At 67.6% G+C, this 224,018-nt stretch carries 209 protein-coding genes, 4 tRNA genes, 1 other RNA gene, 4 pseudogenes, 3 CRISPR repeat arrays and 1 riboswitch (2 of these 222 cut by a window edge); of the genes and pseudogenes, 139 read left to right on the forward strand and 79 right to left on the reverse strand.

All coding sequences use genetic code 11. The features are described 5' to 3' along the window. Positions 1-835 carry the 5' portion of a GGDEF domain-containing protein gene (locus tag Tchl_RS08100; protein ID WP_075147958.1) on the reverse strand. It extends 203 nt beyond the left edge of the window, so 835 of the gene's 1,038 nt are visible here — the first part of the coding sequence; its start codon is at positions 833-835; its stop codon lies off the left edge, out of view. 443 nt (positions 836-1,278) lie between these two features. Between Tchl_RS08100 and Tchl_RS08105 the strand changes: the two genes are divergently transcribed. Beyond that, positions 1,279-2,373: a tellurite resistance/C4-dicarboxylate transporter family protein gene (locus tag Tchl_RS08105; protein WP_075147959.1), complete on the forward strand. Its 1,095-nt coding sequence runs from the start codon at positions 1,279-1,281 to the stop codon at positions 2,371-2,373. Positions 2,374-2,386: 13 nt separating this feature from the next. On the opposite strand, the gene Tchl_RS08110 is transcribed toward Tchl_RS08105, so the two are convergent. Then, positions 2,387-3,148, reverse strand: a complete 762-nt coding sequence (locus tag Tchl_RS08110; RefSeq protein ID WP_075147960.1) for a slipin family protein — start codon at positions 3,146-3,148, stop codon at positions 2,387-2,389. Continuing rightward, positions 3,145-4,707 carry an NfeD family protein gene (locus Tchl_RS08115; RefSeq protein WP_075147961.1) on the reverse strand — a complete coding sequence of 521 codons (1,563 nt, stop codon included), beginning with the start codon at positions 4,705-4,707 and terminating at the stop codon, positions 3,145-3,147. Before Tchl_RS08115 ends, Tchl_RS08110 begins: the two co-directional genes overlap by 4 nt. Positions 4,708-5,076: 369 nt before the next feature. Here Tchl_RS08115 and Tchl_RS08120 point away from each other — a divergent pair, with 369 nt between their 5' ends. The 6 genes from Tchl_RS08120 to Tchl_RS08145 all read left to right on the forward strand — a co-directional run bounded on the left by Tchl_RS08120 (position 5,077) and on the right by Tchl_RS08145 (position 11,095). Then, positions 5,077-5,418, forward strand: coding sequence for a heavy-metal-associated domain-containing protein (locus Tchl_RS08120; protein ID WP_075147962.1), 342 nt, complete (start codon positions 5,077-5,079; stop codon positions 5,416-5,418). Positions 5,419-5,555: 137 nt separating this feature from the next. Next, positions 5,556-5,912, forward strand: a complete 357-nt coding sequence (locus Tchl_RS08125) for a hypothetical protein (protein ID WP_075147963.1) — start codon at positions 5,556-5,558, stop codon at positions 5,910-5,912. Further along, the gene (locus Tchl_RS08130; protein WP_232311701.1) at positions 5,909-6,247 is read left to right on the forward strand and encodes a hypothetical protein; all 339 of its coding nucleotides are present in this window, start codon (positions 5,909-5,911) and stop codon (positions 6,245-6,247) included. The genes Tchl_RS08125 and Tchl_RS08130 overlap by 4 nt, the downstream gene beginning before the upstream one ends. Beyond that, entirely contained in the window at positions 6,240-6,581 is a 342-nt protein-coding gene (locus Tchl_RS08135; RefSeq protein ID WP_075147964.1) for a hypothetical protein, read from the forward strand. Before Tchl_RS08130 ends, Tchl_RS08135 begins: the two co-directional genes overlap by 8 nt. Further along, positions 6,578-8,716, forward strand: coding sequence for a heavy metal translocating P-type ATPase (locus tag Tchl_RS08140; RefSeq protein WP_075147965.1), 2,139 nt, complete (start codon positions 6,578-6,580; stop codon positions 8,714-8,716). The genes Tchl_RS08135 and Tchl_RS08140 overlap by 4 nt, the downstream gene beginning before the upstream one ends. 258 nt (positions 8,717-8,974) lie before the next feature. Further along, positions 8,975-11,095 (forward strand): TonB-dependent siderophore receptor, encoded by a 2,121-nt coding sequence (locus Tchl_RS08145; RefSeq protein WP_075147966.1) that lies wholly within the window; start codon positions 8,975-8,977, stop codon positions 11,093-11,095. Between the two features lie 94 nt (positions 11,096-11,189). On the opposite strand, the gene Tchl_RS08150 is transcribed toward Tchl_RS08145, so the two are convergent. The 10 genes from Tchl_RS08150 to Tchl_RS08190 form a co-directional block, all read right to left on the reverse strand. Further along, positions 11,190-11,618 (reverse strand): HMA2 domain-containing protein, encoded by a 429-nt coding sequence (locus Tchl_RS08150; RefSeq protein ID WP_075147967.1) that lies wholly within the window; start codon positions 11,616-11,618, stop codon positions 11,190-11,192. Between the two features lie 90 nt (positions 11,619-11,708). Beyond that, complete coding sequence (locus Tchl_RS17950) at positions 11,709-12,029, reverse strand: DUF3325 family protein (RefSeq protein ID WP_075147968.1); 321 nt, start codon at positions 12,027-12,029, stop codon at positions 11,709-11,711. A 79-nt stretch (positions 12,030-12,108) separates the two neighbouring features. Then, a complete protein-coding gene (locus Tchl_RS08160) occupies positions 12,109-13,668 on the reverse strand; it encodes a PepSY-associated TM helix domain-containing protein (protein WP_075147969.1) in 1,560 nt (519 codons plus the stop codon). Positions 13,669-13,671: 3 nt separating this feature from the next. Further along, a complete protein-coding gene (locus Tchl_RS08165; RefSeq protein WP_146060774.1) occupies positions 13,672-13,998 on the reverse strand; it encodes a hypothetical protein in 327 nt (108 codons plus the stop codon). A 5-nt stretch (positions 13,999-14,003) separates the two neighbouring features. After that, positions 14,004-14,162, reverse strand: coding sequence for a hypothetical protein (locus Tchl_RS17735; RefSeq protein WP_157110113.1), 159 nt, complete (start codon positions 14,160-14,162; stop codon positions 14,004-14,006). A 158-nt stretch (positions 14,163-14,320) separates the two neighbouring features. Further along, a complete protein-coding gene (locus Tchl_RS08170) occupies positions 14,321-16,714 on the reverse strand; it encodes a TonB-dependent siderophore receptor (protein WP_075147971.1) in 2,394 nt (797 codons plus the stop codon). Between the two features lie 124 nt (positions 16,715-16,838). Continuing rightward, a complete protein-coding gene (locus Tchl_RS08175) occupies positions 16,839-17,852 on the reverse strand; it encodes a FecR family protein (protein ID WP_075147972.1) in 1,014 nt (337 codons plus the stop codon). Continuing rightward, complete coding sequence (locus Tchl_RS08180; protein WP_075147973.1) at positions 17,842-18,345, reverse strand: sigma-70 family RNA polymerase sigma factor; 504 nt, start codon at positions 18,343-18,345, stop codon at positions 17,842-17,844. The genes Tchl_RS08175 and Tchl_RS08180 overlap by 11 nt, the downstream gene beginning before the upstream one ends. A gap of 221 nt (positions 18,346-18,566) precedes the next feature. Then, positions 18,567-19,985 (reverse strand): solute carrier family 23 protein, encoded by a 1,419-nt coding sequence (locus tag Tchl_RS08185; protein WP_075147974.1) that lies wholly within the window; start codon positions 19,983-19,985, stop codon positions 18,567-18,569. Positions 19,986-20,076: 91 nt separating this feature from the next. Beyond that, entirely contained in the window at positions 20,077-21,717 is a 1,641-nt protein-coding gene (locus Tchl_RS08190; protein ID WP_075147975.1) for an acyl-CoA synthetase, read from the reverse strand. A gap of 209 nt (positions 21,718-21,926) precedes the next feature. Here Tchl_RS08190 and Tchl_RS08195 point away from each other — a divergent pair, with 209 nt between their 5' ends. The 3 genes from Tchl_RS08195 to Tchl_RS08205 all read left to right on the forward strand — a co-directional run bounded on the left by Tchl_RS08195 (position 21,927) and on the right by Tchl_RS08205 (position 24,793). Further along, on the forward strand, positions 21,927-23,492 hold the full coding sequence (locus Tchl_RS08195; protein ID WP_075147976.1) for an ATP-binding protein: 1,566 nt from the start codon (positions 21,927-21,929) through the stop codon (positions 23,490-23,492). Between the two features lie 76 nt (positions 23,493-23,568). After that, positions 23,569-24,282, forward strand: a complete 714-nt coding sequence (locus Tchl_RS08200; protein WP_075147977.1) for a response regulator transcription factor — start codon at positions 23,569-23,571, stop codon at positions 24,280-24,282. Positions 24,283-24,418: 136 nt separating this feature from the next. Beyond that, entirely contained in the window at positions 24,419-24,793 is a 375-nt protein-coding gene (locus Tchl_RS08205; protein ID WP_075147978.1) for a DUF6746 family protein, read from the forward strand. 137 nt (positions 24,794-24,930) lie between these two features. On the opposite strand, the gene Tchl_RS08210 is transcribed toward Tchl_RS08205, so the two are convergent. From Tchl_RS08210 to Tchl_RS08225, 4 genes are all read right to left on the reverse strand, one after another. Continuing rightward, positions 24,931-27,048, reverse strand: coding sequence for a TonB-dependent receptor family protein (locus Tchl_RS08210; protein ID WP_075147979.1), 2,118 nt, complete (start codon positions 27,046-27,048; stop codon positions 24,931-24,933). A 193-nt stretch (positions 27,049-27,241) separates the two neighbouring features. Then, complete coding sequence (locus Tchl_RS08215; protein ID WP_232311702.1) at positions 27,242-28,696, reverse strand: efflux transporter outer membrane subunit; 1,455 nt, start codon at positions 28,694-28,696, stop codon at positions 27,242-27,244. Continuing rightward, positions 28,693-30,666: a MacB family efflux pump subunit gene (locus tag Tchl_RS08220; protein WP_075147980.1), complete on the reverse strand. Its 1,974-nt coding sequence runs from the start codon at positions 30,664-30,666 to the stop codon at positions 28,693-28,695. Before Tchl_RS08220 ends, Tchl_RS08215 begins: the two co-directional genes overlap by 4 nt. Next, a complete protein-coding gene (locus tag Tchl_RS08225; protein ID WP_075147981.1) occupies positions 30,663-31,958 on the reverse strand; it encodes an efflux RND transporter periplasmic adaptor subunit in 1,296 nt (431 codons plus the stop codon). Before Tchl_RS08225 ends, Tchl_RS08220 begins: the two co-directional genes overlap by 4 nt. A 299-nt stretch (positions 31,959-32,257) precedes the next feature. Here Tchl_RS08225 and Tchl_RS08230 point away from each other — a divergent pair, with 299 nt between their 5' ends. Beyond that, complete coding sequence (locus Tchl_RS08230) at positions 32,258-32,779, forward strand: Fur family transcriptional regulator (RefSeq protein ID WP_083945187.1); 522 nt, start codon at positions 32,258-32,260, stop codon at positions 32,777-32,779. A 141-nt stretch (positions 32,780-32,920) separates the two neighbouring features. Here the strand turns inward: Tchl_RS08230 and Tchl_RS08235 are convergent, their stop codons facing one another. The 12 genes from Tchl_RS08235 to Tchl_RS08290 all read right to left on the reverse strand — a co-directional run bounded on the left by Tchl_RS08235 (position 32,921) and on the right by Tchl_RS08290 (position 43,351). Beyond that, complete coding sequence (locus tag Tchl_RS08235) at positions 32,921-33,337, reverse strand: ExbD/TolR family protein (protein ID WP_075147982.1); 417 nt, start codon at positions 33,335-33,337, stop codon at positions 32,921-32,923. Then, complete coding sequence (locus Tchl_RS08240) at positions 33,337-34,101, reverse strand: MotA/TolQ/ExbB proton channel family protein (RefSeq protein ID WP_075147983.1); 765 nt, start codon at positions 34,099-34,101, stop codon at positions 33,337-33,339. The genes Tchl_RS08235 and Tchl_RS08240 overlap by 1 nt, the downstream gene beginning before the upstream one ends. Before the next feature lie 2 nt (positions 34,102-34,103). Continuing rightward, positions 34,104-34,835, reverse strand: a complete 732-nt coding sequence (locus Tchl_RS08245) for an energy transducer TonB (protein WP_075147984.1) — start codon at positions 34,833-34,835, stop codon at positions 34,104-34,106. Between the two features lie 132 nt (positions 34,836-34,967). Further along, the gene (gene bfr, locus Tchl_RS08250) at positions 34,968-35,447 is read right to left on the reverse strand and encodes a bacterioferritin (protein WP_075147985.1); all 480 of its coding nucleotides are present in this window, start codon (positions 35,445-35,447) and stop codon (positions 34,968-34,970) included. Next, a complete protein-coding gene (locus Tchl_RS08255; protein ID WP_075147986.1) occupies positions 35,444-35,683 on the reverse strand; it encodes a (2Fe-2S)-binding protein in 240 nt (79 codons plus the stop codon). The genes bfr and Tchl_RS08255 overlap by 4 nt, the downstream gene beginning before the upstream one ends. 41 nt (positions 35,684-35,724) lie before the next feature. After that, the gene (gene hemP / locus Tchl_RS08260; protein WP_232311703.1) at positions 35,725-35,931 is read right to left on the reverse strand and encodes a hemin uptake protein HemP; all 207 of its coding nucleotides are present in this window, start codon (positions 35,929-35,931) and stop codon (positions 35,725-35,727) included. Between the two features lie 160 nt (positions 35,932-36,091). Beyond that, positions 36,092-36,550: a hypothetical protein gene (locus Tchl_RS08265; RefSeq protein WP_075147987.1), complete on the reverse strand. Its 459-nt coding sequence runs from the start codon at positions 36,548-36,550 to the stop codon at positions 36,092-36,094. After that, complete coding sequence (locus Tchl_RS08270; protein ID WP_075147988.1) at positions 36,537-37,730, reverse strand: hypothetical protein; 1,194 nt, start codon at positions 37,728-37,730, stop codon at positions 36,537-36,539. Before Tchl_RS08270 ends, Tchl_RS08265 begins: the two co-directional genes overlap by 14 nt. Continuing rightward, a complete protein-coding gene (locus tag Tchl_RS08275) occupies positions 37,727-40,174 on the reverse strand; it encodes an EAL domain-containing protein (protein ID WP_075147989.1) in 2,448 nt (815 codons plus the stop codon). The genes Tchl_RS08270 and Tchl_RS08275 overlap by 4 nt, the downstream gene beginning before the upstream one ends. Positions 40,175-40,271: 97 nt before the next feature. Then, on the reverse strand, positions 40,272-41,651 hold the full coding sequence (locus Tchl_RS08280; RefSeq protein ID WP_075147990.1) for a malonyl-CoA decarboxylase: 1,380 nt from the start codon (positions 41,649-41,651) through the stop codon (positions 40,272-40,274). 54 nt (positions 41,652-41,705) lie between these two features. Beyond that, positions 41,706-42,500, reverse strand: coding sequence for a prolipoprotein diacylglyceryl transferase (gene lgt / locus Tchl_RS08285; protein ID WP_075147991.1), 795 nt, complete (start codon positions 42,498-42,500; stop codon positions 41,706-41,708). A 143-nt stretch (positions 42,501-42,643) separates the two neighbouring features. Next, entirely contained in the window at positions 42,644-43,351 is a 708-nt protein-coding gene (locus tag Tchl_RS08290) for a YceH family protein (RefSeq protein ID WP_075147992.1), read from the reverse strand. A 98-nt stretch (positions 43,352-43,449) separates the two neighbouring features. Between Tchl_RS08290 and ilvD the strand changes: the two genes are divergently transcribed. From ilvD to Tchl_RS08320, 6 genes are all read left to right on the forward strand, one after another. Continuing rightward, entirely contained in the window at positions 43,450-45,300 is a 1,851-nt protein-coding gene (gene ilvD / locus Tchl_RS08295; RefSeq protein WP_075147993.1) for a dihydroxy-acid dehydratase, read from the forward strand. 35 nt (positions 45,301-45,335) lie between these two features. Continuing rightward, positions 45,336-45,530: a hypothetical protein gene (locus tag Tchl_RS08300; protein WP_075147994.1), complete on the forward strand. Its 195-nt coding sequence runs from the start codon at positions 45,336-45,338 to the stop codon at positions 45,528-45,530. Positions 45,531-45,534: 4 nt separating this feature from the next. After that, positions 45,535-45,837 carry a cell division protein ZapA gene (locus Tchl_RS08305; protein WP_075147995.1) on the forward strand — a complete coding sequence of 101 codons (303 nt, stop codon included), beginning with the start codon at positions 45,535-45,537 and terminating at the stop codon, positions 45,835-45,837. Positions 45,838-45,947: 110 nt separating this feature from the next. Next, positions 45,948-46,131, forward strand: a non-coding RNA gene (ssrS, locus tag Tchl_RS08310) — 6S RNA. Positions 46,132-46,304: 173 nt separating this feature from the next. Continuing rightward, complete coding sequence (locus tag Tchl_RS08315) at positions 46,305-47,762, forward strand: TrkH family potassium uptake protein (RefSeq protein ID WP_075147996.1); 1,458 nt, start codon at positions 46,305-46,307, stop codon at positions 47,760-47,762. Between the two features lie 329 nt (positions 47,763-48,091). Beyond that, positions 48,092-48,178, forward strand: a riboswitch (cyclic di-GMP riboswitch). Between the two features lie 114 nt (positions 48,179-48,292). Then, entirely contained in the window at positions 48,293-50,269 is a 1,977-nt protein-coding gene (locus Tchl_RS08320; RefSeq protein ID WP_075147997.1) for a metallopeptidase domain-containing protein, read from the forward strand. 83 nt (positions 50,270-50,352) lie between these two features. On the opposite strand, the gene Tchl_RS08325 is transcribed toward Tchl_RS08320, so the two are convergent. The 7 genes from Tchl_RS08325 to Tchl_RS08355 all read right to left on the reverse strand — a co-directional run bounded on the left by Tchl_RS08325 (position 50,353) and on the right by Tchl_RS08355 (position 57,308). Further along, the gene (locus Tchl_RS08325) at positions 50,353-51,126 is read right to left on the reverse strand and encodes a DsbA family protein (RefSeq protein ID WP_083945189.1); all 774 of its coding nucleotides are present in this window, start codon (positions 51,124-51,126) and stop codon (positions 50,353-50,355) included. 189 nt (positions 51,127-51,315) lie between these two features. Further along, positions 51,316-52,794, reverse strand: coding sequence for a hypothetical protein (locus Tchl_RS08330; protein WP_146060775.1), 1,479 nt, complete (start codon positions 52,792-52,794; stop codon positions 51,316-51,318). Positions 52,795-53,018: 224 nt separating this feature from the next. Next, on the reverse strand, positions 53,019-53,693 hold the full coding sequence (locus Tchl_RS08335) for a helix-turn-helix transcriptional regulator (protein WP_075148000.1): 675 nt from the start codon (positions 53,691-53,693) through the stop codon (positions 53,019-53,021). 156 nt (positions 53,694-53,849) lie between these two features. Then, entirely contained in the window at positions 53,850-54,596 is a 747-nt protein-coding gene (gene kdpE / locus Tchl_RS08340) for a two-component system response regulator KdpE (protein WP_075148001.1), read from the reverse strand. 38 nt (positions 54,597-54,634) lie between these two features. Continuing rightward, positions 54,635-55,867 (reverse strand): DUF4118 domain-containing protein, encoded by a 1,233-nt coding sequence (locus tag Tchl_RS08345; protein WP_075148002.1) that lies wholly within the window; start codon positions 55,865-55,867, stop codon positions 54,635-54,637. A 69-nt stretch (positions 55,868-55,936) separates the two neighbouring features. Then, positions 55,937-56,908, reverse strand: a complete 972-nt coding sequence (locus Tchl_RS08350) for a PA2778 family cysteine peptidase (RefSeq protein ID WP_075148003.1) — start codon at positions 56,906-56,908, stop codon at positions 55,937-55,939. A 7-nt stretch (positions 56,909-56,915) separates the two neighbouring features. Beyond that, positions 56,916-57,308 carry a PA2779 family protein gene (locus tag Tchl_RS08355; RefSeq protein WP_075148004.1) on the reverse strand — a complete coding sequence of 131 codons (393 nt, stop codon included), beginning with the start codon at positions 57,306-57,308 and terminating at the stop codon, positions 56,916-56,918. A 396-nt stretch (positions 57,309-57,704) separates the two neighbouring features. Here Tchl_RS08355 and Tchl_RS08360 point away from each other — a divergent pair, with 396 nt between their 5' ends. Next, positions 57,705-58,511 carry a sulfite exporter TauE/SafE family protein gene (locus Tchl_RS08360; protein ID WP_075148005.1) on the forward strand — a complete coding sequence of 269 codons (807 nt, stop codon included), beginning with the start codon at positions 57,705-57,707 and terminating at the stop codon, positions 58,509-58,511. A 25-nt stretch (positions 58,512-58,536) separates the two neighbouring features. On the opposite strand, the gene Tchl_RS08365 is transcribed toward Tchl_RS08360, so the two are convergent. The 5 genes and pseudogenes from Tchl_RS08365 to Tchl_RS08380 all read right to left on the reverse strand — a co-directional run bounded on the left by Tchl_RS08365 (position 58,537) and on the right by Tchl_RS08380 (position 62,099). Next, positions 58,537-59,526, reverse strand: a complete 990-nt coding sequence (locus Tchl_RS08365) for a metal ABC transporter solute-binding protein, Zn/Mn family (RefSeq protein ID WP_083945190.1) — start codon at positions 59,524-59,526, stop codon at positions 58,537-58,539. A gap of 64 nt (positions 59,527-59,590) precedes the next feature. Continuing rightward, positions 59,591-60,457 (reverse strand): metal ABC transporter permease, encoded by an 867-nt coding sequence (locus Tchl_RS08370; RefSeq protein ID WP_075148006.1) that lies wholly within the window; start codon positions 60,455-60,457, stop codon positions 59,591-59,593. A 38-nt stretch (positions 60,458-60,495) separates the two neighbouring features. Beyond that, positions 60,496-61,278, reverse strand: a pseudogene (locus tag Tchl_RS08375) (metal ABC transporter ATP-binding protein); the annotation flags it as partial. Positions 61,279-61,473: 195 nt separating this feature from the next. Further along, positions 61,474-61,620 (reverse strand): hypothetical protein, encoded by a 147-nt coding sequence (locus Tchl_RS17955; RefSeq protein ID WP_198159002.1) that lies wholly within the window; start codon positions 61,618-61,620, stop codon positions 61,474-61,476. After that, on the reverse strand, positions 61,617-62,099 hold the full coding sequence (locus Tchl_RS08380; RefSeq protein WP_075148007.1) for a Fur family transcriptional regulator: 483 nt from the start codon (positions 62,097-62,099) through the stop codon (positions 61,617-61,619). The genes Tchl_RS17955 and Tchl_RS08380 overlap by 4 nt, the downstream gene beginning before the upstream one ends. A gap of 113 nt (positions 62,100-62,212) precedes the next feature. Here Tchl_RS08380 and Tchl_RS08385 point away from each other — a divergent pair, with 113 nt between their 5' ends. The 4 genes from Tchl_RS08385 (at position 62,213) to Tchl_RS08400 (ending at position 65,579) form a co-directional block, all read left to right on the forward strand. Then, complete coding sequence (locus Tchl_RS08385; protein WP_083945192.1) at positions 62,213-62,830, forward strand: DUF2796 domain-containing protein; 618 nt, start codon at positions 62,213-62,215, stop codon at positions 62,828-62,830. Positions 62,831-62,894: 64 nt separating this feature from the next. Further along, a complete protein-coding gene (locus Tchl_RS08390) occupies positions 62,895-63,626 on the forward strand; it encodes an ATP-binding cassette domain-containing protein (RefSeq protein ID WP_075148008.1) in 732 nt (243 codons plus the stop codon). A 43-nt stretch (positions 63,627-63,669) separates the two neighbouring features. Further along, positions 63,670-64,947, forward strand: coding sequence for an ABC transporter permease (locus tag Tchl_RS08395; RefSeq protein WP_075148009.1), 1,278 nt, complete (start codon positions 63,670-63,672; stop codon positions 64,945-64,947). Between the two features lie 11 nt (positions 64,948-64,958). Beyond that, the gene (locus Tchl_RS08400) at positions 64,959-65,579 is read left to right on the forward strand and encodes a DUF3299 domain-containing protein (RefSeq protein WP_232311704.1); all 621 of its coding nucleotides are present in this window, start codon (positions 64,959-64,961) and stop codon (positions 65,577-65,579) included. A 53-nt stretch (positions 65,580-65,632) separates the two neighbouring features. Here Tchl_RS08400 and Tchl_RS08405 read toward each other — a convergent pair whose 3' ends face one another. Beyond that, complete coding sequence (locus Tchl_RS08405) at positions 65,633-66,502, reverse strand: hypothetical protein (RefSeq protein ID WP_075148010.1); 870 nt, start codon at positions 66,500-66,502, stop codon at positions 65,633-65,635. Continuing rightward, on the reverse strand, positions 66,499-67,941 hold the full coding sequence (locus tag Tchl_RS08410) for a glycosyltransferase (protein ID WP_198159003.1): 1,443 nt from the start codon (positions 67,939-67,941) through the stop codon (positions 66,499-66,501). Before Tchl_RS08410 ends, Tchl_RS08405 begins: the two co-directional genes overlap by 4 nt. A gap of 294 nt (positions 67,942-68,235) precedes the next feature. Here Tchl_RS08410 and Tchl_RS08415 point away from each other — a divergent pair, with 294 nt between their 5' ends. From Tchl_RS08415 to Tchl_RS08435, 5 genes are all read left to right on the forward strand, one after another. Next, positions 68,236-70,356 (forward strand): type I secretion system permease/ATPase, encoded by a 2,121-nt coding sequence (locus tag Tchl_RS08415; protein WP_408646132.1) that lies wholly within the window; start codon positions 68,236-68,238, stop codon positions 70,354-70,356. After that, positions 70,353-71,774, forward strand: a complete 1,422-nt coding sequence (locus tag Tchl_RS08420; protein WP_408646127.1) for an HlyD family type I secretion periplasmic adaptor subunit — start codon at positions 70,353-70,355, stop codon at positions 71,772-71,774. The genes Tchl_RS08415 and Tchl_RS08420 overlap by 4 nt, the downstream gene beginning before the upstream one ends. Beyond that, positions 71,771-72,400 (forward strand): helix-turn-helix transcriptional regulator, encoded by a 630-nt coding sequence (locus Tchl_RS08425; protein WP_083945195.1) that lies wholly within the window; start codon positions 71,771-71,773, stop codon positions 72,398-72,400. Before Tchl_RS08420 ends, Tchl_RS08425 begins: the two co-directional genes overlap by 4 nt. 158 nt (positions 72,401-72,558) lie before the next feature. Then, a complete protein-coding gene (locus Tchl_RS08430; protein WP_075148013.1) occupies positions 72,559-78,174 on the forward strand; it encodes a retention module-containing protein in 5,616 nt (1,871 codons plus the stop codon). Between the two features lie 124 nt (positions 78,175-78,298). Then, positions 78,299-78,628: a hypothetical protein gene (locus Tchl_RS08435; protein WP_075148014.1), complete on the forward strand. Its 330-nt coding sequence runs from the start codon at positions 78,299-78,301 to the stop codon at positions 78,626-78,628. Positions 78,629-78,635: 7 nt separating this feature from the next. On the opposite strand, the gene Tchl_RS08440 is transcribed toward Tchl_RS08435, so the two are convergent. Together Tchl_RS08440 and Tchl_RS08445 are read right to left on the reverse strand one after the other, a co-directional pair. Next, positions 78,636-80,570 (reverse strand): EAL domain-containing protein, encoded by a 1,935-nt coding sequence (locus tag Tchl_RS08440; protein ID WP_075148015.1) that lies wholly within the window; start codon positions 80,568-80,570, stop codon positions 78,636-78,638. 49 nt (positions 80,571-80,619) lie between these two features. Then, positions 80,620-81,336 carry a transglutaminase-like cysteine peptidase gene (locus tag Tchl_RS08445; protein ID WP_083945196.1) on the reverse strand — a complete coding sequence of 239 codons (717 nt, stop codon included), beginning with the start codon at positions 81,334-81,336 and terminating at the stop codon, positions 80,620-80,622. 323 nt (positions 81,337-81,659) lie between these two features. Between Tchl_RS08445 and Tchl_RS08450 the strand changes: the two genes are divergently transcribed. Beyond that, the gene (locus Tchl_RS08450; protein WP_408646128.1) at positions 81,660-83,003 is read left to right on the forward strand and encodes a TolC family outer membrane protein; all 1,344 of its coding nucleotides are present in this window, start codon (positions 81,660-81,662) and stop codon (positions 83,001-83,003) included. A gap of 86 nt (positions 83,004-83,089) precedes the next feature. Here the strand turns inward: Tchl_RS08450 and Tchl_RS08455 are convergent, their stop codons facing one another. Together Tchl_RS08455 and Tchl_RS08460 are read right to left on the reverse strand one after the other, a co-directional pair. Then, on the reverse strand, positions 83,090-83,872 hold the full coding sequence (locus Tchl_RS08455) for an enoyl-CoA hydratase-related protein (RefSeq protein ID WP_075148017.1): 783 nt from the start codon (positions 83,870-83,872) through the stop codon (positions 83,090-83,092). Between the two features lie 5 nt (positions 83,873-83,877). After that, positions 83,878-84,255, reverse strand: coding sequence for a PilZ domain-containing protein (locus Tchl_RS08460; RefSeq protein ID WP_075148018.1), 378 nt, complete (start codon positions 84,253-84,255; stop codon positions 83,878-83,880). A 184-nt stretch (positions 84,256-84,439) separates the two neighbouring features. Between Tchl_RS08460 and Tchl_RS08465 the strand changes: the two genes are divergently transcribed. After that, entirely contained in the window at positions 84,440-85,750 is a 1,311-nt protein-coding gene (locus tag Tchl_RS08465) for a hemolysin family protein (protein WP_408646133.1), read from the forward strand. A gap of 37 nt (positions 85,751-85,787) precedes the next feature. Here the strand turns inward: Tchl_RS08465 and Tchl_RS08470 are convergent, their stop codons facing one another. Next, positions 85,788-86,462: a GntR family transcriptional regulator gene (locus Tchl_RS08470; protein ID WP_075148020.1), complete on the reverse strand. Its 675-nt coding sequence runs from the start codon at positions 86,460-86,462 to the stop codon at positions 85,788-85,790. 254 nt (positions 86,463-86,716) lie between these two features. Here Tchl_RS08470 and scpA point away from each other — a divergent pair, with 254 nt between their 5' ends. The 6 genes from scpA to Tchl_RS08495 all read left to right on the forward strand — a co-directional run bounded on the left by scpA (position 86,717) and on the right by Tchl_RS08495 (position 95,448). Next, on the forward strand, positions 86,717-88,882 hold the full coding sequence (gene scpA, locus Tchl_RS08475) for a methylmalonyl-CoA mutase (protein WP_075148021.1): 2,166 nt from the start codon (positions 86,717-86,719) through the stop codon (positions 88,880-88,882). Between the two features lie 5 nt (positions 88,883-88,887). Beyond that, complete coding sequence (gene meaB, locus Tchl_RS08480) at positions 88,888-89,865, forward strand: methylmalonyl Co-A mutase-associated GTPase MeaB (protein WP_198159027.1); 978 nt, start codon at positions 88,888-88,890, stop codon at positions 89,863-89,865. 55 nt (positions 89,866-89,920) lie between these two features. Continuing rightward, complete coding sequence (locus Tchl_RS08485; protein ID WP_075148023.1) at positions 89,921-91,453, forward strand: acyl-CoA carboxylase subunit beta; 1,533 nt, start codon at positions 89,921-89,923, stop codon at positions 91,451-91,453. Positions 91,454-91,475: 22 nt separating this feature from the next. Beyond that, positions 91,476-91,598: a hypothetical protein gene (locus Tchl_RS18275; RefSeq protein ID WP_268810539.1), complete on the forward strand. Its 123-nt coding sequence runs from the start codon at positions 91,476-91,478 to the stop codon at positions 91,596-91,598. Then, entirely contained in the window at positions 91,591-93,582 is a 1,992-nt protein-coding gene (gene accC, locus Tchl_RS08490; protein WP_075148024.1) for an acetyl-CoA carboxylase biotin carboxylase subunit, read from the forward strand. Before Tchl_RS18275 ends, accC begins: the two co-directional genes overlap by 8 nt. A 453-nt stretch (positions 93,583-94,035) precedes the next feature. Next, positions 94,036-95,448, forward strand: coding sequence for a KamA family radical SAM protein (locus tag Tchl_RS08495; RefSeq protein WP_075148025.1), 1,413 nt, complete (start codon positions 94,036-94,038; stop codon positions 95,446-95,448). Between the two features lie 120 nt (positions 95,449-95,568). On the opposite strand, the gene Tchl_RS08500 is transcribed toward Tchl_RS08495, so the two are convergent. After that, the gene (locus Tchl_RS08500; RefSeq protein ID WP_075148026.1) at positions 95,569-96,045 is read right to left on the reverse strand and encodes a VOC family protein; all 477 of its coding nucleotides are present in this window, start codon (positions 96,043-96,045) and stop codon (positions 95,569-95,571) included. 213 nt (positions 96,046-96,258) lie between these two features. On the opposite strand from Tchl_RS08500, the gene Tchl_RS08505 reads away from it, so the two are divergent. The 3 genes from Tchl_RS08505 to Tchl_RS08515 all read left to right on the forward strand — a co-directional run bounded on the left by Tchl_RS08505 (position 96,259) and on the right by Tchl_RS08515 (position 100,678). Then, complete coding sequence (locus Tchl_RS08505; RefSeq protein WP_075148027.1) at positions 96,259-96,729, forward strand: pyridoxamine 5'-phosphate oxidase family protein; 471 nt, start codon at positions 96,259-96,261, stop codon at positions 96,727-96,729. A gap of 139 nt (positions 96,730-96,868) precedes the next feature. Next, entirely contained in the window at positions 96,869-100,192 is a 3,324-nt protein-coding gene (gene icmF, locus Tchl_RS08510) for a fused isobutyryl-CoA mutase/GTPase IcmF (RefSeq protein ID WP_075148028.1), read from the forward strand. Positions 100,193-100,273: 81 nt separating this feature from the next. Further along, on the forward strand, positions 100,274-100,678 hold the full coding sequence (locus Tchl_RS08515; RefSeq protein ID WP_075148029.1) for a DUF2721 domain-containing protein: 405 nt from the start codon (positions 100,274-100,276) through the stop codon (positions 100,676-100,678). A 55-nt stretch (positions 100,679-100,733) separates the two neighbouring features. Here Tchl_RS08515 and Tchl_RS08520 read toward each other — a convergent pair whose 3' ends face one another. Both Tchl_RS08520 and Tchl_RS08525 read right to left on the reverse strand, forming a co-directional pair. Then, the gene (locus tag Tchl_RS08520; protein WP_075148030.1) at positions 100,734-101,840 is read right to left on the reverse strand and encodes a peptidoglycan -binding protein; all 1,107 of its coding nucleotides are present in this window, start codon (positions 101,838-101,840) and stop codon (positions 100,734-100,736) included. Between the two features lie 4 nt (positions 101,841-101,844). Then, positions 101,845-102,939 (reverse strand): flagellar motor protein MotA, encoded by a 1,095-nt coding sequence (locus tag Tchl_RS08525; protein WP_075148031.1) that lies wholly within the window; start codon positions 102,937-102,939, stop codon positions 101,845-101,847. Between the two features lie 241 nt (positions 102,940-103,180). Here Tchl_RS08525 and Tchl_RS08530 point away from each other — a divergent pair, with 241 nt between their 5' ends. From Tchl_RS08530 to Tchl_RS08620, 19 genes are all read left to right on the forward strand, one after another. Beyond that, positions 103,181-104,938 carry a sensor histidine kinase gene (locus tag Tchl_RS08530; RefSeq protein ID WP_083945198.1) on the forward strand — a complete coding sequence of 586 codons (1,758 nt, stop codon included), beginning with the start codon at positions 103,181-103,183 and terminating at the stop codon, positions 104,936-104,938. After that, a complete protein-coding gene (locus tag Tchl_RS08535) occupies positions 104,935-105,618 on the forward strand; it encodes a response regulator transcription factor (protein WP_075148032.1) in 684 nt (227 codons plus the stop codon). Before Tchl_RS08530 ends, Tchl_RS08535 begins: the two co-directional genes overlap by 4 nt. Positions 105,619-105,762: 144 nt before the next feature. Further along, complete coding sequence (locus Tchl_RS08540) at positions 105,763-106,770, forward strand: DUF4351 domain-containing protein (protein ID WP_075148033.1); 1,008 nt, start codon at positions 105,763-105,765, stop codon at positions 106,768-106,770. A 294-nt stretch (positions 106,771-107,064) separates the two neighbouring features. After that, complete coding sequence (locus Tchl_RS08545; RefSeq protein WP_075148034.1) at positions 107,065-107,496, forward strand: response regulator; 432 nt, start codon at positions 107,065-107,067, stop codon at positions 107,494-107,496. Between the two features lie 120 nt (positions 107,497-107,616). Then, on the forward strand, positions 107,617-107,808 hold the full coding sequence (locus tag Tchl_RS08550) for a Flp family type IVb pilin (RefSeq protein WP_075148035.1): 192 nt from the start codon (positions 107,617-107,619) through the stop codon (positions 107,806-107,808). 107 nt (positions 107,809-107,915) lie between these two features. Next, entirely contained in the window at positions 107,916-108,101 is a 186-nt protein-coding gene (locus Tchl_RS08555; protein ID WP_198159004.1) for a Flp family type IVb pilin, read from the forward strand. Between the two features lie 58 nt (positions 108,102-108,159). Next, positions 108,160-108,729, forward strand: a complete 570-nt coding sequence (locus Tchl_RS08560; protein WP_075148036.1) for an A24 family peptidase — start codon at positions 108,160-108,162, stop codon at positions 108,727-108,729. A 30-nt stretch (positions 108,730-108,759) separates the two neighbouring features. Then, complete coding sequence (locus Tchl_RS08565) at positions 108,760-110,073, forward strand: P-loop NTPase family protein (RefSeq protein ID WP_075148037.1); 1,314 nt, start codon at positions 108,760-108,762, stop codon at positions 110,071-110,073. 125 nt (positions 110,074-110,198) lie between these two features. After that, positions 110,199-111,038, forward strand: a complete 840-nt coding sequence (cpaB, locus tag Tchl_RS08570; protein ID WP_075148038.1) for a Flp pilus assembly protein CpaB — start codon at positions 110,199-110,201, stop codon at positions 111,036-111,038. After that, positions 111,029-112,768 carry a type II and III secretion system protein family protein gene (locus Tchl_RS08575; protein ID WP_232311705.1) on the forward strand — a complete coding sequence of 580 codons (1,740 nt, stop codon included), beginning with the start codon at positions 111,029-111,031 and terminating at the stop codon, positions 112,766-112,768. The genes cpaB and Tchl_RS08575 overlap by 10 nt, the downstream gene beginning before the upstream one ends. A 10-nt stretch (positions 112,769-112,778) precedes the next feature. Then, on the forward strand, positions 112,779-113,072 hold the full coding sequence (locus tag Tchl_RS08580; RefSeq protein ID WP_075149659.1) for a pilus assembly protein: 294 nt from the start codon (positions 112,779-112,781) through the stop codon (positions 113,070-113,072). A gap of 31 nt (positions 113,073-113,103) precedes the next feature. Further along, complete coding sequence (locus Tchl_RS08585) at positions 113,104-114,342, forward strand: pilus assembly protein TadG-related protein (RefSeq protein ID WP_075148039.1); 1,239 nt, start codon at positions 113,104-113,106, stop codon at positions 114,340-114,342. Positions 114,343-114,354: 12 nt separating this feature from the next. Beyond that, positions 114,355-114,777 (forward strand): TadE/TadG family type IV pilus assembly protein, encoded by a 423-nt coding sequence (locus Tchl_RS08590; protein ID WP_075148040.1) that lies wholly within the window; start codon positions 114,355-114,357, stop codon positions 114,775-114,777. Next, the gene (locus Tchl_RS08595; RefSeq protein WP_075148041.1) at positions 114,774-115,184 is read left to right on the forward strand and encodes a TadE/TadG family type IV pilus assembly protein; all 411 of its coding nucleotides are present in this window, start codon (positions 114,774-114,776) and stop codon (positions 115,182-115,184) included. The genes Tchl_RS08590 and Tchl_RS08595 overlap by 4 nt, the downstream gene beginning before the upstream one ends. A 37-nt stretch (positions 115,185-115,221) precedes the next feature. Further along, positions 115,222-116,379 carry an AAA family ATPase gene (locus Tchl_RS08600; RefSeq protein ID WP_075148042.1) on the forward strand — a complete coding sequence of 386 codons (1,158 nt, stop codon included), beginning with the start codon at positions 115,222-115,224 and terminating at the stop codon, positions 116,377-116,379. 35 nt (positions 116,380-116,414) lie between these two features. Beyond that, on the forward strand, positions 116,415-117,767 hold the full coding sequence (locus Tchl_RS08605) for a CpaF family protein (RefSeq protein ID WP_075148043.1): 1,353 nt from the start codon (positions 116,415-116,417) through the stop codon (positions 117,765-117,767). 7 nt (positions 117,768-117,774) lie between these two features. Continuing rightward, positions 117,775-118,758: a type II secretion system F family protein gene (locus Tchl_RS08610; protein WP_075148044.1), complete on the forward strand. Its 984-nt coding sequence runs from the start codon at positions 117,775-117,777 to the stop codon at positions 118,756-118,758. A 33-nt stretch (positions 118,759-118,791) separates the two neighbouring features. Next, on the forward strand, positions 118,792-119,733 hold the full coding sequence (locus Tchl_RS08615) for a type II secretion system F family protein (RefSeq protein ID WP_075148045.1): 942 nt from the start codon (positions 118,792-118,794) through the stop codon (positions 119,731-119,733). A 16-nt stretch (positions 119,734-119,749) separates the two neighbouring features. Continuing rightward, the gene (locus Tchl_RS08620; RefSeq protein WP_075148046.1) at positions 119,750-121,141 is read left to right on the forward strand and encodes a LytR C-terminal domain-containing protein; all 1,392 of its coding nucleotides are present in this window, start codon (positions 119,750-119,752) and stop codon (positions 121,139-121,141) included. Between the two features lie 136 nt (positions 121,142-121,277). On the opposite strand, the gene Tchl_RS08625 is transcribed toward Tchl_RS08620, so the two are convergent. Together Tchl_RS08625 and Tchl_RS08630 are read right to left on the reverse strand one after the other, a co-directional pair. Further along, positions 121,278-121,715, reverse strand: coding sequence for a PhaM family polyhydroxyalkanoate granule multifunctional regulatory protein (locus Tchl_RS08625; RefSeq protein WP_075148047.1), 438 nt, complete (start codon positions 121,713-121,715; stop codon positions 121,278-121,280). A 28-nt stretch (positions 121,716-121,743) separates the two neighbouring features. Then, complete coding sequence (locus Tchl_RS08630; protein ID WP_075148048.1) at positions 121,744-123,705, reverse strand: hybrid sensor histidine kinase/response regulator; 1,962 nt, start codon at positions 123,703-123,705, stop codon at positions 121,744-121,746. A 259-nt stretch (positions 123,706-123,964) separates the two neighbouring features. Here Tchl_RS08630 and Tchl_RS08635 point away from each other — a divergent pair, with 259 nt between their 5' ends. Next, positions 123,965-124,594 carry a response regulator transcription factor gene (locus tag Tchl_RS08635; RefSeq protein ID WP_075148049.1) on the forward strand — a complete coding sequence of 210 codons (630 nt, stop codon included), beginning with the start codon at positions 123,965-123,967 and terminating at the stop codon, positions 124,592-124,594. A gap of 29 nt (positions 124,595-124,623) precedes the next feature. On the opposite strand, the gene Tchl_RS08640 is transcribed toward Tchl_RS08635, so the two are convergent. Beyond that, positions 124,624-126,030 (reverse strand): FAD-binding oxidoreductase, encoded by a 1,407-nt coding sequence (locus Tchl_RS08640; RefSeq protein WP_075148050.1) that lies wholly within the window; start codon positions 126,028-126,030, stop codon positions 124,624-124,626. A 130-nt stretch (positions 126,031-126,160) separates the two neighbouring features. On the opposite strand from Tchl_RS08640, the gene Tchl_RS08645 reads away from it, so the two are divergent. From Tchl_RS08645 to galE, 47 genes are all read left to right on the forward strand, one after another. Further along, positions 126,161-126,245: transfer RNA gene (locus Tchl_RS08645), tRNA-Tyr, on the forward strand. 84 nt (positions 126,246-126,329) lie between these two features. Continuing rightward, positions 126,330-126,403: transfer RNA gene (locus Tchl_RS08650), tRNA-Gly, on the forward strand. A gap of 17 nt (positions 126,404-126,420) precedes the next feature. Continuing rightward, a tRNA-Thr gene (locus tag Tchl_RS08655) sits at positions 126,421-126,495 on the forward strand. Positions 126,496-126,577: 82 nt separating this feature from the next. Beyond that, positions 126,578-127,768, forward strand: coding sequence for an elongation factor Tu (tuf, locus tag Tchl_RS08660; RefSeq protein WP_075148051.1), 1,191 nt, complete (start codon positions 126,578-126,580; stop codon positions 127,766-127,768). A 60-nt stretch (positions 127,769-127,828) separates the two neighbouring features. After that, a tRNA-Trp gene (locus Tchl_RS08665) sits at positions 127,829-127,904 on the forward strand. Positions 127,905-127,926: 22 nt separating this feature from the next. After that, positions 127,927-128,274: a preprotein translocase subunit SecE gene (gene secE / locus Tchl_RS08670; RefSeq protein WP_075148052.1), complete on the forward strand. Its 348-nt coding sequence runs from the start codon at positions 127,927-127,929 to the stop codon at positions 128,272-128,274. 1 nt (position 128,275) lies between these two features. Further along, positions 128,276-128,809: a transcription termination/antitermination protein NusG gene (gene nusG / locus Tchl_RS08675; protein ID WP_075148053.1), complete on the forward strand. Its 534-nt coding sequence runs from the start codon at positions 128,276-128,278 to the stop codon at positions 128,807-128,809. Positions 128,810-128,930: 121 nt separating this feature from the next. Then, on the forward strand, positions 128,931-129,362 hold the full coding sequence (rplK, locus tag Tchl_RS08680; RefSeq protein WP_075148054.1) for a 50S ribosomal protein L11: 432 nt from the start codon (positions 128,931-128,933) through the stop codon (positions 129,360-129,362). Between the two features lie 2 nt (positions 129,363-129,364). Next, complete coding sequence (rplA, locus tag Tchl_RS08685; protein WP_075148055.1) at positions 129,365-130,063, forward strand: 50S ribosomal protein L1; 699 nt, start codon at positions 129,365-129,367, stop codon at positions 130,061-130,063. Between the two features lie 254 nt (positions 130,064-130,317). Then, positions 130,318-130,821: a 50S ribosomal protein L10 gene (gene rplJ, locus Tchl_RS08690; RefSeq protein WP_075148056.1), complete on the forward strand. Its 504-nt coding sequence runs from the start codon at positions 130,318-130,320 to the stop codon at positions 130,819-130,821. Between the two features lie 57 nt (positions 130,822-130,878). Continuing rightward, complete coding sequence (rplL, locus tag Tchl_RS08695) at positions 130,879-131,250, forward strand: 50S ribosomal protein L7/L12 (protein ID WP_075148057.1); 372 nt, start codon at positions 130,879-130,881, stop codon at positions 131,248-131,250. Positions 131,251-131,448: 198 nt separating this feature from the next. Further along, entirely contained in the window at positions 131,449-135,582 is a 4,134-nt protein-coding gene (gene rpoB, locus Tchl_RS08700; RefSeq protein ID WP_075148058.1) for a DNA-directed RNA polymerase subunit beta, read from the forward strand. A gap of 75 nt (positions 135,583-135,657) precedes the next feature. Continuing rightward, positions 135,658-139,872 (forward strand): DNA-directed RNA polymerase subunit beta', encoded by a 4,215-nt coding sequence (rpoC, locus tag Tchl_RS08705; protein ID WP_075148059.1) that lies wholly within the window; start codon positions 135,658-135,660, stop codon positions 139,870-139,872. 134 nt (positions 139,873-140,006) lie between these two features. Beyond that, positions 140,007-140,384: a 30S ribosomal protein S12 gene (rpsL, locus tag Tchl_RS08710; protein WP_075148060.1), complete on the forward strand. Its 378-nt coding sequence runs from the start codon at positions 140,007-140,009 to the stop codon at positions 140,382-140,384. A gap of 33 nt (positions 140,385-140,417) precedes the next feature. Beyond that, positions 140,418-140,885 carry a 30S ribosomal protein S7 gene (gene rpsG, locus Tchl_RS08715; RefSeq protein ID WP_075148061.1) on the forward strand — a complete coding sequence of 156 codons (468 nt, stop codon included), beginning with the start codon at positions 140,418-140,420 and terminating at the stop codon, positions 140,883-140,885. 107 nt (positions 140,886-140,992) lie between these two features. Continuing rightward, complete coding sequence (gene fusA, locus Tchl_RS08720; protein WP_075148062.1) at positions 140,993-143,092, forward strand: elongation factor G; 2,100 nt, start codon at positions 140,993-140,995, stop codon at positions 143,090-143,092. A gap of 50 nt (positions 143,093-143,142) precedes the next feature. Further along, positions 143,143-144,333 (forward strand): elongation factor Tu, encoded by a 1,191-nt coding sequence (tuf, locus tag Tchl_RS08725; RefSeq protein WP_075148051.1) that lies wholly within the window; start codon positions 143,143-143,145, stop codon positions 144,331-144,333. Positions 144,334-144,419: 86 nt separating this feature from the next. Further along, positions 144,420-144,731, forward strand: coding sequence for a 30S ribosomal protein S10 (gene rpsJ, locus Tchl_RS08730; protein WP_004258173.1), 312 nt, complete (start codon positions 144,420-144,422; stop codon positions 144,729-144,731). A 112-nt stretch (positions 144,732-144,843) separates the two neighbouring features. Then, entirely contained in the window at positions 144,844-145,482 is a 639-nt protein-coding gene (gene rplC / locus Tchl_RS08735; protein ID WP_075148063.1) for a 50S ribosomal protein L3, read from the forward strand. 10 nt (positions 145,483-145,492) lie between these two features. Then, positions 145,493-146,113: a 50S ribosomal protein L4 gene (gene rplD, locus Tchl_RS08740; RefSeq protein WP_075148064.1), complete on the forward strand. Its 621-nt coding sequence runs from the start codon at positions 145,493-145,495 to the stop codon at positions 146,111-146,113. Further along, positions 146,110-146,415: a 50S ribosomal protein L23 gene (rplW, locus tag Tchl_RS08745; RefSeq protein WP_075148065.1), complete on the forward strand. Its 306-nt coding sequence runs from the start codon at positions 146,110-146,112 to the stop codon at positions 146,413-146,415. Before rplD ends, rplW begins: the two co-directional genes overlap by 4 nt. Positions 146,416-146,421: 6 nt before the next feature. Beyond that, positions 146,422-147,249: a 50S ribosomal protein L2 gene (gene rplB / locus Tchl_RS08750; RefSeq protein ID WP_075148066.1), complete on the forward strand. Its 828-nt coding sequence runs from the start codon at positions 146,422-146,424 to the stop codon at positions 147,247-147,249. A 10-nt stretch (positions 147,250-147,259) separates the two neighbouring features. Beyond that, the gene (rpsS, locus tag Tchl_RS08755) at positions 147,260-147,535 is read left to right on the forward strand and encodes a 30S ribosomal protein S19 (protein WP_004332378.1); all 276 of its coding nucleotides are present in this window, start codon (positions 147,260-147,262) and stop codon (positions 147,533-147,535) included. A gap of 14 nt (positions 147,536-147,549) precedes the next feature. Then, positions 147,550-147,879 (forward strand): 50S ribosomal protein L22, encoded by a 330-nt coding sequence (gene rplV, locus Tchl_RS08760; protein WP_075148067.1) that lies wholly within the window; start codon positions 147,550-147,552, stop codon positions 147,877-147,879. A 9-nt stretch (positions 147,880-147,888) separates the two neighbouring features. Then, entirely contained in the window at positions 147,889-148,659 is a 771-nt protein-coding gene (rpsC, locus tag Tchl_RS08765; RefSeq protein WP_075148068.1) for a 30S ribosomal protein S3, read from the forward strand. Continuing rightward, entirely contained in the window at positions 148,659-149,075 is a 417-nt protein-coding gene (gene rplP, locus Tchl_RS08770; protein WP_002931592.1) for a 50S ribosomal protein L16, read from the forward strand. Before rpsC ends, rplP begins: the two co-directional genes overlap by 1 nt. Positions 149,076-149,077: 2 nt before the next feature. Continuing rightward, a complete protein-coding gene (rpmC, locus tag Tchl_RS08775; RefSeq protein ID WP_075148069.1) occupies positions 149,078-149,272 on the forward strand; it encodes a 50S ribosomal protein L29 in 195 nt (64 codons plus the stop codon). Further along, a complete protein-coding gene (gene rpsQ, locus Tchl_RS08780; RefSeq protein ID WP_075148070.1) occupies positions 149,269-149,538 on the forward strand; it encodes a 30S ribosomal protein S17 in 270 nt (89 codons plus the stop codon). The genes rpmC and rpsQ overlap by 4 nt, the downstream gene beginning before the upstream one ends. A 154-nt stretch (positions 149,539-149,692) precedes the next feature. Beyond that, complete coding sequence (gene rplN, locus Tchl_RS08785) at positions 149,693-150,061, forward strand: 50S ribosomal protein L14 (RefSeq protein WP_075148071.1); 369 nt, start codon at positions 149,693-149,695, stop codon at positions 150,059-150,061. An 11-nt stretch (positions 150,062-150,072) separates the two neighbouring features. Further along, a complete protein-coding gene (rplX, locus tag Tchl_RS08790; protein ID WP_075148072.1) occupies positions 150,073-150,390 on the forward strand; it encodes a 50S ribosomal protein L24 in 318 nt (105 codons plus the stop codon). 9 nt (positions 150,391-150,399) lie between these two features. Continuing rightward, the gene (rplE, locus tag Tchl_RS08795; protein ID WP_075148073.1) at positions 150,400-150,939 is read left to right on the forward strand and encodes a 50S ribosomal protein L5; all 540 of its coding nucleotides are present in this window, start codon (positions 150,400-150,402) and stop codon (positions 150,937-150,939) included. 7 nt (positions 150,940-150,946) lie between these two features. After that, on the forward strand, positions 150,947-151,252 hold the full coding sequence (rpsN, locus tag Tchl_RS08800; RefSeq protein ID WP_075148074.1) for a 30S ribosomal protein S14: 306 nt from the start codon (positions 150,947-150,949) through the stop codon (positions 151,250-151,252). Between the two features lie 13 nt (positions 151,253-151,265). Further along, positions 151,266-151,661 carry a 30S ribosomal protein S8 gene (rpsH, locus tag Tchl_RS08805; protein ID WP_075148075.1) on the forward strand — a complete coding sequence of 132 codons (396 nt, stop codon included), beginning with the start codon at positions 151,266-151,268 and terminating at the stop codon, positions 151,659-151,661. Between the two features lie 10 nt (positions 151,662-151,671). Further along, on the forward strand, positions 151,672-152,205 hold the full coding sequence (rplF, locus tag Tchl_RS08810; protein WP_075148076.1) for a 50S ribosomal protein L6: 534 nt from the start codon (positions 151,672-151,674) through the stop codon (positions 152,203-152,205). Between the two features lie 11 nt (positions 152,206-152,216). Next, positions 152,217-152,570, forward strand: coding sequence for a 50S ribosomal protein L18 (gene rplR / locus Tchl_RS08815; protein WP_075148077.1), 354 nt, complete (start codon positions 152,217-152,219; stop codon positions 152,568-152,570). Positions 152,571-152,582: 12 nt separating this feature from the next. Further along, complete coding sequence (gene rpsE / locus Tchl_RS08820; protein ID WP_075148078.1) at positions 152,583-153,107, forward strand: 30S ribosomal protein S5; 525 nt, start codon at positions 152,583-152,585, stop codon at positions 153,105-153,107. A 3-nt stretch (positions 153,108-153,110) separates the two neighbouring features. Continuing rightward, complete coding sequence (gene rpmD / locus Tchl_RS08825; protein WP_075148079.1) at positions 153,111-153,293, forward strand: 50S ribosomal protein L30; 183 nt, start codon at positions 153,111-153,113, stop codon at positions 153,291-153,293. A gap of 1 nt (position 153,294) precedes the next feature. After that, the gene (gene rplO, locus Tchl_RS08830; RefSeq protein ID WP_075148080.1) at positions 153,295-153,732 is read left to right on the forward strand and encodes a 50S ribosomal protein L15; all 438 of its coding nucleotides are present in this window, start codon (positions 153,295-153,297) and stop codon (positions 153,730-153,732) included. A gap of 15 nt (positions 153,733-153,747) precedes the next feature. After that, on the forward strand, positions 153,748-155,073 hold the full coding sequence (gene secY / locus Tchl_RS08835) for a preprotein translocase subunit SecY (RefSeq protein WP_075148081.1): 1,326 nt from the start codon (positions 153,748-153,750) through the stop codon (positions 155,071-155,073). 4 nt (positions 155,074-155,077) lie between these two features. Continuing rightward, the gene (gene infA, locus Tchl_RS08840; protein WP_075148082.1) at positions 155,078-155,296 is read left to right on the forward strand and encodes a translation initiation factor IF-1; all 219 of its coding nucleotides are present in this window, start codon (positions 155,078-155,080) and stop codon (positions 155,294-155,296) included. A gap of 25 nt (positions 155,297-155,321) precedes the next feature. Continuing rightward, entirely contained in the window at positions 155,322-155,435 is a 114-nt protein-coding gene (rpmJ, locus tag Tchl_RS08845; RefSeq protein ID WP_075148083.1) for a 50S ribosomal protein L36, read from the forward strand. Between the two features lie 53 nt (positions 155,436-155,488). Further along, a complete protein-coding gene (gene rpsM / locus Tchl_RS08850) occupies positions 155,489-155,851 on the forward strand; it encodes a 30S ribosomal protein S13 (RefSeq protein WP_075148084.1) in 363 nt (120 codons plus the stop codon). Between the two features lie 12 nt (positions 155,852-155,863). After that, the gene (rpsK, locus tag Tchl_RS08855; protein ID WP_075148085.1) at positions 155,864-156,253 is read left to right on the forward strand and encodes a 30S ribosomal protein S11; all 390 of its coding nucleotides are present in this window, start codon (positions 155,864-155,866) and stop codon (positions 156,251-156,253) included. Between the two features lie 14 nt (positions 156,254-156,267). Then, complete coding sequence (gene rpsD / locus Tchl_RS08860) at positions 156,268-156,897, forward strand: 30S ribosomal protein S4 (protein ID WP_075148086.1); 630 nt, start codon at positions 156,268-156,270, stop codon at positions 156,895-156,897. 39 nt (positions 156,898-156,936) lie between these two features. Further along, on the forward strand, positions 156,937-157,917 hold the full coding sequence (locus Tchl_RS08865) for a DNA-directed RNA polymerase subunit alpha (protein ID WP_075149660.1): 981 nt from the start codon (positions 156,937-156,939) through the stop codon (positions 157,915-157,917). A 25-nt stretch (positions 157,918-157,942) separates the two neighbouring features. After that, positions 157,943-158,341: a 50S ribosomal protein L17 gene (rplQ, locus tag Tchl_RS08870; protein WP_075148087.1), complete on the forward strand. Its 399-nt coding sequence runs from the start codon at positions 157,943-157,945 to the stop codon at positions 158,339-158,341. A gap of 99 nt (positions 158,342-158,440) precedes the next feature. Continuing rightward, the gene (galE, locus tag Tchl_RS08875) at positions 158,441-159,487 is read left to right on the forward strand and encodes a UDP-glucose 4-epimerase GalE (protein ID WP_075148088.1); all 1,047 of its coding nucleotides are present in this window, start codon (positions 158,441-158,443) and stop codon (positions 159,485-159,487) included. Here the strand turns inward: galE and uvrA are convergent. Further along, positions 159,448-162,333, reverse strand: a complete 2,886-nt coding sequence (gene uvrA, locus Tchl_RS08880; RefSeq protein WP_075148089.1) for an excinuclease ABC subunit UvrA — start codon at positions 162,331-162,333, stop codon at positions 159,448-159,450. The two genes, galE and uvrA, sit on opposite strands and share 40 nt — an antisense overlap. 159 nt (positions 162,334-162,492) lie before the next feature. On the opposite strand from uvrA, the gene Tchl_RS08885 reads away from it, so the two are divergent. The 8 genes from Tchl_RS08885 to Tchl_RS08920 all read left to right on the forward strand — a co-directional run bounded on the left by Tchl_RS08885 (position 162,493) and on the right by Tchl_RS08920 (position 171,335). Continuing rightward, positions 162,493-163,698 (forward strand): MFS transporter, encoded by a 1,206-nt coding sequence (locus tag Tchl_RS08885; RefSeq protein WP_232311554.1) that lies wholly within the window; start codon positions 162,493-162,495, stop codon positions 163,696-163,698. Positions 163,699-163,755: 57 nt separating this feature from the next. Beyond that, positions 163,756-164,262, forward strand: coding sequence for a single-stranded DNA-binding protein (gene ssb, locus Tchl_RS08890; protein WP_075148090.1), 507 nt, complete (start codon positions 163,756-163,758; stop codon positions 164,260-164,262). Between the two features lie 186 nt (positions 164,263-164,448). Then, positions 164,449-165,411 (forward strand): MBL fold metallo-hydrolase, encoded by a 963-nt coding sequence (locus Tchl_RS08895; protein WP_075148091.1) that lies wholly within the window; start codon positions 164,449-164,451, stop codon positions 165,409-165,411. A 7-nt stretch (positions 165,412-165,418) separates the two neighbouring features. Next, positions 165,419-166,219, forward strand: a complete 801-nt coding sequence (locus tag Tchl_RS08900; protein WP_075148092.1) for a tRNA threonylcarbamoyladenosine dehydratase — start codon at positions 165,419-165,421, stop codon at positions 166,217-166,219. Positions 166,220-166,298: 79 nt separating this feature from the next. After that, positions 166,299-166,685, forward strand: coding sequence for a sirohydrochlorin chelatase (locus tag Tchl_RS08905; RefSeq protein ID WP_075148093.1), 387 nt, complete (start codon positions 166,299-166,301; stop codon positions 166,683-166,685). A gap of 80 nt (positions 166,686-166,765) precedes the next feature. Next, positions 166,766-167,827 carry an efflux RND transporter periplasmic adaptor subunit gene (locus tag Tchl_RS08910; protein WP_075148094.1) on the forward strand — a complete coding sequence of 354 codons (1,062 nt, stop codon included), beginning with the start codon at positions 166,766-166,768 and terminating at the stop codon, positions 167,825-167,827. Between the two features lie 14 nt (positions 167,828-167,841). Further along, positions 167,842-171,117: an efflux RND transporter permease subunit gene (locus Tchl_RS08915; RefSeq protein ID WP_075148095.1), complete on the forward strand. Its 3,276-nt coding sequence runs from the start codon at positions 167,842-167,844 to the stop codon at positions 171,115-171,117. Further along, entirely contained in the window at positions 171,114-171,335 is a 222-nt protein-coding gene (locus Tchl_RS08920) for a YgaP family membrane protein (RefSeq protein ID WP_075148096.1), read from the forward strand. Before Tchl_RS08915 ends, Tchl_RS08920 begins: the two co-directional genes overlap by 4 nt. A gap of 70 nt (positions 171,336-171,405) precedes the next feature. Here the strand turns inward: Tchl_RS08920 and Tchl_RS08925 are convergent, their stop codons facing one another. Together Tchl_RS08925 and Tchl_RS08930 are read right to left on the reverse strand one after the other, a co-directional pair. Next, positions 171,406-171,909 carry a disulfide bond formation protein B gene (locus Tchl_RS08925; protein ID WP_075148097.1) on the reverse strand — a complete coding sequence of 168 codons (504 nt, stop codon included), beginning with the start codon at positions 171,907-171,909 and terminating at the stop codon, positions 171,406-171,408. A gap of 39 nt (positions 171,910-171,948) precedes the next feature. Continuing rightward, positions 171,949-172,845 (reverse strand): LysR family transcriptional regulator, encoded by an 897-nt coding sequence (locus Tchl_RS08930; RefSeq protein WP_075148098.1) that lies wholly within the window; start codon positions 172,843-172,845, stop codon positions 171,949-171,951. A gap of 98 nt (positions 172,846-172,943) precedes the next feature. Here Tchl_RS08930 and Tchl_RS08935 point away from each other — a divergent pair, with 98 nt between their 5' ends. Next, positions 172,944-173,543: an FMN-dependent NADH-azoreductase gene (locus Tchl_RS08935; RefSeq protein WP_075148099.1), complete on the forward strand. Its 600-nt coding sequence runs from the start codon at positions 172,944-172,946 to the stop codon at positions 173,541-173,543. Between the two features lie 119 nt (positions 173,544-173,662). Next, positions 173,663-174,556 (forward strand): pirin family protein, encoded by an 894-nt coding sequence (locus Tchl_RS08940; RefSeq protein WP_075148100.1) that lies wholly within the window; start codon positions 173,663-173,665, stop codon positions 174,554-174,556. A gap of 86 nt (positions 174,557-174,642) precedes the next feature. Here the strand turns inward: Tchl_RS08940 and ybiB are convergent, their stop codons facing one another. Beyond that, positions 174,643-175,560 (reverse strand): DNA-binding protein YbiB, encoded by a 918-nt coding sequence (gene ybiB / locus Tchl_RS08945; RefSeq protein WP_075148101.1) that lies wholly within the window; start codon positions 175,558-175,560, stop codon positions 174,643-174,645. Positions 175,561-175,638: 78 nt separating this feature from the next. Between ybiB and Tchl_RS08950 the strand changes: the two genes are divergently transcribed. The 11 genes from Tchl_RS08950 to cas2e all read left to right on the forward strand — a co-directional run bounded on the left by Tchl_RS08950 (position 175,639) and on the right by cas2e (position 186,223). After that, on the forward strand, positions 175,639-176,520 hold the full coding sequence (locus Tchl_RS08950) for an NAD(P)-dependent oxidoreductase (protein ID WP_075148102.1): 882 nt from the start codon (positions 175,639-175,641) through the stop codon (positions 176,518-176,520). A 37-nt stretch (positions 176,521-176,557) separates the two neighbouring features. After that, the gene (locus tag Tchl_RS08955) at positions 176,558-177,427 is read left to right on the forward strand and encodes an NAD(P)-dependent oxidoreductase (RefSeq protein WP_075148103.1); all 870 of its coding nucleotides are present in this window, start codon (positions 176,558-176,560) and stop codon (positions 177,425-177,427) included. Beyond that, positions 177,420-177,674: a hypothetical protein gene (locus Tchl_RS08960; RefSeq protein WP_075148104.1), complete on the forward strand. Its 255-nt coding sequence runs from the start codon at positions 177,420-177,422 to the stop codon at positions 177,672-177,674. Before Tchl_RS08955 ends, Tchl_RS08960 begins: the two co-directional genes overlap by 8 nt. Before the next feature lie 435 nt (positions 177,675-178,109). Continuing rightward, a complete protein-coding gene (locus Tchl_RS08965; RefSeq protein WP_083945199.1) occupies positions 178,110-180,614 on the forward strand; it encodes a CRISPR-associated helicase/endonuclease Cas3 in 2,505 nt (834 codons plus the stop codon). Beyond that, complete coding sequence (casA, locus tag Tchl_RS08970; protein ID WP_103893879.1) at positions 180,611-182,116, forward strand: type I-E CRISPR-associated protein Cse1/CasA; 1,506 nt, start codon at positions 180,611-180,613, stop codon at positions 182,114-182,116. The genes Tchl_RS08965 and casA overlap by 4 nt, the downstream gene beginning before the upstream one ends. 4 nt (positions 182,117-182,120) lie before the next feature. Next, positions 182,121-182,672, forward strand: a complete 552-nt coding sequence (gene casB / locus Tchl_RS08975; RefSeq protein WP_083945200.1) for a type I-E CRISPR-associated protein Cse2/CasB — start codon at positions 182,121-182,123, stop codon at positions 182,670-182,672. Next, positions 182,669-183,313, forward strand: a complete 645-nt coding sequence (gene cas6e, locus Tchl_RS08980; protein WP_075148107.1) for a type I-E CRISPR-associated protein Cas6/Cse3/CasE — start codon at positions 182,669-182,671, stop codon at positions 183,311-183,313. The genes casB and cas6e overlap by 4 nt, the downstream gene beginning before the upstream one ends. A gap of 13 nt (positions 183,314-183,326) precedes the next feature. Then, a complete protein-coding gene (gene cas7e, locus Tchl_RS08985; RefSeq protein WP_075148108.1) occupies positions 183,327-184,358 on the forward strand; it encodes a type I-E CRISPR-associated protein Cas7/Cse4/CasC in 1,032 nt (343 codons plus the stop codon). A 9-nt stretch (positions 184,359-184,367) separates the two neighbouring features. Further along, the gene (gene cas5e, locus Tchl_RS08990; RefSeq protein WP_075148109.1) at positions 184,368-185,081 is read left to right on the forward strand and encodes a type I-E CRISPR-associated protein Cas5/CasD; all 714 of its coding nucleotides are present in this window, start codon (positions 184,368-184,370) and stop codon (positions 185,079-185,081) included. Between the two features lies 1 nt (position 185,082). Beyond that, positions 185,083-185,958 (forward strand): type I-E CRISPR-associated endonuclease Cas1e, encoded by an 876-nt coding sequence (gene cas1e, locus Tchl_RS08995; protein ID WP_075148110.1) that lies wholly within the window; start codon positions 185,083-185,085, stop codon positions 185,956-185,958. Beyond that, positions 185,936-186,223: a type I-E CRISPR-associated endoribonuclease Cas2e gene (cas2e, locus tag Tchl_RS09000; RefSeq protein ID WP_075148111.1), complete on the forward strand. Its 288-nt coding sequence runs from the start codon at positions 185,936-185,938 to the stop codon at positions 186,221-186,223. The genes cas1e and cas2e overlap by 23 nt, the downstream gene beginning before the upstream one ends. A 47-nt stretch (positions 186,224-186,270) precedes the next feature. Further along, positions 186,271-188,433: a CRISPR direct-repeat array (repeat unit 28 nt; unit sequence GTCTTCCCCACGTCCGTGGGGGTGTTTC). Between the two features lie 32 nt (positions 188,434-188,465). Here cas2e and tnpC read toward each other — a convergent pair. From tnpC to tnpA, 3 genes are read right to left on the reverse strand one after another with little or no spacing between them, the layout of a single operon-like run. Further along, positions 188,466-190,082: an IS66 family transposase gene (tnpC, locus tag Tchl_RS09005; protein WP_075146702.1), complete on the reverse strand. Its 1,617-nt coding sequence runs from the start codon at positions 190,080-190,082 to the stop codon at positions 188,466-188,468. A gap of 29 nt (positions 190,083-190,111) precedes the next feature. Continuing rightward, positions 190,112-190,471: an IS66 family insertion sequence element accessory protein TnpB gene (tnpB, locus tag Tchl_RS09010; protein WP_083945075.1), complete on the reverse strand. Its 360-nt coding sequence runs from the start codon at positions 190,469-190,471 to the stop codon at positions 190,112-190,114. Beyond that, the gene (gene tnpA, locus Tchl_RS09015; RefSeq protein WP_075146703.1) at positions 190,471-190,782 is read right to left on the reverse strand and encodes an IS66 family insertion sequence element accessory protein TnpA; all 312 of its coding nucleotides are present in this window, start codon (positions 190,780-190,782) and stop codon (positions 190,471-190,473) included. Before tnpA ends, tnpB begins: the two co-directional genes overlap by 1 nt. 125 nt (positions 190,783-190,907) lie before the next feature. After that, positions 190,908-191,973: direct repeats of the CRISPR family, unit length 28 nt; unit sequence GTCTTCCCCACGTCCGTGGGGGTGTTTC. A gap of 276 nt (positions 191,974-192,249) precedes the next feature. Here tnpA and istA point away from each other — a divergent pair. Together istA and istB are read left to right on the forward strand one after the other, a co-directional pair. Further along, entirely contained in the window at positions 192,250-193,776 is a 1,527-nt protein-coding gene (istA, locus tag Tchl_RS09020; RefSeq protein WP_075149663.1) for an IS21 family transposase, read from the forward strand. A 44-nt stretch (positions 193,777-193,820) separates the two neighbouring features. Next, positions 193,821-194,609, forward strand: coding sequence for an IS21-like element helper ATPase IstB (gene istB, locus Tchl_RS09025; protein ID WP_075148112.1), 789 nt, complete (start codon positions 193,821-193,823; stop codon positions 194,607-194,609). Between the two features lie 133 nt (positions 194,610-194,742). Next, a CRISPR array of direct repeats spans positions 194,743-195,633; the repeat unit is 28 nt; unit sequence GTCTTCCCCACGTCCGTGGGGGTGTTTC. A gap of 127 nt (positions 195,634-195,760) precedes the next feature. Here istB and Tchl_RS09030 read toward each other — a convergent pair. The 6 genes from Tchl_RS09030 to Tchl_RS09055 all read right to left on the reverse strand — a co-directional run bounded on the left by Tchl_RS09030 (position 195,761) and on the right by Tchl_RS09055 (position 199,696). Beyond that, positions 195,761-195,946 carry a hypothetical protein gene (locus Tchl_RS09030; protein WP_075148113.1) on the reverse strand — a complete coding sequence of 62 codons (186 nt, stop codon included), beginning with the start codon at positions 195,944-195,946 and terminating at the stop codon, positions 195,761-195,763. A 61-nt stretch (positions 195,947-196,007) separates the two neighbouring features. Then, entirely contained in the window at positions 196,008-196,709 is a 702-nt protein-coding gene (locus Tchl_RS09035; RefSeq protein WP_075149664.1) for a class II aldolase/adducin family protein, read from the reverse strand. Between the two features lie 11 nt (positions 196,710-196,720). After that, positions 196,721-197,791 (reverse strand): S-methyl-5-thioribose-1-phosphate isomerase, encoded by a 1,071-nt coding sequence (mtnA, locus tag Tchl_RS09040; protein ID WP_075148114.1) that lies wholly within the window; start codon positions 197,789-197,791, stop codon positions 196,721-196,723. Between the two features lie 48 nt (positions 197,792-197,839). Next, the gene (locus tag Tchl_RS09045; RefSeq protein WP_075148115.1) at positions 197,840-198,997 is read right to left on the reverse strand and encodes a pyridoxal phosphate-dependent aminotransferase; all 1,158 of its coding nucleotides are present in this window, start codon (positions 198,995-198,997) and stop codon (positions 197,840-197,842) included. Between the two features lie 103 nt (positions 198,998-199,100). After that, complete coding sequence (locus Tchl_RS09050; RefSeq protein ID WP_075148116.1) at positions 199,101-199,409, reverse strand: type II toxin-antitoxin system RelE/ParE family toxin; 309 nt, start codon at positions 199,407-199,409, stop codon at positions 199,101-199,103. 2 nt (positions 199,410-199,411) lie between these two features. Beyond that, entirely contained in the window at positions 199,412-199,696 is a 285-nt protein-coding gene (locus Tchl_RS09055; protein WP_075149665.1) for a CopG family transcriptional regulator, read from the reverse strand. Between the two features lie 351 nt (positions 199,697-200,047). Between Tchl_RS09055 and Tchl_RS09060 the strand changes: the two genes are divergently transcribed. The 3 genes from Tchl_RS09060 to Tchl_RS09070 are packed head-to-tail and all read left to right on the forward strand — an operon-like array spanning position 200,048 to position 203,327. Then, positions 200,048-200,284 (forward strand): PP0621 family protein, encoded by a 237-nt coding sequence (locus Tchl_RS09060; RefSeq protein WP_075148117.1) that lies wholly within the window; start codon positions 200,048-200,050, stop codon positions 200,282-200,284. Between the two features lie 8 nt (positions 200,285-200,292). After that, entirely contained in the window at positions 200,293-201,912 is a 1,620-nt protein-coding gene (locus Tchl_RS09065) for a sensor histidine kinase (protein WP_075148118.1), read from the forward strand. After that, on the forward strand, positions 201,909-203,327 hold the full coding sequence (locus tag Tchl_RS09070) for a sigma-54-dependent transcriptional regulator (protein ID WP_075148119.1): 1,419 nt from the start codon (positions 201,909-201,911) through the stop codon (positions 203,325-203,327). The genes Tchl_RS09065 and Tchl_RS09070 overlap by 4 nt, the downstream gene beginning before the upstream one ends. A gap of 34 nt (positions 203,328-203,361) precedes the next feature. Here Tchl_RS09070 and Tchl_RS09075 read toward each other — a convergent pair whose 3' ends face one another. The 3 genes from Tchl_RS09075 to Tchl_RS09085 all read right to left on the reverse strand — a co-directional run bounded on the left by Tchl_RS09075 (position 203,362) and on the right by Tchl_RS09085 (position 205,842). Beyond that, positions 203,362-204,174: an N-acyl amino acid synthase FeeM domain-containing protein gene (locus tag Tchl_RS09075; RefSeq protein WP_232311555.1), complete on the reverse strand. Its 813-nt coding sequence runs from the start codon at positions 204,172-204,174 to the stop codon at positions 203,362-203,364. Positions 204,175-204,288: 114 nt separating this feature from the next. Continuing rightward, positions 204,289-205,413, reverse strand: a complete 1,125-nt coding sequence (locus tag Tchl_RS09080; RefSeq protein ID WP_075148120.1) for a hypothetical protein — start codon at positions 205,411-205,413, stop codon at positions 204,289-204,291. A 108-nt stretch (positions 205,414-205,521) separates the two neighbouring features. Beyond that, positions 205,522-205,842 carry a metal-sulfur cluster assembly factor gene (locus tag Tchl_RS09085; RefSeq protein WP_075148121.1) on the reverse strand — a complete coding sequence of 107 codons (321 nt, stop codon included), beginning with the start codon at positions 205,840-205,842 and terminating at the stop codon, positions 205,522-205,524. 157 nt (positions 205,843-205,999) lie between these two features. On the opposite strand from Tchl_RS09085, the gene argB reads away from it, so the two are divergent. Continuing rightward, positions 206,000-206,902: an acetylglutamate kinase gene (gene argB, locus Tchl_RS09090; protein ID WP_075148122.1), complete on the forward strand. Its 903-nt coding sequence runs from the start codon at positions 206,000-206,002 to the stop codon at positions 206,900-206,902. 58 nt (positions 206,903-206,960) lie between these two features. Here the strand turns inward: argB and Tchl_RS09095 are convergent, their stop codons facing one another. Further along, the gene (locus tag Tchl_RS09095) at positions 206,961-207,212 is read right to left on the reverse strand and encodes an acyl carrier protein (protein ID WP_075148123.1); all 252 of its coding nucleotides are present in this window, start codon (positions 207,210-207,212) and stop codon (positions 206,961-206,963) included. Positions 207,213-207,333: 121 nt separating this feature from the next. Between Tchl_RS09095 and Tchl_RS09100 the strand changes: the two genes are divergently transcribed. Further along, complete coding sequence (locus Tchl_RS09100) at positions 207,334-208,935, forward strand: acyl-CoA ligase (AMP-forming), exosortase A system-associated (protein WP_075148124.1); 1,602 nt, start codon at positions 207,334-207,336, stop codon at positions 208,933-208,935. Between the two features lie 72 nt (positions 208,936-209,007). Next, positions 209,008-210,261, forward strand: coding sequence for a pyridoxal-dependent decarboxylase, exosortase A system-associated (locus tag Tchl_RS09105; protein ID WP_412556299.1), 1,254 nt, complete (start codon positions 209,008-209,010; stop codon positions 210,259-210,261). Positions 210,262-210,330: 69 nt separating this feature from the next. Here Tchl_RS09105 and Tchl_RS09110 read toward each other — a convergent pair whose 3' ends face one another. The 3 genes and pseudogenes from Tchl_RS09110 to Tchl_RS09120 all read right to left on the reverse strand — a co-directional run bounded on the left by Tchl_RS09110 (position 210,331) and on the right by Tchl_RS09120 (position 211,671). Further along, positions 210,331-210,771 (reverse strand): Hsp20/alpha crystallin family protein, encoded by a 441-nt coding sequence (locus Tchl_RS09110; protein ID WP_075148126.1) that lies wholly within the window; start codon positions 210,769-210,771, stop codon positions 210,331-210,333. Positions 210,772-210,926: 155 nt separating this feature from the next. Beyond that, entirely contained in the window at positions 210,927-211,310 is a 384-nt protein-coding gene (locus tag Tchl_RS09115; protein WP_075148127.1) for a barstar family protein, read from the reverse strand. Then, positions 211,307-211,671 (reverse strand): annotated as a pseudogene (locus Tchl_RS09120) (ribonuclease domain-containing protein). Before Tchl_RS09120 ends, Tchl_RS09115 begins: the two are co-directional and overlap by 4 nt. A 136-nt stretch (positions 211,672-211,807) precedes the next feature. Between Tchl_RS09120 and grxD the strand changes: the two are divergent. Beyond that, positions 211,808-212,137: a Grx4 family monothiol glutaredoxin gene (grxD, locus tag Tchl_RS09125; RefSeq protein ID WP_075148128.1), complete on the forward strand. Its 330-nt coding sequence runs from the start codon at positions 211,808-211,810 to the stop codon at positions 212,135-212,137. Positions 212,138-212,322: 185 nt separating this feature from the next. Here grxD and argH read toward each other — a convergent pair whose 3' ends face one another. Continuing rightward, complete coding sequence (argH, locus tag Tchl_RS09130; RefSeq protein ID WP_075148129.1) at positions 212,323-213,771, reverse strand: argininosuccinate lyase; 1,449 nt, start codon at positions 213,769-213,771, stop codon at positions 212,323-212,325. A 224-nt stretch (positions 213,772-213,995) separates the two neighbouring features. Continuing rightward, a pseudogene (ppc, locus tag Tchl_RS09135) lies at positions 213,996-216,754 on the reverse strand (phosphoenolpyruvate carboxylase). Between the two features lie 208 nt (positions 216,755-216,962). On the opposite strand from ppc, the gene hemC reads away from it, so the two are divergent. The 4 genes and pseudogenes from hemC to Tchl_RS09155 all read left to right on the forward strand — a co-directional run bounded on the left by hemC (position 216,963) and on the right by Tchl_RS09155 (position 221,361). Further along, positions 216,963-217,895, forward strand: a complete 933-nt coding sequence (hemC, locus tag Tchl_RS09140) for a hydroxymethylbilane synthase (RefSeq protein ID WP_075148130.1) — start codon at positions 216,963-216,965, stop codon at positions 217,893-217,895. A 94-nt stretch (positions 217,896-217,989) separates the two neighbouring features. After that, on the forward strand, positions 217,990-218,724 hold the full coding sequence (locus Tchl_RS09145; protein WP_075149667.1) for a uroporphyrinogen-III synthase: 735 nt from the start codon (positions 217,990-217,992) through the stop codon (positions 218,722-218,724). 9 nt (positions 218,725-218,733) lie between these two features. Continuing rightward, positions 218,734-219,825: pseudogene (locus tag Tchl_RS09150) on the forward strand (uroporphyrinogen-III C-methyltransferase); the annotation flags it as partial. Between the two features lie 333 nt (positions 219,826-220,158). Further along, positions 220,159-221,361, forward strand: a complete 1,203-nt coding sequence (locus tag Tchl_RS09155) for a heme biosynthesis HemY N-terminal domain-containing protein (protein WP_075149668.1) — start codon at positions 220,159-220,161, stop codon at positions 221,359-221,361. 18 nt (positions 221,362-221,379) lie between these two features. Here Tchl_RS09155 and hemF read toward each other — a convergent pair whose 3' ends face one another. The 3 genes from hemF to purD form a co-directional block, all read right to left on the reverse strand. Beyond that, on the reverse strand, positions 221,380-222,288 hold the full coding sequence (gene hemF, locus Tchl_RS09160; protein WP_075148131.1) for an oxygen-dependent coproporphyrinogen oxidase: 909 nt from the start codon (positions 222,286-222,288) through the stop codon (positions 221,380-221,382). Between the two features lie 6 nt (positions 222,289-222,294). Continuing rightward, complete coding sequence (locus Tchl_RS09165) at positions 222,295-222,627, reverse strand: YegP family protein (protein ID WP_075148132.1); 333 nt, start codon at positions 222,625-222,627, stop codon at positions 222,295-222,297. Positions 222,628-222,735: 108 nt separating this feature from the next. After that, on the reverse strand, positions 222,736-224,018 hold the 3' portion of the coding sequence (gene purD, locus Tchl_RS09170) for a phosphoribosylamine--glycine ligase (RefSeq protein ID WP_075148133.1). 7 nt of this gene lie beyond the right edge of the window; only the last 1,283 of its 1,290 coding nucleotides appear in the window; its start codon lies beyond the right edge, outside the window; it ends in the stop codon at positions 222,736-222,738.

The raw sequence follows: 224,018 nt of genomic DNA on the forward strand, positions 1-224,018 counted from the left end.
TGGAGCAGGTCACCGTGCCGACCTGGGGAAAGGGGTGGTTTTCCACCGAGATCCGGAAGCGCTCGAACGTGCTCAGCGCCTGTGCTTCGTCGGGCGCGTTGAGCAGGACGACGAACTCTTCGCCGCCGAAGCGGAACAGGCGGTCGCCGCTGCGGAAGGTCTTGCGCATCAGTTCCCCCATGCGCAACAGGACCTCGTCGCCGAAGAGATGGCCGAACGAATCGTTGATCCGCTTGAAATGATCGATGTCGATCACGGCAAGCCAGGCCGGGCTGTCGTTTTCCGGCGCATGCCGGCGCTCGTCCATGACTTCGTCCTCATCGGGGGAGGGCGGCGTCAGCAGCCGGTCGAAGGTCTCGTCGAACGTCTTGCGGTTGAGCAGGCGGGTCAGCGAGTCGAGTTCGCTGTAGTCGAGCAGCCTGATCTGGTTGCCGTAGATGCGGGCCAGGACCGCGATCTCGCCCGACACCTCGTCCGCCGGCTTCGACTGCGGGGCGTGATCGGTGCCGTAGGCCAGGACGAGCGGGTCGCCGCCCAGTTCCGATGCCTGCAGCATCAGCGCGCCACACACCCGGCCGTGCACGACGCGGGTGATGTGCCTGCCGTCGCTGCGCACCTGATCGAGGAGTGGGGGCCAGAGGGCGAGGGCCGAGTTCATGATGGTCGGACCGGAAAACAGCCTGAGCGTGGCCTCACCCTGCGGCTCGCAGGCGAAAATCCCGACGTCGGCCTTGCCGCCGAGGAGCAGGGATACGGTGCGCAGCAGCGTGTAATGCAGTTTTGCCCGGTTCCTGCCGGCGGAGATAGCCTCAACGTTGCGAAGCAGCGACAGCACCCTCGGCCCCCCCGTCTTCGATGAATTTCTTGTTCTTCGGAAATGACGGAAACGAAAGAACAATCCCCGATTTCCCGCGCAGCGGCTTGTGCGCGGATCATACCTCAGCCGCGGCTTCGAGCCTTGCCGTGCCACCCGGCAGTCACGCTACCCGGCGTCGACCTTGCACCCGGCGCGGATCGGGAAACGCGCCGTGCCGGCCATCCTCGCCATTGCGACCTGTCGGGGCATGAACCCGGGGGCATGGAGCCGGGCCGGGAGGCATCTCGCTGCGTGCTATTCTTTTTCCCCTGATCCCGGCGTGGGTAAGGAGGAGACATGTCCCGAGCAGGCGCAAGCCCGGCGCAAGCGCGGCCTCGTTTTCCACTGCAGCCGTTTTCGGCTTCGGGTTGTCCGCGGCCTGCACCCCGCCATTGCCGCGCCGGACGGGGGCGGCGCCGGTGATGAAGGCGCGAAGCCGCCGCGGCCGGTGCGGCGAAACCCGCCTCCTGGCCGATCTCGCGGCACTGTCGCCGGCGTATTTCGGCGTGGTCATGGCGACCGGGATCATCTCCCTGACGGCCGACGCGCTCGCCATGCCGCGGCTGGCATGGGCGCTGTTCGTGGTCAATTGCGCGATGTACGTCGTCATCGGCCTGCTGTACGTGCTGCGCATGATCCGCTTTCCGCAGCATTTTTTCGGCGACATGGTCGATCATCTGCGCGGCCCGGGCTTCTTCACCGCGGTTGCGGCGAGCAGCATCCTCGGCAGCCAGTTCCTGATCCTCGCCGGCAGCGAGCGCGCGGCGCTCGCGCTGTGGGCCGTCGCGATCGCGCTGTGGGTGGGGCTGACGTACACGATCTTCACCGCGTTCACCGTCAAGGAGCAGAAGCCGGCATTGGACCAGGGGATTAGCGGCGGCTGGCTGCTCGCGGTCGTCGCGACCCAGTCGATCGCGGTGCTCGGCGCGCTGCTCGCCAACCATCTCGCCCAGCCCTATCGGCTCGAACTGAACTTCCTCGCGCTGTCGATGTGGTTGTGGGGCGGGATGCTCTATATCTGGATGATGTCGCTGATCTTCTACCGCTACACGTTTTTCCGCTTCTCGCCCGGCGACCTGACGCCGCCGTACTGGATCAACATGGGCGCGATGGCGATCTCGACGCTGGCCGGATCGCTGCTGATCGTGAATGCGCCCGACGCCCCCTACCTGAGTTCGCTGCTGCCCTTCCTCAAAGGCTTCACCGTGTTCTACTGGGCGACCGGCACGTGGTGGATCCCGATGCTGGTCATCCTCGCCCTGTGGCGCCACGTGTATAAGCGCTTCCCGCTGAAATACGACCCGCTGTACTGGGGCGCGGTGTTTCCGCTCGGGATGTACGCCGCGAGCACGCACTGGATGGCCGCTGCGATGGAGTTCGATTTTCTCCACGGGTTGCCGCCGGCCTTCCTGTACGCCGCGCTGATCGCCTGGAGCGCCGCCTTCGCCGGCCTCGCGCGCGACCTGTGGCGGCGCCTGGGCGCGGCATGGGCGTCGCGCGGCGGCGCCGGACGGTAGTGGAATCGGGCCCCTATCGGGTGGCGCGCTTGCCCAGTTCGCCGAGCAGATCCACCGGCACCGGGAACACTAGGGTCGAGCTCTTGTCGCCGGCGACCTGGGTGAGGGTCTGGAGGTAGCGCAGCTGCATCGCTGCCGGTTCGCGGGCGAGCATTTCGGCGGCTTCGAGCAAGGCCTGGGCGGCCTGCTTCTCGCCTTCGGCGTGGATCACCTTGGCGCGGCGCTCGCGCTCGGCTTCGGCCTGGCGGGCGATGGCGCGGACCATGGTCTCGTTGAGGTCGATGTGCTTGATCTCGACGTTGGCGACCTTGATCCCCCAGGCGTCGGTCTGGGCGTCGAGGATCTGCTGCACGTCGAGGTTGAGCTTCTCGCGCTCGGACAGCATCTCATCCAACTCGTGCTTGCCGAGCACCGCGCGCAGCGTGGTCTGGGCGAGCTGGCTGGTGGCGACGAGGAAGTTTTCCACCTGGATGATCGCCTTTTGCGGGTCGACGACGCGGAAGAACACGATCGCATTGACCTTTACCGACACGTTGTCGCGCGAGATCACGTCCTGCGCGGGCACGTCCATGGTCACCACGCGCAGGTCCACCTTGACGATCTGCTGGATGCCGGGAATCACGATCACCAGGCCGGGGCCTTTCACCTTCCAGAAGCGTCCGAGCAGGAAGATGACGCCGCGCTCGTATTCGCGCAGGATCTTGAGCGAGGCGACGACGAGGAAGATCAGCAGCAGGATCAGCGGGGCGAAGCCGAACTGGAGGTCGAAGATCATGATGTGCTCCCGGGCGTTGACGCCGGCGCGGTGCCGGCGGGCGAGACTTCGAGGATGAGGCCGTCGATGCGCTCGACGCGCACCGTGTCGCCGCTGGCGAGCACCACGGTGGCGCGCGCGCGCCAGTTCTCGCCGTGGACCGCGACCCACCAGCAGCCGGCGTCGGCGGGGCCGAGGACGGTGGCGGGGGCGCCGAGCATCTGCTCGCGCCCGCTCACCACCGGGCGCTTGAAGCTGCGCGCGGCGAGGCTGCCGATGGCGAGCAGGATCGCCGCGCTGGCGAGGGCGAGGCCGATGATGAGGGCGGGAGGAATGCCGAAGCCGGGCACCTCGCTGTCGATCAGGAACAGACCGCCGACGACGAAGGCGATGATGCCGCCGACGCCGAGCACGCCGAAGCTGGGGAGGAAGGCTTCGGCCAGCATCAGCGCGGCGCCGATCGCCAGCAGCAGCACCCCGGCCCAGTTCACCGGCAGCAGCTGGAAGGCGTAGAGCGCGATCAGCAGCGAGATCGCACCGGCCACGCCGGGCACGCCGAAGCCGGGCGAGGTGAATTCGAAGAACAGGCCGTAGATGCCGATCATCATCAGGATCAGCGCCACCTGGGGGTTGGCGAGCACGGCGAGGACGCGGTTGCGCCAGTCGGGCGCGATGCGTTCGATGGCGAGTCCGGCGGTGGCGAGCGTGCGCTCGCCGTCGATCACGCTCACCGTGCGGCCGTCGAGCTTCTTCAGCAGCGCGGCGACGTCGACGGCGATGACATCGATCACGCCGCGGGCGAGTGCTTCTTCGGCCGACAGGCTGGCGGCTTCGCGCACCGCGCGCTCGGCGAAGTCGACGTCGCGCCCGCGCAGCTGGGCGAGGCTGCGGAGGTAGGCGGCGGCGTCGGATACCGACTTCGCGCTCATCGCGTCGGCCGGGGCGGCGGCATCGCGGGTGGGCCGGCGCGCGCGCGTGGCGGCGGCCTCGTCCGGCGCGGCGGGGGCGGCCTGCGGGCGGGGGTCGGGGGTGGCGGCGGGTGGGGCGCGCCCGGCGTCGCCGGGGGCCTCGGGAGCGGCCTCGGGGGCAGCCTCGTCCGCCTCTTCGCGCGGCGCGGTCTTGCCCGGCTGGGCGCCGCCGATGCCGATCGCCACCGGGGTGGCGGCCCCGAGGTTGGTCGCCGGGGCCATCGCCGCGATGTGGCTGGCGTAGAGGAGGTAGGTGCCGGCACTGGCGGCGCGGGCGCCTTCGGGGGCGACGAACACCACCACCGGCTGCGGTGCGGCGAGGATGTCCTGGATGATCGCGCGCATCGAGGTGTCGAGCCCGCCCGGGGTGTCGAGCTCGATCACCACCAGCGGTGCACCGGCCGCGGCGGCGCGGGCGAGCCCCTTGTGCAGGTAGTCGGCGGTCGCCGGCCCGATCGCGCCATCCACCCGCAGCACCGGCACCGCGGTGCTCGCGCTGGCGCTGGCGCCGGCAGACGGCGGCAGGGTGAGCGCCAGCAGGGTGGTGAGCAGCAGGGCAAGCAGCAAGGCAGCGGCAAACACCTTGTGCGCGGTGAAGGGACGGACCGGCATCGCGGTTCTCCGCAGCGTGCCGCCGGGCTGCGGCACTTGTTGCTGGGAGTGTAGGATGGCGGGCAGCGTTCCGCGAGGACGGGGCGCGTGCGCCGGGCGGGCCGCACCGCACCGGCCTTGATCTGGGTCACAACCCCGGCCCCATGGCCTAAGATAGGATTCGACCCTGGCGGCGGCAATGCCGCCGCCGCACCGGCCCCGCAGGGGACGAGGTGCGCAGCAGTTGTTCGAAACGATGTCGCGGCTACGCGTAGCCAGCCTCGGAATTGCCAGCCAGGTGCCGCGCGCTCGAAGGAAGCACCGCTGAAGGCGGGGTGCGCACCGCATCCGGCGCCGCGGCGGGGCTTCGGAGTGCTTTGGAGCCTGTTCATGCCTGCATTCGAAACCTTGCGCGACGGCCTCGGCCGGGTGCGCATCGCACACCACATCCAGGGGCGCATCCGCCTGCGCGTCGATGACCCCGAGCTCGTCGCCCATGTCCCGGGGCGGGCGCAGCTGGCGCGCGTCCAGGCCGTGCTCGAACGGACCCCGGGAGTGCGGTCGTTGCGGGTAAACCTGATGGCGCGCTCATGCACCCTCGAGTACGACCACGAAGTCATACCGTTTGCGGCCTGGGGCGATCTGATCGGCGGCCGCGACACTGCCGCGGCGGCGCGTTTCGAGACCTTGCTGCGCGCGGTGTATGACGAGATTGCCGGGTTCCGGGCATGAACCGTCGGTGCCGGGCGCCGGCCCCAACCCCACCCGTGCCGGGCGGAATTCTGCGATGCGGGCCGGCATCGCAGGGCGCAGCACGGGTGTTCGTCCGTTCACGCGCAGTGCCGGCCCTGCGCACCAGGAGAACCGAGATGTTTCCGCTTCTACCGTTTGCCGCCGGCGTGCTCGCCGGCGCAGTCGCGCTGCGGCTGCTGAAGACCGAGCGCACCCGCTCGGGCCTGGAGAAGGCCCAGGACCGCCTGCGCGACGCCACCGTGTCGGGCCTGGAGGCGATCGAGCACGCCTCTGCCCGCGCCCGCGAAAAGCTCGCCTCCACCCCGGAGGAGACGGCGGAGCGGGGGCGCGAGGCCGCAGGCTCACCCGCAGCCGCTGCACAGGCCGCGGGCGAGGCGTCCGCCCCGCCCGCGCGCAAGCCTGCGCCGCGCAGGCGCAAGCCGAAGGCGCCGGCGGCCCGCAGCGCAGCGCCCGGCGAGGAGAATCCGTCTTGAAGGCGGCGCGGGCGGGCGTGGCGGTGCGCGCGCAGGGGCGTGAGCGCAGGCGCGGAGAGAGCGATTTCGTCCGCGGTTTCGTCGCCAGCGCCTGCCTGTCGGCGTTCCAGGACAGCGCCGGCGAACTGGCGGCGGGGCAGTTCCGGCGCGTGCTGCGCCACGGCCTGCAGGGCGGTGCGGCGCTGACCGCAGGCACGCGGGCGGCGGTGGACCTCCGCCGCGGCGACTATACCGGCGCGCTGGTGGCGGCGGCGGCGGGAGCGGCCGGGGTATTGCTGATCGAAAAACTGCTGGGCGACGCGGTGAGCCCGGCCAAGGAGGATCGAAATGGCTAAGAAGCACAAGAAAAAGCACGCCTGCCGGCAGTCCGGCGGCAGTTGTCGCGGGGACGCGGGTGATGCAGGCGGGCAGGCTGCGGGCGACTGGGAGCGCGGGCTGCTCGACGGCATGCCGGCGTTTCTGCGCGCGCGCAAAAGCGAGCAGTTCCTGCTCGGTGCCCTGATCGGCGCCGCCGCCGCCTGGGTCCTGAGCGACGAGGAACTGCGCGCCAGGTTGATCAAGGGGGGGATGAAGCTGTATTCGAACCTGGCTGGCGGCTTCGAGGAAATGAAGGAGCAGATGGCCGACATCCGCGCCGAGGTCGCGGCGGAGCACCAAGAGGAGGCATGATGGCGCGCTGGTTCGCCAGCCTCGACGTGGTGCACCAGGTGCGCGGCCGGGTGCGTCTGCGCTATCGCTGCGATGCCGGCGTGCGGCTGCAGGCGCGCGCGGTGCAGCGGGCGGTGGAAGGACTGCACGGCGTGCGCCGGGCGCGGCTCAACCCCCAGGCGCGCGCGCTGATCATCGAGTTCGCCGCCGACCGGACCGGGGTCGAGCAGCTGGTCGCCGCGGTGAGCGCACTGTCGCCTGCTGCCGTCCCCGCGATCGCGCCGAAGCCCCTCGCCGATGGCGATGCCGCCCGCCTCGGCGCGGTGGCGCTGAGCGCGGCGAACCTGCTCGCCGGGCGCGCGCTCGGTGCCGGCCTGCAGGCGCCGATGGCGCTGGGGGTGGCGGTGCCGCTGCTCGGCGAGGCGGTCGACGACTTCCTCCAGCAAGGAGTCACCTCGCACGTACTCGAAGCGCTCGCGGTGGCGATCTCGATCGGGCGGCGCGACTACCTCGCCGCCAACACCACCTCCTTCCTGCTCGCGCTCGGCGAGTATCTCGAGTACTCCATCCAGCGCCGCTCGGACGATCTGCTCAAGCATCTGCTGGAGCCGGCGAGCGGCGAGGTGTGGGTCGAGCGCGGTGGAGTCGAGGCGCTCGTCGATGCCGCCGAGTTGCGCATGGGCGACACCGTGATCGCGGCCGCCGGGACGGTGGTCCCGGTCGATGGCACGGTGCTCGGCGGCGAGGCGATGGTCAACGAGGCGACGATGACCGGCGAGAGCGTGCCGGTCGCCCGCCGCCGCGGCGACCGCGTGCTGTCGGGCACGGTGGTCGCCGAGGGGCGCCTGCGCATCTACGCCGAGCACGTCGGCGCGCAGGCCGCGGCGGCGCGTATCGCTGATTTCGTCGAGCGCTCGCTCGCGGCCAAGAGCCGCACCCAGCTCGAAGCCTCGCGCATGGCCGACCGCCTGGTGCCGATGGTGCTCGGGCTGGCGGTGGGCACCTGGGCGCTGACCCGCGACTGGCGGCGGGTGGCGGCGGTGCTGCAGGCCGACTACTCGTGCGCGCTCAAGCTGTCCACGCCGGTGGCGTTCAAGGCCGCGATGTACCGCGCCGGCCGTGCCGGGATGCTGGTGAAGGGGGCGGATGCGCTCGAGCGCCTGGCCGAGGCCGATACCTTCGTCTTCGACAAGACCGGCACGCTCACCAGCGGCCACCTCGAAGTCACCGATTCGGTGGCGTTCCGGCCGGATTTTTCTTCCGCCGACCTGATCAACCTCGCCGCTTCGGTCGAAGAGCACTACTTCCATCCGCTTGCGCTGGCAGTGGTCGAGGCCTCACGCCGACTCGATAAGCCGCGCCACTTCGACCACAAGGAAGTCGAGTTCATCGTCGCCCACGGCGTGGCCAGCGTGATCGATGGCAAGCGCATCGTGGTCGGCTCGCGCCACTTTGTCGAGGACGACGAAGGCATCGACCTCGCTGCCCACGGGGCGCTGATCGAGCGCCTCCACGAAGAGGGCAAGACCCTGCTCTACATCGGCTTCGGCGGCGAGCCGCTGGGCGTGCTCGCGCTGCGCGACAGCCTCCGCGGCAACAGCGCCGACACCGTGCACCGCCTGCGCCGGCTGGGGGTGAAGCGGGTGCTGATGCTCACCGGCGACCACCCGGCGCGTGCCGCGGCGATGGCCGGGGCGCTTGGCCTGGACGGCTTTCACGCCGGCCTGCTGCCGCACGATAAGGCCCGGCTGCTGCAGGAACTGGCCGACGATGGGGCCCAGGTCGCCTTCATCGGCGACGGCGTCAACGACGCCCCCGCGCTCAGCGGCGCCCATGTCGGGATCTCGATGCACCAGGGCGCGGACATCGCCCGCCTCGCCTCGGACATCGCCCTGCTCGAGGACGACATCGCCCGCGTCGCCGACGCACGCGCGCTGGCACTGGCCACCGGCCGGCTGGTCAAGAGCAACTTCCGCCTCACCGTCGGGCTGAACACCGCGATCCTGTCGGCGGCCGCGCTCGGCCTGCTGAGCCCGGTGTCGGCCTCGTTGCTGCACAACGGCAGCACGATCGCGATCCTGCTGCGGGCGCTGCTCGGGGCCGGGCTGCCGCGGGCGCCACGCGGGAACGAAGGGCGCGCCGCCGGGCGCCGCTAGCATCGCCGCGGGCGGCCGGGGAGTAAGCGGCACAGGAGGGCGCGCTGGCCATGTCAGCAATGAGTCAAGTAATGCGAATTGTTATTATTTTGATACAATGACCGAACGGTTGCGAGGGCCAGTCCCGGCGCCGTCCCGTCCGATCGGCGGGGCGGTGCTTACCCAACGGCTGGAATGTCGTCCAGGCAAAGCACCAGATGCCTCGTGCAGCGGCGGTTGCCGCTCCGGGTTCTTTCCCTTTCCGACCATTCCGCGACCATGTCTTCCAGCCAAGCCTTTTCCTGCCCAACCTTTACCCCCCTTCCCAAATCCTCCCCCCTGATCCTGGCGCTGGCTTCTGCCGGCCTGATCGCCGCCGCCCCGGCAGCCGCGGCCGAACAACAACTCGACGAAGTGCGGGTCCATGCCGAGCGCGGCGGCAGCTTCACCGGCAATGCGATCCAGGTCGGCACCTTCCGCGATCTCGATCCCCTCGACGTGCCCCTGACCAACAACCTGGTGACGCGCGAAGTGCTCGACGCGCAGGGCGCCCGTACCCTGCACGGGGCGCTACGCAACACCGCGGGCGTTGCCCACGCCCAGATCGGCAATGCCACCTACGACAACATCTCGATCCGCGGTCTGCTCGTCGATAACCAGCGCAACTACCGCCTCAACGGCTCGCTGCCGATCGTCAACCTGATCGACACCCCGCTCGAGAACAAGGAGCGGGTCGAAGTGCTCAAGGGCGCGGCCTCGCTGTACTACGGCCTGGTGCCGCCGTCGGGCATCGTCAACCTGGTGACCAAGCGCCCGGCGGACAAGCCGGTGACGACGCTCAACACGTCGGTGAATGAGCATGGCGGCGCCGACGCCCACCTCGATTTCAGCCGCCGCTACGGCGACGGCGGCGACAAGGGCATCCGCCTCAACGTTGCCGCCGGCCGCCAGGAAGTGGGACTGGAAAACTACGACGGCGAGCGCAGCCTGTTCGCCCTTGCCCACGACTGGCGGATCAACAGCGCGGTCAATTTCCGCGTCGACATCGAGCACTACCGCAAGGACGTCAGCGAGCCCGCCGCCATCCTGTTCAAGCCGGGGATGCGGCTGCCCGACCCGGTGGACAACCGCCTGAACCATGCCGGTGAATGGCAGCGCTACGACGCCAAAGCGACCAACGTGCTGGCGCGTACCGACATCACTCTGTCCGAGGCGTGGATGCTCACCCTGGAGGCGGGGCAGGCCGAAACCGAGCGCGACCGCAATTTTTCCACGTTCAACTTCGCCGATCCGGCCACCGGCGACGGCACCCTGAACATCTTCTACGTCCGCGACCAGGCGTTCAAGAACCGCAATGCGCGCGGCGAACTGGTCGGCAGCCTGACGACCGGCCCGGTGACGCACGAGCTGACCTTCGGCGCCACCACCAACACCCGCACTTCGCGTGGTGAAACGGCGCCTGCGGTGACCGGCATCGCGCAGAACTACTTCGATCCGCGCAACATCGAGCGGATCGCCGCCGGCACCTGGAAGGCGCTGACGCCGGCCCGCATCACCGACCGCGGGGTGTACGCCTTCGACCGGATGAGCTTCGGCGAACACTGGCAGGTGCTCGCCGGCGTGCGCTGGGGGCGCTACCGCAGCGAGGCCGGCACCGCCAAGCCCTACGAGGTAACGAGCGATTCGCCCAACCTGTCGGTAATCTACAAGCTCAATCCGAACCTGAGCTTCTACGGCAGCTACCTGGAGGCGCTGGAAGAGACCGGGGTGGCGGGGGCGCAGTACGCCAATGCCGGTGAAGTGCTCGAGCCGGCGGTCAACAAGCAGAAGGAAATCGGCGTCAAGGCCCGGCTCGGCTCGGGAATGATGCTGCAGGCCGCGTATTTCGACATCGAGCGACCGCAGACCACCAAAGACGCCGCCAACCGCTTCGTGATCGGCGGCCGCAGCGATTACCGCGGGATCGAGCTGTCGGCCGGCGGCGACCTCGGCCGCGACTGGTCGGTGCTGGCCTCGGCCCTGTTCATGGATGCCGAGATCGTCCGCGTCGGGCCGGCCAACGCCGCCCAGCTCGGCAACACGCCGCAGAACACGGCGAAGCGGACCTTCAGCCTGTTCGCCGAATACCGGGTGCCGGGGGTGCCGGGGTGGTCGCTCAACGGCGGCCTCTACCACGTCGGCGAGCGTGCGGTGAACAACCTCGAGCAGGCCCATGTGCCGTCCTACACCACGGTCTCGCTGGGCACCCGCTACGCGACCAAATGGGGCGCCACCCCGGTCAAGCTGCAGGCCAACCTGGACAACGCCACCGACCGCGACTACTGGCTCGGGACCGGCGACAACTACCTCGCCGCCGGCCTGCCGCGCACCCTGCGCGTGGCGGCCAGCTTCGAGTTCTGATCGGTCTGGAGGCCGGCGGCGCCGGCCCCGCGTGCGGTGGCGCTCGTTTGCGCCCGGGCCGCGGCCCGGGCCGCAGCGCCCTGTGCGCAGGCGCTCAGCGCAGGAGGTGGCGCCGATGCACCGTCAGGTGCACGAGCAAGGCGGCGACGAACAGGCTGCCGGTCGCTGCGTGCCAGCGCTTGTGGCCGGTGGCGGCGAAGGCGAGCGAAGCGGCCAGGCTGCCGAGCATGCCGACCTTGGCATAACGGTTGATCTGCATCCGGGTCGAACGCGGTCCGCCGGCGTAGTGACGCGCGACCTCCGCATCGGTCAGCGCTTCGACTTCGGCTTCGAACTCGGTGGCTTCGACCGCGGCCGCATCGTAGATCAGCACCAGGCTGCCCGCCTTCGGATTGGGGGTGACCGAGTGGACGGCGTCGAGGCGCCCGAGTGCCGCGGCCAGCGCGGCCAGGCGTTCGATGCTGCGCAGCGGCTTGCCGCGGATGCGGATGCGTCCGGGGAGGGCGGAAACGATGTGGGTCATGGCGGCGGTCGCTCGAAATGCGCTGTCGAGGATTGTACGCCCGGGGCGGGTGTCGTGCCCGCCCGTCCGGCGCCGCTCATCGTGGGGTACTTACCGGGCGCGGCGTCCGATGGCGGCCACACAGCCGAGCAGGCGCGGCTGCCAGCTCAGCGTGAAGGCGACGGCGAATGCGCCGGCGCTCAGCAGCAGCAGCGCGAGCAGGGCGCCGAAGGCGGGGCCGTCGCCGAGCACGGTGAGGACGGCGGTGAGCACGAGCAGGGCGCTGCCGAGCGCGCGCGGCGGGCCGGGCCGGAATGCACGGTCGTCCGCCTGCCCGCCTGCTGCCTGGCGGTGGACCGGTTGCGTGAGTGCCAGCAGGGCCCAGCCGAGATAGCTGGCGGCGAACGCGGCGGCGAGCAGGATCGCGCTCACTGGACGACCCTCCTGTCGCTGCGCGACTTCCTCCCCGGGGGCGGTGAGCGCTGCCCTTTTGGCGGCCGTGCGGGCGCGTTCATGCCGTCTCTTCGCCGCGGGTGGTGGGGGCGGTGCGCCGCTGCGCCCTCCGCCCCAGGCGGTGCGCTGCCCACGAGGCGGCAAGGGCGGTCGCCAGCAGCAGGGTATCGACGCCGGCAACGGCCTGCGAGGCGGCCGCCAGCGACTGCCCGAGGTGGGCGCCGGTGCCGATCCAGTTCAGGGCGACGGCGCCGAGCGCGAGTGTCGCGATGGTGGCGCATTGTTCGCGCCAGGCATGCCTTCCCCGCCAGCGCGCGTGCGCCAGCATGAGCGCCCAGGCGGCGAAGAATGCCTGCATCTCCAGCGTGGCACGCCCGTCGATGGCGGCCGGCAGCAGGCGGTTGGCGAGCAGGAAGGCGAGCGTGGCGGCGACCAGGCCGGTGCTCGAGGCGGTGGTCAGCGCCTCGACGAGCTGGAAGCCGGCGCCCTGCGCCACGCCCGCGCGCCGGCGCCGGGCTTCGAGCCAGAACAGCAGGCCGGAGGCGATCATCACGCAGCCGCCCAGCCCGCCGGCGAAGTACAGCCAGCGCAGGCTCCAGTGCTCGAACTGGATGAAGTGCAAGCCGGTGAGGAAGCGCTGCACCCCGACCGCGCCCTGCGCCCGATGCTGGTGAAGCACTTCGCCGCTGGCGGCGTCGAAATAGAGGATGTCGAGGTTCATCGTGACTTCTTCGGCGAATGTGCGCCGGATTTCGACGTAGGACGCCGCATCGCCGGCGTGCCGGACGCGCACGAAATAGGGACGCCCGCCGTCCCAGGCCGCCTGCGCGCGCGCCAGCATGGCATCGACCGAGGCCAGCGTGCCCGGCCGCCCTGCCGGCGGGCGCGACCACTTGCCCATCGCCTCGCGCTCGAACGCCTCCCGGGCCTGGGTGCCGGCGTGCGCGTAGGCGGCCTGGTAGGCGCTCGGGAAATAGATCGTGAACAGGATCGCCAGGCCCGACAGCGCCATCGTGAAGTGGAACGGCAGCGCCAGCACGCCGCTGAGGTTGTGGATATCGAGGGTCGCGCGCGGCAGGGCGCGGGCCGGGCGGAAGACGAAGAAGTCCGCCAGCAGGCGACGGTGGATCAGCACCCCGGAAACCAGCAGCACCAGCACCGCCATTCCGGCCAGGCCGACGATCCAGTAGCCGAGGTTGTAGGCGCGCAGGTGGAGGCGGAAGTGGAGCGGAAAGAAGAAGCCGCTCGCGCCTTCGCTGGCGGCACCTTCGAGCACCGCGCCGGTGCGTGGATCGAGGTGCCGGCGCAGCGCCCGGCCGGCGTCATCGGCATGACGCAGGGTATGGACCGGGGTGCGCGCCGAGGGCAGGACCACGCTCCAGGTCGTGCCGTACGGTGCCAGGCGCTGCGCCACCGGCAGCACGGTCTGGTCGAACGAGGGCAGCGGTGCCGTCGCCACCGACGGTGGCAGCCGCGTTTCCGGCATCATCCAGCGGTCGATCTCGCGGTCGAACACCGACAGGGTGCCCATCCAGAAGATCAGCAGCAGCACACCGCCCAGCACCACGCCGGCCCAGGTGTGGAGGGCGCTCATCGACTGGCGCGCGTGCGGGCTCATCGATCAGCTCCCGCTTGCCGGCGGCACTGCCAGCCATGCCGCGAGCAGGGCGCAGGCGGCGGTGGTGGCACCGAGAACAGTGCCGACGCGGGTGAGCGGTGCGGTGAAACCCCACAGCAGCACGGCGAGGTAGAGCGGAAAGCCACTCAGTGCCGCCGCTACCGCGGCCTGTCCGCGGGGGATGCCGGCGAGCGCCAGCAAGGCCGCGAGCAATGCCACCGCTGCGGCGGTGCAGGCGTAGCCGCCACCGACCGCGGCGAGCACGCGCACGGCGATCGCGCCATGCCGCCGCGCAGCCATCGCTGCCCGGAGAGGGCGTATTCGCGTCATGTTGCTCAAACGTCCCCCTGATAGCCGACGGTCACCGCGCGCCCGCGGACGGTGACGGCTTCAAGCGCGGCCGCGCCCTGCGCCGCGGCAGGCAGGGCGCGGCCGGCGAGCAGGGCGGCGGCGAGGGGGTGGCGGCGGGATGGGCATCTGCGGGGGCAAGGCATCGATCACTCTCCATGGGCTCATAGGCTGGCTGAGAGCATGGCGCCCCTGGCTGGCGGGTGTGCGTGCTGCAGGCACGGGAAGTGGAGCCTGTAGCACGTGCGAGAGTGTACTTGATACCCATTCGCATTCGCAAATATGGCTGAGCCCTGCGCCAGCGCTAGAAGCGCAGGCGTGCGCTCAGCTGGATGCTGCGTGGTGCGCCGGGAGCGTTGAGGTTGTTGCTCGCGCCGTGGCCGGAGACGAAATACTCCTTGTCGGCCAGGTTCTTCAGGTTCAGGGCGAGCTCGTAGCCCTTGGCCTCGTAGCGCAGCATCGCGTCGGCGGTGACGTAGGACGGCAGCGTCACCAAGTTGTCGGGGGCCGCGTAACGGTCGCCGACGTAGCGCAGGCCGCCGCCGAGGTGGAAGCCGCCGCCCAGCTCGTGCACCAGCCACAGGTTGGCGCTATTGAGCGGCGTCAGCGCGGCGCGCGTGCCTTCCAGGGCGACGCCGTTCTGGACTGCCACCGAGCGCGTGACGCGCGTGTCGAGATGGGCATAGCCCGCCGACAACTGCCAGCGCGGCGCGATCTCGCCCGCCACGGCGAGTTCGAGGCCGCGCGTGCGCTGGGTGCCGACCGCGACCAGCGCCTTGCTGAGCGGGTCGACGGCCTTGATCCCGCGGCGCTCGAGTTCGAACAGCGCGGCGGTCGCCGACAGCCGGCCATCGAAGAAGTCGAGCTTGGTGCCGACTTCGAGGTTGGTCGTCTCCTCGGGGGCCATGTCGGCCTGGGCGGCGGAGAATGCGAGCGTCTCGCCCGAGGGCTGGAAGGAGCGGCTCCACGACAGGTACCACGACTGCCAGTCGCTGGGCTGGAAGACGAGGCCGGCGCGCGGGCTCCATTCGCGGTCGGTGCGCTCGCGGTCGGGCTGGCCGGCGAGGCGGTCGTCGACTTCCTGGCGGAAGCTGTCGTGGCGCAGGCCGAGCAGCGTCTTCCAGCGCGGCGACAGGGTCACCAGATCCTGCACGTAGGCGCTGACGACTTCCATCGAGGTCAGGTTGTCGTTGGCGAGCACCGGGCGGCCGAAGGCGGCAAGCGCCGGCTGGTGCGGCGCGAAGAGATCCACCGTGGGGCGCACGTTCCAGTTCCACGACTGGAAGTCCTTCTTCTGGCGGCCCAGTTCGAGGCCGTACAGCAGCTGGTGGCGCATGCCGGCGGCGGTGAGTTCCTGGGTGAGTTCGAGCTGGTTGAACCAGCCCTTGTCGTCGCGGTCGGTGGCGCCGTGGAACAGGCTCGCGGTGCGTGCCGCCTCGTTGACGGTGGCGGCGAAGGTGTTCTGGCGGTCCAGCCGATAGGTGTAGGTGCCGAAGTGGTTGCGCAGCGCGAAGCGGTCGTCGATGCGGTGCTCGAGGGTGAGGCGTGCGGCGTCGACGCGGGCCTCGGAGTAGTCGTCGCGGCGGGCGTCGGCGGTGCCGTAGTAGGTGTCGTCCGAAACCTTCACCGGGCGCCCGCGGAAGGCCGGAATGCCCATGTCGGTGATGCGCTGGTCGCGCAGCGTTTCGGCCTGGATGAGGAGGCGGGTGTCGGCCGAAAGCTGCAGCGCAAGCGAGGGGGCGAAGGCTTCGCGCTCGAGGAAGCCTTCGTCGCGGAAGCTGTCGGCGCGCTCGATGGCGGCGGTGAGGCGGAAGTCCGCGGACTCGCCGAGGGCGCCGCCGAGGTCGACGCTGCCGCGCCGCTGGTCCCAGCTGCCGAGCACCAGGCTCAGTTCGCGTACCGGGTCGGGGCCGGGCCTCTTGGTGATGCGGTTGACGATGCCACCCGACGAGCCGCGGCCGTAGAGGACGGCTGCCGGCCCCTTGACCACCTCGATGCGATCGACGTTGGAGAGGTCGCGGTAGTACAGGCCGTCGTCGCGCAGGCCGTCCACGTACTGATCGCCGATGGCGTCGAAGCCGCGGATATAGACCTGGTCACGCTGGCCGTCGCCGATGTGGAAGGAGACGCCCGGCACGTTCTGCAGGGTGTCCTGCAGGGACTGCGCGGCCTGGTCCGCGATCAGCGCTGCGGTGACGACGTTGACCGTCTGCGGGATGTCGCGCAGCGGCGCATCGATGCGGGTGGCGCTGGTCGCCGCCGCGGCCTGGTAGGCGGCGGTGGGCGAGGCGGCGAGGACGCGCACTTCGGGCAGTTGCTGGGGCGAGGCGGCCGTGGTGCTGCGGGGGCGGATCACCGCCGCGCCGCCCTCGATCGAGAGGCCGAGGCCGCTGCCGGCGAGCGCGCGGCGCAGTGCCGTCTCGGCGTTCATGCGCCCGTTCACGGCGGGAGCGCGCTGGTCGGCGACGAGGCCGCCATCGACGACGACGGTGAGGCCGGCTTCGCGCGCGATGCGGTTCAAGGTCGCCGCGAGCGGGCCGGCGGGCAGGTTGTAGTCGCGCTCGGTGGCGGCGGCTTGCGCCGAGGGTGCGGCGACGGCCGGGGCGAGGGCGACGGCGCCGGTGCCGAGCACCAGTGCGGCGAGCAGCGGGCGCAGCAGCGGGCGGGCGGCGGGGCGGGGGGGAGCGGTTCGATACATGGGCAAAACTCCTGGCGGATGAAAGCTTCTTGCCTGGTGTGCCGAACGAGAACTGAAAAGTGACAGGGGGCAGGACAAAAAAAGCGCAAAAAATACCGCCACCCCCCGCCGGGCGCGCGCGGGTTCAGGCGGCGGGGGCGAGGGTCAGCCACCACGGGCCGCGGCGGAGCAGTCTCAGGCCGAGGCCGTCGGCGAGCGCCTGCAGCGCGAGCTCGGTGTCGTCGAGGGAGAAGGTGCCGGTGACGCGCAGGTTCGCCACCGCGGCGTCGACGCCGACGTGGCCCGGGCGGTGGCGGCCGAGTTCGGCGACGACCTCGGCGAGCGGCGCGTCCTCGACCACCAGCATGCCGTCGCGCCAGGCATCGGCGTCGGCCGGCGCGGGGGCGGCGGGGTCGACGCCGTCGGCGTGCACCAGCGCGCGCTCGCCATCGCCGATCCGCTGTTCGTCGGTCCGTCGCGCCGGCCGGGCAGCGACCGCCGAGTGCACGACCGTGAGCAGGGTGCCGTGTTCGAGCTTGCGCACCACGAAGCGGGTGCCGAGCGCGCGCAGCGCGCCGTCGGCGGTGAGGACGACGAAGGGGCGGGTTTCGGCCGCAGTGTGGGCGGTCTCGACGAGGATCTCGCCGGCGGTCAGGTGCAGCGCGCGGCGCTCGGCGTCGAAGGCGAGGTCGACGGCGCTGCGCGTGTTCAGGTAGAGCCGGCTGCCATCGGGGAGCGCGAACTGGCGGCGCTCGCCGGTGGCCGTGCCGTGGTCGGCCAGCCGCGCCGCCAGCGGCATCTGCAGTTCGAGCGTGGCCAGGCCGGCACCGGTGAGCAGTACGCCGGCGAGCACCGCCGCGGCCGTGCGGCGGCGCCGGTTGCGCGGTGCGCGCAGCAGTGCGGCGCGCAGCGGGGGCGCCTGCAGCGGGCGCAGGCCGCCGTCGAGGGCACACAGCTGGCGCCACGCGCGGCGGTGTTCGGGGTCGGCTTCGAGCCAGGCGCTGAAGGCGGCGCGCACCGCCGCCGGGGCCGCTCCCGCGTCGAGCTCGAGCTGCCAGGCGATGGCGGCGTCGAGCACCTGCGCCGCCACCGGTGCATCGTCGCCGGGCCGGGCGTGCGCGGTGGCCCCCGGGCGCGCCCGCTCTTCCTCAGCCGGCATAGCGCTGCGCATAGCAGTGGCGTGCGGCGGTGCTCAGGTACTGGCGCACGCGCGACACCGAGACGCCGAGCAGGGCGGCGATCTCGGCATGGGCGAGGCCGTCGAGGCGGCTGTACAGGTAGGCGGCGCGCACCTTGGGGGCGAGGCCGTCGAGCAGGCGGTCGATGGCGCGCAAGGTGTCGACGGCGATGGCGAGATCCTCTGCCGAGGGCTGCACCGCTTCGGGCCGCGCGGCCAGCTCGGCGAGGTAGGCGCGCTCGAGGTCGCGCCGGCGCAGGTGGTCCACGAGCAGGCCGTGGGCGAGAGTCGCGAGGTAGGCGCGCGGCTCGCGGGGGTGGTCGCGGTCGGCCCGCAGCAGCACGCGGACGAAGGTGTCCTGGGCCAGGTCGCCGGCGTCGTGGGGGCAGCCGAGCCGGCGCCGCAGCCAGTTCAGCAGCCAGCCGCGGTGGGCGTGGTAGAGCTCGGCGACGGTGGGGCTGGGGGACACACTCACGGGAGCCTCCGGAAGATGGACGGGGCGAACCCCGCAATCGGGCTGGCTGACCGGATGGCGCGCGAACGCTGTGCGCAGATGGGGCGCGGTCCGAGGCTCGGTGTGGCTGGCATTCATTGAGAACAATTCTTATTGTCTCGTTTCATGCCGGTGCCGTCAATCGAAGCCTGCCGGCGCCGCCCGGCCTCGCGGGCTGGGCGGCGCCTGGCGTGCCTGCAGGCTCAGCGCACCTGCGCCACGCCGTGGCGGTCGCCGGCTTCGATTGCGGCGGTGTCGTCGCCGATGATGCTGAGGTCTTCCTTCGCGCGCTGGGCGGCGTTGGGGCGCTCGATCAGCCAGTACAGCACGAGGCCGATCGCCACCGCGTAGACCGTGGCCTTGGGGTCGGGCATCGCCAGGGTGACCGCGACGATGCCGGCGACGCCGCGCTCGGTGGAGCTCTTCAGCTCTTCCATGCCGACCATGATGCAGATGTAGGCGGTCAGCACCAGGGTGAGCGACAGCGCGATCGGCAGCACCGGCTTGAACACCGACACCAGCGGCAGGATGAAGATTGCGATCAGGCCGGTGATCCAGAACGTGCCGCCGCCGGAGTAGATCGAGTCCATCGCCTTGCGCCCGAGCGCGTAACGCTCGGCCACGGTGGCGTGGGCTGCGGTCCATAGCGGGCCGGCCAGCCCTGGCCAGGGTGCGAGCAGGGCGTGGAGGCCGTTGCGCAGCGCGGTGACCAGGTGCACGCGGGTGACGTCGAGCTCGATCTTCTCGTCCGGGCGCAGGTGGTCGACGCGCCTGCACAGGGTGAAGCCGACCAGGATGTCGCCGAAGGCGATGACGTAGGCGATGATCGCGGTGGGAATCGCGAGCAGGAACATGTCCGCGTCCGGCATTCCGGTGTCGAATACCAGGTAGTTCATCATCAGGCCGAAGTCGGGCGAGGTGATCCCCCACTGGATGTCGGGCAGGGCGTACTCGCCCACCGTCCAGCCGATGATCATGGCGACGAACATGCCCGGGATCATGCCGAAGTTGGAGATGATCTTGGCGAGCCTGCTGGTCTCGACGACGTGCTTGAACGACAGCGAGAACAGGATGTAGGCCGAGACGATGGAGCCGATCAGCAGCGACACCGGCGTGGTGTCGATGCGTCCGCCGGTCTTCAGCTCGCCCATCATCGCCGCGATGCCGGCGCCGATGATGATCCCCGACTTGAGCGAGTTGGGAATGATCCTCACCAGCTTGTTGCCGAGGCCGGTCAGACCGAGGATCAGGAAGATGACGAACACTTCGAGCTGGAGCGCGAACATCGCCTTCACCGCTTCCGGCCCGGGCTCGAACGCCTGCAGGTAGAGCAGCACCACCGGAATCGCCGGGGTGATCCAGCCCGGCACCAGGGGCACGCCCATCAGCGCCGGCAGCAGGTAGCCGATGCCGGCGACGACGCAGAAGGCGAGCGCGGCTTCATACGGCATGCCGAGGTATTTCATCAGCAGCGGGATCATCCCCAGGCTGACGACGAACATGAACAGCCCTTGCACCATCTCGGGAAATTCCCAGCGGTAGTGGATGAAGGGCAGGCGGATCTTGAACGGGCCGAGCGCCCAGAACGGGTGCTCGGCGCCATGCTGGCGCGAAAGGGCCATGGTTGGGTTTCCTGTGTTGTTTTGGTTGGGGAAAACAGCGGCGCGCCGGCAGCGCTCCTCATCCGCCGGTGGGCCGTCGGTGGCGCCGCGCCTACTCGATGGCGGAGGCCGACCTGGCCAGCTCGCGCAGGGCGAACTTCTGGATCTTGCCGGTCGAGGTCTTGGGCAAAACGCAGAACTCGATGTGCCTGGGGACCTTGTAGCGCGCCAGGTGGGCGCGGCAGTGGGCGATGATGTCGTCGGCGGTGATGCCGGCGCCGTCCTTGACTTCGATGTAGGCGGCGGGCACTTCGCCCCACTTGGGGTCGGGGCGGGCGACGACCGCGGCGGTGAGCACCGCAGGGTGACGGTAGAGCACGTCTTCGACTTCGAGCGAGGAGATGTTCTCGCCGCCGGAGATGATCACGTCCTTGGAGCGGTCCTTGATCTTGACGTAGCCGTCGGGCTGCAGCACGCCCAGGTCGCCGGTGTGGAACCAGCCGCCGGCGAAGGCTTCGGCGGTGGCCTTGGCGTTCTTCAGGTAGCCCTTCATCACCAGGTTGCCGCGGAACATGATCTCGCCCAGAGTCTCGCCGTCGGCCGGCACCGGCGCCATCGTCAGCGGGTCGAGCACGGTGATCGCTTCCTGCATGTGGTAGCGCACGCCCTGGCGGCCGTTGCGTTCGGCGCGGCGGTCGATCGGCAGTTCGTTCCACTCCGGGTGCTTGGCGCACACCGCAGCGGGGCCGTAGGTTTCGGTCAGTCCATAGACGTGGGTGATGTCGAAGCCGATGCGCTCGGCGCCCTCGATGATCGCCGCCGGCGGCGCGGCGCCGGCGACCAGCGCGGCGACGCTGTGCTCGATGCCCGCGCGCAGGCCGTCGGGGGCGTTGATCAGCATCCCGTAGACGATCGGCGCGCCGCACAGGTGGCTGACCTTGTGGCGGCGGATGAGCTCGAAGATCAGCGCCGGGTCGACCTTGCGCAGGCAGACATTGACCCCGGCGGTGGCCGCCACCGTCCACGGGAAGCACCAGCCGTTGCAGTGGAACATCGGCAGCGTCCACAGGTACACCGCGTGCGGCGGCATGCCCCAGCTGACGATGTTGGAGGTGGCGTTCAGATATGCGCCGCGGTGATGGTAGACCACCCCCTTGGGGTTGCCGGTGGTGCCCGAAGTGTAGTTGAGCGCGATCGCGTCCCACTCGTCGGGCGGCAGCTGCCAGGCGAAGGCGGGGTCGCCGGCGGCGAGGAAGTCCTCGTATTCGACCGTGCCGACGCGCTCGGTGCCCGGGTATTCGGGGTCCAGCGCGTCGATCACGAGCGGCGCGGCGGCGCCGAGCAGGGCGAGCGCGGCGCGCACCGGGGCGGCAAACTCGGGGTCGGTGATCAGCACCTTCGCTTCGCCGTGCCCGAGCATGAAGGCGAGCGCCTCGGCGTCGAGGCGGGTGTTCAGGGTGTTGAGCACGGCGCCGCTCATCGGCACGCCGAAGTGGGCTTCGACCATCGCCGGCACGTTGGGCAGCATCACTGCCACGGTGTCGCCGCGGCCCACGCCGTGGGCGACCAGTGCGCTCGCCAGGCGGCGGCAGCGGCGGTAGGTCTCGCTCCAGGTGAAGCGGCGCGTGCCGTGGATCACGCTGGTGCGCTGCGGATACACCGCGGCGCTGCGCTCGATGAAGCTGAGCGGCGACAGTGCCACGTAGTTGGCCGGATTCTTGTCCAGTCCTTGTTCGTAGGCGTGTTTCGACATCCTCTCCACTCCCATCATGTCAAACGGGTTTTCGATCGGGTCGGGGAGGGCGCAGCGGCACCCGGCTCCATACCCATCAGTATGGAGAATGGCAAACAATCGTGTCGCCAGTTGCGCCGCAATGTACGCAATCTTGTCCGGCGCTTGCCGCAGGCGGGGGGCGCTCTAGAATGAAGCGTTTTGCAGCGGTGAAGCGGGGGCCTCGGGCAGTGGAAGCAAACAATTCAGTACCGCGCCGGGACGGGGCGCCGGCGCTCGATCCGAGCGAGCTGCGCCTGCGCCAGATCACCGACACGATTCCGGCCCACATCGGTTATTTCGACCGCCACTGGGTGTACCGCTACGGCAACCGGCGCTATGCGCAGTGGTTCGGCACCACCAGCGCGGGGATGAAAGACCGGCCGATTCCCGAGGTGATCGGCCCCGCGGTGTTCGCCCAGGTCGAAGGCCATGTGCGGCGTGCGCTCGCCGGGGAGGAGGTGACCTACGAATACAGCATGCCCGGCGCCGACGGCGAGGCGTTGTTCGCGCGCAGCACGCTGGTGCCCGACTTCGGCCCCGACGGCGAGGTCAAGGGCTGCTACGTCCATGCGGTCGACATCACCGAGGCGAGGCGCACTCACCGCGCGCTGGCGCAGGCACAGAAGATGGAAGCGATCGGCCAGCTCACCGGCGGGTTGGCGCACGACTTCAACAACATGCTGACCGTGGTCATGGGCAACCTCCACGGCCTGCTCGAAGCGCTCGGCGGGCGCGCCGACGGGGCGGCGCTGGCGGCCGAGTACGTCGAGCCGGCGCTCGCCGCCGCCGAAGGCGGGGCGGGCCTGGTCCGGCGCCTGCTGGCCTTTTCCCGCCAGCAGCCGATTGCGCCGCTGCCGGTCGAGGTCAACGAGCTGGTGCTCGGCATGGCGCGGCTGATCCGGCGCTCGCTGCCGGGGTCGGTGTCGATCTCGACCGCTTCGCGCGAGGCCGGCCTGGTGGCGCTGGTCGACCCCAACCAGCTCGAAAGCGCGCTGCTGAACCTCGCCCTCAACGCCCGCGATGCGATGCCCAACGGCGGCGAGCTGCGCATCGAGTGCGCCCAGGAGACGCTCGACGAAGCGGCCGCCGCCGATCTCGACGTGGCCGCGGGGCGCTATGTGCGGATCGCCGTCAGCGACAACGGCACCGGCATGGACGGCCTCACCCTGGCACGCGTGTTCGAGCCCTTCTTCACCACCAAGAAGTTCGGCATGGGCAGCGGCCTGGGGCTGGCGATGGTGTATGGCTTCATCAAGCAGTCGGGCGGCGGGGTGCGCGTGCGCAGCCGCCAGGCGGTGGGGACGACGGTGTGCCTGCTGCTGCCCCGGGTGGCGGCCGCGCCCGCCGTGTCTGGCGCACCGCCGGCGGCCGCGGTGACCGACGCCGGCCTGCTCGAAGGCCGCCTGGTGCTGCTGGTGGAGGACGACGACAAGGTCCGCGACGTGGTGCGCAAGCAGCTTGCGACACTGGGCGCTGCGGTGCTGGAAGCGGAAAACGGCCACGAGGCCGCCGACATGGTCGAGAATATCCCCGCGATCGGCCTCGTGCTGTCCGACATCGTCATGCCGGGCGGGATGGACGGGCGTGCGCTGGCGCGCTTCGTGCGACGCTTCCGCCCCGAAATTCCGGTGGTGCTGATGAGCGGCTACGCCGAGCGGACCGGAGCGGGGCGCGAGGATGCCGCCCTGCCGGTGCTCGACAAGCCTTTCAGTCAGGCGGCGCTGGTCGCGGCGCTGCGCGGCGCGCTCGGCTGAGCGCGGGCGCAGTGCCGGCACTTCTGCACGGGCCGGGCGGTGCTGCCGCGGGCCCCTCCGAGGACCTCTATCCGGCATGAACGACAAGCCTTCCGCCCTGATCCACGTGGTCGAAGACGATGCCGCGGTGGCGCGCCTGATCGCTGCCGCGCTCGAGCGCTACGGCTTTCGCCATGCGTGCTTCGGCCGCGGTGGCGATTTCCTGCGCCAGCTGCGGGTGCAGGCGCCGGATCTGGCCATCCTCGATCTCGGCCTGCCCGACATGGACGGGATGGACGTGCTGCAGCAGCTGCGCGGCCGTCATCGCTTCGGCCTGCTGATCGTCACCGGGCGCGACGACACCCACGACCGCGTGATGGGGCTGGAGCTGGGGGCCGACGACTACGTGGTGAAGCCCTTCGAGCCGCGCGAACTGATTGCCCGCGTGCGCAGCATCCTGCGCCGCTATCAGCCGCTGGCGGCGGGCGAGGCCGAGGCGCCGCGGGCGGCGAGCTTCGCCGGCTGGCGCTTCGAGTGCGCGACCCAGCGCCTGATTTCGCCCGCGGGCGGGGAAGAGACCCTGAGCCTGGCCGAAGCGCAGCTGCTGACCGCCTTCCTCGAACGTCCCAACCAGATCCTGTCGCGCGAACAGCTGCTTGCCGGGCGCGACGTGTGCGCCCTCGACCGCAGCATCGACCTGCGCGTGTCGCGCCTGCGCAAGCGCTTCGAGCAGGGCGGGCACAGCGGCAAGTTCATCAAGACGGTGTATGGCGCGGGCTATCTGCTGGCGGCTCCGGTGAGCTGGTGCTGAGTGGCCGGGCTTCACCTTGACAGGGCGTCAAAAAGAAATAGAGTTGCGAATTGTTCGCGATAATGGGTCGCGCCGCGGATCGGCGCCGCAGGGCCCGGATGCGCGTGCCACCTCCCCGTTCCGAAAAGGAAGACAGATGAAAAAACTGATTGCCGCCGGCCTTGTCGCCGCGCTCGGCCTCGTCTCCACGCTGCCGGTGGCGGCAGCCGAAGACGGCGGCCACTTCAAGGGCAAGCCGGCGGAAACCCTGACGCAGGCCGCGGCCAATTTTTCCGAGTACAACCACAAGCTGCAGGCCATTCTCGATGGCGAAGTCAGCGATTCCGACCTGGCCGAGGTGCACATCCTCACCTATACGCTGGAAAACGCGCTGAAGAAGATCAACGCGGACATGGACGCCCTCGCCGACACGCTCGAAGCGGTGCATAAGGCGTCCGAGAAGCTCGACCGCGCGGCGGTGATCGAGCGCGGGCGCGAGTACCTGTCGGTGTCCCGCCAGATCGTCAAGTAAGCCGAAGCGGTAACGGGGCGCGCCCGGCGGGCGCACCCAGCATGAAAAAAGCGCCTTTCGGCGCTTTTTTCATGCTCGCCCCGCAGCGGGCTTGCGGACCCGGCGCACGGCGTGTCCGCGCCGCGCGCCGGAAGAGATCAGAAGCTGTACTTGGCCCCGATCTCGTAGCTGCGCTCGGGGCCGACGTAGATGCCCTGGCGCAGGCTGGCGATGTAGTGCTCGTCGGCGAGGTTCTTCACCGCACCGAACACGCTCAGCTGCTTGTTGATGGTGTAGCTCGCGGTCAGGTCGGCGGTGGTGTAGGCGTCCATCTTGCCGGTGAAGAAGCCGGAGGTGTTTTCCTTCAGCGCCCGCGAGTTGGTGGCGTCGGTGTATTGCTCATCGACGTAGTTGATGCTCAAGGCCGTCTTCAGCGGCCCGGACTTGTAGCCCAGGATCAGGTTGGCGACCCATTCCGGGGTGTAGGTGACGCGGTTGCCATCGGGAATGTCGAGGCTGCCGTTCGCCTTGTAGCGGTTGCCGACGAACTCGGCGTCCGGAATGTAGGTGGCGTTGGCGTCGATGCTGAAGCCGCGGCCGAAGTCGTAGCCGATCGCCGCTTCCAGGCCCTGGTGTAGGGTTTCGCCGCCGTTGGTGGTCTGGAACAGCGAATTGCTGTTGGCGGGGATGATCTGGTTGTCGAAGTCCATGCGGAAGGCGGTGACTTCGTAACGCAGCCGCGCGTTGCTGCCGCGCACGCCGATCTCGACGTTGACCGAGCGCTCGGCGTCGAGCTGCTGGTCCGACAGCCCGTTCAGCGCATCGCCGTTGAGCGCCGGCGAGAACGCTTTGTAGACGCCGCCGTAGAGCTGCGCCATCGGCGCGAGCTGGAAGGTGGCGCCGATCCCGGGCATGACCTCGGTATTGGAGGTGTCGGCCTTGTTGCCCTGGGCTGCGGTCTTGCGCCGGTCCTTGCGGGTCTGTTCGTAGTTCTCGATGCGCACCCCCGGGGTGACCGCGAGGCGGTCGTTGATGATGAAGCGGTTCTGTGCGAACAAGGCGTAGCTCTTGGCGGCATCGACCACGTCCTTCGCGATCGTGCCGGTGCGCGGCGTGGCGCGCGTGGCCTGGATGGTCTGGTCGACCATCTCCTCGTCCATGAAGCGGATCCCGAGCTCGGTCTCGTTGCGCATGCCGAAGCTGTTGTGGGCGATGTTGAGCCGGCTATCGATGCCGAAGCGGTCGAAGGAGCGGTTGTTGCCATTGACGCTGTCGCTGTAGTTCCACTGCGTCAGGCCATTCACGATCTTGGTCGGCGCATCCTTGACCGTGCCGAAGCGCCAGTAGTCGCGGAACATCTCGCTCCAGTACACCAGGGTGCTCAGCGTGGTGTCGGCGTTGATGGTCCATTCATGGTTGATGTCGAACGAGCGGCGCTCGGTCAGGAACCAGTCGTCGGGCGCGGGGTTGAAGCCGGCTTCGGCGCGGTAGGCGTCGAGGAAGACGCCGCGGTAGGAGATGTTGGCGTCGTTTTCGTAGTTGGTGAACTTGACCCCGATCCACTGCTTGTCGCCGAGCGCCATGCCGCCCTTGACCATCAGGTCCTGCATCTCGAAATCCTTGTCCTGGAAGCCGTCGCTGCGCGCGCCGGTAAACACCAGGCCGCCGATCGCCTCGCCGGAGGGCGACTGGCCACCCGCCTCGAGGGTCGCTTCGCGGTAGCCGTGCGAGCCGATGCGCCCGGACACCGACACCCCCGGTGCGGGGGTCTTGGTCTTGTAGTTGATCACGCCGCCGATGGTGCTCGGGCCGTAGCGCAGCGAGGCTGCACCCTTGAGCACTTCGATGCTCTCCATGCGCTGGATGCGCGGGTTGTAATAGCGGGCATTGCCGACGAACAGGCCTGGTGCGACCGGAACCCCGTCTTCGAGGATCAGCGTCTTGTAGTCGGCGGCGCTCAGGCCGCGCATGCCGATGTTGCCGACGATGGCGCTTTCTTCCTCGGGCTTGATGACGATGCCGGGCACGCTCTTGAGCGCGGCCTCGGTGGACAGGGGCTGGGACTGCTCGAGATCTTCCTTGGTGACGATATTGACCGCCCCGGGGATCTTCTTGACCGCCTCGGCATCGCTGCCGACGACGTCGATGCGGGGCAGCTGGACCTCGGCCGCGGTGGCGAGCGCGGACAGCTGGAAGGTGGCGGCGACGGCGAGCGTGAGTCGCGTCAGGCGCAGCGGGGAATGGAGCGTGCTAGCTGGTGAAGTCTTGCAATTCATCAGTCGGTCCTTGCGGCATGAATCTGGCTGGCTTGCCGCAAGGACGCGACTGGCTGGCTGGTGGGGAGGAAGTGGGCGTCCAGCGCCCGGGTACGAGAACGGCTTTCTCGGGGCAATTATACAGCGGTGTTACAAATGACAACTATTTTCATTAACTTTGTTGGATTGTTGCAACACCTCGCCCGAGCGGGCCTCACCCCCCGGCCTGCCAGCCGCCGCCCAATGCCCGGTAGAGGTCGACCGCGCCGCTCAGCCGCGCCAGGCGCAGCTGCACGAGCTGGTCCTGCGCGGCGAACAGCGCGCGCTGGGCGTCGAGCACGGCGAGCAGGCCGTCGGCACCTTCGCGGTAGCGCAGTTCCGACAGGCGCAGGCTGCGCCGGGCTTCGGTGAGGATCTCGCGCTGGGCGCTTTCCTGGCGGGCATCGCGGGCCGTGTTGGCGAGGGCGTCCTCGACTTCCTTGAGTGCGGTGAGGACTGTCTGCCGATGGGCTTCGACCAGTTCGCGCTGGCGCGAGCGCTGGATGTCGACGTCGGCGGCAAGGCGGCCGCCGTCGAAGATCGTCTGCAGCAGCGCAGCCGACAGCGACAGCACGCTGTTGCGCCCGGCCAGCGCCAGCAGCTCGGCGCTGCTGGTGGCGGCGCCGGCCGTCAGGCTGATCGCGGGCAGCAGCGCGGCGCGTGCCGCGGCGAGGTTGGCGGCGGCGGCGGCAAGCGCGGCTTCGTTCGCGGCGATGTCGGGGCGGCGCAGCAGCAGCTCCGAAGGCAGCCCGGCATCGATGACGGGGACGTGCAGCTCGGCGAGGCGCGCGCCGGCGGCGAAGCCGGTCTGCGGCGGGTGCCCGAGCAGGATGGCGAGCGCCGAGCGGGTTTGGCGCAACGAGACTTCGAGCGGCTCGATCGCCTTGCGCTGGGCGAGCACGGTGCTGCGCTGCTGGCTCAGATCGAGCGCGGAGGCAGCGCCGTGGTCGTAGCGCGCCTGGACGACGCGCAGCACGCGCTCGGCGATCGCCAGGTTCTGACGTGCGATGTCGACGCGCTCTGCCAGCGTCAGGCCCTGGAACCACAGGGTGGCGACGTTGGCCGCCATCGACAGGCGTGCAGCCTTGTGATCGAAGCGGGTCGCGGCGAGGCTGGCGCGGCTGGCGTCGCGGGTGGCGGCCAGCCGCCCCCACAGGTCGATCTCGTAGCGGGCGTTGAGGCTGGCGCTGGTGGACGCGGATTCGTCACCTTCGGCATTGTGGACACCGCTGCCGCCGCCCAGCGCCAGCGAGGGCAGCAGCGAGGCGCCGGCCTGGCGCAGCGCCAGCTCGGCCTGCACGACGCGCTCGGCCTGGATCCGCAGGTCGGGGGCGGAGAGCATCGCCTCGGCGACCAGCGCATCGAGTTGCGGCGAGCCGAAGCCCTGCCACCAGGTGTCGGCAATGCTTGACGCGGCGCTGGCTGACGGCTCGCTCCATGCGGCGGGCAGGGCAATGTCGGGGCGCACGAGCGGCTCGGTGACGGCGCAGCCGCCGAGGATGCTCGCGGCCAGCAGGCCGAGGGCGAGGCGGCGGGTCGGGCGCGGACGCTTTGTGGCAAGGGCGTGGATGGAAAGGGGCCGGGGCTGCGGTGGGGGAGGCGTGAGCATGTTGGGGAGACGCGGTTTCATTCCGAGGCGAGGGCGACCACCGGGTCGAGGCGGGCGGCCTTGCGCGCGGGCAGGTAGCCGAACACCAGGCCGGTGAGGAAGGCGCAGCTGAAGGCGAGCACCACCGGCGCGAGCGAATACTGCACCGCGGTGCCGAAGCGCGCGATGATCGCCGCGCTGCCGAGGCCGACGACGACGCCGATCAGCCCGCCGACGGCGGACACCACCAGGGCCTCGATCAGGAACTGCTGCAGGATGTTCTTCATGCGTGCGCCGGTGGCCATGCGGATGCCGATCTCGCGGGTGCGCTCGGTGACCGACACCAGCATGATGTTCATCACCCCGATGCCGCCGACCAGCAGCGAGATCGCCGCCACCGTGCCGAGCAGGATCGTGAGCGTGTTCTGCGTCTCCGACACGGTGTCGATCACCGAGGCCATGTTGCGGATCTGGAAGTCCTCGACGCCGTGGCGCGCCAGCAACAGGCTGCTCACCTCGGCCTGGGTGTCGTCGATGCGGGCGACGTCCTCCACGGCGACGGTGACGTTGCGCAAAAAGCGCTGGCCGGTGATGCGCAGGCTGCCGGTGGTGTAGGGGACGAAGACGATGTCGTCCTGGTCCTGGCCCCAGGGGGTGGCGCCCTTCGGGGTCATCGTGCCGACGACCTGGAAGGGGATGTTGTTGACCAGCACGAACTGGCCGACCGCATCGCCGGCGGGAAACAGCGCCCCGGCCACGGTCTGGCCGAGCACGGCGACGGTGGCGTAGCGCGCCTCGTCCTCGGCGCTGAAGAAGGTGCCGCTGGCGGGCGCCCAGTTGCGCGCGAGAACGTAGTCCGCCGAGGTGCCGTTGACGCTGCTGCGGTGGTCGGTGTTGCCCGCGCGCAGGGTGATCGTGCCGCCCTGCTCGGGCACCGAGGCGAGCACGTTGGGCAGGGTTGCGATCGCGCGCACGTCCTCGATCACCAGCGTCGCCGGGGCATCGCGGCCGCGGGTGTTGGGCGCGCCGGGGCGCACGGTGAGGAGGTTGGTGCCCATCGCGCTGACCTGGTCGATGACTTTCTGCTTCGAGCCGTCGCCGATTGCGAGCATGGCGATCACCGAAGCCACGCCGATGACGATGCCGAGCAGGGTGAGGGTGGTGCGGAACAGGTTCGCGCGCAGCGCACGCAGGGCGCTGCGGGTGGCTTCGAGGACGTCGGACAGGGGCGAGGTCCGGTCGATGTGCGGGGCGAAGTCGGGCTCGGGGCCGGGCGGCGGGTGCGGGCCGGGATCGGCGACGATGCGCCCGTCGCGGATCTCGATGATGCGGCTGGCCTGCTCGGCGACCTCGCGCTCGTGGGTGATGAGGATGATCGTGTGGCCGGCCGCGGACAGTTCGCCGAGCAGCTTCATGACGTCGGCGCCGCTCTTGCTGTCGAGCGCGCCGGTGGGTTCGTCGGCGAGGATGATGCGCCCGCCGTTCATCAGCGCGCGCGCGATCGACACGCGCTGCTGCTGGCCGCCGGAGAGCTGGCCGGGGCGGTGCGCGCTGCGCTCGGCCAGGCCCAGGGTGGCGAGCAGGTGTTCGGCGCGGGCGTGGCGCTCGGTGCGCGGCATGCCCGAGTAGATCGCCGGCACTTCGACGTTGTCGCGCGCGCTGGCGCCGCCGATCAGGTTGTAGCTCTGGAACACGAAGCCGAAGGCTTCGCGGCGCAGGCGGGCGAGGCGGTCGCGGTCGAAGCCGGCGACGTCCTCGCCCATGAAGCGGTAGTGGCCGGCGGTGGGCCGGTCGAGGCAGCCGAGGATGTTCATCAGCGTGGACTTGCCCGAGCCCGAGGCGCCGACGATGGCGACGAACTCGCCGGGGTAGATGGCGAGGTCGATGCCGTGCAGCACGCGGGTCTCGATCTCGCCGTTGACGAAGCTGCGGGTGATGCCGGAGAGCTCGATCAGCGGCGTCGGTGCCGGGGCCGGTGCGTGCGCGGCGGCGGGAAGGGGTTCGCGCTTCATAGTCGGGGCGTCCTTTGCGGACGGCTGCCGGCGGCGCCGACGGCCAGCCCGGAGACCACGCGCTCGCCTTCTGCCAGGCCCGACAGCACCTGGGCCTGGACGCGGTTGGAAACGCCGAGTTCGATGCTGCGCTCTTCGAGTGTGCCTTGTGCGCCGACGACCTTGACCGTGCCTTTGGCCGGTGTGGCGGGCGGGGCGGCGGCGCCCGGGCGGGGTGCGCTTCCCTGGCCGCGGCCCGGGCCGCCGGTACTGCCGTTGGTGCGCGCGCCGGCCTGGGCTGGGCGTGGGGCGCCCTGGGCGAGCGCCGCCATCGGGATCAGCAGCGCATCCTCGGCCTGGGCGACGACGAAGAAGACCTGTGCGGTCATCTGCGTCATCAGCCGGCCGTCGGCGTTGGGGACGTCGAACAAGGCGTTGTAGAGCACGACGTTGTTGGTCACGGTGGGGGTCGGCTCGATCTTTTCCAGGGTGCCGTACCAGCGCTTGCCGCTGCCGCCGAGGGTGGTGAAGTAGGCCTCCATGCCCAGTTTCAGGCGGCCGATGTCCGCTTCCGAGACCTGGGTCTGCACCGTCATCGTGCTCAGGTCGGCGATGCGCATCACCACCGGCGCCTGCTGGTTGGTGTTCAGGGTCTGGCCCTGGCGGGCGGTGATCGACACCACCGTGCCCTTCATCGGCGACAGGATGCGGGCGTACTGGAGGTTGGCTTGGTCGGCGCGCAGGGTCGATTCGATCTGCTCGATCTGCGCGTGCAAGGCCTCGAGCTGGGCGGCGGCCGACTGCGCCGTGGCTTCGGCGGTCTGCAGGCTTTCCGCGGTGGTGGCGTCCTCGGCCATCAGCGCCTGCTGGCGGCGCAACTGGATGCGGGCGAGCGCGAGCTGGGCTTCACGGTCCTTGAGCTGGGCACGCAGGTTGTTCAACTGGGCGCGGGAGGCGTCCACCCGGGCGCGGTAGACGGTGGGATCGATGTCGGCGAGTGGCTGGCCTTCCTCGACTTCGCTGCCCACGTCGACGTGGATCTTGTCGAGCTGGCCCGAGACCTGGGCGCCGACATCGACGTAGTCGCGCGGCTGCAGGGTGCCGGTGGCGGTGACCACGTCCTCCACCGTGCCGCGCTGGACGCTGGCGAACTGGTAGGCGGCGAGCGGTTCGCGCTCACCGAAGAGCTGTGACCAGGCCAGCCAGGCGATGGCGGCCAGGGCTGCGGCGGCACCCGCCAGCAGTGCCCGGCGCCAGCGCGGTGGGGCAGGGCGGGAAGAGGGGGGCCGGGAGGGGGCGGGGACGGTGTTCATCGTGGTCCGGAGTGGGTGCCGGGAAGGCGTAGGAGTTGTTGAAAGCGATGAGGTCTTGAGCGCCGCGTGCCGAGCCGTGCGCCGGCTCTGCCCGTCGATCGGCTCGACTCTGGCGAGGATAGCCGCTGGAGGACCGAAGTTTTGTATCGGAATGCAGACCGCAACGGCTGGCAAGGGTTTCGCACGATGCTTTGCATTGACAGGGGCGGAGGCGAGGGTTCAGCATTAGACCTGATCCGAAATCGACCGCCAGGCCGCACCGCCGCAGCCGGGCCGGCATCCACGCCACTGTGAATCAGATGAACGCCTATTCCGCCATCGACGCCACGGCCGATCCCGCCGTCGCAGACCCTCCCTTCAATGCCACGGCCGGCATTGCCGCTGCCGCGGGAGTCGACTGCACCGCCGACGCCATTGCCTGCCTGCGCCGTTCGGGCGTGCCCGTGACCCAGCAGCGGATCGACATCGCGCGCGTGCTGTTCGAAGCCCCGGTGCATCTGTGTGCCGAGCAGGTGTGGGATCGCGTGCGGGCGGAGGCGCCCGAAACTTCGCGCGCCACCGTGTACAACACGCTGCGCCTGTTCAGCGAGCTGAAGCTGATCCGCGAACTCTGCGTCGATCCCCAGCGGATGTTCTACGACTCGACCACGGCGCCGCATTTCCATATGTACAACGTCGATACCGGCGAACTCCGCGACCTCGCCGAAGACGAGCTGACCGTGCTCGGCCGCCCGCAGTTGCCCGAAGGCGTGGAACTGCAGGAGATCGACGTCGTCGTCCGGGTGCGCAGCCGCCCCGCCGCGCAGCCGGGCTGCGGCTGAGGCGGGGCGGGGCTGGTTTTCCAGCCGCTCTCCGCCGCGCAATCCTGAGCGGCCCTGCCCGGTGCAGGATGCACCGAAACCGAGGGGGCGCCCCAGCAATGGCGGCGCCCCCTGTCACGACCGGATGCCGCGTGTCGGCGCTCAGTTTTCCGGTACGGTGATGAAGCCCATTTTCTCGACGCCGGCGTTGCGCGCTTCGCTCATCACTTCGGCGATGACTTCGTAGCGCGTGTTGCGGTCGGCGCGCAGGTGCAGCTCGGGCTGCGGCGTGCGGGCGGCGGCCGCGGCGAGGCGGGCGGGGAGCGCGACCTTGTCGAGGGCCTCGTTGTTCCAGTACAGCCGGCCGCCCTCGTCGAGGGCGAGGGTGACGGTTTCGGGCTTTTCCTGGTTCGGCGCGCTGGAGGCCTGGGGCAGATCGATCTTGATCGAATGGGTGAGCAGCGGCGCGGTGATCATGAACACGATCAGCAGCACCAGCATGACGTCGATCAGCGGCACCATGTTGATGTCGCTCTGCAGCGGGCGGGCGTCGCCCTGGTCGAATCCGCCGAAAGCCATCATGCGGCTCCGCTGGCGGGGAGGGCTGCAGCCGCACCCGGGGTTTCGGACGACGGGGCGTGGCTGGCGGCCAGCGGCGCGATGCGCGAGCCGGTCGAGAACCAGGCGTGCAGATCGTGGGCGAAGGCGTCCAGCTCGGACAGCTCGACGCGGTTGGCGCGGGTGATGGCGTTGTAGGCGAGCACCGCGGGAATGGCGACGAACAGGCCGAAGGCGGTCATGATCAGGGCTTCGCCGACCGGGCCGGCGACCTTGTCGAGCGTCGCCATACCCGAGGCGCTGATATTGACCAGTGCGTGGTAGATCCCCCACACCGTGCCGAAGAGACCGACGAAGGGGGCGGTGGAGCCGATCGAGGCGAGCACGGTGAGGCCGGACTCGAGCGCGGCGGTCGATAGCGCGATCGACTTGCGCAGCGCGCGGGTGATGACTTCGTCGGCGTCGAGCTTGCCGCCCAGGGTGTCGCCGCGGGTGTGGCGGCGGACATGCTGGGTGGCGGCGGCGCCCTGCTGGGCGAGCGCCTCGAACGGTGATTCCGGCGCCTGGAGCTGCAGCCGGTGCAGGCCGGCCTCGAGGTCGGGCGCGGCCCAGAACGCTTCTACCGCGCCGGCATGGCGGCGGGCGCGCAGCTGGCGCAGCAGGCGGGCGAGGATCAGGTACCAGCTGGTGACCGACATCAGCAGCAGGGCCAGCGCCACGGCGCGGATGATCGCGTCCGACTGGCTCCAGAGGTGGGCGAGGCCGAAGGCCTGGGAAGTATCCATGTTCAGTTTCCTTGCAGTTTGAAGACGATCGGGACCAGCACCCAGGCTTCGACCGGATGCTCGCCCTGGCGCGCGGGGACGAAGCGCCAGCGCGCGACGGCGTCCTGGGCCGCGCGGTCGAGGCGCTCGGAGCCCGCGCTGGTGCGCAGTTCGATGCGCGCCGGGAGCCCGTCGGCGGAAACCAGCACGCGCAGCATGACCTGCCCTTCCTCGCGCATCCGCCGCGACAGCATCGGGTAGGCGGGAGCAGGATTGTTCAGGTAGGCGGCATCGAAGCGGGCGGCCGTGATCGGGGCTGGCGCGGCGGCGGGGGCCGGACGCGGGGCCGCTGCCGGCGCCGGCGCCGGAGGGGTCGGCGCGGCCTCGGCGGCCTGGGTCAGCGCGGTCGGTGATTCGGTGACGGGTGCCGGGGGCTTGGCGACGGGCTTGGGGCGTGGTTCGGGAGGTGGTTTGGGACGGGATTTGGGCGGCGGCGGTTCGGGGCGCTGCACCTGCGGCGGGGGCTCGGGTGCGGCGACCGGTTGCGGCTCGGGCGCGGCCTGGGGGGCGCTGATCAGGGCTACCTGTACGGGCATCGGCTGCGGCATCTCGATCTTGCTCATGCCGAAATGAACCAGTGCGCCGAGTCCGGCAGCATGGGTGAGGGCGACCAGGCTGGCGAGCGCGATGCGCCCCGGGGCCCGCGCGGCCAGGCGCACGCCGGGGCGGGGCGAGGCGGCAGCGCGCGGTGGCATCAAGGCCTGGCTGCGGCGGGTGTCGGGGAGAGGATAAAGCGGCAAGTTCGGAAGGGCGTGAGCGGCAGAGTGCATGGGGTGGCAGATGAAGGGCGGCCCCGTTGCCGGGGCCGCGGGTCACGGATCATGGATTCAGGACGCGCCGTGCTCCATCTGGGACTGCAGGTAGTTCTGCAGGCCGACGCTGTCGATCAGGCCGAGCTGGGTCTCGAGGTAGTCGATGTGCTCCTCGGTGTCTTCGAGGATGTGTTCGAACAGCTCGCGCGAGACGAAGTCGCGACAGGATTCGCAGTAGACGATCGCTTCGAGCAGGCTGTCGCGCCCGCCCTGCTCGAGCTTGAGGTCGCCCTGCATGCACTCGGCGACGTTTTCGCCGATCAGCAGCTTGTTCAGGTTCTGCAGGTTGGGCAGGCCTTCGAGGAACAGGACGCGCTCGATCAGCGCGTCGGCGTGCTTCATCTCCTCGATCGACTCGTCGTATTCGTGCTTGCCGAGCCGGCCGAAACCCCAGTTCTTGTACATGCGGGCATGGAGGAAGTACTGGTTGACCGCGGTGAGTTCGATGGTGAGCTGCTTGTTGAGGAACTGGATGACTTTCTTATCGCCTTTCATGATGCCTCCAGGGCAAAGGACAGCGAGGAGCCGGCGTGCGCTGGGGGCGCAGCCGGGGCTGGTCTGGGCGATTCGCACAGCGCTACGCGCAGGCAGTCCTGGGCACAGCGCGCGCAGCGACCGCAATCCGCGCTGACCCCGAGCTGATGGCGCAGGTGGCGCAGGGAGGTGGCGCCGGCGCGAACGGCCTGGTCGATCTGGCGTTCGGTCACCGCGTTGCACACACAGACATACATAGTCTAGCCTCGTTCTCGAGTCCTGCCCCGGTGCGGGGCGCTTACTTGGTCAGGATCAGCTTGCCGCTGCGCGTGGCGCGCAGCATGTAGCGGCTGCCCTCGTGCTCGATCGCCACTGCCCGGTGGCCGGCGAGCAGCTTGCGGCTGTCGAGGGTGTCGCCCCGGCAGTCGGTGTGGCCGGCGTCACGGGTAGCGGGCGTGGCGCCGGGCAGGGACGGGTGGAGGGACGTCGGCAGCATTTCGGCCATGATTATTGTTTTCAATAATAGGAATGATTCGTATTAGATCACAGGGTGTGCAAGGGGGTCAATCGTTTGCCGCCGGTTTGCGGCCAGATCGGCTCCTTCGGCCAAACGGGGCGGAACGGGCGCTGGTGGGTCGGGGGCTGGGCCGGGAGGGGACGTGCTGCTACTCGAACTGCAGGAGGATGCGCAGGCGGGGGCTGCTGGCCGCGTCGAGCGGCAGATAGGCGATGGTGCCGGGAATCTCGTCGAGCAGGCGGCGGGCGTCGGAAATGCTGGCCGCTTCGCGCGGCGGCTGGGCGCGACCGGTGAACACCAGGCGCGACCAGTAGGCACGGATCTGGCTGGGGTTCTTGCCGGTGAGCTGGAGGTAGAAACGGTCGCGCTCGGGGCCGGCCGGCAGGTCGATGAGCTGTACCGCGGTGGCGTCGGGCAGGCTGCTGCGCCGGCCGAGGTAGAGTTGCTCGGCGGTGTCGCGGTCGAGCACGGTGATCGGCCCCGCGGCAGCGCTCACCAGCGCCAGCGGAGTCTGGGCGTGGCTGTCCGGTGCCGGGACCCAGGCGAGCACGGCGATCAGCGCCAGCCGGTGCCCCCAACGGTGGAAGATGCGCTCAGAAAACGACATCGACGGACAGGCTCAGCAGATTGATCGAGCGCTGGTCCAGCCCCGGCGCGAAGGCATCGCCGCGCGGGATGAAGGAACCGAATGCGCCGCGGTCGGTGCGTACATGGGTGAGCTCCGCCTTCAGCGCCGTGTAGGGCGTGAAGTCCCAGCGCAGGCCGGCGGTGACGCTGCGCTGGGCCTGGTTGCGGGAGCGGTTGAAGCCGTCGATGAGGCCGCCCAGCTCGGGGTAGGTGGCGGCCAGCCCGGCAGGCAGCAGGGTCCGGTCCTGGTGCTGGCGGGCGAGGCCGAAATAGGGCGTGAGGCGGCCATGGCGGTAGCCCGCCATCAGGTAGACGCCGCGGGCGCTGTTGGAGAAGCGCGCGGCGGTGTTGCGGGCGATCTCGCCGCTGAACAGCCAGCGGCCGTCGTCCCACTGGAAACCGATCGAACTGAAGCTTGCATGTGCCCCGCTGCCGCTCATCCGCTCCCGGACCGATGGCGGCAGATTGGCGGCGAAATTGCGGAATTCGGCCGAGTCGCGATGGACGGCGAGACGGGCGACGGCGTGCCCGGCGCTCAGGGTCAGGGGGCCGCGATCGTACATCAGGCTGATGCCGCCGAGCCGGCTGAGCCGGGCTTCGCCGCCACCGATCACGGGGGTGCGGCTGGCGCCGACGTAGGGGTGGACTTCGAGGTTGCCCGCGCCCAGGCGGGTGCGGTAGAGGAGGTCCGCGCCGTCGAGGTCGGGGAACGGGTTCAGGCCGTAGACTTCGACTGGCGGCCGTACCCAGGGACGGCTGTAGTGGATGTCGATCGAGTCGGACAGCATGAAGAAGGGGGTGCGCAGGCGGCCGATGCGCACGCTCAGCTCGGGGCCGAGCTGGTGGCTGAGGAAGGCGAGCGCGGCGCGCGGGCGGTAGTCGTTGCGCGGCGTTTCACGTGCGACCAGCTGCAGCACGGCGGTGTTTCTTTCGCCGAGGCGCACCCCGGTCTGGAGGCCGAGGATGGAGTCGGGGCCGGTGTCCGGGTTGTGTCCGCCGGGCGCGTCGGTGCCGATGCGGGCGAAGCGCAGGTCGTCGCTGCGGGTGTAGACCGCGCCCAGGGTCGCGAACCCGGAAAACTGCCAGTCGAGCGCTTGCGCGGCGGCGGGGGCGTGCACGGCCGCGAGCAGGGTGGCGGCCAGTAGAGGGGTGCTGTTCATGCCGGGATTTCTCCGAATTCCTGCTGCAGCCGCTGGAAGGTGAGGGCGCGGTCCTGCGCGCGCGAGAACAGGTAGCCCTGGCCGTAATCGCACCCGAGTTCGCGCAGGATGCCGCGCTGGGCTTCGCTTTCGATGCCTTCGGCCACCACCTTCATGCCCAGGTCGTGGGAGAGGTCGATGCTGTGGCGCACGATCGCGAGCAGGCGGGAGTCTTCGGTGAGCGAGCGGACGAAGGAGCCGTCGAGCTTGATCTGGTCGCAGGGGATGGTGTGGAGGTAGCTCAAGGTGGAGTGGCCGGTGCCGAAGTCGTCGATCATGATTTCGATGCCGGCCGCGCGCAGGGCGTGCAGGGTCTGGCGGGCGGGCCCTTCGGGATGGGCGAGCAGGCTTTCGGTGACTTCGAAGCGGATCGCGGGGCGCGCGATGCCGCTGCGGTCGATGGCCGTCAGCAGCTCGTGCACGAGTTGCGGGCGCGCCAGCTGGCGGGCGGACAGGTTCACGCTGACGCGTGGCACGGCGGCGGGGCCGAGGCGCCGCTGCCAGTCGCGGACGTCTTCGCACACGATCTGCAGCACCACCATGCCGAGGTCGTGGATGAGATCGAGGGTTTCGGCCAGGGGGATGAATTCGGCCGGGGAGAGCAGGCCGTGATTCGGGTGCGGCCAGCGCACGAGCGCTTCGAAGCTGCGCGTGCGCCCGTCGGCGAGGCTGACGATGGGCTGGTAGTGCACCGCCAGGCCGCCATGGGCGAGCGCCCAGCGCAGGTCGGCCTCGATCTGCAGCGTGCGCACGGCCTGGGTGTGCATCGAGCTGTGGAAGAACTCGACGGCGGCGGTCTCGCTGCGGCGGGCCTTGTGCAGGGCGTTGTCGGCGTCGCGCAGCAGGGCTTCGGCGCCCTCGCGCCCGTCCGCGGTGAGGGCGATGCCGATGCGGCAGTGCGGATGGACGATGCGCTCGGTGGAGGTGGGGGCGAACGCCGGCAGGGTGGTCAGCCGCTCGGCAATGCGCAGCGCCTCGCTGGAGTCGCCGACGCCGTTCAGGAGCAGGGCGAACTGGTCGCCACCGACGCGGGCGCAGACATCGCCCGCACGCATGCGCAGGGTGATGTGCTCGGCGGCCCGGCGCAGCAGCTCATCGCCGACGGCGTGGCCGTAGCTGTCATTGACCAGGCTGAAGCGTTCGATGTTGATCGCCAGCACCGCGAGTGGATGGCTGTTGCCGCGCAGGCGCTGGGCGAGGGCGCGGTCGACGTGCTCGATGAAGAGCGCCCGGTTGGGCAGGCCGGTGAGGCCGTCGTGGAGCGCGTCGTGCAGCAGCTGCTGTTCGGCACGCTTGCGCACGTCGATGTCACCGAGCGAGCCGGCCATCCGGTTGGCCTTGCCGTCGGCGCCCCGCCGCGCGACGCCGCGGGTCAGCACCCAGCGGTAGCGGCCGTCGGGGAGGCGGATCCGGTGCTCGAGCATGAATTGCGCGCTCAGTCCTTTCAGGTGCTCGGCCATGCGCTCGCGGTAGCGCGTGAGCTCGTCGGGGTGGAGCAGCTCGAGGAAGGCTTCGGGCTGGCTCGGCATGGCCCCGGGGGAGAGGTCGAGGATCTGGCAGAAGCGGTCGGAAAAATAGGCGCTGCGGGCGGTGATGTCCCAGTCCCACAGGCCGTCGTTGGCGCCGTGCAAGGCCATCGCGTAGCGCTCTTCGCTGCTTTTCAGGCAGGACGCGGTGTGCTGCAGTTCGCTGACACGGTGCTGCAAGGTGGCGGCCATGATGTTGAAGTGGCGGGCGATGACGGCGAATTCGTCGTCGCCGCGGACCGAGACCCGGTGGTCGAGGCGGCCGTCGGCGATCGCCCGGCTGCCGGCGAGCAGGCTGCGCAGGTTGTGGGTGAGGAGGTAGCCGATTGCGGAGAGCAGGATGAAGGTCAGCGCGACTTCGGCGAGGGCGATCAGCAGCCCTTGTTCCATGATCGCGCGGCGGGCTTCGGTGAGCACCGAGATCGAAATCCCGAACTGGAGGAAACCGACTTCGTTTTTCGGTAGCAGCAGGGGGCGGCGGACGTGGATCAGGTCGTCCGCGCGCAGGCGTTCGAGAAAGCCCTGGCGCATCTCGTCGGGTTCGGGCAGGTGGGTCATGTAGGGCAGCCCGGAATGGACCAGCAGGCGGTCTCCGGGAGCGGCGATGCGGACGTAGATCAGGCCTTCGCCGGAGTCGGTGAGCAGTTCGCCGAGCACGTCCTGCAGCTCGCCGTAGTTCTGCTGTTCGCCGTAGGCGGTGGCCATCGCCAGCAGCATGCTGGCGTTCTGGGTGATGGTGGTGTCGAGGCTGGCCGAGAGCGCGTTGTTCATCAGGCGCACGCTGTTGGCCAGGAGCACGCTGAGGAGCACGACCTGCACTACGGTGCTCGCCAGCAGGAGGCGGAAGCGGATCGATGAATGTCGGAACGGGATGTGCATGCGCGGTGGGCCTGCCCTGGAGTTGTACGGCCGCTTCGCGGTCGGTGGGGTTCGGTCGGGGCGGTCTTCGTGGTTCGTGTTTGCCCCCGGCCGGGCTTCAGCGCCGCGCCAGCCGCCTGACCGCGGTGGAGGCGTCGATCCGGCCTTCGCTGGCGAAGGCTTCGACGTTGGTTTCGATGCGCTCGGGGTCGTAGAGGTAATTGACCATCAGCCCCCAGGACTGGGCGAAGCCTTTGGGCGAAGTGTCGGCGAGCCAGTTCAGGCGCTCGACGCGGGCGCCGTTGCCGAGATGGAAGCGGGCGACGGCGTCGGTGGGGCGCTCGTCGCGCCGGGCTTCGAGCAGGTAGCGCGCGGCCAGGCGCAGGAGCACGTCCTGGAGCGCGGCGGCGAGCGTCGCGTCAGCGGCCCAGGCGCCACCGTCGAGGCGTTCGAGCAGCGCCGCGGTGTCGTCTCCGGGGAAGCCGGCGGCGGCCAGGCGCTTGGCATCGGCCGGGGTGATGGCCGCGGCGAGGGCGTCGGGGTGGCGCCGGGCCCAGCGCGCGAGGCCGGGAATCGGCGACAGGGTGGCGAAGACGTGGAGGCGGGGAAAGTCGCGCTTGAGGTCGTCGATCACCCGCTTGAGCAGGAAGTTGCCGAAGGAGACGCCGCGCAGGCCGGGCTGGGTGGCGCTGATCGAGTAGAAGATCGCGGTGGTCGCTTTCGCCGTGTCGGCGAGCGGGGCCTCGATGTCGAGCAGGCGCTGGACGTCGTCGGCGAGCTCTTCGAGGAGCGCGACCTGGACGAAGATCAGCGGCTCGAGCGGCATCCGCGGGTGGAAGAAGGCGTAGCAGCGGCGGTCGGAGTCGAGCCGGTTCTTGAGGTCCTGCCAGGACTGGATCTCGTGCACCGCCTCGTAGCCGACCAGCTTTTCGAGCAGGGCGGCGGGTGAATTCCAGGTGATGCGCTGCAGTTCGAGGAAGCCGACGTCGAACCAGGCCGACAACCGGGTCTCGAGTTCGCGGTCGAGCGGCTTCAGCGCGGGGTCGTCGGCCAGATAGCGCAGCAGGTCGGCGCGCAGGTCGACGAGGAACTTGACTCCCTGCGGAATGGCGTTGAACTGGGTGAGGATGCGCAGCCGGCGCGAACGCATCGCCGCCCGCAGCCGGGCTTCGGCATCCCATTGTGCCGGTGTGCCGACCGCAGCCTGGTAGGTTTCGTGGGCGTTGGCGACCTGCGCCGGATCGGGGCCGAATTCGTGCGCGATGATGCGCAGGAAGCCGTGGCGCTGGGCGTCGTCCAGGTGCAGGTAGGTTTCGGCCAGGCGCGCCGCGCGCAGCCGGGTGGAGACTTCGCCGCCGCGCCCTTCGGCGCACTCCTGCAGCTGGCGGCGGATGTGCTCGGGGTCTTTCGTGACGGTTTCCCGGCCCAGGTGGGCGGCGTTGGCCACCAGCTCGCGCACTTTGGACAGGCTGCGCGAAACCAGTCCGGATCCCGTCATCGATGTCTCCCGCTCAATGGTTTGGCATGGGGTCTTGTTCTGTTCTGGCCGTCATCATAACGTGCGCGTGCGACGCGTGTCAGCGAGCAGCGCGGCGCCGGCGAGCACCATCGGCAGGCACAGCCACTGGGCGGTCGACAGGCCTAGCGCGAGGGTGCCGAAAATGCCCGGGTCGGGGGTGCGGAAGAACTCGGCGGCAAAGCGCAGGCTGCCGTAGCCGACCAGGAACACGGCCGATACCGCACGCAGCGGCCGTGGACTGGCGGCGTAGAACCACAGGATCGCGAACAGCAGCAGACCTTCGCCCGCCGCCTGGTAGAGCTGCGAGGGGTGGCGCGGCGCGGCGTCCACCCACGGGAAGACCATCGCCCACGGCAACTCGCCGGCGACCGGCCGGCCCCACAGCTCGCCGTTGATGAAGTTGCCGATGCGCCCGGCGGCGAGCCCGGTCGGCACCAGCGGGGCGATGAAGTCGGTGACCTGCCAGAAGCCCTTGCCGTGCCGGCGCCCGTACCACCACATCGCCACCAGCACGCCGAGAAAGCCGCCGTGAAAGCTCATCCCGCCCTTCCACACGGCGAGGATCTCGCCGGGGTGGGCGAGATAGTAGGCGGGCTGGAAGAACAGCACTTCGCCCAGGCGCCCGCCCAGGATCACGCCGATCACGCCGTACAGCAGCAGATCGTCGATCGCCTGCGCGTTCCAGCCGAGTTCGGGCCGGCGGCGGGCGTGGGCGCGGCCGAGGACGACGAAGAGGATGAAGCCGGCGAGGTACATCAGCCCGTACCAGCGCACCGAGAGCGGGCCGAGGGAGAAGGCGATGGGGTCGAATTGGGGGTGGACCAGCATCGGTACGGATTCCTTGGAGAGCGGCGGGCCTGCGGCGCAGGCGGGTTGCAGGGAGCCGGTTCGAGTCGATCGTCAGCGCCGGAGTTCGCCGTGGCCGGGGCGGCCGTGCTCCGCCGGGCGGGGGCCGGGCGGCGGGATCGGGGTCAGTCGAACTGGCGGCGGAAAGTATCGAAGTCGTGGCGCAGGGTCTCGAGCGCCGCCCGCAGGCTGCGCACTTCGTCTTCCAGTTCGGCGACCCGGCCACGGCCGCCGCTGGCTGCGCTCTGGGCCTCGGCCATCTCCTGCACCGCGGCGTCGCCGCCGAGCAGATGGACGTGGCGGGTTTCCTTGGTGCCGGGCGCGCGCGGCAGCGCGGTGGCGAGCGGCGGATATTTTTCCGCCAGGTGTTCGAGCACGGCGTCCACCGCAGCGGTGTCGTCGAAGCGGTGCAGGCGCTCGCAGCGCTGGCGCAGCTCGCCCGCGGTCTGCGCGCCGCGCAGCATCAGGATCGCCAGCACCGCCTGCTCGGCCGGTGGCAGCGAGTGGCGCAGGCGCACGAGGTGTTCGTACTTCGCCACGCGGGCGCTGGCCTGGTCGCGTTTCGACGCCAGGCGGCGGGTGATCAGGCGGTCGACGGCGGCCTGCACTTCGGTCTCGGACAGGTTCATCACCGGCTCGCGCGCGGTGAGCTGGTTGCAGCCGGTGGTGATGGCGTTGATCGACAGCGGATAGTTGTCGGGGGTGATGAAGGATTTCTCGATCAGCACGCCGAGGACGCGAACCTCCGCAGGGTCGAGGTCGAAGCCGGCTTCCGGCGCGGCCGCATCGGAACGAAGGGGGGCGGAGTCGGCTGCGGGCGGGGAAATGTGCATGAGGGCTCCTGGCGGGTGACGAGATCCGGGATGATACGCATGCTTCGCGGTGCGCGTTAGAATCGCCTTCTTTCCCGCAGATTTCCCGGAGCGCCGTCATGCCCCAATATCGTTCCCGTACTTCCACCGCCGGTCGCAACATGGCGGGCGCGCGCGCGCTGTGGCGCGCCACCGGCATGAAGGACGGCGACTTCGACAAGCCGATCATCGCCATCGCCAACAGCTTCACCCAGTTCGTCCCCGGCCACGTGCACCTGAAGGACCTCGGCCAGCTCGTCGCGCGCGAGATCGAGGCCGCCGGCGGGGTGGCCAAGGAATTCAACACCATCGCCGTCGACGACGGCATCGCCATGGGCCACGGCGGCATGCTGTACTCGCTGCCTTCGCGCGAGCTGATCGCCGACAGCGTCGAATACATGGTCAATGCCCATACCGCCGATGCGCTGGTGTGCATCTCGAACTGCGACAAGATCACCCCGGGGATGCTGATGGCGGCGCTGCGCCTGAACATCCCGGCGATCTTCGTCTCCGGCGGGCCGATGGAGGCGGGCAAGGTCAAGTGGGAAGCGAAGGTGATCTCGCTTGACCTGGTGGACGCGATGGTCAAGGCTGCCGACAAGAACTGCTCGGACGAGGAAGTCGATGCCATCGAGCGCTCGGCCTGTCCGACCTGCGGCTCGTGCTCGGGGATGTTCACCGCCAACTCGATGAACTGCCTGACCGAGGCGCTCGGCCTGTCGCTGCCCGGTAACGGCACCACGCTCGCCACCCACGCCGACCGCGAGCAGCTGTTCCGCGAGGCCGGGCGCACCATCGTCGGCCTCGCCCGGCGCTGGTACGAGGACGACGACGCCGCGGTGCTGCCGCGCTCGATCGCCAGCTTCGAGGCGTTCGAGAACGCGATCAGCCTCGACGTGGCGATGGGCGGCTCGACCAACACCGTGCTCCACCTGCTCGCCGCCGCGCGCGAGGCCGGGGTCGATTTCACGATGAAGGACATCGATCGCATCAGCCGCCGCGTGCCCTGCCTGTGCAAGGTTGCGCCCGCGGTCGCCGACGTGCATATCGAGGACGTGCATCGCGCCGGCGGCATCATGGGCATTCTCGGCGAGCTCGACCGCGCCGGCCTGTTGCACCGCGACCTGCCGACCGTGCACAGCAAGACGATGGGCGAGGCGCTGGCGAAGTGGGACATCAAGCGCAATAGCGACGAGGCCGTGCACACCTTCTTCCGCGCCGCCCCCGGCGGGGTGCCGACCCAGGTCGCGTTCAGCCAGGACCGGCGCTGGAAGGCCGTGGATGCCGACCGCGAGAGCGGCATCATCCGCGACCAGGCGCACGCCTTCACCGCCGACGGCGGCCTCGCGGTGCTCTACGGCAACATCGCCGAGAAGGGCTGCATCGTGAAGACCGCCGGCGTGGACGAGTCGATCTGGACCTTCACCGGGCGCGCCCGCGTCTATGAGAGCCAGGAAGACGCGGTCGAGGGCATCCTCGGCGAGCAGGTGCAGGCCGGCGACGTCGTCGTGATCCGTTACGAAGGCCCCAAGGGCGGCCCCGGCATGCAGGAGATGCTGTACCCGACCTCCTACCTCAAGAGTCGCGGCCTCGGCGCACAGTGCGCGCTGCTCACCGACGGCCGTTTTTCCGGGGGCACTTCCGGGCTGTCGATCGGCCATGCTTCGCCGGAGGCGGCCTGCGGCGGCGCGATCGCCCTGGTCGAGGACGGCGACACGATCGAGATCGACATTCCCAACCGCCGCATCCACCTCGCCGTCACCGACGAGACGCTCGCCGCCCGCCGCGCCGCGATGGTGGCCAGGGGCAGTGCAGCGTGGAAGCCGGTCAGCCGCCAGCGCACCGTTTCCGCCGCCTTGCAGTCCTACGCCGCGCTCACCACCTCGGCCGATACCGGTGCGGTGCGCGATGTCGGCCAGCTCCAGCGCTGATTGACCCTGTCCCAGGCCCTCACTACCATCGCCCCATGGATACCGAACTTGCACAACTCGAAGCCCAGCTCGAGCAACTGATCAGCGTGTACGATCGCCTGAAGGCCGACAACGCCGAGCTGCGCGGGCGCGTCGCACGGCTGGAGGCCGAAAACCATCAGCTCTCGGACAAGGTCCGGCTCGCCGCCGACCGCATCGAGGCGCTGCTCGACAACCTGCCGGAGGCCTGAAACCGTGTCGATCGACCATCTGGACGTGACGCTGCTCGGGAAGGAGTACCGGGTTTCGTGCACTCCCGGGAGCCGCGAGGACCTGCTCGCAACCGTAGCGTATCTTGACGATAAGTTCAGCGAACTTGGAGCGAAAACGCATTCTTCCGGCGAAAAGCTCGCGGTCATGACTGCGCTCAATATCGCCCACGAGTTCCTCCAGTACCAGCGCGGAAACGGGTTTGACATGCCGGGCGTGAAGCGTAGAATCGGACTCATGAAAGCACGCCTCGACGGGGTGCTGGCCCAGCAGGAAAAGCTCTTCTGAGCCGTCTGGTCCATCCCTCGAAACGGGTGTTGCTTCGGCAAAACAACGATAATTCGCTGTGTGCGCTGGCCGGAAAAGCGTCTTCCGGCCAGCGCAAGACGGCAACGATCAATCCCCTGCAGTGTTCGTCGAAGTCGTAGATTCCTTGAACCAATAGTCGAAAGACTTGGTTGCCGACCATCGATGCCGCTGGTGTGAACGCCCCTTCGCGGGTGATCCTGAAGCGGAAGGAACGCGACCTCCCTGAACCCCAGGTTCAGGATGCCCGGCGGAGACGGCACAGGCGGGGGACCTCACCCGGAAAGGGCGCGATGAGCGATCATCGCGCCCTTTTTTTCAGGTGTCAGGCAGCGGATGCCGGTGTTGCGCTGCAAAATCTTTACGCTATCTTTACGTGCGAACGCATAGCATCCGCGGCGTTTCCATCACTTCCGCGGCCGCCGTTTCCGGCTGTCGCGTTCGCCGCAATGCACGTCTACCTTCCGGTCATCGGTGCGCTGGGCCTGGTGCTGATGCTGTTCGGGCTGGTGATGGGCTTCCCGCTCGCGGTGTCCTTCGCCCTCGGCGACGGCGCCATCGCGGCTTACGACCAGGCCATTGTCGCCACATTCGCCTGCGGGCTGGCGATGTGGGCGGCGGCGCGCGGGACGCGGCGCGACCTCCATGTGTCCGACGGTTTCCTGCTGGTGGCCGCGACCTGGCTGGTGACGCCGGTGTTCGGTGCCTTGCCGCTGATGTTCTATCTGCCCGGGCTGTCCTTCACCGACGCCTATTTCGAGGCCGCTTCCGGGCTGACCACCACCGGCGCGACGGTGCTGACCGGGCTCGATGCGCTGCCGGTGTCGATCAACCTGTGGCGCACCTTCATGCATTGGATCGGTGGTATGGGCGTGATCGTGCTGATGGTCGCGGTGCTGCCGCTGCTGGGGATCGGCGGGCGGCAGATGTTCAAGGCCGAGACCCCGGGCCCAATGAAGGAAGCCGGCTTGACGCCGCGGATCGCCGAAACCGCGAAAGGCTTGTGGACGGTCTATGCACTGCTGACACTGGCCTGCGGAGTGGCGCTGTGGGGGGTTGGCATGCCGCCCTGGGAGGCGGTGATCCATGCCTTCTCGATCATGGGGCTGGGCGGGTTTTCGAGCAAGGACGCGAGCCTCGGTGGCTTTGGCAGCCTGCCGATCGAACTGGTGACGATGGCGTTCGCGCTGCTCGCGGGAATCAACTATGCGACGCACTACCTCGCGCTGGTGCGGCGCAGCCCGCAGGCCTATGCCAACGACCCCGAGCTGCGCTGGTTTTTCGGCGTGCTCGTCGTCACCGTCGGCTTCCTCACCTGGTATCTGCTTGGGATGGGGGCTTATGTTGATCCGGCGGTTGCGCTGCGCCATGTCGCCTTCCATGCCATTTCACTGGCGACCTCGCTCGGCCTGGCGACCTACGACTATGCTGCGTGGCCGATGTTCGCGCAGATCTGGATCCTCTTCCTCGGCAGCTTCGCCGCCTGTTCGGGGTCCACCGGCGGCGGCATCAAGATGATGCGCGCAATCATCCTGTACAAGCAGGTGTATCGCGAAATTACCCGTGCACTTCATCCGAATGCGGTGCTGCCGCTGCGCCTCGGTCGCCAGCCGGTCTCCGACAACGTGCTGCATGCGGTGCTCGCCTTCGGTTTCATGTACATGGTCAGCATCGTCTTGCTGACCTTGCTGCTGGCCGCCAGCGGGTTGGACTTGCTCACCGCCTTTTCGGGCGTCGTCGCCTGTCTCAACAACACCGGTCCCGGGCTCGCCGCGGTCGGGCCGGCGGGCAACTACCAGGGGCTGAGCGATTTTCAGACCTGGGTGCTGAGCTTTGCAATGATCCTCGGGCGCCTGGAGATCTTCACCCTGCTGGTGGTGCTGACGCCGACATTCTGGCGTCGCTGAGCGGATCGGAGCGGAGGCGGTAGCCGACCCCCGTCCGGGTGTGCGTGAATATGCACGATCATATTGATTCAGTCCCAGGCGCTCGCCTCCGCCATTGTCTGGCCATCCGAAATGTCGTCGCATGACGAAGCTTTATTTTTCCCGATTGGCAATGCATTTCGCGAATGCAGTTTAGGTTGTAGTTTGCGGATTGATTAAGAATGTCAATGGTATTGCTCCGGTTTTCTGTAAAAAATATTTTCATGGCAATCCCCCTGCCCGCCAAAAGGCTAAGGTTCGCGCCCAGTTTTGCCGTAATGGCACAGCCGGTCGGCGCACCTTTCCGACCGTCCTGAAAAGGGTAAACCCGTCGAAAGGCGGGGACGCAAAGTCACCGGTTTAAAAGGCTTCGGCCTCATGACAGCGGGACTGCCAGGTTATGAAAATCCGGGCGGATCGAGAGATCCGCGCCGCGTCACCTGTTCGCCGCGCCGAGGCGCGGAGTCTGCAGTACTCCCTGTTGTGTCGAGAGTTTTACAGGGAGCAATGCAATGAAATCGACCACCACCATAAACAGGGTGCGCCGCCGCGCAAGCTGGCTGGCGCGCCTGGCCGGCGCCGCTTTGTTCACCGCGCTGCTGGCGTTGTCATCCGCGCCCATGGTTGCGGCCGCGCCCGCGGTGACGGCTGACGGCAGCGAAGCCGTGCTCGACTCCGCGCGGATTTCCCGGGTCGTGCGTGCTGCCGAACAGCTGACCGAGTCCCTCCCGCGGCTGCATGCCCAGTATCGCGCCGCATCCGCCCAGCAGCAGGGCGCACGGCTCGATGAACTCGTTGCGGTGGTTGCACAGCGCAAGGCCCTCCTTCTTGAACTCATCGAGAACGACCCTGCCTCCGCCCTGCGGCTCGCCCTCACCCCCAGCGCGCGCGCCGGCATGCCTTCCCAGGTGCAGGACGCCCTCGAGCGGCATGTGGAACTGGAGGGCGAACTGGAAGTGTTCTATGAAGAGTACCCAAACCAGCAGGCCCGGCTGAGCAATTACCTCCGTACTCCCCAGGGCGAACGAATTTCCCTGCATTTCAAGGCCCAGCCTCCGGGGCTGGTGAGCGGCACCCAGGTCCGCGCCAAAGGGCTCCTGCTCGATCGCGTAATGGCCCTGGAGTCGGGCGATGGCAGCCTGACCCTGGCCGCCAAGGGAGGCGCGAAGGGTGGCAGCAATGGCGGGGAGCCGGCTCCGGGGCCGAGCGCCATGGGAGAGCACCGGACCCTGGTGGTGCTGGTCAACTTCCAGGACAACCCGATCCAGCCCTACTCCCCCGACTTCGCGAAAACCGTACTGACGACGACAAACGAGTATTTCCAGGAAAATTCGCAGCAGCAGATGTGGCTCAACACCGACGTTGCGGGCTGGTTCACGATCGCCAACAGCTCCAGCGTGTGTGACTACTGGACGATTGCCGCCCAGGCCCAGGATGCCGCTTCGGCGGCGGGCTACGATCTGTCCGCCTATACGCACCTCGTCTATGCCTTCCCCCAGATTGCCTGCGGCTGGTGGGGGCTGTCGTCGGTGGGGGGCAACCCGTCGAACACCTGGATCACCGGGGAGCTCAAGATCGGGGTTACGGCGCATGAGCTTGGCCATGCCATCGGCTTGTTCCACTCGCATTCGCTCGAGTGCGGTGCCGACATCCTCGGGGCGAGCTGCACGACTTATGAATACGGCGATCAGATGGACATGATGGGTTCCTCGAGCGCCGGCCACTACAACGCCTTCCAGAAGGAGCGTCTGGGCTGGCTGAATACCTCGGCGTCGCCGGAGGTCACGACCGTCACCAGCGATGGCGTGTTCATGCTCGAGCCGTACGCTGCCGGCGGAACCGGGCCGAAGGCGCTCAAGATTCCGAAGGCCATCGATCCGGCGACCGGGCAGCAGGCCTGGTACTACGTCGAGTTCCGCCAGGCCGTGGGCTTCGACAGCGTGCTCGCGGGCAACACCAACGTCCTCAACGGCGTGCTGATCCATACCGGGACGGACGGTAACGGCAATAGCGTCAATCTCCTCGACATGACGCCGAATAGCGGAAGCTCGGCGTACTGGGACTGGAAAGACCCCGCGCTGACGGTCGGCGGAACGTTCGAGGATCCGGCCACCGGGGTGAGCATCACCGTGGAGGCGGTGTCCACCACCCAGGCGCAGGTCAGCGTGCGGTTCGGGGCAGGGTCCGCCGAGCAGCTGAGCGCCGCGGGCTCGACCAGCCAGTCGAGCTACCTGCGGGGGCAGACGGTCTACCTGAGCGCGGACGTGAGCGCTGGCGGCGTGCCAGTGGCCGGTGCCGCGGTGTCTTTCACCGTGACCAAGGCCAACGGTTCGCAGGTCAAAGGCAGCGCGACGACCGGAAGCGATGGCAAGGCCCTGTACCAGTTCCAGCTCAAGAAGCCGGACCCCGTCGGCACGTATCAGGCGGGCATGGTCGCGTCGCTCAACGGGCAGTCCGCGACCACCGCAGTCTCCTTCAGCGTTCAGTAAGCCGCACCACCTCCGGTCTCGTCGCGGGATTCGACAAGCTCAGGGCGAACGGGGTGATCTGAGCCGCACTTCTGATGATCGATCTACGGCTTGCTCTCCGCCAGCAGCTTGTCGAGTTCCTGCTTGAGCAAGGCGTAAGCATGGGCCCCGCGCATGATGCGCACGTTCTCCATGCTGTCGCCGGCGCTCGTCCCCAGCAGCAAGGTGGGCGTGCCGGTCACGGTCAGCTTGCGCCCCTCGGCGATGTCGTCGCGGATGCGTTCCACGTACTTGCCGCTCTCCAGGCATTGCTTGAAGGACCCGGCATCGAGTTCGAGTGCCGCGGCGTGCTCGACCAGGCGCTCGGCGGCGAGGGCCTGCTGGTTGGCGAAAAGGCGGTCGTGCATTTCCCAGTACCGCCCCTGCTCTCCGGCGCAGTGCGCCGCCTCGGCGGCCTGCAGGGCCTGCGGGTGGATGGACTCCAGGGGAAAGTCGCGGAACACGTAACGCACTTTGCCGGTGGCGATATAGTCCCGCTCGATCTGCGGCAGTGACTGGTCCGCGTGGCGTTTGCAGAAGGGGCACTGGTAATCGGAAAACTCCACCATGGTGAGTTGCGCGTCCCGCGCGCCCTTCAGCGGCGCGTCGTCGATCGATACGACGGCGTCGATGGGCTGCACGAGGGGGGGCGGCGGTGGCGGCAGACGCGCCTGGAGCTGCTTCCTGAGTTCGTCGAGATCCTGGCGCAGGGCGTCCTGGCCCTGCCTGACGGCTTCCACGTCGCGGCGCAACTGTTCCATGTCCCCGGCTTCCTGAGCCGGGGCCGGCGCAGACAGACCCGCGAGGGTCAGCGCCGCGCATAGCATGATTCGGTTCATGACATCCCTTCCATCTCGGTGGCCAGGCGATCCGGACCGGCGCCAGGCATTCGCCCCCCTCGACCCGTTGCCCGGTCAAGGAGGGCGAAGGTTTCTTCAGTTCCCGGCTTGTCCGCGGCGGGCCCTGGCGGTCTTCCCGACTTCAGGAAAAGACCCTTCGGCGCCCGCCGATCGGAGCAAGGTGTGTGCTTACGGGAAGGTCACGGTGATATTGACGTCCGCGTCGTCCTCCAATTCCGGCGCGCCGTAGCTCACGCCATCATCGTCGGTTGCTGCACCGGTCACGACGTTGGTGTGGAGACCGGCGGCGGAGATCCTGCCGACGAACGTGCACGGGTAGCTGTCCAACGGATCAATGGTTTGCGGAACCGCGCACGTCGTGCTGATGACGTTGCCTTGGACCGTGGTGATGTCGCCGAACCTGTCGTCCGTGAGGCTAGTAAGTGTCAGCGTGTCGAAGCTGGAGGTGTTGCTCACCCCGACGCTGAACTGCACATCCACGGTAACGGCCTGCGTTGCGGTCGCGGTCTTGGTCAGGCTCGGCGGGCTCGAGTCGTCGACAACGGTCACGTCGGCCGGATCATCATCGCAGAGGTTCGAATGACCGAAATCATCGCTTCCGCACGCGGTGACGACGTCGGTGATCGTGTCACCTGCATCGTGCGCCCCGGACGCCACTAGCACCGTAAATTGACACATGTACGGGTTCTGACCACCCGGATCGTTGATTTCCGCCGGAATCGTCGCCAACGCGCAGGTGGTCGCCGTGACGGCGCCCTGAACCTGGGTGATGTCGCCGTACAGGTTGTCGACCAGGCTGTCCAGCGTCACGTTCGAGACCAGCGCGTTGTTGGTCACCGCGACACTGTAGATCACCGAGCCGCCCGCTTCGGAAACCGTCGTCGTCACCGCGTCCTTGATCACCGTGATGCTTGCGGTTTCGAGGAAGACGTCGATGTTGAGGTTGCCGCAATTGCACTTCGATGGCGATCCCGGGAAGGCATCGAACGTGCCCGCGGTCGTATACGTGGCCGAGTCGCACACCTCGTTCGCGCCCGGCTGACGCCAACTCGTGCACCAGGGCAGATTGACCTTGCTGTCGTTGTTGCTGTCGACACACATGGTGGTGATGGTCTGGCGAATCACCTGTGGGTTGTTGGCGGCGTCGATGTCGCCGCAAATATCAGGGGCCGCATCCTTGTTGATGAAGGTTGGCGAATTTGCCGCAGTGACCACATTCGGCGCGCACTGTCCGGTCAAGGCGCCATCGGCTCCGCCGCCGTCGGTGGCGATATAAAGACCGAGGTCGTAGCGGGCCTGGGCGGTCAGCGGCATCGTGAAGTCGGCGGTGAAGGTGAAAGGCTGGCCGGAGACACAGGTGAACTGCCCTTGTGGGTTCGGGTCCTGACAACCATCATTGTTCGCATCCTGCGGTCCACCGGGAGTCACCGCGATACAGATGTTGCTGACCGAAGACAGCGTCACGTCATTGGCGGTACACGTCAGGCTCTGGCTGTTGCCGTGCGCCATCCACACATCCTGCATGCAACTGGGTGCGACCTGGGCCGACGCCGGCGGCGCTCCCAGCAGCAGCCCTCCCACTACCAGCGGCGTCGCCGCGCCGATACAGCGCGCCCACGAACGCGCCCATCTCGTCAAGCTTCTCATGATGTTCTCCTATCCGCTTCGGGACGAGCTTCGCCCCCTCGGGGATCAGCGCGGATCCTCGCAGGGATATCCGTTCTGCGCCGACCGCCTCCCACTGTCATCCGCATGCAGGTGTTTTGTCCTGCGTGCCGACGTCCAGGTTTTTTAGGGATAGCAGAGAAATGCGCTTGAAATGCTGGCCCGGTGGCCTAGGACCGGTGACCTAGGTCCGGTGTCCTAGGCCGTCATCCGCCGGCTGGCGAAGTGCCGAAAGGATGGCGCGACAGCGCCAGTTGGGCGCGCCGTGTGACCCCGAGCTTGGCGAAGACGTGGCTCAGGTGGGCCTTGACGGTTTTGTCGCTCAGCCCCAGGGCCTTGGCGATTTCCTTGTTCGTGCACCCGCGCGAGATCAGGCCGACGATTTCCTCTTCCCGCGGGCTGAGCTTTTCGTTTGCGCCTGCGGGGGTGCGGGGCCGGGCCGACAGATTGACCGCGTCGATCAGGCTGGTCAGGGCGTGTGCGAGTTTCTCGCGCCCGAGCCAGATTTCTCCGCGCTGGACCGCGCGCATCGCTTCTGCATATTCACGGCGGTCGCAATGCTTCGGCACGAAGCCGCTGACGCCCTGCAGCAGCGCATTCGACACGCGCTCGTCGGTGAGGGTGCTGGTTGCCAGCAGGATCGCCGTTCCTGGCGCCGAACGGTGAAAGGACGCAAGCTGTCCATCCTGCTCCGCTTCGGGCGGGTCCGCATCGAACACCAGAATGTCCGCCTGCAGTGCGTCGAGCAGCACGGGAAGTTGAACGTAGCGGCTCACCCGCGCCACCAGCCGGACATCGGCCAGCTCCGCCGCGACGCCGACGTTCGCGCAGAAGCTCTCGTCCGGGCTGGCGACGAGGGCGGTTGCGGTCTTCTTTTCCATTGCGGCCAGCTCCCTAGCTGCCTCTCTGCCGGGCCTTCTTGCCGGGCATGAACCCGGCCAGCCTTGTCTTCGATTTATAGGATGTTTGTCACCGACTGTCACGGTCATGCGCAGGACGGCGCTGTCCGGCCGCGCCGGTTCCGGATTGCCTGAACTTCACCCCGGCGGCGGTGCCGGCGCCGGCAGGGTGGGGTTGCCGAGCGGATCGGAGCGGAGGCGGTAGCCGACCCCCGCTTGGGTGAGGATGTGCACCGGAAAGCGGGGGTCGGCTTCGAGCTTGCGCCGCAGGCCGGCCATGTACACGCGCAGGTAATGGGCGTGCTCGACGTGGTTCGGTCCCCAGACGCCGGCGAGCAGCTGGCGGTGGGTCAGCACCCGTCCGCCGCCGGCGATCAGCTGGCCGAGCAGGCGGTATTCGATCGGGGTCAGATGGACCGGCTCGCCGGCGCGGCTGACCGCGCGGCGCTCGAGATCGACCTCGATGTCGCCGAACGCTACCCGGCTCGGGGTGTGTGCGGGGCGCAGCGCCCGCCGCAGCAGGGCGCGGATGCGGGCGCGCAGCTCGGCGACGCCGAAGGGTTTGCTCAGATAGTCGTCCGCGCCGGCATCGAGCGCCGCCACCTTGTCGGTTTCGTCGCTGCGGGCGGACAGCACCAGGACCGGCATCCCGCTCCAGCGCCGGATTTGGTCGAGCAGGTGGATGCCGTTGCCGTCCGGCAGGCCAAGGTCGAGGATCAGCAGGTCCGGGCGCCGCGCCGCAGCCTCGATGCTGCCGCGTTGAAGGGTTGCCGCCTCGCACACCGTGCAGCCTTCGGTTTCGAGCGCGGCGCGCACGAAGCGGCGGATGCCGGGCTCGTCCTCGACGAGCAAGACGAGCGGGGTGGGGTCGGGGACGGTCTTCATCGGCGGTTGGCCGGTGTCGCGCAGGGCTTGTCGCCTGGTCACGGCGGCAACAGGGGCTGGGGGGGGACGGGCAGGCGCAGCGTGAAGCAGGCGCCGCCGTCAGGCTGGTTGCTGGCTTCGACGCGGCCGCCGTGGGCTTCGATGATCGCGCGCACGATCGCCAGCCCCAGTCCGGTGCCGGCGTCGCCGGCCGTGGCCCGGAGGGGCGTGCCGGTGCCGCGCACGAAGCGCTCGAAGATCGCCTGTTCCTGCCCTGGCGGCAGTCCGCAACCGCTATCGCAGAGGGTGATTTCGAGGACGCGCTGCTCGCGGGCGAGTCCGCTGCGCGCGCTCGATCCGGCCGCTTCGAGCGGTGTGGCCGCTATGCCGGGCCCGGTGCGGCGGAGGTGCGCCGCGGCGGGCGTCGGCGCTGCGTCCGAACTGCGTGCGCGGACCGTCACCCGCCCGCCGGTAGGCGTATGGTTGATCGCGTTATCGAGCAGGTTGCACAGCACCCGCTCCATCATCGCCGGGTCGACATGGGCGAGCGGCAGCTCTTCGGGGACGTCGATCACGAGCGGGTGGTCCTGCAGCAGATGGGACCGTGCCTGCAGCGCGCTGGCGATCATCTCGTCGACCGGGATCCACTCGCGGGCGAGCGGCACCGGGGCCGATTGCAGGCGGGCGAGATCGAGCAGGTCGCGGGCGAGGGCATGAGTGCGCACGGCTTCGCGGCGGATCGCTTCGGCCAGCTCGGCCTGTACCGGCGGCAGCGGTGGGCCGGCCAGCGGCAGGGACTCGGCCAGCCCGGCGAGTGCGGTGAGCGGCGTGCGCAGATCGTGCGAGATCGAGGCGAGGAGGGTGTTGCGCAGGCGCTCGGATTCGACCGCGAGCTGGGCGCGCGCCGCTTCCTCGCCGCGCGCTTCGGCGCTGTCGCGCTCGCGCCGCAGACGGGCAGCGAGCTCGGCGGTGGTCAGTGCCACTGCGAGCAGCACGGCGAAGGTGAGCAGGTACTGCAGGTCGGACACCGCCAGGGTGAACTGCGGGTGGACGAAGAAGAAGTCGAACAGCGCCACCGACAGGAAGGCCGCCAGCACCGCCGGCCCGCGCCCCAGGCGGATCGCGGCGAACAGGACGGCGAGCGGGAACAGCATCGCGATGTTGGCGAGGTCGAGATGGCCGAGCAAGGGCATTCCGGCAAGCGCGACCGCGATCACTGCGATCGCTGCCCACAGGTAATTGCGCCACGGCGGGCGTTCGGGCGCGGCAGGGCGGGAGGGAACGGCACTCATGAGCGCATGTTAACGCGGAAGAGCGAGCCCGGCATGCGCCGGGCCGTTGAGCTTGTCGCCTCTACGGGCTCAGTCGCTCACGGGGGCGTCGATGGCGTGGAGCGTTTCGAGCAGTTGCGGACGCAATGGGCCGGCGGCGGCAAGCCCGCGCCGGGCGGCGGCGCGGGCTTCGTCGCGCCGCCCCAGTTCGAGCAGCACCTGCGCCCGGTTGTTGTACGCCGCAGCCAGGCCGTGGGCTTCGGCGACGCGACGGAAGGCCGCTTCGGCGCCGTGCTTGTCGCCGGCGGCGTAGAGCGTGTTGCCCAGCCCCATCGCCAGCGTCGGATTGCCGGGCCAGCGCGCGAGGGCGCTGCGGTAGGCCTGGAGCGCGGCGGCGGGGGGGGCGGTACGCTCGAACGCGACCAGGGCGCGGACGGTTTCGTCTTCGCTCGCGGTTGCGGGAAGGCGCCCGGGCGGCAGGGCGACGAACGCCCACTGCCCGCCGCGCCTCCAGGTGTGCTCGAAGGTGCGCAGGCTCAGCTCCTGGCGTTTCATTGGTCCGGAGCGCAGGAGCACGCTGCCGCGCTCGAGGTCGTAGCCCACCGCCACCGCGTAGTGCCAGGACGGCGCCCATGACAGGCCGAGATTCTGCAGCACGACCACCGGGTTGCCGGCAGCGGTCTCGCGCAGCAAGGCTTCGAGGGAGGCCGGGATGAGCGTCGCCACCGCCCCCCGGCGGCGGGCGGCGGCGAGCATCTCGATCTGCAGCGAGCCTTCGCGGGCGGGGAGGAAGACCTGGCCGACGAGGGCCTCGGGCTGGGTCGGCAGGCCGGCGGCGGACAGGCTGGTGGCGAGCGCCGCCGGCCCACAGAAGTAGCTGTCGTCGGGGAAGAACGGGGTGTCGGCGAGTTCGACCTGCGGTGGCAGCTCGGGCGGGGGCTGCGCTTGCAACTGCCGCGCCGAGGTGGCGCAACCGGCGCTCGCCAGGGCGGCGAGCAGTACGGCTGCGGCTGCGGCCAGGCGTGGCCGCAGCCAGGCGTGCAGCGCCGCGGACCAGGGCATCGCCGGTTCAGCGCACCGAGCGGGTGAACGGGAAGACCTTGGTCAGGCCGAGGATGTCGGTGAGCAGGAGGACGAAGAACACCAGCAGGATGGCACCGATGATGCCGCCGGCGGGGGCGCTGTCGATCTGCTCGGCCAGGCGGGCGGCCTCGTCGTCGGTGAGCGCGGCGATGCGTTCCCGGGCGAGCGCGGGGTCGACGCCCTGGCGCTCGAGTTCGGTGCGCACGTCGTCGCGTTCGAGCGCGGCGGCGAGGCGGGCGTGGCTTGCGCCCTGGTCAACGGCGGTGCTGCGGGCGAGCTGTTCGGTCGGGATCAGTCCGGCATGGGCGGGATGCACCAGGGTCGCATTGGCGAAGCTGAGGCTGAGGACGACGGCAAGGATGCGTTGAAGGCGTTTCATTGTTTTTTTCCTCTCGATGGGCAACACGGGCCAGGGAGCGGGGTCATCGCGTGAATATCGGCGGCGGCCCTTGTCGCGACCGGCACAAGCGCTGCCGCCGTCCTTCTGCTATTCGTGCGACCACCCGGCTGATCAGGGCCGGACGCCTTCTGCCGTCCGGCCCGCCTGAAATATAGTCAATTCTGATAGCCGCGTCGTCCGGTGTGTGCGCGGAGATCGCATCAGCATGTAACCTGCGGCCACCATGGCGGAGTCCGCGCGGGTCGCCGGCGTGACCGGCGCCTCCGCCGTGCTTGCGCCGGAGCGCCGCTGTGGCCGATAGTCGACGGTTTTCCCGCATGGCTTACCGCAGTGTGGGAGCCCGCAACGAAACGGCACCAAACGGAGCGCCTGCCGATGGAATTCGATCTCTGGTGGCTCGCCTATCCCCTGCTCGGGGTGGTGGTGGGCTTTTTCGCCGGCCTGCTCGGCGTGGGCGGCGGCGGCATCATGGTGCCGATCCTGACCAGCCTGTTTCTCGCCCAGGAATTTCCCCGCGACCAGGTCGTGCATATGGCGCTCGGTACCTCGATGGCGGCGATCGTGCTGACCGCGGTCTCCAGCCTGCGCGCGCACCATGCGCACGCTGCGGTGCGCTGGGACGTGGTGCGCGCGATCACGCCCGGGATCCTGTTCGGCACCTTCGGCGCGACCTTCGTTGCGGCGCGCGTCGATACCGTGCCGCTGGCGATTTTCTTCGTCGTCTTCATGGGCTACGTCGCGGTGCAGATGCTGCTCGGGATCAAGCCCAGGCCGAGCCGCAACCTGCCCGGTGCGCTCGGCATGAGCGCTGCCGGCGTGGGAATCGGCGGGGTGTCGGCGCTGGTGGCGATCGGTGGCGGTTCGTTGTCGGTGCCGTTCCTGAGCTGGTGCAACGTCAAGGTCCATCACGCGATCGGCACTTCGGCCGCGATCGGGCTGCCGATCGCGTTCGCCGGCACCGTGGGTTACCTGGTCAATGGCTGGGGCGCACCCGGCACGCCTGCACTGACCCTGGGCTTCATCTACCTGCCGGCGCTGGTGCTGGTGTCGGCGGTGAGCATGTTCTTCGCCCCGCTCGGCGCGCGCCTGGCGCATCGCCTGCCGGTGGCGATGCTGCGGAAGGTGTTCGCCGGGGTGCTGGTGGCGCTGTGCGTGAAGATGCTGCACAGCCTGTTCGCCTGAGCCTGGTGTCCGCCCCGGGGGGCGTTCAGCGGGGCGGGGCGAGGGCGTCGCGGATCGTCTCGAGGTTGGTGCGCATCATCGCGGCGTAGGACGGCGCCGGGCCGTCGGCGGCGGACAGCGCGTCGGAGTACAGCGTGCCGCCGACACGGGCGCCGCTCTCGCTGCGGATGCGCTCGATCAGGCGCGCGTCGGCGACGTTTTCGATGAACACCGCGGGAATGTTCTCGGTCTTGAGCTGGCGGATCAGGCGGGCGACGCCCTGCGCGGTGGGCTCGGCGTTGTTCGAGACCCCGACCGGGGAGAGGAAGCGGATGCCGTAGGCGCGGCCGAAGTAGGCAAAGGCGTCGTGCGAGCTCACCACCTTGCGCCGCTCGGCGGGCAGGGTGCTGAAAGTGTGGCGGATCTCGGCGTCGAGCGCCTTCAGTTCGGCGCGGTAACGCTCCGCATTGGCACGGTAGAAGTCGGCCCCGTCCGGGTCGGTGGCGGCGAGCGCAGCGGCGATGTTGGCGACGTAGTGCTGGGCGTTGGCGACGTCCTGCCAGGCGTGGGGGTCGACCGCGTGGCTGCGCCCGGCGCCGTGGCGGTGAGGGGCCTGGTGGCCGTGTTCGTCGGCCATTTCGAGCGTGGCCACGCCATCGCTTGCCACCACCACGGTTCCGCGGTAGCCGCCCGAGCGTGCCAGGCGCACCGTCCAGTCATCGAAACCGAGGCCGTTGACCACCACCAGCGCCGAGGCGCCGATCTCGCGTGCGTCCGAGGGGCGGGGCTGGAAGGCATGGGCGTCCTCGTCGGCGCCGACCAGGGTGCGCAGGGTGACGCGCTCGCCGCCGACCTGGCGGACGAAGTCGCCGAGAATGCTGAAGCTGGCGGTGACCTGCAGCGGCTGCGCAGCGGCGGCGGCGGGCAGGATGAGGGCGGTTGCGGCGGTCAGGGCGGCGAGGCCGGGCACGTGGCGAAGCAGGCTGCGCAGGCGGCCGAAGCGGGGGGCGAGGGGTGCGGGCGTGGCGGTGGTCATGGCGCGGGCTCGGTTTGCGGGGGGTGCCGGCGGGGGCGCTGCCGCCCGCCGGCACCTCCCGGGGTCAGGATTCGAGGTGGTGGCGTACCGGCAGACGGCCGGCGAGGATGCCGCCGGGCGCGGCCAGCAGCGACACGAAATACACCACGCCGCACACCAGCACGATCGCCGGGCCGGCCGGTACATCGATATGAAAGGACAGCAGCAATCCGGTCGCGCCGCTGCCGAAGGCGAACGCGACCGCGAGCAGGATCAGCATCGGCAACCCGCGCGTCCACAGCCGGGCGGCGGCGGCGGGCAGGATCATGATGCCTACCGCCATCAGCGTGCCGAGGGCGTGAAAGCCGCTCACCAGGTTGATCACCACCAGCACCAGGAAGCCGTAGTGCGCCACCGGCGACCAGCGGCTGACCCCGCGCAGGAAGGCGGGGTCGAAGCACTCCAGCACCAGCGGGCGGAACAGTACGGCGAGGCAGACCACGGTGACGCTGGCGATGCCGGCGATCAATAACAGCGAGGCGTCGTCGAGCGCCAGCACCGAGCCGAACAGGACGTGGAGGAGGTCGAGGTTGCGCCCGCGCAGCGACACGATCATCACCCCGGCGGCAAGTGACAGCAGGTAGAAGGCGGCGAGGCTGGCGTCCTCCTTCAGGATCGAGGTCCGCGTCACCACCCCGGCGGCGAGCACCACGACCAGGCCGGCGACGATGCCGCCCACCGTCATCGCCCCCAGCGACAGGCCGAAGGCGAGGTAGCCGAGGGCGGCGCCGGGCAGGATCGCGTGGCTCATCGCGTCGCCCATCAGGCTCATCCGGCGCAGCAGCAGGAACACCCCGACCGGGGTGGCGCCCAGCGCCAGCGCCAGGCAGCCGGCCAGCGCGCGGCGCATGAAGGCGAATTCGGTGAAAGGGTCGAGGAGGAGTTCGGTCACGGTGGAAGCAGGGGGCGGAGGGCCGGGCGCGGCCGCGTTCAGTGGGGATGCCGATGGCCGCGGTGCGCGCCGGTGGGGGAGGGCGCAGCGGGATGCGGGAGGGCATCCGCGCCGGCATGCGCGTGGGGTGGTGCCCCGTCCCCGGCGCGCTCTTCGCCACCGGTTGCTGCGCCCAGCGCAGGCGCGAGCTCGATGTGGCATTGTGCGGCGTCTTCGTCGAAGGCTTCCGACAGGCGGCGCGCCCGCGCCAGCAGGGCGGGGGTCAGGACCTGGGCGGTGGGGCCGAAGGCCACCGGCTCGCGCGACAGCAGCAGCGCGGTGGGGAAATGGCGGCGCACCTGTTCGAGGTCGTGCACCACGGTGAGGATGGTGCGGCCTTCGGCGTGCCAGCCCAGGATCAGCCCGACCAGGTCTTCGACGGTGCGGCTGTCGATCGCGGCGAACGGCTCGTCGAGCAGGATCAGCGGGGCGTCCTGCAGGATCAGCCGGGCAAAGCGTGCGCGCTGCAGCTGGCCGCCGGACAGCGAGCCGATCGGCCGCGTCTCGAAGCCCGACAGCCCGACTGTGGCGAGGGCGTCGCGCACGCGCTGGCGCTGGCTGCGGGAGAGTGCACCGAAGGCGCCGATCTCGTGCCACAGGCCCATGGCGACGACGTCGAACACCGACACCGGAAAGCTCGGGTCGATGTCGCCGCGTTGCGGCATGTAGGCCAGCCCGCCGGACGGCAGCTCGGGCAGCAGGACGCGTCCGCCGATCGGGCGCAGCTCGCCGGCCAGGCCCTTGAGCAGCGTGGACTTGCCCGCGCCATTGGGGCCGACCACGGCGACCAGCGCGCCGGCGGGAATCTCGCCGCTGAGGTGATGCACCGCGGGGTGGCGGTCGTAGCCCAGGGTGAGGTTGTCGAAGCGGATCATCGGTGGGGGGGCGGGCTGCATCTCAGTATGCGCCGAGCCGTCTCAAGCGTACTGAAGCCCCCTCGGGGGGCAGCGAACATAGTGAGCGTGGGGGGTGTCATCTCAGCGTAGCGCCCACAGCAGGGTCAGCCACAGCGCGGCCAGGGCCGCTGCGGCCAGGGCGAGGCGGGCGGCGAGGCCGGCGCCGAGGAGGGTGAGCGCGGGCAGGGGGCGCGAACCGGGAGCGGCGCGGGGGGCGCGTGCGCTCATCGGTCCGCCGCCTTCAGGCCCTGTCCGGCGCCTTGCCGGCCACAGTCGGCGCAGGCGCCGTGCAGCACCAGCTCCGCGCGCTCGAGTTCGAAGCCGGCCGGCAGGTCCGGGCCAGGTTCGGCCGGAACGTTTTCCAGGCACAGGATCTGGCCGCAGCGCTCGCAATGGAAATGGGCGTGGCGGTGGTCGCCGTGGCGGGCGATCTCGAAGCGCCAGGCGCGTTCACCGCCGGCGATGCGGCGAGCGATGCCCTGCTCGACCAGCCAGTCGAGGGCGCGGTAAAGGGTGACGCGATCGTGGGCGATGCCGAGCGCCGCCAGCGCGGCGCCGATTTCGTCGTGTGACAAGGGGTGGGCGCTGGCCTGCAGGGTCTCGATCAGCGCCACCCGGGTGCGGGTGACACGGCCGCCGTGGGCTGCGATGAGGCCGCGGACGGACTGCGGTGGTGCGCTGGGCGGAGCGTGTCGCTGCTTGGGCATGGGGGCGGGTTTGTGAGTGCGGTTCGGGTGCGCGCTGGAGTGAATCGGCTTGGCTTGCGGCGGCATTTGATGCAACATTGTAGCATTAGAACGCGCCTCCGCAGGAACGCCCGATGCCCCCTCCTTTTGCCGTCCTTGCCCTCTTTGCGGCATTGTTGCCGTCGGGCGCTGCCGCCCAGCACGACGGCCACGGCCCCCATCCCGAGCACACGCCGCAGCGCGCTGCCGCCGGGGCCGGAGTCATGGCCGGAGGCGTGCATGAGCACGGGCTGGCGGTGCTGCGGGTGGTCCTCGACGGGGGCGCGCTCGAGATCGAACTGGCGACGCCGCTCGACACCCTGGTCGGCTTCGAGCATGCGCCGCGCACCGCTGCCCAGCGTGCCGCGCTGCAGGTGGCCGAACGCGGGCTGCGCGATGGCGCAGCGCTGTTCGGGTTGCCGGAAGCGGCTGGCTGTGCGCTGATGGCGGTAAGCCTGGCTTCGCCCTGGCTGCAAAGCGAAGACCGGGCCGATGCGGGCGGCGCAGCGCACGTGCAGGCCGGGGACGGCGATCATGGTGAGCTTGTCGCCGGCTACCGTTTCCAATGCGCCCGCCCGCAGGCGCTCGATGCCCTGCAGCTGCGGCTGTTCGAGCTTTTCCCGCGGCTCCGGGCGGTGCGCGCCGAGTGGGCCTCGGCGCGCGGGCAGGGGGCGGCGAAGCTGACGCGCGGCCAGGCGCGGCTGGCGCTGTGAGCAGCGTGCCCGCGTGCGCCGGGGCGGCCGCCGCCGCTGCGCTGATGGACGGGGGCAAACGGTGATGCCGGATCCGGCGGGCGAACCCGATGCCGCCGCGGTCGCGCTGCGCGGGTTGCGCTACCGCTGGCCCGGCGCACACCACGACTGCCTGGCGATCGACACCTTCATGCTGGCGCCGGCGGAGCGGGTGTTCCTGCGCGGGCCCAGCGGCAGCGGCAAAAGCACCCTGCTGTCCTTGATCGGTGGCGTGGTCGCGCCGCAGGCGGGCGAGCTGCGCGTGGCCGGCACGGCGCTGGCGTCGCTCGGGGCGGCGGCGCGCGACCGCTTCCGGGCCGACCATATCGGTTTCATCTTCCAGCTCTTCAACCTCCTTCCGTACCTGTCGGCGCGCGACAACATCCTGCTCGCCTGCCGCTTCTCCGCGCAGCGGCGCGCGCGCCTGCGGGCGGCAGGGACAACGCCGGCCGCCGAGCTGGTGCGCCTGGCACAGCACCTGGATCTGGCGCCCGCGGTGCTGGCGCGGCCTGCCGCCGCCCTCTCGGTCGGCCAGCAGCAGCGGGTGGCGGCGGCGCGCGCGCTGCTCGGCCGCCCCGGCCTGATCGTCGCCGACGAGCCGACTTCCGCCCTCGATGCCGATCGCCAGCAGGCCTTCCTCGATCTGCTGCTGGGCGAATGTGCGGCGGCGGGAGCGGCGCTGCTCTTCGTCAGCCATGACGCCCGCCTCGCCTGCCACTTCGACCGGGTGGTCGATCTGGCCGCGTTGAACCGGGCGGACACGGAGGCAGAAGCATGATCGCGTACGCCCTGCCCCCGGCGCGTGCGGTGGAGGCCGCACGATGACGCCGATCTGGCATCTGAGCCTGGCGAGCATCGCCAACCGCCGCCTCGCGGCGATGCTCACCGTGCTTGCGGTGGCCTTGTCCGTGGCCCTGCTGCTCGGCGTGGAGCGGGTGCGCAACGATGCGCGCGCCGGGTTCGCCCAGACCCTGTCCGGTACCGATCTGGTGGTGGGCGCACGCGCGGGGGCGGTGCAGCTGCTGCTGTATTCGGTGTTCCATATCGGCGACGCGACCAACAACGTCTCGTGGGCGAGCATCGAGGAGGTCGCCGCGCTGCCGCAGGTCGCATGGCTGGTGCCGATCGCGCTCGGCGATTCGCACCGCGGCCACCGCGTGGTCGGCACGACCGGGGCTTTCTTCGAGCATTACCGCTACGGCGAGCGGCGTGCGCTGCGCTTCGCCGCCGGGCGCGCTTTTGCCGGCATGCCCGAGGGGCTGTTCGAAGTGGTCCTCGGCGCCGAGGTCGCGGCCCGCTTCGGCTACCGTGTCGGCGAGCGGATCGTGCTCAGCCACGGCGGCGCGGGTGGGCCTCCATTCGCCGAGCATGGCGACAAGCCGTTCACCGTAGTCGGGGTGCTGGCGCGCAGCGGCACCCCGGTCGACCGTGCGCTGCTGGTGGGGTTGGAAGGCCTTGAGGCGATCCATATCGACTGGCAGGGCGGGGCGCCGGTCCCGGGGGTGAAGATCGGCCCCGAGCATGTGCGCAAGTTCGATCTGGCGCCGAAGTCGGTCACTGCGGCGCTGCTCGGTCTGGAGAGCCGTACCGCGGTGTTCCGTGTCCAGCGCTGGATCAACGCTTACGCCGGGGAGCCGCTCAGCGCGATCCTGCCCGGGGTGACCCTGCAGGAGCTGTGGAGCCTGGTGGGGATGGCGGAGAAGGCCCTGCTCGCTGTTTCGGCGCTGGTGGTGATGGTGGGGCTGGCCGGCCTGGTGGCGGTGGTGGTCGCCAGCCTCGGCGAGCGCCGGCGCGAGCTCGCGATCCTGCGCGCGCTCGGGGCCGGGCCGGGGCAGGTTTTCGCCCTGCTGGCGGTGGAGAGCCTGCTGCTGGCGCTCGCCGGCTGCGCCCTCGGCCTGGGGCTGCTGTATGGTGCGGGGGCGCTCGCCGCGCCCTGGCTGGGTGCGCGCCACGGCCTGCAGCTGTCGCTCGGCCTGCCCGCGGCCGGGGAGTGGGGCCTGCTCGCCGCGGTGCTCGGCGCGAGCCTGCTGGCGAGCCTGGTGCCGGCGCTGCGGGCGTATCGCTATTCGCTCGCCGACGGCATGACGATACGAATCTGAGAGAACGAGGGATGATGATCGAACCACAATTGCTGCGCGCCGCCTTCTGCGCCATCGCCGCCGTGCTGCTGAGCGCCGCGCCGCTGCCGGTCGCGGCGCAGACCGCTGGCGGCGACTACCGCGTTGGCGACCGTCTGGCGTCCCCGGCCCAGTCCGGCAAGGCCGCCGCCTACCGCGAGATCAGCTGGGACGACCTGATCCCGGCAGACTGGAACCCGGAGCGCTTCCTCGCCGAGCTCGATCTCGACGCCCTCGAGGACAACGACCCGCGCGCTGCCGAAGCGATGCAGCGCATGCGCGAGGAATGGGACCGGGCGCCGGTGGTCGAGCGCCTGGGCGGGGCGCGGGTCCGCATCCCGGGTTTCGTCGTGGCCCTCGAGGGCGACGGCAAGTCGATTCGCGAGTTCCTCCTCGTGCCCTATTTCGGCGCCTGCGTGCACGTGCCGCCGCCGCCGGCGAACCAGCTCATCCACGTGGTCCCCGCCAAACCGCTGCCGGCCGCCTGGAACATGATGCCGGTGTGGGTCAATGGGGTGATGACGGTCGGGCAGGTGGATTCCGAGATGGGCCGTGCCGGTTACCAGCTGCGCGCCGTCGCCGTCGAGGAGTACAAGGACCCGCTGCCGCGCTGAACCGCCCGCCGGCGTGCACGGGGGACTGCACGGCCGTTCGGAAGCGCGGATATTCAGAAGCGCAGGTAGGCGGAAATAGTGCCCTGAAGGTAGGCATAGCCGGGCTGCTTCTGGTCCCGGACCAGCGCCGCCTGCCACCGCCAGCCGCCGGGCGCGGGGGGCGAGTCGAAGCCGAGCTGGAGCTGCGACGAGGGGCGCTCGACGCCGTCGACCCGCTGCCGCCCGAACAGCGCCCGGGCGGCGAAGGTGCCGCCATCGAAGCGCTGGCGCAGGCCCGCGCCGGCCATCACGCGCAGGTAGCGCTCGGGGGAGAAATAGTTGCCGGTATAGGGCCGGGTGTTGGTGTAGCGCTCGGCTGCGACCAGGGCGTGGACGCCGCAGTCGGCGCACAGGTTGTGCCACAGCCGGACGCGGGCGGCGGGGCGGTCGTTGCGGTCGGAGTAGGCGGTGCGCGACAGCACCAGCGTCGCCCCGCGCGCGGCGGCGGACCAGTCGGCGATGGCGTGCAGGGTGCGTGCGTTCAGTCCGCGCTCGATGCCTTCGCGCGAGTCGACCAGGCTGCGCTCGGCGCCGAGCGACCACGTCCATTGCCCGCGGCGGTAGTCGAGGCCGAGTTCGCCGGTCAGGTGATGGCGCGCGCCCAGGGTTTCCACGCCGAGGTCGCTGCGGCTCGACCAGGCCTCGCCGCTGAATTCGTGCTGCAGCGCGAACCGTGACGAATGGCGACGGGCCTGGCGGAACGCCGTGTGCGCGGCCGATGCGCCGATCTCCAGCCCGTCGGCGGTGGCCTGGCGGACGAACAGCGTCTGCCGCTGGATGTCGTTGGCGTCGGAGTCGGTGCTGAACAGAAGGCTGCCGCCGATTCCTTGCGCATGGGTGGAGCAGGTCCAGGCGGTGAGCGCGAGGAGCAGGACCGGCTTCATTTGGTGCCCCAGTTCTTGGAACGGAGCACGACTTCCTTGAGGTAGCCGATGACGCAGGCGGGCTGCAGCACGAGGCTGTAGAACAGGGCGTAGAGGACGAAGCCGGCGACGTTCTTGCGCACCTTGAGCCCTTGCTCCTGGAACATCCGCACCTGGACGCGGAACATCACGTAATTCACCAGCATCGCCAGCGGCAGCACGATCAGGGTCATCGGCCCGGCGATGTAGTAGTGGCCGAACAGCGCGAGTACGATCCCGGGCAGGAAAACGAAGGTGTAGACGAGATCGAGATAGGGGAAGGTGGCGTTCCACCACACGAACAGACTCGACAGGCGCGGCTTGAAGAGCAGCCGCCAATGGCTCTTGAAGGCCTCGATCAGGCCGCGCGACCAGCGCTGGCGCTGGCGGATGAACTGCCGCCAGGTGGCGGGGGCGTTGGTGAACAGGCAGGCGTTTTCGCAGTATCCGACCCGGTAGCCGGCTTCGAGCAGGGCCCAGGTGAGGACGATGTCCTCGCCCACCACCGGCCGCCAGCCGCCGACCTGGCGCAAGGCGTCGCTGCGGTAGATCGAAAACGCGCCCTGGGCGACCAGCGTGCCCTGGTACAAGGACTGGATGCGCTTCACCGCGGCGATGCCATGGAAATAGTCCCATTCCTGGATCTTGGTGACGAGGTTGGCGCGCGAGTTGCGGACCATCACCGCGCCGGCGACCGCGGCGGTGTGCGCGGGGTCGCCGAGGAGGCGCAGGACGAGGTTTTCGAGCGCATGCCGGAACAGGTAGGAGTCGCCATCCACGGTGATCACGTAGGGGGTGTCCACCGTCCGCAGGCCGGCGTTGAGGGCGGCGGATTTGCCCGCATTGCGCGCCAGGTGGATCACGCGGAGCCAGGGGTAGCGGGGGCGCAGGCGCTCCAGGATGGCGGCGGTGCCATCGGTGGAGCCGTCGTTGATGACGACGACGCCGAGTTCGCCGGGATAGGCCTGCAGCGCGATGCTCTCGAGGGTGTCCTCGATCGAGTCCTGCTCGTTGTAGGCAGCGACGAGGATCGTCAGGGCGGGGAGCGTGGCGGGACGGTGCTTGAATGCCGGGCGGTGGTCGAGAAGCAGGCTGGAGACCATGAACGCGTTCATGAATCCGGGCAGGAGGGCGATGCCGAAGATGACGAGGTGGGCAGCGCCGGAGCCGATATGCAGGGCGAGTGCGGCGATCCACGGCGTGGCGATGCCATAGGACAGGATGCCCCAGGCCAGAGCGGCGGCCAGCGCGAGCGAGAACTTGGCGCGAACCGGGAGGTAGCGCCTTCTGCGCGGTGCCGCGGAGGCGGCCGCAAGCGGTGCCGGCACGGCTGCCGCGTCGGGCGCGGGAGCCGGCCTGGGGGATGAGAGATCGTCGGCCTTGAGGCGCATCTGGAGTCCGCTCGGAGGGTGTCGCGACATGCGATCCGGTGTGCGAAGGGTATCGGCCCGGGCGCAAGCCGGCTGTGAACGGCGTCACGCCGCAGCGCAGAAGGCGGGGGCCCGTATCACCCGCCGGCGGGCATGGCGAAATGTTTCATTTCGTTGCATGATGAAGTCGCGTGCGATGGTCGCCCGGTGAGCGCGTGTTCCGCAGGAGGCAGCGGGCGGTCGTGTCGGTCTCGACATCGGAGTGCATCAGTGGACAGAGTGGATGCCTTGATTCCTGAGGTGGAGAGGGGGGCCTTTGCTGCGGCCGAAGCTTCCGCGGCGAAAGTGGGCGAAGACGACAGCCTGCTCGAATGTCTGATCCTGGTGGCGCGCGCGCATGGCGCAAGCCTGACCCGGGACGCGGCCCTCGCCGGCTTGCCGCTCGCCGGCGGCGGGCTCACGCCCGCGCTGCTTTCGCGCGCCGCGCGTCGCGCCGGTCTTTCCAGCCGGATCGTGCAGCGTCCTCTGGAGCGCCTCAACGACGCCTTGCTGCCGGCCATCCTGCTGCTCGACGGCAATGAGGCCTGCATCCTCGTCGGCTGGGAGGAGGGCCGGAGCGTCGCCCGGGTGGTGTTCCCGGAGCTGGGCGAGGCCGCCGTCGACATGCCGGCGGCAGAGCTTGCGCGGCGCTATCTCGGGCGGGCGATCTACCTGCGGCCCCGCTTCCGCTTCGATGCGCGCACGCCGCAGGTGCGCGCCTCCCGCCACGGGCACTGGTTCTGGAGCGTGATTGCGGAGAACCGCTCGCTCTACCGGGATGTCCTGCTGGCGGCGTTCGCGATCAACGTGTTTGCCGTCGCGATGCCCCTGTTCGTCATGAATGTGTATGACCGCGTGGTGCCGAACCGCGCCATCGAGACGCTGTGGGTGCTCGCCGCGGGGGTGTTCGTCGTGCTCGTCGCCGAGTTCGTCCTGCGCACGATGCGGGGGTATTTCGTCGACCTCGCCGGCAACCGGGCCGACGTCAAGCTGTCGGCGCTGATCATGGAGCGGGTGCTGGGGATGCGGATGGAGACGCGCCCGTCCTCGGTCGGCTCCTTCGCCGCCAATCTGCGTGCTTTCGAGTCGGTGCGCGACTTCATCAGCTCGGCGACGGTGATCGCCTTCATCGATCTGCCTTTTGCGCTGCTCTTCCTCGCCGTGGTGGGCTGGATCGCCTGGCCCTTGCTGCTGCCGTTCGCGGTCGGCATCGTCCTCCTGCTGCTCTACGCGGTGGCGGTGCAGGGCAAGATGCGCGAGCTGTCGGAAACCATCTACCGTGCCGGGGCGCAGCGCAACGCGACCCTGGTCGAGGGGCTGGTGGGAATCGAGGCGATCAAGACCCTGGGGGCGGAAGGTGTCATCCAGCGGCGCTGGGAACAGACCGCGGCGCTGCTGGCGGGGGTCGGCTCGAAGCTGCGCCTGCTGTCGGCGTCGACCACCAACGCCTCGCTGTGGGTGCAGCACAGCGTGAGCGTGGCGGTGATCGTGATGGGGATCTACCTGATCGGCGACGGCGAACTCTCGATGGGCGGGCTGATCGCCTGCTACCTGCTGTCGTCACGGGCGATGGCGCCGATCAGCCAGGTCGCCAGCCTGCTGGTGCATTACCACAACGCGTCGACGTCGCTGAACGCGCTCGAAGGGCTGATGGCGCAGGAGGTCGAGCGCCCGGACGAGGCCGCCTTCATCAGCCGCAAGACGCTGCGCGGCGGGATCGAGTTCCGCGACGTTGGCTTCAGCTACCCGGGGCAGTCGGCGAGTGCGCTGCGCAGCGTGTCGCTGCGCATCCAGCCGGGCGAGCACGTCGCCATCCTCGGTCGGGTCGGCTCGGGCAAGACGACGCTCGAGAAGCTCATCCTCGGGCTGTACCGGCCCACTTCCGGTGCGGTGCTGATCGACGGCATCGACCTGAGGCAGCTCGATCCGGCGGAACTGCGGCGCAATATCGGCTATGTCGCCCAGGACCCGATGCTGTTCTACGGCAGTCTGCGCGACAACCTCGTCCTCGGGGCGGCGCCGGTCGAGGATGAGGACGTCCTCAAGGCCGCGCGCATCGCCGGCATCCTCGACCTGGTCAATGCCCATCCGCAGGGCTTCGACCTGCAGGTCGGCGAGCGCGGCAGCCTGCTCTCGGGCGGCCAGCGCCAGGCGGTGGCGCTGGCGCGTGCGCTGATCAACGATCCGCCGCTGCTGTTGTTCGACGAGCCGACTTCGTCGATGGACCGCTCCACCGAGGAGGACGTCAAGCGCCGCCTGCGCAGCTTCGCCAAGGGCAAGACCATGATCGTGATCACCCACCGGACTTCCCTGCTCGAACTGGTCGACCGGATCATCGTCATCGATGCCGGGCGGATCGTCGCCGACGGGCCCAAGGCCCATGTCGTCGAGGCGCTTCGCCAGGGCCGGGTCGGGCGAGGCGCATGATGGAAAAATCTTCCCAGCAGCAGATCTTCGAAGGCATCGGCGAAGTGTCCGGGCGTCTCGGCCAGGTCGGCAAGCCGGTGTCCGAGCGGCTTTTCGCGCGCCTGCGGCCGTCCTCCGGGAGCGAGGATGTCGATTGGGCGGCCGATGCCGACTGGGCCCGCCTGCAGGAAGAACCGGTGCGTGCGCGCAGCCTGCTGGTGCTCGTCGTGGTCGTGTTCGGTGTGCTGCTGGTGTGGGCAGGCGTCGCCGAAGTCGACGAAGTCACCCGTGGAGTGGGCAAGGTCATCCCGTCGCAGCAACTGCAGGTGGTGCAGTCGGTCGATGGTGGCGTGGTCGAGGAAATCCTGGTCCGGGAAGGGCAGGTGGTCGGGGCGGGGGAGCTGCTGCTGCGGGTCGATCCCACCCGTTTCGTGTCCTCCCTGCGTGAAAACCGCGCCCAGTATCTGACCCTGCAGGCGAGGGCCTCGCGGCTGAGCGCGCTGACCCAGGACAGCGGGTTTGTCGCGCCGGACGACGTTGGTGTCGAAGCGCCGGAAATCGTCGCTCACGAGCGCAGCCTGTACCTGTCCAGCCAGGCCGAGGTCGCCTCGCAGGTCGCGATCGCCCAGGAGCAGTTGTCGCAGCGCCGTCAGGAGCTGAACGAGGCGGTCTCCCGCCGCGACCAGGCCGCGCGGGCGCTCGGCCTGGTCCAGCAGGAGCTGAGCGTGACCCGGCCGCTGCTCAGCTCCGGCGCGGTTTCCGAGGTCGACCTGATCCGCCTGGAGCGCGAAGTGAGCCGTTTCCGCGGCGAGCGGGACCAGGCCGCGGCGCATATCGCCCGCGTCCAGGCGGCGATCGCGGAAGCGCTGCAGAAGATCCAGGAGGTCGAACTCAATGCCCGCAACCAGTGGCGCTCCCAGCTTTCGGAGACCCTGGGCAAGCTCGCCAGCCTGACCGAGGGCAGCCGCGCGCTCCAGGACCGGGTCAAGCACGCCGAACTGCGGGCGCCGGTGCGCGGCACGGTCTCCCGCCTGCTGGTCAATACGGTCGGTGCGGTGGTGCAGCCGGGCAAGGAAGTGGTCGAGATCGTCCCGCTCGACGACGCCCTGATCCTCGAGGCGAGGGTCGCGCCCAAGGACATCGCCTTCCTGCGCCCGGGACAGCCGGCGGTGGTCAAATTCACCGCCTACGATTTCGCTATCTACGGCGGGCTCGATGCCGTGCTGGAGCTGATCAGCGCCGACACCGTGACCGACGAGAAGGGCAACGCGTTCTATGTCGTCCGGGTGCGGACGGTGGTGCCCAACCTGGGTGACGGCCTGCCCGTGATCCCGGGCATGGTCGCCGAGGTGGACATCCTCACCGGCAAGAAGACCATCCTTTCCTACCTGCTGAAGCCCGTCCTGCGGGCGAAAGCCAACGCAATGAGCGAACGATGATGAAAGATTTCTTTCTGGCGCCGCCCTCGATGCCGACGCAGCGGTGGCGAGAGGCCTTTCCCGAGGCGCGGTTCTGCAGCGAGCGCAGTGCCCTCTCCGGGCCGGCAAGCGGCGACGTGATCTGGCTGGCGGCGGAGCTGCCGGACTGGCGCGGGGAACTCGCCCAGTTGCGACGGGCGTTTCCGCGCTGCGCGCTGGCCCTGCTCTCGCTGCAGCCAGACCCGCGCGAGGGCCTCACCGCGCTCGGCCTGGGGGCCCGCGGCTATTGCCATGCGCTGGCGGCGCCGTCCCTGCTGCGGGAAGTGGGCGAAGTCCTTCGTCATGGCGGGCTGTGGGTCGGCGCCGAGTTGCTGGAGCGCCTCGTGCGCTCGCTCCGGCCACGTCTGGGGCAGGAGGCGGAACCCGATCGCGGGGGGCCGGAGGCGCGCTTGTCCGGGCGCGAGGCGGAGGTCGCCCGCCTGGTCGCCGCGGGCTGGAGCAACAAGGAAGTCGCCCGTGAGCTCGACATCACCGAGCGCACGGTCAAGGCCCATCTTTCCGCGGTGTTCGACAAGCTCGCCGTGCGCGACCGGCTGCAGCTCGTGCTGCGCTACGGCAAGACGCGTCGGACTGCCGCCGAGGTGTAGACGCCGGCGATGGTCGGCTGTGCGCCGGGGCTGTCCACCGGTCCAATAGGCGGCGATGGCCTGCGCCAGTAGTGTGGAAACACGGATAACCAGCACGATCGTTGTCGGGAGTGAGGTTTCGCGCGCTCCGGGCCGGTCTCGTTCAAGGGAGTTTCATCATGGCTCAGGTCATCGCAACTGTCGTATCGGTCATCGGCGAAGCGTTCGTACGCGACGCGCAGGGCAACACCCGCTCGATCAAACCGGGGGATGCGCTGCTTGAAGGCGAAACCGTCATCACCTCCGCCGGCGGGCAGGTGGAACTGGCGATGGCCGATGGTTCCTCGCTGGTGGTTGTCGAGAGCCAGGTCGTCGGCCTGGGGCTCGAGATGCTCGACGAGGGCGCCCCCGGCGCGCAGGAAAGCGCCGTCTCCGCCAGCACCGTCGACGAGATCCTGCAAGCGCTCGAGGCCGGTGAAAGCATCGACGCGCTCCTCGAAGCTCCCGCAGCCGGCCTGGCCGGCGGCGCCGATGCAGAGGGCAGCAGCTTCGTGCGCCTGCTGCGGATTGCCGAGGACACCACCGGGGTCGATTACGACTACAGCTTTGAACCGCAGAGCGGGCTGGTGCCGGAACCGGGCGATGCGGTGGAGACGGTCACCGGAATCGTTTCGCTGAATTACATCCTGCTCGACGACAATGGCCAGCCCCTGCTCGGACCGGATGGCAACTTCATCTTCGTCGATGGCAGCGACGTCGTCGAAGGCACGCCGATCGGCGTGCTGGCCACGGTCGATGTCGCGCCGACGGGCTCGAGCCTGGTGCTGAACATGAGCAACGGCTTGGTCATCACCATTCCGGTCGGCCAGACGACGGGGGTCGCGGTACTCGAAACTCGGCCCGACGATCTGTTCATCCAGGGTACGGACACTCTTCCGATCTCCGTCGTCGGGGCGTCGGGCGGCGGCTATGACCAGCTCGATGCGGCCCAGTCGTCTTCGGCGAACATTGTCGATGACAACGATCCGGTGTTCGCCGTCATCAGCGTCAATCTATCTTCCGTGGGCGAAGGAGAGGTTCTGACCTATACGGTCCGCCTGGTCGACCAGGCCGGCAATCCGGTGACGGTCCCCGAAGGCGGCAATGTGGATGTGCAGCTCACTTGGAGCGGGCCGGCAGCCAATCCGACCGATGCCGCGCCGTTGCCTACGACGGTGACCATCCTGGGGGGGGCGAGCCAGACCGTCTTCCAGGTCAATGCCGTCAATGACTCGGTCAATGAGCCGATCGAGCCCTTGATTGCGGTCATTTCTGAAGTTGTGGATACGCAGTCGATTTTCGAGAACCTCGGTGCAAGCGAATTGCCCGCCGAATCGGAAATCATCGACAACGACGTTCCCGACATCGACGTGGCGGGGATCGAGACCGCGGACGTGGTGGTGACCGAAGGGCAGACGGCGGTGTTCTCGGTGACGGTGACCAACGCCGGGGCGGGCAGCACGGTGAGCCTGGCGCTGGCCGACGGCACGGCGATCGATGCCGACTACCACGAAGCGTTCTTCCAATACAGCACGGATGGCGGCGCCACCTGGCAGGCGGTGAGCGGGCCGATCGCGGTGGGTGCGGGCGACAGCGCGCTGCTGGTGCGCACCGACACGGTCGATGACCTGCTCGACGAGAACAACGAGACCTTCACCCTGACGGGGACGCTCTCGAGCCTGGGCGACACCTACAGCGACACGGCCACGGCGACGATCATCGACAACGACGTTCCCGACATCGACGTGGCAGGGATCGAGACCGCGGACGTGGTGGTGACCGAAGGGCAGACGGCGGTGTTCTCGGTGACGGTGACCAACGCCGGGGCGGGCAGCACGGTGAGCCTGGCGCTGGCCGACGGCACGGCGGTCGATGCCGACTACCACGAAGCGTTCTTCGAATACAGCACGGACGGGGGCACGACGTGGCAGGCGGTGAGCGGGCCGATCGCGGTGGGTGCGGGCGACAGCGCGCTGCTGGTGCGCACCGACACGGTCGATGACCTGCTCGACGAGAACAACGAGACCTTCACCCTGACGGGGACGCTCTCGAGCCTGGGCGACACCTACAGCGACACGGCCACGGCGACGATCATCGACAACGACGTTCCCGACATCGACGTGGCAGGGATCGAGACCGCGGACGTGGTGGTGACCGAAGGGCAGACGGCGGTGTTCTCGGTGACGGTGACCAACGCCGGGGCGGGCAGCACGGTGAGCCTGGCGCTGGCCGACGGCACGGCGGTCGATGCCGACTACCACGAAGCGTTCTTCGAATACAGCACGGACGGGGGCACGACGTGGCAGGCGGTGAGCGGGCCGATCGCGGTGGGTGCGGGCGACAGCGCGCTGCTGGTGCGCACCGACACGGTCGATGACCTGCTCGACGAGAACAACGAGACCTTCACCCTGACGGGGACGCTCTCGAGCCTGGGCGACACCTACAGCGACACGGCCACGGCGACGATCATCGACAACGACGTTCCCGACATCGACGTGGCAGGGATCGAGACCGCGGACGTGGTGGTGACCGAAGGGCAGACGGCGGTGTTCTCGGTGACGGTGACCAACGCCGGGGCAGGCAGCACGGTGAGCCTGGCGCTGGCCGACGGCACGGCGATCGACGCCGACTACCACGAAGCGTTCTTCGAATACAGCACGGACGGGGGCACGACGTGGCAGGCGGTGAGCGGGCCGATCGCGGTGGGCGCGGGCGACAGCGCGCTGCTGGTGCGCACCGACACGGTCGATGACCTGCTCGACGAGAACAACGAGACCTTTACCCTGACGGGGACGCTCTCGAGCCTGGGCGACACCTACAGCGACACGGCGACGGCGACGATCATCGACAACGACGTTCCCGACATCGACGTGGCAGGGATCGAGACCGCGGACGTGGTGGTGACCGAAGGGCAGACGGCGGTGTTCTCGGTGACGGTGACCAACGCCGGGGCAGGCAGCACGGTGAGCCTGGCGCTGGCCGACGGCACGGCGATCGACGCCGACTACCACGAAGCGTTCTTCGAATACAGCACGGACGGGGGCACGACGTGGCAGGCGGTGAGCGGGCCGATCGCGGTGGGCGCGGGCGACAGCGCGCTGCTGGTGCGCACCGACACGGTCGATGACCTGCTCGACGAGAACAACGAGACCTTTACCCTGACGGGGACGCTCTCGAGCCTGGGCGACACCTACAGCGACACGGCGACGGCGACGATCATCGACAACGACGTTCCCGACATCGACGTGGCGGGGATCGAGACCGCGGACGTGGTGGTGACCGAAGGGCAGACGGCGGTGTTCTCGGTGACGGTGACCAACGCCGGGGCGGGCAGCACGGTGAGCCTGGCGCTGGCCGACGGCACGGCGATCGACGCCGACTACCACGAAGCGTTCTTCGAATACAGCACGGACGGGGGCACGACGTGGCAGGCGGTGAGCGGGCCGATCGCGGTGGGCGCGGGCGACAGCGCGCTGCTGGTGCGCACCGACACGGTCGATGACCTGCTCGACGAGAACAACGAGACCTTTACCCTGACGGGGACGCTCTCGAGCCTGGGCGACACCTACAGCGACACGGCGACGGCGACGATCATCGACAACGACGTTCCCGACATCGACGTGGCGGGGATCGAGACCGCGGACGTGGTGGTGACCGAAGGGCAGACGGCGGTGTTCTCGGTGACGGTGACCAACGCCGGGGCGGGCAGCACGGTGAGCCTGGCGCTGGCCGACGGCACGGCGATCGACGCCGACTACCACGAAGCGTTCTTCGAATACAGCACGGACGGGGGCACGACGTGGCAGGCGGTGAGCGGGCCGATCGCGGTGGGTGCGGGCGACAGCGCGCTGCTGGTGCGCACCGACACGGTCGATGACCTGCTCGACGAGAACAACGAGACCTTCACCCTGACGGGGACGCTCTCGAGCCTGGGCGACACCTACAGCGACACGGCCACGGCGACGATCATCGACAACGACGTGGTCCCGACGATCAATCCAAGCGCACTTGCAGTGTCCGAAGAGGGTTTGCCCGGCGGCTTGGCGGACTTGGTAGGGATGGACGATACGACCAACCTCGCCGTCCGGAGCGGATCGATCGATTATTCGAGCAACGGCGCAGCTGCCTTGACGGTGGCGTTGCTGACCGACGGGTTGCCCGGCTCGCTCGGGAGCACCGCCATCGTCTGGAGTCATGAAGGCGGCAATGAGGCCATCGTCGTAGGCCGGAGCGGTGGCGGGGAGGATCTCATCCGGATCGTCCTGAATGGCGGAACCCAAGTCGTCGATACCAACAGTCCCTCCATCGCATATAGCGTCGAGCTGCTGAAACCGCTCGAGCACTTGGGGGTGAATGTCGAGGACGATTTGAGCTTCGATATCGACGTCAGGTTGTCCGATGGCGCCAATTCCGCACAGACGGCGGCGCTGACGATCACGGTCGAGGATGACAGCCCGCTCGAGGCCGGAACCGATGCCGTGGTTCTCAATATTCCGCCGGTGAGCTTTGATGGGCAACTGGCTTTCATCGGCGCGGATACAGGCGGTGCTTCGGGGACGCAATGGACTACATCCCTGAGTACGCTCAACGGTTTGGGCCTGACATCGGGTGGGCGGGCCGTCGTCTTCAGTCATGAAGACGGGCAGACCCTGCTTGTTGCCGAGACGACGGAAGGAGAGCCGGTTTTCACCGTCAGGGCGAATGCGGATGGCACCTATTCGTTCAACAGCCTGGCGCCGCTCGATTTGAGCTCCCTCAATCTGGACGACGCCACGGTCAGCTCGGGAGGCGGGCCGAAATCGACCTATTACTGGTATGACGACGGATCGCTGACGAATGTGCTCGATGCGAGCAAGGATCTGGTGGTTTCGATCACCGGCTACAAGAACGGTGCATTGGCCGACGTGAATCCGAGCGGTGCCGGGATTGGAATTCAGAACAACGAGTTCGACGATGGCGAACGGCTTGTCTTCGACTTCGATGCGGCCGGGAGTGACGGCGAAGCCAATCTGGCGTATGCGGTACGCTTCGAGCTGTTCCAGTATGGGGCGGGAGACAGTTTCCAGGTGACGGGGACTTATCAGGATGGCTCCGCCCATGTCGGTGGATATTCGATCGAGAGCGTTGGCGGCGATACGTATCTCGTGATCACCGCCGAGTCGGGAAAATATTTCGATACCCTGGAAGTGGCCATGTCGGATGGCAAGGTGAAGATTCAGGGGCTCGAAACCTACGTGCTGGAGGATGCGCCTCCCCAGCTGGTGGAGTTGACTTTCACCGCAGAGGACGCCGATGGCGATCAGGTCGATGGCGATATCGTCCTGACGTTCCAGAATCAGCCGGATACTGAAGGCGGGATCGTCGGTAACGCCATGTTCGGAGGTGCCGAACCCGATGCCGAGGCGGACAGTGAGGTCTTTGTGTGGAGCCTTGGTGATCAGGGAACGGCGGATTCGCCCGCGATCGACAGAGTCGATTTCGATGTGGAAGACGGCGATGTCCTCGACCTGCGGGATCTCCTGCCCGATGATGCGGGGGATTCGCTCTCGTCCTACCTGAGCTTCGGTTCCATGGAAGGCAAGCTGGCCTTGCTGGTCGACCATGATGGGGGTGGAGCCTTCGAAACCACGCAGGCGATCGTGTTCGAGAACTACGCCAGTACGGCCGAACTGGCTAGTGCCCTCGAACTGGATGCCGGATGGACGGAGGCGGATATTCTCAACCGGATGATTGCCGACGGGCAGTTGAAGAGCTGATCTCGATGCCGGGACGCAGCATCCGGCCTAGCAGGAGGAAGCCGGTGCCGGCTTCCTCCTGCCGTTGTGTGGCGTGTTTCCGCCCCGTGTGGACCGTTTCCGCTGCGCCCTTTGGAACAATCGTATGGTCTATGTAAAACGCGATGCGGAAGGCCGGCTGATCGCGGTCAGTCTTGAAGATGATGGCTCGGGCTGGGAGTTGGGTGCTGGCAATCGCGCAGAGCGCGAGCTGCTCGAAAAGCTCCTGCGCGACTCCAGGAGCGAGCTCTCGGAGTCCGACCTGTCGCTGTCGCGTGTCCTGGAGGATCTGGTCGAATTGCTCGTGGACAAAGGCGTGATCCGGTTCACGGACCTCCCCGAAGCGGCGCGGGCGAAACTGGAGGAGCGAAAAGGGGCGCGCGTATCGATGAGGATCGGACGGTCGCTCCTTGATGAGGACAATGACATGATCTGAGGCCGGCTCAGCCCGTCGCTGCACCATCTTCGCTCAGGAACGGGCCGGTTACGCCATCGACGCCGAGTTTGAGCAATGCCTCCAGTTCGGCGCTGCTGCCGACTCCTTCGGCAATGACGATCACTCCGATCGCATGGGCCACGGTGCACAGCCCGCGCAGGAAGCTCTGGTTGCCGGCGTCGGCCTCGATGGCGCGGGTCAGTGCGCGGTCGGTCTTGAGGTAGTCGATGCCGAGCACGTGGAGGTCGCTGAGCTGACTGAAACGGCGTCCGACATGTTCGATGCCGAGCTTGCAGCCGAGCGGCTTCAGTGCCGCGCACAGCGCGCGGAATTCGGCCAGATTCCGCACCACATCGTGCTCGGTGAGCTCGATCCAGAGCTTGCGCGCTTGCGCCGGACGGGCGTGCAATTCAGCGAGGAGCGTGCTTCTGAATACCGGATCGCACAGCGCTTCGGCGGACAGGTTGATGCCGAGCGGGGCGCCGTCGCGGGTGATCCGGGCGAGCGCTTCGGCCAGGACGGCGCCGTCGAGCTGGCCCAGCAGGCCCAGGCGCGCGGCCTGGGGCATGAAGTAGCCCGCGCTCTGCCAGTTGCCGTCGATCAGCAGGCGCATCGGCGCTTCATGATGGAGCAATCTTCCCTCCGGAGCGCCGGTCGCCACGACGGGGTAGAGGGCCAGGCGGACGCCGTGTTCTTCGAGCGCACCGAGGATGGTTTGCCGCCAGTCGTCGAGATTGCCGTGCAAGGGGGCGCCGATCGACGGCGGTGCAATGCTGGCCGCAGCATCGTCGGTGAGTTCGGCGGCAGCGAGGGCTGCGTCGGTGCGGGCGAGCAGGTTGCCGTGCCGTTCGTTGGGGTAATAGGCGGCAGCGCCGATCGGTAGCCGTAGCGCAGCGGTGTCCCGCCATCGTTCGCGCAGGGCATGGAGCTGTTCGGCAAGCAGATGCACGACTGCGTCCGGATCTCCCTGCCCCGAGGCCAGGAGGGCGAAGTCGCTGGCATTGAGGCGGCCGGCTTCCCAGCCCGGGTGGGCGTCGGCCACGGCCTGGAAGCAGGTGGCGAGTTCGCGCAGCAGGCGGTCGGTTTCCTGGTGTCCGAATCGCCGGTTGAGCTGGCCGAGATCGCCCAGCCGGGCCATCACCAGGCTGCCGCCTGCGGCCGCGTCCTCGCGCGCCAGCGCCGCATCGACCAGATTGAGGAAATGGCTGCGATTGACGAGCCCGGTGAGTTCGTCGTGATGGGCCTGCCGGCGCAGTTTTTCGAGGCGCTGCGACTCGTCGGCGAGCATCGTGCGCACCCGCTCGGAGAGCGCATTCATGGCGCGGACCACGCTGCGGAATTCGCTCGTCGAGGGCTCTTCGGTGGTGATGAAGCGGCGCTCGCCGATGGCTTCGGCCTGGTCGACGACGCGCCCCAGCGGGTGGGTGACGTGCTTGACCAGCACGGTGCCGACGAGGCCGGTGAGCACGGCGCCGGCGACGAACCAGGCCAGCAGCTGCAGCGTGCCGTGCCACAGCGACTCGTAGGCGTAGCGGCTGTGGCTCTCCAGGGTCAGGGTGCCGAACTGGCGCCAGCCGTCCTGCACCTGGGCGATGCCGGGCTGGGCCCGGATCGGGATCAGGCGGGCGAACCACCCCGGGGCGCCGAAACGCTCATCGGCGTATGCGCGCTCGACGATGAGCTCGCCGGATGGCGCCACCAGCCGGATCAGGCGGTAGTGCCCGGCGTCGAACTGGGCGGCGATCTGCAACTCCACCGTGACCGCGTCCTTCGGCATCTGCGACAGTGACAGGGCGAGGGAGCTGGCGTTGTCGAGGTTCTTTACATAGAGCTGCTGCTCGAGGTAATGGCGCGCCGACAGCGTGCTCACCACGAAGCTCGCGCCGAATGCGATCGACATGACGATGGCGATGCCGATCCAGAGTTGCTTGATCAGCGACATGGCGCCTCCTGTGCGTGCGGCATGGGGTGGGGTCCTTCGGGGCGGGCCATCAGTGCAGGCCCTCGTTGCGCATCCGCTCGAGCACGCTGCGCCAGCGCGACAGGCGGGCGGTGGGGTCGGCCGCGGAGGCACTGGCGCCGCCGACCCAGAGGCCTTCACTGTTGAAGCTGAACACCGGGAACAGGTCCGGGCGGCGAGCGGCGGGGCGGATGTCGCTGATCAGGTTGTCGAGCACCAGCGGCTCGTCGGCGGGCGTCGGGAAGTAGCCCACCACCATGTGGGCCTGGCTGATGCCGCTTTGTGCCCCGCCGATCTGCGCCCGCACGTAGATCAGGCGCAGGCGCTCGGCGGGAACGCCGAGCAGGCGCAGGGTCATGTACTTGGCGATCGAGAAATCCTCGCAATCCCCTGCGCCTTTGCCCATCAATTCGAGCGGTGAAGCCCAATGATCTTGTACGCCCCACACCGCGATATCGTCTTCGAATCGGATTTTCCGGTTGAAAAAAGTATTCACGCGGGCGAGCTTCTCGATTTCATCGGAATCCGTGGCTTCCGCGATCAGGCGTCGCCATGCCGCGACCGATTCGGCGGCGGCCGCACCGTAGCGCGATGCCGCCAGGCGCTGCATCCGGTCGAGGTCGGAGGCGGCGAGCACCGAACCGAGCAGCACGCCGAGCAACACAAGCAGCGCCCAACGCGCCGGAAAAGCGCGTTGGGCGGGGGAAAACGGCCCGAAACCGGAAGGCTGCACCCTGTAGGCGAACATCGTATCCTGCGCAAAAAGGATATGCTAAGGTTAATCCAAAAGGCGGCATCCGGTCCGCGTAAAACAGCAGATGTCTTTTCAGTGCTTTCCGCTCGCGTTTTTCGGGCGCCGAACCGTTTAGTGCTTGGCGTGCAGGTTTTTTCCTCCTTTCTTCCTTTGTCGGTGAAAGGCGGAAGCCTGGTGTGTGACGTCGTACTGTCATGGTCTCCAAATCGTCGAGGTTCATAATGAAAAAGATTCGAACGCTGATTGCCCTTGCCGTCCTGGGTACCCTACCCCAAGCGTATGCACAGGTTCCGGAAGCGCTCCAGGATGCGGCGCGGATGGCTGTGACCGCCAACCCCGAAGTGCAGGCGCGCTGGCACGCCTTTCTGGCTTCGGAACAAGACCGGTTGGCAGTGCGCGGCGGCTATTTCCCCCAGGTCGACCTGATCGCCGGGGCCGGGTACGAACGCCAGACCAGGCCGGACCGCGACCCGAAAACGGAAAGCTACAATCACCGCAATGCCACGCTGGCGCTGAACCAGATGGTCTATGACGGGTTTTTCACCCGCAACGAGGTGGCACGCTTCGGCCATGCCAAGCTGGTGCGCTACTACGAACTGGTGGACGCGGCCGAGCGCACTTCGATGGAAGTGGTCCGTGTCTACAGCGATGTGCTGCGCTACCGTGAACTGGTCAAGCTCGCCCAGGACAACTACGTGCGGCACAAGCAGGTCTTCGACCAGATCTCGGGGCGCACCGCCGCCGGTGTCGGGCGTGGCGTCGACCTCGAGCAGGCGACCGGGCGGCTCGCACTGGCCGAATCCAACCTGTTGACCGAAGTCTCCAACCTGCATGACGTCAGCGCCCGTTATCTGCGCATCGTCGGGGTGGAAGCGCCTGAAAACCTGCCCCTGATCGGCGACTCGATCGCGGCCGGCGGGCTCCCGCCCACGATCCAGGATGCGCTGCGCGAAGCGTTCGACAGCAGCGCCACGCTCAATGCCGCGGTCGAGGATGTCGCTGCCGCCCAGCGCGGGGTCGAATCGCGTCGGGCGGCGTTTCATCCTCGCCTCGACCTGCGCGCGCGCCAGTCCTTCGACCGCAACCTCGACGGCGTCAGCGGAGAGTCGCGCGATAGCGTCGTCGAGCTGGTGCTGACCTACAACCTGACGCGGGGCGGGGCGGACCAGGCGCGCCTGCGCCAGGCGGCCGAGGCGGCGAACCAGAGCAAGGACCTGCGCGAGAAGGTCTGCCGCGACATCCGCCAGACGCTGTCGATCGCCTACAACGATGTCAATCGGATCAAGGAGCAGCTGATCTACCTCGACCAGCACCAGCTTTCCACCGAAAAGACGCGCGAAGCCTATCGGCAACAGTTCGACATCGGCCAGCGGACCCTGCTCGACCTGCTCGATACCGAAAACGAGTTCTTCGAGGCGCGCCGTGCCTACGTGCGGGCGGTCTACGACCGGATCATCGCCCAGGCGCGCACGCTGACCGAGATGAGCCGCCTGACGACCGCGCTCAACGTGGCGCGCGAAGGCTTGCCGAGTGCGGCGGAAGTGGGGCAGGAGCGCGCCGGGATCGATCCCGCGTCGGTCTGTCCGCCCGAAGCGCCGACGCAACTGCAGATCGACAAGGAAGCCGTGTTTGCCGAAGCGATGCGTGCCGCAGGGCGCTGATTGACCCCGCCCCGGGGACGAAGGGCGCGCGCTCGCCCTTCGTCCCCGGGGCTTCTTTGCGCAAGGCGTGGAGGCCCGGGCCGGCCTTAGCGACCGTGAAACCGCGGTTTGCGCTTGCCGAGGAAGGCTTCCAGTCCTTCGCGGTAGTCGTCGGTGGCGAGGAAGTCGAAGGCGCGCCGCTTTTCCTCTTCGTCGAGCCCGCCGCCGGACATCAGCCGCTTTACCCATTGTTTGTGCCAGCGCGCCACCAGCGGTGCGCCGGCGCGGATGCGCGCGCCGCAGGCAGTGGCTTCGCCGAACACCGCGTCGTCCTCCACCACCCGGCTCAGCAGGCCTTTCTGCAAGGCTTCGGCTGCGCCCAGGATGCGCCCTTCGAGCAGGATTTCGAGCACCACCGCGGGCCCCACCAGCGCCAGCAGCCCCGCCATCTCGCCCGGATACATCGAAAAGCCGAGGCGGTTGATCGGGGCGCCGAAGCGTGACGATGCGCCGGCGATGCGGATGTCGCAGCAGCCGGCGATCTCCAGCCCGCCGCCGATGCAGGCGCCGCGAATCGCAGCCACCGTGGGGACGGCGCAGTCGCGGATCGCATCCAGGGCGCCGGCGACCAGTTTGTCGTGGTAGTGCAGGGCGTCTTCGACGGTGGCGCGCACGGTGGTGAATTCCTCGATGTCGCCGCCGGCGGCGAAAGCTTCGTCGCCGGCGCCGCGCAGGATCACGCAGCGCACGTCGGGGGTGTCCGAGACGCGCCGCATCGCCTGTGCCAGCCCGTGCCACATCGCCGCATCGACGGCGTTGAGCTTGGCGGGGTTGTCTAGCGTCACCGTGGCGATGCCGTCGTGCAGCTCGAAACCGATATGGCCGGCCATCGCCTTCAGCCTCGCAGCATGGCCGCCAGCTCGCGCTCGAGCAGCGCGGGGTCACCCAGGTTGAGTTCGAGCAGGCGGCGCAGGTGGGTGATCGAATCGAGGTCGATCTCATGGCAGGCAAGGCCGATCCGCGTACCGTCGCTGGCGTGCTCGACGTGCGCCACCGTGCCCTTCATCCTGACGATGGCCTGGCCGCCGCTCAGTTCCAGGCTCAGTTCGGCGAGGTCGCCCGCCTTCGCCTGCAGATCGTGTTCGCACAGGAGCAGGGCACCCTTCAGCGACAAATTGTGCACGGTGCACTGAAGGCGATCCCGGTTCAGCTGCAGGCTGGCGTCTTCGACGAAGGAGACGCGTGCGTTCAGGCGGCGGTGCTGGGGGTTCATGGCGGACTCCGAAACGGCGGTCGGGGAATGGATCGGGCGAGGCCGGATTTTGCCCGATTCGGCTGAGGATTGCCTGCCCGGATCGGGGCGGGGCCGGCTTTTCATGCTGCAGTGATAGACTGGAAAAGCTTTTCCGCGCTGGTTTTGCCTCCCGGCGGGCCTTTATCCCAAAGGAGCGATCGTGCTGCTCGACAACCTGCTCATCATCCTGGCGCTGATCGCGGCGAGCGCGTTTTTCTCGATGTCCGAGATCTCGCTCGCCGCCTCGCGCAAGATCAAGCTGCGCCTGATGGCCGAAGGCGGCCATGTCAATGCCCAGCGCGTGCTCGCGCTGCAGGACAACCCAGGCAATTTCTTTACCGTGGTGCAGATCGGCCTCAACGCGGTCGCGATCCTCGGCGGCATCGTCGGCGAGCAGGCCTTGTCGCCTCATGTCGCCGCGCTGTTGCGCCCGGTGTATGACGGGCCGGCGCTGGGGACGGCGAGCTTCGTGCTGTCGTTCAGCTTTGTCACCGCGCTGTTCGTGCTCTTCGCCGACCTGATGCCCAAGCGCCTGGCGATGGTGCAGCCCGAGCGCGTTGCGGTCGGGCTGGTGCGGCCGATGCAGGCCTGCATGTGGCTGCTGGCGCCGCTGGTGTGGGTGTTCAACGGTCTCGCCGACCGCATTTTCCGCCTGCTGCGCATCCCCAGCGTGCGCACCGAGGACATCACTCCGGCCGACATCGTCGCGATGGCCGATGCCGGCGCCCAGGCCGGCGCGCTGCTGCGCCAGGAGCAGCACCTGATCAGCAACGTGTTCGAGCTCGATTCGCGCATCGTGCCTTCGGCGATGACCTCGCGCGAGAGCATCGTCTTCCTGACCCTGTCCGAGTCGGAGGAGAGCATCCGGCGCAAGATCGCCGAGCACCCGCACGGCAAGTTTCCGGTGTGCGAGGACGGCATCGACAGCGTGATCGGCTACGTCGATGCGAAGGACATCCTGCCGCGGATCGTGCACGGCAAGAACCTGTCGCTGCGCACCCAGCCGATCGTGCGCAAGGTGCTGATGCTGCCCGACACGCTGAGCCTGTTCGAGGCGCTGGAGCGCTTCCGCGACGCGAAGGAGGACTTCGCCCTGGTGCTCAACGAGTACGCCCTGGTGGTGGGCCTGCTGTCGCTGCAAGACGTCATGAGCACGGTGATGGGCGACCTGGTGAGTCCCTTCCAGGAAGAGCTGATCGTGCGCCGCGACGACCACTCGTGGCTGATCGACGGCGTCACCCCGATCGAGGACGTCATGCAGGCGCTCGACATCGAGGTCTTCGAAGGCTTCCAGAACTACGAGACGGTGGCCGGCTTCCTGATGTACCGCCTGCGCAAGGTGCCCAAGCGCACTGACTTCGTCGTCTATGCCGGCTACAAGTTCGAGGTGGTCGACATCGACAACTACCGCATCGATCAGGTGCTGGTGACGCGCGAGAACCCGCCCGTGCCGCCGGCTGCGAGCGCGGGCTGAAGCGAAGGCGGAGTGGCGGGCGTAGCCCGCGCGCCGCTCAGGCGCTGGCCGGCACCCTGGCGTCGGCGATGCGCGCCAGCGCCGCGCGGCCGCTGAGGATGTGGGCGCGCATCCGCTGCTCGGCCTGCTCCGCATTGCGTGCGAGCAGGGCGTCGAGGATGCCGCGGTGCTCGGCCAGGGACTGCTCCAGCCGGCCTTCGGAGAACAGCGAATGATGGCGCGACAGCTTGATCACCTTGCGCAGGTCCTCGATCACGTGCAGCAGCCAGCGGTTGTCGGCGATCTCCTGCAGGGCGAGGTGGAAGGCCTGGTTGGCTTCGAAGAAGCCGTCGATGTCCTTCTCCGCAGCAGCCCGCTCCAGGCCGGCGTGGATGGTGCGCAGGCGGTCGAGTTCGGCGTCGCTGGCGTGGGTTGCCGAAACCCGGGCGCATTCGCCTTCGAGCATCGACATCACGCTGAAGACCTCGTCGAGGTCGCGCTCGGAGATTTCGGTGACATAGCAGCCGCGGCGCGGCTTGAGCGTCACCAGGCCTTCGGAGGCGAGCACCTTGAGCGCTTCGCGCAGCGGCGTGCGCGAAATGCCGTATTGTTCGGCGATGGCCTGCTCGTCCACCCAGGTGCCGGGTGGCAACTCGTGCGAGAAGATGCGCTGGCGGAGGCGTTCGGCCACTTCCTGGTAGAGCGCCATGGGGGCGATGCGGGACGGCTTCATGTCGGGTCTGCGAGGTCGGTGCGGTAGGGGCGGGTATGCAGGGGGTGGGGGAGCCTCGGGGCGAGGCCACGGCTGTCGATCGATTCTACCCTATTGCACTCATAATTATGGATAAAGTATTATCGACGACTGCTGAACAAGTCGAATTCCAGTGCGTACCGTAGCGTCCTGGCCGCGGCGCGCGGGTGTTCGTCGCGCCGCGGGCCGCTACCGCACCCGGAAGTACCGTAGTCGTCGTATCCAAGAGGTTTCCCATGCCGAACGCCAACGAGCCGACCTACCCCCAGCCCGATCTCGAGGCCTGGAAAAAAGCCGCTGCCAAGCAGGCCCCCGATGGTGATCTCGCCCAGCTGAACTGGATCACGCCCGAAGGGCTGACGGTGAAGCCGCTGTACACCCGGGCCGACAGCGCCGATCTGGCACACGCCGACACGCTGCCCGGCTTCGAGCCTTACCTGCGCGGCCCGCAGCCGACGATGTATGCGGTGAAGCCGTGGACCATCCGCCAGTACGCGGGCTTCTCGACCGCCGAGGAATCCAACTCGTTCTACCGCAAGGCGCTCGCCGCCGGCGGCCAGGGCGTGTCGGTGGCGTTCGACCTCGCGACCCACCGCGGCTACGACTCCGACCATCCGCGCGTCACCGGCGACGTCGGCAAGGCCGGCGTGGCGATCGACTCGGTCGAGGACATGAAGATCCTGTTCGACGGCATCCCGCTCGACAAGGTGTCGGTGTCGATGACCATGAACGGCGCGGTACTGCCGATCCTCGCCGGCTACATCGTCGCCGCCGAGGAGCAGGGCGTTCCCCAGGACAAGCTCTCGGGCACGATCCAGAACGACATCCTGAAAGAATTCATGGTGCGCAACACCTACATCTATCCGCCGACGCCGTCGATGAAGATCATCGCCGACATTTTCGGCTACACCGCGCAGCACATGCCCAAGTTCAACAGCATCTCGATCTCGGGCTACCACATCCAGGAAGCCGGCGCCAACCAGGCGATCGAGCTGGCGTTCACCCTCGCCGACGGCCTCGAGTACGTGCGCACCGGCATCAACTCGGGGATGGACGTCGACACCTTCGCCGGGCGGCTGTCGTTCTTCTGGGCGGTGGGGATGAACTTCTACCTCGAGATCGCCAAGATGCGCGCCGCGCGTCTGCTGTGGTGGCGGATCATGAAGCAGTTCAACCCCAAGAGCGCGAAGTCGATGATGCTGCGCACGCACTCGCAGACCTCGGGCTGGTCGCTGACCGAGCAGGACCCCTACAACAACGTCGTGCGCACGACGATCGAGGCGATGGCCGCGGTGTTCGGCGGCACCCAGTCGCTGCACACCAACGCGCTGGATGAAGCGATCGCGCTGCCGACCGAGTTCTCCGCCCGCATCGCGCGCAACACCCAGATCATCATCCAGGAAGAAACGCACATCTGTAACGTGGTCGACCCCTGGGCCGGCTCCTACATGATGGAAAAGCTCACCCAGGACATGGCCGACAAGGCCTGGAGCCTGATCGAGGAGATCGAGGCGATGGGCGGCATGACCCGCGCGGTCGAGTCGGGCTGGGCGAAGATGAAGGTCGAGGAGTGCGCCGCCGACAAGCAGGCACGCATCGACGCAGGTCTTGACGTCATCGTCGGCGTGAACAAGTACAAGCTGGTGAAGGAAGACCCGATCGAGATCCTCGACATCGACAACCACGCCGTGCGTGAGTCGCAGATTGCCCGCCTCAAGCAGGTCCGCACCAGCCGCGATGCCGCTGCGGTGCAGGGGGCGCTCGACGCGCTCACCCAGTGCGCCGAGACCAGCGACGGCAACCTGCTCGACCTCGCCGTCAAGGCGGTGCGCCTGCGCGCTACCGTGGGCGAAGTGTCCGACGCGCTGGAGAAGGTCTTCGGCCGTTATCGTGCCAACCCGCAAGCCGTGTCCGGCGTCTATGGAGCCGTCGTGGAAGGACAGGAAGACTGGAAGGCCCTGAAGGCCGACATCGAAGCCTTCGTCGCCGAGGAAGGCCGCCGCCCGCGGGTGATGATCGCCAAGCTCGGCCAGGACGGCCACGACCGCGGCGCCAAGGTGGTGGCTTCGGCCTTCGCCGACCTCGGCTTCGACATCGACATCGGCCCGCTCTTCCAGACCCCGGAAGAAGCCGCGCGCCACGCGGTGGAAAACGACGTCCACGCGGTGGGCTGCTCCAGCCTCGCCGCTGGCCACAAGACCCTGGTGCCGGCGGTGATCAACGAGCTCAAGCGCCTCGGTGCCGACGACATCATCACCTTCGTCGGCGGGGTGATTCCGGCGCAGGATTACGACACCCTGTACGCCGCCGGGGCGAAGGGCATCTTCGGCCCGGGCACGCCGATCCCGACCGCGGCGCGCGAGGTGCTCAGGCAGATCCGCGCCGCCCGCACCAGGGGCTGATGACGATGCTGGATGCGAACGATCGGGCGCTGGTCGACGGCGTGCTCGCGCGTCAGCTGCGCCCGCTCGCCAAGGCCATCACCCTGATCGAGTCGCAGCGCGAAGACCATAAGCTGCGCGCGCAGCGCGTGCTCGAAGCGCTGCTGCCGCACACCGGTGGGGCGATGCGGGTGGGCATCTCGGGGGTGCCGGGGGTGGGCAAGAGCACCTTCATCGAGGCGCTCGGCCTCTACCTGATCGAGCAGGGCCTGCGCGTTGCGGTGCTGGCGGTCGATCCGTCCTCGTCGCTGACGGGCGGCTCGATCCTCGGCGACAAGACGCGCATGGAGGGGCTGAGTCAGAACCCGGCCGCCTTCATCCGCCCCAGCCCCTCGGCCTGCAGCCTGGGCGGGGTGGCGGAGAAGACGCGCGAGACGATGCTGGTGTGCGAGGCCGCCGGCTTCGACGTGCTCATTGTCGAGACCGTCGGCGTTGGCCAGAGCGAGACCGCGGTCGCGGGCATGACCGACCTCTTCTGCCTGCTCCAGCTGCCCAACGCCGGCGACGACCTGCAGGCGATCAAGAAGGGGATCATGGAGATGGCCGACCTGATCGTGATCAACAAGGCCGATCTCGACCCGGCGGCGGCGATGCGCGCTAAGGCCCAGATCAGGACCGCGCTGCACATGCTGCGCCCGGCCAGCCCGAACTGGACGGTGCCGGTGCTGACGCTGTCGGCGCTGAAAAAGGACGGCATCGCCGAATTCTGGCAGGCGGTGAGCGACTACCGCCGGGCGCTCACCGCCTCCGGCGAATTCGCCGCCAGGCGCCGCCACCAGGCCCTGGCCTGGATGTGGGAACTGATCGATGCGGGGCTGCGCAGCCGCTTCCGCAATCATCCGCAGGTGAAGCACGACTTGCCCGGGCTTGCCCGTGCGGTGGAGGAGGGCGCGACCACGCCCACGCTCGCCGCGCTGCGCCTGCTCGGCGACTTTCAGGCTTGAAACAGGACGCCCCGCCGCACAAGGCCGGGCGGAACGATCCGACAGGAGACTCTCCATGCACGACATCATTCGCCAGTTGGAAGAAAAGCGCGGCAAGGCCCGCCTCGGCGGCGGCCAGAAGCGCATCGACGCCCAGCACGCCAAGGGCAAGCTCAGCGCGCGCGAGCGCATCGAGTTGCTGCTCGACGACGGCAGCTTTGAAGAGTGGGACATGTTCAAGGAGCACCGCTGCACCGACTTCGGCATGGACGCCGAGCACACCCCGGGCGACGGCGTGGTGACCGGCTACGGCACCATCAACGGCCGTCTGGTGTTCGTGTTCTCGCAGGACTTCACCGTGTTCGGCGGCTCCCTGTCCGAGACCCACGCGGAGAAGATCTGCAAGGTCATGGACCACGCGATGAAGGTCGGTGCGCCGGTGATCGGCCTCAACGATTCCGGCGGCGCGCGCATCCAGGAAGGGGTGGCCTCGCTCGGCGGCTATGCCGACGTGTTCCAGCGCAACGTGCTCGCCTCGGGCGTGGTGCCGCAGATCTCGCTGATCATGGGGCCGTGCGCCGGCGGCGCGGTGTACAGCCCGGCGATGACCGACTTCATCTTCATGGTCAAGGACTCGTCCTACATGTTCGTCACCGGCCCCGAAGTGGTGAAGACGGTGACCCACGAGGAGGTCAGCGCCGAGGAACTGGGCGGGGCGATGACCCACAGCAGCAAGTCCGGCGTCGCCGATCTCGCCTTCGAGAACGACGTCGAGGCGCTGATGATGACCCGCCGCCTGGTCGGCTTCATCCCCGCGAGCAACCGCGAGAAGCCCCCCGCGCTGCCGGCGGAGGACCCCGCCGAACGTCTCGATCACTCGCTCGACACCCTGGTGCCGAGCAACCCCAACCAGCCTTATGACATGAAGGAGCTGATCGTCAAGATGGTCGACGACGGCGACTTCTTCGAACTCCAGCCCGACTATGCGCGCAACATCATCATCGGCTTCGCCCGCATGGAAGGCGCGCCGGTGGGCATCGTCGCCAACCAGCCGCTGGTGCTCGCCGGCTGCCTCGACATCAAGAGCTCGATCAAGGCGGCGCGCTTCGTGCGCTTCTGCGATGCGTTCAACATCCCGGTGGTGACCCTTGTCGATGTGCCCGGCTTCATGCCCGGCACCGCCCAGGAATACGGCGGCATCATCAAGCACGGCGCCAAGCTGCTCTACGCCTACGCCGAATGCACCGTGCCGAAGGTCACCGTGATCACGCGCAAGGCCTATGGCGGCGCCTACGACGTGATGAGCTCGAAGCACCTGCGCGGCGACGTCAATTTCGCCTGGCCGACCGCCGAGATCGCGGTGATGGGGCCGAAGGGCGCGGTGGAGATCATCTTCCGCGAGGAAAAGAACGACCCCGCCAAGCTCGCCGCGCGTGAAGCCGAGTACAAGCGCCGCTTCGCCAACCCCTTCGTCGCCGGCGCGCGCGGCTTCATCGACGACGTGATCATGCCGCACGAGACGCGCAAGCGCGTGTGCCGCTCGCTGGCGATGCTCAAGGACAAGCAGCTCGACAACCCGTGGCGCAAGCACGGCAACATTCCGCTCTGATCCGCGCATGAGGAATATCTACATGTTCAAGAAAATCCTGATTGCCAACCGCGGGGACCAGCCGCGCAGCGGCGCAGCGACGAAGTCAAATTGCCTGGCGGGCGAAGCACGCTGCGATTTCACCGCGGAGGTGGCGCATGTTTAAGAAGATCCTGATTGCAAACCGCGGTGAAATCGCCTGCCGCGTGATCAAGACCGCCCGCAAGATGGGCATCGCCACCGTCGCGGTCCATTCCGAGGCCGACCAGGACGCACTCTTCGTCGAGCTCGCCGACGAGGCCGTGTGCATCGGCCCGGCGCCGTCGAAAGAGTCCTACCTGGTGATGGACAAGATCATCGCCGCCTGCAAGCAGACGGGCGCCGAAGCGGTCCATCCGGGCTACGGCTTCCTGTCGGAGAACGCCGAGTTCTCGCGCCGCCTGGAAGAGGAAGGGATCAAGTTCATCGGCCCGAAGCACTATTCGGTGGCCAAGATGGGCGACAAGATCGAGTCGAAGAAGCTCGCGATCGAAGCCGGTGTGAACACCATTCCCGGCTACAACGACGCGATCGCCGGCCCGGCCGAGGCGGTCGAGATCGCGAAGAAGATCGGCTATCCGGTGATGATCAAGGCCTCTGCCGGCGGCGGCGGCAAGGGCCTGCGGGTGGCGTTCAGCGACGAGGAGGCCTTCGAAGGCTTTGCTTCCTGCGTCAACGAAGCGCGCAACGCCTTCGGCGACGACCGCGTATTCATCGAGAAGTACGTCCTCGAGCCGCGCCACATCGAGATCCAGGTGCTGGGCGATGCGCACGGCAACTACGTGTACCTGAACGAGCGCGACTGCTCGATCCAGCGCCGCCACCAGAAGGTCATCGAGGAGGCGCCGAGTCCCTTCGTCGATCCCGCGATGCGCCGCGCGATGGGCGAGCAGGCGGTGGCGCTGGCGCGCGCGGTGAACTACGAGTCGGCCGGCACGGTCGAGTTCGTGGTGAGCGGCGCAACCAAGGAGTTCTACTTCCTCGAGATGAACACCCGCCTGCAGGTCGAGCATCCGGTCACCGAGCTGATCACCGGGCTGGACCTCGTCGAGCAGATGATCCGCGTCGCTGCCGGCGAGAGGCTGCCGCTCAGCCAGGCCGAGGTGAAGATCGACGGCTGGGCGATGGAATGCCGGATCAACGCCGAAGACCCGTTCCGCGGCTTCCTGCCCTCCACCGGGCGCCTGGTGAGGTTCCAGCCCCCGGCTGAAGTGCCGGGCCAGGTGCGCGTCGACACCGGCGTCTATGAAGGCGGCGAGATCTCGATGTTCTACGACTCGATGATCGCCAAGCTCATCGTCCATGGCGCCACCCGCGAGCAGGCCATCGAACGCATGCGCGACGCGCTCAACGCCTTCGTGATCCGCGGCATCAGCTCCAACATCCCGTTCCAGGCCGCGCTGCTGCAGCACCCGCGCTTCTGCTCGGGGCACTTCAACACCGGCTTCATCGCCGAGGAGTACCCGCGGGGCTTCGACGCCTCGATGGTGCCGCACGACGACCCGGTGCTGCTCGCTGCGGTCGCCACCTTCGCCCGGGTGCGTTACATCGAGCGTGCGACCCAGATCGAAGGCCAGCTTGCCGGGCACGGGCGCAAGGTCTCGCGCGAGTGGGTGGTGGTGATGGCCGGCCGGCAGTACCCGGTGAGCACCCGGCCGCTCGCAGGCGGGCTGGAGGTCATCCACGAAGGGCGTACCTACGCCATTGTTTCCGCATGGATCTTCGGCGACCTGCTGTTTACCGGCACTGTCAACGGCGCGCCCATCTGCCTGCAGATCGAGCGCCGCGGCCTGCGCTATCGCATCGCCCATTTCGGCCTTCAGGTCGAGCCGATGGTGATGACCCCGCGTGCCGCGCGCCTGCTCGCGCTGATGCCCGAGAAGCTGCCGCCCGACCTGTCGAAGTTCCTGCTGTCGCCGATGCCCGGCCTGCTGCGCGAAGTCGCGGTCGCCGAGGGGCAGGAGGTGAAGGCGGGCGAGAAGCTCGCGACCATCGAGGCGATGAAGATGGAGAACGTGCTCAAGGCCGAGCAGGACGGCAAGGTCAAAAAGATCGTCGCCCGCCCGGGGGCCAGCCTGTCGGTGGACGAGGTCATCATCGAGTTCGAGTGATCGCTGCCGTGAAACGGTTTTGATCGATGGGGAGGGAGGTCCGGGCCATGTGCCCGGGCGCCTGTCGGCAGAAGGCCTGCGCAAGCAGGCCTTTTTTTTCGATGCGCATCCGGCAGGGCGGATGCGCTCGATCGCACGCTGGCCTCGACGGCAGCGGAGCTGTTTGGGAGGGCGGTCCGGTGCCGTGGAACTTCACTCCGCACAGCTTGTCACATTTGCACAAAAGTATTTCGTCACATATGATGCAGATCGTCAATCTGCTCGCCGCACTCGCGGGAGCGTGAATAAACAGGACCCGAGGCTGGCATCCAGCCGTTTTCACGATCATTCCGGGTCTGCTCCGTTTTCCCTGCCGACTGCCAGACGTGGTTTTCCGTGTCCGGGCGCAGGTTTGTGGGCGCCGTAACCGCGCGCCCCTGCAAAACCCACAAGACCACACCAGGAGGACATCCCATGAGCGCTCAAGTGCAGGCTCTCCAGCCCCATCACATCCAGCCTCTCGCGCAGATCCCCCCCGCCGGTGTCGATTTCTTCGACCCCGTTCCATTCAAGGTGTACACCCAACGCGACCTCGAGCGTATCGCGCCGCTGGCCAGGCTGTCGCCCGAGCAGCGCTTCGAGATGAAGGTGGTGTCTTCGGTGCTGCCCTTCCGCGTCAACCAGTACGTCATCGACGAACTGATCGACTGGAGCAAGGTTCCCGACGACCCGATCTTCCAGCTCACTTTCCCGCAGCGCGGCATGCTCGCCCCCGAGCACTACGATCGCATCGCCGGGCTGATCCGCGGCGGCGCCGACAAGGCCGAACTGGAGCGGGCGGTGGGCGAAGTGCGCCATGCGCTGAACCCGCATCCGGCCGACCAGATGGAAATGAACATGCCGCGCGACGAGCACGGCAAGCGCCTCGAAGGCATGCAGCACAAGTACCGCGAGACGGTGCTGTTCTTCCCCACCCAGGGGCAGACCTGCCACAGTTACTGCAGCTTCTGCTTCCGCTGGGCGCAGTTCGTCGGTGACAAGGAGCTGCGCATCTGCTCGTCCGAGGCCGCCGAGCTGCACGGCTACCTGCGCCGCCACCCCGAAGTCACCGACCTGCTGGTCACCGGTGGCGACCCGATGGTGATGAAGACGCGCCACCTGCGCGACTTTCTCGAGCCCCTGCTGCAACCCGAGTTCGACCACGTCCAGACCATCCGCATCGGCTCCAAGGCGCTCACCTTCTGGCCGCACCGCTTCCTCGGCGCGGAGGACGCCGACGACCTGATCCGCCTGCTGACCCAGCTCGTCGAGGCCGGCAAGCATGTCGCCCTGATGGCGCACTACAACCACTGGAAGGAACTCGACACCGAGGCCGCGCAGGCCGCGATCCGCCGCATCCGCGGCACCGGCGCGGTGATCCGCGCCCAAGGGCCGCTGGTCGCGCACATCAACGACGACCCCGCGGTATGGGCGAAACTGTGGAAGCTGGAAGTGAAGCTCGGCCTGGTGCCCTACTACATGTTCGTCGAGCGCGACACCGGCGCGCGCAACTACTTCGAAGTGCCGCTGGTGCGCGCCTGGGAAATCTACCGCGAGGCCATGCAGCAGGTCTCCGGCCTCGCCCGTACCGCGCGCGGCCCGAGCATGAGCGCCAGCCCGGGCAAGGTCGAGATCCAGGGCGTCGCCGAGATCGCCGGCGAAAAAGTCTTCGTCCTGCGCTTCATCCAGGGGCGCAACCCCGACTGGGTGCAGCGCCCGTTCTTCGCCAGGTTCGACGACAAGGCGACCTGGCTCGACCAGCTCGTCCCCGCCTTCGGTGAGGAAAAATGGTTCTGGCAGGACGAGTACAAAGCGATCCGCGAGGAGCGGCTCGGCCACGCCGACTGAAGTGGCGGCACCCAGCAGCAGCCCCACCCGCTGCTCTGCTGTCCGCCGCTTCGCGGCTTCCTGGACGGCCCCGTCCCCGCCCCGATCCCGGGCGGACGGTGGCGTGCAGGTGAGCCCACCTCAGCCCGCCATGCGGGCAAACGCCGCCACCACTTCGGGCGGCGCCTGCACCAGCTCGATCAGCACGCCTTCTCCGCCGATGGGGAAGGCGTCGTTGCTTTTCGGGTGCACGAAGGTGATGTCGTAACCCGCTGCGCCGCGTCGGATTCCCCCTGGGGCGAAGCGCACACCGTTTGCGGTGAGCCAGTCCACCGCCTTGGGCAGGTCGTCCACCCACAGGCCGACGTGGTTGAGCGGGGTGGTGTGTACCGCCGGCTTCTTCTCCGCATCCAGCGGCTGCATCAGGTCCACTTCAACCTTGAATGGCCCGCTGCCGATCGCGCAGATGTCCTCGTCGACGTTCTCGCGCTCGGAAACGAAGTTGCCGGTGACTTCCAGCCCGAGCAGGTCGACCCACAAGGTCTTGAGCTTTTCCTTGCTCGGGCCGCCGATGGCGATCTGTTGAATGCCGAGAATCTTGAAAGGGCGTGGGGTCATGGCGGCTCCGATGCTTGTGATAAAGAATTCATAATTATAAACGGGGCGGAGATCCGAGTGTGCATGAGCCGGCACGGCGGAAGCAGAAGGTTGGCGCGCTCATTGAGGTTATCCTGATGAGGCCCCCGACGGATTCCGTGCCACCGGATCGGGCTCGCCGGGCAACTCTCCGGCGCCGCAGGGCGCGACGATCACGGTGCACAGGGCGCGAACATGAATGCACGTAATACCGAAGTCCTCGACTGGCTGCGCGCGCACCACACGATGACGCTGGCAACGCAGGGCGAACAGGGGGTGTGGGCGGCGGCGGTGTTTTACGCCAGCGACGGTTTCGACCTGTACTTTCTGTCCAAGCCGGGCGCCCGCCACAGCGGCAACATCGCGCGCGATGGGCGTGCCGCGGTGACCATCCAGGAGGACTGCTCCGACTGGCGTGAGGTCAAGGGCATCCAGGCCGAGGGCCATGTCGTGGAGCTGTCCGGCGAAGCGGCAGGGCAGGCGCGCGCGCTCTACGGGGCGAAATACCCCGTCGTCGGCACGCTCGCCGGTGCGCCGGCGGCGATCCTGCAGGCCCTGGCGAAGGTGCACTGGTACCGTTTCGTCCCCGAGCGGCTGTATTTCATCGACAACTCGCGCGGCTTCGGCCACCGGGACGAGATCGACTGCCGCGACGGCAGGCCATGATCCGCGCCGCCGCCGGATGCTGGCGCGCCACATCTCCTGCGCCGTGCGCGTCCGCGGCCGTCGCCACAGCGGTGGCGAAGGCGGGGCGGAATCTCTAGGATTACGGGGAGGCACGGCTTTCTGCCCGGAGGCGACCCCGATGAACGATCCGAGCGCCACAAGCAGACCTGCGGCGTACACGCCCAGGAACAAGGTCCGCTTCATCACCGCGACCGCGCTGTTCGACGGCCATGATGCCGCGATCAACATCGTGCGCCGGCTGCTGCAGGCGAGCGGGGTGGAGGTCATCCACCTCGGCCACAACCGCTCGGTCGAGGAGGTCGTGAGCACGGCGTTGCAGGAGGACGTGCACGGCATCGCGGTGAGCAGCTACCAGGGCGGGCACGTCGAGTTCTTCAAGTACCTGATCGACCTGCTCCGGGCCCGCGGCGGCGGCCACATCCAGGTGTTCGGCGGCGGCGGCGGGGTGATCGTGCCGGACGAAATCCGCGAACTGCACGCCTACGGCGTGGCGCGGGTGTTTTCGCCGGAGGACGGCGCGCGGATGGGGCTGCAGGGCATGATCGACCGCGTCGTCGAACGTGCCGACTTCGACCTTGCCGTGGGCGCGCCGCAGACCGCCGAAGCGATGCTGGAGGCCTTGACCGCGGGCGAGCGCGCGGCCCGCCTGCGCCACCTCGCGCGCATCATCACCGTGCTCGAAAACGGCGGCTGCGGTGCCGAGGCGAAGCAGGCGCTGTGCGCTGCCGCCGCGGCTGTCCGTACTCCCGTCCTCGGCATCACCGGCACCGGTGGCGCGGGCAAATCCTCCCTCACCGACGAGCTGGTGCGCCGCTTCCGCCTCGACTTCGACGACCAGCTCGAGATCGCCATCGTCTCCATCGACCCGTCGCGCAAGCGCACCGGCGGGGCGCTGCTGGGCGACCGCATCCGCATGAACGCGATCGCCCACGAGCGCATCTTCATGCGCTCGCTCGCCACCCGCGCCACCGCCTCGGAACTCTCGGCCGCGCTGCCCGAGGTGATCGCCGCGTGCAAGCTCGCCGGTTTCGACCTGGTCATCGTCGAGACCTCCGGCATCGGCCAGGGCAATGCCGCGATCGTCCCCTTCGTTGATCTGTCCCTCTACGTGATGACGCCCGAGTTCGGCGCGGCGAGCCAGCTGGAGAAGATCGACATGCTCGATTTCGCCGACTTCGTCGTGATCAACAAGTTCGACCGCCAGGGCGCGGTGGATGCGCTGCGCGACGTGTGCAAGCAGGTCCAGCGCAACCGCACGCGCTTCGACCAGCCGGCCGAGGCGATGCCGGTGTTCGGCACCGTGGCCGCGCGCTTCAATGATGACGGCGTCACCGCGCTGTACCAGGCCTTGCTGCCGGCGCTGGCGGAGCAGGGCTTCGACACGGTTCCGGACGCTGCGGCGGCCCGCCTGCCGGCGGTGGCGGTGAAGGCCTCTTCCGCCGGGCGTGCGGCGGTGCCGCCCGCGCGCGTGCGCTACCTCGCCGAGATCGCGGATACCGTGCGCGCGTATCGCGCCGAAGCCGGGCAGCAGGTACGCATCGCCCGTGAGCGCCAGGCGCTGAAGCTCGCCCGGGCGCTGTTCGCGCAGGGCGAGCCCTCGCTGCCGCTGGCGGCGTTCGATGCGCTGATCGCCGCCAAGGACGCCGAGCTCGCCCCCGCGGCGAAGGCCCTGCTCGAACAGTGGCCGGCGACCCGCGCCCGCCTTGCCGGCGCCGCCCCGCCCGATCCTGCTTCCGACGCTCCTCCCGTGCGCTCCAGCACGGACGAAGCCCGCCCCCGCCGGTTCCACGAAACCTTGTCGGGCAGCCGGATCCCCCGCGTCGCGCTGCCGCAGTTCGACGACGAAGGCGAGCTGCTGCGCTTCCTGCTGCAGGAAAACCTTCCCGGCGCCTTCCCGTTTACCGCCGGCGTGTTTCCCCTCAAGCGCGAAGGTGAAGACCCGACCCGGATGTTCGCCGGCGAAGGCGACGCCTTTCGCACCAACCGCCGCTTCAGGCAGCTGTGCGCGGGGATGGGGGCGCACCGGCTATCCACCGCGTTCGATTCGGTGACCCTGTACGGCTGCGATCCCGCGCTGCGTCCCGACATCTACGGCAAGATCGGCAACGCCGGCGTCAGCATCGCCACCCTCGACGACATGAAGGCGCTGTACGACGGCTTCGACCTGTGCGCGCCGACGACTTCGGTGTCGATGACGATCAACGGCCCCGCGCCGGCCATCCTCGCGTTCTTCTTCAACACCGCGATCGACCAGCAGGTGGCCCGCTTCGAGGCCGACCAGCGCCGCCCGCCGAGCGCCGACGAGTACCGCGAGATCGAGGCGCGGACCCTGGCGAGCGTGCGCGGCACGGTCCAGGCCGACATCCTGAAGGAAGACCAGGGCCAGAACACCTGCATCTTCTCGACCGAGTTCGCGCTGAAGATGATGGGCGACATCCAGGACTACTTCATCCACCACCAGGTGAAGAACTTCTACTCGGTGTCGATCTCGGGCTACCACATCGCCGAAGCGGGGGCGAACCCGATCACCCAGCTCGCGTTCACGCTGGCCAACGGCTTCACCTACGTCGAGTCCTACCTTGCGCGCGGCATGCACATCGACGACTTCGCCCCCAACCTGTCGTTCTTCTTTTCCAACGGCATGGACCCGGAATACGCCGTGATCGGGCGCGTCGCCCGCCGCATCTGGGCGGTGGCGATGCGGGACAAATACGGCGCGAACGAGCGCAGCCAGAAGCTGAAGTACCACGTGCAGACCTCGGGGCGCTCGCTCCATGCGCAGGAAATGGACTTCAACGATATCCGCACCACCTTGCAGGCGCTGATCGCGATCTACGACAACTGCAACTCGCTGCACACCAACGCCTTCGATGAGGCGGTCACCACCCCCACCGAAGCCTCGGTGCGGCGCGCGCTCGCGATCCAGCTCATCCTCAACCGCGAATGGGGACTGGCGAAAAACGAGAACCCCAACCAGGGCAGCTTCATCATCGACCAGCTCACCGACCTGGTCGAAGAGGCGGTGCTGCGCGAGTTCGATGCGCTCGCCGCCCGCGGCGGCGTGCTCGGGGCGATGGAGACCGGCTACCAGCGCGGCAGGATCCAGGAAGAATCGCTGCGCTACGAGCGCGGCAAGCATGACGGTTCGCTGCCGATCGTCGGCGTCAACACCTTCCTCGGCCCGCAGGGGGCGGTGCTCGCTCCTGCGCCCGCGCTGGCGCGCTCGACCGAGGCCGAAAAGCAGTCCCAGCTCGCCCGCCTCGCCGATTTCCACGCCCGCCATCAGGCCGCAGCGCCGCTCTGGCTCGCCCGGCTGCGACAGGCCGTGCTCGAAGAGCGCAACGTGTTCGAGGTGCTGATGGGCGCCGTGCGCCACTGCTCGCTGGGCCAGATCAGCGCGGCGCTGTACGAGGTTGGCGGCCAGTACCGGCGCAACATGTAGCCGGGCGGCCAAGGGTAGGGGGCTGCCCGGGGGCGGTTAGAATGCCGTTCCGACGACTCTGCGGCAAAGACGGGCGCGACCATGAACCTCACCACTCCGGCACTGCTCTTTCCGGCGATCTCGCTGCTGCTGCTCGCCTACACCAACCGCTTCCTCACCCTCGCCCAGGTCATCCGCCAGCTCAACGCCTCCACCGATCGCGCCGCGGCCCTGGTGCAGTGCCAGCTCCCCGGACTCAAGCGGCGCATCGCCCTGACCCAGTACATGCAGGGCTTCGGCGTGTTCAGCTTCCTGCTGTGCGCGCTGTCGATGTTCGCGCTGTTCCTCGATGCCGAGCTGCCCGGCAAATGGCTGTTCGGCGCCAGCATCCTGAGCCTGACGCTGTCGCTGGTGCTGTCGCTGGTCGAAGTGCTGATCTCCACCGAAGCGCTGTCGCTGGTGGTGAAGGATCTCGAGCAGGCGGCACGCTCGGGCGGCGGCGCCTGAGGGGCCCCGAGGCGGGCAGGCCGCCGCCGCGACCCTTCGGGCCTGCTTCTGAAGCTCAGCGGCTGGTCAGCTTCAGCTCGATGCGGCGGTTGCGGGCGAGCGCTTCTTCGCTGCTGCGCGCATCCAGCGGGTGGAATTCGCCGTAGCCGGTGGCGGCCAGGCGCTGCGGCGCGATCCCCTGGGTGCGCAGGAACTTGACGATCGCCAGCGCGCGCGCGGTGGACAGCTCCCAGTTCGACGGAAAGCGCGCGGTGGCGATCGGGCGGCGGTCGGTGTGGCCATCGACCTGCAGCACCCACGGCAGATCGGCGGGAATTTCGGCGGCGAGTGTCTTCAGGGTTTCCGCCAGGCGGGTGAGCTGGACCAGGCCTTCGGCGCTGACCTCGTCGGAGGCGGTGGGAAACAGCACCTCGCTGGAAAACACGAAGCGGTCGCCGACGATCTGGATGTCCTTGCGCTTGCCCAGCACCGCCTGCAGGCGGCCGAAGAATTCCGAGCGGTAGCGCGCCAGCTCCTGCACCCGGGCGGCGAGCGCCAGGTTCAGCTCGCGCCCGAGTTCCTCGATGCGCAGGTCCTTGTCGCGGGCGGCGGCCTCGGCCGCGGCCAGCGCGTTGTTCAGCTGCTCGAGCTGGGTGCGCACCGCGGCGAGCTGGCGGTTGAGCAGCTCGACCTGGGCGATCGCCTGCGCCGACAGTTCGGTCTGTTCCTTCAGCCCGCGCTCGGAGGTGTCGAGCGCGCTCGCCAGGCGCGCGGCCTCGGCTTCGAGCTCGGCCTTCAGCCGCTGCAGCGCGGCGATGTCGGCGCCGAGGCGGGCGGCCTCGGTGCGCTGCGCGTCGAGGGCCGCCCGCGCGCCCTGCAGGTCGGCAGCGAGGGTGTCGCGCTCGCCCTGCGCGCTGGCGAGCGAGGCGCTGAGCTCGCCGATGCGGGCGTCGGCGCGCTCGCGGGCGGATTGTTCCAGGCTCAGGGCCTGTGCCAGCGCCGCCAGTTCGGCGTTGAGGCGGGTGAGGGCGCGGTCGCGCCCGCTGACCGCATCGGCGAGGACGAACTGGCCGATGACGAAGATCAGGATCACGAACACCATCACCATCAGCAGCGAGGCGAGGGCGTCGACGAAGCCGGGCCAGAAATCCAGCGGCCGGCGGCGGCGCGACAGCGAGGCCATCGCTTCAGTCCGCCTTGTGGCCGCCGAGGGCGGCGGCGATGGTGCGCGACATCAGGCGCAGCTCGTTGCGCAGCTCTTCCGAGAACTGTGCGGTGGACTGCGCGCCCTGGGCGGGCGCGTGGGCGAGCTGGCGGATCAGGCCGTGGAGGTCGTCCTGCGCGCTGGACAGCGCCGACAGGTCGCGCGACTCGCGCGCGATGAGGTCGGCCAGGCGGGTGAGCTGGCCGTTCAGCTCGCCGAGCTGGTCGGCGGTGGCGCGGCGCTCGCGCTCGGATTCGGCGGCCGTGCGCTGCATGCGGTCGAGGCTCTCGGCGGTCTGCTCAAGCAGCGCCTGGACGTAGGCCGGCACGCTGCCTTCGCCCTCGATGCCCATCCCCGAAGGCAGGCGGGTGATGTGCGACAGCCACTCTTCCAGCTCGTTGTAGAAGCGGTTCTGGGCGTGGCCGGACTGGAGGTCGAGAAAGCCGACGATCAGCGAGCCGGCGAGCCCGAACAGCGAGGTCGAAAAGCTCGTCGCCATCCCGCCCAGCGGTTCGTCGAGCTTGGTCTTGAGCGCCTCGAACATCGCCACCGGGTCGCTGCCCACGCTCATCCCGCCGATGATGTCGCCGATCGAGCGGATCGTTGTCAGCAGGCCCCAGAAGGTGCCGAGCAGGCCGAGAAAGATCAGCAGCCCGATCAGGTAGCGCGACAGGTCGCGCTGTTCTTCGAGGCGGATCTGCACGCTGTCGAGGATCGAGCGCATCGACGCCGGCGACAGGTGGAACTTGCCGCGCTCGCGGCTCGACAGCAGGCGCGCCATCGGTGCCAGCAGCACCGGCCGGGACAGGCCGGCCTGTGCACCATCGCTGTACTGGAAATCTTCGATCCACAGCACTTCGCGCTGCAGCCGCCAGACCTGGCGCAGGTTCACCGCGATCCCGACCGCAAGCACGAACAGGATCAGGCCGTTGAAGGCGATGTTGGCGGCGAAGGCGTGCTTGAGCTGGGGCACCAGCACGGCGGCCACCAGGGCGACCAGGGCGAGGAAAAGACCCATCCAGGTGGTGACGTGGACGGGCTTGGTAAACGTCTTCAACGTCTGCTGTTCCAGGGGCATGTGTTCACCGTCGATCGTTCGCGGGGGCGGGCCGTCGTCGCTGCAGCCCGAGGGCCATGGTACCCGCAGCAGGGGAGAATGTGGCCGCGGCGGGTGTTGTATTCATGACGCGAGAAGCGGCCCGGCGCGGTCGGCGGCTTCTCTCCGCCGGGGGCATGCCCCTACAATGGACAAGGTCTGGGAGCGGTTGCAGCCTGGACGGCGCGAACAGGTCCGTCAGCCACAGGAGGCGCGCGAAGCGATGGAACAGCATGTTGCGATTTCCGGCGTGCCCTCCGGCACGACTCCCGGCCCGGAGCCGGCAGTCGATGCCGGCGTCGCCAGCTATACCAGCCCGGAGATCCGCCGCGTGCTCGCCAACATGCGCGTGCTGGTCGCCCTCTTCGCCGCCGTCGAAGTCTCGTCCTTGTCTTCATCCTTGTCCGCCACCGGCCGCGTCGGGGCGATGGCCTACGCCGTGCTCGGCTACGCCGCCTACGCCGGCTGGCTGTGCTGGATCGAGTTCCGCGGCGACCGCCTGTTGTGGCCCCGGCTCACCGCCTGGGTCGACGTCGCCTGGATCCTGGTTTTCGCCTGGCTGGCGGCGATGCACAGCAGCCTGCTGATGCTGCTCTTCTTCCCGGTGCTGTTCGCCGCGGTGAGCTTCGGCTTCCTGTCCGGCTTGCTGGTGTCGCTGATCGCCGCCGCGCTCACCGCGGCCCAGGTGATGGTCCGGGTGCAGGACGGTGTGGCCGCCCTCCCCGAAGCGATGCTGCCGCCCGTGCTGATCCTCGTGTTCGGCCCGGTGGTCGCCGCGCTCGCCTGCGTCGGCATGCGCATCAACGAGCAGATGACGATCGCCGAACGCCTGCTCGCGCTGCTCGACCCGCGCCTGGGGGTGGCGCGCATGGCGGATACCCTGCTGCGCACTCTCGCGCCGCGCTTCGCCGCCGACCGCGGCTGGCTGCTGATCTGGCTGCCGGGCAGCGAAGCGCGCCTGTTCCGGGTCGGTGCCGACGGCGCCTGCGCCGAGCTGCACGGCGAACTGCGTGCCACCCTGATCGATGCGCTCGGCCGTTTGCCCGCTACGGTCGCCGCCGCCCACCAGCGCACGGCGAGGCCGCGACGGTGGTGTTTCGCCGCCCACGTCGGGCTGGAACTCGCGCGCCGCCGGGCGAGCGGCGCCGCGCGCGTCCCGATGCAGCAGCTGGCCGAACTGCTCGAAGCCCGCTCGCTGCTCGCGCTGCCGATCTGCCGGCGCTCCCCGCATCCGAACTGGCTGGTGCTCGACTCGCGGCGCCGGCGCTACCGCAGCCGCGACCTCGAGCTGCTGTCGGCGGTGATGGATCCGCTGGGCCCCCTGATCGAAAACGCCGGTCTGCTCGAATGCCTCGCCGACGAGGCGATGGCCACCGAACGCGCCCGCATCGGCCGTGACCTGCACGACACCGCGATCCAGCCTTACCTGGGCCTCAAGTACGGCATCGAAGCGCTCGCCCGCAAGGCCGCGCCCGACAACCCGCTGCGGGCCGACATCCTGACGCTGCAGGAGGTCACCGTCGGCGAATTGCACAGCCTGCGCGAGCTGGTCAGCGGCATGCGCAGCGGCACGAGCGCCGCCGACAACGCCCTGGCGCCGGCGCTGCAGCGCCAGGCCAGTCGCTTCACCGAATTGTTCGGCCTCGATGTCGTGGTACGCTGCGACGCCGGACTGTCGATCGGCCGCCGCCTCGCCGCGGCGATCTTCCCCATCGTCGGCGAGGCGCTCACCAACATCCGCCGCCACACCGGCGCCACCGCCGCGCAGATCATCGTCCACGACCACCCCCAGACCTGCGAGCTGCAGATCCGCAACGCCCACGACCCCGCCGCCGCACCGGCTGCCTTCATGCCGCGCTCGATCGCCGAGCGGGTGCACGCCCTCCACGGCAGCGTCCGCGTCGAACTGCAGCAGGCGGGGTTCACCGATCTCATCATCTCCATCCCGAAGGGCCCCGCGGCCCGAGCGAGTGCACCATGACGACATGTACCACGAACACGATCGGCGTCTTCCTGGTCGATGACCATCGCGCCACGCTGTGGGGGCTGGAGCGCCTCATCGACAGCGCCTCCGACCGCATGCGCCTGCTCGGCAGCGCCACCAGCATCGACGAGCTGCTCGCCACGCCGGCCGCCTTCGAGGCCGACGTGCTCGTGCTCGACCTCGACCTCGGCGGCGTCGATGCCAGCCTCGCGCTGCCCGAACTGGGGCAGCGGCTACGCGCCCGCATCCTGGTGCTCACCGGTTACCGCGACCACGACGCCCAGTGCCGCGCCGTCGCTGCCGGCGCGCGCGGTGTGGTGCGCAAGGAAGAATCGGTCGAGCAGCTGCTGCGCGCGATCGAGCAGGTCCACGCCGGCGACATCTGGGTCAACCGTGGCATGATCGACGACATCATGGGCCTGCTCAAGGGCCAGCGCGCCGAGCACGACGAGCAGGACGCCCGCATCGCCGGCCTGACCCAGAAGGAAACCGAAGTCGTCGCTGCCGTGCTCCGCCACCGCGGCGCCAAGAGCCTGGTGATCGCCGAAAGCCTCGGCATCAGCGAGCACACCCTGCGCAATCACCTCACCACCATCTACCACAAGCTCGGCGTCCATGGCCGGCTCGAACTCTACGTCTACGCCAAGGAACATCAGATCGGCGCCGCCAACCACTGAGCGGTGCGGCATGGGTGGGCGCTGATAATCCCCGCACTGTCGGATTCTGCGGCGGGGGCGCTGACCATACCTGCCGGCACCCGTCTGGATGTTTTCTGTTAATGCAAATATCATTACGCGCACCCTCATCCGAACGGTCGCGCCATGACATCGACACCGGCAGCGGAGCAGTACGACAGCCCGTGGAAGGACGCGCTTGAAGAAGCCTTCCCCGAATTCATCGCCTTCTACTTTCCCGACGCCCACAGCCAGATCGACTGGCACCGCGAACACATCTTCCTCGACCAGGAGCTGCGCCAGGTCGTCCGTGACGCGGAACTCGGCCGGCGCTTCGTCGACAAGCTCGTGCGCGTGACGCGGCTCGGCGGCGGCGAAGAATGGGTCTATGTCCATGTCGAAGTGCAGGGCCGCCGCGAGACGGACTTCGCCAAGCGCATCTTCGTCTACAACTACCGCCTCTTCGATCGCTACGATCGCCCGGTGGCCAGCTTCGCCGTGCTCGCCGACGACGATCCCGGGTGGCGGCCCGAGCAGTTCCAGATCGAAGCCTTCGGCTGCCGCACCGGCATCCACTTTCCCGTCGCCAAGCTCCTCGACCATGCCGGCGAACTCGACGCCCTGTTCGCGGACGCCAACCCGTTCGCGCTGGTCACGGCCGCCCACCTGCTCACCCGCCAGACCCGGCACGACCCCACCGCCCGCTTCAAGGCCAAACGCCGGCTTGTGCGCCTGCTCTACGAGCGCAACTGGAGCAAGCGCCGCGTGCTGCGCCTGTTCTCGGTGCTCGACTGGATGATGCGGCTGCCCAAGGCTCTCGAGACTAAACTATGGCAGGATATCGAAGACATCGAAGGAGAACGGAAAGTGCGATACGTGACCAGCGTCGAACGGCTCGCCATCGAGCGCGGCATGCAGAAAGGGATGCAGCAGGGCATGCAGCAGGGGATGCAGCAGGGGATGCGGCAGGGCTTGGAGAAGGGCATCGTCAAAGGTGAAGGCACGATCCTGCGCCGTCAGCTCACCCGCCGTTTCGGCCCGCTGCCGCAGGACATCCTCGATCGCCTCGCCGATGCCGACGCCGCGCAGCTGGAAGCCTGGGCCGACCGCGTGATCGACGCGGCGAGCCTCGACGAAGTCTTCGCCGGGGATTGATCGCCACGGGCGGGGGCCTCCCGCCGGACGGATGCATCGCCGCCATCGCGGTCCCACGTGGCTTCATGGTCGCGTCCTGCGACACCTCCCCCTGCCATGCGACAGGCCGGCTCGGACTCTACGTCCATGCCAGGGAACACGGTTCAGGTGGAGGCCGGGACGCTGTCCGGGCGTTCCCCCTTGGTAGGCGGTTTATCCCTTGCGGGCTGGTTGCGAACGCCCATGGGCGGCGCTGGCGGCGGGCGCTAGGATCGAACCATCGCGGCCAGTGCCGCCTGCCTGGATGCCACCGTCGTGGGCCGTGCCGCCAGAACCCCCATCGAAGTCCTGCTTGTCGATGACCAGCCCGCCATCCTTGCCGGTGTCGGCGCGCTGATCGGCAGCGAGGCGCCTTTCCTTCACCTCGCCGGGTCTGCCGGCTGCGGCCGCGACGCGCTCGAACTGGCACGCCATCTGCAGCCCGACATCATCGTGCTCGATGTCGAACTCGGCGGCGAGGACGGCCTCGCCCTCATCCCCCGCCTGCGCGCCTGCTGCCATGCCGTGATCGTGTTGTTCAGCGCCCTGGCCGGCACGGAAGGCCGCCTGCGCGTGCTGCAGCCGGATGCCGCCGCCTTCGTCTCCAAGGAAGGGGAGGGCCGGGAACTGATCGACGCCATCCGGCGCGCCGCCGCTCGAGCGGGCGGCGAAAGCTGCGGGGCGGGTTCCGGTGTTCTCCGGCCATGAGCCGTGACAATTGTCATTGCCGGGTTGGGTTCAATTGACCAAGCGCCCGGGGTGCAATCACTCATCCGGTCTGCCCTGGTCTGGACTACAGTGGAATCGGATGAAAGAGGAGCGCTGGCAATGAAGACCGCAGGCATCCGGCCTAGGCTGCAAGCATTCGTGGAAAACGAAGAAGGCGTGACCGCGATCGAATATGCCCTGCTGGCGGCGCTGATCTTCGGTGCGATCGTGATCTCGGTCGGTGTGCTGGGTGAGGCCGTTGCCGCGCTTTACGACGATGTCGCAGCCAAGGTGGCGGCGGCGCTGTCCTGAAAAGGTTTCAAGGCCGGGGCGGTTGCCGCGGCGAAGGTTTCCGGAACGGTACTCCCGCTCCGGTGGGTGGCCGGGAGTCCGGCGGTTCGTTGATGAAGGAGAGGATCATGCTTGAAATGATGAAGCGGTTCGTCCGTGACGAAGAAGGCGTGACGGCGATCGAGTATGGGCTGATTGCGGCCCTGATTGCGGTGGTGATTATCGCTGCAGTTCGGCTTGTCGGAACTAACTTGAACACAGTATTTAATACCGTTGCTACCGCTCTTGGTGGCGCTGGTGGCGGCACTCCGTAGTATCAGAAAAGGGGGTGTTAAGCTTTAAATAGGTTTTTAAACTGAAGGTGCCCGCGAAATGAGCATTGGTTTGGCGTTGCTGCTGTTGGTGATCGGATGGGCAGTAATCACCGATCTCACCGCTAGCAAGGTCAGCAACAAGCTGATTGCTGTTGGTTTCGCGGGTGCTTTTTTCTTTAATTTGAGTGCAGGTAATGGGCAGGGGGTGCTCTCCCCTGCGGGTGGGAGTATCGGGTTACTGGCGATGGCGTCTGGAGTGGCGGTCAGCTTTGCTGCGCTGTTCCCCCTCTACGCCCTACGTGCCATGGGAGCCGGCGACGTCAAACTGATGATGGTGGTCGGCGCCTTTCTCGGCCCCTTGCAGACTTTGGGGGCGGTGGTGCTGACCTTCGTCGCCGGCGGCGTACTCGCCTTGGTGATGGCTATATGGCAGCGCTCGCTGAGCCGGATGTTGATCAACCTGCGCTTCATGCTCATCACCGGCATGGTGCGTGCCGCAGGGGGCGATAGCCCTCGCCTGGAGCCCCTGCAGCACACCGCCGGGCGCATGCCTTACGCGGTTGCGATTGCGGCCGGCACGGTGTTGCAACTGGTGCTGGTCCGTTCCGGGGGCTGGGCCTTGAGCTGAAAGGCTGAAAACGATTCGCGGAGAACCGTCATGAGCAGTCAAGTCCGTGCCCAGGTGATCCCGCTCGAACAGGCGTCCGCTTTTCCGCGTGCGCCGCGAACGGTGGAAGAAACCGGCTTGCCGCTGCTCTTCCTGGTTGAGCTGGCCTCCAAGCTGCTGTTCGTGCGCGGCCAGCTCTATCTCACCGAAATGTCGCACCAGCTCCGGCTGCCGGCGATCGTGCTCGACAGCCTGCTGAGCTTCATGCGCGCCGAGCGCCTGTGTGAAGTCGTGCGTCGCGGCGAAACCGACGGCGACGTCCTGTACGAGTTGACCGATGCCGGGCGGGCGCGCGCCGTCGAGTACCTCGGCCGCTGCAAGTACGCCGGTGCGGCGCCGGTGTCGCTGGACGATTACGTCGCCCAGGTCGAGCGCCAGTCGGTGACCAAGATGAAGGTGACCCGCGAAGGCGTGGATAAGGCCTTCCGCGGCCTGGTGATCAAGCCCGAAGTGCGCGACCAGCTGGGTGCGGCGATGGGTTCGGGGCGTGCGCTGTTCCTGTACGGTCCGGCGGGCGCGGGCAAGACCTATCTTGCCGAGCGCCTGGCTTTACTCCTCGACGGTGATGTCGCCGTGCCGCACGCGATCTTCGTCGATGGCGAGATCATCCAGGTGTACGACCCGCTGATTCACCATGCGGTGGAAGATGCGCCGCGCAGCGCAGGTGCCGCGATCGACAACCTGATGCGGCCCGACCTGCGCTGGGTGCGCTGCCGCCGCCCGGTGGCGATTACCGGTGGCGAGCTGACCTTGAAGATGCTCGACCTCGACTACGACGCCAGCACCGGGTTTTACCAGGCGCCGCCGCACGTCAAGGCCAACAACGGCCTGTTCGTGGTCGATGACCTCGGCCGCCAGCTGGTGCAGCCCGAACAGCTGCTCAACCGCTGGATCGTGCCGATGGACCGCCACCACGACTACCTGGCCTTGCACAGCGGTATCAAGTTTTCGCTGCCGTTCGACGTGGTGTTGGTGTTTTCTACCAACCTGATGCCGTCCGATGTGGCCGACCCCGCCTTCCTGCGCCGGCTCGGTTACAAGATCCACATTGGGCCGATGGACGAAGACGAATACCGCAGCATTTTCATGCGGGTCTGCGAAGAGCGTGAAGTGCCGTTCGACGAAGCCGCCTTTCGCTCCCTGCTCGAAGATTTCCATGCGGGCAGCGGCCAGCCCTTGCTGGCGTGCTACCCCCGCGACCTGATCGGGCCGATCGCCGATTTTGCCCGTTACCGGGGCGAGCCGGCACGCCTCACCCAGGACAGCCTGCAATGGGCATGGCATAACTATTTTGCTAGTCGCTAATAACGTAAAAGGCGCAGGATGAAATTGCAGCACCGGCAAGCGGGCGGCGGATGAAAGGTCCGGAATCCGGGCGATAACAGGGGGCTGGCCGCTTGCCGGCGCCCCGCAAGAAAAGGGAGGCTTCCATGAAAGCGAAGGGTCTCGCATTCCTGCTCGTCGCCATGCTGGCCGGGCTTGCCGCAGTCTTTCTGGGTACGCGATGGCTGCAGTCCAAATCGGCCGGCGACGGCACCCGGATCGCGGTGGCCGCGGTCGAACTGCCGCTGGGCGGGCGGATCAACCGCGAAGCGCTGCGCCTGGTTTCATGGCCGGCTACCAGCGTGCCCAAGGGGGCGTTCAGCGACCTCGAATCCCTCGACGGCCGTGTCGCGATCAGCGGCATCCAGCCCGGCGAGCCGGTGCTGGAATCCCGCCTTGCGCCGGTCGGCACCCGCGGCGGCTTGTCTGCGGTGGTGCCCGAAGGCAAGCGCGCGATCACCGTCCGCGTCAATGACGTGATCGGCGTCGCCGGCTTCACCCTCCCCGGCAACTATGTCGACATCATGGTCAATACGCAGAAGACGGATGCGCGCGGCTCTGGCGACGACCAGATGATCTCCAAGATCGTCCTCGAGCGCATCCTGGTGCTGGCGGTGGCCCAGGAGGCCAGCCGCGACGAGACCAAGCCGCGGGTGGTGAATGCGGTGACCCTCGAAGTCACCCCGGAAGAGGCCGAGCGCCTGGACCTGGCGCGCAGCGTCGGCACCCTGTCGCTGGTATTGCGCAACCAGATCGATTCCGAGCCGGCCGAAACCAAGGGCATTACCCGCGCGGTGCTGCTGCGCAGCACGCCTGAGCCCCAGCCGGTTGCCGCCGCGCCTTCGGCGCCGCCGCCGCGGCGGGTGGTGCGGCGGGTGGCGGCTCCCCAGGACAAGATCTGTGTCGAGGTCATTCGCGGCGTTTCCAAAACGATCGAATGCTTCTGACTTCCAGCTCCGGCATGCAGCGCACCGAACAGGGGAACAACATGAGCACGAACAATAAGATTCGCAGTCGCCGCCCGGTGCGGCACGGGCTGTCTGCAGCGGTTGCGCTTGCGCTGATCCTGTCGGGTGCGGCCCTGCCGGGCAGTGCGCTGGCGGCAACGGCCAAGGACGTAATCGGCCCGGCCGGAGGGACGCCCTGCGGGCGGGTCATGCTGGCGCCGATGGTGACCATTCCGGTGGGCAAGTCCTCAGTGATCCAGCCCGAAATTCCGGTGCGCCGCATTCTGCTGGGCAACCCGGAAAATTCGCAGGCGGCCCGCCCCAGCACCGGCGCCAGTCCGGACGGTGGTGGGCAGCAGAAGAGCGGACAGAATGAAGGTCGCCCCGGTGTGGCCCAGGTGGATGTGCTGCTGCTGAGTCCGAATGAAATCTATCTGCTCGGTAAAACCGTGGGTTCGACCAACATCGTGCTCGTCGACCGTGCGGGCGGGTGCACGGCGCTGGATATCACTGTCGGCATGGATGTGACTTCGGTCCAGGGCATGCTCGGCAAGCTGATGCCGGAAGAAACCGGCATCGAGGTCGGTTCGGCCTACGATTCGCTGGTGCTGAGCGGAACCGTCAGCGACGCTGCCAAGGTGGAGCGTGCAGTCGAAATCGCTGCGGCCTATGTTGGCGGGGTAAAGAACGGTGTCAGCCCGCGGGTGCTGAACCTGCTCCAGGTCGGCGCGCCGCAGCAGGTGATGCTGGAGGTGAAAGTTGCTGAAATATCGAAGGCGGTGCTGGACCGCTTCGGCATCGACTTCACCCGGGCCTATGCTTCCGGTGACGGCACGATGATTCGCTTCCTGTCCGGCCTGTTCGGTGGCGGTCCGGTGGCGGGAGGCCATATCTCGGGCACCACGGGGGCGCAGGTGGGCGGCGGTAGCGTCGATTCGATCACCAATGGCAGCCTGACCGGTGCGATCACCACCCCTGTGGGCGATGCGAGTATCGGCGGTGGTACGGTAACCGTGCCGATGATCCCGGCGAACAACACAACCTTGATCGGGATCGATGCCCTGAAGCGCGACGGACTGGTCAAGATCCTGGCCGAGCCGACGGTGATGGCGATCAGCGGGCAGGAAGGCAGCTTCCTCGCAGGGGGAAGCATCTTCATTCCGGTGGCGGATGACGATGGCGGCGTCGAACTGGAAGAGCGGGAATTCGGCGTTTCGGTGCGATTCACCCCCACCGTGCTGGAGGGTGGAAGGATCAATCTCGAGGTCCATCCCGAAGTCTCGGAACTGAACCGGGAAGGGGCGGGGCTGATCGCGCCCAATATCAGCGGGGCGGCAATATTGCCGGCATTTACCAAGCGGCGCGCATCCACCACCGTGCAGCTGGGCGATGGGCAGAGCTTTGCCATTGGTGGCCTGATCAAGAACAACGTCACCACCAATATCAATGCCTTCCCCTTCCTGGGCGAGATCCCGGTGCTGGGGGCGCTGTTCCGCAGTACCGAATTCCAGACCGACCGTTCCGAGCTGGTGTTCGTTGTCACCCCGCGCCTGGTCAAACCCTTGCCGCCCGACTATGCGCTGCCTACGGACAATTACGTGCCGCCCAGCCGCGGAGAGCTCATTCTTCAGGGCCGAACCGAAGGCAGCCCGCCTGCCCCTGCCCAGGAGAGTGGGGTACAACCGGGCATGGCACCGGAAGCCGGTGGCGGCTTCGAACCGACCCCTTGAGGAGCAGATCATGCGCACATTCGCAAATTTTGCTGTTTCCGTGCTGCTGCTGGGACTGAGCGGCTGCATGTCCACCTCGCCGGCCTGGGATGCCCGCTTCGGTGAAGCGGCCAGGGTGGCTAACGCCCAGCAGGTGATCAATCCCATGGCCTCCCAGAGCGCCGACATGGTGAGCGGTGTCGACGGCAAAGCCGCACAAGGGGCGATGACCGGGTATGCCAAAAGCTTTGCCAGGGCCGAGTCTGGTAAGCAATCCGGCGAGCAGTCCGGTGCAAGCATTAGCTTTGGCACTGCCGGGCAGTGAATGGTTGCCGAGCTGAAAGGAGGATCCGATCATGCGGTTTCGCGACTCAGGGCCCAATAAACAGCGCGGTGCGGTGGCCATCATCACCGGGCTGGCGATGGTCGTGCTGGTCGGATTCGCCGGACTGGCGCTGGATGGCGGGCGCTTGTATGTGAACAAGACCGAGCTGCAGAACGCCGCAGACTCCTGCGCTTTGGCGGCGGCATTCGAGCTGACGGGGGCGCCGATTCCGTCGGATGCCTTCGGTCATGCCGAAAATGCCGGGAAGCTGGTTGGCAGCGAAAACAGCGTCGATTTTCAGGGCGATACGATCTCTGCGGGCGATATCGTCGTGGAATTTTCTCCTGCTCTTTCTGGGCCATGGTTGGCGACGGGTAGTGCGGGCGGTGATTCCAAGTACGTTCGGTGCACGATCACCGAGGACGAAATCAGTCCCTGGTTCATGCAGGTTCTCGGTTTTGGGGAGCAGACAGTTGCTGCTCTGGCGACCGCTACGTTGCGCCCGGCGCAAACCAACTGTGCCATCCCCGTGGGCCTGTGCAGCAAAGGCGCCGCAGAGGATGAAGATGGATATGGCCACGTGATCGGCCAGTGGTATGAAGATGGTATATACGAGGCCGGAGAGGGGCAGACCGGTAGTTTCAACTGGATTGATTTTTCGCCGCCGGGAGGTGGTGCTTCCGAACTCTCCGACCTGTTTGAGGGAGAGGGGCAATGCGATTTGTCGACCGATTCGCAAGTTGGGCAAAGCGGTAAGGTCCAGAGTCTTGAAAAAGGCTGGAATACACGCTTTGGTCTGTATAAAGGTGGAAGCAGTGAGGATACCGCCCCACCGGACTGGACCGGCTACGCTTATACCTATAAAGACGATCCCGCCGCGGCACAAAGCTGGCACGCCAAAGCGGATGCCTATGATGATTTCAAATCCAAAAGAGCGGACAACACGCCATACCAGGGGGACACGCTCAGTGGCCTTGAACTGGGAAATAGCTATAAAAGCATATCGGCGGCCACCCACGCGGCAAAGGGGGCCAATCGCCGATTGGTGACTGTGCCGATCGTCCCCTGTGAGGATTGGGCAAGCAGCCAGGTGGTTGATATTAAGGCTTGGGCCTGCATGCTGATGCTGCACCCGGTTACGGGGCCGCACGATACCATCTACATGGAATATCTCGGGCTGTCGAACATGCCGGGTAGCCCCTGCGTGACGTATGGCCTGCCCGGGGACTCGACTGCACAAGGGCCCGCAGTGCCAACACTGGTCCAATGAGAGGGGAGCAAAATGCGCAAGTCCATGCGCGGCGTTGCTGCAGTCGAACTCGCAATCGTGCTGGTTCCCTTGATACTCCTGGGTTTCGGCATTACCGAATTCGGTCGCGCAATGTACACGTACAACACGCTGACAAAGTCGGTGCGCGATGCTGCGCGTTACCTGACGCGGCAGACGCCAGGAGATACTGTTGCGCATGGTGCCGCGAAGTGTCTTGCAGTTCATGGCAATGAAAGCTGTACCGGCGCAGTGCTGGCGCCTGGCTTGAGCACGAGCCTGGTTCAGGTGACGGAGGGTTCGCTGACAACTGGCACCGGTACGATCAACACGGTAACAGTCACAATCAGCGCGTATCCATACAACTCAGTTGTCGAATTCGTGATGCCGGATCTCACCTTCGGCAATATTTCGATCACGATGAGGTCGCAGCTATGAAGCTCTGCACCTGTCGAATATTGAAAGATCAGCGTGGCGCGGCAGCCGTGGAGTTTGCCATTGTGGCGGCCGTGTTCTTCATGATCCTGATCGGCGTCATGGAAATGGGCCGGATGCTGTGGGCCTGGAATGCCGCAACTGAGGCTACTCGCCTGGGGGCCCGGTTGGCAGTGGTCTGTACCAAGGATGATCCGATCATCGAGACGCGAATGCGTGAGAGGCTTCCGGGCTTCATGACTGCAACGATCTCGGTTGAATACCTCGGGTCGTCGGTGCGTGTAAGCCTGTCGAACTATACCCATCAGACGCTGATTCCCTTCGTGTCACTCGCTGTGCCGCTGCCGCCTTTCCAGACCACGCTCCCATTCGAAGGAATGGACAGCGCCGGTAACCCGGTATGTAACTGAAGACGTAGGGCATAACCGACTCAATGAGACCAAGGCCATGAAAATCAGAATCCTCTCCGACACCCAGGACGGCGCAGAACGGCTGCGGTCGATGCTGGCGCAGCCGGACAGGACGATGGACATCGCCGTCGGTTATGGCGACTCGAGCCAGCCTCTGGGCCCGATCAACGGTGTCGTGCCCGACGTGATGGTGCTCGACGCCTTCGCGCCGGAGAACCTGGCGGCGCTCGAATCGCTGACCTTGCGCCACCCCCAGATCGAACCGATCGTCATCTCGTCGGATACTTCGTCGGACTTCCTGCTGCGCGCCTTCCGTGCCGGGGTGCGCGAAGTGCTGCCCAGCCCGGTGCAGGCCGATGCGCTCGGCGGGGCGATCGAACGGATCGCGCGCAAGCGCGGCGCGGCGCCGGCGGCGGACGGACAGATCATCGCCATGACCTCGTGCAAGGGCGGCAGCGGCGCGACTTTTTTGGCGACCAACCTGGCCTGGATACTGGCGGTCGAGCACGGGAAACGGGTGGCGATGATCGACCTCAACCTGCAGTTTGGCGACGCTTCGATGTACCTGACCAACGAGAAGCCGGTGAGCGATCTGGCGCAGCTGTGCCAGGAAATCCACCGCCTCGATGCAGATCTGCTCGATTCGGCGATGATCGAGATCGTTCCCGGCTTCGGCCTGCTGGCGGCGCCGGATGACCCTGCTCACGCGACGGACATCAAGGCCAGGCATGTCGAGGCGATCCTGAAGGTCGCGCGCGCCAACCACGACTTCGTTGTCGTCGATGTCGGCCGGACGCTCGATACCGTGAGCCTGCAGCTCTTTGACATGGCGGACAAGATATTGCCCGTGGTGCAGCTGACCATGCCTTTCATCCGTGAAGCCCGGCGCCTGGTTGATGTCTTCACGTCTCTCGGTTATCCGCAGTCGAAGGTGGGGCTGGTCGTCAATCGCTACGAAAAGAGCAGCGAGATCGGGCTGGAGGATCTGGAGCGCATTGTCCGGGCGAAGGTGTTCAAGACCGTACCGAATTGCTACAAGGCCGTTGCCGCCTCGGTGAACCAGGGGCAGGCGATCGCCCGGCTGGAAAAGAGCAGCCCGGTGGCCAAGGCGCTGCGCGAGATCGCCACCGCGCTCGACACGTCGTCGGCGCTGAAAGGAAAGGGCTGGCTGTCGCGGCTGTTTTCCTCGCATTGAGGAAGCGGCTCCATTGAAGAACAGGGGAGGCTGAAATGAGTCTGCGTCAACGCCTGGAATCGGTTGTGCCGGAAACGGCCGCACGCACCCCTGCCCCGCCCGAGTCCGGCACGGGCCGGGTCTATCAGGCCCTGAAGATGCGCATCCACCAGTTGCTGCTGTCGCGCATCGACCTCGAAGCGATGGAAGGGCTCGAGCCCGACCGCCTGCGCGAAGAGTTGCGCCTGATGGTCGAGCGCCTGCTTACCGAAGAAAACATCGTCGTCAATACCGCCGAGCGCCGCGATCTGGTGCGCGACATCCAGCACGAGATGCTGGGCCTGGGGCCGATCGAGCCGCTGCTCGCCGACCCTACCGTGTCGGACATCCTGATCAACGGTTCGCAGCAGGTCTATGTGGAACGCCACGGCAAGCTGGAGCTGACCAACATCGCGTTCAGCGACGACGACCACCTGATGAAGATCATCGACAAGATCGTGTCGCGGGTGGGGCGGCGGATCGACGAATCGAGCCCGATGGTCGACGCCCGCCTGCCGGACGGTTCGCGGGTCAATGCGATCATTCCGCCGCTGGCGCTCGACGGGCCGTCGGTGTCGATCCGCCGCTTTGCCGCGATTCCGCTGACCATGGACCGGTTGCTGGACTACAAATCGCTGACGCCGGCGATGAGCCAGCTGCTCGCCGACCTGGTGCAGGCAAAGGTCAATATCCTGATTTCGGGCGGCACCGGCAGCGGCAAGACGACCTTGCTCAACATCCTGTCGGCGTACATTCCGACTAACGAGCGCATCGTCACCATCGAAGATGCGGCCGAACTGCAGCTGCAGCAGCCGCATGTGGTGCGGCTGGAGACGCGGCCGCCGAACATCGAGGGCAAGGGCGAGGTGACCCAGCGCGCGCTGGTGCGCAACGCGCTGCGCATGCGCCCGGACCGCATCATCCTCGGCGAGACGCGCGGGGGCGAGGCCTTTGACGTGCTGCAGGCGATGAACACCGGCCATGAAGGCTCGATGACGACGGTGCACGCCAACTCGCCGCGCGACGCGCTCGGGCGCATGGAAAACATGCTCGGCATGGCGGGGGTGAATCTGCCGCAAAAAGTCGCCCGCGCCCAGATCGCCAGCGCAATCGGCGTGATCGTGCAGGTGAACCGCCTGACCGACGGCAAGCGCAAGGTGGTGAGCATCCAGGAGATCACCGGCATGGAAGGCGACATGATCACGATGCAGGAAGTCTTCTCGTTCCGCCAGCAGGGGATCAACGATGCCGGCGTGGTCGACGGCTTCTTCTCGGCGACCGGAGTGCGTCCGCACTTTGCCGAGCGCCTGCGCGCCTTCGGCATCCGCCTGACCGAAGATATGTTCGACCCGAGCCGGCATTTCGAGTGAAGCCGCCATGGACATCCTGACCCTGCTGTTTGCACTGGCCGTGTTCATTGCGGTGGTGCTGTTCCTGGAGGGCGGCTTCCTGTGGTGGAACGCCACCCGCAGTGCCGAGGTGAGGCGTCTGCATCAGCGTCTGGCCGATGCCGCGACCGGTGGCTCGGCGCGCAGCGGCGCGCACGCGACGCCCTTGTTCAAAGCGCAGAGCGCGACCGGTTCGGCTGCCGGCGACCGGATTCTGGACGCCATTCCCCGCCTGCACGGCCTGAATCGGCTGGTCGTGCAGTCGCGGGTGGACCTGACCCTGGCGCAGTTGCTGGGGTGGACGGCGGTGCTTGCGCTGATCGGCTTCGTCCTGCCGCTGCTGCTCGAACGCCCGCTGGTGTTCGGCATCATCGGCGCCGGTGTGCTCGGCATGTTGCCGATCCTGTATGTGATGCGGGAGCGCACCCAGCACCTGAAGCGCTTCGAGCTGCAGCTGCCCGAAGCGCTCGACCTGATGGGGCGCGCGCTGCGGGCGGGCCATGCCTTTCCGACCGCGATCAAGATGGTCGCCGACGAGATGAAGGACCCGATCGCCGGGGAGTTCCGGATCCTGTTCGACGAGATGAACTATGGCGTGCCGCAGCAGACCGCAATGCTCAACCTTGCGGCGCGCACCGACAGCACCGATCTGAGCTATTTCGTGATCGCGGTGCTGATCCAGCGCGATTCCGGCGGCAACCTGGCCGAGCTCCTCGACAATATTTCGTCGATCATCCGCGCCCGCCTGAAACTGTATGGCGAAATCCGCACGCTGTCGGCGGAGGGGCGCCTGTCGGCGTGGATCCTGGGCTCGCTGCCGTTCGTGGTGGCGATCGTGATCAATCTGATCAACCCGGGTTTCATGAAGGTGCTGTGGGAAGACCCCGCGGGCCTCAACCTTATTTACGGCGCGCTGGTGATGATGGTGCTAGGGGTGCTGTGGATGCGCAAGATCATCCGCATCCGCGTCTAGCCGGGAATCGCCAGCGCCGGGAAGGAGACGGACATGGACTTCGTGCAGATCGGGTTTCTCGGGCTGCTGTTCGTCGCCGTGACGGCGGCTGCCTTCTTCGTCCTCGGCCTGTTCGTGCGCTCGCCGACGGCCGAGCGCCTGGATGCGATCGGCGGCGGCAAGCCGGGGCCGGCGCCCGGCGGGGATGCCTGGGTGGAGCGTGTGGTCAAGCTGACCAAGCCCTTCGCCAAGTTGTCTACGCCGGAAGACGGGACCGAGCTGTCGGCCCTGCGCCTGCGCTTCCTGCATGCCGGCTTGCGCCACCCTTCGGCGCCCTACGCCTACTTCGGGGTGAAGACCGTGCTCGCCGTGGGCCTGCCTTTGCTGGTCTATTTCACCTTGCTGACTGCGGCGCCGGGGCTGTCGTTCCAGGAGCTGCTGCTGCTGGTGTTGGTTACGGCCGCGGTCGGCTACTACCTGCCGAACATCGGTTTGAGCCGGCTGGTGTTTCTGCGTCAGCGCGAAATCTTCGAGACTTTTCCCGATGCGCTCGACCTGATGACGGTGTGCGTCGAGGCCGGCCTCGGCGTCGAGGCGGCGCTGGTGCGGGTCGCCGACGAGATGCAGTACAAGAGCGAAGCGCTGGCCGAAGAACTGCACCTGGTGACGCTGGAACTGCGTGCCGGCCTCGAGCGCGCCCGCGCCCTGCGCAACCTGGCCGCGCGCACCGGGGTGGAGGAGGTCGAAGGCTTCGTCGCGATGATCATCCAGGCCGAGCGCTTCGGCACCAGCATCGCCACCTCGCTGCGCGTGCATTCCGACATGCTGCGCACCCGGCGCCGCCAGCGCGCCGAAGAGGCAGCGGCGAAGATCGCGTTGAAACTGCTGTTTCCGTTGATCTTCTTCATCTTCCCGTCGCTGCTGCTGGTGCTGCTCGGTCCGGCGATGATCCAGATCTACCGCGTGCTGCTGCCGACGATGGCCGGCACGGGCTGAGCAGGGAGGTTCTGCCATGAAAAAACAAGTGATTTACCTGAAGCCGGTGCTCGCCGCCTTGGTTCTGGGCGCCTGCAGCACGGGGCCGAAGATGCCGGACAAGGCGTGGGCGGTCGAGCCGGTGCAGGCGGTGCGTCATGGTGCCTCGAGCGCTGCGGGCTATTACGCCCTGGGGCGCTACCGTGAAGGGAGTGGTGCGAGGGACGAGGCGGTGGACGCATATCGCAAGGCGGTTGAGACCGAGCCCGGGCAGGTTACGGCCTGGAGCGCGCTCGGTACGCTGCAGACCCTCCGCGGCCGTTTCGAGGAAGGCCTGGCTGCACTGCAGAAGGCGGTCGACCTGGCGCCGGCGGCAAGCCATTTGCACAACAACCTCGGCTATGCGCTGCTGCTCGCCGGGCGCGATGATGCGGCCGCGAACGCACTGCGCCGCGCGGTGGAGCTGGACGGCGACAACCGGCGGGCGTGGATCAACCTGGCCGCGGCGTATCGCCGCCTGGGGGAACACGACAAGGTCGCGATGGCTGAAGCGGGTGCGCGCGGCGAGCGTGTTCCCGAGCCGGCGGCTTCTGCCGTCGCTGCGGCTGCAGCGCCCGTAACGCCGGCCGATGAATCGTCGCGCCTGGCCGTGGGACGGGTAACGGTGAGAACGGCGGAAACCGGCAATGCCAAGGTGGTAAGGCTGGCCGACAATGTCTATGTGCTGCGCAATGGCCCCGACCGGGTGCAGGCCGAACATCTCCGGGCGGCCCCTGCGCCGGCCTCAGTGACGGTGGCCACCGCCCCGGTAGCCACGACACGCGCTGCGGAGGTGATCCCGCTCCCGCCGTCCGTCGATGAGCCTCTGGTGCTCGCGGCATTGTCTCCGTTGCCCCCATCGCCGGCAGCATTCCTGCCTGCGGCGCAGAGCTCTTCGCCAACGGTGGTTTCGACCGCGGCGGTTTCACCCACTACGGCTTCACCGACTGCGGCTTCACCAACTGCGGCTTCACCAACTGCGGCTTCACCGGCCGCAGCCAAACCGGCCGCCGTTGCCGGAGTGCGCTACGAGATTTCCAATGGCCATGGCAGCACCGGACTCGCACGTCGACTGGCGACCCTGTTGAGCAAGGAAGGGGCTCCCTGGCCGCGCCTGACCAACCAGCGCCCGTTCACCGAGCGCGGCTCATTCATCGCCTACCGGGAGGGATACCGTGAAGCGGCCGAGTCGTTCGCGGCGCTCCTGCCTTTCCGCCCACGCATCGCAGCGGCGCCGACGCCGGGTCAGGTGTCCGACGTACGCCTGGTGCTGGGGCATGACCTCAATACCAGCGACGCCTGTAGCGTGCTCGAAGTGTGTACCCGGGTGGCGCGAAAAGCCGCGCCGGTCGCAGCGCTCGACACAACAGAAGCTTTGCAGCAGAACTGATTCCTGATTCAGCGCGTGCGTGCCGCCCGGTCGGCGCATGGCCGACGACAACATGCAGAACTGCGCGCGGCTTGGCCGAAGCGGCAACGAAGGCTGGCGGTGGGTCGGTGCCCGCCGCCGGGAAGCCGCCACCAGGTCAGTTGCCGGGTGCGGTTTTGCGCCGTCCGCTTTTGGCGGGTGTGGCGGGGGGAGGCTGGTCGGCTTCGGGCGGGGAAGAGGGGGCGGCGGCGGCCATCATGTTCCACGGCCACATCGCCGCTGCGCTGGCGAACGGGTTGGCTGCGGCGTCGGCTGCGCCGGTGTCGCCGTCGCCCGTTTGTGCCTGCGCCTGCTGGCTCATGGCCTTGACCGCGGCGAGGGCGGCGCGCTGCATTTCGAGCCCCTGGATGCTCATCTGCAGCATGTTCAGGTTCATTTTCAGCCAGCCCTCGACGGCTTTCATGTCGGCGATGCGTTTGTCGAGTTCGTCGACGTCGAGCGTCGGCGTGACCATGCCGGGGAGCGAGAAGCCCATGTTGCTCCACATGCCGCGCACGAATTCGAGCGGGTCCTGGGCCTTTTGTTCATGAGACATTTGGGTGCTCCCGACAGGGTGAACAGGGTCAGTCAATGGTAACCGATTGCTGTGGTGGCGGCGCAGCGGCGGCCGATTCGGGTGTGCTCAGCAGCCGGTGGATGAGGGCGCGCAGCCGCGCCGGGCGCACGGGCTTGTGCAGCAGCTGCAGACCGGCGGCTTGGGCGCGGGCAAGGGTGTCTGGTCCGGTGTCACCGCTGACCAGGATCGCGGGCAGTGCGGCGTAATGGGCGTCGGTGCGCAGGTGGGCGATCAGGGCGATGCCGTCGAGGGTGCCGCGCATGCGGAAATCGGTGATCAGGATCTCCGGTGGCGGCGCATCGGACGACAGGCGGGCGAGCAGCTCTTCGGCGTTTTCGTCGGCCGTGACCTGGCAGCCCCAGGCCGTGAGCAGGGCGTACATGGCTTCGCGCGCCATCGGGTCGTCGTCCACGAGGGCGATACGGACGCCTTCGATGTCGCCGAGCGCGCGCGCTTCTTCGACATTGGCCAGCAGGGGGGGCGGGGCGGCAAGCGGCAGCTCGATGGCGAATACCGAGCCGCGTCCCGGGGCCGAGCGCAGTTCGAGGCGGAGCTCGAGCAGGCTGGCGAGGCGGCGCACGATCGCCAGCCCCAGCCCGAGCCCCTTGGCGCGGGCGCGTTCGGGGTTGTCGAGCTGGACGAACTCCTGGAAGACGATTTCCTGGTCCTTTGTGGCGATGCCGCAGCCGCTGTCGCGCACTTCCACCCGCAGGGACTGGCCGCGCCGACGGCAGGCGATCATGACGGTGCCGGCGGCGGTGTAGCGGATGGCGTTGCTCAGCAGGTTGGCGACGATGCGCTCGAACAGCAGCGGGTCGCTGTCGACCCAGTGCGGGGTGGCGTGCAGGCGCAGGCGCAGGCCGCGGGCGTCGGCGACGGAGGACTGGCTGCCGAGGAGGCGCTCGACGATCGGGTGAGGCTGGAACGCCTGGCGCGAAGGCTGGAGCACGCCGGCGTCGAGGCGTGAGATGTCGAGCAGGCTGTCGAGCAGGTTTTCCATCGCTTCGGCCGAGGCGCTGATGCGATCGACGATCTGGCGGCTGTGGCCGTCGAGCGGCTGGCGGGCAAGTTCGGAGACGAAGAGCACGAGCGCGTGCAGGGGCTGGCGCAGATCGTGGCTGGCCGCGGCGAGAAAACGGGATTTGGCGCGGTTGGCCTGTTCGGCTTCGTCCTTGCGTGCACGCAGCTCGGCGGTTGCCGCCTCGACTTCGCGGGTCATGCGCGCATGGGCGTCGGTGAGGCGGGCGGCCATTTCGTTGACGCCTTCGGCCAGCGTGCGCAGGCTGCCGCCGCCGCCGGGTGGAACGCGCTCGTACAGCCGTCCCTGGCCGATGCGCAGGACGGTGCCGGCGATGCTGCGGATCGGCCCGCTGACGCCGCGGCTCATGACGCTGGCGAGGACGAGGCCGCCGAGCAGGACGAGGAGCATCGAGCCGACGCCGGTCCACAGCAGTTCGGTGCGTCGGCTGTGCACGCGCGCCAGCGACAGGTCGATGACGACGCTGCCGTGGTTCAGCGGCACGGGAGGGAGCAGGGCGCGGGAAAAGGCATCGTCGAGCTGCAGCGCGCTGGGGTTGATCGGTTCGATGATGCGCAAGGCCGTGCCGGTGCCGATCGACCGGGCCTGCCAGGGGAGGGCGTCGGGCAGGGGCGGGCGGTGGGGACTGAAGTGCCCTGCGAGAACGAGCAACTCGCCATTGCTGCCGGTGATGCCCACGGCGAGGACGTCTTCTTCGTCGAGCAAGGCCTCGCTTTGTTTCTGCAGGGTGGCGCGGTTTCCGGAGCGGATCGCGTACTCGCTTGCCGCGGCGAGCTGGCGGGCATAGGCTCGACCGCGTCCGGCGAGCGCCTCGTCGAGGTCGGAGATGCGCAGGCTGGTGTAGATGGTGGTCATCAGCACGGCCAGCGCCAGCGTCGGCAGCGCCGCCGCGAGCATCACCCGCGCCCGGATTCCCCAGTTGGAAATCATTGCGGGGGGTGTTCCGGGGGGCGCGGTGCGGTGGCTCCGGCGCTGCGGCCGCTGGAGTGAGTCAGCCGAACAGCGGTGATCCGAGCGTGTGGGCGCATGTGGTACGGCACCGGGAGGTGGGGGAGGGGGTGATTTTCCGCGCTTCGCGTGTTTGTGGATAGTGCGGCAGTAGTCGCAATTGTGGATGAGGCGGCTTTCGATAGCCCCGTGCTATGCTTGACGCATTCCATTGGGGCCGCTCTGGGGCTGGGGGGCAGATATGACGAAAATCCTGATCGTGGAGGATCACGCACTGGTGCGCGAGGCGATGACGCAGAGCCTGTCGCGGCTGGAGCCGGGCGTCGAATGTCTCGAAGCCGACAGCGCCAATGCCGCGCTCGGCATCATCGAGGGGGACGGCAGCCTCGATCTCGCGGTGATCGATCTGGTGCTCCCCGACATGAGTGGATTTTCCCTGCTTGCCGTACTCGCCCGGCGCTTTCCGGACGTGCCGGCGCTGGTGGTGTCGGCGATCGACGACGATGCCTCGGTGCGCCGGGCGATGAAGGCGGGAGCGTCGGGCTTTGTGTCGAAGTCGAGCTCGGGTGAAATCCTGCTGCAGGCGGTGCGCGAAGTGCTCGCGGGGGGAATGCCGATGCCGGCGCGTGCCGGCCGGGCGGCGCCGATGCCGCGCCAGGGGACGCTCGGTGAGCGTTTCGGATTGACCGCGGCGCAGGCCCGCGTGCTGGAACTGCTCGCCTGCGGGAAGACGAACCGGGAGATCGGCGAGCAGCTCGGCCTGTCGGAGGGAACGGTCAAGGTGCATATGACCGCCATTTTCCGTGCGCTCGGTGTGTCCAACCGCGCGCAGGCCCTGGTGCTGCTCGCCCGGCAGGGCGAGCGCTTGTAGGCAGGGTGGTGGCGCTCCGGCGGCGCAGTTCAGCCCGGCGGCAGGATCTTGCCCGGGTTGAGCAGGTCGTCGGGATCGAGGGCGCGCTTGATCTGGCGCATTACCTCGATCGCCGGCGCACCGTGCTCGCGCAGCATGAAACCCTGTTTGCCGAAACCGATGCCGTGCTCCCCGGTGCAGGTGCCGCCCATGTCCAGCGCACGTTCGACGATGCGCCGGTTGAGCGCTTCGGCGCGGGCGATTTCAGCCTCGTCGTGCGGATCGACGAGGATCACGGTGTGGAAGTTGCCGTCGCCGACATGGCCGACGATGGGCGCGATCAGGCCCGATGCGTCGATATCGGCGCGGGTCGCGCCGACGCAGTCGGCGAGGCGGGAAATCGGCACGCAGACGTCGGTCGTCAGCCCGCGGCACCCCGGGCGCAGGTTGATGCTGGCGAAATAGACATCGTGGCGGGCCGCCCATAGACGGCTGCGGTCTTCGGGGCGGTGCGCCCATTCGAAGTCGAGGCCGCCATACTCGCCGGCCACATCCTGCACGGTGCGCGCCTGTTCCTCCACGCTGGCCGGGGTGCCATGGAATTCGAAGAACAGCATCGGCGCTTCGCGCAGGCTGGTCTTGCTGTAGCGGTTGAGCGCCTTCACGGTGAGATCGTCGACCAGTTCGATGCGGGCCACCGGGATGCCGAGCTGGATGGTCTGGATCACCGTGTTCACCGCCGAGACCACATCGGGAAAGGCGCACACCGCAGCCGAAACCGCTTCCGGCAGGGGGTGCAGGCGCACCGCGAGTTCGGTGATCAGGCCGAGCGTGCCTTCGGAGCCGATCAGCAGGCGGGTCAGGTCGTAGCCCGCGGACGACTTGCGTGCCCGTCCGCCGGTGTGGATCACGCTGCCGTCGGCCATCACCGCGGTAAGGCCGAGCACGTTTTCGCGCATCGTGCCGTAGCGCACGGCATTGGTGCCCGAGGCGCGGGTCGCGGCCATGCCGCCGAGGGAGGCGTCGGCGCCGGGATCGATCGGGAAGAACAGGCCGGTGCCGTGGAGCTCGGCGTTGAGCTGCTTGCGCGTGACGCCGGGCTGGACCACGACGTCGAGGTCGGCCACCCGGATGTCGAGCACTTTGTTCATTTCGCTGAAATCGACACTGATGCCGCCGCGCACGGGAAGGATGTGGCCTTCGAGCGAGCTGCCGGTACCGAAGGCGATGATCGGGACGGCGAACGCGCGGCAGCAATGGACGACGGCCGCGGTCTCTTCCGTGCTATGGACGAACACGACGGCGTCGGGCAGGGCGTCGGGGAAGTGCGATTCGTCGTGGCCGTGGTGGGCGCGCACGGCCTCGGACAGGGTGAACCGGGCGCCGAAGCGGGCGTTCATGGCGTCGATGAAGGCGGCAGGCAGGGTGCGCGGTGCGCCGGGCTGAGGGGCGGTCATGCAGAAGCTCCTGAGTTTTGAAAGAGGGACGTTATCACCGGCGCCGGCGCGCAGGACGGTATTTTGCCTTCCTTTGAAAAAGGGTTTGACATGTTCCCGATCGGCCTCTATAGTGCGGGGCTTCCCAGCTGGAGGGATACCCAAGCGGTCAACGGGATCAGACTGTAAATCTGACGGCTCAGCCTTCGAAGGTTCGAATCCTTCTCCCTCCACCAGCAATATTTTGATGTCGAGCGGTTGTTTGGTGCTCGATGTGGCGGATGCGGCGAATCGACTGTGCATTGTGCAGCGAGGTAAGTGCGGGTGTAGCTCAATGGTAGAGCAGAAGCCTTCCAAGCTTACGACGAGGGTTCGATTCCCTTCACCCGCTCCAGTTGTGTTGTTTTCGGAGCCCATGTAGCTCAGTGGTAGAGCACTCCCTTGGTAAGGGAGAGGCCACGTGTTCAATCCACGTCATGGGCACCACACTTTCTGCCTGGCCTGGACGGCGGCCAACAAGCTTGGTCGCCGCGCCGGTTTTTCTGGTTCTGATTTTAAGGATAGCGATATGGCTAAGGGTAAGTTCGAACGGACGAAGCCGCACGTGAACGTCGGCACGATCGGCCACGTTGACCACGGCAAGACCACGCTGACCGCGGCGATCACGACGATCCTGTCGAAGAAGTTCGGCGGCGAAGCGAAGGCCTACGACCAGATCGACGCGGCACCGGAAGAAAAGGCGCGTGGCATCACGATCAATACCGCGCACGTCGAGTACGAGACCGAAAGCCGTCACTACGCGCACGTTGACTGCCCGGGTCACGCGGACTACGTGAAGAACATGATCACCGGCGCGGCGCAGATGGACGGCGCGATCCTGGTGTGCTCGGCCGCCGACGGCCCGATGCCGCAGACGCGCGAGCACATCCTGCTGGCGCGCCAGGTCGGCGTGCCCTACATCATCGTGTTCCTGAACAAGTGCGACATGGTCGACGACGAGGAGCTGCTCGAGCTGGTCGAGATGGAAGTGCGCGAACTGCTGTCCAAGTACGACTTCCCGGGCGACGACATCCCCATCGTCAAGGGTTCTGCGCTGAAGGCGCTCGAGGGCGACCAGTCGCCGATCGGTGAGCCGGCGATCCTGGAGTTGGCCGCGGCGCTGGACTCCTACATCCCGACCCCGGAGCGCGCGATCGACAAGCCCTTCCTGCTGCCGATCGAAGACGTGTTCTCGATCTCGGGTCGCGGCACGGTGGTGACCGGTCGGGTCGAGCGCGGCATCGTCAAGGTCGGCGAGGAAATCGAGATCGTCGGCATCAAGCCCACGGTCAAGACCACCTGCACCGGCGTGGAGATGTTCCGCAAGCTGCTCGACCAGGGCCAGGCCGGCGACAACGTCGGCGTGCTGCTGCGCGGCACCAAGCGTGAAGACGTCGAGCGCGGCCAGGTGCTGTGCAAGCCGGGTTCGATTACCCCGCACACCCACTTCACCGGCGAGATCTACGTGCTGAGCAAGGAAGAGGGCGGCCGTCACACCCCGTTCTTCAACAACTACCGTCCGCAGTTCTACTTCCGTACCACGGACGTGACCGGTTCGATCTCGCTGCCCGAAGGCACCGAGATGGTCATGCCGGGCGACAACGTGTCGATCACCGTCAAGCTGATCTGCCCGATCGCCATGGAAGAAGGCCTGCGCTTCGCGATCCGCGAAGGCGGCCGCACCGTCGGCGCCGGCGTCGTCGCCAAGATCATCGAGTAATTCGCTCGCTGATTGCCAGATTGGCGCGCCCGCAAGGGTGCGCCTTGCAGTTTTCGCTGCAGGGGTATAGCTCAACTGGCAGAGCGTCGGTCTCCAAAACCGAAGGTTGGGGGTTCGATTCCCTCTGCCCCTGCCACACTTTTCCGGGTGTTTCCGCAATGGCCGATAAGTTGAAATTCGCGCTGGCTCTGGCACTGCTGGCCGCCGGTGTGGTCGGCTTCTATCTGCTGTCCGAGCAGCCTCTGGTCCTTCGCGTGCTTGCTGTGCTCGCCGGTGTCGCTGCGGGTGTTGCGGTCGCTTCGTTTTCCGCTCCGGGACAGCGTTTCATCGGTTTCGCACGGGAAGCGGTTACCGAAACCAAGAAAGTGGTGTGGCCGAGCCGCAAGGAGACCGTGCAGACGACCGGTCTGGTCTTCGCTTTCGTGGTGGTGATGGCGATCTTCCTGTGGCTCACCGACAAGACCCTTGAATGGGTTCTCTACGATCTCGTTCTGGGCTGGAAGTGATATGACGAAGCGTTGGTATGTGGTGCACGCCTATTCGGGCTTCGAGAAGTCCGTCCAGCGCGCACTGGTGGAGAGAGTCAGCCGCGCAGGGATGCAGGACAGCTTCGGCCAGATTCTGGTGCCGGTCGAGGAAGTGGTCGAGATGCGCGGTGGCCAGAAGACGGTCACCGAGCGCAAGTTCTTCCCCGGGTACGTGCTCGTCGAGATGGAAATGAACGACGAGAGCTGGCACCTGGTGAAGTCGACGCCGAAAGTCACCGGTTTTGTCGGCGGGACTGCGAACAAGCCGGCCCCGATCTCCGAGAAGGAGGTCGAGAAGATCATGCAGCAGATGCAGGAAGGCGTGGATAAGCCGCGCCCCAAGGTGCTGTGGGAGATCGGCGAGGTCGTGCGGGTCAAGGAAGGTCCGTTCACCGACTTCCATGGCTCGGTGGAAGACGCCAACTACGAAAAGAACAAGCTGCGTGTGTCGGTGACCATTTTCGGTCGCGCCACGCCGGTAGAACTGGATTTTGCCCAGGTCGAAAAGACCTGAGCAGGACGGCAGGCCTCAGGGTCTGCCGTAGCCCGTTGACCCGGAGAGCCGGCGCGGGCGATGCGAGGAGCGTCGGGCGCGATGCCCGGTGCGCTAGCACTCAACACAGGAGCGAGCCGTCATGGCAAAGAAAATCATTGGTTACATCAAGCTGCAGGTGCCGGCCGGCAAGGCCAACCCCAGCCCCCCGATCGGTCCGGCGCTCGGTCAGCGCGGCCTGAACATCATGGAATTCTGCAAGGCCTTCAACGCCAAGACCCAGGGTCTCGAGCCGGGCCTGCCGATTCCGGTGGTGATCACCGCCTTCGCCGACAAGTCCTTCACCTTCATCATGAAGACGCCGCCGGCGACGATCCTGATCAAGAAGGCGGCCGGCCTGCAGAAAGGCTCGGCCAAGCCGCATACCGACAAGGTCGGCAAGATCAGCCGTGCGCAGGTCGAGGAAATCGCCAAGACCAAGATGCCCGATCTCACCGCTGCCGACATGGAAGCCGCCGTGCGCACCATCGCCGGCTCCGCCCGCAGCATGGGCATCACCGTGGAGGGCCTGTAATCATGGCGAAACTGTCCAAGCGAGTTCAGGCGCTGCGCGCCAAGGTTGACCGCAACCAGGCCTACCCGGTCGCCGACGCCCTGCGTCTGGTCAAGGAGTGCGCCACCGCCAAGTTCGACGAGTCGATCGATATCGCCGTCAATCTCGGCGTCGATGCACGCAAGTCGGACCAGGTCGTGCGCGGCTCGGTCGTGCTCCCCGCGGGGACCGGCAAGGCGGTGCGCGTGGCGGTGTTCGCCCAGGGCGAGAAGGCCGAAGCCGCGCGTGCGGCGGGCGCCGACGTGGTTGGTTTCGACGATCTCGCCGAGCAGGTCAAGGCCGGCAACCTGGACTTCGACATCTGCATCGCTACGCCCGACGCCATGCGCGTGGTCGGTCAGCTCGGCCAGATCCTCGGTCCGCGCGGCCTGATGCCGAACCCGAAAGTCGGCACGGTGACGATGGACGTGGCCACGGCGGTGAAGAACGCCAAGGCCGGTCAGGTGCAGTACCGCACCGACAAGGGCGGTCTCGTGCATGCCACGATTGGCCGCGCCTCGTTCGAGGTCGAAGCGCTGCAGCAGAACCTCAGCGCCTTCATCGACGCCCTGGTCAAGGCCAAGCCGGCCGCCTCGAAGGGCGTGTACCTGCGTCGCATCGCGGTCTCCAGCACCATGGGTGCCGGGGTGCGCGTGGAAACGGGCAGCGTCAACGCTGCATGATTGCCGCGCCGCCGGTACATGCCGGTGGCGTTGAAGTACTTTGGGCCGTGCCTGCCCGCAAGGATGGGCGCGGATCGTCAAAGACCGCAGGTGCGGGACCCCGAGGGGAATCGCTTAAGCATTCCGGTGGCCTGCGCAGACGGTGTATCCAGAACAGGACCTGGCCCGATGGGCCGCACTCCTGATCCAGGTCGCCGTGGGTGCGAGTCGCGCAGCGCGTGGCTCGTGTGTTGACTTGAAAGGAGGGAAGACCCGTGGGTCTCAATCTCGATGACAAGAAAGCCGTAGTGGCTGAGGTGTCGGCACAGGTGGCCAATGCCCAGACGATCGCGGTGGCCGAGTATCGCGGCATTGCGGTGGGCGATCTCACCGTGCTGCGCGCCAAGGCTCGCGAATCTGGCGTCTATCTGCGTGTGCTGAAGAACACCCTGGTGCGTCGTGCGATCGCCGGTACCCCGTTCGAGGGTCTGGCCGAGCAGCTCACCGGACCGCTGATCTATGGCGTTTCGCAGGATCCGGTCGCTGCTGCGAAGGTGCTCAACGAATTCGCCAAGACCAACCCCAAGCTGGTCCTGAAGGCGGGTTCCTACGCAGGTAATACGCTCGATCTCGCCGGCGTGCAGGCACTGGCTTCGATCCCGAGCCGCGAAGAACTGCTCGCCAAGCTGCTTGGCGTCATGCAGGCGCCGGTTTCCGGCTTTGCCGGCGCGCTCGCCGCCCTCGCCAAGAAGCGCGAGGAAGAAGGCGCTGCCGCCTGAGTGCTGCATCCCGCTACGAAAGTTTTCTGAAAAGTATCGATTCTGGAGTGATTTGAAATGGCAATCAGCAAAGAAGACATCCTGGAAGCCGTTGCTGGCATGACCGTGATGGAACTGAACGACCTGGTCAAGGCGTTCGAAGAGAAGTTCGGCGTGTCCGCTGCCTCGCTGGCCGTGGCCGCCCCGGGCGCCGCTGCCGCTGCCCCGGTGGAAGAGAAGACCGAGTTCGACGTCATCCTCACCGGCACCGGCGAGAAGAAGGTCGAGGTCATCAAGGTCGTCCGTGCCGCTACCGGCCTGGGCCTGAAGGAAGCCAAGGACCTGGTCGATGGCGCACCGAAGGCCGTCAAGGAAGGCATCGCCAAGGCCGATGCCGAGGCCCTGAAGAAGCAGCTGGAAGACGCTGGCGCGAAGGTCGAGATCAAGTAATCCTCGCCTTCCCCGCGGGGCTGGCACTCTTGGGAGTGCCAGCCCTTTCGTGCTTTCTGAACGAGATTGCGGCGACCGCCGCGATGATCGAAGGCAGATCAGAGCGTTTGCGCCGCCCCAGGCGCGCCCGATGACGGCGCCCACGCAGCGAACGTTGTGTCCTGTCTTTCCGATGTTAGCCCTCTAGCCGGAGCATCCATGGCGTATTCCTACACCGAAAAGAAACGTATCCGCAAGAGCTTCGCCAAGCGCGCGGCCGTGCTCGATGCGCCTTTCCTGCTCGCCACCCAGATCGAGTCGTTTGCCGAGTTCCTGCAGGCGGAAACCCTGCCGGACGTACGGCACAACCAGGGTCTGCAGGCCGCGTTCACCTCGATTTTCCCGATCTCGAGCCATAGCGGCAATGCCCGCCTCGAATTCGTTCAGTACATGCTGGGCGAGCCGGCCTTCGACGTGAAGGAATGCCAGCAACGCGGGCTGACCTTCGCTTCGCCGCTGCGCGCGCGCGTGCGCCTGGTCATCATGGACCGCGAGGCGCCGAAGGAAACCATCAAGGAAGTCAAGGAGCAGGAGGTGTACATGGGCGAGATTCCGCTCATGACCACCACCGGCTCCTTCGTCATCAACGGCACCGAGCGCGTCATCGTGTCGCAGCTGCACCGTTCGCCGGGGGTGTTCTTCGAGCATGACCGTGGCAAGACGCACTCCTCGGGCAAGCTGCTGTTCTCGGCGCGGATCATCCCCTACCGCGGTTCCTGGCTGGATTTCGAATTCGACCCGAAGGACTACCTGTATTTCCGCGTCGACCGCCGCCGCAAGATGCCGGTGACGATCCTGCTGCGCGCGATCGGCCTGACACCGGAAGAGATCCTGGCGACCTTCCACGACACCGATACCTTCCACCTGCAGTCCGATGGCGCCCAGTTCGAGCTCGTGCCCGAGCGCCTGCGCGGTGAAGTGGCCCGTTTCGACATCACCACCGCCGACGGCAAGATCATCGTCGCGCGTGAAAAGCGCATCACCTCCAAGCACATCCGCGAGATCGACCAGGCCGGGGTGAAGACCATGGCGGTGCCGGACGATTTCCTCCTCGGGCGCGTGATCGCCAACAACGTTGCCGACCCGGCGACCGGCGAAGTGCTGGCGCGTGCCAACGACGAAATCACCGAGGACCTGCTCGACAAGCTGCGCCTGGCCGGGATCACCGAGCTGAGCACGCTGTACATCAACGACCTCGATCGCGGTGCCTATATCTCGCAGACCCTGCGCATCGACGAAACCGCCGACCAGTGGGCCGCCAAGGTTGCCATCTACCGCATGATGCGCCCGGGCGAGCCGCCCACCGAGGATGCCGTGGAAGGCCTGTTCAACGGCCTGTTCTACGCCGAGGAGCGTTACGACCTGTCGTCCGTCGGGCGGATGAAGTTCAACCGCCGCGCCTACCCGGAAAAAATCGACGACAAGGCGCCGGGCTGGCTCAAGCGCTTCTACGAGCGCGTCGGCGCGCAGGGCGAGGACGGCCCGGGCGTGCTGGTGAACGAGGACATCCTCGCGGTGATCGGTGTGCTCGTCGAACTGCGCAACGGCCGCGGCGAGATCGACGACATCGACCACCTCGGCAACCGCCGCGTGCGTTCGGTCGGCGAACTGGCCGAGAACCAGTTCCGCGCCGGCTTGGTGCGGGTCGAGCGCGCGGTCAAGGAGCGGTTGAGCCAGGCTGAGTCCGACAACCTGATGCCGCACGACCTGATCAACGCCAAGCCGATCAGCGCCGCGATCAAGGAGTTCTTCGGCTCCAGTCAGCTGTCGCAGTTCATGGACCAGACCAACCCGCTGTCCGAGATCACCCACAAGCGCCGCGTCTCGGCGCTGGGCCCGGGCGGCCTGACCCGCGAGCGCGCCGGTTTCGAGGTGCGCGACGTGCACCCGACGCACTACGGCCGGGTGTGCCCGATCGAGACCCCGGAAGGTCCGAACATCGGCCTGATCAACTCGCTCGCGGTGTATGCGCGGACCAACCGCCACGGCTTCCTCGAGACGCCTTATCGCAAGGTCAACGACGGCAAGGTCACCGACCAGATCGATTTCCTCTCCGCGATCGAGGAAGGCCAGTACGTGATCGCCCAGGCCAACGCCGAAATCGATGCCGCCGGCATGCTTGCGGGTGACCTGGTGTCGTGCCGCCACAAGGGCGAATTCCTCCTCGCCACTTCGGACCAGGTCCAGTACATGGACGTGGCGCCGGGCCAGATCGTGTCGGTGGCGGCGTCGTTGATTCCGTTCCTCGAGCACGACGATGCCAACCGCGCACTGATGGGCGCGAACATGCAGCGTCAGGCCGTGCCCTGCCTGCGCCCGGAAAAGCCGCTGGTCGGTACCGGCATCGAGCGCCGCGTGGCGGTCGACTCGGGCACCGCGGTGCAGGCCACCCGCGGCGGGATCGTGGACTACGTGGATGCGAACCGGATCGTGATCCGGGTGAACGACGACGAGACCCTGGCGGGCGAAGTCGGCGTCGACATCTACAACATGATCAAGTACACCCGCTCCAACCAGAACACCAACATCAACCAGCGTCCGGTGGTGCGGGTGGGCGACCGTATCGCCCGCGGCGACGTGGTGGCCGACGGTGCCTCGACCGACCTCGGCGAGCTGGCGCTGGGCCAGAACATGCTGGTCGGCTTCATGCCGTGGAACGGCTACAACTTCGAAGACTCGATCCTGATCTCCGAGCGCGTCGTCGCCGACGACCGCTTCACCTCGATCCACGTCGAAGAACTCACCGTCGTCGCCCGCGACACCAAGCTCGGACCCGAGGAGATCACCCGCGACATCGCCTCCCTCGGTGAAGCGCAGCTGTCGCGCCTGGACGAATCCGGCATCGTCTACATCGGCGCCGAAGTCGAGGCCGGTGACGTGCTGGTGGGCAAGGTCACGCCGAAGGGCGAGACCCAGCTCACACCGGAAGAAAAGCTGCTGCGCGCGATCTTCGGCGAGAAGGCCTCCGACGTGAAGGACACCTCGCTGCGCGTGCCCTCGGGCATGGTCGGCACCGTCATCGACGTGCAGGTGTTCACCCGCGAAGGCATCGAGCGCGACAAGCGCGCGCAGTCGATCATCGACGACCAGCTGCGCAGCTTCAAGACCGATCTCGCCGATCAGATGCGGATCGTCGAGCGCGACGCCTTCGCCCGGATCCGGCGCATGATCGTCGGCCAGAAGGCCAACGGCGGGCCGAAGAAGCTGGCCAAGGGCAGCGAGCTCACCGATGCCTACCTCGACGGCCTCGAGCTCTACCACTGGTTCGACATCCGCCTCGCCGACGAGACTCTGGCGGTGCAGCTCGAAGCGGTGCGCGAAGGCCTGGAGAACACCCGCAAGGACTTCGAGCAGGCGTTCGAGATCAAGAAGAAGAAGCTCACCCAGGGCGACGAGCTGCCGCCGGGCGTGCAGAAGATGGTCAAGGTCTACCTGGCCGTCAAGCGCCGCCTGCAGCCGGGCGACAAGATGGCCGGCCGTCACGGCAACAAGGGCGTGGTGTCGAAGATCGTTCCGGTCGAGGACATGCCCTACATGGAAGACGGCACCCCGCTCGACATCGTGCTCAACCCGCTCGGCGTGCCGTCGCGGATGAACATCGGCCAGATCCTCGAGACCCACCTCGGCTGGGCGGCGAAGGGGCTGGGGCAGAAGATCGACAAGATGCTGCAGGCGAAGGCTTCGGCCGACGAACTGCGCGGCCTTCTCGACCAGATCTACAACAGCAGCGGCAAGGCCGAGGATCTCGCCGGCTTCTCCGACGAGGACGTGGCGGACCTGGCCTTCAACCTCAAGAAGGGCGTGCCGTTCGCGACTCCGGTGTTCGACGGCGCGAAGGAAGAGGAGATCCGCCAGATGCTCGAGCTCGCCGGTCTGCCGGTGGGGGGCCAGGTCACGCTGTACGACGGCCGCACCGGCGAAGCCTTCGAGCGCCAGGTCACGGTCGGCTACAAGCACGTGCTCAAGCTGCACCACCTGGTCGACGACAAGATGCACGCCCGCTCCACCGGCCCGTACTCGCTGGTGACCCAGCAGCCGCTGGGCGGCAAGGCGCAGTTCGGCGGCCAGCGTTTCGGCGAAATGGAAGTGTGGGCGCTGGAAGCGTATGGTGCGGCGTACACGCTGCAGGAGATGCTCACGGTCAAGTCGGACGACGTGACCGGCCGGACCAAGGTGTACGAAAACATCGTCAAGGGCGAGCACAAGATCGATTCCGGGATGCCGGAGTCCTTCAACGTGCTGGTGAAGGAAATCCGCTCACTCGCGATCGACATCGATCTCGACCGCAACTGAGCCGGACCCGCCAACCCGCCTGAGATTGAACCCCGGGGGCAGGGCACCCGTGCCCTGCCCCGGATGGAGTGAACCATGAAGAGCCTGCTTGCTGACCTGTTCAAGCAAACCCTCCCCAGCGAGGAAGAATTCGACGCGATCACCATCGGTCTCGCGTCGCCGGACAAGATCCGCTCGTGGTCCTACGGCGAAGTCAAGAAGCCGGAAACCATCAACTACCGTACGTTCAAGCCCGAACGCGACGGCCTGTTCTGCGCCAAGATCTTCGGCCCGGTGAAGGACTACGAGTGCCTGTGCGGCAAGTACAAGCGCCTCAAGCACCGCGGCGTGATCTGCGAGAAGTGCGGCGTCGAGGTGACCCTGTCCAAGGTGCGCCGCGAGCGCATGGGCCACATCGAGCTGGCCAGCCCGGTCGCCCACATCTGGTTCCTGAAGAGCCTGCCGAGCCGCCTCGGCATGGTGCTCGACATGACCCTGCGCGACATCGAGCGCGTGCTCTACTTCGAAGCCTTCGTCGTCGTCGAGCCCGGCATGACCCCGCTCAATCGCGGCCAGCTGCTGACCGAAGACGATTACCTCGCCAAGGTCGAGGAGTACGGTGACGAATTCGACGCGGTGATGGGGGCCGAAGGCATCGGCTCGCTGCTGCGCACGCTCGACGTCAATCTCGAAGTCGAGAAGCTGCGCGGCGATCTCGAGACCACCAACTCCGAAGCCAAGATCAAGAAATACTCGAAGCGCCTGAAGGTGCTCGAGGCCTTCCAGCAGTCCGGGATCAAGCCCGAGTGGATGGTGCTGCAGGTGCTGCCGGTGCTGCCGCCCGACCTGCGCCCGCTGGTGCCGCTCGACGGCGGCCGTTTCGCGACCTCGGATCTGAACGACCTCTACCGTCGCGTCATCAACCGCAACAACCGCCTCAAGCGCCTGCTCGAACTCAAGGCGCCCGACATCATCGTGCGCAACGAAAAGCGCATGCTGCAGGAAGCGGTCGACTCGCTGCTCGACAACGGCCGCCGCGGCAAGGCGATGACCGGCGCCAACAAGCGCCCGCTGAAGTCGCTTGCCGACATGATCAAGGGCAAGGGCGGCCGCTTCCGCCAGAACCTGCTCGGCAAGCGCGTCGACTACTCGGGCCGTTCGGTGATCGTCGTCGGCCCGACGCTGAAGCTGCACCAGTGCGGCCTGCCCAAGCTGATGGCGCTCGAGCTGTTCAAGCCCTTCATCTTCAACAAGCTCGAGCTGATGGGGCTGGCGACGACCATCAAGCAGGCGAAGAAGATGGTCGAGACCCAGGAGCCGGTGGTGTGGGACATCCTCGAAGAGGTCATCCGCGAACATCCGGTGATGCTCAACCGCGCGCCCACGCTGCACCGCCTCGGCATCCAGGCCTTCGAGCCGGTGCTGATCGAGGGCAAGGCGATCCAGCTCCATCCGCTCGTCTGCGTCGCCTTCAACGCCGACTTCGACGGCGACCAGATGGCGGTCCACGTGCCGCTCTCGCTCGAGGCGCAGATGGAAGCCCGCACCCTGATGCTGGCCTCCAACAACGTGCTCTCGCCGGCCAACGGCGAACCGATCATCGTCCCCTCCCAGGACATCGTGCTCGGCCTCTACTACGCCACCCGCGAGGGCGTGAACGTGCCGGGCGAAGGGATGATCTTCACCGACGTATCGGAAGTGAAGCGCGCCTACGAGTCCGGCCAGATCGCCCTCCACGCGCGCATCACGGTGCGCCTGAAGGAAGCCGACCTCGGCCCCGACGGCGAGCGCATCGAGCGCATCGTGCGCCACAACACGACCGCCGGGCGTGCCATCCTGTCCGAGATCCTGCCCGCCGGGCTGCCCTTCAGCGTCATCGACAAGCCGCTGAAGAAGAAGGAAATCTCCAAGCTGATCAACGTCTCGTTCCGGCGTTGCGGCTTGCGTGCGTCGGTGATTTTCGCCGACAAGCTGATGCAGTACGGCTACGGCCTGGCGACGCGCGCCGGGCTGTCGATCGCGGTCAAGGACATGCTCGTGCCCAAGGCGAAGGAAGAGCTGATCCGTGCCGCCGAGAGCGAGGTCAAGGAGATCGCCCAGCAGTACACTTCAGGCCTGGTGACCGACGGCGAGCGCTACAACAAGGTCGTCGATATCTGGGGCCGCTGCGGCGACCAGGTGGCCAAGGCGATGATGGACCAGCTCGGCTCGGAAGAGGTCGTCGACCGCGAAGGCAAGACCGTGCGCCAGGAGTCGTTCAACGCCATCTACATGATGGCCGACTCGGGCGCGCGCGGTTCGGCAGCTCAGATCCGTCAGCTCGCCGGCATGCGCGGCCTGATGGCGAAGCCGGACGGCTCGATCATCGAGACCCCGATCACGACCAACTTCCGCGAAGGCCTCAACGTTCTGCAGTACTTCATCTCGACCCACGGCGCACGTAAGGGCCTCGCCGACACCGCGCTGAAGACCGCGAACTCGGGCTACCTGACCCGCCGCCTGGTCGACGTCACCCAGGATCTGGTGGTGATCGAGGACGACTGCGGCACGCGCGACGGCTTCGCGATGAAGGCGCTGATCGAAGGCGGCGAAGTGGTCGAGCCGCTGCGCGAGCGTATCCTCGGCCGCGTCTGCGCCGACGACGTGGTCGATCCCGAGTCCCAGGAAACGGTGATCGAGGCCGGCAGCCTGCTCGATGAGGACGCGGTCGAACTGATCGAGAACCTCGGCGTGGACGAGGTCAAGGTGCGCACCCCGCTGACCTGCGAGACCCGTTACGGCCTGTGCGCCAAGTGCTACGGGCGCGACCTGGGCCGCGGTTCGATGGTCAACGTCGGCGAAGCGGTGGGCGTCATCGCCGCGCAGTCGATCGGCGAGCCGGGCACCCAGCTGACGATGCGGACCTTCCACGTCGGTGGCGCGGCGTCGCGGGCGGCGGCGGCGAGCGGTGTCGAGGCGAAGTCGGGCGGCACCATCCGCTTTGCCGGCAACATGCGCTACGTGGCCAACGCCAAGGGCGAAAAGGTCGTCATCGCACGCTCGGCCGAGCTCGTGGTGGCCGATGATCTGGGACGCGAGCGCGAGCGCCACAAGCTGCCTTACGGCGCGACCCTGCTGATCGATGACGGCGCTGCAGTGAAGGCGGGCACCCAGCTGGCGTCGTGGGATCCGCACACTCGCCCGATCGTGACCGAATACGCCGGTACGGTGAAGTTCGAGAACGTCGAGGAGGGTGTCACCGCCGCCAAGCAGATCGACGAAGTGACCGGCCTGTCCACCCTGGTCGTGATCGACGCCAAGCGGCGCTCGACCACCGGCAGCACCAAAGGCGTGCGCCCGCAGGTGAAGCTGCTCGACGAGCGCGGTGAGGAGGTCAAGATCGCCGGTACCGAGCACTCGGTGGCGATCACCTTCCAGGTCGGTTCGCTGATCACGGTGAAGGACGGCCAGCAGATCAACGTCGGCGACATCCTCGCCCGCATCCCGCAGGAGTCGGCCAAGACGCGCGACATCACCGGCGGCCTGCCGCGTGTCGCCGAGCTCTTCGAGGCGCGCGCGCCGAAGGACGCCGGGATGCTCGCCGAATACACCGGGACGGTGTCGTTCGGCAAGGAGACCAAGGGCAAGCAGCGCCTGGTGATCACCGAGCCGGACGGCACTTCGCACGAGTTCCTGATCCCGAAGGACAAGCACCTGATGGTCCATGACGGCCAGGTGGTGAACAAGGGCGAACTCATCGTCGACGGCCCCGCCGATCCGCACGACATCCTGCGCCTGCAGGGGATCAGCGAACTGGCACGCTACATCATCGACGAGGTGCAGGACGTCTATCGCCTGCAGGGCGTCAAGATCAACGACAAGCACATCGAGGTGATCGTCCGCCAGATGCTGCGCCGCGTGGTCATCACCGATGCCTGCGATACCCGCTTCATCCGCGAAGAGCAGGTGGAGCGCTCCGAAGTGCTGGACGAGAACGACCGCATCGAGGCCGAAGGCAAGCTGCCGGCGCAGTACGAGAACGTGCTGCTGGGCATCACCAAGGCTTCGCTGTCGACCGACTCCTTCATCTCGGCGGCCTCGTTCCAGGAAACCACCCGGGTGCTGACCGAGGCGGCGATCATGGGCAAGCGCGACGAGCTGCGCGGCCTCAAGGAAAACGTCATCGTCGGCCGCCTGATCCCGGCCGGCACCGGCCTCGCCTACCACCGCAGCCGCAAGGCCCAGGAGGAAGGGGCGGATCTCGGTCTCGAGCATGCCTGGGCACCCGCCGAAAACGTTGTCGAAACGCAGCAGGACATCGAGGCCAGTTGACTTTTCGATCAGCCTCGGACTAAACTCCGGCCTCTTTTTTGTGGACTGACCAATCGTAGTCGGTCGCAGCCGGAATAATCCGCCCGAGGCGGCCTGTGGTGGGCTGCCTCGGTCTTATGGGAAATTCTTAAGCTATGCCAACAATCAATCAGCTTGTCCGCAAGCCGCGTCAGATGGAAGTTGCCAAGAGCAAGGTTCCGGCGCTGGATGCTTGCCCGCAGAAGCGCGGTGTCTGCACCCGCGTCTATACCACGACGCCGAAGAAGCCGAACTCGGCGCTGCGTAAGGTTGCCAAGGTTCGCCTGACCAACGGTTTCGAGGTCATCTCGTACATCGGCGGTGAAGGCCACAACCTGCAGGAGCACTCGGTGGTGCTGATCCGCGGCGGTCGTGTGAAAGACTTGCCGGGTGTGCGCTATCACATCGTCCGTGGTTCGCTTGACCTCCAGGGCGTCAAGGATCGTAAGCAGTCGCGTTCGAAGTACGGTGCCAAGCGCCCGAAGAAAGCCTGATTGTTGGTCAAAGAAATTTAGCGAGAGGTTGCCATGCCGCGTCGTCGTGAAGTACCCAAGCGCGAGGTTCTGCCGGATCCGAAATTCGGAAGTCAGGATGTCTCGAAGTTCATCAACGTGATCATGCAGTCGGGCAAGAAGTCCGTTGCGGAGCGCATCGTCTATGGCGCGTTCCAGCACATCACCACCAAGGCGAAGGATCCGCTGGAAGTGTTCGCTGCCGCGGTCGGCAACGTGAAGCCGGTGGTGGAAGTGAAAAGCCGCCGTGTCGGTGGTGCAAACTATCAGGTTCCGGTCGAAGTGCGCCCGTCCCGCCGCATGGCCCTGTCGATGCGCTGGCTGCGCGAAGCGGCGCGCAAGCGCGCCGAGAAGTCGATGGCCCAGCGCCTTGCCGGCGAGCTGATGGAAGCCGCTGAAGGGCGCGGATCGGCCATGAAGAAGCGTGAGGAAGTTCACCGCATGGCCGAAGCGAACAAGGCGTTCTCTCACTACCGCTTCTGATTTTCTTTGGTAGCGGTAATTCGGGCCCTGTACAGGGCTCGAATGTTTTCTAACGCATGAAATGGCTCATCGCGTCACAAGCGCGCATAACAGAAGGCAGGTAAAACGTGGCTCGCAAGACACCCATCGAGCGCTACCGCAATATCGGTATCTCCGCTCACATCGACGCAGGCAAGACGACTACGACTGAGCGCATCCTCTTCTACACCGGCGTGAGCCATAAGCTCGGTGAGGTGCATGATGGTGCTGCGACCACTGACTGGATGGTGCAGGAGCAGGAGCGCGGCATCACCATCACGTCGGCTGCCGTGACCTGCTTCTGGAAGGGAATGGACAACTCCTTCCCTGAGCATCGCTTCAACATCATCGACACTCCGGGGCACGTCGACTTCACCATCGAAGTCGAGCGCTCGATGCGCGTGCTCGACGGTGCGTGCATGGTGTACTGCGCGGTCGGTGGCGTTCAGCCCCAGTCCGAGACGGTGTGGCGCCAGGCGACCAAGTACAAGGTGCCGCGCCTTGCCTTCGTGAACAAGATGGACCGCTCCGGCGCCAACTTCTTCAAGGTCGTCGATCAGATGAGGACTCGCCTGAAGGCGAATCCGGTTCCGGTCGTCGTGCCGATCGGCGCGGAGGATTCGTTCAAGGGCGTCATCGATCTGCTCAAGATGAAGGCGGTGATCTGGGATGAGGCTTCCCAGGGTATGAAGTTCGAATACCACGAGATTCCGGCCGAGCTCCTCGGCGTGGCCGAAGAGTGGCGTGCGAACATGGTCGAGGCGGCTGCCGAAGCCAACGAAGACCTGATGAACAAGTACCTCGAGGAAGGCGAGCTGTCCGAGGAAGAGGTCATCGCCGGCCTGCGCGCGCGCACCTTGGCGTGCGAGATCCAGCCGATGCTGTGCGGCACCGCGTTCAAGAACAAGGGCGTGCAGCGCATGCTCGATGCGGTCATTCAGTATCTGCCTTCGCCGATCGATATTCCCCCGGTCGCCGGCGTCGATGATGACGAGAAGGAAGTCGTGCGCTACGCCAAGGACGACGAGAAGTTCTCGGCCCTGGCGTTCAAGCTCATGACCGACCCCTTCGTCGGTCAGCTGACCTTCATCCGCGTGTATTCGGGCGTGCTCGAGTCCGGTTCGACCGTGCTGAACTCGGTCAAGGGCAAGAAGGAGCGCATCGGCCGCATCCTGCAGATGCACGCCAACGATCGCGAAGAGATCAAGGAAGTGCTGGCGGGCGACATCGCTGCCGTCGTCGGCCTGAAAGATGTCACCACGGGTGAAACCCTGTGTGATGTGTCGGCGCCGGTGATCCTGGAGCGCATGGTCTTCCCGGATCCGGTGATTCACGTTGCCGTCGAACCGAAGACCAAGAGCGACCAGGAGAAGATGGGTCTGGCGCTGGGGCGTCTGGCGGCCGAAGATCCGTCCTTCCGCGTGCGCACCGACGAGGAGTCGGGGCAGACGATCATCTCGGGGATGGGCGAGCTTCACCTCGAGATCATCGTCGACCGGATGAAGCGCGAGTTCAACGTTGAAGCCAACGTCGGCGCGCCGCAGGTTGCCTATCGCGAAACGATCCGCAAGGCGGCGAACGACGTCGAGGGCAAGTTCGTCAAGCAGTCGGGCGGTCGCGGCCAGTATGGTCACGTGGTCATCAACCTCGAGCCGGCCGAGCAGGGCAAGGGCTACGAGTTCGTCGATGCGGTCAAGGGCGGCGTGGTTCCGCGCGAATACATCCCGGCGGTCGACAAGGGCATCCAGGACACGCTCAACAACGGCGTGCTCGCCGGCTTCCCGGTGGTCGACGTGAAGGTCACGCTGCACTTCGGCTCCTACCACGATGTGGACTCGAACGAGAACGCATTCAAGATGGCCGGTTCGATGGCGTTCAAGGATGCAATGCGCAAGGCCAGCCCGGTTCTGCTCGAGCCGATGATGGCGGTGGTGGTCGAGACCCCGGAAGACTACATGGGCAACGTCATGGGCGACCTTTCCGGCCGCCGCGGCATCGTCCAGGGGATGGACGACATCCCTGGCGGCATGAAGGAAATCAAGGCCGAGGTGCCGCTGGCCGAAATGTTCGGCTACGCTACCCAGCTGCGCTCGCTGACCCAGGGTCGGGCAACCTACTCGATGGAATTCAAGCATTATGCCGAAGCGCCGAAGAGCGTCGCCGAGGCGGTGATCAGCAGCCGCAAGTAATTTCAGTTACTCACATTATTCAGCAACCTACACAATAAGGACCCACGAACATGGCTAAGGGTAAGTTCGAACGGACGAAGCCGCACGTGAACGTCGGCACGATCGGCCACGTTGACCACGGCAAGACCACGCTGACCGCGGCGATCACGACGATCCTGTCGAAGAAGTTCGGCGGCGAAGCGAAGGCCTACGACCAGATCGACGCGGCACCGGAAGAAAAGGCGCGTGGCATCACGATCAACACCGCGCACGTCGAGTACGAGACCGAAAGCCGTCACTACGCGCACGTTGACTGCCCGGGTCACGCGGACTACGTGAAGAACATGATCACCGGCGCGGCGCAGATGGACGGCGCGATCCTGGTGTGCTCGGCCGCCGACGGCCCGATGCCGCAGACGCGCGAGCACATCCTGCTGGCGCGCCAGGTTGGTGTGCCCTACATCATCGTGTTCCTGAACAAGTGCGACATGGTCGACGACGAGGAGCTGCTCGAGCTGGTCGAGATGGAAGTGCGCGAACTGCTGTCCAAGTACGACTTCCCGGGCGACGACATCCCCATCGTCAAGGGTTCTGCGCTGAAGGCGCTCGAGGGCGACCAGTCGCCGATCGGTGAGCCGGCGATCCTGGAGCTGGCCGCGGCGCTGGACTCCTACATCCCGACCCCGGAGCGCGCGATCGACAAGCCCTTCCTGCTGCCGATCGAAGACGTGTTCTCGATCTCGGGCCGCGGCACGGTGGTGACCGGTCGGGTCGAGCGCGGCATCGTCAAGGTCGGCGAGGAAATCGAGATCGTCGGCATCAAGCCCACGGTCAAGACCACCTGCACCGGCGTGGAGATGTTCCGCAAGCTGCTCGACCAGGGCCAGGCCGGCGACAACGTCGGCGTGCTGCTGCGCGGCACCAAGCGTGAAGACGTCGAGCGCGGCCAGGTGCTGTGCAAGCCGGGTTCGATCACCCCGCACACCCACTTCACCGGCGAGATCTACGTGCTGAGCAAGGAAGAGGGCGGCCGTCACACCCCGTTCTTCAACAACTACCGTCCGCAGTTCTACTTCCGTACCACGGACGTGACCGGTTCGATCTCGCTGCCCGAAGGCACCGAGATGGTCATGCCGGGCGACAACGTGTCGATCACCGTCAAGCTGATCTGCCCGATCGCCATGGAAGAGGGCCTGCGCTTCGCGATCCGCGAAGGCGGCCGCACCGTCGGCGCCGGCGTCGTCGCCAAGATCATCGAGTAATTCGCTCGTGTGCGGGCGGTGCCGGTGGCACCGTCCGCCTGTTCTTTTCGCTCTTTTTGCCCGATCCGCTCTTTAGGAACAAGCTCATGCAAAACCAGAAAATCCGCATCCGTCTGAAGGCGTTCGATTACCGCCTGATCGATCAGTCGGCACTCGAAATCGTCGAGACCGCGAAGCGTACCGGCGCCGTGGTGCGCGGTCCCGTGCCGCTGCCGACGCGTATCGAGCGCTTTGATCTGCTGCGCTCGCCGCACGTCAACAAGTCGTCGCGCGACCAGATGGAAATCCGTACCCACCAGCGCCTGATGGATATCATCGATCCGACCGACAAGACGGTCGACGCGCTGATGAAGCTGGACCTTCCCGCCGGTGTGGATGTCGAGATCAAGCTCCAGTAAGCATTCGCTGCTTGCGGAAGTTTGCAACGGGCCGGTATAATCCGGCCTTTGTGCCTTTTGGTGCATTAATTGTGACCCCCGGTCAATCGCAACCGGGATTCAGGAGAAAAAAATGAGTCTAGGCCTTGTTGGACGCAAGGTCGGCATGACTCGCATCTTCGCCGAGGATGGCAGGACCATCCCGGTGACGGTGCTTGACGTGTCGGACAATCGTGTGTCCCAGATCAAGACGAGCGACACCGACGGTTATTCCGCGGTGCAGATCGCTTATGGCAAGCGTCGTGCCAGTCGCATCACCAAGCCGGTCGCGGGGCATCTCGCGAAGGCGGGTGTCGAACCCTGCCGCGGCATCAAGGAATTCCGTGTCGAATCCGAGCAACTCGCCAGCTTCAATGCCGGCGATCTCCTCGGTGCGGATCTCTTTCAGGTCGGGCAGAAGGTCGATGTGTCCGGTGTGACCATCGGCAAGGGCTTCTCGGGCCCGATCAAGCGCCACAACTTCTCGTCGAACCGCGCTTCGCACGGTAACTCGATTTCGCACAATTCGCCGGGCTCCATCGGCATGGCCCAGGATCCGGGTCGTGTGTTTCCGGGCAAGCGCATGGCCGGCCAGTACGGCAACGTGCAGCGCACCACCCAGGGGCTTGAAATCGTTCGCGTCGATGTGGAGCGTCAGCTCCTTCTCGTGAAGGGTGCGGTGCCCGGTGCCAAGGGTGGCGACGTCGTCGTCCGTCCGGCGGTCAAGGCCTGAGGAGCGCGCAATGGAATTGAAACTCTTGAATGACCAGGGTCAGGCGGCGTCGACGCTTCAGGCGTCCGATGTGCTGTTCGGCCGTGACTACAACGAAGCGCTGGTGCACCAGGTCGTGACCGCCTACATGGCGAATGCGCGCTCGGGCAATCGCAAGCAGAAAGGTCGCGCGGAGATCGCGAAGTCGACCCGCAAGCCGTTCCGCCAGAAGGGTACGGGCAATGCCCGCGCCGGTATGGCGTCGAGCCCGCTGTGGCGTGGCGGCGGCAAGATCTTCCCGAACACCCCGGACGAAAACTTCAGCCAGAAGGTCAACCGCAAGATGTATCGCGCCGGTGTTGCCGCGATCCTGTCGCAGCTGGCCCGTGAAGACCGCCTTGCGGTGGTGGATAGCTTCAGTGTCGAAGCTCCGAAGACCCGCCTGTTGTCGCAGAAGCTCAAGGGCATGGGTCTGGATTCGGTTCTGGTGATTACCGATGCAATCGACGAGAACCTGTTCCTGTCTTCGCGCAACCTGCACCAGGTCCTGGTGCTCGAGGTGAATGAGGCGGATCCGGTGTCGCTCGTGCGCTTCCCGAAGGTGCTGGTCACCAAGGGTGCGCTGGCGAAGATGGAGGAAGCGTGGCAATGAGCGCGATCAGTCAGGAACGTCTGCTGCAGGTGCTGCTCGCCCCGCAGATCTCCGAGAAGGCGACTTACATCGCCGACAAGAACGAGCAGGTGGTATTCAAGGTTGCTTCCGATGCAACCAAGCCCGAAGTGAAGGCGGCGGTCGAGTCGCTGTTCAAGGTCGAGGTCGAGTCGGTGCAGATCGCGAACGTCAAGGGCAAGGTCAAGCGTTTCGGCAAGACGATGGGTCGGCGCAAGGACTGGAAGAAGGCCTTCGTCTGCCTCAAGCCCGGCCAGGAAATCAACTTTGCGGCTGGGGAGTGATAAGTCATGGCACTGGTAAAACTGAAGCCCACTTCTGCGGGCCGTCGCGCCCAGGTGAAGGTGGTCAACCCCAATCTGTACAAGGGTCGCCCCGTCTCCAGCCTGGTCGAGAAGCAGAGCAAGAACGCCGGCCGCAATAACAACGGCCGCATCACCGTCCGCCACCAGGGTGGCGGTCACAAGCAGCACTACCGCCTGGTCGACTTCCGTCGTAACAAGGACGGCATTCCGGCGAAGGTCGAGCGCATCGAGTACGACCCGAATCGCTCCGCCCATCTCGCGCTGCTGTGCTACGCCGACGGCGAGCGCCGCTACATCATCGCTCCGCGCGGGGTGGAAGTCGGTCAGCAGCTGATCAGCGGCTCCGAGGCGCCGATCAAGCCGGGCAATACCCTGCCGATCCGCAACATCCCGGTCGGTTCGACGATTCACTGCATCGAAATGACGCCGGGCAAGGGTGCGCAGATCGCGCGTGCAGCCGGAACCTCGGTTCAGCTGCTTGCCCGCGAAGGCTCCTACGCTCAGCTTCGACTGCGTTCCGGCGAAATCCGCCGCGTCCATGTCGAGTGCCGCGCCACCATCGGCGAAGTCGGCAATGAAGAGCATGGCCTGCGCAAGATCGGCAAGGCTGGCGCCAATCGCTGGCGCGGCATCCGGCCGACCGTGCGCGGTGTGGCGATGAACCCGGTCGATCACCCGCATGGTGGTGGTGAAGGCCGTACGGGTGAAGCGCGCGAGCCGGTGAGCCCGTGGGGTACGCCGAGCAAGGGTTATCGGACGCGTTCGAACAAGCGCACCGACAACATGATCGTGCAGCGTCGTCACAAGCGTTAAGGGGTAAAAGATGGCACGTTCTATCAAGAAAGGCCCGTTCATCGACGCGCACCTCCTGAAGAAGGTCGACGCGGTGCGGACGAGCAACGACAAGCGCCCGATCAAGACCTGGTCGCGCCGTTCCACGATCCTGCCCGACTTCATCGGTCTGACGATCGCTGTCCATAACGGCAAGCAGCACATTCCGGTGTTCGTGACCGAGAACATGGTCGGACACAAGCTGGGCGAATTCGCGCTGACGCGGACCTTCAAGGGTCATGCCGCCAGCAAGAAAGCCAAGCGTTAAGGGGATACGACGACATGGAAACCAAAGCAATTCTCCGTGGCGTGCGCCTGTCGGCCCAGAAGGGCCGGCTGGTGGCTGACCTGATCCGTGGCAAGCGCGTCGATCTGGCGCTCAACACCCTGGCGTTCTCGCCCAAGAAGGGCGCGAAGATCATCCGCAAGGTGCTCGAATCCGCGATCGCCAATGCCGAGCACAACGATGGCGCCGATATCGACACGCTGAAGGTCAAGACCATTCACGTGGAAGAGGGCATGACGCTGAAGCGTTTCACCGCGCGTGCAAAGGGTCGCGGCAACCGCATCCTCAAGCCCACCTGCCACGTCTACGTGACTGTCGGCGAGTAAGGAGTAAATATGGGTCAGAAAATCCATCCTACCGGCTTCCGTCTCGCCGTCACGCGTGATTGGGGTTCGCGCTGGTTCGCTTCCAGCCGTGACTATTCCGGCATGCTGCACGAGGACCTGAAGGTCCGTGATTACCTGAAGAAGCGCCTGGCGCACGCCTCGGTCGGTCGCGTGATCATCGAGCGTCCGGCCAAGAATGCGCGCATCACGCTGTACAGCGCCCGCCCGGGTGTGGTGATCGGCAAGAAAGGCGAGGACATCGAGGCGCTCAAGCGTGATCTGCAGAAGATCATGGGCGTGCCGGTGCATGTCAACATCGAGGAAGTGCGCAAGCCCGAAGTCGATGCGAAGCTGGTGGCCGACTCGATCGCCCAGCAGCTCGAGAAGCGGATCATGTTCCGCCGCGCGATGAAGCGCGCGATGCAGAACGCGATGCGTCTGGGTGCCCAGGGCATCAAGATCATGAGCTCGGGTCGCCTGAACGGCGCCGAGATCGCCCGGACCGAGTGGTACCGCGAAGGCCGTGTACCGCTGCATACCCTGCGCGCCAACATCGATTACGGCGTGTCGGAGGCGAAGACCACCTACGGCATCATCGGCATCAAGGTGTGGGTGTTCAAGGGCGAGATGCTGGGTCGCAACGAGCAGCCGGTCGCGACCGAGCCCGAAGCCGATAACCGTCGTGGCCGCCGTGGCGCGCCGCGCGATGGCGAGGGTCGCCCGGGTCGCCGTCCCGCCCGTCGTGGCGAAGGTCGGCAAGAAGAAAGCAGGAGTGAATGATGCTGCAACCGACTAGAAGAAAGTATCGGAAGGAGCAGAAGGGCCGCAATACCGGCGTTGCTACCCGCGGCGCCAAGGTGTCCTTCGGCGAGTACGGTCTGAAGGCGGTCGGCCGCGGCCGACTGACCGCGCGCCAGATCGAATCTGCGCGGCGTGCGATGACCCGTCACATCAAACGCGGCGGTCGGATCTGGATCCGCATTTTCCCGGACAAGCCGATCTCGAAGAAGCCGGCGGAAGTCCGGATGGGTAACGGCAAGGGTAACCCCGAGTACTGGGTCGCCGAGATTCAGCCGGGCAAGGTGCTCTACGAAATGGACGGCGTGGCTGAAGAGCTCGCTCGCGAAGCTTTCCGGCTTGCTGCCGCCAAGCTGCCGATCGAGACCGTGTTCGTTACCCGTCAGATTGGGGGTTGAACATGAAAGCCACTGAACTCCGCGCCAAGAGCGCCGATGAATTGAACAATGAGTTGCTCGAGCTGCTGAAGGCGCAGTTTTCGCTGCGCATGCAGCACGCCACTCAGCAACTGGGCAACACGAGTCAGATCGGGAAGGTTCGCCGCGACATCGCGCGTGTCCGTACCATCCTGCGCGAAAAGGCGGGTCAGCAATGAGCGAACAAGTTGAAAAGGTTCGTCGCGCGCTGGTTGGGCGTGTGGTGAGCGACAAGATGCAGAAGACGGTGACCGTCCTCGTCGAGCGCCGGGTCAAGCACCCGTTGTACGGCAAGGTCATTACCCGTTCGGCGAAGTACCACGCGCACGTCGAAGATGGTGTGGCCGCAGCCGGGGATCTCGTGGAAATCGAGGAATGCCGTCCGATTTCGCGTACCAAGACCTGGCGGGTCGCCAAGGTGCTCGAAAAGGCACGCATCATCTGACCAGAGTTACAAGCAAGTAGCAGAAAAAACAGCTTGGCACTACTGTGCCAGGCTGTTATACTTTTGCCTCTTTGCTCCGGGGCTCGCTCGGGGCATCCAGCCCTGACGGGTTCCAAGACTGTCCGCGCATGCGGGATAAGTTGGAGATACTTTCATGATTCAAATGCAGTCCAAGCTGGACGTGGCCGATAATTCCGGCGCGCGCTCGGTGATGTGCATCAAGGTCCTGGGTGGGTCGAAGCGCCGCTATGCCGGCGTCGGCGACATCATCAAGGTCACGGTGAAGGATGCTGCGCCGCGTGGCCGCGCCAAGAAAGGCGACGTCTACAATGCGGTCGTTGTGCGCACCGCCAAGGGTGTCCGCCGTCCCGACGGTTCGCTGATCAAGTTCGACAACAACGCGGCCGTGCTTCTGAACAACAAGCTCGAGCCGATCGGTACCCGCATCTTCGGGCCGGTCACGCGCGAGCTGCGCACCGAGCGGTTCATGAAGATCGTCTCGCTGGCGCCCGAAGTGCTCTGAGGAGTCCGTAGATGAACAAGATCCGCAAGGGTGACGAAGTAGTGGTGCTGACGGGCAAGGATCGTGGCCGTCGTGGTGCCGTGCTGCGCCGCGTTGATGACGAGCGCGTCGTGGTTGAGGGTGTGAATCGGGTGAAGAAGCATGTTCGCCCGAATCCGCTCAAGGGTGAGGTGGGTGGCATCGTCGAGAAGGAAATGCCCATCCACGTGTCGAATGTCGCGCTGTTCAATCCCGCGACCCAGAAGGGTGAGCGTGTCGGGATCAAGACGCTTGAGGATGGCCGCAAGGTCCGCTTCTTCAAGTCGAACGGCGAGCTGGTGAACGCCTAAGGAGTGACGATGGCTCGCTTGCAACAAGTTTACAAGGACGAAGTCGCGCCGGCGCTGCAGCAGCAGTTCGGCTACGAGTCCGTGATGGAAGTTCCGCGCATCACCAAGATCACCCTGAACATGGGCGTGGGTGAGGCGGTTGGTGACAAGAAGATCCTGGAGAACGCCGTTGGCGACATGACCAAGATCGCTGGCCAGAAGCCGGTCACCACCAAGGCGCGGAAGTCGATTGCCGGCTTCAAGATCCGTGATGGCTATCCGATCGGCTGCATGGTCACGCTGCGCGGTCCGCGCATGTTCGAGTTTCTCGATCGCCTGATCACGATCGCGCTGCCGCGTGTGCGCGACTTCCGCGGGATCGCCTCGAAAGGCTTCGACGGTCGTGGCAACTACAACCTCGGTGTCAAGGAACAGATCATTTTCCCTGAAATCGAGTACGACAAGATCGATGCGCTGCGCGGCATGAACATCAGCATCACGACCACGGCGAAGACGGACGAGGAAGCGCGTGCACTCCTCGGTGCGTTCAAGTTCCCGTTCAAGAATTGAGGGTGATATGGCGAAACTCGCTCTGATCAATCGCGAAGCGAAGCGTGCCAAGCTGGTGGAAAAATTCGCCGCCAAGCGTGCCGCGCTCGTCGCGCAGGTCAAGGACAGCAACCTGTCCGAAGAAGAACGCATGGCCGCTCGCCTGGCCCTGCAGCAACTGCCCCGTAACGCCAATCCGACGCGCCAGCGCAACCGCTGCGCGCTGACTGGGCGTCCGCGCGGTGTTTTTCGCAAGTTCGGTCTGTGCCGCAACAAGCTGCGCGAAATCGCGTTCCGTGGCGAAGTGCCCGGAATGACCAAGGCGAGCTGGTAAGGAGAATTCGAAGATGAGTATGTCCGATCCGATCGCCGACATGCTGACGCGCATCCGCAACGGCCAGCAGGCCCAGAAGGCAACGGTTTCGATGCCTTCCTCGAAGCTGAAGGTTGCGATCGCCAAAGTGTTGCAGGACGAAGGTTACATCGACGCTTACACCGTGCGCGATGAGGCTGGCAAGGCCTCGCTCGACGTGACGCTGAAATACTACGCCGGCCGTCCGGTCATCGAGCGCATCGAGCGCGTGAGCCGTCCGGGGTTGCGTATCTACAAGGGCAGCGAGGATCTGCCGCGGGTGATGAACGGCCTCGGTGTCGCCATCGTGTCCACGCCGCGCGGTGTGATGACCGACCGTTCGGCGCGCGCCAATCGCGTTGGCGGCGAAGTCATCTGCCTCGTCGCATAAGGGGGGAACGATGTCTCGTGTAGCGAAGAATCCGGTCGTGATCCCGCAAGGGGTGGAAATCAGCATTTCCGCCTCCGAGGTTGCGGTCAAGGGCCCGCTGGGCTCACTCATCCAGCCGCTGAGCGCTGCGGTCAGCGTCGAGCGTGAAGGCGATGCCCTGGTGTGCAAGGCCCGCGACGGCGTACCCAACGCACGTGCGATGTCGGGTACCGTGCGCGCCCTTCTGAACAACATGGTTACCGGGGTCTCGAAGGGTTTCGAGCGCAAGCTGACGCTTGTCGGGGTGGGCTATCGCGCCCAGGCCCAGGGTGACAAGCTGAACCTGTCGCTGGGCTTCTCGCATCCGGTAGTACACCAGATGCCGGCCGGGGTGAAGGTTGAAACTCCGACCCAGACCGAGGTCGTGATCAAGGGCATCGACAAGCAGCAGGTCGGCCAGGTCGCAGCCGAGGTGCGTGCCTACCGCGCTCCCGAGCCCTACAAGGGCAAGGGCGTCCGATACTCGGACGAAGTGGTGGTCCTCAAGGAAACCAAGAAGAAGTAAGGCGGTTCGTCATGAACAAGAAAGAAACTCGTCTTCGCCGTGCGCGCAAAACTCGCGCCAAGATTGCGGAGCTCAAGGCGGTTCGCCTGACGGTGTTCCGGTCCAACTGCCACATCTACGCCCAGGTCATTTCGGGTTGCGGTTCCCGCGTGCTCGCGGCCGCTTCGACGGTCGAGGCCGATGTCCGCGCCCAGGCCCCGAACGGCGGCAACAAGGCTGCGGCCGAGCTCGTCGGCAAGCTGATTGCCGAACGCGCCAAGGCTGCCGGTGTCGAGCAGGTCTCGTTCGACCGCTCGGGCTTCCTGTATCACGGCCGCGTGAAGGCGCTGGCCGAGGCTGCCCGTGAAGGCGGCCTCAAGTTCTAAGCGAGGAATCGTATGGCCAAGCAGCAAACCAAACGTGCGCAAGCCTCCGACGAGCGCGATGACGGCCTGAAGGAAAAAATGGTCGCGATCAATCGCGTGACCAAGGTCGTCAAGGGCGGCCGTATCCTCGGCTTCGCCGCGCTGACCGTGGTCGGCGACGGCGACGGTGGCATCGGCATGGGCAAGGGTAAGTCCCGTGAAGTTCCGGTGGCGGTGCAGAAGGCGATGGACGAAGCGCGTCGCAAGATGCGCAAGGTGTCCCTCAAGAGTGGCACCCTGCAGCACACCGTGATCGGCAAGCACGGCGCCGCCTCGGTGCTGATGCAGCCCGCTCCGGCCGGTACCGGCATCATCGCCGGCGGTCCGATGCGTGCCGTATTCGAGGTGATGGGCGTGACCGACGTCATCTGCAAGTGCATCGGCTCCGCCAATCCGTACAACGTCGTCCGTGCCACGATCAACGGCCTGATGGCGATCAACACCCCGGCGGAAATTGCAGCCAAGCGCGGCAAGTCCGTCGAAGAAATCCTGGGGTAAGCGATGTCGGACAAGAAAATCAAGGTGACGCTCGTCAAGAGCGTGATCGGCACCAAGCAGTCCCACCGCGCCACCGTGCGCGGCCTCGGCCTGCGCCGGCTCAACCACACGGTCGAGCTGGCGGACACGCCCGAAGTCCGGGGCATGGTCAACAAGGTGTCCTACCTGCTCAAGTGCGAGGGTTGAAATGCGCCTGAATACCATCAAGCCTGGTGACGGTTCGAAAAAGACGGCACGCCGCGTCGGCCGTGGCATGGGCAGCGGCCTGGGCAAGACCTGCGGTCGCGGCCACAAGGGCCAGAAATCGCGCGCCGGCGGCTTCCACAAGGTTGGCTTCGAAGGCGGCCAGATGCCGCTCCAGCGTCGTCTTCCGAAGCGTGGCTTCGTGTCGCTGACGCGTGCGCGCAACGTTGAGGTGCGCCTGTCCGAGCTGGACAAGCTGCCGGTCGATGAAGTCGATCTGCTGACGCTGAAGCAGGCCGGTGTGATCGCCGCGGACGCACTGTCTGCCAAGGTCGTGCTGTCGGGTGCGATCAACCGCAAGGTTGTGTTGCGCGGTGTCGGTGCCACCCAGGGTGCCAAGGCAGCGATCGAAGCTGCCGGCGGTTCCGTGGCGGCCGAGTAAACAAGGAAAACGGTTGTGGCGAATCCTGCTGCCACGCTGGGAAACACGGGGCGGTTCGGCGACCTCAAGCGTCGCCTGCTGTTCCTCGTGGGCGCGCTGATCGTCTATCGCATCGGCGCCCATATCCCGGTTCCCGGGATCGACCCCGAGCGACTGGGCGAACTGTTCCAGTCCCAGGCGGGTGGCATCCTCGGGGTGTTCAACCTGTTCTCGGGCGGCGCGCTGTCCCGCTTTACCATCTTCGCGTTGGGCATCATGCCTTACATCTCGGCCTCGATCATCATGCAACTGATGACGGTCGCGGTGCCGCAGCTGGAGGCGCTGAAGAAGGAAGGCGAGGCCGGAAGGCGCAAGATCACGCAGTACACCCGTTACGGAACGCTGCTGCTTGCCTTCGCTCAATCGCTGGGGATCGCGATTGCACTTGAAGGTCAGCCGGGCCTGGTGCTCGATCCGGGGCTGATGTTCCGCTTCGTCACCCTGGCGACGCTGGTGACCGGAACGATGTTCCTGATGTGGCTGGGCGAGCAGATCACCGAGCGCGGCATCGGCAACGGCATTTCGATCATCATCTTCGCAGGTATCGTCGCGGGGCTGCCGAGCGCGATCGGTGGGTTGTTCGAACTGGTCCGCACCGGTGCGATGCATCCCTTCACTGCGCTGTTCATCTGTGTGCTGGTGGCGCTGGTGACGGCTTTCGTGGTGTTCGTCGAGCGCGGTCAGCGCAAGATCCTGGTCAATTACGCCAAGCGTCAGGTCGGCAACAAGGTGTACGGCGGGCAAAGCTCCCACCTTCCGCTGAAGCTGAACATGTCGGGTGTGATTCCGCCGATCTTCGCCTCCAGCATCATCCTGTTCCCGGCGACGCTGGGGCAGTGGTTCGGCTCTTCCGAGGGCATGTACTGGCTGCGTGACATCGCATCCACGCTGTCGCCGGGTCAGCCGATCTACGTCATGCTGTATGCGCTGGCGATCGTGTTCTTCTGCTTCTTCTACACGGCATTGGTATTCAATGCACGGGAGACGGCAGACAACCTGAAGAAAAGCGGTGCGTTTGTTCCCGGGATTCGACCCGGCGATCAGACCGCTCGCTACATCGACAAGATTCTCATGCGGCTGACGCTGGCCGGGGCGGTGTATATCACCCTGGTCTGCCTGCTGCCCGAGTTCCTGATCCTGAAGTGGAATGTACCGTTCTATTTCGGCGGCACTTCGCTGCTGATCATCGTGGTGGTCACGATGGACTTCATGGCCCAGGTTCAGGCGTTCGTGATGTCGCACCAGTATGAGAGTCTGCTGAAAAAGGCGAATTTCAAGGGGGCGGGTTTCCCGGGCAGGTAAGTCCATGTCGAAGGAAGATGTGATTGAAATGCAGGGCGAGGTTACCGAAAACCTCCCGAATGCAACATTCCGCGTCAGGCTCGAGAACGGACACTACGTCCTTGGCCACATTTCCGGGAAGATGCGGATGCACTACATCCGGATCCTGCCCGGCGACAAGGTGACCGTACAGCTCACCCCCTACGACCTGACCAAGGGCCGGATCGTTTTCCGGACCAAGTGAAGAACAGAGAAACAGGAGCAAGACCATGAGAGTCCAGGCATCGGTAAAGCGGCTTTGCCGCAATTGCAAGATCGTTCGCCGCAAGGGAGTGGTTCGCGTAATTTGCAGCGATCCGCGGCACAAGCAGCGCCAGGGTTGATCTAGTCAACGCCAGGTATTAGAATTTAATGTTTCGCATTTTGGGGTAGACGGATGGCCCGTATTGCTGGGGTAAACATTCCCAATCACAAGCATGCCGAGATCGCGCTGACCGCCATCTATGGGATCGGCCGTTCGCGTGCTCAAAAGATTTGCGACGCTGCCGGTATCCAGCGTTCGGTGAAGGTCAAGGATCTGACCGAGTCGGACATGGAGAAGCTGCGTGACGAAGTCGGTCGCTTCGTCGTCGAAGGCGACCTGCGTCGTGAAGTCACCATGAACATCAAGCGACTGATGGACCTGGGCTGCTATCGCGGCGTTCGTCATCGTCGTGGCCTGCCGATGCGCGGTCAGCGTACCCGCACCAACGCCCGCACCCGCAAGGGCCCGCGCAAGGCGATCGCCGGCAAGAAGTAATAGGAACCGATAATGGCTAAGACTGGAACGAAGGTTCGTAAGAAGATCAAGAAGAACGTCGCGGAAGGTATCGCGCACGTTCACGCGAGCTTCAATAATACGATCATCACCATCACCGACCGTCAGGGCAACGCGCTGTCGTGGGCGACTTCGGGTGGCGCGGGCTTCAAGGGTTCGCGCAAGAGTACGCCGTTCGCAGCCCAGGTGGCGGCTGAAGCGGCCGGTAAGGTCGCTCAGGAATGCGGCATCAAGAACCTCGAAGTTCGCATCAAGGGCCCCGGCCCGGGCCGCGAGTCTTCGGTTCGCGCTCTGAATGCGCTGGGGATCAAGATTTCCAGCATCACGGACATCACCCCCATTCCGCATAACGGCTGCCGTCCGCCGAAAAAGCGTCGTATCTGACAAGGAGTTGATAAGTGGCTCGTAATCTCGATCCCAAGTGCCGTCAGTGCCGTCGCGAAGGCGAAAAGCTGTTTCTGAAGGGCGAAAAGTGTTTCACCGACAAGTGCGCCATCGAGCGCCGCGCCTATGCGCCGGGCCAGCATGGCCAGCGTTCCGGTCAGCGTCTGTCGGGGTATGGCGTTCAGCTGCGTGAGAAGCAGAAGATTCGCCGTCTGTACGGTGTTCTCGAGCGTCAGTTCCGCAAGGTTTACGCCGAAGCCGACCGTCGCCGCGGTCAGACCGGTGAGAACCTGCTCCAGCTGCTCGAAGGCCGCCTCGACTCCGTCGCCTACCGCATGGGCTTCGGTGCTTCGCGTGCCGAAGCGCGCCAGGTCGTACGCCACAATGGCGTGTTGGTCAATGGAAAGCGCGTGAACATTCCGTCGTATGTGGTGCGCCCGGGCGACGTGCTCGAGCTGACCGAGCGTGCGCGGAATCACCTGCGGGTCAAGGCTGCGCTCGAAGCCGCCGGTTCGCGTGGCTTCCCGGAGTGGCTCGACGTCGATACCAAGGCCGGCAAGGGCGTGTTCAAGGCCTATCCGGTGCGCAGCGAACTGCCTGCTACGATCAATGAAGGCCTGGTCGTGGAACTGTACTCCCGCTGACCGGGAGACGGGTCCTCTTCTAGTTCCGAGGGAATGCTGATGCAAAGCAATGCACTGCTGAAACCGCGCATCATCGACGTCCAGAGTACCTCGCCGGTCCAGGCGCGGGTGACGATGGAGCCGTTCGAGCGCGGCTTCGGCCATACGCTGGGGAATGCGCTGCGGCGCATCCTGCTGTCGTCCCTGCCGGGGCATGCGGCTACGGAAGTGACGATCGAAGGCGTGCTTCACGAGTATTCGACGCTCGACGGGGTGCGCGAGGACATCGTCGATCTGCTGCTCAACCTGAAGGGCGTGGTGTTCAAGCTGCATAACCGCAGCGAGACCACCCTGCGTCTGGCCAAGTCCGGCGAAGGTGTGGTGACTGCGGGTGATATCGAAATCGGTCACGACGTCGAAATCATCAATCCCGATCACGTCATCGCCCATCTGGCGCCCGGCGGCAAGCTCGACATGCAGATCAAGGTCGAGGCCGGGCGGGGCTATGTTCCCGGCAACGCTCGTCCGGCCAATGCCGAGAGCAAGTCGATCGGACACGTCGTGCTCGACGCTTCGTTCGGTCCGGTGCGCCGCGTCAGCTACCTCGTCGAAAGTGCGCGTGTCGAACAGCGTACCGACCTCGACCGTCTGATCATCGACATCGAGACCAACGGCGCGGTCGATCCGGAAGAGGCCATCCGCTTTGCCGCGCGTGTGCTGATGGATCAGCTGTCGGTGTTCGCCGATCTGGAGGGCACGCCCACTGCACCCCAGGCGGCGGCGGAACCGAAGATCGATCCGGTGTTGCTGCGCCCGGTGGATGACCTGGAGCTGACGGTGCGTTCGGCGAACTGCCTGAAAGCCGAGAACATCTACTACATCGGTGATCTGATCCAGCGCACCGAGACCGAGCTGCTGAAGACCCCGAACCTGGGTCGCAAGTCGCTCAACGAGATCAAGGAAGTGTTGGCCTCCCGCGGGCTGACGCTTGGCATGAAACTGGAAAACTGGCCGCCGGCCGGGCTTGAGAAGCTCGGTTGAATCGCCGGGCAAGTGAGGAATTGAAATGCGTCACCGTAACGGTCTTCGCAAGCTGAATCGTACCAGCAGCCACCGCCAGGCGATGTTCCGCAACATGGCCAACTCGCTGCTGCGCCACGAAGTCATCAAAACGACCCTGCCGAAGGCGAAGGAACTGCGCCGGGTGGTCGAGCCGATGATCACCCTGGGCAAGAAGCCCAGCCTGTCGAACCGTCGCCTCGCGTTCAACCGCCTGCGCGATCGCGACATGGTGGTCAAACTGTTCGACGAGCTGGGGCCGCGCTACGCCGCTCGCAATGGCGGCTACCTGCGCATCCTGAAGTGCGGTTTCCGCGATGGCGACAACGCGCCGATGGCCTACATCGAGTTGCTCGATCGTCCGGACGTCGAGGCGGTCGAAGTGGAAGAAGCGGAAGCGGCCTGATTTCGGGGCGCTCGCAAACGAAGAACCGGGCCCGGCCCGGTTTTTTTTCGCTTGCCTGTAAATCCGGCCCCGCAGGGGGCGAGTCGGAGGAGGTCCGCCATGGGGGCGATCCTGGTTACGGGGGGAGCGGGCTACATCGGCTCCCATACCTGCGTCGAACTGCTCGAGGCAGGGCGTGAAGTCGTCATCGTCGATGACCTCTCGAACGCCTCGTGGGAGGCGGTGCGCCGGGTCGAGGAGATCGGCGGCGCCCCGCTGGCGGGTTTCGTCCAGGCGGACGTGCGCGATCGGGCGGCCTTGACCGGAGTGTTTGCGGCATTCGACATCGAGGCGGTGATCCATTTCGCCGCCAGGAAGGCGGTGGGCGAATCGGTCGCGCAGCCGCTGGCGTATTACGACAACAACCTCCAGGGCCTGCTCGGTGTCCTCCAGGCGATGGACGAAGCTGGTTGCCGGCGGATGGTGTTCAGTTCGTCGGCGACGGTGTATGGCGCTTCGGCGCCGATGCCCGTTACCGAGGATGCGCCCACTTCCGCGACCAACCCCTACGGCTGGACCAAGCTGATGGGCGAGCAGATCCTGCGCGATCTGGCCACTTCGGACCCGCACTGGAACATCGTCCTGCTGCGCTATTTCAATCCGGTCGGCGCCCATCCGAGCGGGCACATCGGCGAGGACCCCGAAGGGCTGCCGAATAACCTGATGCCCTTCGTCAGCCAGGTCGCGGTGGGACGTCTGCCCCGCCTGCAGGTGTTCGGTGGCGACTACCCCACCCCCGACGGCACCGGGGTGCGCGACTACATCCACGTGGTGGATCTGGCGCAGGGCCATCTGCGTGCACTGGAGAAAATCGACCGCCTGCCCGGAGCCACAACGCTCAACTTGGGAACGGGGCGCGGCTACAGCGTGCTGGAAATGATCCGCGCCTTCGAGCAGGTATCGGGGCGCGCGGTGCCGTACGACATCGTCGCCCGGCGGGGGGGTGACGTCGCCGCCTGCTGGGCCGATCCTGCACGCGCCGAGGCGGTGCTGGGCTGGCGCGCGCTACGCGATCTCGCGGCGATGTGCGAGGACGCCTGGCGCTGGCAGCGGCGCAACCCGCAGGGCTACCGGGGCGCTGCGTTTGCTCCGGAAGACGGCGTGTAGGCGGGATCGCCTGCGGCGTGGCCGCGCGCCTCGAGCAGGCGGCGCAGATAGCGCCCGGTGTGGCTGGCGTGAGCGGCGGCGACGTCTTCCGGCGTACCCTGGCACACCACCCGCCCGCCGCCGTCGCCGCCCTCCGGGCCCATGTCGATGATCCAGTCGGCGGTCTTGATGACGTCGAGGTTGTGCTCGATGACGACGATGGTGTTGCCGTGGTCGCGCAGGCGGTGGAGCACCTTCAGCAGCAGTTCGATGTCCTGGAAGTGGAGGCCAGTGGTCGGTTCGTCGAGGATGTAGAGGGTGCGCCCGGTGTCGCGCTTGGAGAGCTCGAGCGCCAGTTTCACCCGCTGGGCCTCGCCTCCCGACAGTGTGGTCGCGCTCTGGCCGAGGCGGATGTAGCCCAGGCCCACGTCCACCAGGGTGTCGAGCTTGCGCGCCACCGCCGGCGCCGCGCGGAAGAAGTCCTGCGCCTGCTCGACGGTCATTTCCAGCACGTCGTGGATGCTGCGGCCCTTGTAGCGGATTTCCAGGGTCTCGCGGTTGTAGCGCTTGCCGTGGCAGATGTCGCAGGGCACGTACATGTCGGGCAGGAAGTGCATCTCGACCTTGATCAGGCCGTCGCCCTGGCAGGCCTCGCAGCGTCCGCCGCGCACGTTGAAGGAAAAGCGTCCCGGCCCGTAGCCGCGCGCGCGCGCTTCGGGAACGCCGGCGAAGAGCTCGCGGATCGGCGTCAGCAGGCCGGTGTAGGTCGCCGGGTTGGAACGCGGGGTACGCCCGATCGGCGACTGGTCGACGCTGATCACCTTGTCGAAGGCGTCGAGGCCGACGATGTCATCGTGTGCCGCCGCCTCGGTGGTGGAACCGTACAGGCGACGTGCCGCGGCGGCGGCGAGGGTGTCGTTGACGAGCGTCGATTTGCCCGAGCCGGACACTCCGGTGACGCAGGTGAACAGGCCGCCGGGAAAGTCCACCGTGACGTTTTTCAGGTTGTTGCCGCGCGCGCCGGCGATGCGCAGCTGACGTGCTGGATCGGGTGCCGTGCGCCGCGCCGGGGAGGGGATCGCGCGCCGTCCGGCGAGATAGTCACCGGTCATCGAGGCCGGGTTGGCGATCACTTCGGCCGGGGTGCCGTGGGCGACGATGCGACCGCCGTGCTCGCCCGCGCCCGGCCCCATGTCCACGAGGTAGTCGGCGCTGCGGATCGCGTCTTCGTCGTGCTCGACCACGATTACGGTGTTGCCCAGGTCGCGCAACTGGCCGAGGGTGGCCAGCAGGCGGTCGTTGTCGCGCTGATGCAGGCCGATCGACGGCTCGTCGAGGACGTACATGACGCCGGTGAGGCCCGAGCCGATCTGGCTCGCCAGGCGGATGCGCTGCGCCTCGCCGCCGGACAGGGTGTCGGCGGAGCGCTCGAGCGACAGATAGTCGAGGCCGACATTGATCAGGAAGCCGAGGCGGTCGGAAACTTCCTTGACGATCTTGTCCGCGACCTGGGCGCGCGCGCCGCTGAGCTGCAGCCCGGCGAAGAAGTGCTGGCACTGGCCCAGCGGCAAGCGGCCAATCTCGTGCAGGGCGCGTCCGCCGATCCGCACATGACGGGCTTCGGCGCGCAGGCGGCTGCCGCTACAGCCCGGGCAGGCGCGGGTCGCACGGTACTTGCCCAGTTCTTCGCGCACCGCCGTCGAGTCGGTTTCGCGCAGGCGGCGTTCGAGGTTGGGGATGATGCCTTCGAAGGGGTGCTCCTTGGGCACCATGCGGCCATTGTCCGCCATGTAGCGGAACGCGATCTTGTCGCGCCCGGAACCGAACAGCACCACTTCGCGGACTTTCTCCGGCAGCGCCTCGAATGCCGCCTCGATGTCGAAGCGGTAGTGCGCGGCGAGGCTCGCAAGCATCTGGAAGTAGAACTGGTTGCGCCGGTCCCAGCCGCGGATCGCGCCCGAGGCCAGCGACAGCTCGGGATGCGCGACCACCCGCGCCGGATCGAAGTACTCGACCTGGCCGAGGCCGTCGCACTTCGGGCAGGCGCCGGCCGGGTTGTTGAACGAGAACAGGCGGGGTTCGAGCTCGGCCAGCGCGAAGCTGCACACCGGGCAGGCGAAGCGGGCGGAAAACAGGTGCTCGCGCGCGCTGTCCATCTCGACCGCGAGCGCCCGGCCGTCGGCGTGGGTGAGCGCGGTCTCGAAGGATTCGGCGAGGCGGCTGCGTAGTTCGGGGCGCACTTTGAGGCGGTCGATCACCACCTCGATGGTGTGGCGACGGCCTTTCTCCAGCGCCGGCAGGGTATCGAGCTCGTGCACCTGGCCATCGACCCGCACGCGCACGAAGCCCTGCGCGCGCAACTCGGCGAACAGTTCGTGCTGCTCGCCCTTGCGCTCGCTGACGACCGGGGCGAGGATCATCAGCCGGGTCTCCTCCGGCAGCGCCAGCACGTGGTCGACCATCTGTGCCACGCTCTGCGCCTCCAGTGCGTGCTCGGGGTGCTCGGGGCAGTGCGGGGTGCCGGCGCGGGCATAGAGCAGGCGCAGGTAGTCGTGGATTTCGGTGACGGTGCCCACGGTGGAGCGCGGGTTGTGGCTGGTCGCTTTCTGCTCGATCGAGATCGCCGGCGACAGGCCTTCGATCAGGTCCACGTCCGGTTTTTCCATCAGCTGCAGGAACTGGCGTGCGTAGGCCGACAGCGACTCGACGTAGCGGCGCTGACCTTCGGCGTACAGGGTATCGAAGGCCAGCGAGGACTTGCCCGAGCCCGACAGGCCGGTGATCACGGTCAGCCGGTTGCGCGGCAGATCGATGCTGACGTTCTTGAGGTTGTGGGTGCGGGCACCGCGGATGCGGATTTCGTCCATGGAGGCGCCTGACTGGAGGTGGACGCCCGACTATACGAGAGAAGGCGGCGCGCAGCCAACCGCGAGTGGAGGCGGAGGAGGGCGCGCCGGTTAATGCGGGTCAAGGACTCCAGCCAGGTCGGCGATGATAGAATCCGCGTTTTGACGAACCTGTTGCCGATGCCCGTTTCCGCACGCGATCCGATGACCCGCGAAGAGCGCCGTGCCGGCCTGGGGCTGGCCGCGATCTTCGCGTTGCGCATGCTCGGGCTGTTCCTGATCCTGCCGGTGTTCGCGGTGCACGCCGCGGACATTCCGGGCGGTGACGACCTGACCCTGGTCGGGCTGGCGATCGGCGCCTACGGGCTGACCCAGGCCTGCCTGCAGATCGCTTACGGGGCGGCGTCAGACCGCTTCGGGCGCAAGCCGGTGATCGTCTTCGGTCTCGTGCTGTTCGTCCTCGGCAGCGTGATCGCGGCGCTCGCCGACGGCATCCACATGATCATCGTCGGCCGCGTGCTGCAGGGCGCGGGGGCGATCTCGGCGGCGGTCACCGCACTGGCCGCCGACCTCACTCGCGACCAGCACCGCACCAAGGTCATGGCCATGATCGGCTCCTCGATCGGCCTGGTGTTCGCGCTGTCGATGGTGGCGGCGCCGCTGCTGTACGCCGCGATCGGCATGGACGGCATCTTCTGGCTGACCGCGGTGCTCGCGTTCGCCGCGATCGGCGTGCTGCTGTGGGCGGTGCCGGAAGCGCCGCCGGTGCCGCGCGCCACCGGCCGTTTCATCGACGTGCTGCGCGACGGCCAGCTGATGCGGCTCAACTTCGGCGTGTTCGCGTTGCACCTGATCCAGACCACGATGTGGGTCATGGTGCCTTCGGCGCTGGTCGCCGGCGGCGGCCTGCCGATGCCCGAGCACTGGAAAGTCTATCTGCCGGCAGTGCTGCTGTCCTTCGTCGTGATGGTGCCGGCGGTGATTCTCGCCGAGCGCCACGACCGGATGAAGGCGGTGTTCAACGCGGCGATCGCGCTGCTTGTGCTGGTGCAGTTCGGGCTTTGGCTGGCGGGCGACGCCCTGATACCATTGGCATTGATGCTGACACTGTTCTTCGTCGCCTTCAATGTGCTCGAGGCCACCCAGCCGTCGTGGATTTCACGCATCGCGCCGGCCGGTTCGAAAGGAACCGCGCTCGGCGTCTATAACACCTTGCAGTCGGCCGGACTGTTTCTGGGGGGGCTGCTCGGCGGCTGGCTGGGGCAGGGTTTCGGTCCTGCTGCGGTCAGCCTGTTCTGTGCCGCCCTGGCGCTGGTGTGGCTCGCGCTGGCGGTCTCGATGGCTCCGCCCCCGGTGCGCCCGGCCCCGCTTCCGGCACATGGCTGAACCCTGTTACGGGCGGCAGGTGCCGCCCGTTCGCACAAGCATTCAAAGGAGAACCGGATGGCATCCGTGAACAAAGTCATCCTGATCGGCAACCTCGGTGCCGATCCGGAAAACCGCTTCGCCCCCTCGGGTGACGCGATCTGCAACCTGCGCATCGCCACCACCGAAACCTGGCGCGACAAGAACACCGGCGAGCGCCGCGAGGCCACCGAATGGCACCGCGTCGTGTTCTTCGGCAAGCTCGCCGAGATCGCTGGGCAGTACTTGAAGAAGGGGAGCCAGGTCTATATCGAAGGCAGTCTGCGCACACGCAAGTGGCAGGACCAGAGTGGCCAGGACCGCTACACCACGGAAATCCGCGGCGACGAGATGAAGATGCTCGGCCGCCGTGAAGGCGGCGATGCGCCGATGCGCGGCGGGGCGGGCGAGGGCGGCTGGGATGCGCCGTCTCCGCCGGCGGCGGCGCGCGCGCCCGCTGGGGCGCCGCAGCGCGCGGCGGCGGCGCCCTCCGCCGCTCCGCAGGCGGGCGGCTTCGGCGATTTCGACGACGATATCCCGTTCTGAGCGCCCCCAGGAAACGGCTTTGCCGTTTCCGCCCCCCCGAGGGGACAACAAACTTGCGACCGTCCAGCGTCTTCTTGAGCGGCGGTGTTTGACGCTTGCGTGGCGCCGGCCCCGGCAAGGCTGCGGGCGTCCAGCCATTGAACTGGGGCGAACGAACCCAAGCTTGCAGGATGAGGAGGGACGTTCATGCAATATCTGATCAGCCATGCCGACGGCGTGCACACGGTGGAGTCGGGCTATGGCCGGCCGCAGCTCGCCGCCGTCCACCTGGTCGTGCACGACGGTCGTGCCGCAGTGGTCGATACCGGCAGCAATGCCGCCGTTCCGCGCGTGCTGGGTGCGCTTGCGGCGCTCGGCGTTGCCCCCGAAGCGGTGGAGTGGGTCATGCTCACCCACATCCATCTCGACCACGCCGGCGGCGCCGGCAGCCTGATGTGCGCCCTGCCCGAGGCGAAGCTGCTGGTCCATCCGCGCGGCGTGCGCCACATGATCGACCCGGCCAGGCTGTGGGAGGGTACGGCCGCGGTGTATGGTGCGGAGCGCGCTTTCGAGCTTTACGGCCATCTCGTGCCGGTGCCGGCGGAGCGCATCGTGGCGGCCACCGACGGGCTCGAGTTCGAGCTTGCTCGGCGCTGTTTCCGGGTGTTCGATACTCCGGGGCACGCGCTCCATCACATCTGCATCTGGGATGCCGGCGCGCAGGCGTTCTTCACCGGTGATGCCTTCGGCCTGTCCTATCGCGAACTCGACGTCGACGGCCGCGCGTTCGTGGTGCCGACGACGACCCCGACCCAGTTCGACCCCGAGGCGATGCACGCCTCGATCGATCGTCTGCTGGCGATGCGGCCGCAGGCGATGTACCTCACTCATTATGGCCGGGTCGTCGACGTCGAGCGCCTCGGCGCCGATCTGCACCGGCTGATCGACACCATGGTCGCAGTGGCACGGGCGGCGCGCGGCGACGGCCTCGCCCGCCATGTCGAAATCCTTGCCGGCCTCGAGCAGGTGATGCGCGAAGAGGCGGCACGACAGAACTGGGCGCTCGACGAAGAGCAGGCGCTGGAGCTGCTGCGGATGGATCTCGAACTCAACGCCCAGGGGCTCGGGATCTGGCTCGACCGCCCGGGCGCGGCGGTGGAACGCGCCTGAGCGGCCGATGAACGTCGAGCTCGACCCCGCGCGCCGCTTCGGCGGTCTCGACCGTCTCTACGGCAGCGGCACGGTGGATCTGCTGCAGCGCCGCCATGCCTGCGTGGTCGGCATCGGCGGCGTCGGCTCGTGGGCGGCCGAAGCGCTCGCGCGCAGCGGTGTCGGCCGCCTGACCCTGATCGATCTCGACCACGTCGCCGAATCCAACATCAACCGTCAGGTCCATGCCCTCGACGCCACTCTCGGCCAGGCCAAGGTGGTGGCGATGGCCGAGCGCATCGCCGCCTTCAGCCCCGCGTGCACGGTGACCCGGATCGAGGAGTTCCTCACCGCGGAGAATGCCGAGGCCCTGCTTCAGGGCTTCGATGTGGTGATCGATGCGATCGACAACGTCCGCGCCAAGGTCGCGATCGCCGCCGTCTGCCGGCGCCGGCACATCCCGCTGGTCATGGCCGGCGGCGCCGGAGGCAAGACCGATCCGGCACGGGTCGCTATCGACGACCTGGCGCGCACCGTGCAGGACCCTTTGCTCTCCAAGGTGCGGGCCCGGCTGCGCAAGGAGCATGGTTTTCCCCGCGACCCGAAAAAGAAGTTCGGCATCGCCGCGGCATTTTCCAGCGAGCCGCTGCGCTACCCCGAAGCCCGTGCCTGTGACGCCGATGCCGCCGTCGGTGCGCGCGCCGGCCTGCAGGGGCTGGCCTGCGCCGGCTATGGTTCGAGCATGGCAGTCACCGCCACCGTCGGCCTGCTATGCTCTGCCCGTGCGCTCGAGCTGTTGCTGCGGCCGCGAACGCACGCTGTCGCCTAGTTCAGCGGCGCGGCGAAGCCGCGGCGCCGGTGCCCGGCGAGACAGCACAGATCCGAATCATGCCCGAGGAGGCTTTCCGATGAATGCAGTGCCGCCGCATGCGTCCGCTGTCGTGCTCTTCGGCCACGGCGCGCGCGATCCCGAATGGGCTGGGCCGATGCAGCGCATCCGCGCGCGCATGCTCGCCGCGCCCGAGGCGCCGCGGGTCGAGCTCGCCTTTCTCGAATTCATCCGCCCGACTCTGCCCGAAGCGATCGCCGAACTGGTGGCCGCTGGCGTGCAGCGGGTGGTGGTGGTGCCGGTCTTTCTGGCCCAGGGCGGCCACCTCAAGCGCGATCTGCCGGCCCTGATCGAATCAAGCCGGCGGGCCCACCCCGAATGCCGGATCACGCTGTCGATGGCGGCGGGCGAAGCCGACGAGGTCGTTGCCGCGATTGCCGGCTACGCCCGCCGCTGCTTGGACTGAGCCGGCGCGGGCGCCTGCGCATGGGGCGCGGGGAATGGATTGCGCTTGCCCTTCGTATATATAAGAATATACTTATTAATATGAAGATCCCTACCATCCTCGTTGTCGCGCGCTTGATTTCTGCCCTCGTCGTGCTGCTGACCCCAGCTGCCGGACACGCCGAAGTGGTGACCGCGCGTGCTGAAATCCGCCCCCTCGGCGCTGCCGTGCAGGCCGAAGCAAGCGTCGAGGCGGTGCACCAAGCCACCCTTGCCGCCCAGGTTCCGGGGCGGATCGTGGCGCTGGCGGTGGATGCCGGCGAGCGCGTGCGCACGGGCCAGGTGCTGGTGCGCATCGATCCTGCCGAAGCGGCCGCCGCGCTTGCCGCCGCCGAAGCCGGCGTGGTTCAGGCCGAAACCGCGCGGGTCAATGCCAAGGCCGACTACGAGCGCGCCCGCAACCTGGTCGCGCGTCAATTCCTCAGCGAGTCCGCGCTCGACAGCGCCCGTGCCCGCCATCAGGCCGCCGAGGCGCAGCTCGACGCGGCGCGGGCGGCGCGGGCGCAGGCGCAGGCGGCGAGGGCGCACACCACCGTCGCTGCGCCGCTGGACGGTCTGGTGGCCGAACGCCACATCGAGCACGGCGAGATGGCCCAGCCCGGGCGCAGCCTGCTCACCGTCTATGACCCGGCGCGGATGCGCGCCGTCGCCGATCTGGCGCCGGAGCGCCTGGCGCTGCTCGGCACGCCCCCCTTGCGGGCGCGTGTCGAACTCGGCGGTGGCGGGCGGATGGTCGAGGCCGCGGCCGTCACCGTGCTGCCCGCCGCCGATGCGCGCACCCATACCGTGCGCGTGCGCGTCGACCTGCCTGCGGGCATCGAAGGCGTGCTCCCCGGCAGCTTCGCCCGGGTCCATTTCCGCGCCGTGGGGGGGGGGGCCACGGTGTCGATCCCTGCCGCCGCGGTGCTGCGCCGGGGCGAACTGAGCGCGGTGTATGTGGCCGACGGGGAGGGCGGCTTCGGCCTGCGCCAGGTCCGCCTGGGGCGCCTTGACCAGGACAGCGGCATGGTTGAGGTGCTCTCCGGGCTGGAGGGGAACGAAACCCTCGCCCTCGACCCGGTGCAGGCCGGGATCCAGGTCCGCGCCGGCTCGAGCGCACGCTGAGCCGGGGGGCGACGATGACAACCCGCCTCGGCATCTCCGGCCGTATCGCCGCCGCCTTCCAGCGCAACGCGATCACGCCGCTGCTCGCGCTGATGCTGCTGCTCGCCGGCCTCTTCGCCACCCTGGTCACCCCCAAGGAAGAAGAGCCGCAGATCGACGTCACCATGGCGAACGTGCTGGTGCCCTTCCCGGGGGCCTCGGCGCACGACGTCGAAGCGCTGGTGGCGCGCCCGGCCGAGCAGGTGCTGTCGCGCATCGCCGGCGTCGAACACGTCTATACCGTGTCGCGCCCGGGGCTCGCGGTGATCACCGTGCAGTTCGAGGTCGGGGTCCCCAACCAGAGCGCGCTGGTGCGGCTCTACGATACGGTGCATTCGCACGCCGACTGGCTGTCACCGCAGCTCGGCGTGGGCACGCCGCTGATCAAGCCCAAGGGCATCGACGATGTGCCGATCGTCAGTTTCACGCTGTGGACCGCCGACCCCGAGCGTGCCGGGTTCTCGCTGCAGCAGGTGTCGCGCGCGATCGAGACCGAGCTCAAGCGCATCCCCGGCACCCGCGACGTCGCCACCATCGGCGGTCCCGGCCACGTGATCCGGGTGAACATGGACATCGAGCGCATGAACGCGCACGGCGTCACCGCCCAGGACCTGCGCGGCGCGCTGCAACTCGCCAACGCCTCGCAGCCGGCGGGCAGCCTGGTCGCGGGCAACAAGGAAGTGCTGGTGCAGACCGGCACCTACCTCGAATCCGCCGAGGACGTGCGCAGCTTGGTGGTCGGCGTGCAGGAGCGCCGCCCGGTGTTCCTGCGCGACGTCGCCGAAGTGGTCGATGGCCCCGACCAGCCCGCCCAGTACGTCTGGTTCGGCACCGGCGCCGCGGCCGAGGCGCGCGGCATCGGCGGGCAGGGCCTCTTCCCCGCGGTGACCCTGACGCTGTCGAAGAAGCCCGGCGCCAACGCCGCCGACGTCGCCCAGGCGGCGATGCAGCGCCTCGACAACCTGCGCGGCAGCCTGATCCCCGAAGGCGTGGAGGTCACCGTCACCCGCGACTACGGCAAGACCGCCAACGACAAGGCCAGCCAGTTGATCGGCAAGCTCGCCTTCGCCACCGCCGCGGTGGTGGCGCTGGTGTTCTTCGCCCTCGGCCGGCGCGAGGCGATCATCGTCGGCATCGCCGTCACCCTCACGCTCGCGGCGACCCTGTTCGCGTCCTGGGCCTGGGGCTTCACGCTCAACCGGGTGTCGCTGTTCGCGCTGATCTTCTCGATCGGCATCCTGGTGGACGACGCCATCGTGGTGGTGGAGAACATCCACCGCTGGCACACGCTCGAGCCCGACACGCCGCTGTGGCGCCTGATCCCGAAGGCGGTCGACGAGGTCGGCGGCCCCACCATCCTCGCCACCTTCACCGTGATCGCGGCGCTGTTGCCGATGGCCTTCGTCACCGGGCTGATGGGCCCCTACATGAGCCCGATCCCGATCAACGCCTCGATGGGCATGTTCATCTCGCTGGTGGTGGCCTTCGTGGTCACGCCCTGGCTGGCGCAGAAGATGCTGAAGAACGTCGATGCCCACCCGCACGGCGGCGAGGACAGGATGACGCGGCGGCTCGACGGGCTCTTTCGCTGCGTGATGACCCCCATGTTCGACGCCCGCCGCGGCGGCCGCAACCGGCTCGCGCTGTGGCTGGCGGTGTTCGCGCTGATCGGCGCTTCGGTGGCGCTGCCGGTGGTGCAGCTGGTGATCATGAAGATGCTGCCCTTCGACAACAAGAGCGAATTCCAGGTCGTGCTCGACATGCCGGTCGGCACCCCGGTTGAGGACACCGCGCGCGTGTTGAACGAGATCGGTGCGTTTCTTTCCGCCGTGCCCGAGGTTACCGACTGGCAGTCCTATGCCGGGACCGCGGCGCCGATCAACTTCAACGGCCTGGTGCGCCAGTACTACCTGAGGGGCGCCCCCGAGCAGGGCGACATCCAGGTCAACCTGGTGGACAAGAAGGCCCGTAGCCGCCAGAGCCACGAGATCGCGGTATCGGTGCGCGACGCGGTCACCGCGATTGCGCGCCGCAGCGGCGGCAACGTCAAGGTGGTGGAGGTGCCGCCCGGCCCGCCGGTGCTGTCGCCGATCGTCGCCGAAATCTACGGTCCGGACTATGACGGCCAGCTCGAGGTGGCAAAGCGCGTGCGGGCCGCCTTCGAAGATACGCCCGACATCGTTGGCGTCGATGACACGGCGGACGAGGACGCGCCCAAGTTGGTGCTGCGCGTCGACCAGCCCAAGGCCGCGCGCATGGGGGTGGCGCAGGCCGACATCGTCGAGGTCGTGCGCCTCGGCCTCTCCGGCGAGAACGTCACCCCGGTGCATGGCGGCGACAACAAGTACGAGATCCCGGTACGCATCCAGCTGCCGGCGGTGCGCCAGTCCGACCTCACCGACCTGCTCGCGCTGCAGGTGCGTGCGCGCGGCGGCGACAACGCCGGCCAGCGGGTGAAGATCTCCGAGCTGGTGCAGGTCGCCGAGACCCGCCGCGAGCAGATCCTCTATCGCAAGGACCTGCTGCCGGTGGTGTACGTGACCGGCGACATGGGCGGCAAGCTGGATTCGCCCCTGTACGGCATGTTCGACATCCGCTCGCGCGTCAATGGCATGGCGCTCGAGGGCGCGCCGGGGCTCGCCGGTACGCTCGGCGAGTGGTTCATCCGCCAGCCCGCCGACCCCTACGCCGGCTACCAGCTCAAGTGGGATGGCGAGTGGCAGATCACCTACGAGACCTTCCGCGACATGGGCGCCGCCTACGCGGTGGGCCTGGTGCTGATCTACCTGCTGGTGGTGGCGCAGTTCCGCAGCTACCTCGTGCCGCTCGTCATCATGGCGCCGATCCCGCTCACCCTCGTCGGCGTGATGCCGGGCCACGCCCTGTTCGGCGCGCAATTCACCGCGACCTCGATGATCGGCATGATCGCGCTCGCCGGCATCATCGTGCGCAACTCGATCCTGCTGGTGGATTTCGTCAATCAGCAGGTCGCCGAAGGGATGGAGTTCGGCGAGGCGCTGATCCGCGCCGCCGCGGTGCGTGCCAAGCCGATCGGGCTCACCGCGCTGGCGGCGATGATTGGCGCGGTGTTCATCCTCGACGACCCGATCTTCAACGGCCTGGCGATCAGCCTGATCTTCGGCATCTTCGTGTCCACCGTGCTCACCCTGGTGGTGATCCCGGTGCTCTACTACGCCGCCATGCGCGGCCGCATCGCAAGCCTCAAGAACCCCGAGGAGAATCCCGCATGACCACCAATGAATACGTGCGTGCCTTCGCCGGCGCCTTCGTCCTGATCTCGCTCGCGCTCGGCGTCGAGGCCTCGCCGCTCTTCGTCAGCAAGCACTTCCTGTGGGTGACCGCCTTCGTCGGCGCGAACCTGTTCCAGAGCGCGTTTACCGGCTTGTGTCCGCTGGTGAACATCCTGCACAAGCTCGGGGTCAAGGACGGCCCGGCGCGCTGCGGCTGAAGCCGGCCCACCGCTTTGCCCATGGCGGGTGATTTTCCGCCGGCAGTCCGGGGGCTACCGGGTGGCCTGCCTAGCCGCGGCGCAGCATCCACACGGCGAACGCCAGCGTCGCGCCGAAGCTCAGCAGCGACCAGTTCGCGATCGACAGCCCGAGGAAGGTCCAGTCGATCACCGCGCAGTCACCGGCGCCGCGGAAGATCATCGGCAGGGCTTCGGCGAGCGGGAAGCTTTCGAGCATGAATTCCAGCCCGGGGCCGCACTCGGGAATCGCCGGCGGGTCGATCTGCAGCCAGCTCTGCCAGGCGGCGATGGCGCCGCCGATGAGGGCGGCGAGGCCGATCAGGGCGGCATAGATCCGCACGCCGGTTCGCCCTGGGCCGTGAATCGCGGCGAGCAGGGCGAGCACGGCGGCGAGGGCGAAGGCGTAGCGCTGCATGATGCACATCGGGCAGGGCTCGAGGCCGACCACGTGCTGCAGGTAGAGGCCGAAACCGAGCAGGCCGGCGGCGACCAGGAACAGGGTCAGATAAAGCGCCCGCGCGGGTAGGGACAGGATTCGGTGTACCAGGGCCATGGCATTTGTCGGTGGTCGGGGAGCGATATTGTAGGCGACTCAGCGTGCCAGGGCGGCCTGCAGCATGTCGAGAAAGGCGCGCGTCTTGGCCGGCATCAGCCGCCGCCCCGGGAAGACCGCCCACGCGATCACCGGGGGCCGGCTCCAGTGCGGCAGGATGCGCTGCAACTCACCGCGACGCACATAAGGCTCGGCAAAATAATCGGGCACGGCGGCAATGCCGACGCCGGCGCGGGCGAAGTGGATCAGCAACTCCGGCGAGTTCGCCGTGATGCGCCCGGGCGGCACCCCCTCCCAGCGTGACTCCCCGTGCACCAGCGTCCACCCGATCGCTTCGCCACTGCGCGCGAGCAGGCGCAGCGCCCGGTGCTGGTGGAGGTCCTCGGGGCGCGCCGGTTCGCCGTGTTCGGCCAGGTAGGCCGGTGCGGCATACAGTCCCCAGGGAAACTCCGCCAGCCGCCGTGCCGCCAGCAGGGCATCGTCCGGGAGTTCGCCCATGCGCACGGCGACGTCGAAATTCTCCCCGAGCAGATCGACCCGCCGCGGCGACAGGTCCAGTTCGAGTGCAACCGCCGGGTGCATCGCCGAGAAGGCGGCGAGCATGTCGGTCAGCAGCAGGTTGGCGAAATCGCTCGGCATCGACACCCGCAGCCGCCCGCTCGGCTGGGCCTGGCGGCTCTCGGCCAGCGCGGCCACCGCTGCCACTTCGGTTTCCACCTGGCGCGCGTGATCGAGCAGGGCGCGGCCGAACTCGGTGATGCTGAGCCGGCGTGTGGTGCGCAGCAGCAGACGCTCGCCCAGATGTTCTTCCAGCTGCGAGAGCCGGCGCGAGACGGTCGACTTCGGCAGGCCGAGGCGTTCGGCTGCAGCGGTGAAGCTGCCGTCATCGACGACGCGGGCGAAGATCAGGAGGTCGTTGGGGTCTATTTGTTCCATGGTTGGAATAATTATGTCCGAAATACCGGATTAATGTTTGATGAAGAAGATAATAGACTGCGTCTCACCTGATTCCCAACCCCGACGAGGAAACCGAGATGAACATCCTGCAGATCAATGGCAGCGCCCGTGCCGAAGCCGGCAACTCCACCCGTCTCGCCCGCGACATCGTCGCCCGCCTGCAGGCGGACAACCCGCAGGCCCAGGTCGTGCGGCGCGACCTGGCGCGCAGCCCCGCCCCGGTGATCGACGAGTCCGCGCTTGGCGCGCTGTTCACCCCCGCCGGACAGCGCACCCCCGAGCAGGCCGCCCGCGTGGCTGCCAGTGATGCGCTGATCGCCGAAGTCGAGGCGGCCGATGTCATCGTGCTCGGCGTGCCGATGTACAACTTCGGCATCTCGACCCAGCTCAAGAACTGGATCGACGCCATCGCCCGCGCCGGCGTCACCTTCCGCTACACCGAGAATGGTCCGGAAGGGCTGCTCAAGGGCAAGAAGGTGTTCGTCGCCTTCGCCCGCGGCGGCCGTTACCGCGGTACTCCGGCCGATACCCAGACGCCCTACCTGCAGATCCTGTTCGGTTTCCTCGGCATCACCGACGTGCGCTTCATCTACGCCGAAGGCCTGAACATGGGCGAGGAGGCGGTGAAGCAAGGCTTCGCCGAAGCCGAGGCCGACATCGCCACCGCGCTGGGTTGAGCGAGGCGCCCGGCGGCTTGTGCGGCCGGATGCGGGGGGTGGCTGGATGCAGTCCCCCGCCCCGGTCGATGAAGGATGGGGCGGGATCGCCCGCCCCCCACCTCAAGGAGAGAACGCCCATGAATGCCTTGAATCCGTTTCCGACGCCTCCCGCGGCGCTTCGCCGTCCGCGCGCGGTCGAGCGCCTTGTCACCGGCCGGCCCACGTCCGACGGTGCCGGGGTCAAGCTCACCCGGGTGCTGACCCAGGGCCTGCAAAAGCGTCTCGACCCCTTCCTGATGCTCGACGCCTTCGGCAGCGACCGCGCCGAGGACTACATCGCCGGCTTTCCGGACCACCCGCACCGCGGCTTCGAGACCGTCACCTATATGATCGCCGGGCGCATGCTGCACCGCGACAGCGCCGGCCACGAAGGCCTGCTCGAGAGCGGCGGCGTGCAGTGGATGACCGCCGGGCGCGGCGTGATCCACTCCGAGATCCCGCAGCAGCAAGAAGGGCGGATGGAAGGCTTCCAGCTGTGGCTGAACCTGCCGGCGAAGGACAAGATGAGCGCGCCCTGGTATCGCGATTTCGCCGCCGCCGAGCTGCCGCGCTTCACCACCGCGTCCGGTGTCGACGTGGTCGTGATCGCCGGCGAGAGCCAGGGCGTGCACGGCGCGGTCAGCCGCGCGGCGACCGCGCCACTCTTCCTCGACCTCCGCCTGCCGGCCGGGGCTGTGTTCAGCCACGCCCTGCCGCCCGGACACAACGCCTTCCTCTACGTCTATCGGGGGGAACTGGCGGTGAGCGGCACGGCCGTGCCGGTGCGCAACATGGCGATCCTCGGCAACGAAGCCGGCAGCGACGGCGTGGTCATCGAGGCCGCGCAAGGTGCCGCCGAAACCCGCGCCCTGCTGATCGCCGGGCGCCCGCTCAACGAGCCGATCGCCCAGTACGGCCCCTTCGTGATGAATACCGAGCAGGAAATCTACCAGGCCGTCGCCGACTACCGCGCCGGGCGCCTGGGGGGCTGAGCGCCGCGGCGTCCGCTTTCCGGCCCCCTCCGGCTACCCCCTCCAGCTGCGCCGCGCCGGGAGTGTCCGCCCGGCGCGCGCCGCCTTCAATGCTCCGCCAGCGCCTTCAGGGCCGCGACCTGGGCGGTGATCGGTACCGGCACCGGCACTTCGCCGGCGAGCATGGCGCGGATCAGCGTCGCGTTGTCGGCCACCGAGGGCGTGCCGGGGAGGGTCTCGAGCGGGGGCGCGCCGCCGCTTTCGGCGGCGACGCCGATCGCCGCTTCGCCGTCCACATAGGTCTTCATTTCCGGGCAGCGCCGCGGGTTGGCGTAGATCTCGCCCTCGGTGCCGCGCAACAGCATCGCGCGCGCGCGGTCGGCACGCAGGAACACGTCCATCCGCTCGAGGTATTCGGGATGGGTCACCGCGACCACCCGCAGGCTGCGCCCACGGCAAGGGTCGAGCAGCTTGGCGACGGTGTGGCCGCTGGCGCGCACGCCTAGGCGGAGGCGCAGCGCGAGCAGCGCATCCAGCCCCGGCAGCAGCTGGTCCACGCCGAGGCAGGCGATGCGCCGGGCCGCGAGCTGCGCCGAAGCGGCGGCCGGGTCGGCGGCCGGATGCAGCTCGAGCGCGGCGAGGAGCTCGAACGGGCTCACCCGGGCGTCGAAGTCGTGCCGGCCCTGGATCAGCACTGGCACCCCGCTGCGCGCCAGCAGCAGAGCCACCAGCGGCATCAGGTTGGGCTGGCGGCGGGCGCCATTGTAGGTCGGCAGCACTACGCAGCGCGGCCCGGGGGGCACGGCGAGCTGCGCGGTGCGCGCGTCCATCGCCTGCTTGAAGCCGAGCAGTTCGTCGAGCGACTCGCCCTTCAGGCGGAAGCTGATCAGGATTGCGCCCAGCTCGAGCGCCGGGACCGTGCCGTCGAGGATGTCGCCGAACAGCGCGGCCGCAGTGGCCGTATCGAGCGCGCGCGCGCCCTTGGCGCCCCGCCCGATTTCCTTGATGATTGCGCCGTATTTCATGGCGGCGATTATGGCTGCGATCCGGCCGCGGAGCCAGCCTGACGCGGTGCCGGAACGAACCCAGGGAGAATGCGGAAAATGGATGTCGGATTCATCGGGCTGGGCCTCATGGGGCGACCCATGGCGCTCAACCTCCTCAAGGCCGGGCACACGGTGCAGGTGTGGAGCCGGCGGCGCGAATCGATGCAGCCCCTCGTCGACGCCGGAGCGGGCGATTGCGCCAGCGCCGCGGAGCTTGCCCGCCGCGCGCCGGTGACGATCAGCATGGTCGCCGATGCGCCCGACGTCGAAGAGGTCGTGCTCGGCCCGTCCGGGGTGGCGGACGGAGCGGGCGCAGGCCACCTGCACATCGACATGAGCACCATCGCCCCCGCGGCGGCGCAGTCGATCGCCGCGCGCCTGGCACAGCGCGGCATCACCGCGCTCGATGCGCCGGTCTCCGGAGGTGAGGGCGGGGCGATCGGCGGCACGCTGACGATCATGGTCGGCGGCGAAGCGGCGGCCTGTGCGCGCGCGCGCCCGCTGTTCGAAGCCATGGGGCAGTCGATCACCCGCGTCGGCGAGGCCGGCGCCGGCCAGGTCGCCAAGGCGTGCAACCAGATCCTCACCGGGGTCGGTGTCGCCGCGGTCGCCGAGGCGCTCAACTTCGCGCGCAAGAGCGGCGTCGACGGCGGCAAGGTGCGCGAGGCCCTGCTCGGCGGTTTCGCCGCCTCGCGCATCCTGGAGAACCACGGCCAGCGCATGCTCGAGCGCAACTTCCGTCCCGGGTTCAAGGCCTGGATGCACCACAAGGACATGCGCATCGTCCTCGACGAGGCCCAGCGCCTCGGCCTGGCGCTGCCGTCGACCGCGGCGGCGGCGCAGATGTATGCGGCGATGGTCGGCGGCGGCCTCGGTGAGGAGGATTCGGTGGCCATGCTCAAGCTGCTCGAGCGGATGAGCGGCGGGGCGGGCGAGTGACGGTCGGACAGTGGCGATCGAAAATGGGGGCAATCACATGAAAGTGGGTTTCATCGGGCTGGGCGTGATGGGCGCGCCGATGGCGCGCCACCTGCGCGCCGCCGGCCACGATCTCGCGCTGTGGGCGCGGCGGCCGGAAACGGCGGCGGCGTTCGTCGCCGAAGGGGTACCGCTGTGCGCGACGCCGGCCGAACTGGCGGCGCGCAGCGAGGTCGTCATCACCATGGTCACCGCCAGCGCCGATGTCGAGGCGCTGGCGTTCGGGGCGCACGGGCTGGCCGCGGGCTTCGGCCCCGGCGCGGTCCATGTCGACATGAGCACGATCGCGCCGGCGAGCGCGCGCATGCTCGCCGCCCGCTATGCCGAGCGCGGCGTGGGCTGGGTCGATGCGCCGGTATCGGGCGGGGCGCAGGGCGCGCACGAGGCGAGCCTGGCGATCATGGCCGGCGCCGAGGCGGCGACGCTGGAGCGGGTGCGCCCGCTGCTCGCGGTGCTAGGGCGGCGCATCGTCCATATCGGCCCGCCCGGTGCCGGGCAGGTGGCCAAGGCGTGCAACCAGATGATCATGGTCAGCACGATCCAGGCCTGCGCCGAGGCCGTCCGCCTGGCCGCGGCCCACGGCGTCGATGTCGCCGCGGTGCGTGCGGCGCTGATGGGCGGTTCGGCAGGGTCGCGGGTGCTCGAAGTGATGGGGCAGCGCATGGTCGAGCGCGACTTTGGCGCCGGCATCGAGGCGCGCCTGCACCACAAGGATTTTGCCCTCCTGATGGATGAGGCCGCCCGGCTCGGGGCGCCGCTGCCGGTGGCGGCGCAGGTCTGGCAACAGCTCAACGCGCTGATGGGCGCGGGTTGGGGGCGGGAGGACACTTCCAGCCTGCTGCGCGTGCTCGAAGGCGGGCGTGGCTGAGGGGGCGTCCGGGCGCAGCCCGGGGGCTCCCTCAGCCGGCGGGGCGCGATCGCCGCGCCGCCTCTTTTCGCTCGGCCTGCTGTCCGCTGCCCTGCTGCAGGGCTGCGCGGTGGTGGCGGTGGCCGACGCCGTGGTCACCGTGGGCGTGACCGCGGTCAAGGTCGGCGCGACGGTGGTCGAGACCACCGTGGATGTAGCCGCGGCCGGGGTCGATGCGGCGGTCGGCGAGGACAGGGATGAGGAGTAGGGCAAGCCCAACATTACTCGGGGGGCTACAGGAAATTGGCCTTGGGGTACCGATGATCCTGTGAAGTGCTTCGAAGTACGCCAGGCCCATGCGGAACAGGCACTGGATGCACTGGGCCGGTAGCCCCACGCACACACAGGTAACGACCGCACTCCGACGGCGCAGTAAGATGAGGGTGATGCCGAAGAGATTGTTTTTATATGTTAAGGAGATGATGTAAGGTTGGCGGCGAGGTCGATTAAGGGTCCCTGATGGGCATAGTTCGTGAGGCTGTGACGATTGGTCGAGAGTCCATTCTTCGAGTTTTTCGGTGTCGCCGTCAAGGGAGAGTGATCCAGCGTTATGCGCCCAAGAAGATCCTCAAGCCCTACCGATGAGCCTGTTACGCCAGGCTTTCAGGCGTGCCCTGCCAAGACATTCTGGCGCGCCGACGGCATGCTTACAGTGGGGCGCAGTGTCCTTGAGCACTGTAATGTCGTTGGCGAAGTGGCCCGCGAGCTCATTTCACGTTATCCAGGTAAGCTAGGTGTCGACTTGTTTCCTGTCGGTGCCGAGTTGGTTGCTGCTTGTCACGACATTGGTAAGGTTAGCCCATGTTTCTACGAGAGGATCCGTCGTGCGTGCACGAGCGCGAGCCCCAGACAGCCGCTACTCCAGCTGCCTAATGTGGCGCCAGAACTAGAGAGCCAGTGGGGTGGGCATGCCGGTGTTAGCCAAGTCGCGGTAAAGGCTCTGAATGTGCCACCTTATGTGGCCGAGATCCTCGGGCAACATCACGGTTACTCACCATCGGTCGCGGGGTTCAGAGCAAATGATGACGTTTTGGGCGGCTTGTCTTGGCAGCGGGAGCGCGTCGCCTTAGTCGAGGCATTGAAGCAGCGGCTTCGATGTGACTGGCCGCAGGTTCGATCAGTCCCGCAGGCGAGGTTATTGGCTGGATTGACGTCTGTAGTCGATTGGATCGGCTCGGGATCCTTCTTCGAAGATCCGGCACAACCCTGGCAAGGGCGTATCAAGCCTGCACTGGATGATGCCGGTTTCATCCGCCCCGACTATCGGATGGATCTCTCCTTCGAGCAGGTCTTCGGCTTTCCCCCGCGCCCGGCCCAGCAGCAACTGATCGATGCGGTGGCCGGTCCCGGCGTCTATGTGCTGGAAGCACCGATGGGCCTGGGCAAGACCGAGGCGGCGCTGTATGTCGCCTATCGCCTGCTGGCCGCCGGTCAGGCCAATGGCATCTATTTCGCTCTGCCGACCCAGCTCACCTCCAACAAGATCTACGAGCGTTTCAACGATTTCCTGCAGGGAATCCTCGCCCCGGAGTGTCGCCATCGCTCCCTGCTGCTGCACGGCAAGGTCTGGCTGCTGGATACCGAAATGGGCGAGGAGGGACGGCCGGGGGGGGCCTGGTTCAACCATGCCAAGCGCGGGCTGCTGGCGCCCTTCGCGGTCGGCACCATCGACCAGGCGCTGATGGCGGCGATGAACGTCAAGCATGGGTTCGTGCGCGCCTTCGGTCTGGCCGGCAAGGTGGTGATCCTCGACGAAGTGCACACCTACGATGCCTACACCAGCACCCTGCTGAATGCCTTGGTCGAGCTGCTGCGCGAGCTGCACTGCACGGTCATCATCCTCAGCGCCACGCTGAACCGCGAGCGCCGTCAGCAAATGTTGGGCGCAGCGGTCAGCGAGGAGGCCTATCCGCTAATTTCTGCCGCACCCCGCCAGAAGCCAGTGAGCGAATGGCCTGTGCCGAGTGGAGCTGGCCATGAGGTAAACATTCGTTTGCTCGACGACCCGCGCGCGGCATTGGCCGAGGCCCTGGAGCGGGCCAGTCGCGGCCAGCAGGTGCTGTGGATAGAGAATACGGTGGTCGAGGCGCAGGAGCGCTATCTCGACCTGGCCGCTCGCGCCGCCGAGCTGGGTGTCGCCTGCGGCTTGCTGCACTCGCGCTTTACTGCCGAAGATCGCCAGCGCATCGAGGATCGCTGGGTCAGCCTGTTCGGCAAGGACGGCTGGCAGGAGAGGGCAAGGCAGGGGCGGATTCTGGTCGGCACGCAAATTCTCGAGCAGTCGTTGGATATCGACGCCGACTTTCTGGTCAGCCGCTTTGCGCCGACCGACATGCTGCTGCAGCGTCTGGGCCGCTTGTGGCGACATGCGGGAACGCCGCGTGAGCCGGCCGCCTGTTGCGAGGCCTGGATACTGGCGCCCGATTTGGAGAAGGCGATTATCGCGCCGCTCTCAGCGTTCGGCAGCAGCGCCCACGTCTACAGCCCCTATGTGCTGTGCCGCAGCCTGGAGGTCTGGCAGGGGATGGATTCGCTGTGTCTGCCGCAGGATATCCGCACTCTGATCGAGCAGACCTACGTCCAGCGCCAGGAAGACGGGGTCATGGCGCAGTGGCTGCATGAGCTGGATCACGGCACGCTGCGGCGCAAGGGCCGCAAGGCGCTGGCCCAGCTGGCGCGGGTGGCCCTGGCCGAGGGTGGCAACACCCTGCCGGAAAGCAAGGCACAGACCCGCTACAGTGAGCAGGACAGTCATGAGGTGTTGCTGTTGCGCGCCGCCGTGCAACTGCCGGAGCAAAAGGCGACCCGCCTGATCCTGCTCAATGGCCAGCAACTGCTGTTGCCCTGGGCGCGACACCAGCGGGACAAGCGCGGCTGGCGTGAACTCAGCGCCAGCCTGATGCGCCAGACCGTGCCGGTGCGCGTGCAGGATGCGCCTGAGTGCCTGCCTATCGATACGTTGAGCAAGTTCGCTCTGCAGCACTGCTTCTACCTGGGCGATCCGGCCCATGACGAAGCCGTACTGCGCATCGCGCTGGTCGACGAAACCGGTGCGCTACGCGGCCTGCAGGGCGCCCAGATACACCAGAAATACACTCTGGGATATCGCGACGACCTGGGTTACCGGGTGATCAAGGAGCATGGATGAGCAACATGGAAAATCGCTTCAATCTGATAGACGAACCCTGGATTCCGGTGGCCGGTGTCGGCCGCGCCAGCCTCTGGCAGGTCTTCGAAAACCCGCAGTACCGCACTCTCGGCGGCAATCCAGTACAGCGGATCGCCTTGATGAAGTTGCTGCTGGCCATCGGCCAGGCCGCCGCCACTCCGGCCGATGAACATGCCTGGCGAGCCCTCGGCGCCGCAGGACTGGCGCGCAGCTGCCTTGCCTATCTGGATCGCTGGCATGAGCGCTTCTACCTGTATGGAGAGCGGCCGTTCCTGCAGATGCCGGCCATTCGCGTGGCAGCTCTGCAAAGCTACGGCGCCGTGTTGCCGGAGGTTTCCACCGGCAATACCACGGTGCTCAACCACGGGCAGGTCGAGCGCCGGCTGGACGATGGGGAAAAGGCGCTGCTGCTGGTCGGCCTGATGGCTTTTGCCCTGTCGGGCAAGAAGACCGACAACAGCGTGGTGCTGACGCCCGGCTATGCGGGCAAGCGCAACGACAAGGGCAAGCCCTCGTCCAGCAAGCCGGGGCCGGCAGTGGCGCACATCGGGCTGCTGCACAGCTTCCTGATCGGCAGCAGCCTGCAGGAAACCCTGTGGCTCAATCTGCTGACGAGCCGGCAGGTCGAGCAGGCGATGATCTTCCCGCAGGGTATCGGTACGGCACCCTGGGAGCGGATGCCGGATGGCGAGGACTGCCCGGCCGCGCAGGCACTTCGACAGTCGCTGATGGGCCGTCTGGTGCCGCTGTGCCGCTTCTGTTTGCTGGCCGAGGACGGCCTGCACTATTCGGAGGGGCTGGCGCATTCCGGCTACAAGGAAGGCGTCTGCGACCCCACCGTGGCGGTCGATCATTCTGGCAAGGAGCCGAAGGCGCTGTGGGTTGATCCGGACAAGCGTCCCTGGCGCGAGCTGACCTCGCTGCTGGGCTTCATCGAGCAGGGGGGCAGTCAGGGCTTCCAGAGCCTGGAACTGCACGCCGGACTGGACCGCGCCCGCGACGCGACCGAGGCCTTCGCCATCTGGTCGGGCGGCCTGCGGGTCAGCAGCAATGCCGGGGAGCAGTACGCCTCTGGTAGTGACGATTTCGTCGAATCCCAGGTCTGGCTGCACAGCGCCATGCTTGGCAAGCTGTGGTTTGTCCAGCTCAAGGCTGAGATGGATGCGCTGGGCGGGCTGGCCAAGGGGCTGTATGGCCGGGTGCTGGCCTTCTTCAAGGAGCAGAAGGTGGACGGCAGCAAGCTGGCCGCCCAGGCCTCGACGCTGTTCTGGCAGCTCTGCGAGCGCCATTTCCAGCAACTGGTGGACGCCTGCGAGCCAGACGAGCAGGGCGTCGAGCAGCGCCGCCAGTTGCGGTTGACCTTCGCTGGCTACGTCCAGCAGGCCTACGACCACTTCTGTCCGAAGGAAACAGCGCGCCAGCTGGATGCCTGGGCCAAGTGCCGACCGAACAACAGCAAATATCTTCGTCAGGAGGCGTAAGGGGATGGAGCCTATGCAAGCCCAGGAACAACAGCCGGAAAAAGCCCCACCCAGCCGCGAGGAGCGCTTCGTCGCCGGAGTGCTCAAGCTCTGCACCGAGAACAAGGGCATGGCTGCGCGTCTGCGCCGGGCCGACAACCCGGCAACCGAGTACCAGAGCTGGGAGCTGCTGGCGGCTTATGGCATCGATCTGGAACAGGAGCGCGAGCGCCTACCCTTTGTCACCGTGGCGGCAGCCATCGCCAAGGCCAAGGCCGAGCGCAACGGCAGTCTGGGGCTGGGACGTGCCATCGCGGCCTGCTACGAGAGCGGCAATGCCGGCGACCAGGCCAAGGCCCGCCTGCGCCGCCTGCTGGCCTGCGACGACCTGGCGGAGCTGTGCCGTATCCTGCGTCCGCTGCTTTCGCTGATCGACAGCAAGGTCGGTCAGCCGCTCGACTACATCCGCCTGCTCAAGCAGCTGCGGCGCTTCCCATTCAACGCCCAGCAGGTCAGGGCGCAATGGGCACAGGAGTTCTACGGGCAGGCTGCGAACGCCGAGGAGGAGGGCGCATGAGCCTGATTGCCAGCGTACTGCACCTCGACCGCCAGGCTAGCCAAGCGCTGCGGATCACCGATCCCTATTCGCTGCACCGGGTGGTCTACAGCCTCTACGAGGACGTACGCAGTGCCGAGAAAAAGAGCGCCAGCCAGCCCAGCGGCATCCTCTACGCCGACCAGGGCGGCGACTTCCGCAGCCGGCGCATCCTGCTGCTCGCCGACCGCATGCCGGCCGAGTGCATCGATGGCCAGTACGGCCAAGTGCAGAGCAAGCCGATTGCCGAGAGCTTCCTCGATCATGATCGCTATCGCTTCAAGGTGATCGTCAATCCGACCCGCCGCGACAGTGCCAGCCGCAAGCTGCTGCCGGTCAAGGGCCGCGAGGCCATCGGCGACTGGTTCTGCGAACGCGCCCTGCAGAGCTGGGGCTTCCGGGTGTCCCGCGAGCACCTGCAGGTGGATCGGGTCGATGTGCTGCGCTTCAAGGACAAGCAGCAACATCCGGTCACCCTCGCCCAGGCCCATGTTCAGGGCCAGCTGGAAGTCACCGACCGCACACAGTTCCACACCAGTTTCGCCCGGGGCATCGGCCGTGCGCGCACCTTCGGCTGCGGCCTGCTGCAGATCGTGCCCCTTCTCGACAATCCATTCGCCTGAAAAGGACTTCGCCATGAGCAACGCCTACACCAATACCCGCATCGAGTACCACATCCTGCAATCCTTCCCGGTGACCTGCCTGAACCGCGATGACGTCGGGGCGCCGAAAACCGCCGTGGTCGGCGGCGTGACCCGCGCCCGGGTCAGCTCGCAGTGCTGGAAGCGTCAGGTGCGCCTGGCCATGCCGACGTTCGGTATCAAGCTTGCTGCTCGCACCAAGCAGGCGGAGACCCTGTTCGTGCGTGCCTGTCTCGAAGCCGGGGCCGATGAAGCCAGCGCCCAGACGTGCGGCAAGAAGATCGCCGAGCTGCTGATCGACGACACCTTGCTGTTCATCAGCGACAGCGAGGCCCGCGCCTTTGCCGAATACGCCCGCGAGCTGGAGTTCGATGTGGCCAAGCTCAAGGACAAGGAACTGGCCAAGGTCGCCAAGAAGGCCATCAACCCGGCCGTGGATGCCCTCGATATTGCCCTGTTCGGCCGCATGGTCGCAAAGGCCGCCGACATGAACGTCGAGGCGGCGGCGTCCTTCGCCCATGCCATTTCCACCCACCGGGTCAGCAACGAGGTGGAGTTTTTCACCGCGCTGGACGACTTGCAGAGCGAGCCGGGGTCGGCGCACATGGGTAGCCTGGAGTTCAACTCGGCGACCTACTACCGCTATGTCAGCCTGGATCTCGGCCAACTGGCGCAGACCCTCGGTGAAGAAGACCTGAAGAAGGCGATTGCCGCCTTCACCCAGGCGCTGTTCGTCGCCGTACCCAATGCCCGCCAGACCACCCAGTCCGGCGCCAGTCCCTGGGAGTTCGCCCGCGTGCTGGTGCGCAAGGGCCAGCGTCTGCAGGCGCCCTTCGAGACGCCGGTGCAGAAGGGGCGCGAGGGAGGCTACCTGCAGCCGAGCATCGAGGCGCTGAAGGGCTACCTGGACAAGAAGGAAAAACTGTCCGGCTCGCTGTTCGGCAAGCAAGCTGGCTACGAGTGGGGTGAGGACGAGGAATTCAGCATCAACGAGCTGATCGCCAAGCTGCAAAGCCATGTGCAGTGAGATAGGACGATGAGCGATCCCTATCTGTTGCTGTGGCTGGAGGCGCCGCTGCAATCCTGGGGGCATGACTCCCGTTTCGGCCGGCGCGACAGTCTCGATTTTCCCACCAAGTCCGGTGTGCTGGGGCTGCTGTGTTGCGCCCGTGGTGCCGGCGGCGAGGAGCGCGGCTGGCTGGCGGCCTGGGCCGACCTAGACATGCAGGTAGTGGGCTACGTGCCGCGGGACCGGCGCGGCCTGCCGCTACCGCGGCAGCCGTTGCTGCGCGATTTCCAGATGGTCGGCAGCGGCTATGACGATCAGGACCCCTGGGAAACGCTACTGATCCCGAAGACCAGCGAAGGCAAGAAGGCGGTCGGTGGCGGCACCAAGATGACTTACCGCTACTACGTGCAGGACATGGCCTATGCCGTGGTCCTGCAGGTACCGGCGGAGCTGGTCGAGGCGACAACCGAGGCGCTGCTCAATCCGGTCTGGGACTTGTATCTGGGGCGCAAGAACTGCGTGCCTACTGAGTTCATCTACCAGGGGGGCTTCGCTACTGCCGAGCAGGCTGTAACGGCCGGTATGGCACTGGCGGCGGAGAAGAAGCGCGCGTTCGCGCTGCGCGTCCTGCAGGGCGAGCACGAAGGCGAGGTGCTGACCCTCAACGATGTGCCCCTGCAGTTCGGCCCGCACAAGAAGTACCGAGATCGTCAGGTGACCGTGCAAAAGCAGGAGGGCTGAGATGGCTGCCGGGCAACGTCTGTTCGTCAAGGTCACCCGCGATTCCCTGCCCCAGGTGAAGGACAAGTATCCGTTCCTGTACCTGGAGCGCGGCCGGCTGGAGATCGACGACAGCAGCATCAAGTGGATCGATGCCGACAACAACGTGGTGCCTCTGCCGGTGGCGACGCTCAATGCGCTGCTGCTGGGACCGGGCACCACGGTCACCCACGATGCGGTCAAGACTGCGGTATCGGCCAACTGCTCGATCTGCTGGGTGGGGGAGGACAGCCTGCTGTTCTATGCGGCGGGCTTTTTGCCGACGGCAGACACCCGCAACCTGAAGCAGCAGATCGAGCTGGCTTCGGATGCGCAAAAGTCGCTGGAGGTGGCGCAGCGGATGTTTGCCCGGAGGTTCCCCGATGCCGAGCTGAAGGGCAAGAGCCTGCAGGAAATGATGGGCATGGAGGGCTATCGGGTGCGTGCCCTGTACCAGCAGAAGGCCGAGGAGTATCAGGTCGGCTGGAAGGGGCGCCAGTTCACGCCGGGCAAATTCGAACTGGGCGACGTGACCAACCAGGTACTGACCGCCACCAATGCGGCGTTGTACGGCATCCTCTGCTCGGCGGTCCATAGCATGGGCTACTCGCCGCACATCGGCTTCATCCACTCTGGCAGCCCGCTGCCGTTCATCTACGACCTGGCTGATCTGTACAAGGAGACATTGTGTATCGATCTGGCCTTTTCGCTCACCCGGGACCTGGCCGGCCGCTACGACAAGCACAAAGTATCGGCAGCGTTCCGTCAGCGGGTGATCGAAACGGAGCTGCTGGCCAGGGTCGGAGAAGACATCCAGGACATGTTCGGAGTGAGCCATGCTTGTCGTCGTCGCAAATGACCTGCCGCCCGCCGTGCGAGGAAGGATGAAGCTTTGGTTCATCGAGCCGCGGCCCAATGTGTTCGTCTCCGGAGTCAAGGACTCGGTGGCCACCACGGTCATCGAGTACCTGTACAAGCATTGCCCGCCCGAGTCGGGGCTGGTGATGTTCCGCTCCCTGCCACGGCCTCCCGGCTACGAGATCAGAACCATAGGCCCGCCCCGAAAGCCGATGACGAGTATCTCGGGTCTGCAACTGGTTATGGAAACCCTTGCATCGGCGTAATTGGCATATCTTGTATCTGCAGCCGGGCTCATTAACAATCTGTTGGTGTCTTCCCCACGTCCGTGGGGGTGTTTCTCGAAGCTGCGGCGACTCCGATCGCTGCCATCGGTCTTCCCCACGTCCGTGGGGGTGTTTCCGATTGATCCGCTCGGCGCTGTGGTTTGCGGTCGTCTTCCCCACGTCCGTGGGGGTGTTTCCGTCTTGTCGCCGCCGACCGGTAGCGCCCAGGTGTCTTCCCCACGTCCGTGGGGGTGTTTCCTTGAGATCCTGCTTCAGCTGGCGGATGCGCTCGTCTTCCCCACGTCCGTGGGGGTGTTTCTCCCGATTGACCGCCAGCACGTCGGCGAAGAGAGTCTTCCCCACGTCCGTGGGGGTGTTTCCGAAGTCATGTATCCATTCGGCTTGCGGTGCAGGTCTTCCCCACGTCCGTGGGGGTGTTTCTACCTCTCCAGCGTCAGCGGTGCCGCTCTTCAGGTCTTCCCCACGTCCGTGGGGGTGTTTCCACATCACGAAGCCGAGCAAGCAGTGACTTGGCGTCTTCCCCACGTCCGTGGGGGTGTTTCTGGACTACATCGTGCCCGGACTGGGCGGATCGGGTCTTCCCCACGTCCGTGGGGGTGTTTCCTACACGCTCAACGCCAAGGGCGGCTCGATCGAGTCTTCCCCACGTCCGTGGGGGTGTTTCCTTTTTCGACACAAGTAGGTTACTGTTCCGGCGGTCTTCCCCACGTCCGTGGGGGTGTTTCCATCGGATGCTGGGTGATCAGGTAGATATCGAAGTCTTCCCCACGTCCGTGGGGGTGTTTCCGCCTACGGGCGGTGCATCGTATGTACCCGGCGGTCTTCCCCACGTCCGTGGGGGTGTTTCCTTCACGTCGACGCCGTCGCCGAGCTTGCCAGGGTCTTCCCCACGTCCGTGGGGGTGTTTCCACGACAAGCGGCGTTTGCATGATGGGCTGCTGGTCTTCCCCACGTCCGTGGGGGTGTTTCGAGGTCACGAACCGGGGGACGCTCTCGAAGTCCGTCTTCCCCACGTCCGTGGGGGTGTTTCCCCGTCAGTCAAGCGGACGCGATGGAGCCGCGCGTCTTCCCCACGTCCGTGGGGGTGTTTCCTGCGCCGCCTGGCCGGGCTGGGCCAGATCGAGGTCTTCCCCACGTCCGTGGGGGTGTTTCCGACACGCCGCTCCCAATCAACGCGACGGTGACGTCTTCCCCACGTCCGTGGGGGTGTTTCCAAGCACCACAGTACAGCGCCGGAATTCGGCACGTCTTCCCCACGTCCGTGGGGGTGTTTCCGGGTTGAGTGCGGTGACGTTGCTCATGGTGTCGTCTTCCCCACGTCCGTGGGGGTGTTTCCGCGCCCTCTTCGCCCTGCCAGTCGGCGGCAAGGTCTTCCCCACGTCCGTGGGGGTGTTTCCGTCTGGCGCCGATCGGGCGGCCCGGAGATGCCGTCTTCCCCACGTCCGTGGGGGTGTTTCTGACCAGCCGTGCGATACGGCGAAAGAGACCGAGTCTTCCCCACGTCCGTGGGGGTGTTTCCGCATGGTCGGCGTAGGCGATGAGACGGAACTGGTCTTCCCCACGTCCGTGGGGGTGTTTCCATCCCCGCCGGGCATATCGACGAATTCCCCCGGTCTTCCCCACGTCCGTGGGGGTGTTTCTCCAGCATTGCGCTGCCAGGCATTCAGAGCAAGGTCTTCCCCACGTCCGTGGGGGTGTTTCCGGATGTGTTCGTTCGCGCAGGGCCGCCATCCGGTCTTCCCCACGTCCGTGGGGGTGTTTCTCAAACATGCCGCCGAGCAGGTCGCGCTCTGTGGTCTTCCCCACGTCCGTGGGGGTGTTTCTCCACCGAGGGGACGAGGTTCATCTTGATCACCGTCTTCCCCACGTCCGTGGGGGTGTTTCCGACCTTAGTCACTTCGTCGTAAACCTCAGCAGGTCTTCCCCACGTCCGTGGGGGTGTTTCTAAGGCTTGGTGTCGGTGCTAGATTGCTCGGACGTCTTCCCCACGTCCGTGGGGGTGTTTCCGACCACGAAGGATCAGGCCGGGAACACGATTTGTCTTCCCCACGTCCGTGGGGGTGTTTCTGTGCCGCGCTTTTCCAAGCGATGCAGCAGGAAGTCTTCCCCACGTCCGTGGGGGTGTTTCCCCATAAAGTGCTTTACACACGCGCCAAATGAGGTCTTCCCCACGTCCGTGGGGGTGTTTCCAAGGTAAGCGGTAACTGCCCGGCGTCCTTGCCTACTTCGAGATTTCGAAGAGATCGGATCGCAGCGGATTGGCCGCGAAGTGTTGCTTCCACAGCCTTGGGGTGAGCTGCGCCACGTTGGCGGCCGGATGCTGGCCGATGCGCTGGAGCACATCGACCAGGTACGTATAGGGGTCGATGTCGTGCAGGCGGCAGGTGGCGATCAGACTCTGCGCGATGCCCACGTACTTTGCCCCGACCTCGGTCCAGCAGAAGAGCCAGTTGCGACGGCCCATCGGCACCACGCGTAGCGCCCGCTCCAGATGGTTGGTGTCGATCGGCACCTCGGGATCGGAGAGGTACACCTCGAGGGCGGCCCGGCGCTCGCGCACGTACGCCATGGCGGTGGTGAGCGGTGAGCTGGGCAACAGGCCCTGGGATTCGAACTGGGCGTCGACCCAGGCGAAGAACTGCTGGAGCACGGGCTTGGCCTGCGCGAGCCGATGCGCGCGGCGTGCCTCACCGACGAGCCTGGCCTCGCGGATGTGCTTCTCCACCGCGTACAGTTTTCCGATCATCTCCAGCGCCTGGCCCGCACGCTCGGGCTCGAGCGCCTGCGCATCGAAGAACTTCCTCCTCGAGTGCGCCCAGCATTGCGCGTGCGTGAGCCCGCATTTTTCCGCGTAGCGTTCGTAGGCCGCATAGCCATCGGTAAGCAGCACCGCCCCCTCGGGCGGCGGGTCGGTGCCCAGGGTCTGCGCAATGTGCTTGCCACTGCGCCCCTCGTGATAGGCGAAGCAGATTTCGTCACGCTCGCCATAGACCGGCCAGAAGTAGCCGCCCTTCATCTTGCCCGGGCCGGCCCGGCCGGCCTTGATCGGGGTCTCGTCCATCGCCTTGATGCGGCTCGCGCGGATCGAGTCGAGTTGGGCCGTAAAGATGGGTTCGAGCAGCGACAGCGCCCCGTGAGTGAGCTGCGTGAGCCACGGGCGCGAAACCTTGATGCCGTTGTCCCCGAGCCGCTGGTGCTGGCGGTACAGCGGCTGGTGGTAGCAGAACTTGTCGGTGATGAGCCCGGCGACGAAGCTCACATCGGCGCGGCTGCCGCGAATCACCCCCTCGGGTGCCGCCGGGCAGGAAATCGCCTGGGTGTCGAGGCGCTTGATCACCGGACGCACATACTTGAGGATCACGTAGCTGCCCGGGCGCTGTGCCAGGCGGTGACTGACCTTCTCGCCGATCACCTCGAACTGGTCGGCGGTGAGCCCGTCGATTTCCGGGTTCGCCACGGCGATGGTCTCGACCGGCACGCGGGCTTCGTCGAAGAACAGCGCCGATGCGTCGCCCGCCGCGTAATCGGTGGTGCGGGCCCGGCGGGTGTGGGCGGCGATGTCCTTGGCAGGGGGCGGCGGCGAGGATTCGGGCACCGGCAACTCGCCCAGGTTCATCTGATGCGGGCTCGCATCGACGATGCGCTTCTCGCTCTTCGCCCCGAAGAGCTGGCGCCGGAACCACTCGATCTGATGCTTCATCGCCTGGAACTCGAGCTGCAGGGCATCGAGTTGGCGGGCGGCGGCCGCGTTCGCCTGGGCCAGTGCGACGATTTGCTCGGGCGCCCAGCGGGCGGCCTCGGCGGGCGTCGGAACGGTCAGCGAAACGGGCGTCGTCATGGCCGGAATTTTACCGTAAAACCCAGCATTCATGCGGGCTTGGCGGCCACTTCCGGGAGCTTGAAACGGCGCTTGAAGCGCGCCGGCTCGATGCCTTCGAGCAACAGCTTCAGCCCGGTCCAGTCCATCTGGCGAGTGAGCACCCGCGACCAGTCGGACACGAACCGTCCCTGCTCGAGGCGCTTGGCCCACACGCAAAAGCCGCTGCGATCCCAGTACAGCACCTTCATCTGCGTGCCGCGCCGGTTGATGAACACGAACAGCTCGCCCGACAGCGGATCGCACCCAAGTGCGTGGCGGGTGAGCGCGTACAGCCCATCGAAGGACTTGCGCATGTCAACCGGGCGGCCATAGACATGCACCCGCACCGCCCCTTCGGGGAAGAACATCAGCCGCGCACCAGATGCAGCACGACACCGCCACCCAGATCGAGCTTGAGCTCGAGCCGGCCTGCACCGCCGCCAACGTCGACCAGGCCCGCATCGACAAAGCCCGCACGAGCGCACGCATCGCCGCGATCGGCGACGCTCGACGCCTCACCGGCCAGCAGGCCGCGCCAGCGCTCGAAACTCGACTTGCTCAAGCCCTCGCTGTCGCAGAACTGCCGGATGCTCAGACCGCTTGCCGCAAAGCGATCGAACACCGCCCGCCATTCCTCGTGGCCGCGTCGCCGCCATTTGCTCCTCACCGTCGATGCCATCACTGCCAATCCCGTCGTCGTTGAACATGGCGAGAATTATTCAACGATCGCTACGCCGCGAGAAGGACGCCGCTCAGTTACCGGTTACTTTCCAAGGGCGCGAATCCGGCGAAAAGCTGCGATCCGTCTTCCCCACGTCCGTGGGGGTGTTTCCCCCCAGTCGTTACCTGCCGGTTCGCTCTTCATGTCTTCCCCACGTCCGTGGGGGTGTTTCGTTACCTGGGCGCACTATGTCAAATAAGAATCGGTCTTCCCCACGTCCGTGGGGGTGTTTCCGAGGCGACTATCGTGGCCCTTGCCCTTCCGGGGTCTTCCCCACGTCCGTGGGGGTGTTTCCGGGATGCTGGATCGTGATCGAGCCACAAGGCGGTCTTCCCCACGTCCGTGGGGGTGTTTCCCCTAGCCCCGCTCTTTCGCCAGCAATGGCGCTGTCTTCCCCACGTCCGTGGGGGTGTTTCCGACATGCGCACGCCACGGCACCATGCGCCGTAGTCTTCCCCACGTCCGTGGGGGTGTTTCCGACATGCGCACGCCACGGCACCATGCGCCGTAGTCTTCCCCACGTCCGTGGGGGTGTTTCCGCGTTCTGATCGTGTGACGTTGAATAGCGGTCGTCTTCCCCACGTCCGTGGGGGTGTTTCTACCGAGTTCTGGGTGCGCTTCGAGGGCCTCAAGTCTTCCCCACGTCCGTGGGGGTGTTTCCCATGACGCCCGCCGACCCTATCGCGGAACTGGGTCTTCCCCACGTCCGTGGGGGTGTTTCTTCCCATCTCGTGCTGAAGAGCTGCCGTGATGAGTCTTCCCCACGTCCGTGGGGGTGTTTCCGCGCTTCGCCGGCAAGGCTACTCGGTCGATTGGGTCTTCCCCACGTCCGTGGGGGTGTTTCCAAAAGCGCCTCGCCACCGACTTCATCGACCGCGTCTTCCCCACGTCCGTGGGGGTGTTTCCGAAGTTATCGACCTCCCCGCCCAAACCGGCACGTCTTCCCCACGTCCGTGGGGGTGTTTCCGCCGCCTGCGCCGCCTGTACGAATCCGTTGAAGTCTTCCCCACGTCCGTGGGGGTGTTTCGCCGGTGGTGGCGGATGGGGCGGCCTTCCCTGTGTCTTCCCCACGTCCGTGGGGGTGTTTCCGGTAAGTAGCTGGGCTGTTTGCATCGGCGGAAGTCTTCCCCACGTCCGTGGGGGTGTTTCCCTCGTCCCAGTCCCAGGTCAGGTGCTCTTCGAGTCTTCCCCACGTCCGTGTGTCACCGACCGGCACATTGGAGCCAGTTGGTGATCGGCACAATAGGGCCACCGTGTGATCGGCACATTGAGGCCACCTCCGGATCGGCACATTGGAGCCAGCGCCGGATCGGCATAATGAGGCCAGTTTTGTTCTGACGGACGTCTCGAACTTGAGCGCGCCATGGCTACCCTTCAGCCTTTTTGTTCGGCAGGAGGGAGGCGATGGCCCGCAGGAGCATCGAGATGTACGAGTACCGCCAGGCCCTGATGCGCATGCGCCAGGGCGACTCCGAGCGCGAGATCGCGCGCTCGAAACTGATGGGTCGCACCAAGGCGGCCCGGTTCCGGGCGTTGGCCCAGCTTCAGGGCTGGCTCGACCCCGAGCGCCCCCTGCCCGAGGACGCCGAGATCGCCGCTGCGCTCGGGCAACCGAAGCTGCCGGCGACGGCCCGGTCTTCGATTGCCGTGTACCGGCCGCTGGTCGAGCAGTGGCACGCGCAGGGGGTGTCCGGCGTGGTGATCCACGCCACGCTCAAGCGCGAGCACGGTTTCACCGGGCACTACTCGAGCGTGCGCCGGCTGATCGCCCAGATCGGCCGCGAGCAGCCGCCGCAGACTACGGTGCGCCTCACGTTCGCACCAGGCGAGGCCGCCCAGGTGGATTTCGGTGCCGGCCCGCAACTGGTCGATCCCGCCACGGGCGCGATCCGCCGCAGCTGGGCGTTCGTGATGACGCTGTGCTTCTCGCGTCACCAGTACGTGGAGTTCGTCTGGGACCAGAGCGTGCGCACCTGGCTCGGCTGCCACCGCCGCGCCTTCGAGTGGTTCGGCGCCGTGCCCGCGCGGCTGATCATCGACAACGCCAAGTGCGCGATCACCCGCGCCTGCATGCACGACCCCCAGGTGCAGCGCGCCTACGCCGAGTGTGCCGAGGGCTACGGCTTTCGGATCGACGCCTGCCCGCCGCACGATCCGCAGAAGAAGGGCATCGTGGAGGCTGGGGTCAAGTACGTGAAGGGCAACTTCCTGCCCACGCGCAGCTTCCGTGATTCGGCCGATCTGAACGCCCAGGTGCGCGACTGGGTGATGAAGGAAGCCGGACTGCGCATTCACGGCACCACCCGCGTGCGCCCGCTCGACACCTTCGCGGTCGAACGCAGCACCCTGCTGCCGCTCCCCGCGGTGCCGCCGGACCTGGGCACCTGGCATGCCGTGACGGTCCATCGCGACTGCCACGTCAGCTTCGAGCGCGCGCTGTACTCGGTGCCGTTCGCGCTGGTGGGCAAGCCGTTGTGGCTGCGCGCCACCGACGCCGTGGTCACCGTCTATCACGACTTCAAGCCCGTCGCCACGCACGCCCGCGCTCGGCGCCCCGGCGAGCGGCGCACTGTCGCCGACCACCTTCCGGTGGCCGCCCAGCGCTTCTTCGCGCACGACCGCAGCTGGTGTGTGCAGCAGGCCGGCGAGATCGGGCAGGCCTGCGCACAACTGATCGGACGGCTGCTCGAAGACCGCATCAGTGAGCGGCTGCGCGCCGCTCAGGGTGTCATCGCGCTCAAAGCCCAGTACGGCGCCGCGCGGCTCGAGGCCGCCTGCGAGCGCGCGCTCGCCCACGACAGCCCGCACTACCGCACCGTCAAGACCATCCTCGCCGGGGGTCACGACCTCGCCCCGGTGAGCACGATCACCCCCGAACCCTATGCCGGCCGTGCCCGCTTTGCGCGCGCCACCGCGTCGCTGTTTGCCGACGACGGCCCCACGTTTCACTGACCCGGGTGCAGCCCGCACCCGCTTTACTCAAGGAGCCACTCACCATGAACCCTGCCACGGAACTCGCGCCGCAACTCAAGCAGTTGCGCCTGTCCGGCATCCTCGATTCGCTCGACGCCCGCAACCGCCAGGCCATCGACGCCAAACTCGCCTACACGGAATTCCTCGCCCTGCTGATCCAGGACGAGATCGCCCGGCGCGAGCAGAAGAAGTTCAGCACGCGGCTGCGACGCGCCGCCTTCCGGGCCACCAAGACGCTCGAAGGCTTCGAGTTCGACCGGCTGCCCTCGACCAACCGCGCCCTGGTCCATGACCTCGCCACCGGGCGCTACATCGATGAGCGCGCCCCGGTGTTGATCGTCGGCCCCTGCGGCACCGGCAAGAGTCATCTGGCGCAGGCGCTCGGGCACTGCGCCGTGCGCCAGGGCCACGACGTCGTCTTCGCCTCCTGCGCACAACTGCTTGCCAGCCTGAACGCCGCGCGGGCGGTCGGCACCTACGACCGAAAGCTGCAGCAACTGGCCCGCGTTCCGGTGCTCATCATCGACGACTTCGGCCTCAAGCCCCTGCGCGCGCCCGCCGACGAGGATCTGCACGATCTCATCGCCGAGCGCTACGAGCGCGCCGCCACCATCGTCACCAGCAACCTCGACTTCACCGAGTGGGACCAGGCGTTCCCGGGCAACCGGCTGCTGGCTTCGGCCACCGTCGATCGACTGCGCCACAACGCCTACTGCCTCACCCTCGACGGCGCCTCCTACCGCGCGCCGCGGCAGGGGCCAGGCCGGGCGAAAAACGCTCTTGCCGGCACCCCGAAGAACATCCATTCTTGACCCCCCCAACGACGTCCGTCAGAGCCCCATTCACGTGGCTTCTATATGCCGATCATCGGTGGCCCTATTGTGCCGGTCAGTGACACCGTGGGGGTGTTTCTACTTACCCGATGCGCTACCAGATGTTTAGCTCGTCTTCCCCACGTCCGTGGGGGTGTTTCCATCATGACCACCACCACCACCACCACCACCACCACCACCACGTCTTCCCCACGTCCGTGGGGGTGTTTCCGATGACGCTCATCGCCACGGTCCCCGGATGTCGTCTTCCCCACGTCCGTGGGGGTGTTTCTGCTTACGTCAGCTACATCCCGTTTGACATCCGGTCTTCCCCACGTCCGTGGGGGTGTTTCGAACAAGCGCGGGCTGGCTGTGCTCGTCATCGAGTCTTCCCCACGTCCGTGGGGGTGTTTCTGAACGTCACGAACCGCATCACGCACGACTGCCGTCTTCCCCACGTCCGTGGGGGTGTTTCTCTCCTGCGTGGTGATCGTGCTGACCAGCTGGCGTCTTCCCCACGTCCGTGGGGGTGTTTCCACTGGCAAACGCGCCATTGTGGCGCGGTGAAGGTCTTCCCCACGTCCGTGGGGGTGTTTCTCCTTCCGCCCGAAGGCAGCGCTGGCATCCGCCGTCTTCCCCACGTCCGTGGGGGTGTTTCTCATCAAAACCGCCGCACCCCAAAAGACCGCATGTCTTCCCCACGTCCGTGGGGGTGTTTCTGTCGTAGCCCTGCCCTTCCATGTCATCGGCGGGTCTTCCCCACGTCCGTGGGGGTGTTTCCCGCCCACGACAGATTCACGGTTATACCAGCAGGTCTTCCCCACGTCCGTGGGGGTGTTTCCGATGCGTTGCGGCATCGGCCAGGACAGATAGAGTCTTCCCCACGTCCGTGGGGGTGTTTCCGACCGGCTCGGCGCCACCTCGCGCAGCGCCTAGTCTTCCCCACGTCCGTGGGGGTGTTTCTAGGCCCGCGCTTGTCGGCTTGCTCTGGTGAATGTCTTCCCCACGTCCGTGGGGGTGTTTCCAAGCGCGCGATTGCCAATCTGTGCGGGTGCTCGTCTTCCCCAATCCGGGTGGTGTTTCTACGGCGGAGTTCGAGCTTACCTCGGAGGACGGTTCCGATGCGAGCTAGGGGTTGGCGTTTTTCAACTTCAGCGCCCGAAATTCGGCACTTTGTGAATGAATTTCGAGTGTCGTGAAGATTTTTCGAGTCCAGCGGGCGAGGGGGCGGATACGAACATCGGGTTGCCAGGATCGGTCTTGTCCGCACGGATGAGATTGAGCACAGCCTTCTTGAGCAGCGAGAGGTTCTGCGGTGCGTTGTCCTTGCGGATCATGCAGTCGTTGTCAATGTCGATTTAAAGCTGCACGACGCCGCTCGCCTGCGCCTTCTCGTCGCTATAGGCCCGTACCCGCCCCGCGCGGCTTGCCGTACCAGCGGAAGCGCTCGGTCACCTCGGCCATTTCCGCCGCCGACAGCAGTACCGGGCTGCCGAGCTGGAGGGTGCGCCAGTACTGCTCGCACAGGGTTTCGAATTCGATCGCCAGCGCCAGCGCATGGGTCAGGTCGCGGCCGAACACGACCATGCCGTGGTTGGCCAGCAGGCAGGCGTTGCGCTCGTGCAGCGCGGCCACCGTGGCGTCCGACAAGGCCTGGGTGCCGAAGGTGGCGTAGGGCGCGCAGCGGACGGTGGTCCCGCCGAAGCGCGCGATCATGTAGTGGAAGGGCGGGATGTCGAGGCGCTGGCAGGCGAGTGCGGTGGCGAACGGGGCGTGGGCGTGGAGGATCGCGCCGGCGGCGGGAAAGGCGGCGTAGAGGTCGCGGTGCAGCAGCCACTCGGAGGACGGGGCGAGCGCTCCGAGGGGGCGGCCGTCGGCGTCGACGATCACCATGTCGTCGGCGGTGCAGCGTGGCACCGGCAGTCCGCTGGGGGTGATCAGCATGCGCGGCGCGCGGCGGTGGCCGTCCGCATCGGGGCGGGGCTCGTCCAGGCGCACGCTGGCGTTGCCGGCGGTGCCGACGTTGAGGCGGGCTTCGCCCATCGCCCGCATCGTGCCGAGGAGGGCGTCGCGCAGCGCCGGGAGATCGGCCGCTTTCATCGCCGCCGCCTTCATCGTGCCTGCTCCGGATAGAGCGCGGCGAGGCGCCCGGGGGCGGTGATCCCGCGCTCGGTGACGATGCCGGCGATCAGCGCCGCCGGGGTCACGTCGAAGGCCGGGTTGGCGGCGCGGGTCGCGGGAGGGGCGAGGCTCAGTTCGGCGATCGTGGCGTCGTCGGCGAGGCCGCGGATGCGGCAGACCTCGTCGGCGCCGCGGTCCTCGATCGGGATCGAACGGCCGTCCGGGCAGCCGAAATCGAGCGTCGAATGCGGCGCGGCGATGTAGAAGGGCACGCCGGCGGCGTGCGCGGCGAGCGCCTTCAGATAGGTGCCGACCTTGTTCGCGGTGTCGCCGTTGGCGGCGATGCGGTCGGCGCCGGTGATCACGAGGTCGACTTCGCCGCGCATCAGCAGCAGGCCGGCGGCGTTGTCGGCGATCAGCGTGTGCGGCACGCTGGCGGCGCGCAGCTCCCAGGCGGTGAGCAGGCCCTGGTTGCGCGGGCGGGTTTCGCTGACCACCACCTCGACCGCGATGCCGGCCGCCTGGGCGGCGTAGACCGGGGCGAGCGCGGTGCCGGCGCCGCAGGTGGCGAGCCAGCCGGCGTTGCAGTGGGTCATCAGGCGCACCGGGCCGGGGCGGCGGGCGGTGATGGCGGCGATCAGCGCCAGGCCGTGGCGGCCGATGGCGTCGCAGGTCGCGGCGTCGTCGGTGCGGATCGCCTCGGCTTCGGCCCAGGCCGCGGCGCGGCGGGCGGGCGCCGGCAGCGGACGTAGCACGTCCGCCATGCGCGCCAGTGCCCAGTGCAGGTTCACCGCGGTCGGGCGGGTGGCGCCGAGCACGGCGAGAGCGTGTTCGAGCACGGCGTCGTCGGCGCCGCCGCGGGCGAGGGCGAGGGCGACGCCGAAGGCGGCGGTGGCGCCGATCAGCGGCGCGCCGCGCACCTGCATGTGGCGGATCGCGTCGGCGGCGGCGTCGAGCGTGGCGAGGGCGACGGTTGCGCTGCGAAACGGCAGCAGGGTCTGGTCGAGGATGACGAGCGTGTCGGCCTCGCGGCGCAGGGTGGGAAGCGGTTGTACGAACATGGGGCGGGCGGTTGTCGGGGTGGGTTGTCCGGTGGGCTGCGGCAGCGTTCAGACCCGGCGCAGGCGTTCGCCGGCGGCGGCGAGCGTGGCCTCGTTCTTGGCGAAGCAGAAGCGCACCACGCGCTCGTCGCGGCCGTCGGCGAAGAACGCCGACAGCGGGATCGCGGCGACGCCGATGTCGCGGGTCAGGTATTCGCAGAAGGCGGTGTCGGGCAGCGTCGAGATCGCGCCGAAGCGGGCGAGCTGGAAATAGGTGCCGCGCGAGGGCAGCAGCTCGAAGCGCGTGCCAGCCAGCGCGTCGCGGAAAAAGTCGCGCTTGGCCTGGTAGAAGGCGGCCAGCCCGAGGTGGCGCGCAGGTTCGCTCATGTAGTCGGCCAGCGCGAGCTGGACCGGGGTGTTCACGGTGAACACGTTGAACTGGTGCACCTTGCGGAATTCGGCCATCAGCGCGCGCGGCGCCAGGATGTAGCCGACCTTCCAGCCGGTGATGTGGTAGGTCTTGCCGAAGCTCGACACCACGAAGCTGCGCGCGGCCAGTTCCGGGTGGCGGGCGCAGCTGGCGTGGGTGGCGCCGTCGAAGACGATGTGCTCGTAGACCTCGTCGGCGACGACGACGATGGCGGTGTCGCGCACGAGCGCGGCGAGGCGGTCGAGATCGTCCGCGGTCCACACCGTGGCGGTGGGGTTGTGCGGCGTGTTGATCATGATCATCCGCGTGCGCGGGGTGATCGCCGCGGCCACCGCGGCCCAGTCCGGGCGGTAGTCGGGGGCGGCGAGCTGCAGGCGCACGACGGTGCCGCCGGCCAGTTCGATCGCCGGCGCGTACGAGTCGTACACCGGCTCGAACACGATCACTTCGTCGCCCGGGCGGACACAGGCGGTGACCGCGGTGAACAGCGCCTGGGTGGCGCCGGCGGTGACCGTGATCTCGTGCTCGACGTCGTAGCGGGTGCCGTACAAGGCCTCGACCTTGGCCGCGATCGCCGCGCGCAGCGCCAGGCAGCCGGCCATCGGCGCGTACTGGTTGTGGCCGCTGCGCATCCAGTGAGCGACGTGCTCGAACAGGACGTCCTCGGCGTTGAAGTCGGGAAAGCCCTGGGACAGGTTGATCGCGCCGCATTCCTGGGCGAGGCGCGACATCACGGTGAAGATGGTCGTACCGGTTTCAGCAAGCTCGGGGCGGGGTGCAAACCACTGTTTTTCCATGTTTTCATCCAGAAACGGGAAGGTTCGAAGCGCCCCGAAGCCGAGCTTCCGGGCGCTCACCGAAGCTGGCCATTCTTTCGCAATCGACGGACTTGAAAGAGTATTACCCGGCAGGATCTCGCTCGGAGTAGCCGGCCTCCCGCTGGCTGCGTATCGCCAGCACGAACACCGTATCAATCTCGGGCACATAGCGATACAAGGCCACATACCCATGTGAACGACGGCCAATCACCAGTTCGCGCTTGGCATCCGCCACCAGACGACCGATCAACGGGTTCTGCACCAGAATTTCCAAGGCAGCAATGATTTCGCCAATGCGCTGCCCAGGATTTTCCACCTCATAGCTGGCCAGATGATCGAGGATGCGATCAAAATCTTCTGCAACCTCCGGTGCCAACTCGATGCAGGACACCTTCAGGGCGCCAGCTTGCGCGCAACGGGGCGCGTCGCCGCCTTGCCGGCCATGCGCGCTTCCAGATAGCCGCGCATTTCCTGCCACGGGATGGTCTTGCCAGTGGCCACAATGCGGGCATAGCGAGCTTCCGCTACCGCATCGAAATCGGCACGACGTTCCGCTTGCTCGGTCTTCTCGGCGATCGCTTCGAGAATGAAGCCATGAGCCGTCGTTCCGGCGTGCTTTGCAGCAGCTGCAACCCGGGCTTTCAGGTCATCCGGCAGGCGAATGGTGGTCGTGGACATGTCGAACTCCAAATGTGGCATCCGAGCGCAATGTAGCACATTTGTGCTACATTGTACAAATTAGCGTCCAGCCTTCAACGTCCGTCGCCGAGCTTCCAGGTGACCACAGAAGCTGACCATGCTGTCCGCCGGGGTTCGACGTGCGCCGACTTTGCACGGCGCACGTCGAACTCGGGTGGCCTGTCATCCGCGGCGGGCAGGTACGGGTCGAGGGCGGCTCGGTTCGGGAGTCGGACGCGAAGCCGACATCGTCGCAAACCCGGGCCCTTCGTCGGCGGGCGGCAGGAGGGCGCATGCTAAAATCGCCTCCCTTTCCTCTGCCGCCGGCGCCGGCCGTGCGCCGCTCCAACCGTGCGCAATCTGCTCATCCTCATCCTCGTTTTCATCGGCATCTGGTGGCTGCGTGGCGCCGTGCGGCGCTTCAAGCAGCAGGGCGGGGCGAAGGCGGCGCGGCGCCCGGCCGGCGCGGAACGCATGCTCGAATGTGCGCACTGCGGGGTCAACGTGCCCGAGTCCGACGGGGTGCGCGCGGACGGCGTGTTCTACTGCTGCGAGCAGCACCGCCGCGCCGGGCCGCGCCTGGATTGAGGTCGGTGATGGGGGCGGCTCCGGCGGTCGAGTTCGAGCATGCGCGGCGGGCCTCGCTGCGCTATCTGAACCTGTTCCGCCTGGTCATCGCCGGCCTGTTCCTGGTGGCCGGGCGCGAACTGGGGCTGGGTAGCGAAAACCCGTCCGTCTTCCGCCTCGCCGCACTCGGCTACCTGGGTGCCGTCCTCGCCCTCGGCTTTCCCGATGCGATGCGGCGCTTCGGCTCCGAGCGCGTGATCCTGCTGCAGGTGGTCGTCGATGTGCTCGCCCTGTCGGCGATCATGTGGGTCAGCGGCGGTTATCGCAGCGGCATGCCGGTGCTGATGATGGTGGTGCTCGCCGGCGCCGGGCTGGTCTTTGCCGGGCGGATGGTGCTGTTCTTCGCCGCGCTCGCGACCCTGGCGGTGCTGCTCGAAAATGCCTGGCGCCTGGCGGCGGGGCGGCAGTCGGTCGAGTTCTTCCAGGTCGGGCTCTTTTGCGCCGGCTTTTTCGGCATTGCCCTCGTCGCCCGCCTGCTCGCCCTGCGCGCCCAGGCCAACGCCTCGCTCGCCGCCGAGCGCGGCGAGGCGCTCGCCAACCAGCAGGCGGTCAATGAGCACATCATCCGCGACCTGCCCGACGGGGTGATCGTGGTCGATGCCGGCGGGCGCATCCGCCAGGCCAACCCGCGCGCGGTCGAGCTGCTCGGCATGGCGCCGGCTGCGGCCGAGGCGCTCGAGGGGCGGGTGCTGGTCGAACTCGACGCCGCCTTCGGGCCGGCGTTGTCGAGGGCGGGGGCGGAAGATGGGGGCGAAGCGGAGGCGGGCGCCGGGACGCTTCAGGCGGCGGTGCCGGGGAGGATGCTGCGATCGACGGTGTCCGGCCGCCTGCTGCGCTGCCGGGCGGTGGCGGGGGCGTCCGCCAGCGCCGCGGCGGGCGATACCTTGCTCTACCTGACCGATTTCGAGGACATCCAGCGCCAGCTGCAGCAGATCAAGCTCGCCGCGCTCGGCCGCCTGACCGCGAGCATCGCGCACGAGATCCGCAACCCGCTGTCGGCGGTGATCCAGGCCGCCGAGCTGCTGGGCGAGGAGCGGCGCCAGGAGGTGCAGGCCCGCCTGGTGCGCATCATCAACGACAATGCCCAGCGCATCGAGCGCATGGTGCGCGATGTGCTCGCCCTCGGCCGGCGCGAGCAGGCCCTGCCCGAGGCGCTGGCGCTGGCCGCATTCGTGCGCGAGCTGGTCGAGGCGCGGGTGTTCCGCAATGCCGCCGAGCACGCGGTGTATGCAGTCGATATCGATCCGGCGCTGACCCTGGCAATCGACCGTGCCCATCTGCACCAGATCCTCGACAACCTGCTCGCCAATGCCTGCCGTCACGGTTCGGGGGCGCCCGCTTCGGTCCGCCTGTGGGCACAGGCCTTGCCCGGCGAACGTGTCGCGGTGCACGTGTGCGACGATGGCCCCGGGCTGGACGAAGCCGCGCGGGCGCACCTGTTCGAACCCTTTTTCACCACCCACCCCAAGGGCACCGGGCTCGGCCTGTACATCGCCCGCGAACTCGCCGAAGCCAACGACGCCACGCTCGAGCTCGCGGCGAGCGGCGCGGGGGCCGATTTCATGCTGACCGGACGCATCACGCCATGAACACCGTCGAACGCCGTAACCGCCCGCGCACCGTCGACGTCCTCGTCGTCGATGACGAGGAGGACATCCGCGAGCTGCTCGAACTGTCCCTGCTGCGGATGGGCCTGGGCTGCGACACCGCGGGCTCGCTGGAGGAGGCGCGCGCCTTGCTCGATGCGCGGCGCTATCGCCTGTGCCTGACCGACATGCGCCTGCCCGACGGCGACGGGCTGAGCCTGGTCGAATACATCCAGGCCCGCCATGCCGGCCTGCCGGTGGCGGTGATCAGCGCCTTCGGCAGCATCGAAGCGGCGATCCGCGCGCTCAAGCTCGGTGCCTTTGATTTCGTCACCAAACCGGTCGAACTCAAGGCCTTGCGCGAACTCGTGCACCATGCGCTGAGCCTGCGCCCCGAGCCCGCGGCAGCGCCGGCCGGCGATGCGCGGATGCTGGTCGGCGACTCGCCCGCCTTCGCCCAGCTGCGCGGCCAGGCCGAGAAGCTGGCGCGCAACCAGGCGCCGGTGTTCATCTACGGCGAGTCGGGCACCGGCAAGGAGGTGGTCGCCCGCTTCATCCACCGCCTCGGGCCGCGCGCGGCCGCGCCTTTCGTCCCGGTCAACTGCGGCGCGATCTCCCCGGAGCTGATGGAGAGCGAATTCTTCGGCTACCGCAAGGGCAGCTTCACCGGCGCCGCAACCGACAAGGAAGGCCTGTTCCAGGCCGCCCGCAGCGGCACGCTGTTCCTCGATGAAATCGGCGAGCTGCCGCTGGCGATGCAGGTCAAGCTGCTGCGCGCGATCCAGGAGCGCGCGGTGCGCCCGGTGGGCGCGCATGCCGAGGAGCCGGTCGATGTCCGCATCCTCTCCGCCTCGCACCAGGACCTCGGACGGCTGGTGGCCGAGGGGCGCTTCCGCCAGGACCTGTTCTTCCGCATCAACGTCATCGCCCTGCGCGTGCCGCCGCTGCGCGAACGGCGCGAGGATATTCCCGCGCTGGCAGCGCACATCCTTGCCCGCCTCGCCGAGCGCGAGGGGCGCGCGCCGCGGCAACTGTCCGTGGCGGCGCTCCAGGTGCTGCTCGAGCACCCTTTCCAGGGCAATGTGCGCGAGCTGGAAAACCTGCTCGAGCGCGCCTGTGCGCTGTGCGAGGGCGAGCGCATCGAGGCCGCCGACATCGAGCTCCATCCGGGGGCGAGCGTGTCGGGCTGGCTCACCGAGAGCGCTTTCGGCTTCAATCCGACGGCCACCTGGGTTGCGCCGGCGCGCTTCGAGCGCGCCTCCGGGGCCGAGGGACGGGAAGGGGAGCACGCCCGGGAGCAGGTGCGCGTGGTCCGTGTCCTCGAGCAGGCGCGCTGGAACCATGACGCCGCGGCGCGCAGCCTCGGCCTCAGCGTCGCCCAGCTGCGCTACCGCCTGCGCCAGTGGGGGATGGAATGAGGCCGCGTGGAGCTGCCGCTGCGTGGCCGGGGCTTCAGCCTGCCGGCGAGGGGTTGAGCAGCTGACGGAATTTGCGGAACTCCTCTTCCGAGGGGAGCAGCCGGTCTACCCGTCGCGCCCGGCGCGCGCGCAGCGGCATGCGCGACGGGCCGCGCCCCGCGAGCGCAGCCTCGAACGCCTGCCGCGACAGGTGCAGCAGCACCGCAGGGGCACCCACCCGCGGGCAGATCCGCTCTTCACCGGCGAGCCGGAAGCCGAATACGCGCTGGTGAAAGCGCGCGTGGCGCGGATGGACTTCGATGAAGATGTCGCTCATGTGGCCGGTGAGCTGGGCCAGGGTGTAGAGCGCCTGGAGCAGGCCCGCCAGGGCATCGTAGGAGGCCGCGTCGGGCGCGATCGCGAGCCGGGTGATCTCGCTGACGCGGGCGCCGCGCTGGCGTACGGCATCGATTTCATCGTGATACAGGGCGTCGGCGAGCAGGCCGGCGCCGCAGTCCATGCGCAGTGTCAGGGTGGCGGCGGCGTGGCCGTTGCGCAGGGCGGCGACGATCAGGTCGCGCCCGTCCGGGGGGGTGACATGCACGCCGTAAGGGATGAGGCCGCGGGCGGCGTACATGCGCTCGACCAAGGCGGCGGTCTGGCGCTGCAGCGGGTCGCAGCCGTTGGCGATCCGGACCAGGTAGCCGTTGCGCTCGATGGTGAGTGCGGGGGGCGGCGGAAGCGCGTGGTCGGGGCAGTCGGCGGCGGCGTGCCCGCAGAGGTCATCGGGCGTGGTGAGAATGCCGGGAGAAGGCGACTCGAGGACCGTTGCAGCGGAAAGTCCGGACGGGGGTTGGGAAGGCTGCATCGGCGCGGTCGGCCCTTGAAAGGGGTTCGGTTCGGGGGGTGAGTGCTGCCTTGCAGTGTGCCGGAATCGGGGCGAGGATGGTATCGCCGTCGCGGGCATGTGGCGGGAATCGCTTCACTGTCTGTGCCGAGCGGGGTTGCGGCGCCGGACTGCGGGGCGGCCGCCGCGGCCGCCGCGGACGACGCTGACGACCATCGTGACGATGAACAGCGCCAGTGCCGCGGTGTTGGCGAGCGCGCCCCACTGGCGCAGGGCGAGGCTGTCGCCGAAGCTGCCGGCAATGCGCACCGCGAGCGAGGCGTGGAGGAGCAGGAGGGGAAGATAGAACGCCGGGTGGTAGGGGATCTTCACCTTCGCCACTGCCGGGAAGATGATGGGTGCATGGCCGAAGACCATCGCGAAGACGAACCCCAGGGTGATCGCATGAAGGGCGATGTCGTGGAGCGCGTGGCCCGGCGCGAAGCCGCCGGCCAGACCGGCGAGGGCGCCGGCGGCCAGCCACAGGTAGCCCGACAGCAGGCACAGGGCGATGAAGCGGGTGAGCCCGCGCTGGCGCGCGTTGTGGCGGGCGATGTCGAATGCCAGCAGCCAGGCCGCGAGCGCCAGCAGGCCGGCGGCGAACAGGGTCAGCCCGGCTGCGCTGTGCACGGTCGCGAGCAGCGCGCCGGCGAGGACGAGGATGACGGCGGCGATGAAACTGGGCGGTGCGGCGCGGCGGGCGGGGAGAAAGCGGGTCAGTTCGAGGCGTTCGCCGGCGATCGTGAGAACGAGGAAGGCGAGCCAGAACGAGACTGCAGAGTGCAGTCCGGCGCCGGCCAACCAGGCCAGGTTGCCCAGCAGCCAGCACGCCGCGCCGACCGCCAGCATCACGGTGAACAGCGCGAACTGACGCTGCACGACACGCACGCTGCCGAGTAGCAGCACCAGGGAGGCGGCGGTGAACAGGGACTGCGCCGCCCACAGCGGCCCGCCGGCCAGCAGCACCATGCCGCCGATGCCGGCCGCGGCGGGGGCGAGGTAGGCCCACAGGCTGGCGAGGGCGACCGCCCGTTCGAGACTGATGACGGCGCCGAAAAAGGCACAGACCATCAGCGCCGCATGGCTGCCGGCCTGGGCCGCGCCGAAGGCCGGCACGGAGAATCCCAGCCGGGCGAGGCCGGCAAGCACGCCGGTGAGCAGCGACAGCAAGGCGAACACGAGCAGCGGAATGCGGGCGGGCGGGGAAAGGTCGCGGGTCATGCCGTAGTCGGGCTCCGGGAGGGGCGGGAGGGTGTTGTCCGGGCCGGGGAGGCGGCGCCAGGCATCGTGGTGCGAATTCTGTGCCGGGGAAGCGCGGCGGTCGCCGTGTTACTGGCCCCAGCCGAAATGGTCGCGCGCTTCGACTGCCATCTTGTCCGGGCTCCAGGGCGGCTCCCACACCAGGTCGATGCGGATCTGGATATCGGCGGACAAGACCGCGTCCAGCGCGGCGTGGGCCTCATCGACGATCATGTCGCCGAGCGGGCACGCGGGAGAGGTCATGGTCATGTCGATATGCACCGCTCCGGGGGTGCAGTCGATGCGATAGACGAGGCCGAGATCGACGATGTTCATGCCGACTTCGGGGTCCATGACCTGGCGCAAGGCCTGGCGGACGTCGTCGGGGTCGGGAGTGGGGGCAGTGTTCATGGTCTTCGGGCGGGACAAGAGGCAGGAGGGCCGATGATGGATCACATCGCCCCCCTCATCAAGCGCGGCGCCGCGCCGCGCAGTAGAATCCGGGCCGTGGCCACGGACCGGGGCAGGTGCCGTGGCAGCCCCTGTCCCCCTACGCCCGAGGAGTCCCATGACAGATACTGCGCTGCAACAAGAGATCGCTCCCGCCCGCAAGGCCGAAATCCTCGCCGAGGCGCTGCCCTACATCAAGCGCTTCTTCGATAAGACCATTGTCATCAAGTACGGCGGCAACGCGATGACCGATCCGCACCTCAAGGACTGCTTCGCGCGCGACGTCGTGCTGCTCAAGCTGGTCGGCCTGAACCCGGTGGTGGTGCACGGCGGCGGCCCCCAGATCGAGAACCTGCTCGCGCGCGTCGGCAAGAAGGGCGAGTTCATCCAGGGCATGCGGGTGACCGACGCCGAGACCATGGAAGTGGTCGAGATGGTGCTCGGCGGCCAGGTGAACAAGGAGATCGTCAATCTCATCAACAAGCATGGCGGCAAGGCCGTGGGCCTCACCGGCAAGGACGCCGGCTTCATCCGTGCGAAGAAGCTGCTGATGCAGCGCCAGGATGCGCCTGAGGGCGACCTCATCGATGTCGGCCAGGTGGGCGAGATCACCGGCATCGACCCGAGCCTGATCGCTTTCCTCGACCAGGGCGATTTCATTCCGGTGATCGCGCCGATCGGGGTGGGGGCGGAAGGCGAGACCTACAACATCAACGCCGACGTGGTCGCGGGCAAGCTGGCCGAGATCCTGAAGGCGGAAAAGCTGGTGTTGCTGACCAATACGCCAGGGGTGCTGGACAAGGCCGGCAACCTGCTGACCGGGCTGACGCCGCGCCAGATCGAGGATCTCGTCGCCGACGGCACGCTGTCGGGGGGAATGCTGCCGAAGATCGGCTCGGCGCTTGATGCGGCGCGCAACGGGGTGAAGTCGGTGCACATCATCGATGGTCGGGTGGAACACTGCCTGCTGCTCGAAATCCTCACCGACCACGGCGTCGGCACCATGATCAAGAGCAAGTAGCCCGGGCGGGCGAGGCGCTGCGCTCCCCGGCCCGGGGGGTACGGCTGGGCGTGCGCGGTTACGCGTGCGACAGGCGGCGGACGAAATCCACCACCGTGCCGACGGTGGCGAACGAGCTGCCGTCGACTTCGTCATCCGGCACTTCGATGCCGAACCGGGTTTCGATTTCCTGGATGACGGCGATCACCGCCATCGAGTCCAGTTCTGCCAGGCTGCCGAGCAGAGGGGTGTCGGCATCGAAGTTCAGTGCCCGACCATCGAGGCAGAGCACCTCGTCGAGCAGCGACAGCACTTCTTCGTGAATCTCCAAGGGACGCTCTCCGCATAAGGGCAAAGAGGGCGCGGTCGACTGTGCGGCCGGCGCCCGGACGCGCGCATTATACTTGCGCGCGACTCCTGATTGATCGTGCGCAGCCCTTACGAGATCCGACATGCTTTCCCGCGACCTGCTCCATCACCTGATCACCGCTGCCGCCGAGCGCGATAGCGCACGCCTGGCGCTGAGCGCGGGGCAGGCCGGCCTCGACTATGGCACGCTTTACCACGGCTGCGCGCAATGTTGCGCCGGCCTGCTTGCGCTCGGGCTCGCGCGCGGCGAACGGGTGGCGATCTATCTCGACAAGCGGCCGGAGTTCGTCCTCGCCGCGTTCGGCGCCAGCGCCGCGGGCGGCGTGCTGGTGCCGGTCAACCCGGTGCTGAAAGGGCCGCAGGTGGGCCACATCCTGCAAGACTGCAACGTGCGCGTGCTGGTGACGAGCGCCGAGCGCCTGGCCGCCCTCCGCGACACCCTGGCGAGCTGCCACGACCTGCGTCACGTGGTCCTCACCGGCGAGCCGGCGACGCTCCCCGTGCTTGCCGGGGTTTCGGTGCATCGCTGGCACGAGCTGCTCGCGGCGCCGCCCGCTGCCGGCCACCGCGTGATCGACAGCGACATGGCGGCCATCTTGTACACCTCGGGCAGCACCGGGCGGCCCAAGGGCGTCGTGCTGTCGCACCGCAACATGGTGGCCGGGGCGCGCAGCGTCGCGCACTACCTCGAGAATCATGCCGGCGACACCCTGCTCGCGGCGCTGCCGCTGTCCTTCGATGCCGGCTTTTCCCAGCTCACCACCGCGTTCCATGCCGGCGCCCGGGTCGTGCTGCTCAACTACCTGCTGCCGCGCGACGTGCTCAAGGCGATCGAGCGCGAGCGGGTCACCGGACTGACCGCGGTGCCGCCGCTGTGGATCCAGCTCGCCCAGCTGGAGTGGCCGCAGGGCATCGATGCCCACCTGCGCTACATCGCCAACACCGGCGGGCGGATGCCGCGGGAGACGCTCGAGCGCCTGCGCGCGCTGCTGCCGCGGACCCGCCCGAACCTGATGTACGGCCTCACCGAAGCCTTCCGCGCGACCTGGCTGCCGCCCGAGGAGGTCGACCGCCGCCCGGACTCGATCGGGAAGGCCATCCCCAATGCCGAAGTCATGGTGCTGCGCGAGGACGGGAGCGAATGCGCGCCCCACGAGCCGGGCGAGCTGGTGCAGCGCGGCGCACTGGTGGCGATGGGCTACTGGAACGATGCGGAGCGCACCGCCGAGCGCTTCCGCCCGCTGCCGGCGCGCGCACCGGGGCGCGAGGATGGCCTGGTGCTGCCCGAGGTCGCGGTGTTTTCCGGCGACACCGTGCGCCGCGACGAGGATGGCTTCCTCTATTTCATCGGTCGCCGCGACGAGATGATCAAGACTTCGGGCTATCGGGTCAGCCCGACCGAAGTCGAGGAGATCGTCTATGCGACCCGCCTGGTCGGCGAATGCGCCGCGTTCGGCGTGCCGCACGCCACCCTCGGCCACAGCATCACCGTGGTCGCGACCGCTCCCGACGGGGCCGGGCTCGATACCGGTGAACTTCTCGCCGCGTGCCGGGCGCGGATGCCGGCCTACATGGTGCCGGCCCGCATCGAGCTCCATCCCGGGCCGTTGCCGCGCAACCCCAACGGCAAGATCGACCGCAAGGCGCTCGCCGACAGGGTGTTCCCGACCGGGACCCCCGGCTGAAACGCCCGATGATCCGCCACACGCGCTCCTTTTCCGCTTCCTGCCGTCCTGCTCCGTTCGAGTGAAACCACGATGTCCCTGACCCCTGCCGCTTCGAAGACGCCTCCCGCGCATGCGCCGATGAATCAGTTCGCGGCCGGCGACGGCGAGTTGCAGGTCGGTGGCATCCCGCTCACCCGCCTCGCCGCGCGCGTCGGGCAGACGCCGTTCTATGCCATCGACCGCAGCGTGGTGGCGGCGCGGGTGGGGGAACTGCATGCTGCGCTGCCGCCGGCGGTGAAGCTGCACTACGCGATGAAGGCCAACCCGATGGCGGCGCTGGTCGGGCAGCTGGTCGGCCTGGTCGACGGCATCGACGTGGCCTCGGCCGGGGAGCTGAAAGTGGCGCTCGACGCCGGTGCCGATCCGCGCCACATCAGCTTCGCCGGCCCGGGCAAGCGCGACGCCGAGCTGCGCCAGGCGGTCGCCGCCGGGATCCTGGTCAACCTCGAATCGGCCCGCGAGATCGCGCCGCTCGCCCAGGCCTCGCAGGCGCTGGGCCTGCCGGCGCGGGTGGCGGTGCGGGTCAATCCCGATTTCGAGCTCAAGTCTTCGGGAATGAAGATGGGCGGCGGGCCGAAGCCGTTCGGCGTGGACGCGGAAGCGGTGCCGGCCCTGCTCGCCGAAATCGGCCGCGCCGGGCTGGCGTTCGAAGGCTTCCACCTGTTCGCCGGGTCGCAGAACCTGAAGGCGGAGGCGATCGTCGACGCCCAGCGGCGCAGCTTCGAGCTGGCGCTGCGGCTGGCCGAGGCGGCGCCGGCGCCGCTCCGCTTCCTCAACCTGGGGGGCGGTTTCGGGATTCCCTACTTCCCCGGCGAGCAGCGCCTCGAACTGGCGCCGGTGGCCGCCAATCTCGCGACGATCGCCGCCGACACCGCCCGCCTGCTGCCGCAGGCCGAGCTCGTCATCGAGCTGGGGCGCTACCTGGTCGGGGAGGCGGGGGTCTACGTGTGCCGCGTGCTCGAGCGCAAGGTGTCGCGCGGCCATGTTTACCTGGTGACCGACGGCGGGCTGCACCACCATTTGTCGGCGAGCGGCAATTTCGGCCAGGTGCTGCGCAAGAACTATCCGCTCGCGCTCGGCAACCGCATGGATGAAGCGGCGCAGGAAACAGTTTCGGTGGTCGGGCCGCTATGCACGCCGCTCGATTTGCTCGGCGACCGTGTGTCGCTGCCGGCGGCGCAGGCGGGCGACCTGGTGGTGGTGTTCCAGTCGGGCGCGTACGGCGCCAGCGCCAGCCCGCAGGCTTTCCTGGGGCATCCGCCGGCGCTGGAAGTGCTGGTGTGACGTGACCGTGCGTGTGGCCCGGCCGCCGCCCCGCTGCCGGGCGCGGGGCGGGCGCCAGGCGGGGACGGTTCAGTCGATGCTCAGCCGCTTCGCTTGCGCTTCGGCCTTCTTCGGCAGGCTCAGCTCCAGCACCCCGTCGTTGAAGCGGGCGCTGGCCTTGGCTTCGTCGATTTCCTGGCCGAGCTGGAAGCTGCGCGAGACCTTGCCGAAGTAGCGTTCGGTGCGCAGCACCTTTTCGCCCTCCTTGACCTCCTTCTCCTGTTTGCGCTCGGCGCTGATCGATACCACCGGGCCGTCGATATGGACGTGGATGTCTTCCTTCTTCATGCCGGGCAGCTCGGCATGGACTTCATAGCCTGCCGCGTTCTCCTTGACGTCGACGCGCATCTGCGGCGCGTCGGTGCTGAGATTGGCGAGGCTGCCGCCTCCGCCGAAATCCACCGGGCGGACGAAAAAGCCACGGAAAAAGTCTTCCAGCGGGTCGACACGACGAGTGAGGTTGTTGCCCATGTCACGTTCTCCTTCTCTTTCAGACATGCCGGAAAACCCGGCTTCATCCCGAATATAGGTGGGAACGGACGCTTTTCAAGAGGGCGGCATTGCGGCCGGGAAGGGCCGCGCGGCGTCGGGCCAGCCGCTGACGGTGGGGGCTTCCCGGCCCTGACTTACTGCCGGGCGGCCGGTGCAGCCGGGGGCGCGGTGCCATCGTCCGCCCCGTCTTCGGTGAGGCATACCCTGAAGTCCACGCCCTGGTCGGCCCAGGCGGCGGCGGCGGCGTCGAAGATTTCCAGCGCGGTGGCGAGGGTCTCTGGTGCGGCGCGGCGCAGGGGAGCGGCCTGCGTGAGCGTGATCCGGTACGCGCCGGCAGGCAGCCAGGACAGATCGGTCAGGCAATCGGCCAGGGCGTCCCAGTTGTGTCCGAACCAGCCGGGAAAGTGCAGCGCCGCGGCGATGCGCTCGAGCAGTTCGGCCTTGCTGGCGCAGCCGTCGAGCGCGATGGTGACGGCGACGATGTCGGGGTTGGCGGGCGTCGGGGGCAAAGCGCTCATGGCAGGGGCTCGATCCGGCGGAAGCTGCGGTAGTGGTCCGCAGTGTAGTAGAACACTTCCGGCGGCTCGCCGCCGGTGACGATGCGCCGGGCGCCGCGGTCGCGTGCGCCGGGGGTGGGGACGGTGTATTCGCGGTAATAGCCGCGCGGCCTGGTCGGCAGCAGGCGCTCGCGGTTGTGGAAAACGCTGCCGTCCTTGCGGTAGGGGAAGGGGCCGCCCTGGCGGATCGACTCCAGCACCGCCACCGCTTCGGGGGCAGGCCGGGCGGGCCGGCGCCGTCCGGGGGCGCAGGGGCGCACGCCGCGAGCGGGGCGAGGAGGGCGAACAGGAACAGCAGGCGGGCGAGCAGGGTGCGGAGCATGGCGAGGGCCACCCGGGAAAGGGGCGGGGGGTGGAAGGGGCGGGAGTCGGCGGCAAGAGAAAAGCGGATATTGACGCTGACGAGGCGGAGGCCTAGACTTTTCCGACTGTTTAACTCAACTTTTCAGGTTTTCACCATGGACATTCAGGACGTCATTCGCGATCAGGTCACCAACAACGCCGTGGTCCTCTACATGAAGGGCTCGCCCCAGTTCCCGCAGTGCGGCTTTTCCTCGACCGCGGTACAGATCCTCAAGAACTGTGGCGTGCGCGAGGTGGTGGCGGTGAACGTGCTGGCCGACAGCGACATCCGCCAGGGGATCAAGGAATACTCCAACTGGCCGACCATCCCGCAGCTGTACATCAAGGGCGAATTCGTCGGCGGCAGCGACATCATGCGCGAGATGTACGAAAACGGCGAGCTGCAGCAGATGCTGAAGGACGCCGGCGCGGTGCAGGAAGGCTGAAGCCCCGGCTTCTCCGGCTTTTTCGTCGAATCGGCCTGTCGGCGCCCGGGGCGCGGCAGGCCGTTTGTTTTGTCCGGCCGGGATGGGCGCACGGGGTGCGGCGCGCGCGTCCCGGAGGGCGCGATGATCCGCCCGGCAATCGAATACCGTTCAGGGCGAACGGTATCGCGTATCCCGGTGCCGGCTTAATCGCCGTGGGCGACGCGGGCGCGGGCGATCGCGGTGCGCACCTGTTCGGGTGCGGTGCCGCCGACGTGGCTGCGCGAGGCGAGCGAGCCTTCGACCGTGAGTACGGCGAAGATGTCCGTGCCGAGGCGCTCGGCGGCACCCGGAACGTGGGCCATGGCGATGCGCAGCTCGTCGAGCGAGAACTGCGGCAGGTCGCAGCCCTTGACGTCGGCCGCGCGCACCGCGAGCGCCACCGCCTCGTGCGCGTCGCGGAAAGGCAGGCCCTTCTTCACCAGGTAGTCGGCGAGGTCGGTCGCGGTGGCGTAGCCCTGGCTCAGCGCGCCGCGCATCGCCTCGGCCTTGACCCGGATGCCGGTGATCATGTCGGCGTAGATGCGCAGGGTGTCGATCACCGTGTCGGCGGTGTCGAACAGCGGCTCCTTGTCTTCCTGGTTGTCCTTGTTGTAGGCCAGCGGCTGGCCCTTCATCAGCGTCAGCAGCGCGATCAGGCTGCCATTGACGCGGCCGGTCTTGCCGCGCACGAGTTCGGGCACGTCGGGGTTCTTCTTCTGCGGCATGATCGAACTGCCGGTGCAGAAGCGGTCGGCGAGGTCGATGAAGCCCACGCGCGGGCTCATCCACAGGATCAGCTCTTCGGACAGGCGCGACAGGTGGGTCATCAACAGCGCCGCGGCGGCGCAGAACTCGATGGCGAAGTCGCGGTCGCTGACGGCGTCGAGCGAGTTGAAGCAGACCTCGTCGAAGCCGAGCTCAGAAGCGACGAACCCGCGGTCGATCGGGTAGCTGGTGCCGGCCAGCGCCGCCGAGCCCAGCGGCAGGCGGTTGACGCGCTTGCGGCAGTCGGCGAAGCGCTCGGCGTCGCGCCGGCTCATCTCGTAATACGCCATCAGGTGGTGGCCGAAAGTGACCGGCTGGGCGACCTGCAGGTGGGTGAAGCCGGGCATCGGCGTCGCGGCGTGGGCTTCGGCGACGTCGAGCAGGTTCTTCTGGAAGTCGCCGATCAGCGCGAGGATCTGGTCGATCGCGTCGCGCAGCCACAGGCGGATGTCGGTGGCGACCTGGTCGTTGCGGCTGCGCCCGGTGTGCAGGCGTTTTCCCGCGTCGCCGACGAGCGCGGTGAGGCGCTTCTCGATGTTGAGGTGGACGTCCTCGTCGTCGAGGTTCCAGGCGAATTCGCCGCGTTCGATCTCGGCGGCGATCTGCGCCATCCCGCGCTCGATGTCGGCCAGATCCTGCGCGCCGATGATGCCCTGCTTTGCCAGCATCTTGGCGTGGGCGAGCGAACCGCGGATGTCCTGTGCGGCCATGCGCTGGTCGAAGAACACCGAGGCGGTGTAGCGCTTGACCAGATCGGAGACGGGTTCGGTGAAGCGGCCCGACCAGGCCTTGGCGGTGGCGTCGATGGAGGCATTGGCGCCGGCGGCCGGCGTCGTGGTGTCTGTCATGATGGCTGCCGAAAAATGAGTCGGCCGGCATGTCGCAGCCGGCTCCGTGCGAAGACATGAGGCCGCTGCTGCGGCGCTCATCAAGGGCGGAATTATAGAGCAAAAGCCCCCGCGCCCCGTTTGCTGCCTGATCGCCGTGTGGCCGGTGGCGGGCGCGGCGAGCGACCCGGATTTTCGGTTGCAACCCGGTTGCGGGTAGCGATCGTCGCCCGGGGGCTGGACGATCAGCCGCTGTTGCGCAGCCCGGCGGCGATGCCGTTGATCGAGATGTGGATGCCGTTGCGGATGCGCCCGTCGATGGCCCCGCCCTCGTTACCGTCGCTGTCGCGGTGGCGGCGCAGCAGTTCGACCTGGACGTGGTTGAGCGGGTCGAGGTAGGGAAAGCGGTTGCGGATCGAGCGCTTGAGCAGGGGGTTGCCGTCGAGCAGCTCGCGCTGGCCGGTGATCGCGAGCAGCGCCTCGACGGTGGCCTGGTGCTCGGTGCGGATGCGGCCGAAGATTGCCTCGCGCAGCGCCGCGTCCTTCACCAGCGCGGCGTAGCGGCTGGCGATGGCGAGGTCGGTCTTGGCCAGCACCATGTCGATGTTCGACAGCAGGGTGGCGAAGAAGGACCAGTCGCGGTGCATGCGCTGCAGCAGTGCGAGCCCGTCCTTCGGGTGCGCGGCGAGGAAGGACCGCACGGCGCTGCCGAAGCCGTACCAGCCCGGCAGCATGACCCGGCACTGCGACCATGAGAACACCCATGGAATCGCACGCAGGTCCTCGATCGCGGTGCTTTTCTTGCGCGAGGCCGGACGGCTGCCGATGTTGAGCGCGGCGATCTCGCTGATCACGGTGGATTCCCAGAAGTAGCGCTCGAAACCGTCGGTTTCATACACCAGCCCGCGGTAGGCGGCGAAGGCTGCGTCCGACAACGCCTGCATCGCCTCGAGGAAGGCCGGCGGCGTCGGCGCGACCTCGGCCGGGCGCAGGCTGGTCTCGAGCGTGGCGGCCACCAGCACCTCGAGGTTGCGCCGGCCCACTTCCGGGTTGCCGTACTTGGCGCCGATCACCTCGCCCTGCTCGGTGAGGCGGATCTGGCCCTGCACCGCGCCCTCGGGCTGGGCGAGGATGGCCTGGTAGCTGGGGCCGCCGCCGCGCCCGACCGAGCCGCCGCGGCCGTGGAACAGGCGCAGGCGCACACCGTGGCGCGCGAACACCTCGACCAGCTCGCCCTCGGCCTTGTACAGCGCCCAGCCCGAGCTCAGGAAGCCGCCGTCCTTGTTGCTGTCGGAGTAGCCGAGCATCACTTCCTGGGTGTGCGCGTGCGACGCCAGCAGCACGCGGTAGATCGGCAGCGCGAACAGCCGCTCCATGACCCCAGCGGCATTTTCGAGGTCGCCGATGGTCTCGAACAGCGGCACCAGGTTCACGTCGAGCGCATGCTCGAGCGGGCGCAGCAGGCCGGCTTCCTTCAGCAGCACGGCGAGTTCGAGCAGATCGGAGACGTCGTCGGTCTTGGAGATGATGCAGTTGCGGATCGCCCCGGTGCCGTAGCGCAGGTGGGCGCGGCGTGCGGCGCGAAAGATCGCCAGCTCGCCTTCGGTCTCGTCCGAGTAGCGCACGTGTGGTGAGGCCAGCGGCCGTGCGGTGGCGAGCTCCTCGAGCAGCAGCGCGCAGCGCCCGGCCTCGTCGTGGGCGGCGTAGGCGGTGCCGGGGCGGGCCACTTCGAGCAGCTCGGCGACGGTGCGCTCGTGCACGTCGGAATTCTGGCGCAGATCGATCGGTGCGAGGTGAAAGCCGAACACTTTCACCGCGCGGCGCAGGTGGCGCAGCCGCCCGCGCGCGAGCGCACCCGAGCCGTTGGCCACCAGCGAGCGGTGGAGCACGTCGAGGTCCTCGGCGAGCGCCGCGGCGTCGGCATAGGGCTCGGCCTCGGCCACCGCGTGGCGCGCCGGCGCGGCGCCCAGCAGCGCCCGGTAGGTGGCGGCCAGCCGCGCGTAGATGCCGGAGATGGCGCGCCGGTAGGGCTCGCCGCTGCGGTGCGGGGAGTGGTCGGGCGAGTGTGCGGCGAGCGCGAGCAGCGCGTCCGAGGCGCTCACCAGGCCGAGGCCGAGCGAGAGCTGCGAGCCGAGCACGTGCAGCTCATCCAGATAGTGGCCGAGCGCCACCGCCGCGTGCATCGCCAGTGCGCGCTCGAGCACCTCGGCGGTGACGTAGGGGTTGCCGTCGCGGTCGCCGCCGATCCAGCTGCCGACCTGCAGGAAGGCGGCGAGCTCGGGGGGGCGAGCGTGGGGGCGGTGCCGGCGAGGCGGTCCTCGAGGCTGGCGTAGAGGCGCGGCAGCTCGTGCAGGAAGGTGGTGTCGAAATAGGACAGGCCGTTGGTGACCTCGTCGATCACCGACAGCTTGGCGGTGCGCAGCATGCGCGTCTGCCACAGCGTGAGCACCGCCCGGCGCAGCGCCTCGAGGTTGGCTTCGGCCTCCTCGGGGGTGAGCTGGATGCGGTCGCGCTCGTCGAGCAGGCGGGCGATCACGGTCTCGCAGTTGAGGATGCTCTTGCGCTGCACTTCGGTCGGATGCGCGGTGAGCACCGGCGAGATCAGCGCGCTGTCGAAGAACGCCACCAGGCCGGCGGCGTCGGTTGCGGATACCGCCTCCAGGGCGTGGGCGAGGCTGCCTGCGCGCGGCGCCGAGCCGGCAATCAGGTGAGCGCGCGAACGGCGGATATGGTGCTGGTCCTCGGCGATGTTGGCCAGATGCGAGAAGTAGCTGAAGGCGCGTACAACCTGGATCGTCTGCTCGCGCGACAGCGCATCGAGGATGTCCTCGAGTTCGCGGCGGGCGATGATGTCGTCGTCGCGGCGGAAGCGCACCGAGTTCTGGCGGACGCGCTCGATCAGCTCGAAGGCGGCTTCGCCCTGCTGGTCGCGCACGGTGTCGCCGAGCAGACGTCCGAGCAGGCGGATGTCTTCACGCAGCGGGGCGTCTTTATCGTGGGTCATGTTCGTGGCGATGGGTCGGGAAAAAGGCCCGGCTGCAGCCGGCGGTCCGGATTCGTGTCCGGTGGCGGGCAGGCGGGGCGGGGGTGATCGGCACGCATGCTAGAATCCCCGCCTGCCAACGCACCATTGGTGCGAACCCTGATGCTGCGGTGCGGCGAAGCCCCGCCGGCTGCGGCATGATTCCTTCCTGTCAGGTGAGTTAACCATCGTGAGCCAAGCGACCCCCGAGCGCATCGTCATCGCCACCCGTGAAAGCCGCCTCGCCCTGTGGCAGGCCGAGCATATCAAGGCGCGGCTCGAAGCCCTGTATCCCGGCTGCCGCGTCGAACTGCTCGGCATGACCACCCGCGGCGACCAGATCCTCGACCGGCCCCTGGCCAAGGTCGGCGGCAAGGGCTTGTTCGTCAAGGAACTGGAAACCGCGCTGCTCGACGGCCGCGCCGACATCGCCGTGCATTCGATGAAGGACGTGCCGATGGAAATGGGCGAGGCGTTCGCCCTGGCCTGCATCTGTGCGCGCGAAGTGCCGCTCGACGCCTTCGTTTCCAGCCGCTATGCAAGCCTCGCCGAGATGCCGCCGGGTGCGGTGGTGGGGACTTCGTCGCTGCGCCGCGAGTCGCAGATCCACGCCCAGTACCCCTTTCTCGGCGTCACCAGCCTGCGCGGCAACCTCGACACCCGGCTGCGCAAGCTCGACGAAGGCCAGTACGACGCGATCATCCTCGCCGCCGCCGGCCTCACCCGGCTGGGGATGGGGGAGCGCATCCGTTCGGTGCTGCCGGCCGAAGTGTCCCTGCCCGCCGCGGGGCAGGGCGCGCTCGGCATCGAGTGCCTGGCCGCACGCAAGGACGTGATCGGCTGGCTGGCGCCGTTGGCCGATGCCGACACCACCGCCTGCGTCCTCGCCGAGCGTGCGGTGGCGCGCGCGCTGGCGGGCAGCTGCGAAGTGCCGCTCGGCGCCTACGCGGTGATCCGCGCAGGCCGGCTGTGGCTGCGCGGCTTCGTCGCCCGCCCGGATGGCAGCGAGATCGTGCGCGCCGAGCGGGAAGGGGCTGCGGCCGAAGCCGAAAGCCTCGGCCGGGCGCTGGCCGAGGCGTTGCGCGCGCAGGGGGCCGAGGCCCTCCTCGCCGATCTCGGCTGAGCCGGCTCTGCGCGTGACTTCGCCGATGACTGCGCCGGATGCCGCTTCCGCCCTGTCCGCCAACGCCCCCCTGCGCGGGCGGACCCTGGTGGTGATGCGCCCGCGCGAACAGGCTGCGAGCCTCTCCGCGCGCATCCGTGCTGCCGGCGGCCATGCCCTGCAGTTCCCGGTGATCGCGGTCGGACCTGCGCTCGACCCGGCGCCGTTGGAAGAGGTCACGGCGCGCCTGGATGCGTTCGATCTGGCCTTCTTCGTCAGTCCGAACGCGGCGAACTATGCGCTGCAGTTCATCCTCGCGCGCCGGCCCTGGCCCGCCGGGCTGAAAGTCGCGACCGTGGGCAAGGGCAGCGAGCGCGTGCTCCGGGCTTACGGCTTCGCCGAGGTGATCGCGCCGCAGCAAGGCTTCGACAGCGAAGCAGTGATCGCCCTGCCCGAGTTTTCCGCCGCCGCCGTTGCCGGGCGCAAAGTGCTTATTCTTCGTGGTGACGGGGGGCGCGAGCTGCTTGCCGAGACCTTGCGCGAGCGCGGTGCGAGCGTCGAGTATGTGACCTGCTACCGGCGATCTTGCCCGAGCCTCGATCCTCGCCTGTTGCTGGAGCCGGTGGCGCGCGGCGAGATCGACGCCTTGCTCCTCACCAGCAGCGAAGGCGTGCGCAATCTGGAGCGGATGCTGGGCACCGATGGCCTTGCGGCCTTGCGTCCGGTGACGGTTTTCGCCACCCACCCGCGCATCGTCGCCCAGGCGCGTGCGGCCGGATTCCATGTGGTGGTGGAAACCCCGGCGGGCGATGAAGGCCTGATGCAGGCACTTGTGAACCACTTTGGTTAAACTGACGCCATGAAAGAAGAGACCCCAGCCCTGACTCAGCCGCCCGCGTCCGTGCACGTGCCGAACAAGGACGACGCCCGGGACGATTCTGCGCGCGCGCCAGGCTCGTCCGCCGACGGCGTGCCCGAGGGCGCGGCGGGCGCCGGGGGGCAGGGGCGCAGCCCGGCAGCATGGTGGGCGCTGTTGCTCGCCCTGATCGCGCTCGCCGGTGCCGGCTGGGCGATCTGGCAGGTGCGCGACACCCGTACGCAGGCGGGCGCACTGCGCGAGGAACTGGCGCAGCGACTGGCCGAGGGCGAGACGAGCGCCGCCGAGGCGCGCGGCATCGTCCGCCAGCAGCAGGAAGTGATTGCTTCGCTGCAGGGCAAGCTCGGCGTCCTCGACGCCAAAGTCGAGGCCACCGAAGGCCAGGCCGCCGCGCTGGAGGCCTTGTACCAGGAATTTTCCCGCTCGCGCGAGGACGGCGTGATCGCCGAGGTCGAGCAGGCGGTCGTGCTCGCCGCCCAGCAGCTGCAGATCGCCGGCAACGTCGAGGCCGCGCTGATCGCCCTGCAGGAGGCCGAGGCCCGCCTCGCGATCCACGACCGTGGCCAGCTGGCTGCACTGCGTCGTGCGCTCGCGCGCGACATCGACACCCTCAAGCTGCAGCCCTCGCTCGATGTGTCCGGTCTCGGACTGCGCCTGGAACGCCTGCTCGAGCGCGCCGACGCGCTGCCGCTGGCGTTCGAAGGGCAATTGCCGGTCGACGCCGCTGTGGGCCGCGAACTGGCGCCGGGGGCGGACGAAGGCCTTGCCGGCTGGGTTGCCGGGGCTTGGCGTGCGGCCCGGGCGGTCGCGGGCGACGTCTGGCACGAAGTCCGCGCCCTGGTCCGGGTGGAGCGCCTCGATCAGACCGACCCGGTGCTGCTGGCTCCGGCGCAGAGCACTTTCCTGCGCGAAAACCTGAAGATCCGCCTGCTCACGGCCAGGCTCGCGCTGCTCGCGCGCGACGGCCGCACCTACGAGGCCGATCTCGCCCAGGCGCGTGCCTGGATGGAGCGTTTTTTCGATCTGCGCGACGCGCGCGTGCGGGGCGCCCTGCTGGAGCTGAAAGAACTCGAGGCGGTGAAAGTGCGCTACGAGCCGCCGAATCTCACCGAAACCTTTACCGCCTTGCGCAATGCCCAGGTGCGGGGCGGCCAGCCGGCAGCAGAGGCCGGGCGCGCGCCCGCGATGGCGGCTCCGGTGGTCCCGGCCACGCCGGCGCCGGAGGCGCCGGTCGCGGACCCGGCGATCTCATCCGGCACGGCGCCCGGGACCGACGCTGCACCCGGTACCCCGTCTGAAGCCCCGTCCGACCCCAGGCCGGATGCGCCGTCCGCCGCGGCGTCGCCTGCGCCGGCCACGGATGAGGCTGCGGGCCTGCCCCCGCGGCCAGCGAGTGAGGGCCGAGCGATGCGCGCACTGATCTGGCTGATCGGCATCTTCGCCCTTGCCGTCGGCGTGGCGATGATCGCCGGGCTCAACGATGGCTACGTCCTCGTCGTGCTGTCGCCGTGGCGGGCACAGATTTCGCTCAATCTCTTTGCCGTCGTGCTGGTGGCCGGCGTACTGCTGATCCATCTGCTGCTGCGGCTGCTGACCCGCACCCTTGCCCTGCCGGCGCGCGTTGCGCAGTGGCGCGAGCGCCGGCGTCGCGAAAAGGCAGACAACGCCTTGCATGGTGCGATCAACGCCTTCTTCGAGGGACGCTTCTCGCAGGCGCTGAAGCTGGCGTCGGCCGCATACGCCACCAGCGCGCGCGCAGGCATTGCCGCGCTGGTGGCGGCGCGCGCCGCGCATGCCCTGCAGGACGAGGAGCGTTACCGGGAATGGCTCGGTCATGCAGCCGAACAGGGCAAGGACAGCGAGGTCGCGCGGCTGATGACGGAAGCCGAACTGGCACTCGACAGCCGCCAGTTCGATGTCGCCGCGAGCAGGCTGCAGGCGCTGCGCGAGGGCGGTCACAAGCACATCGCGATGCTGCGCCTCGAGTCGAGGGTGGCGCGGGCGCTGGGGCGCTGGGAAGAGCTGATTCACATCGTGCGCCAGCTGCGCAAGCACAAGGCGCTCAGCGAAGAACAGGCGGTGCCGAAGCTGCGACGCGGCCATATCGAGCGGATGAAACAGCTTGCCGCCGATCCGCCGGCCCTGGCCGCGTACTGGAAGGACATCCCCGCCGACGAGCTGCAGGATCGCGTCCTCGTCGAACGTGCGCTGGCGCTGATGGCCCGGGCCGGCCACGCCGCCCTCGTCCGGCGCCACACCGAGCGCCTGCTCGATGAGCGCTGGGACAGCGCGCTCGCTCGCCTGTATGCCTGCTGCGCCGGATCCGACGCCGACGCCGGAGGCTGCCTGCAAAAGGCGGAAGGCTGGCTGGAGCGGCATGCGCAGGATGCCGGGCTGTTGTTCGCGCTCGGCCAGCTGTGCACGCGTGCCGAGCTGTGGGGGAAGGCGCAGAGCTACTTCGAGGCTTCACTGAAGCTCGCTCCTGCAGTCGATGCCCACCTCGCGCTGGCCCACCTGTTCGATACCCTGGAGCGTCCGCAGGATGCCCAGCGCCACTACCGCGCGGCTGCAGAATTGGCCGCCGGGGGCGCGGCCCGGACGGGCAGCTGAGGCGTCCGCTGCTGCGGCTCAGCTCCAGTCTTGCGGCTTGAGGAACACGTCGTAGAGGCGCGCTTCGTCCGAGCCCGGCTCCGGGTGCCAGTCGTAGCGCCACTTCACCACCGGCGGCAGTGACATCAGGATGGATTCGGTGCGTCCGCCCGACTGCAGGCCGAACAGCGTGCCGCGGTCGAACACCAGGTTGAATTCGACGTAGCGCCCCCGCCGGTAGGCCTGGAAGTCGCGCTCGCGTTCGCCGTAGGCGAGGCCCCGGCGGCGTTCGGCGATCGGCAGGTAGGCATCGATAAAGGCTTCGCCGACGGATTTCGTCAGGCCGAAGGCAGCGTCGAAATCCGTCCTGCCGTCGGCGCCGAGATCGTCGAAGAACAGCCCCCCCACGCCGCGCGGCTCGTTGCGGTGCTTGAGGAAGAAGTAGCGGTCGCACCACTCCTTCAGCCGCCGGTATTCGGCTTCACCGCCATGGGGCAGCACCGCCGCCTTGCAGGCCGAATGGAAGTGGCGGACGTCCTCTTCGAAGCCGTAGTACGGGGTCAGATCCATGCCGCCGCCGAACCACCACACCGGTTCCTTGCCTTCGGCCCGGGCGAGGAAGCAGCGCACGTTCATGTGTACCGTGGGGCAGTAGGGGTTGCGTGGGTGGAGCACCAGCGACACGCCCATGGCCTCGAAGTGGCGGCCGGCCAGTTCGGGGCGGTGTGCGGTGGCCGAGGCCGGCATCGCCTCCCCCGTGATATGGGAAAAATTCACTCCGCCGCGCTCGAAGAAGGCTCCCTCTTCGATCACGCGGGTCAGCCCGCCGCCGCCGCCCGGCCGGTCCCACCGATCAGTGCGGAAGGCCTGCCCGTCGAACGCTTCGAGGCGGGCGACGATGCGGTGCTGGAGATCGGACAGCCAGGGTTTGACGGCGGCAGGGGTCATCGCAGTTCAGCTCTTGTCGTCGACCGCAGCGCCGGCCGCTGCGGATTTGGTGGCGGCAACGGCGGTTGCGCACGCGCTGGCGTCGGCGAACATCGGGCTGGTACCGATGATCTGGCCGTTGCTTGCCTTGAGGTTGAAATACGGGCGGCCATCGGAGGCGGTCTTCAGGTCGTAGCGGGCCTCGTCAGCGGCGTTCCGGCGCACCGACTCGATGCCGTTGGTGCAGCTCGCCTTGGCGTTGTAGCCTTCGCTGCGCAGCAAGGTCTTGCCATCGGTGTTGAGCAGCTTGAAGTGAAATTCGCCCTTCTCGGTCTTGCTGATCTCGAATTTGACGGACATCGACGCCTCCATGACTATGGTCGCGGGCGCCGGATGCGCCCGCAGGCGTAGGATAGACCGCAGGGCGGTCGATGTCAGCGGTGTACGGGCTGAAAAGCCGGCGGGTATTCAGCTGCGGCGCGAGAGGGCGCGGTGGCCGATGTCGCGGCGATACTGGCAACCGTCGAAAGCGATCCCCGCGGCGATCTCGTAAGCGCGCTTCTGTGCCGTGCGCACGTTGTCGCCGAGCGCGGTGACGCACAGCACGCGGCCGCCGGCGGTGACGATCCGGCCGTCCTGTTCTGCGGTGCCGGCATGAAAGACGTGGGCATCCTCCGGTTCGGCATCCGGCAGCCCGGTGATCGCGTCGCCCTTGCGCGGGCTGTCGGGATAGCCGGCTGCCGCCAGCACCACGCCGAGTGCGACGCGACGGTCCCATTCGGCTTCGACCTGGTCGAGCCTTGCGGCGATGGCGGCCTCGACGAGGTCGGCGAGGTCGGTCTTGAGCCGCATCATGATGGGCTGGGTTTCGGGGTCGCCCATGCGGCAATTGAACTCGACCACGCGCGGTTTGCCGGCCTCGTCGATCATCAGACCGGCATAGAGGAAGCCGGTGTAGGGCAGGCCGTCGGCGGCCATCCCGGCGAGGGTTGGCTGGATGATCTCGCGCATCACGCGGGCGTGGACTTCGGGCGTGACCACCGGTGCGGGCGAGTACGCGCCCATGCCGCCGGTGTTGGGGCCGAGGTCGCCGTCCTGCAGGCGCTTGTGGTCCTGGCTGGTGGCAAGCGCGAGCGCGTTCCTGCCGTCGGCCATGACGATGAAGCTCGCTTCCTCGCCTTCCATGAACTCCTCGATCACCACACGGGCACCCGCCTCGGTGTACTGCACGCCCATCTTGTTGCCGGAGAGCATCCTGTCGATTGCCGCGTGCGCTTCGTCAGCCGTCATCGCCACCACCACGCCCTTGCCCGCGGCCAGCCCGTCGGCCTTGATCACGATCGGGGCGCCTTCGGCGTCGATGTAGGCGTGGGCCTCGCCAGCATCCGAGAAGGTACGGTACTTCGCGGTCGGGATATTGTGGCGGACGAGGAACTGCTTGGCGAAGTCCTTCGAGCTCTCGAGCTGCGCAGCAGCCCTGGTCGGACCGAAGATCGGCAGGCCGGCGGCGCGGAAGGCATCGACCACGCCGGCGGCGAGCGGCGCTTCCGGTCCGACCACGGTGAAGCCGACCTGCTCGCTGCGGGCGAGTGCGACCAGGTCTTCGATCGCGGTGGCGGCGAGGTTCTGCATCCTGGGTTCGCGCGCAGTGCCCGGGTTGCCTGGTGCGACCAGCACACGGGTGACCCGGGGTGACTGGGCCAGTTTCCAGGCCAGCGCATGTTCGCGTCCGCCCGAACCGATGACGAGGA

Origin of the sequence: Thauera chlorobenzoica (genome assembly GCF_001922305.1) — a bacterium.
GTDB lineage: Bacteria > Pseudomonadota > Gammaproteobacteria > Burkholderiales > Rhodocyclaceae > Thauera > Thauera chlorobenzoica.

Excerpts from the sequence above, each read along its gene's own strand:
- Tchl_RS08105 (WP_075147959.1), top strand. The coding sequence starts at position 1,279 with ATGAAGGCGCGAAGCCGCCGCGGCCGGTGCGGCGAAACCCGCCTCCTG.
- Tchl_RS08110 (WP_075147960.1), bottom strand. The coding sequence starts at position 3,148 with ATGATCTTCGACCTCCAGTTCGGCTTCGCCCCGCTGATCCTGCTGCTG.
- Tchl_RS08115 (WP_075147961.1), bottom strand. The coding sequence starts at position 4,707 with ATGCCGGTCCGTCCCTTCACCGCGCACAAGGTGTTTGCCGCTGCCTTG.
- Tchl_RS08120 (WP_075147962.1), top strand. The coding sequence starts at position 5,077 with ATGCCTGCATTCGAAACCTTGCGCGACGGCCTCGGCCGGGTGCGCATC.
- Tchl_RS08125 (WP_075147963.1), top strand. The coding sequence starts at position 5,556 with ATGTTTCCGCTTCTACCGTTTGCCGCCGGCGTGCTCGCCGGCGCAGTC.
- Tchl_RS08135 (WP_075147964.1), top strand. The coding sequence starts at position 6,240 with ATGGCTAAGAAGCACAAGAAAAAGCACGCCTGCCGGCAGTCCGGCGGC.
- Tchl_RS08140 (WP_075147965.1), top strand. The coding sequence starts at position 6,578 with ATGATGGCGCGCTGGTTCGCCAGCCTCGACGTGGTGCACCAGGTGCGC.
- Tchl_RS08145 (WP_075147966.1), top strand. The coding sequence starts at position 8,975 with ATGTCTTCCAGCCAAGCCTTTTCCTGCCCAACCTTTACCCCCCTTCCC.
- Tchl_RS08150 (WP_075147967.1), bottom strand. The coding sequence starts at position 11,618 with ATGACCCACATCGTTTCCGCCCTCCCCGGACGCATCCGCATCCGCGGC.
- Tchl_RS08160 (WP_075147969.1), bottom strand. The coding sequence starts at position 13,668 with ATGAGCCCGCACGCGCGCCAGTCGATGAGCGCCCTCCACACCTGGGCC.
- Tchl_RS08165 (WP_146060774.1), bottom strand. The coding sequence starts at position 13,998 with ATGACGCGAATACGCCCTCTCCGGGCAGCGATGGCTGCGCGGCGGCAT.
- Tchl_RS17735 (WP_157110113.1), bottom strand. The coding sequence starts at position 14,162 with ATGCCTTGCCCCCGCAGATGCCCATCCCGCCGCCACCCCCTCGCCGCC.
- Tchl_RS08170 (WP_075147971.1), bottom strand. The coding sequence starts at position 16,714 with ATGTATCGAACCGCTCCCCCCCGCCCCGCCGCCCGCCCGCTGCTGCGC.
- Tchl_RS08175 (WP_075147972.1), bottom strand. The coding sequence starts at position 17,852 with ATGCCGGCTGAGGAAGAGCGGGCGCGCCCGGGGGCCACCGCGCACGCC.
- Tchl_RS08185 (WP_075147974.1), bottom strand. The coding sequence starts at position 19,985 with ATGGCCCTTTCGCGCCAGCATGGCGCCGAGCACCCGTTCTGGGCGCTC.
- Tchl_RS08190 (WP_075147975.1), bottom strand. The coding sequence starts at position 21,717 with ATGTCGAAACACGCCTACGAACAAGGACTGGACAAGAATCCGGCCAAC.
- Tchl_RS08200 (WP_075147977.1), top strand. The coding sequence starts at position 23,569 with ATGAACGACAAGCCTTCCGCCCTGATCCACGTGGTCGAAGACGATGCC.
- Tchl_RS08205 (WP_075147978.1), top strand. The coding sequence starts at position 24,419 with ATGAAAAAACTGATTGCCGCCGGCCTTGTCGCCGCGCTCGGCCTCGTC.
- Tchl_RS08210 (WP_075147979.1), bottom strand. The coding sequence starts at position 27,048 with ATGAATTGCAAGACTTCACCAGCTAGCACGCTCCATTCCCCGCTGCGC.
- Tchl_RS08215 (WP_232311702.1), bottom strand. The coding sequence starts at position 28,696 with ATGAAACCGCGTCTCCCCAACATGCTCACGCCTCCCCCACCGCAGCCC.
- Tchl_RS08220 (WP_075147980.1), bottom strand. The coding sequence starts at position 30,666 with ATGAAGCGCGAACCCCTTCCCGCCGCCGCGCACGCACCGGCCCCGGCA.
- Tchl_RS08225 (WP_075147981.1), bottom strand. The coding sequence starts at position 31,958 with ATGAACACCGTCCCCGCCCCCTCCCGGCCCCCCTCTTCCCGCCCTGCC.
- Tchl_RS08230 (WP_083945187.1), top strand. The coding sequence starts at position 32,258 with ATGAACGCCTATTCCGCCATCGACGCCACGGCCGATCCCGCCGTCGCA.
- Tchl_RS08235 (WP_075147982.1), bottom strand. The coding sequence starts at position 33,337 with ATGGCTTTCGGCGGATTCGACCAGGGCGACGCCCGCCCGCTGCAGAGC.
- Tchl_RS08240 (WP_075147983.1), bottom strand. The coding sequence starts at position 34,101 with ATGGATACTTCCCAGGCCTTCGGCCTCGCCCACCTCTGGAGCCAGTCG.
- Tchl_RS08245 (WP_075147984.1), bottom strand. The coding sequence starts at position 34,835 with ATGCCACCGCGCGCTGCCGCCTCGCCCCGCCCCGGCGTGCGCCTGGCC.
- bfr (WP_075147985.1), bottom strand. The coding sequence starts at position 35,447 with ATGAAAGGCGATAAGAAAGTCATCCAGTTCCTCAACAAGCAGCTCACC.
- Tchl_RS08255 (WP_075147986.1), bottom strand. The coding sequence starts at position 35,683 with ATGTATGTCTGTGTGTGCAACGCGGTGACCGAACGCCAGATCGACCAG.
- hemP (WP_232311703.1), bottom strand. The coding sequence starts at position 35,931 with ATGGCCGAAATGCTGCCGACGTCCCTCCACCCGTCCCTGCCCGGCGCC.
- Tchl_RS08265 (WP_075147987.1), bottom strand. The coding sequence starts at position 36,550 with ATGTCGTTTTCTGAGCGCATCTTCCACCGTTGGGGGCACCGGCTGGCG.
- Tchl_RS08270 (WP_075147988.1), bottom strand. The coding sequence starts at position 37,730 with ATGAACAGCACCCCTCTACTGGCCGCCACCCTGCTCGCGGCCGTGCAC.
- Tchl_RS08275 (WP_075147989.1), bottom strand. The coding sequence starts at position 40,174 with ATGCACATCCCGTTCCGACATTCATCGATCCGCTTCCGCCTCCTGCTG.
- Tchl_RS08280 (WP_075147990.1), bottom strand. The coding sequence starts at position 41,651 with ATGACGGGATCCGGACTGGTTTCGCGCAGCCTGTCCAAAGTGCGCGAG.
- lgt (WP_075147991.1), bottom strand. The coding sequence starts at position 42,500 with ATGCTGGTCCACCCCCAATTCGACCCCATCGCCTTCTCCCTCGGCCCG.
- Tchl_RS08290 (WP_075147992.1), bottom strand. The coding sequence starts at position 43,351 with ATGCACATTTCCCCGCCCGCAGCCGACTCCGCCCCCCTTCGTTCCGAT.
- ilvD (WP_075147993.1), top strand. The coding sequence starts at position 43,450 with ATGCCCCAATATCGTTCCCGTACTTCCACCGCCGGTCGCAACATGGCG.
- Tchl_RS08300 (WP_075147994.1), top strand. The coding sequence starts at position 45,336 with ATGGATACCGAACTTGCACAACTCGAAGCCCAGCTCGAGCAACTGATC.
- Tchl_RS08315 (WP_075147996.1), top strand. The coding sequence starts at position 46,305 with ATGCACGTCTACCTTCCGGTCATCGGTGCGCTGGGCCTGGTGCTGATG.
- Tchl_RS08320 (WP_075147997.1), top strand. The coding sequence starts at position 48,293 with ATGAAATCGACCACCACCATAAACAGGGTGCGCCGCCGCGCAAGCTGG.
- Tchl_RS08325 (WP_083945189.1), bottom strand. The coding sequence starts at position 51,126 with ATGAACCGAATCATGCTATGCGCGGCGCTGACCCTCGCGGGTCTGTCT.
- Tchl_RS08330 (WP_146060775.1), bottom strand. The coding sequence starts at position 52,794 with ATGAGAAGCTTGACGAGATGGGCGCGTTCGTGGGCGCGCTGTATCGGC.
- Tchl_RS08335 (WP_075148000.1), bottom strand. The coding sequence starts at position 53,693 with ATGGAAAAGAAGACCGCAACCGCCCTCGTCGCCAGCCCGGACGAGAGC.
- kdpE (WP_075148001.1), bottom strand. The coding sequence starts at position 54,596 with ATGAAGACCGTCCCCGACCCCACCCCGCTCGTCTTGCTCGTCGAGGAC.
- Tchl_RS08345 (WP_075148002.1), bottom strand. The coding sequence starts at position 55,867 with ATGAGTGCCGTTCCCTCCCGCCCTGCCGCGCCCGAACGCCCGCCGTGG.
- Tchl_RS08350 (WP_075148003.1), bottom strand. The coding sequence starts at position 56,908 with ATGCCCTGGTCCGCGGCGCTGCACGCCTGGCTGCGGCCACGCCTGGCC.
- Tchl_RS08355 (WP_075148004.1), bottom strand. The coding sequence starts at position 57,308 with ATGAAACGCCTTCAACGCATCCTTGCCGTCGTCCTCAGCCTCAGCTTC.
- Tchl_RS08360 (WP_075148005.1), top strand. The coding sequence starts at position 57,705 with ATGGAATTCGATCTCTGGTGGCTCGCCTATCCCCTGCTCGGGGTGGTG.
- Tchl_RS08365 (WP_083945190.1), bottom strand. The coding sequence starts at position 59,526 with ATGACCACCGCCACGCCCGCACCCCTCGCCCCCCGCTTCGGCCGCCTG.
- Tchl_RS17955 (WP_198159002.1), bottom strand. The coding sequence starts at position 61,620 with ATGAGCGCACGCGCCCCCCGCGCCGCTCCCGGTTCGCGCCCCCTGCCC.
- Tchl_RS08380 (WP_075148007.1), bottom strand. The coding sequence starts at position 62,099 with ATGCCCAAGCAGCGACACGCTCCGCCCAGCGCACCACCGCAGTCCGTC.
- Tchl_RS08385 (WP_083945192.1), top strand. The coding sequence starts at position 62,213 with ATGCCCCCTCCTTTTGCCGTCCTTGCCCTCTTTGCGGCATTGTTGCCG.
- Tchl_RS08390 (WP_075148008.1), top strand. The coding sequence starts at position 62,895 with ATGCCGGATCCGGCGGGCGAACCCGATGCCGCCGCGGTCGCGCTGCGC.
- Tchl_RS08395 (WP_075148009.1), top strand. The coding sequence starts at position 63,670 with ATGACGCCGATCTGGCATCTGAGCCTGGCGAGCATCGCCAACCGCCGC.
- Tchl_RS08400 (WP_232311704.1), top strand. The coding sequence starts at position 64,959 with ATGATGATCGAACCACAATTGCTGCGCGCCGCCTTCTGCGCCATCGCC.
- Tchl_RS08405 (WP_075148010.1), bottom strand. The coding sequence starts at position 66,502 with ATGAAGCCGGTCCTGCTCCTCGCGCTCACCGCCTGGACCTGCTCCACC.
- Tchl_RS08410 (WP_198159003.1), bottom strand. The coding sequence starts at position 67,941 with ATGTCGCGACACCCTCCGAGCGGACTCCAGATGCGCCTCAAGGCCGAC.
- Tchl_RS08420 (WP_408646127.1), top strand. The coding sequence starts at position 70,353 with ATGATGGAAAAATCTTCCCAGCAGCAGATCTTCGAAGGCATCGGCGAA.
- Tchl_RS08425 (WP_083945195.1), top strand. The coding sequence starts at position 71,771 with ATGATGAAAGATTTCTTTCTGGCGCCGCCCTCGATGCCGACGCAGCGG.
- Tchl_RS08430 (WP_075148013.1), top strand. The coding sequence starts at position 72,559 with ATGGCTCAGGTCATCGCAACTGTCGTATCGGTCATCGGCGAAGCGTTC.
- Tchl_RS08435 (WP_075148014.1), top strand. The coding sequence starts at position 78,299 with ATGGTCTATGTAAAACGCGATGCGGAAGGCCGGCTGATCGCGGTCAGT.
- Tchl_RS08440 (WP_075148015.1), bottom strand. The coding sequence starts at position 80,570 with ATGTCGCTGATCAAGCAACTCTGGATCGGCATCGCCATCGTCATGTCG.
- Tchl_RS08445 (WP_083945196.1), bottom strand. The coding sequence starts at position 81,336 with ATGTTCGCCTACAGGGTGCAGCCTTCCGGTTTCGGGCCGTTTTCCCCC.
- Tchl_RS08450 (WP_408646128.1), top strand. The coding sequence starts at position 81,660 with ATGGCTGTGACCGCCAACCCCGAAGTGCAGGCGCGCTGGCACGCCTTT.
- Tchl_RS08455 (WP_075148017.1), bottom strand. The coding sequence starts at position 83,872 with ATGGCCGGCCATATCGGTTTCGAGCTGCACGACGGCATCGCCACGGTG.
- Tchl_RS08460 (WP_075148018.1), bottom strand. The coding sequence starts at position 84,255 with ATGAACCCCCAGCACCGCCGCCTGAACGCACGCGTCTCCTTCGTCGAA.
- Tchl_RS08470 (WP_075148020.1), bottom strand. The coding sequence starts at position 86,462 with ATGAAGCCGTCCCGCATCGCCCCCATGGCGCTCTACCAGGAAGTGGCC.
- scpA (WP_075148021.1), top strand. The coding sequence starts at position 86,717 with ATGCCGAACGCCAACGAGCCGACCTACCCCCAGCCCGATCTCGAGGCC.
- meaB (WP_198159027.1), top strand. The coding sequence starts at position 88,888 with ATGCTGGATGCGAACGATCGGGCGCTGGTCGACGGCGTGCTCGCGCGT.
- Tchl_RS08485 (WP_075148023.1), top strand. The coding sequence starts at position 89,921 with ATGCACGACATCATTCGCCAGTTGGAAGAAAAGCGCGGCAAGGCCCGC.
- Tchl_RS18275 (WP_268810539.1), top strand. The coding sequence starts at position 91,476 with ATGTTCAAGAAAATCCTGATTGCCAACCGCGGGGACCAGCCGCGCAGC.
- accC (WP_075148024.1), top strand. The coding sequence starts at position 91,591 with ATGTTTAAGAAGATCCTGATTGCAAACCGCGGTGAAATCGCCTGCCGC.
- Tchl_RS08495 (WP_075148025.1), top strand. The coding sequence starts at position 94,036 with ATGAGCGCTCAAGTGCAGGCTCTCCAGCCCCATCACATCCAGCCTCTC.
- Tchl_RS08500 (WP_075148026.1), bottom strand. The coding sequence starts at position 96,045 with ATGACCCCACGCCCTTTCAAGATTCTCGGCATTCAACAGATCGCCATC.
- Tchl_RS08505 (WP_075148027.1), top strand. The coding sequence starts at position 96,259 with ATGAATGCACGTAATACCGAAGTCCTCGACTGGCTGCGCGCGCACCAC.
- icmF (WP_075148028.1), top strand. The coding sequence starts at position 96,869 with ATGAACGATCCGAGCGCCACAAGCAGACCTGCGGCGTACACGCCCAGG.
- Tchl_RS08515 (WP_075148029.1), top strand. The coding sequence starts at position 100,274 with ATGAACCTCACCACTCCGGCACTGCTCTTTCCGGCGATCTCGCTGCTG.
- Tchl_RS08520 (WP_075148030.1), bottom strand. The coding sequence starts at position 101,840 with ATGGCCTCGCTGTCGCGCCGCCGCCGGCCGCTGGATTTCTGGCCCGGC.
- Tchl_RS08525 (WP_075148031.1), bottom strand. The coding sequence starts at position 102,939 with ATGCCCCTGGAACAGCAGACGTTGAAGACGTTTACCAAGCCCGTCCAC.
- Tchl_RS08530 (WP_083945198.1), top strand. The coding sequence starts at position 103,181 with ATGGAACAGCATGTTGCGATTTCCGGCGTGCCCTCCGGCACGACTCCC.
- Tchl_RS08535 (WP_075148032.1), top strand. The coding sequence starts at position 104,935 with ATGACGACATGTACCACGAACACGATCGGCGTCTTCCTGGTCGATGAC.
- Tchl_RS08540 (WP_075148033.1), top strand. The coding sequence starts at position 105,763 with ATGACATCGACACCGGCAGCGGAGCAGTACGACAGCCCGTGGAAGGAC.
- Tchl_RS08550 (WP_075148035.1), top strand. The coding sequence starts at position 107,617 with ATGAAGACCGCAGGCATCCGGCCTAGGCTGCAAGCATTCGTGGAAAAC.
- Tchl_RS08555 (WP_198159004.1), top strand. The coding sequence starts at position 107,916 with ATGCTTGAAATGATGAAGCGGTTCGTCCGTGACGAAGAAGGCGTGACG.
- Tchl_RS08560 (WP_075148036.1), top strand. The coding sequence starts at position 108,160 with ATGAGCATTGGTTTGGCGTTGCTGCTGTTGGTGATCGGATGGGCAGTA.
- Tchl_RS08565 (WP_075148037.1), top strand. The coding sequence starts at position 108,760 with ATGAGCAGTCAAGTCCGTGCCCAGGTGATCCCGCTCGAACAGGCGTCC.
- cpaB (WP_075148038.1), top strand. The coding sequence starts at position 110,199 with ATGAAAGCGAAGGGTCTCGCATTCCTGCTCGTCGCCATGCTGGCCGGG.
- Tchl_RS08575 (WP_232311705.1), top strand. The coding sequence starts at position 111,029 with ATGCTTCTGACTTCCAGCTCCGGCATGCAGCGCACCGAACAGGGGAAC.
- Tchl_RS08580 (WP_075149659.1), top strand. The coding sequence starts at position 112,779 with ATGCGCACATTCGCAAATTTTGCTGTTTCCGTGCTGCTGCTGGGACTG.
- Tchl_RS08585 (WP_075148039.1), top strand. The coding sequence starts at position 113,104 with ATGCGGTTTCGCGACTCAGGGCCCAATAAACAGCGCGGTGCGGTGGCC.
- Tchl_RS08590 (WP_075148040.1), top strand. The coding sequence starts at position 114,355 with ATGCGCAAGTCCATGCGCGGCGTTGCTGCAGTCGAACTCGCAATCGTG.
- Tchl_RS08595 (WP_075148041.1), top strand. The coding sequence starts at position 114,774 with ATGAAGCTCTGCACCTGTCGAATATTGAAAGATCAGCGTGGCGCGGCA.
- Tchl_RS08600 (WP_075148042.1), top strand. The coding sequence starts at position 115,222 with ATGAAAATCAGAATCCTCTCCGACACCCAGGACGGCGCAGAACGGCTG.
- Tchl_RS08605 (WP_075148043.1), top strand. The coding sequence starts at position 116,415 with ATGAGTCTGCGTCAACGCCTGGAATCGGTTGTGCCGGAAACGGCCGCA.
- Tchl_RS08610 (WP_075148044.1), top strand. The coding sequence starts at position 117,775 with ATGGACATCCTGACCCTGCTGTTTGCACTGGCCGTGTTCATTGCGGTG.
- Tchl_RS08615 (WP_075148045.1), top strand. The coding sequence starts at position 118,792 with ATGGACTTCGTGCAGATCGGGTTTCTCGGGCTGCTGTTCGTCGCCGTG.
- Tchl_RS08620 (WP_075148046.1), top strand. The coding sequence starts at position 119,750 with ATGAAAAAACAAGTGATTTACCTGAAGCCGGTGCTCGCCGCCTTGGTT.
- Tchl_RS08625 (WP_075148047.1), bottom strand. The coding sequence starts at position 121,715 with ATGTCTCATGAACAAAAGGCCCAGGACCCGCTCGAATTCGTGCGCGGC.
- Tchl_RS08630 (WP_075148048.1), bottom strand. The coding sequence starts at position 123,705 with ATGATTTCCAACTGGGGAATCCGGGCGCGGGTGATGCTCGCGGCGGCG.
- Tchl_RS08635 (WP_075148049.1), top strand. The coding sequence starts at position 123,965 with ATGACGAAAATCCTGATCGTGGAGGATCACGCACTGGTGCGCGAGGCG.
- Tchl_RS08640 (WP_075148050.1), bottom strand. The coding sequence starts at position 126,030 with ATGACCGCCCCTCAGCCCGGCGCACCGCGCACCCTGCCTGCCGCCTTC.
- tuf (WP_075148051.1), top strand. The coding sequence starts at position 126,578 with ATGGCTAAGGGTAAGTTCGAACGGACGAAGCCGCACGTGAACGTCGGC.
- secE (WP_075148052.1), top strand. The coding sequence starts at position 127,927 with ATGGCCGATAAGTTGAAATTCGCGCTGGCTCTGGCACTGCTGGCCGCC.
- nusG (WP_075148053.1), top strand. The coding sequence starts at position 128,276 with ATGACGAAGCGTTGGTATGTGGTGCACGCCTATTCGGGCTTCGAGAAG.
- rplK (WP_075148054.1), top strand. The coding sequence starts at position 128,931 with ATGGCAAAGAAAATCATTGGTTACATCAAGCTGCAGGTGCCGGCCGGC.
- rplA (WP_075148055.1), top strand. The coding sequence starts at position 129,365 with ATGGCGAAACTGTCCAAGCGAGTTCAGGCGCTGCGCGCCAAGGTTGAC.
- rplL (WP_075148057.1), top strand. The coding sequence starts at position 130,879 with ATGGCAATCAGCAAAGAAGACATCCTGGAAGCCGTTGCTGGCATGACC.
- rpoB (WP_075148058.1), top strand. The coding sequence starts at position 131,449 with ATGGCGTATTCCTACACCGAAAAGAAACGTATCCGCAAGAGCTTCGCC.
- rpoC (WP_075148059.1), top strand. The coding sequence starts at position 135,658 with ATGAAGAGCCTGCTTGCTGACCTGTTCAAGCAAACCCTCCCCAGCGAG.
- rpsL (WP_075148060.1), top strand. The coding sequence starts at position 140,007 with ATGCCAACAATCAATCAGCTTGTCCGCAAGCCGCGTCAGATGGAAGTT.
- rpsG (WP_075148061.1), top strand. The coding sequence starts at position 140,418 with ATGCCGCGTCGTCGTGAAGTACCCAAGCGCGAGGTTCTGCCGGATCCG.
- tuf (WP_075148051.1), top strand. The coding sequence starts at position 143,143 with ATGGCTAAGGGTAAGTTCGAACGGACGAAGCCGCACGTGAACGTCGGC.
- rpsJ (WP_004258173.1), top strand. The coding sequence starts at position 144,420 with ATGCAAAACCAGAAAATCCGCATCCGTCTGAAGGCGTTCGATTACCGC.
- rplC (WP_075148063.1), top strand. The coding sequence starts at position 144,844 with ATGAGTCTAGGCCTTGTTGGACGCAAGGTCGGCATGACTCGCATCTTC.
- rplD (WP_075148064.1), top strand. The coding sequence starts at position 145,493 with ATGGAATTGAAACTCTTGAATGACCAGGGTCAGGCGGCGTCGACGCTT.
- rplW (WP_075148065.1), top strand. The coding sequence starts at position 146,110 with ATGAGCGCGATCAGTCAGGAACGTCTGCTGCAGGTGCTGCTCGCCCCG.
- rplB (WP_075148066.1), top strand. The coding sequence starts at position 146,422 with ATGGCACTGGTAAAACTGAAGCCCACTTCTGCGGGCCGTCGCGCCCAG.
- rpsS (WP_004332378.1), top strand. The coding sequence starts at position 147,260 with ATGGCACGTTCTATCAAGAAAGGCCCGTTCATCGACGCGCACCTCCTG.
- rplV (WP_075148067.1), top strand. The coding sequence starts at position 147,550 with ATGGAAACCAAAGCAATTCTCCGTGGCGTGCGCCTGTCGGCCCAGAAG.
- rpsC (WP_075148068.1), top strand. The coding sequence starts at position 147,889 with ATGGGTCAGAAAATCCATCCTACCGGCTTCCGTCTCGCCGTCACGCGT.
- rplP (WP_002931592.1), top strand. The coding sequence starts at position 148,659 with ATGCTGCAACCGACTAGAAGAAAGTATCGGAAGGAGCAGAAGGGCCGC.
- rpmC (WP_075148069.1), top strand. The coding sequence starts at position 149,078 with ATGAAAGCCACTGAACTCCGCGCCAAGAGCGCCGATGAATTGAACAAT.
- rpsQ (WP_075148070.1), top strand. The coding sequence starts at position 149,269 with ATGAGCGAACAAGTTGAAAAGGTTCGTCGCGCGCTGGTTGGGCGTGTG.
- rplN (WP_075148071.1), top strand. The coding sequence starts at position 149,693 with ATGATTCAAATGCAGTCCAAGCTGGACGTGGCCGATAATTCCGGCGCG.
- rplX (WP_075148072.1), top strand. The coding sequence starts at position 150,073 with ATGAACAAGATCCGCAAGGGTGACGAAGTAGTGGTGCTGACGGGCAAG.
- rplE (WP_075148073.1), top strand. The coding sequence starts at position 150,400 with ATGGCTCGCTTGCAACAAGTTTACAAGGACGAAGTCGCGCCGGCGCTG.
- rpsN (WP_075148074.1), top strand. The coding sequence starts at position 150,947 with ATGGCGAAACTCGCTCTGATCAATCGCGAAGCGAAGCGTGCCAAGCTG.
- rpsH (WP_075148075.1), top strand. The coding sequence starts at position 151,266 with ATGAGTATGTCCGATCCGATCGCCGACATGCTGACGCGCATCCGCAAC.
- rplF (WP_075148076.1), top strand. The coding sequence starts at position 151,672 with ATGTCTCGTGTAGCGAAGAATCCGGTCGTGATCCCGCAAGGGGTGGAA.
- rplR (WP_075148077.1), top strand. The coding sequence starts at position 152,217 with ATGAACAAGAAAGAAACTCGTCTTCGCCGTGCGCGCAAAACTCGCGCC.
- rpsE (WP_075148078.1), top strand. The coding sequence starts at position 152,583 with ATGGCCAAGCAGCAAACCAAACGTGCGCAAGCCTCCGACGAGCGCGAT.
- rpmD (WP_075148079.1), top strand. The coding sequence starts at position 153,111 with ATGTCGGACAAGAAAATCAAGGTGACGCTCGTCAAGAGCGTGATCGGC.
- rplO (WP_075148080.1), top strand. The coding sequence starts at position 153,295 with ATGCGCCTGAATACCATCAAGCCTGGTGACGGTTCGAAAAAGACGGCA.
- infA (WP_075148082.1), top strand. The coding sequence starts at position 155,078 with ATGTCGAAGGAAGATGTGATTGAAATGCAGGGCGAGGTTACCGAAAAC.
- rpmJ (WP_075148083.1), top strand. The coding sequence starts at position 155,322 with ATGAGAGTCCAGGCATCGGTAAAGCGGCTTTGCCGCAATTGCAAGATC.
- rpsM (WP_075148084.1), top strand. The coding sequence starts at position 155,489 with ATGGCCCGTATTGCTGGGGTAAACATTCCCAATCACAAGCATGCCGAG.
- rpsK (WP_075148085.1), top strand. The coding sequence starts at position 155,864 with ATGGCTAAGACTGGAACGAAGGTTCGTAAGAAGATCAAGAAGAACGTC.
- Tchl_RS08865 (WP_075149660.1), top strand. The coding sequence starts at position 156,937 with ATGCAAAGCAATGCACTGCTGAAACCGCGCATCATCGACGTCCAGAGT.
- rplQ (WP_075148087.1), top strand. The coding sequence starts at position 157,943 with ATGCGTCACCGTAACGGTCTTCGCAAGCTGAATCGTACCAGCAGCCAC.
- galE (WP_075148088.1), top strand. The coding sequence starts at position 158,441 with ATGGGGGCGATCCTGGTTACGGGGGGAGCGGGCTACATCGGCTCCCAT.
- uvrA (WP_075148089.1), bottom strand. The coding sequence starts at position 162,333 with ATGGACGAAATCCGCATCCGCGGTGCCCGCACCCACAACCTCAAGAAC.
- Tchl_RS08885 (WP_232311554.1), top strand. The coding sequence starts at position 162,493 with ATGCCCGTTTCCGCACGCGATCCGATGACCCGCGAAGAGCGCCGTGCC.
- ssb (WP_075148090.1), top strand. The coding sequence starts at position 163,756 with ATGGCATCCGTGAACAAAGTCATCCTGATCGGCAACCTCGGTGCCGAT.
- Tchl_RS08895 (WP_075148091.1), top strand. The coding sequence starts at position 164,449 with ATGCAATATCTGATCAGCCATGCCGACGGCGTGCACACGGTGGAGTCG.
- Tchl_RS08900 (WP_075148092.1), top strand. The coding sequence starts at position 165,419 with ATGAACGTCGAGCTCGACCCCGCGCGCCGCTTCGGCGGTCTCGACCGT.
- Tchl_RS08905 (WP_075148093.1), top strand. The coding sequence starts at position 166,299 with ATGAATGCAGTGCCGCCGCATGCGTCCGCTGTCGTGCTCTTCGGCCAC.
- Tchl_RS08910 (WP_075148094.1), top strand. The coding sequence starts at position 166,766 with ATGAAGATCCCTACCATCCTCGTTGTCGCGCGCTTGATTTCTGCCCTC.
- Tchl_RS08915 (WP_075148095.1), top strand. The coding sequence starts at position 167,842 with ATGACAACCCGCCTCGGCATCTCCGGCCGTATCGCCGCCGCCTTCCAG.
- Tchl_RS08920 (WP_075148096.1), top strand. The coding sequence starts at position 171,114 with ATGACCACCAATGAATACGTGCGTGCCTTCGCCGGCGCCTTCGTCCTG.
- Tchl_RS08925 (WP_075148097.1), bottom strand. The coding sequence starts at position 171,909 with ATGGCCCTGGTACACCGAATCCTGTCCCTACCCGCGCGGGCGCTTTAT.
- Tchl_RS08930 (WP_075148098.1), bottom strand. The coding sequence starts at position 172,845 with ATGGAACAAATAGACCCCAACGACCTCCTGATCTTCGCCCGCGTCGTC.
- Tchl_RS08935 (WP_075148099.1), top strand. The coding sequence starts at position 172,944 with ATGAACATCCTGCAGATCAATGGCAGCGCCCGTGCCGAAGCCGGCAAC.
- Tchl_RS08940 (WP_075148100.1), top strand. The coding sequence starts at position 173,663 with ATGAATGCCTTGAATCCGTTTCCGACGCCTCCCGCGGCGCTTCGCCGT.
- ybiB (WP_075148101.1), bottom strand. The coding sequence starts at position 175,560 with ATGAAATACGGCGCAATCATCAAGGAAATCGGGCGGGGCGCCAAGGGC.
- Tchl_RS08950 (WP_075148102.1), top strand. The coding sequence starts at position 175,639 with ATGGATGTCGGATTCATCGGGCTGGGCCTCATGGGGCGACCCATGGCG.
- Tchl_RS08955 (WP_075148103.1), top strand. The coding sequence starts at position 176,558 with ATGAAAGTGGGTTTCATCGGGCTGGGCGTGATGGGCGCGCCGATGGCG.
- Tchl_RS08965 (WP_083945199.1), top strand. The coding sequence starts at position 178,110 with ATGCTTACAGTGGGGCGCAGTGTCCTTGAGCACTGTAATGTCGTTGGC.
- casA (WP_103893879.1), top strand. The coding sequence starts at position 180,611 with ATGAGCAACATGGAAAATCGCTTCAATCTGATAGACGAACCCTGGATT.
- casB (WP_083945200.1), top strand. The coding sequence starts at position 182,121 with ATGGAGCCTATGCAAGCCCAGGAACAACAGCCGGAAAAAGCCCCACCC.
- cas6e (WP_075148107.1), top strand. The coding sequence starts at position 182,669 with ATGAGCCTGATTGCCAGCGTACTGCACCTCGACCGCCAGGCTAGCCAA.
- cas7e (WP_075148108.1), top strand. The coding sequence starts at position 183,327 with ATGAGCAACGCCTACACCAATACCCGCATCGAGTACCACATCCTGCAA.
- cas5e (WP_075148109.1), top strand. The coding sequence starts at position 184,368 with ATGAGCGATCCCTATCTGTTGCTGTGGCTGGAGGCGCCGCTGCAATCC.
- cas1e (WP_075148110.1), top strand. The coding sequence starts at position 185,083 with ATGGCTGCCGGGCAACGTCTGTTCGTCAAGGTCACCCGCGATTCCCTG.
- cas2e (WP_075148111.1), top strand. The coding sequence starts at position 185,936 with ATGCTTGTCGTCGTCGCAAATGACCTGCCGCCCGCCGTGCGAGGAAGG.
- tnpC (WP_075146702.1), bottom strand. The coding sequence starts at position 190,082 with ATGACGACGCCCGTTTCGCTGACCGTTCCGACGCCCGCCGAGGCCGCC.
- tnpB (WP_083945075.1), bottom strand. The coding sequence starts at position 190,471 with ATGTTCTTCCCCGAAGGGGCGGTGCGGGTGCATGTCTATGGCCGCCCG.
- tnpA (WP_075146703.1), bottom strand. The coding sequence starts at position 190,782 with ATGGCATCGACGGTGAGGAGCAAATGGCGGCGACGCGGCCACGAGGAA.
- istA (WP_075149663.1), top strand. The coding sequence starts at position 192,250 with ATGTACGAGTACCGCCAGGCCCTGATGCGCATGCGCCAGGGCGACTCC.
- istB (WP_075148112.1), top strand. The coding sequence starts at position 193,821 with ATGAACCCTGCCACGGAACTCGCGCCGCAACTCAAGCAGTTGCGCCTG.
- Tchl_RS09030 (WP_075148113.1), bottom strand. The coding sequence starts at position 195,946 with ATGATCCGCAAGGACAACGCACCGCAGAACCTCTCGCTGCTCAAGAAG.
- Tchl_RS09035 (WP_075149664.1), bottom strand. The coding sequence starts at position 196,709 with ATGAAAGCGGCCGATCTCCCGGCGCTGCGCGACGCCCTCCTCGGCACG.
- mtnA (WP_075148114.1), bottom strand. The coding sequence starts at position 197,791 with ATGTTCGTACAACCGCTTCCCACCCTGCGCCGCGAGGCCGACACGCTC.
- Tchl_RS09045 (WP_075148115.1), bottom strand. The coding sequence starts at position 198,997 with ATGGAAAAACAGTGGTTTGCACCCCGCCCCGAGCTTGCTGAAACCGGT.
- Tchl_RS09055 (WP_075149665.1), bottom strand. The coding sequence starts at position 199,696 with ATGTCCACGACCACCATTCGCCTGCCGGATGACCTGAAAGCCCGGGTT.
- Tchl_RS09065 (WP_075148118.1), top strand. The coding sequence starts at position 200,293 with ATGGGGGCGGCTCCGGCGGTCGAGTTCGAGCATGCGCGGCGGGCCTCG.
- Tchl_RS09070 (WP_075148119.1), top strand. The coding sequence starts at position 201,909 with ATGAACACCGTCGAACGCCGTAACCGCCCGCGCACCGTCGACGTCCTC.
- Tchl_RS09075 (WP_232311555.1), bottom strand. The coding sequence starts at position 204,174 with ATGCAGCCTTCCCAACCCCCGTCCGGACTTTCCGCTGCAACGGTCCTC.
- Tchl_RS09080 (WP_075148120.1), bottom strand. The coding sequence starts at position 205,413 with ATGACCCGCGACCTTTCCCCGCCCGCCCGCATTCCGCTGCTCGTGTTC.
- Tchl_RS09085 (WP_075148121.1), bottom strand. The coding sequence starts at position 205,842 with ATGAACACTGCCCCCACTCCCGACCCCGACGACGTCCGCCAGGCCTTG.
- argB (WP_075148122.1), top strand. The coding sequence starts at position 206,000 with ATGACAGATACTGCGCTGCAACAAGAGATCGCTCCCGCCCGCAAGGCC.
- Tchl_RS09100 (WP_075148124.1), top strand. The coding sequence starts at position 207,334 with ATGCTTTCCCGCGACCTGCTCCATCACCTGATCACCGCTGCCGCCGAG.
- Tchl_RS09105 (WP_412556299.1), top strand. The coding sequence starts at position 209,008 with ATGTCCCTGACCCCTGCCGCTTCGAAGACGCCTCCCGCGCATGCGCCG.
- Tchl_RS09110 (WP_075148126.1), bottom strand. The coding sequence starts at position 210,771 with ATGGGCAACAACCTCACTCGTCGTGTCGACCCGCTGGAAGACTTTTTC.
- Tchl_RS09115 (WP_075148127.1), bottom strand. The coding sequence starts at position 211,310 with ATGAGCGCTTTGCCCCCGACGCCCGCCAACCCCGACATCGTCGCCGTC.
- grxD (WP_075148128.1), top strand. The coding sequence starts at position 211,808 with ATGGACATTCAGGACGTCATTCGCGATCAGGTCACCAACAACGCCGTG.
- argH (WP_075148129.1), bottom strand. The coding sequence starts at position 213,771 with ATGACAGACACCACGACGCCGGCCGCCGGCGCCAATGCCTCCATCGAC.
- Tchl_RS09145 (WP_075149667.1), top strand. The coding sequence starts at position 217,990 with ATGCGCCCGCGCGAACAGGCTGCGAGCCTCTCCGCGCGCATCCGTGCT.
- Tchl_RS09155 (WP_075149668.1), top strand. The coding sequence starts at position 220,159 with ATGCGCGCACTGATCTGGCTGATCGGCATCTTCGCCCTTGCCGTCGGC.
- hemF (WP_075148131.1), bottom strand. The coding sequence starts at position 222,288 with ATGACCCCTGCCGCCGTCAAACCCTGGCTGTCCGATCTCCAGCACCGC.
- Tchl_RS09165 (WP_075148132.1), bottom strand. The coding sequence starts at position 222,627 with ATGTCCGTCAAATTCGAGATCAGCAAGACCGAGAAGGGCGAATTTCAC.